The 229609-nt window shown below is 60.1% G+C and carries 200 protein-coding genes, 3 tRNA genes, 1 pseudogene and 1 riboswitch; of the genes and pseudogenes, 89 read left to right on the top strand and 115 right to left on the bottom strand.

The window, feature by feature from the left end; all coding sequences use genetic code 11:
• Positions 1-117: pseudogene (locus BN1139_RS20690) on the top strand (peptide ABC transporter ATP-binding protein); the annotation flags it as partial.
• 107 nt (positions 118-224) lie between these two features.
• On the opposite strand, the gene BN1139_RS01205 reads toward BN1139_RS20690, so the two are convergent.
• Entirely contained in the window at positions 225-1016 is a 792-nt protein-coding gene (locus tag BN1139_RS01205; protein WP_005350714.1) for a substrate-binding periplasmic protein, read from the bottom strand.
• Between the two features lie 168 nt (positions 1017-1184).
• Between BN1139_RS01205 and BN1139_RS01200 the strand changes: the two genes are divergently transcribed.
• On the top strand, positions 1185-2024 hold the full coding sequence (locus BN1139_RS01200) for a sterol desaturase family protein (RefSeq protein WP_005350712.1): 840 nt from the start codon (positions 1185-1187) through the stop codon (positions 2022-2024).
• Between the two features lie 125 nt (positions 2025-2149).
• Here the strand turns inward: BN1139_RS01200 and BN1139_RS01195 are convergent, their stop codons facing one another.
• From BN1139_RS01195 to tadA, 9 genes are all read right to left on the bottom strand, one after another.
• Complete coding sequence (locus tag BN1139_RS01195; RefSeq protein WP_005350710.1) at positions 2150-3565, bottom strand: basic amino acid/polyamine antiporter; 1416 nt, start codon at positions 3563-3565, stop codon at positions 2150-2152.
• A gap of 9 nt (positions 3566-3574) precedes the next feature.
• Positions 3575-4477, bottom strand: a complete 903-nt coding sequence (locus BN1139_RS01190) for a homocysteine S-methyltransferase family protein (protein ID WP_005350708.1) — start codon at positions 4475-4477, stop codon at positions 3575-3577.
• A 293-nt stretch (positions 4478-4770) separates the two neighbouring features.
• A complete protein-coding gene (locus BN1139_RS01185; RefSeq protein WP_013723917.1) occupies positions 4771-5313 on the bottom strand; it encodes a hypothetical protein in 543 nt (180 codons plus the stop codon).
• Between the two features lie 19 nt (positions 5314-5332).
• Positions 5333-6652: a polyamine export protein PaeA gene (gene paeA / locus BN1139_RS01180; RefSeq protein WP_005334094.1), complete on the bottom strand. Its 1320-nt coding sequence runs from the start codon at positions 6650-6652 to the stop codon at positions 5333-5335.
• Positions 6653-6842: 190 nt separating this feature from the next.
• Positions 6843-7553: a phosphate signaling complex protein PhoU gene (gene phoU / locus BN1139_RS01175; RefSeq protein WP_005334097.1), complete on the bottom strand. Its 711-nt coding sequence runs from the start codon at positions 7551-7553 to the stop codon at positions 6843-6845.
• An 85-nt stretch (positions 7554-7638) separates the two neighbouring features.
• Positions 7639-8457, bottom strand: coding sequence for a phosphate ABC transporter ATP-binding protein PstB (gene pstB, locus BN1139_RS01170; protein ID WP_005334102.1), 819 nt, complete (start codon positions 8455-8457; stop codon positions 7639-7641).
• Positions 8458-8590: 133 nt separating this feature from the next.
• The gene (gene pstA, locus BN1139_RS01165; RefSeq protein ID WP_005350700.1) at positions 8591-10240 is read right to left on the bottom strand and encodes a phosphate ABC transporter permease PstA; all 1650 of its coding nucleotides are present in this window, start codon (positions 10238-10240) and stop codon (positions 8591-8593) included.
• 32 nt (positions 10241-10272) lie between these two features.
• Positions 10273-12510: an ABC transporter permease subunit gene (locus BN1139_RS01160; protein ID WP_005350696.1), complete on the bottom strand. Its 2238-nt coding sequence runs from the start codon at positions 12508-12510 to the stop codon at positions 10273-10275.
• Positions 12511-12714: 204 nt separating this feature from the next.
• Complete coding sequence (tadA, locus tag BN1139_RS01155) at positions 12715-13272, bottom strand: tRNA adenosine(34) deaminase TadA (RefSeq protein WP_041979902.1); 558 nt, start codon at positions 13270-13272, stop codon at positions 12715-12717.
• A gap of 249 nt (positions 13273-13521) precedes the next feature.
• Here tadA and BN1139_RS01150 point away from each other — a divergent pair.
• The 4 genes from BN1139_RS01150 (at position 13522) to aceA (ending at position 17645) form a co-directional block, all read left to right on the top strand.
• Positions 13522-13598 (top strand) — tRNA-Pro (locus BN1139_RS01150).
• A gap of 223 nt (positions 13599-13821) precedes the next feature.
• Positions 13822-13962, top strand: a complete 141-nt coding sequence (locus BN1139_RS21565) for a hypothetical protein (protein WP_005334106.1) — start codon at positions 13822-13824, stop codon at positions 13960-13962.
• A 688-nt stretch (positions 13963-14650) separates the two neighbouring features.
• Entirely contained in the window at positions 14651-16258 is a 1608-nt protein-coding gene (aceB, locus tag BN1139_RS01145; RefSeq protein ID WP_005350690.1) for a malate synthase A, read from the top strand.
• Positions 16259-16331: 73 nt separating this feature from the next.
• Positions 16332-17645, top strand: a complete 1314-nt coding sequence (aceA, locus tag BN1139_RS01140) for an isocitrate lyase (RefSeq protein ID WP_005334111.1) — start codon at positions 16332-16334, stop codon at positions 17643-17645.
• A 106-nt stretch (positions 17646-17751) separates the two neighbouring features.
• Here the strand turns inward: aceA and hda are convergent, their stop codons facing one another.
• From hda to upp, 3 genes are all read right to left on the bottom strand, one after another.
• The gene (gene hda / locus BN1139_RS01135; protein ID WP_013723920.1) at positions 17752-18453 is read right to left on the bottom strand and encodes a DnaA inactivator Hda; all 702 of its coding nucleotides are present in this window, start codon (positions 18451-18453) and stop codon (positions 17752-17754) included.
• 102 nt (positions 18454-18555) lie between these two features.
• On the bottom strand, positions 18556-19575 hold the full coding sequence (locus tag BN1139_RS01130; RefSeq protein ID WP_005350688.1) for a DUF2066 domain-containing protein: 1020 nt from the start codon (positions 19573-19575) through the stop codon (positions 18556-18558).
• Positions 19576-19725: 150 nt separating this feature from the next.
• The gene (gene upp / locus BN1139_RS01125) at positions 19726-20352 is read right to left on the bottom strand and encodes a uracil phosphoribosyltransferase (protein ID WP_005334115.1); all 627 of its coding nucleotides are present in this window, start codon (positions 20350-20352) and stop codon (positions 19726-19728) included.
• Between the two features lie 176 nt (positions 20353-20528).
• On the opposite strand from upp, the gene purM reads away from it, so the two are divergent.
• On the top strand, positions 20529-21566 hold the full coding sequence (gene purM / locus BN1139_RS01120) for a phosphoribosylformylglycinamidine cyclo-ligase (protein WP_005350687.1): 1038 nt from the start codon (positions 20529-20531) through the stop codon (positions 21564-21566).
• Entirely contained in the window at positions 21563-22201 is a 639-nt protein-coding gene (purN, locus tag BN1139_RS01115; RefSeq protein ID WP_005350686.1) for a phosphoribosylglycinamide formyltransferase, read from the top strand. The genes purM and purN overlap by 4 nt, the downstream gene beginning before the upstream one ends.
• Before the next feature lie 222 nt (positions 22202-22423).
• Here the strand turns inward: purN and BN1139_RS01110 are convergent, their stop codons facing one another.
• From BN1139_RS01110 to BN1139_RS01090, 5 genes are all read right to left on the bottom strand, one after another.
• Positions 22424-23185, bottom strand: a complete 762-nt coding sequence (locus BN1139_RS01110) for a Nif3-like dinuclear metal center hexameric protein (protein ID WP_005350685.1) — start codon at positions 23183-23185, stop codon at positions 22424-22426.
• 141 nt (positions 23186-23326) lie between these two features.
• Positions 23327-24670 carry a sigma-54-dependent transcriptional regulator gene (locus BN1139_RS01105; RefSeq protein ID WP_005350684.1) on the bottom strand — a complete coding sequence of 448 codons (1344 nt, stop codon included), beginning with the start codon at positions 24668-24670 and terminating at the stop codon, positions 23327-23329.
• Entirely contained in the window at positions 24667-25701 is a 1035-nt protein-coding gene (locus tag BN1139_RS01100) for a sensor histidine kinase (protein ID WP_005350683.1), read from the bottom strand. The genes BN1139_RS01105 and BN1139_RS01100 overlap by 4 nt, the downstream gene beginning before the upstream one ends.
• A gap of 106 nt (positions 25702-25807) precedes the next feature.
• Entirely contained in the window at positions 25808-27229 is a 1422-nt protein-coding gene (locus tag BN1139_RS01095) for a sigma-54 dependent transcriptional regulator (RefSeq protein ID WP_005350678.1), read from the bottom strand.
• Between the two features lie 268 nt (positions 27230-27497).
• Positions 27498-28376 carry a DUF2726 domain-containing protein gene (locus tag BN1139_RS01090; RefSeq protein WP_005350675.1) on the bottom strand — a complete coding sequence of 293 codons (879 nt, stop codon included), beginning with the start codon at positions 28374-28376 and terminating at the stop codon, positions 27498-27500.
• A gap of 196 nt (positions 28377-28572) precedes the next feature.
• Between BN1139_RS01090 and BN1139_RS01085 the strand changes: the two genes are divergently transcribed.
• From BN1139_RS01085 to ppx, 3 genes are all read left to right on the top strand, one after another.
• On the top strand, positions 28573-29088 hold the full coding sequence (locus BN1139_RS01085; protein ID WP_005350673.1) for a glycine cleavage system transcriptional repressor: 516 nt from the start codon (positions 28573-28575) through the stop codon (positions 29086-29088).
• Positions 29089-29162: 74 nt separating this feature from the next.
• Entirely contained in the window at positions 29163-31232 is a 2070-nt protein-coding gene (gene ppk1 / locus BN1139_RS01080; protein WP_005350671.1) for a polyphosphate kinase 1, read from the top strand.
• Positions 31222-32712, top strand: a complete 1491-nt coding sequence (gene ppx / locus BN1139_RS01075; protein ID WP_005350669.1) for an exopolyphosphatase — start codon at positions 31222-31224, stop codon at positions 32710-32712. Before ppk1 ends, ppx begins: the two co-directional genes overlap by 11 nt.
• A 60-nt stretch (positions 32713-32772) precedes the next feature.
• Here ppx and mgtE read toward each other — a convergent pair whose 3' ends face one another.
• The 14 genes from mgtE to BN1139_RS01005 all read right to left on the bottom strand — a co-directional run bounded on the left by mgtE (position 32773) and on the right by BN1139_RS01005 (position 47402).
• The gene (gene mgtE / locus BN1139_RS01070) at positions 32773-34116 is read right to left on the bottom strand and encodes a magnesium transporter (protein WP_005350668.1); all 1344 of its coding nucleotides are present in this window, start codon (positions 34114-34116) and stop codon (positions 32773-32775) included.
• Between the two features lie 122 nt (positions 34117-34238).
• Positions 34239-34408, bottom strand: a riboswitch (M-box (ykoK) riboswitch).
• 183 nt (positions 34409-34591) lie between these two features.
• Positions 34592-35800, bottom strand: a complete 1209-nt coding sequence (gene flgL / locus BN1139_RS01065) for a flagellar hook-associated protein FlgL (protein ID WP_005350667.1) — start codon at positions 35798-35800, stop codon at positions 34592-34594.
• Positions 35801-35804: 4 nt separating this feature from the next.
• Entirely contained in the window at positions 35805-37808 is a 2004-nt protein-coding gene (flgK, locus tag BN1139_RS01060) for a flagellar hook-associated protein FlgK (RefSeq protein ID WP_005350666.1), read from the bottom strand.
• 3 nt (positions 37809-37811) lie between these two features.
• Positions 37812-38885, bottom strand: coding sequence for a flagellar assembly peptidoglycan hydrolase FlgJ (flgJ, locus tag BN1139_RS01055; RefSeq protein ID WP_005350665.1), 1074 nt, complete (start codon positions 38883-38885; stop codon positions 37812-37814).
• A 43-nt stretch (positions 38886-38928) separates the two neighbouring features.
• Positions 38929-40026, bottom strand: a complete 1098-nt coding sequence (locus BN1139_RS01050; RefSeq protein WP_005350664.1) for a flagellar basal body P-ring protein FlgI — start codon at positions 40024-40026, stop codon at positions 38929-38931.
• A gap of 8 nt (positions 40027-40034) precedes the next feature.
• Positions 40035-40706 (bottom strand): flagellar basal body L-ring protein FlgH, encoded by a 672-nt coding sequence (gene flgH, locus BN1139_RS01045; protein WP_005350662.1) that lies wholly within the window; start codon positions 40704-40706, stop codon positions 40035-40037.
• Between the two features lie 14 nt (positions 40707-40720).
• Positions 40721-41509 (bottom strand): flagellar basal-body rod protein FlgG, encoded by a 789-nt coding sequence (flgG, locus tag BN1139_RS01040; protein WP_005334158.1) that lies wholly within the window; start codon positions 41507-41509, stop codon positions 40721-40723.
• Positions 41510-41524: 15 nt separating this feature from the next.
• Positions 41525-42271: a flagellar basal-body rod protein FlgF gene (gene flgF, locus BN1139_RS01035; protein WP_005334159.1), complete on the bottom strand. Its 747-nt coding sequence runs from the start codon at positions 42269-42271 to the stop codon at positions 41525-41527.
• A gap of 144 nt (positions 42272-42415) precedes the next feature.
• Positions 42416-43768, bottom strand: coding sequence for a flagellar hook protein FlgE (gene flgE, locus BN1139_RS01030; RefSeq protein ID WP_005350660.1), 1353 nt, complete (start codon positions 43766-43768; stop codon positions 42416-42418).
• Between the two features lie 10 nt (positions 43769-43778).
• On the bottom strand, positions 43779-44519 hold the full coding sequence (locus BN1139_RS01025; protein ID WP_005350659.1) for a flagellar hook assembly protein FlgD: 741 nt from the start codon (positions 44517-44519) through the stop codon (positions 43779-43781).
• A gap of 15 nt (positions 44520-44534) precedes the next feature.
• Positions 44535-44954 (bottom strand): flagellar basal body rod protein FlgC, encoded by a 420-nt coding sequence (gene flgC, locus BN1139_RS01020; RefSeq protein WP_005350658.1) that lies wholly within the window; start codon positions 44952-44954, stop codon positions 44535-44537.
• Positions 44954-45352, bottom strand: a complete 399-nt coding sequence (flgB, locus tag BN1139_RS01015) for a flagellar basal body rod protein FlgB (protein WP_005334169.1) — start codon at positions 45350-45352, stop codon at positions 44954-44956. The genes flgC and flgB overlap by 1 nt, the downstream gene beginning before the upstream one ends.
• A gap of 296 nt (positions 45353-45648) precedes the next feature.
• A complete protein-coding gene (locus BN1139_RS01010; protein ID WP_005350656.1) occupies positions 45649-46473 on the bottom strand; it encodes a CheR family methyltransferase in 825 nt (274 codons plus the stop codon).
• 17 nt (positions 46474-46490) lie between these two features.
• Positions 46491-47402 carry a chemotaxis protein CheV gene (locus tag BN1139_RS01005; RefSeq protein WP_005334174.1) on the bottom strand — a complete coding sequence of 304 codons (912 nt, stop codon included), beginning with the start codon at positions 47400-47402 and terminating at the stop codon, positions 46491-46493.
• A 144-nt stretch (positions 47403-47546) separates the two neighbouring features.
• Here BN1139_RS01005 and flgA point away from each other — a divergent pair, with 144 nt between their 5' ends.
• The 3 genes from flgA (at position 47547) to BN1139_RS00990 (ending at position 49055) form a co-directional block, all read left to right on the top strand.
• A complete protein-coding gene (gene flgA, locus BN1139_RS01000; RefSeq protein ID WP_005350654.1) occupies positions 47547-48230 on the top strand; it encodes a flagellar basal body P-ring formation chaperone FlgA in 684 nt (227 codons plus the stop codon).
• A gap of 91 nt (positions 48231-48321) precedes the next feature.
• Positions 48322-48642 (top strand): flagellar biosynthesis anti-sigma factor FlgM, encoded by a 321-nt coding sequence (gene flgM / locus BN1139_RS00995; RefSeq protein WP_005350652.1) that lies wholly within the window; start codon positions 48322-48324, stop codon positions 48640-48642.
• Entirely contained in the window at positions 48639-49055 is a 417-nt protein-coding gene (locus tag BN1139_RS00990) for a flagella synthesis protein FlgN (protein WP_041202678.1), read from the top strand. The genes flgM and BN1139_RS00990 overlap by 4 nt, the downstream gene beginning before the upstream one ends.
• Before the next feature lie 36 nt (positions 49056-49091).
• On the opposite strand, the gene yfcE is transcribed toward BN1139_RS00990, so the two are convergent.
• Entirely contained in the window at positions 49092-49634 is a 543-nt protein-coding gene (yfcE, locus tag BN1139_RS00985) for a phosphodiesterase (RefSeq protein ID WP_005350648.1), read from the bottom strand.
• 10 nt (positions 49635-49644) lie between these two features.
• Positions 49645-51282: a peptide ABC transporter substrate-binding protein gene (locus tag BN1139_RS00980; RefSeq protein WP_005350645.1), complete on the bottom strand. Its 1638-nt coding sequence runs from the start codon at positions 51280-51282 to the stop codon at positions 49645-49647.
• A gap of 156 nt (positions 51283-51438) precedes the next feature.
• On the opposite strand from BN1139_RS00980, the gene BN1139_RS00975 reads away from it, so the two are divergent.
• Positions 51439-52338: a DMT family transporter gene (locus BN1139_RS00975; protein WP_005350643.1), complete on the top strand. Its 900-nt coding sequence runs from the start codon at positions 51439-51441 to the stop codon at positions 52336-52338.
• Positions 52339-52357: 19 nt separating this feature from the next.
• Here BN1139_RS00975 and rsuA read toward each other — a convergent pair whose 3' ends face one another.
• Entirely contained in the window at positions 52358-53050 is a 693-nt protein-coding gene (gene rsuA / locus BN1139_RS00970) for a 16S rRNA pseudouridine(516) synthase RsuA (RefSeq protein WP_005350640.1), read from the bottom strand.
• Between the two features lie 168 nt (positions 53051-53218).
• Between rsuA and BN1139_RS00965 the strand changes: the two genes are divergently transcribed.
• A complete protein-coding gene (locus BN1139_RS00965; protein WP_005350638.1) occupies positions 53219-54418 on the top strand; it encodes an HD-GYP domain-containing protein in 1200 nt (399 codons plus the stop codon).
• Between the two features lie 18 nt (positions 54419-54436).
• Here BN1139_RS00965 and BN1139_RS00960 read toward each other — a convergent pair whose 3' ends face one another.
• A complete protein-coding gene (locus BN1139_RS00960) occupies positions 54437-54616 on the bottom strand; it encodes a hypothetical protein (protein WP_005350635.1) in 180 nt (59 codons plus the stop codon).
• A 131-nt stretch (positions 54617-54747) separates the two neighbouring features.
• A complete protein-coding gene (gene fsa / locus BN1139_RS00955) occupies positions 54748-55401 on the bottom strand; it encodes a fructose-6-phosphate aldolase (RefSeq protein WP_005350633.1) in 654 nt (217 codons plus the stop codon).
• Between the two features lie 128 nt (positions 55402-55529).
• Between fsa and BN1139_RS00950 the strand changes: the two genes are divergently transcribed.
• The 5 genes from BN1139_RS00950 to BN1139_RS00930 all read left to right on the top strand — a co-directional run bounded on the left by BN1139_RS00950 (position 55530) and on the right by BN1139_RS00930 (position 62742).
• A complete protein-coding gene (locus tag BN1139_RS00950) occupies positions 55530-56426 on the top strand; it encodes a glycyl-radical enzyme activating protein (protein ID WP_005350632.1) in 897 nt (298 codons plus the stop codon).
• Positions 56427-56430: 4 nt separating this feature from the next.
• A complete protein-coding gene (locus tag BN1139_RS00945) occupies positions 56431-58866 on the top strand; it encodes a formate C-acetyltransferase/glycerol dehydratase family glycyl radical enzyme (RefSeq protein WP_005350631.1) in 2436 nt (811 codons plus the stop codon).
• 94 nt (positions 58867-58960) lie between these two features.
• Positions 58961-59707, top strand: a complete 747-nt coding sequence (locus BN1139_RS00940; RefSeq protein WP_005350628.1) for a DeoR/GlpR family DNA-binding transcription regulator — start codon at positions 58961-58963, stop codon at positions 59705-59707.
• Positions 59708-59868: 161 nt separating this feature from the next.
• Positions 59869-60762 carry an EamA family transporter gene (locus BN1139_RS00935; RefSeq protein WP_005350625.1) on the top strand — a complete coding sequence of 298 codons (894 nt, stop codon included), beginning with the start codon at positions 59869-59871 and terminating at the stop codon, positions 60760-60762.
• A gap of 129 nt (positions 60763-60891) precedes the next feature.
• Positions 60892-62742 carry an extracellular solute-binding protein gene (locus tag BN1139_RS00930; RefSeq protein ID WP_005350621.1) on the top strand — a complete coding sequence of 617 codons (1851 nt, stop codon included), beginning with the start codon at positions 60892-60894 and terminating at the stop codon, positions 62740-62742.
• Between the two features lie 94 nt (positions 62743-62836).
• Here the strand turns inward: BN1139_RS00930 and BN1139_RS00925 are convergent, their stop codons facing one another.
• Together BN1139_RS00925 and BN1139_RS00920 are read right to left on the bottom strand one after the other, a co-directional pair.
• Entirely contained in the window at positions 62837-63229 is a 393-nt protein-coding gene (locus tag BN1139_RS00925; protein WP_005334204.1) for a DUF2750 domain-containing protein, read from the bottom strand.
• Between the two features lie 159 nt (positions 63230-63388).
• A complete protein-coding gene (locus tag BN1139_RS00920; RefSeq protein WP_005350617.1) occupies positions 63389-63937 on the bottom strand; it encodes a hypothetical protein in 549 nt (182 codons plus the stop codon).
• Positions 63938-64182: 245 nt separating this feature from the next.
• On the opposite strand from BN1139_RS00920, the gene BN1139_RS00915 reads away from it, so the two are divergent.
• Positions 64183-64431, top strand: a complete 249-nt coding sequence (locus tag BN1139_RS00915; protein ID WP_005334209.1) for a TIGR02647 family protein — start codon at positions 64183-64185, stop codon at positions 64429-64431.
• On the opposite strand, the gene BN1139_RS00910 is transcribed toward BN1139_RS00915, so the two are convergent.
• From BN1139_RS00910 to BN1139_RS00860, 11 genes are all read right to left on the bottom strand, one after another.
• The gene (locus tag BN1139_RS00910) at positions 64418-64723 is read right to left on the bottom strand and encodes a hypothetical protein (RefSeq protein WP_005350614.1); all 306 of its coding nucleotides are present in this window, start codon (positions 64721-64723) and stop codon (positions 64418-64420) included. The genes BN1139_RS00915 and BN1139_RS00910 overlap by 14 nt on opposite strands.
• A 90-nt stretch (positions 64724-64813) precedes the next feature.
• A complete protein-coding gene (locus tag BN1139_RS00905; protein WP_005302803.1) occupies positions 64814-65023 on the bottom strand; it encodes a cold-shock protein in 210 nt (69 codons plus the stop codon).
• Positions 65024-65231: 208 nt separating this feature from the next.
• On the bottom strand, positions 65232-66332 hold the full coding sequence (locus tag BN1139_RS00900; RefSeq protein ID WP_005350610.1) for a dihydrolipoamide acetyltransferase family protein: 1101 nt from the start codon (positions 66330-66332) through the stop codon (positions 65232-65234).
• The gene (locus BN1139_RS00895) at positions 66329-67315 is read right to left on the bottom strand and encodes an alpha-ketoacid dehydrogenase subunit beta (RefSeq protein ID WP_005350608.1); all 987 of its coding nucleotides are present in this window, start codon (positions 67313-67315) and stop codon (positions 66329-66331) included. The genes BN1139_RS00900 and BN1139_RS00895 overlap by 4 nt, the downstream gene beginning before the upstream one ends.
• On the bottom strand, positions 67308-68396 hold the full coding sequence (gene pdhA, locus BN1139_RS00890) for a pyruvate dehydrogenase (acetyl-transferring) E1 component subunit alpha (protein ID WP_005350606.1): 1089 nt from the start codon (positions 68394-68396) through the stop codon (positions 67308-67310). Before pdhA ends, BN1139_RS00895 begins: the two co-directional genes overlap by 8 nt.
• Before the next feature lie 268 nt (positions 68397-68664).
• Entirely contained in the window at positions 68665-69534 is an 870-nt protein-coding gene (locus BN1139_RS00885; protein ID WP_005350604.1) for a hypothetical protein, read from the bottom strand.
• On the bottom strand, positions 69531-73520 hold the full coding sequence (locus BN1139_RS00880) for a non-ribosomal peptide synthetase (RefSeq protein ID WP_005350602.1): 3990 nt from the start codon (positions 73518-73520) through the stop codon (positions 69531-69533). The genes BN1139_RS00885 and BN1139_RS00880 overlap by 4 nt, the downstream gene beginning before the upstream one ends.
• A 125-nt stretch (positions 73521-73645) precedes the next feature.
• Positions 73646-74407, bottom strand: coding sequence for a 2,3-dihydro-2,3-dihydroxybenzoate dehydrogenase (dhbA, locus tag BN1139_RS00875; protein WP_005350600.1), 762 nt, complete (start codon positions 74405-74407; stop codon positions 73646-73648).
• Positions 74404-75336, bottom strand: a complete 933-nt coding sequence (locus tag BN1139_RS00870; protein WP_005350598.1) for an isochorismatase family protein — start codon at positions 75334-75336, stop codon at positions 74404-74406. The genes dhbA and BN1139_RS00870 overlap by 4 nt, the downstream gene beginning before the upstream one ends.
• Positions 75333-76979, bottom strand: a complete 1647-nt coding sequence (locus BN1139_RS00865; protein ID WP_005350597.1) for a (2,3-dihydroxybenzoyl)adenylate synthase — start codon at positions 76977-76979, stop codon at positions 75333-75335. The genes BN1139_RS00870 and BN1139_RS00865 overlap by 4 nt, the downstream gene beginning before the upstream one ends.
• Positions 76976-78124, bottom strand: coding sequence for an isochorismate synthase (locus BN1139_RS00860; protein WP_005350595.1), 1149 nt, complete (start codon positions 78122-78124; stop codon positions 76976-76978). Before BN1139_RS00860 ends, BN1139_RS00865 begins: the two co-directional genes overlap by 4 nt.
• A 266-nt stretch (positions 78125-78390) precedes the next feature.
• On the opposite strand from BN1139_RS00860, the gene BN1139_RS00855 reads away from it, so the two are divergent.
• Both BN1139_RS00855 and BN1139_RS00850 read left to right on the top strand, forming a co-directional pair.
• Positions 78391-80343: a TonB-dependent receptor domain-containing protein gene (locus BN1139_RS00855; RefSeq protein ID WP_005350593.1), complete on the top strand. Its 1953-nt coding sequence runs from the start codon at positions 78391-78393 to the stop codon at positions 80341-80343.
• Positions 80344-80469: 126 nt separating this feature from the next.
• On the top strand, positions 80470-81534 hold the full coding sequence (locus BN1139_RS00850) for a 3-deoxy-7-phosphoheptulonate synthase (protein WP_005350591.1): 1065 nt from the start codon (positions 80470-80472) through the stop codon (positions 81532-81534).
• 77 nt (positions 81535-81611) lie between these two features.
• On the opposite strand, the gene BN1139_RS00845 is transcribed toward BN1139_RS00850, so the two are convergent.
• The 3 genes from BN1139_RS00845 to BN1139_RS00835 all read right to left on the bottom strand — a co-directional run bounded on the left by BN1139_RS00845 (position 81612) and on the right by BN1139_RS00835 (position 87293).
• Positions 81612-82610, bottom strand: coding sequence for a LacI family DNA-binding transcriptional regulator (locus BN1139_RS00845; protein WP_005350588.1), 999 nt, complete (start codon positions 82608-82610; stop codon positions 81612-81614).
• A 177-nt stretch (positions 82611-82787) separates the two neighbouring features.
• Complete coding sequence (locus BN1139_RS00840; RefSeq protein ID WP_005350587.1) at positions 82788-84689, bottom strand: transglycosylase SLT domain-containing protein; 1902 nt, start codon at positions 84687-84689, stop codon at positions 82788-82790.
• A 99-nt stretch (positions 84690-84788) separates the two neighbouring features.
• A complete protein-coding gene (locus BN1139_RS00835; protein ID WP_005350584.1) occupies positions 84789-87293 on the bottom strand; it encodes a putative bifunctional diguanylate cyclase/phosphodiesterase in 2505 nt (834 codons plus the stop codon).
• Between the two features lie 368 nt (positions 87294-87661).
• On the opposite strand from BN1139_RS00835, the gene hpf reads away from it, so the two are divergent.
• On the top strand, positions 87662-88000 hold the full coding sequence (gene hpf / locus BN1139_RS00830) for a ribosome hibernation-promoting factor, HPF/YfiA family (RefSeq protein ID WP_005350582.1): 339 nt from the start codon (positions 87662-87664) through the stop codon (positions 87998-88000).
• A 111-nt stretch (positions 88001-88111) separates the two neighbouring features.
• Here hpf and BN1139_RS00825 read toward each other — a convergent pair whose 3' ends face one another.
• On the bottom strand, positions 88112-88621 hold the full coding sequence (locus tag BN1139_RS00825; RefSeq protein ID WP_005350580.1) for a VC2046/SO_2500 family protein: 510 nt from the start codon (positions 88619-88621) through the stop codon (positions 88112-88114).
• 124 nt (positions 88622-88745) lie between these two features.
• Between BN1139_RS00825 and BN1139_RS00820 the strand changes: the two genes are divergently transcribed.
• Together BN1139_RS00820 and BN1139_RS00815 are read left to right on the top strand one after the other, a co-directional pair.
• Positions 88746-88830 (top strand) — tRNA-Tyr (locus tag BN1139_RS00820).
• Between the two features lie 34 nt (positions 88831-88864).
• Positions 88865-88949 (top strand) — tRNA-Tyr (locus tag BN1139_RS00815).
• A gap of 176 nt (positions 88950-89125) precedes the next feature.
• On the opposite strand, the gene tamB is transcribed toward BN1139_RS00815, so the two are convergent.
• Together tamB and tamA are read right to left on the bottom strand one after the other, a co-directional pair.
• Positions 89126-92926 carry an autotransporter assembly complex protein TamB gene (gene tamB / locus BN1139_RS00810; RefSeq protein ID WP_013723925.1) on the bottom strand — a complete coding sequence of 1267 codons (3801 nt, stop codon included), beginning with the start codon at positions 92924-92926 and terminating at the stop codon, positions 89126-89128.
• A gap of 61 nt (positions 92927-92987) precedes the next feature.
• Complete coding sequence (gene tamA, locus BN1139_RS00805; protein ID WP_005350577.1) at positions 92988-94763, bottom strand: autotransporter assembly complex protein TamA; 1776 nt, start codon at positions 94761-94763, stop codon at positions 92988-92990.
• A gap of 514 nt (positions 94764-95277) precedes the next feature.
• On the opposite strand from tamA, the gene BN1139_RS00800 reads away from it, so the two are divergent.
• From BN1139_RS00800 to mltB, 10 genes are all read left to right on the top strand, one after another.
• Complete coding sequence (locus tag BN1139_RS00800) at positions 95278-95652, top strand: hypothetical protein (protein WP_005350568.1); 375 nt, start codon at positions 95278-95280, stop codon at positions 95650-95652.
• Between the two features lie 131 nt (positions 95653-95783).
• Positions 95784-96062 carry a peptidylprolyl isomerase gene (locus tag BN1139_RS00795; RefSeq protein WP_005334269.1) on the top strand — a complete coding sequence of 93 codons (279 nt, stop codon included), beginning with the start codon at positions 95784-95786 and terminating at the stop codon, positions 96060-96062.
• A gap of 179 nt (positions 96063-96241) precedes the next feature.
• A complete protein-coding gene (locus BN1139_RS00790) occupies positions 96242-96916 on the top strand; it encodes a DUF1499 domain-containing protein (RefSeq protein WP_005350563.1) in 675 nt (224 codons plus the stop codon).
• A gap of 11 nt (positions 96917-96927) precedes the next feature.
• Positions 96928-97509 carry a carboxymuconolactone decarboxylase family protein gene (locus tag BN1139_RS00785; protein ID WP_005350561.1) on the top strand — a complete coding sequence of 194 codons (582 nt, stop codon included), beginning with the start codon at positions 96928-96930 and terminating at the stop codon, positions 97507-97509.
• A complete protein-coding gene (locus BN1139_RS00780) occupies positions 97509-99662 on the top strand; it encodes an FAD-dependent oxidoreductase (RefSeq protein WP_005350558.1) in 2154 nt (717 codons plus the stop codon). The genes BN1139_RS00785 and BN1139_RS00780 overlap by 1 nt, the downstream gene beginning before the upstream one ends.
• Before the next feature lie 17 nt (positions 99663-99679).
• Positions 99680-100876 carry an ABC transporter substrate-binding protein gene (locus BN1139_RS00775; protein WP_005350556.1) on the top strand — a complete coding sequence of 399 codons (1197 nt, stop codon included), beginning with the start codon at positions 99680-99682 and terminating at the stop codon, positions 100874-100876.
• A 77-nt stretch (positions 100877-100953) separates the two neighbouring features.
• Positions 100954-102588: an ABC transporter permease gene (locus BN1139_RS00770; RefSeq protein WP_005350553.1), complete on the top strand. Its 1635-nt coding sequence runs from the start codon at positions 100954-100956 to the stop codon at positions 102586-102588.
• A gap of 23 nt (positions 102589-102611) precedes the next feature.
• Positions 102612-103262: an ATP-binding cassette domain-containing protein gene (locus BN1139_RS00765; protein ID WP_005350550.1), complete on the top strand. Its 651-nt coding sequence runs from the start codon at positions 102612-102614 to the stop codon at positions 103260-103262.
• A 14-nt stretch (positions 103263-103276) separates the two neighbouring features.
• Positions 103277-103918, top strand: a complete 642-nt coding sequence (locus tag BN1139_RS00760; protein WP_005350547.1) for a CDP-alcohol phosphatidyltransferase family protein — start codon at positions 103277-103279, stop codon at positions 103916-103918.
• Positions 103919-104023: 105 nt separating this feature from the next.
• Entirely contained in the window at positions 104024-105115 is a 1092-nt protein-coding gene (gene mltB / locus BN1139_RS00755) for a lytic murein transglycosylase B (RefSeq protein WP_013723926.1), read from the top strand.
• 48 nt (positions 105116-105163) lie between these two features.
• Here mltB and BN1139_RS00750 read toward each other — a convergent pair whose 3' ends face one another.
• Positions 105164-105646 carry a MarR family winged helix-turn-helix transcriptional regulator gene (locus BN1139_RS00750; RefSeq protein ID WP_005334289.1) on the bottom strand — a complete coding sequence of 161 codons (483 nt, stop codon included), beginning with the start codon at positions 105644-105646 and terminating at the stop codon, positions 105164-105166.
• A gap of 95 nt (positions 105647-105741) precedes the next feature.
• Between BN1139_RS00750 and BN1139_RS00745 the strand changes: the two genes are divergently transcribed.
• Positions 105742-106623 carry a DMT family transporter gene (locus BN1139_RS00745; RefSeq protein ID WP_005350543.1) on the top strand — a complete coding sequence of 294 codons (882 nt, stop codon included), beginning with the start codon at positions 105742-105744 and terminating at the stop codon, positions 106621-106623.
• 86 nt (positions 106624-106709) lie between these two features.
• Here the strand turns inward: BN1139_RS00745 and pgm are convergent, their stop codons facing one another.
• On the bottom strand, positions 106710-108359 hold the full coding sequence (pgm, locus tag BN1139_RS00740; protein WP_005350542.1) for a phosphoglucomutase (alpha-D-glucose-1,6-bisphosphate-dependent): 1650 nt from the start codon (positions 108357-108359) through the stop codon (positions 106710-106712).
• Positions 108360-108417: 58 nt separating this feature from the next.
• Entirely contained in the window at positions 108418-108927 is a 510-nt protein-coding gene (gene seqA / locus BN1139_RS00735; protein ID WP_005350541.1) for a replication initiation negative regulator SeqA, read from the bottom strand.
• A gap of 274 nt (positions 108928-109201) precedes the next feature.
• Here seqA and BN1139_RS00730 point away from each other — a divergent pair, with 274 nt between their 5' ends.
• Genes BN1139_RS00730 through fldA form a run of 4 tightly spaced genes read left to right on the top strand, consistent with a single transcriptional unit; the run spans position 109202 to position 111142 of the window.
• Positions 109202-109984 carry an alpha/beta fold hydrolase gene (locus BN1139_RS00730; RefSeq protein WP_005350539.1) on the top strand — a complete coding sequence of 261 codons (783 nt, stop codon included), beginning with the start codon at positions 109202-109204 and terminating at the stop codon, positions 109982-109984.
• Positions 109985-110039: 55 nt separating this feature from the next.
• Positions 110040-110261: a DUF2788 domain-containing protein gene (locus BN1139_RS00725; protein WP_005334296.1), complete on the top strand. Its 222-nt coding sequence runs from the start codon at positions 110040-110042 to the stop codon at positions 110259-110261.
• Positions 110262-110281: 20 nt separating this feature from the next.
• Positions 110282-110578, top strand: coding sequence for a LexA regulated protein (gene ybfE / locus BN1139_RS00720; RefSeq protein ID WP_005334297.1), 297 nt, complete (start codon positions 110282-110284; stop codon positions 110576-110578).
• A gap of 39 nt (positions 110579-110617) precedes the next feature.
• Positions 110618-111142 (top strand): flavodoxin FldA, encoded by a 525-nt coding sequence (gene fldA, locus BN1139_RS00715; RefSeq protein WP_005334298.1) that lies wholly within the window; start codon positions 110618-110620, stop codon positions 111140-111142.
• Between the two features lie 89 nt (positions 111143-111231).
• Here fldA and BN1139_RS00710 read toward each other — a convergent pair whose 3' ends face one another.
• Positions 111232-111705 (bottom strand): DUF4442 domain-containing protein, encoded by a 474-nt coding sequence (locus BN1139_RS00710; protein ID WP_005334300.1) that lies wholly within the window; start codon positions 111703-111705, stop codon positions 111232-111234.
• Between the two features lie 241 nt (positions 111706-111946).
• Between BN1139_RS00710 and fur the strand changes: the two genes are divergently transcribed.
• Positions 111947-112375 (top strand): ferric iron uptake transcriptional regulator, encoded by a 429-nt coding sequence (gene fur, locus BN1139_RS00705; protein WP_005334301.1) that lies wholly within the window; start codon positions 111947-111949, stop codon positions 112373-112375.
• Positions 112376-112491: 116 nt separating this feature from the next.
• On the opposite strand, the gene glnS is transcribed toward fur, so the two are convergent.
• The 3 genes from glnS to nagE form a co-directional block, all read right to left on the bottom strand.
• A complete protein-coding gene (gene glnS / locus BN1139_RS00700; RefSeq protein ID WP_005350535.1) occupies positions 112492-114153 on the bottom strand; it encodes a glutamine--tRNA ligase in 1662 nt (553 codons plus the stop codon).
• Between the two features lie 355 nt (positions 114154-114508).
• Entirely contained in the window at positions 114509-117172 is a 2664-nt protein-coding gene (locus BN1139_RS00695; protein ID WP_005350533.1) for a beta-N-acetylhexosaminidase, read from the bottom strand.
• 121 nt (positions 117173-117293) lie between these two features.
• The gene (gene nagE, locus BN1139_RS00690; protein ID WP_005334306.1) at positions 117294-118772 is read right to left on the bottom strand and encodes an N-acetylglucosamine-specific PTS transporter subunit IIBC; all 1479 of its coding nucleotides are present in this window, start codon (positions 118770-118772) and stop codon (positions 117294-117296) included.
• A gap of 273 nt (positions 118773-119045) precedes the next feature.
• Between nagE and nagB the strand changes: the two genes are divergently transcribed.
• The 3 genes from nagB to nagC are packed head-to-tail and all read left to right on the top strand — an operon-like array spanning position 119046 to position 122220.
• A complete protein-coding gene (gene nagB, locus BN1139_RS00685; protein ID WP_005334308.1) occupies positions 119046-119846 on the top strand; it encodes a glucosamine-6-phosphate deaminase in 801 nt (266 codons plus the stop codon).
• A 9-nt stretch (positions 119847-119855) separates the two neighbouring features.
• Complete coding sequence (gene nagA / locus BN1139_RS00680) at positions 119856-121001, top strand: N-acetylglucosamine-6-phosphate deacetylase (RefSeq protein WP_005350531.1); 1146 nt, start codon at positions 119856-119858, stop codon at positions 120999-121001.
• Between the two features lie 4 nt (positions 121002-121005).
• Entirely contained in the window at positions 121006-122220 is a 1215-nt protein-coding gene (nagC, locus tag BN1139_RS00675) for a DNA-binding transcriptional regulator NagC (RefSeq protein ID WP_005334312.1), read from the top strand.
• Positions 122221-122291: 71 nt separating this feature from the next.
• Here the strand turns inward: nagC and BN1139_RS00670 are convergent, their stop codons facing one another.
• Positions 122292-123908 carry a phosphoethanolamine transferase gene (locus tag BN1139_RS00670; protein WP_005350530.1) on the bottom strand — a complete coding sequence of 539 codons (1617 nt, stop codon included), beginning with the start codon at positions 123906-123908 and terminating at the stop codon, positions 122292-122294.
• A gap of 230 nt (positions 123909-124138) precedes the next feature.
• On the opposite strand from BN1139_RS00670, the gene BN1139_RS00665 reads away from it, so the two are divergent.
• The 9 genes from BN1139_RS00665 (at position 124139) to BN1139_RS00625 (ending at position 135081) form a co-directional block, all read left to right on the top strand.
• Positions 124139-125374, top strand: coding sequence for a cyclic di-GMP phosphodiesterase (locus BN1139_RS00665; protein ID WP_005350529.1), 1236 nt, complete (start codon positions 124139-124141; stop codon positions 125372-125374).
• A gap of 353 nt (positions 125375-125727) precedes the next feature.
• Positions 125728-127398, top strand: coding sequence for a sensor histidine kinase (locus BN1139_RS00660; protein ID WP_005350526.1), 1671 nt, complete (start codon positions 125728-125730; stop codon positions 127396-127398).
• Complete coding sequence (gene btsR, locus BN1139_RS00655) at positions 127395-128099, top strand: two-component system response regulator BtsR (RefSeq protein ID WP_005350523.1); 705 nt, start codon at positions 127395-127397, stop codon at positions 128097-128099. Before BN1139_RS00660 ends, btsR begins: the two co-directional genes overlap by 4 nt.
• 140 nt (positions 128100-128239) lie before the next feature.
• Positions 128240-129661 carry a carbon starvation CstA family protein gene (locus tag BN1139_RS00650; RefSeq protein WP_005350521.1) on the top strand — a complete coding sequence of 474 codons (1422 nt, stop codon included), beginning with the start codon at positions 128240-128242 and terminating at the stop codon, positions 129659-129661.
• Between the two features lie 222 nt (positions 129662-129883).
• Positions 129884-130222: a DUF3302 domain-containing protein gene (locus BN1139_RS00645; protein ID WP_005337862.1), complete on the top strand. Its 339-nt coding sequence runs from the start codon at positions 129884-129886 to the stop codon at positions 130220-130222.
• Positions 130223-130225: 3 nt separating this feature from the next.
• Positions 130226-131263 (top strand): HlyD family secretion protein, encoded by a 1038-nt coding sequence (locus BN1139_RS00640; RefSeq protein ID WP_005350515.1) that lies wholly within the window; start codon positions 130226-130228, stop codon positions 131261-131263.
• A 114-nt stretch (positions 131264-131377) separates the two neighbouring features.
• The gene (radD, locus tag BN1139_RS00635; protein WP_041202750.1) at positions 131378-133138 is read left to right on the top strand and encodes a DNA repair helicase RadD; all 1761 of its coding nucleotides are present in this window, start codon (positions 131378-131380) and stop codon (positions 133136-133138) included.
• Between the two features lie 112 nt (positions 133139-133250).
• A complete protein-coding gene (dacB, locus tag BN1139_RS00630; RefSeq protein ID WP_005350510.1) occupies positions 133251-134690 on the top strand; it encodes a D-alanyl-D-alanine carboxypeptidase/D-alanyl-D-alanine endopeptidase in 1440 nt (479 codons plus the stop codon).
• 94 nt (positions 134691-134784) lie between these two features.
• Entirely contained in the window at positions 134785-135081 is a 297-nt protein-coding gene (locus BN1139_RS00625; RefSeq protein ID WP_224970215.1) for a GrxA family glutaredoxin, read from the top strand.
• A gap of 105 nt (positions 135082-135186) precedes the next feature.
• Here BN1139_RS00625 and BN1139_RS00620 read toward each other — a convergent pair whose 3' ends face one another.
• Positions 135187-136032, bottom strand: coding sequence for an endonuclease/exonuclease/phosphatase family protein (locus BN1139_RS00620; protein ID WP_005350508.1), 846 nt, complete (start codon positions 136030-136032; stop codon positions 135187-135189).
• Between the two features lie 107 nt (positions 136033-136139).
• On the opposite strand from BN1139_RS00620, the gene BN1139_RS00615 reads away from it, so the two are divergent.
• Positions 136140-136364, top strand: coding sequence for a hypothetical protein (locus tag BN1139_RS00615; protein WP_005337874.1), 225 nt, complete (start codon positions 136140-136142; stop codon positions 136362-136364).
• Here BN1139_RS00615 and yciA read toward each other — a convergent pair whose 3' ends face one another.
• From yciA to BN1139_RS00585, 6 genes are all read right to left on the bottom strand, one after another.
• A complete protein-coding gene (gene yciA / locus BN1139_RS00610; RefSeq protein WP_005337875.1) occupies positions 136365-136769 on the bottom strand; it encodes an acyl-CoA thioester hydrolase YciA in 405 nt (134 codons plus the stop codon). It abuts the gene before it with no gap.
• A gap of 59 nt (positions 136770-136828) precedes the next feature.
• Complete coding sequence (locus BN1139_RS00605; protein WP_005350506.1) at positions 136829-137647, bottom strand: NAD-dependent epimerase/dehydratase family protein; 819 nt, start codon at positions 137645-137647, stop codon at positions 136829-136831.
• 153 nt (positions 137648-137800) lie between these two features.
• Positions 137801-138400, bottom strand: coding sequence for a hypothetical protein (locus BN1139_RS21240; RefSeq protein ID WP_005350504.1), 600 nt, complete (start codon positions 138398-138400; stop codon positions 137801-137803).
• Positions 138401-138610: 210 nt separating this feature from the next.
• A complete protein-coding gene (gene nifJ / locus BN1139_RS00595) occupies positions 138611-142186 on the bottom strand; it encodes a pyruvate:ferredoxin (flavodoxin) oxidoreductase (protein ID WP_005350503.1) in 3576 nt (1191 codons plus the stop codon).
• Positions 142183-143829, bottom strand: coding sequence for an NAD(P)-binding protein (locus BN1139_RS00590; protein WP_005350500.1), 1647 nt, complete (start codon positions 143827-143829; stop codon positions 142183-142185). The genes nifJ and BN1139_RS00590 overlap by 4 nt, the downstream gene beginning before the upstream one ends.
• 176 nt (positions 143830-144005) lie before the next feature.
• Positions 144006-144758: a substrate-binding periplasmic protein gene (locus BN1139_RS00585; protein WP_005350497.1), complete on the bottom strand. Its 753-nt coding sequence runs from the start codon at positions 144756-144758 to the stop codon at positions 144006-144008.
• A 125-nt stretch (positions 144759-144883) separates the two neighbouring features.
• Between BN1139_RS00585 and BN1139_RS00580 the strand changes: the two genes are divergently transcribed.
• Positions 144884-146686, top strand: coding sequence for an MOSC N-terminal beta barrel domain-containing protein (locus BN1139_RS00580; RefSeq protein ID WP_041202749.1), 1803 nt, complete (start codon positions 144884-144886; stop codon positions 146684-146686).
• 222 nt (positions 146687-146908) lie between these two features.
• Positions 146909-148621, top strand: a complete 1713-nt coding sequence (locus BN1139_RS00575; RefSeq protein ID WP_005350493.1) for a methyl-accepting chemotaxis protein — start codon at positions 146909-146911, stop codon at positions 148619-148621.
• A gap of 77 nt (positions 148622-148698) precedes the next feature.
• Here the strand turns inward: BN1139_RS00575 and htpX are convergent, their stop codons facing one another.
• The 5 genes from htpX to bioB all read right to left on the bottom strand — a co-directional run bounded on the left by htpX (position 148699) and on the right by bioB (position 153511).
• Positions 148699-149571 carry a protease HtpX gene (htpX, locus tag BN1139_RS00570; protein WP_005350490.1) on the bottom strand — a complete coding sequence of 291 codons (873 nt, stop codon included), beginning with the start codon at positions 149569-149571 and terminating at the stop codon, positions 148699-148701.
• A 113-nt stretch (positions 149572-149684) separates the two neighbouring features.
• Positions 149685-150362 carry a dethiobiotin synthase gene (bioD, locus tag BN1139_RS00565; RefSeq protein ID WP_005337893.1) on the bottom strand — a complete coding sequence of 226 codons (678 nt, stop codon included), beginning with the start codon at positions 150360-150362 and terminating at the stop codon, positions 149685-149687.
• 59 nt (positions 150363-150421) lie between these two features.
• Positions 150422-151237 (bottom strand): malonyl-ACP O-methyltransferase BioC, encoded by an 816-nt coding sequence (bioC, locus tag BN1139_RS00560; protein ID WP_013723936.1) that lies wholly within the window; start codon positions 151235-151237, stop codon positions 150422-150424.
• Positions 151230-152426 (bottom strand): 8-amino-7-oxononanoate synthase, encoded by a 1197-nt coding sequence (gene bioF, locus BN1139_RS00555; protein ID WP_041915418.1) that lies wholly within the window; start codon positions 152424-152426, stop codon positions 151230-151232. The genes bioC and bioF overlap by 8 nt, the downstream gene beginning before the upstream one ends.
• Entirely contained in the window at positions 152423-153511 is a 1089-nt protein-coding gene (bioB, locus tag BN1139_RS00550) for a biotin synthase BioB (RefSeq protein WP_013723938.1), read from the bottom strand. Before bioB ends, bioF begins: the two co-directional genes overlap by 4 nt.
• 193 nt (positions 153512-153704) lie before the next feature.
• On the opposite strand from bioB, the gene bioA reads away from it, so the two are divergent.
• Together bioA and BN1139_RS00540 are read left to right on the top strand one after the other, a co-directional pair.
• On the top strand, positions 153705-154979 hold the full coding sequence (gene bioA / locus BN1139_RS00545) for an adenosylmethionine--8-amino-7-oxononanoate transaminase (RefSeq protein ID WP_013723939.1): 1275 nt from the start codon (positions 153705-153707) through the stop codon (positions 154977-154979).
• 176 nt (positions 154980-155155) lie between these two features.
• Complete coding sequence (locus tag BN1139_RS00540; protein WP_005350472.1) at positions 155156-155968, top strand: HAMP domain-containing protein; 813 nt, start codon at positions 155156-155158, stop codon at positions 155966-155968.
• A gap of 9 nt (positions 155969-155977) precedes the next feature.
• On the opposite strand, the gene BN1139_RS00535 is transcribed toward BN1139_RS00540, so the two are convergent.
• Positions 155978-156322, bottom strand: coding sequence for a hypothetical protein (locus tag BN1139_RS00535; protein ID WP_005350469.1), 345 nt, complete (start codon positions 156320-156322; stop codon positions 155978-155980).
• Positions 156323-156522: 200 nt separating this feature from the next.
• On the opposite strand from BN1139_RS00535, the gene asnS reads away from it, so the two are divergent.
• From asnS to BN1139_RS00515, 4 genes are all read left to right on the top strand, one after another.
• Entirely contained in the window at positions 156523-157923 is a 1401-nt protein-coding gene (gene asnS, locus BN1139_RS00530) for an asparagine--tRNA ligase (protein WP_005337914.1), read from the top strand.
• A gap of 110 nt (positions 157924-158033) precedes the next feature.
• Entirely contained in the window at positions 158034-158789 is a 756-nt protein-coding gene (locus BN1139_RS00525) for a substrate-binding periplasmic protein (protein ID WP_005350464.1), read from the top strand.
• A 374-nt stretch (positions 158790-159163) separates the two neighbouring features.
• A complete protein-coding gene (locus BN1139_RS00520; RefSeq protein WP_005337916.1) occupies positions 159164-160507 on the top strand; it encodes an anaerobic C4-dicarboxylate transporter in 1344 nt (447 codons plus the stop codon).
• Positions 160508-160681: 174 nt separating this feature from the next.
• Positions 160682-161338, top strand: coding sequence for a Dph6-related ATP pyrophosphatase (locus tag BN1139_RS00515; protein ID WP_005350462.1), 657 nt, complete (start codon positions 160682-160684; stop codon positions 161336-161338).
• A gap of 137 nt (positions 161339-161475) precedes the next feature.
• Here the strand turns inward: BN1139_RS00515 and BN1139_RS00510 are convergent, their stop codons facing one another.
• Positions 161476-162615 carry a M20 family metallopeptidase gene (locus BN1139_RS00510; RefSeq protein ID WP_013723940.1) on the bottom strand — a complete coding sequence of 380 codons (1140 nt, stop codon included), beginning with the start codon at positions 162613-162615 and terminating at the stop codon, positions 161476-161478.
• Between the two features lie 134 nt (positions 162616-162749).
• A complete protein-coding gene (gene dcuC, locus BN1139_RS00505) occupies positions 162750-164126 on the bottom strand; it encodes a C4-dicarboxylate transporter DcuC (protein WP_005350454.1) in 1377 nt (458 codons plus the stop codon).
• 285 nt (positions 164127-164411) lie between these two features.
• Here dcuC and BN1139_RS00500 point away from each other — a divergent pair, with 285 nt between their 5' ends.
• The 9 genes from BN1139_RS00500 to BN1139_RS00470 all read left to right on the top strand — a co-directional run bounded on the left by BN1139_RS00500 (position 164412) and on the right by BN1139_RS00470 (position 171766).
• Positions 164412-164726, top strand: coding sequence for a hypothetical protein (locus tag BN1139_RS00500; RefSeq protein ID WP_005337929.1), 315 nt, complete (start codon positions 164412-164414; stop codon positions 164724-164726).
• A 12-nt stretch (positions 164727-164738) separates the two neighbouring features.
• Positions 164739-164903 carry a hypothetical protein gene (locus BN1139_RS21235; protein WP_155396127.1) on the top strand — a complete coding sequence of 55 codons (165 nt, stop codon included), beginning with the start codon at positions 164739-164741 and terminating at the stop codon, positions 164901-164903.
• Between the two features lie 141 nt (positions 164904-165044).
• On the top strand, positions 165045-165395 hold the full coding sequence (locus BN1139_RS00495) for an ArsC family reductase (protein ID WP_005337930.1): 351 nt from the start codon (positions 165045-165047) through the stop codon (positions 165393-165395).
• 19 nt (positions 165396-165414) lie between these two features.
• Positions 165415-166542: a succinyl-diaminopimelate desuccinylase gene (dapE, locus tag BN1139_RS00490; protein ID WP_013723941.1), complete on the top strand. Its 1128-nt coding sequence runs from the start codon at positions 165415-165417 to the stop codon at positions 166540-166542.
• Positions 166539-167228 (top strand): M15 family metallopeptidase, encoded by a 690-nt coding sequence (locus BN1139_RS00485; protein ID WP_013723942.1) that lies wholly within the window; start codon positions 166539-166541, stop codon positions 167226-167228. Before dapE ends, BN1139_RS00485 begins: the two co-directional genes overlap by 4 nt.
• Positions 167225-167371, top strand: a complete 147-nt coding sequence (locus BN1139_RS21560; protein WP_005337933.1) for a hypothetical protein — start codon at positions 167225-167227, stop codon at positions 167369-167371. The genes BN1139_RS00485 and BN1139_RS21560 overlap by 4 nt, the downstream gene beginning before the upstream one ends.
• 279 nt (positions 167372-167650) lie before the next feature.
• Complete coding sequence (locus BN1139_RS00480) at positions 167651-169378, top strand: potassium/proton antiporter (protein ID WP_013723943.1); 1728 nt, start codon at positions 167651-167653, stop codon at positions 169376-169378.
• Between the two features lie 43 nt (positions 169379-169421).
• Positions 169422-170525: a beta-N-acetylglucosaminidase domain-containing protein gene (locus BN1139_RS00475; protein WP_013723944.1), complete on the top strand. Its 1104-nt coding sequence runs from the start codon at positions 169422-169424 to the stop codon at positions 170523-170525.
• A gap of 32 nt (positions 170526-170557) precedes the next feature.
• On the top strand, positions 170558-171766 hold the full coding sequence (locus BN1139_RS00470; protein ID WP_013723945.1) for a cation:proton antiporter: 1209 nt from the start codon (positions 170558-170560) through the stop codon (positions 171764-171766).
• Positions 171767-171839: 73 nt separating this feature from the next.
• On the opposite strand, the gene BN1139_RS00465 is transcribed toward BN1139_RS00470, so the two are convergent.
• Positions 171840-172472, bottom strand: coding sequence for a LysE family translocator (locus BN1139_RS00465; protein WP_005344345.1), 633 nt, complete (start codon positions 172470-172472; stop codon positions 171840-171842).
• A gap of 232 nt (positions 172473-172704) precedes the next feature.
• Here BN1139_RS00465 and BN1139_RS00460 point away from each other — a divergent pair, with 232 nt between their 5' ends.
• From BN1139_RS00460 to BN1139_RS00450, 3 genes are all read left to right on the top strand, one after another.
• The gene (locus BN1139_RS00460) at positions 172705-174327 is read left to right on the top strand and encodes a methyl-accepting chemotaxis protein (protein ID WP_041915419.1); all 1623 of its coding nucleotides are present in this window, start codon (positions 172705-172707) and stop codon (positions 174325-174327) included.
• A 175-nt stretch (positions 174328-174502) separates the two neighbouring features.
• A complete protein-coding gene (locus BN1139_RS00455) occupies positions 174503-175033 on the top strand; it encodes a DUF1523 family protein (protein ID WP_005350438.1) in 531 nt (176 codons plus the stop codon).
• Positions 175030-175326, top strand: a complete 297-nt coding sequence (locus tag BN1139_RS00450) for a winged helix-turn-helix domain-containing protein (protein ID WP_005337957.1) — start codon at positions 175030-175032, stop codon at positions 175324-175326. The genes BN1139_RS00455 and BN1139_RS00450 overlap by 4 nt, the downstream gene beginning before the upstream one ends.
• A 186-nt stretch (positions 175327-175512) precedes the next feature.
• Here BN1139_RS00450 and BN1139_RS00445 read toward each other — a convergent pair whose 3' ends face one another.
• Both BN1139_RS00445 and rihA read right to left on the bottom strand, forming a co-directional pair.
• Positions 175513-175980 carry a hypothetical protein gene (locus BN1139_RS00445; RefSeq protein ID WP_041915420.1) on the bottom strand — a complete coding sequence of 156 codons (468 nt, stop codon included), beginning with the start codon at positions 175978-175980 and terminating at the stop codon, positions 175513-175515.
• A 33-nt stretch (positions 175981-176013) separates the two neighbouring features.
• A complete protein-coding gene (rihA, locus tag BN1139_RS00440) occupies positions 176014-176949 on the bottom strand; it encodes a pyrimidine-specific ribonucleoside hydrolase RihA (RefSeq protein ID WP_013723948.1) in 936 nt (311 codons plus the stop codon).
• Between the two features lie 254 nt (positions 176950-177203).
• On the opposite strand from rihA, the gene BN1139_RS00435 reads away from it, so the two are divergent.
• Complete coding sequence (locus BN1139_RS00435) at positions 177204-177899, top strand: RluA family pseudouridine synthase (RefSeq protein WP_005350426.1); 696 nt, start codon at positions 177204-177206, stop codon at positions 177897-177899.
• Positions 177900-178039: 140 nt separating this feature from the next.
• Here the strand turns inward: BN1139_RS00435 and udp are convergent, their stop codons facing one another.
• Positions 178040-178795 (bottom strand): uridine phosphorylase, encoded by a 756-nt coding sequence (gene udp, locus BN1139_RS00430; protein WP_005337975.1) that lies wholly within the window; start codon positions 178793-178795, stop codon positions 178040-178042.
• Between the two features lie 381 nt (positions 178796-179176).
• Between udp and yiaY the strand changes: the two genes are divergently transcribed.
• Complete coding sequence (yiaY, locus tag BN1139_RS00425) at positions 179177-180328, top strand: L-threonine dehydrogenase (protein ID WP_005350423.1); 1152 nt, start codon at positions 179177-179179, stop codon at positions 180326-180328.
• Between the two features lie 49 nt (positions 180329-180377).
• Here the strand turns inward: yiaY and BN1139_RS00420 are convergent, their stop codons facing one another.
• The 13 genes from BN1139_RS00420 to BN1139_RS21700 are packed head-to-tail and all read right to left on the bottom strand — an operon-like array spanning position 180378 to position 191367.
• A complete protein-coding gene (locus BN1139_RS00420; RefSeq protein ID WP_013723949.1) occupies positions 180378-181760 on the bottom strand; it encodes a vWA domain-containing protein in 1383 nt (460 codons plus the stop codon).
• Entirely contained in the window at positions 181760-182251 is a 492-nt protein-coding gene (locus tag BN1139_RS00415) for a hypothetical protein (RefSeq protein WP_013723950.1), read from the bottom strand. Before BN1139_RS00415 ends, BN1139_RS00420 begins: the two co-directional genes overlap by 1 nt.
• Positions 182248-182721, bottom strand: a complete 474-nt coding sequence (locus BN1139_RS00410) for a TadE/TadG family type IV pilus assembly protein (protein WP_005359316.1) — start codon at positions 182719-182721, stop codon at positions 182248-182250. Before BN1139_RS00410 ends, BN1139_RS00415 begins: the two co-directional genes overlap by 4 nt.
• The gene (locus tag BN1139_RS00405) at positions 182718-183476 is read right to left on the bottom strand and encodes a tetratricopeptide repeat protein (protein WP_013723951.1); all 759 of its coding nucleotides are present in this window, start codon (positions 183474-183476) and stop codon (positions 182718-182720) included. Before BN1139_RS00405 ends, BN1139_RS00410 begins: the two co-directional genes overlap by 4 nt.
• Positions 183477-183495: 19 nt before the next feature.
• Positions 183496-184380 carry a type II secretion system F family protein gene (locus BN1139_RS00400; RefSeq protein WP_005359308.1) on the bottom strand — a complete coding sequence of 295 codons (885 nt, stop codon included), beginning with the start codon at positions 184378-184380 and terminating at the stop codon, positions 183496-183498.
• Positions 184381-184383: 3 nt separating this feature from the next.
• Entirely contained in the window at positions 184384-185268 is an 885-nt protein-coding gene (locus BN1139_RS00395; protein ID WP_005359307.1) for a type II secretion system F family protein, read from the bottom strand.
• Positions 185265-186578, bottom strand: a complete 1314-nt coding sequence (locus BN1139_RS00390; RefSeq protein WP_013723952.1) for a TadA family conjugal transfer-associated ATPase — start codon at positions 186576-186578, stop codon at positions 185265-185267. Before BN1139_RS00390 ends, BN1139_RS00395 begins: the two co-directional genes overlap by 4 nt.
• A complete protein-coding gene (locus BN1139_RS00385) occupies positions 186578-187711 on the bottom strand; it encodes a CpaE/TadZ family protein (RefSeq protein ID WP_013723953.1) in 1134 nt (377 codons plus the stop codon). Before BN1139_RS00385 ends, BN1139_RS00390 begins: the two co-directional genes overlap by 1 nt.
• Positions 187712-187714: 3 nt before the next feature.
• Positions 187715-188263 (bottom strand): hypothetical protein, encoded by a 549-nt coding sequence (locus tag BN1139_RS00380; protein WP_005350409.1) that lies wholly within the window; start codon positions 188261-188263, stop codon positions 187715-187717.
• Between the two features lie 11 nt (positions 188264-188274).
• Complete coding sequence (locus BN1139_RS00375) at positions 188275-189672, bottom strand: type II and III secretion system protein family protein (RefSeq protein ID WP_005350408.1); 1398 nt, start codon at positions 189670-189672, stop codon at positions 188275-188277.
• Between the two features lie 19 nt (positions 189673-189691).
• On the bottom strand, positions 189692-190582 hold the full coding sequence (gene cpaB / locus BN1139_RS00370) for a Flp pilus assembly protein CpaB (protein WP_005350407.1): 891 nt from the start codon (positions 190580-190582) through the stop codon (positions 189692-189694).
• A gap of 9 nt (positions 190583-190591) precedes the next feature.
• Positions 190592-191005: a prepilin peptidase gene (locus tag BN1139_RS00365; RefSeq protein ID WP_005350405.1), complete on the bottom strand. Its 414-nt coding sequence runs from the start codon at positions 191003-191005 to the stop codon at positions 190592-190594.
• Positions 191005-191367 carry a Flp family type IVb pilin gene (locus BN1139_RS21700; RefSeq protein ID WP_232297606.1) on the bottom strand — a complete coding sequence of 121 codons (363 nt, stop codon included), beginning with the start codon at positions 191365-191367 and terminating at the stop codon, positions 191005-191007. The genes BN1139_RS00365 and BN1139_RS21700 overlap by 1 nt, the downstream gene beginning before the upstream one ends.
• A gap of 61 nt (positions 191368-191428) precedes the next feature.
• On the opposite strand from BN1139_RS21700, the gene BN1139_RS00355 reads away from it, so the two are divergent.
• From BN1139_RS00355 to BN1139_RS00340, 4 genes are all read left to right on the top strand, one after another.
• Positions 191429-194434 carry a DUF1566 domain-containing protein gene (locus BN1139_RS00355; RefSeq protein WP_041979882.1) on the top strand — a complete coding sequence of 1002 codons (3006 nt, stop codon included), beginning with the start codon at positions 191429-191431 and terminating at the stop codon, positions 194432-194434.
• Position 194435: 1 nt separating this feature from the next.
• The gene (locus BN1139_RS00350) at positions 194436-195140 is read left to right on the top strand and encodes an Lcl C-terminal domain-containing protein (RefSeq protein ID WP_005350397.1); all 705 of its coding nucleotides are present in this window, start codon (positions 194436-194438) and stop codon (positions 195138-195140) included.
• A 125-nt stretch (positions 195141-195265) separates the two neighbouring features.
• Positions 195266-195604, top strand: coding sequence for an outer membrane protein assembly factor BamE (gene bamE / locus BN1139_RS00345; RefSeq protein ID WP_005337980.1), 339 nt, complete (start codon positions 195266-195268; stop codon positions 195602-195604).
• Between the two features lie 184 nt (positions 195605-195788).
• Complete coding sequence (locus tag BN1139_RS00340) at positions 195789-196418, top strand: NAD(P)H-binding protein (protein WP_005350394.1); 630 nt, start codon at positions 195789-195791, stop codon at positions 196416-196418.
• Between the two features lie 144 nt (positions 196419-196562).
• Here BN1139_RS00340 and BN1139_RS00335 read toward each other — a convergent pair whose 3' ends face one another.
• Positions 196563-198257, bottom strand: coding sequence for a pyridoxal phosphate-dependent decarboxylase family protein (locus BN1139_RS00335; RefSeq protein ID WP_005350392.1), 1695 nt, complete (start codon positions 198255-198257; stop codon positions 196563-196565).
• Positions 198258-198479: 222 nt separating this feature from the next.
• Positions 198480-199496 carry a lipoate--protein ligase gene (locus BN1139_RS00330; protein ID WP_005350390.1) on the bottom strand — a complete coding sequence of 339 codons (1017 nt, stop codon included), beginning with the start codon at positions 199494-199496 and terminating at the stop codon, positions 198480-198482.
• Between the two features lie 430 nt (positions 199497-199926).
• Here BN1139_RS00330 and BN1139_RS00325 point away from each other — a divergent pair, with 430 nt between their 5' ends.
• Entirely contained in the window at positions 199927-202389 is a 2463-nt protein-coding gene (locus BN1139_RS00325) for a diguanylate cyclase domain-containing protein (RefSeq protein ID WP_005350384.1), read from the top strand.
• Positions 202390-202440: 51 nt separating this feature from the next.
• On the opposite strand, the gene BN1139_RS00320 is transcribed toward BN1139_RS00325, so the two are convergent.
• The 9 genes from BN1139_RS00320 to BN1139_RS00280 are packed head-to-tail and all read right to left on the bottom strand — an operon-like array spanning position 202441 to position 212184.
• Positions 202441-203640, bottom strand: a complete 1200-nt coding sequence (locus tag BN1139_RS00320) for an ABC transporter permease (protein WP_005350382.1) — start codon at positions 203638-203640, stop codon at positions 202441-202443.
• A complete protein-coding gene (locus BN1139_RS00315; RefSeq protein ID WP_005350379.1) occupies positions 203640-204854 on the bottom strand; it encodes an ABC transporter permease in 1215 nt (404 codons plus the stop codon). Before BN1139_RS00315 ends, BN1139_RS00320 begins: the two co-directional genes overlap by 1 nt.
• Positions 204855-205562 (bottom strand): ABC transporter ATP-binding protein, encoded by a 708-nt coding sequence (locus BN1139_RS00310; RefSeq protein WP_005350376.1) that lies wholly within the window; start codon positions 205560-205562, stop codon positions 204855-204857.
• Complete coding sequence (locus BN1139_RS00305; protein WP_005350357.1) at positions 205555-206694, bottom strand: efflux RND transporter periplasmic adaptor subunit; 1140 nt, start codon at positions 206692-206694, stop codon at positions 205555-205557. Before BN1139_RS00305 ends, BN1139_RS00310 begins: the two co-directional genes overlap by 8 nt.
• Positions 206695-206721: 27 nt before the next feature.
• Complete coding sequence (locus BN1139_RS00300) at positions 206722-209898, bottom strand: efflux RND transporter permease subunit (RefSeq protein ID WP_005350353.1); 3177 nt, start codon at positions 209896-209898, stop codon at positions 206722-206724.
• Entirely contained in the window at positions 209891-210931 is a 1041-nt protein-coding gene (locus tag BN1139_RS00295) for an efflux RND transporter periplasmic adaptor subunit (RefSeq protein ID WP_005350351.1), read from the bottom strand. The genes BN1139_RS00300 and BN1139_RS00295 overlap by 8 nt, the downstream gene beginning before the upstream one ends.
• Positions 210932-210972: 41 nt before the next feature.
• Complete coding sequence (locus BN1139_RS00290; protein ID WP_005350349.1) at positions 210973-211443, bottom strand: YeeE/YedE family protein; 471 nt, start codon at positions 211441-211443, stop codon at positions 210973-210975.
• Between the two features lie 13 nt (positions 211444-211456).
• Positions 211457-211870, bottom strand: a complete 414-nt coding sequence (locus tag BN1139_RS00285) for a YeeE/YedE family protein (RefSeq protein WP_013723960.1) — start codon at positions 211868-211870, stop codon at positions 211457-211459.
• Positions 211870-212184 carry an ArsR/SmtB family transcription factor gene (locus tag BN1139_RS00280; protein ID WP_005338008.1) on the bottom strand — a complete coding sequence of 105 codons (315 nt, stop codon included), beginning with the start codon at positions 212182-212184 and terminating at the stop codon, positions 211870-211872. Before BN1139_RS00280 ends, BN1139_RS00285 begins: the two co-directional genes overlap by 1 nt.
• Positions 212185-212272: 88 nt before the next feature.
• Between BN1139_RS00280 and BN1139_RS00275 the strand changes: the two genes are divergently transcribed.
• From BN1139_RS00275 to BN1139_RS00260, 4 genes are all read left to right on the top strand, one after another.
• A complete protein-coding gene (locus BN1139_RS00275) occupies positions 212273-212458 on the top strand; it encodes a YgaP family membrane protein (protein ID WP_005350344.1) in 186 nt (61 codons plus the stop codon).
• A gap of 54 nt (positions 212459-212512) precedes the next feature.
• The gene (locus tag BN1139_RS00270) at positions 212513-213784 is read left to right on the top strand and encodes an NAD(P)/FAD-dependent oxidoreductase (RefSeq protein ID WP_005350342.1); all 1272 of its coding nucleotides are present in this window, start codon (positions 212513-212515) and stop codon (positions 213782-213784) included.
• A gap of 382 nt (positions 213785-214166) precedes the next feature.
• Positions 214167-214571: a hypothetical protein gene (locus BN1139_RS00265; protein ID WP_005350338.1), complete on the top strand. Its 405-nt coding sequence runs from the start codon at positions 214167-214169 to the stop codon at positions 214569-214571.
• 217 nt (positions 214572-214788) lie between these two features.
• Positions 214789-215517: an MgtC/SapB family protein gene (locus BN1139_RS00260; RefSeq protein ID WP_005350335.1), complete on the top strand. Its 729-nt coding sequence runs from the start codon at positions 214789-214791 to the stop codon at positions 215515-215517.
• Between the two features lie 90 nt (positions 215518-215607).
• Here BN1139_RS00260 and BN1139_RS00255 read toward each other — a convergent pair whose 3' ends face one another.
• The 8 genes from BN1139_RS00255 to grpE form a co-directional block, all read right to left on the bottom strand.
• The gene (locus tag BN1139_RS00255) at positions 215608-216618 is read right to left on the bottom strand and encodes a LacI family DNA-binding transcriptional regulator (RefSeq protein WP_005350332.1); all 1011 of its coding nucleotides are present in this window, start codon (positions 216616-216618) and stop codon (positions 215608-215610) included.
• Between the two features lie 27 nt (positions 216619-216645).
• Positions 216646-218061, bottom strand: coding sequence for a glycoside hydrolase family 32 protein (locus BN1139_RS00250; RefSeq protein WP_013723962.1), 1416 nt, complete (start codon positions 218059-218061; stop codon positions 216646-216648).
• Complete coding sequence (locus BN1139_RS00245; RefSeq protein WP_005350318.1) at positions 218061-219425, bottom strand: sucrose-specific PTS transporter subunit IIBC; 1365 nt, start codon at positions 219423-219425, stop codon at positions 218061-218063. The genes BN1139_RS00250 and BN1139_RS00245 overlap by 1 nt, the downstream gene beginning before the upstream one ends.
• An 83-nt stretch (positions 219426-219508) precedes the next feature.
• Positions 219509-220465, bottom strand: coding sequence for an aminoimidazole riboside kinase (locus tag BN1139_RS00240; protein WP_005350317.1), 957 nt, complete (start codon positions 220463-220465; stop codon positions 219509-219511).
• Positions 220466-220580: 115 nt separating this feature from the next.
• Positions 220581-222086 carry a carbohydrate porin gene (locus tag BN1139_RS00235; RefSeq protein WP_085942054.1) on the bottom strand — a complete coding sequence of 502 codons (1506 nt, stop codon included), beginning with the start codon at positions 222084-222086 and terminating at the stop codon, positions 220581-220583.
• A 264-nt stretch (positions 222087-222350) separates the two neighbouring features.
• Complete coding sequence (gene dnaJ / locus BN1139_RS00230) at positions 222351-223493, bottom strand: molecular chaperone DnaJ (RefSeq protein WP_005338032.1); 1143 nt, start codon at positions 223491-223493, stop codon at positions 222351-222353.
• Positions 223494-223594: 101 nt separating this feature from the next.
• Positions 223595-225523, bottom strand: a complete 1929-nt coding sequence (gene dnaK, locus BN1139_RS00225) for a molecular chaperone DnaK (protein ID WP_005338034.1) — start codon at positions 225521-225523, stop codon at positions 223595-223597.
• A gap of 298 nt (positions 225524-225821) precedes the next feature.
• A complete protein-coding gene (grpE, locus tag BN1139_RS00220) occupies positions 225822-226397 on the bottom strand; it encodes a nucleotide exchange factor GrpE (protein ID WP_005338036.1) in 576 nt (191 codons plus the stop codon).
• 291 nt (positions 226398-226688) lie between these two features.
• Between grpE and nadK the strand changes: the two genes are divergently transcribed.
• The gene (gene nadK, locus BN1139_RS00215) at positions 226689-227573 is read left to right on the top strand and encodes an NAD(+) kinase (RefSeq protein WP_005338038.1); all 885 of its coding nucleotides are present in this window, start codon (positions 226689-226691) and stop codon (positions 227571-227573) included.
• Positions 227574-227824: 251 nt separating this feature from the next.
• Positions 227825-229489, top strand: a complete 1665-nt coding sequence (gene recN / locus BN1139_RS00210) for a DNA repair protein RecN (protein ID WP_005350315.1) — start codon at positions 227825-227827, stop codon at positions 229487-229489.
• Positions 229490-229609: the final 120 nt, after the last annotated feature.

Below are 229609 nucleotides of genomic sequence, written 5' to 3'. Positions count from 1 at the left end.
GCGGATCGGGTGCTCTTTATGGAGAGTGGCGAACTGCTGGTAGATGAAAAACCGGCCGACTTCTTCGACAATCCCCCCTCCCCACGCCTGCGCCAGTTCCTGAGTCAGGTGCTGTAGCCAACACGCTCTGCTGGATAAACGAAGAGGGACCGCAAGGTCCCTCTTCTTGTGTGTCACGCTGAGCAGACTTAACCCAGCTGAACCCGAGTGCCCATCTCATCGGCTCAGCGCGGGGACTTTCCCAGATAGCGCTCCACGATCACTTTCACCCCATCACGTTTTTTGAGCTGATAGAGCTCCTTGTCAAACTGGTCGATAAAGGCCTGTTTGTAGGGGTACTCCCCCTTGCGGCTGTAGCCGAGAAACCCCTGCTCCTTGCTGAGCACCGGCCCCTGTTTGAGCAGGGACATATCGGCCACCGCCAGCTGATCGGCCTTTATCATGTTGAGCAACTCATAGAGCAGGGAGAGGCGATCATTGATGGTGCAATCGACCCGGCCGCGGACAATCTTGAGCAGGTTCTCCCGATTGCTTTTCACCTCCTCCACGTCGATCTGCTTCTCTTTTACCGCCTGCCAAAAGGCATCGCCGCCGACGGCAAAACCGGCGTTCATGCCAAAGCGTAAACCGTGATAGTCGAGCGGAAACCTGGCCTGCGGGGTATTGGCCGCCACACTGGCACCGCACATCACCACCAGCTCTTCATCCAGCATCGGCTGGGAGTAGGGCCACATGTAAGGGCGGGTATCGGGCATGTAGTAAGGTGGAAAAATGGCGAAGGCAGCCCCCTGCTCCACCATGCTCAGACCGCGCCGCCACGGCATGGGCTTGAGCACCACCTCATAGTCAGGCATGGCAGAGGTCACCTCGCGGATGATGTCGGCATAGATCCCCCTGACCTCCTCCCCTTCCTGCCAGGAGTATGGGGGATAGGCGGCATCCGCCAGGATCTCGACCCGGGTCTTGGCGTGCGCCATCATGCACAACCCCAGCAACAAGCAACACCAGACGCGCATAAGCCAGCACCTCCTGAAAAAGCCTGCATCAAGCATAGCCATCCAGCGCGCCTTCCTCTGCTGCCGCGCCATATTTCATGCCATCTCTTCGTTGGCAGAAAAATGTTAATGAATTATTAAACCCATCCTTTATGCTGGAGAGCAATTGCTCTGAATGGATGGCCGCATATGGATGTGCAACTGCTTCTGCTCTACCTCTCCCCGATTTTTCTGGCCTTTATCGGCTGGGAGATGCTCTACCTGCGCAAACATGGCGCGGCCTTTCCCACTGCCACCTACCAGTGGCGGGATCTGTTTGCCAACGCAGCCCTGGCCCTGATGCACCAAGGGGGCGACGCGCTGGCGGCCATCGCCATTGCTTATCTGTATGACACCCTCTGGGGCTGGCGACTGTTCGACATCGAGCTCACCTTCTGGAGCGTATTGCTGCTCTTCCTGTTGCAGGATCTCTGTTACTGGCTGTTCCACTTCACCAGCCATCATGTGCGCTGGCTGTGGGCCTCCCACGTGGTGCATCACAGCTCGGAGCGCCTCAACCTCTCCACCGCCTTTCGCCAGAGCCTGATGTATCCGATCTCCGGCATGTGGCTGTTCTGGATCCCGATGATTGTCATCGGCTTCCCGCCTGAGGCGGTGGTCACCACCGTGCTGCTGAGCCTGGGTTTCCAGTTCTTCGTCCACACCCAGGTGGTGGGTAAGCTCGGCTGGCTTGAGTGGGTCTTCAACACCCCCTCCCACCACAGGGTGCACCACGCCAGCAACGCCAAATACATAGACCGCAACTTCGCCGGGGTGCTGATCATCTGGGATCGGCTGTTCGGCACCTTTGTGGAAGAAGATCCGGCCGAGCCATGCCGCTTCGGCATCACCAAGCCGATCAACAGCTTCAACCCCCTCACTCTCACCTTCCACGAGTGGCGCGACATGCTGCATGACGCCCGTGGCTTGCCGTGGCGACAAAAACTCGCGGTGCTGTTTGGCAAACCGGCCGGACCTGCCAGCCGCTGAGCCTTCGCCCCAAATAACAAGCTCCGGATAGCAAGTCCCTGATAACCAGTCACTGATAACCTGTCACTGATAAAAAGAGAGCGCCACGGCGGCGCTCTCTTTTATGATCAGTCATATCTTCGATGTCAGAGATGGGCGAACGACCAGACGGCGGGGATCAGGCTCAGCAAGGTCACACCGGCCAACAGCCGCTCGCGACCACTCAGGCAAAGATCTGCACCCAGCTGACGACGGCTGTAGAGAAACAGCAGCAGACCCGGCCCGTAGAGCAACAACGACAGCAGCAGATACTCCACCCCGGCGGCATAGAGCAGCCAGAAGCCATAACCGCTCGACACCAGCGCCACCGCCTGCATCAACCTCCGGCCCTGCCCGCCCTCACCCTTCTTGCTGAACGAGAGCTTGAGCAGAAACAGGCCGATCAGCAGGTAGGGCACCAAAATCATCGAGGTAGAAATAAGCAGCAGGCTGGTGTAGCCCTTGCCGAGCAGCCACACCAGCAGCAGGCAAGTCTGCACCGTCAAGCTGGTGAGCCAGAGCGATGCGATAGGCGTCCCATTGCGGTTCTGGCGCCGGAAGATGGCGGGAAACGCACCGTGTCGGGCCGCACTGAACGGAACCTCCGCGGAGAAGAGGGTCCAGCTCACGTAGGAGGCAAGCACCGAGACGATCAGGCCGACGCTGATGAGCAGCTTGCCCCATGAGCCGGTCATCTGGGCCATCAGCCCTGCCATGGAGGGGTTGGGCAGCGCCGCCAGCTCGGGTCGGCTCAATATTCCGAGCGCCAGCACCGAGATAAGCACATAGAGCAGCAGTGCCAACACGACCCCCAGTACGGTGGCCGTGCCCACATCCCGCCGGTTTCTGGCGCGGGCCGACAGCACCGCGGCCCCCTCGATACCGGTAAAGACCCAGAGGGTGATGAGCATGGTATTGCGCACCTGCTCGGAAACCGGCACCGCCAGGCTACTGCCCTGCTGATCCGCCGCGAAGGTGACCGGATCGAACCAATAGCAGGCAAACAGAATAAACAGCAGCAGCGGCAGGCTCTTGGCCAGGGTCGCCACCAGATTGAATAGCGCCGCCTGCTGCACGCCGCGGGCCACCAGCAGGTGCACCGCCCAGAGGATGCAAGACTCGCCGACAAACGCCGCCAAAGTGTTTCCCTCGCCAAACCAGACCTGCTCGGGGGTATCGATAAAACTGCCCAGCGCCGCAAAGGCAATGACCAGATAACCCACCACGCCGATGGTGGCACAGAGCCAATAACCCCAGGCGGAGAAGAAGCCCACCAGATCGCCAAAACCGGCGCGGGCATAGCTGTAGATGCCGCCGTCGAGATCGGGCCTGAGTCGCGACAGATAGAGAAAACTCATGGCGAGCGCCAGGATGCCCACACCCGTCACGCCCCAGCCGATCAGCACGGCGCGGGCGCCAGCCACCTCGGCCATGTTCTGGGGCAGGCTGAAAATCCCCGCCCCCACCATGGAGCTGAACACCAGCGCGGTGAGTGACCAGAGCCCAATCTTGCTCTCTTTCATGGAAGCTCCTTAGCGCAACCGGCTGCTCAGCGCCTGAATATGCTCGGGGCCGATGCCGCAGCAGCCGCCGATGAGGCTCGCCCCGGCCGCGAGCCAGCGCTCGGCCCAGCCGAGATAATCCAGCGGCCCCAGATCGCCGCGTATCTCGTCCAGCCCGTCATTGGCGGTGGCCTCTTTGGGTTGCGGCGGGAAGGCGTTGGCATAGGCACCGAGGCGAATGTCTGCGCGGCCCAGCGCCTGCAACCTGGTGCAGGCAACCTCGAGGGCTCCCTCGATCACCTCGGGCTGACAGCAGTTGAACAGAATGGCATCGACTTCTGCTACCACCAGCATGGTCACCGCATCGGCCACCCGTTCGCCGGAGCGCAGTCGCGGCTCGTTGCCCGGCGCCTCATCTTCCAGCGTGAAGGAGACCCAGAACGGCTTGCCGTCATCAGGCAGCAGCGCTTTCAGGGCCAGTGGCTCGGCAATCAGGCTCATGGTCTCGGCCAGCCAGATATCCACATGAGGGGATAGCGCTCGGATAAGCGGCGTCGCCAGCTCGCTCACCCGGTCCGCCTTGAACAGGTCGGCACGGTAGGAGCCAAACAGCGGTGGCAGAGAACCCGCCACCTGCACGGCGCCCTTCTGCTCGTCAGCCACCTCACGGGCCAGCTGACCGGCCAGCGCTGCCAGCCCCTCCCCGTCGGCAAAGAAACGCTCATCGCCGATATGAAACGGCACCAGCGCATAGCTGTTGGTGGTGATGACCCTGGCCCCGCTCGCCACATAGGCCTGATGCACGTCACGCACCGTCTCTGGCGCCTCCATCAAGGCCAGCGCCGACCATTCGGGCTGACGAAACGGTGCCCCCCGCCGTGCCAACTCGCGCCCCATGCCTCCATCCAGCACCCACAATTCCCTGGTTTTCATCTGTCGTGTCTCTTTGTTATATGCGTTGTTTATATGCGTATTTATCTGTTTGTTTTGTTGATCTGCGGTTTCGCATCGAATCGCTGCAGATCGTCCCGCTTCATCCTGGGAAGCCCTTTTATTACACAGCCATAAAAACATATGGATGTTTAGATGGCCAAAACAAGATAAAGCAAAGCGCCACGGGCGGCAATCAGTATCAGCAGAAATCAGCGTGCAAACGGCGAGGCAAACGCAGAAATGCAAGAGGCCACCCGAAGGTGGCCTCATCACAATCTTGATCCGCTGGTAACTTAACGCCCGGCCAGCACTCGCTTGATCTGTTTGACCCAGTCGGAGACCCGACCCTGCTGCGGCAAACCGCGCCAGATCTGCTCCCACTGGGCAGGGCTGAGAGGACGACCGAGGCGACGCTGCACACCCGCATAGAGGTAGTCATGGGCCGTGGTGGCCGCCTGCTCGGAGGTGAGGAATTTGGAGACCGGATCGGTCAACCGCACATCCCGCATGCCGAGCAGCTGATAGTCGTTGTGCACCGCCGCCAGCATGGTCTCGCGCATGGCGGACTCGATGTAGCCACGGGCAAACAGGGCGGTAACCGACTCCAGCGACCCCTGATCCGGGCCGTGATACTGCTCGTCAAAGACCGGGCTCGGCTCGGCCATGCCGCTTTGTACCACCGCATCGGGATCCGGCTGCGGCACGACCACGGCAGGCTTGGGGGCTACCGGCTTGGCTGCTACTGTGGCTTTGCGCGGCGCACTCTGGCTACAGGCACCTAGTGCCAGGGCGAGCGCGACACAGGCCAGCGCACGGGAATGAGACTGCATCTTCATGACTCTTATGTCGCTCCTTTTACGATTCCTGAGCTGGCTTCTCGGCCACAGCCGGTTCGACCCGGGTAACCAGCAGCTGATCAATCTTGTAACTGTCGATATCCACCACTTCGAACTTGTAACCGGCGTATTTGACCGAGTCAGTGCGCTTGGGGATCTTGCGCAGCATATACATGATAAAGCCGGCGATGGTCTCGTAGTTCTGGTTCTCGGGGAACTCTTCGATATCGAAGGCGCGCATCACGTCGGAGATGGGGGTGACCCCGTCCACCAGCCAGGAGTTCTCGTCGCGCTGGACGATCTGCTCTTCCACCACGTGGGTGGCCCACTCGCCCATGACGGTACTCATCAGGTCGTTCATGGTGACAATCCCCACCACCAGCGCGTACTCGTTCATCACCACGGCAAAGTCGCCACGATGATTCTTGAAGTACTCCATCGCCTCATAGAGGTTCAGGGTATCGGGGATGATGATGACGTTCTGCACCAGGTTGCCACCGATAAGGTCGATGCTCTGGCCGCCGATAACGCGGATCAGCAGCTCTTTGGCATCGACAAAGCCCTTGATGCTGTCGAGGTTGTGGTCACAGACCAGAAACTTGTTGTGGGGATGTTCGGCGATCTTCGCCTTGATGCTCTCTTCACTCTCTTGCAGGGTGAAGTAGATGAGGCTCTCGCGGGCCGTCATGGCAGAGGTGACACCAAGGGACTGCAACTCGAACACGTTCTCGATGAGCTGATGCTCCTCGCGCTGGATAACCCCCGCCTCGGCACCGGCATCCATCACGGCATAGATATCATCGGAGGTGATCTCGTCATTGCGCACGGTGGAGACGCGCATCAGACGGAACAGGGAGTTCGCCAATCCGTTGAAGACCCACACCAGCGGCATCAACACGGTGACGAAGAAGAGCATGGGGCGCACCACCACCACGGCAATCTGCTCGGGCATGGTCATGGCCAGACGCTTGGGCATCAGATCGGCGATCAGGATAAACATGCCGGTGACGAACACGAAGGAGGCACCGGAGCTGATCTCGCCAAGCCAGGGGCCCTGGTAGAACTGGGAGACAATCCCCTTGATGGCGGGGTTGAGGGCAGACTCACCCAGGATACCGCCCAGAATGGCGACGGTATTGAGGCCAATCTGCACCACGGTGAAAAAGTTGCCCGGTTGGGCCTGCAGGGCCAGCACCTTTTCGGCCTGGCGATTACCTTCATCCGCCATCACCTGCAATTTGATTTTGCGAGACGCGGCGAGAGAGATCTCGGAGAGGGAGAAGAACACACTGCCGCCAACCAGCAGCATTAAAAAGAACAAACTATCGGCAAAACTCATGATTAACCTATTGCTACACCCGCCTTAGCACAAGACGGCAAACTGGGCCCGGGAGACCGGACCGTGAGCCCATCCGGGACTCACACAGGGGGAGTATTCTATCAGAAAACAGCCAGTTGGGGGCTTTATCTTACTCCGACCAGTTATGCAACAAAAAAGGCGCTTCACGCGCCTTTTTATTCACTTCCGGTTAGCCCTTGCCCAGCAAGGTGCCCAGATCATCCGCCTTGGTGTGGCGCACATCCTTGCCTTTCACGTAGTAGACGATGTACTCGCAGATGTGCTGGCAGCGATCGCCGACCCGCTCGATGGCACGCGCCGCCCACAGGACGTTGAGCACCTGGGGGATGGTGCGGGGATCTTCCATCATATAGGTCATCAGCTCGCGGATGATGGACTCGTACTCGCGGTCTACCTTGTCATCTTCCTTGTAGACCGCCAGCGCCGCATCCAGATCCATGCGGGCGAAAGCGTCGAGCACATCGTGCAGCATCTTGATGGTACGACGGCCCATGTTCTCCAGCGACACCAGCGGCGGCTGCGGCTTGTTGGCGTTGTCGGTCAGCATGCGGGCGATCTTGTCGGCCACGTCGCCAATGCGCTCCAGATCAGTGATGGTCTTGATGATGGCCATCACCAGTCGCAGGTCGGAGGCTGTCGGCTGACGCTTGGCGATGATGCGGGTGCACTCCTCGTCGATCGCCACTTCCATGGCGTTGACCTTGTGGTCGTTGGCCACGATTTTCCGCGCCGCATCGAGATCCTGATCGTGGATCGCTGCGATGGCGTCGGTGAGCTGCTGCTCCACCAGACCGCCCATCACCAGCACCTGGTTGCGCACGCTCTCTAGCTCGGCATTGAACTGACCGGAGATGTGTTTATTGAGGTTCATATTGTCCATACAAATAATCCTTGATTGCTCCGATTATGCCTTAGCCGTTGAACCGACTGCCAATCTGTTTGCTGAGATTCATCCTCTCCTCTCCTTAGCCGTAACGACCGGTAATGTAATCTTCGGTCTTTTTCTTGGCCGGGGTGGTGAAAATGGTGTTGGTATCCGAGTACTCGATAAGCTCGCCCATATACATGAAGGCAGTCTGATCCGACACGCGCGCAGCCTGTTGCATGTTGTGGGTCACGATCACCACGGTGAACTGGCTCTTGAGCTCGTTGATCAGCTCCTCGATGGTGAGGGTGGAGATGGGGTCGAGCGCCGAGGTCGGTTCATCGAGCAGCAGCACTTCCGGCTCGATGGCAATGGCGCGGGCAATCACCAGACGCTGCTGCTGACCACCGGAGAGACCGAAGGCGTTGTCATGCAGACGATCCTTCACCTCGTCCCACAGGGCCGCACCGCGCAGGGAGCGCTCGGCCGCTTCATCCAGAGTGCGACGATCGTTGATCCCCTGCAGGCGCAGACCATAGACCACGTTTTCGTAGATGGACTTGGGAAACGGGTTCGGGCGCTGGAACACCATGCCCACCTGACGGCGCAGGGCGGAAACATCGACGCTCTTGTCATAGATGTTATGGCCGTGCAGTTGGATTTCTCCCTCGATGCGGCAGATCTCCACCAGATCGTTCATCCGGTTGATGCAGCGCAGCAGGGTCGATTTGCCACAGCCTGACGGGCCGATAAAGGCGGTCACCTGCCCTTTGGGGATCTTCATGTTGACGTTGAACAACGCCTGCTTGCTGCCGTAGTACAGGTTGAGATCCTTCACCTCCAGCGCGGTCTGCTCCGGGGTCAGGTTGAGCAGGTCCAGCGCGGTGTGCTGGGTAGACGTGGTCGTTACGTTGATCATCTGTTACCTCAAAATCTATCTGGAGTGGCCGGACAGCTGCCGGCGCCCCTCACGTATTGGTGCAGAGAGATGGCGGCTCGCGCTCGGCCGCCCCTCTGTTATCTCACTCTTGTATCACTCAAGCGGCGCCGGATTAATGCTCCAGCGACCGGAATTTCTCGCGCAAGTGGTTACGAATACCGATAGCGGTCAGGTTCAGACCCACGATCACCGTCACCAGCAGGAAGGAGGTGGCATAGACCAGCGGGCGGGCCGCCTCGACGTTGGGGCTCTGGAAGCCGACGTCATAGATGTGGAAGCCCAGGTGCATGAACTTGCGCTCCACATGCAGATACGGGAAGTTGCCATCCATCGGCAGGGTCGGTGCCAGTTTTACCACCCCCACCAGCATCAGCGGCGCCACTTCACCGGCTGCACGGGCAATAGCCAGAATAAGGCCGGTCATGATGGCTGGGCTCGCCATCGGCAGCACGATGCGCCACAGGGTCTCGGCCTGGGTGGCGCCCAGTGCCAGCGAGCCCTGACGGATGGTGCTCGGGATCCGCGCCAACCCCTCTTCGGTGGAGACAATCACCACCGGCAGGGTCAGGATGGCCAGGGTCAGCGCCGACCAAATCACGCCGGGTGAGCCAAAGGTCGGGCTCGGCAGCGCTTCCGGGTAGAACAGCTGGTCTAACGAACCGCCGAGTGTGTAGACGAAGAAGCCCAGACCAAACACGCCGTAAACGATGGAGGGCACGCCCGCCAGGTTGATCACCGCGATGCGGATGATCTTGGTCAGGCTGTTCTTGCCCGCGTATTCGTGCAGGTAGACTGCCGCCACCACCCCCAGCGGGGTCACGATGATCGCCATCAGGAACACCATGAACACGGTGCCGAAGATGGCCGGGAACACCCCGCCCTCGGTGTTGGCTTCACGGGGATCGTCAGAGACGAACTTGCCGATCTGATGGAACCAGTGACCCACCTTGGCCAGCAGGCTCATATCGTTAGGCCATACCACGTCCAGTACCTTGGACATCGGCATGGTCACCAGCTCGCCACGCATATCTTTGACGGTGATGGCGTCGCGATCGGCCTGACTGCGCAGGGAGAAGAGCTCTTTTTCCAGCACCTGATAGCGATCGTTGAGGGCCTGACGCTCGCTGGCCAGTTCGGCTTTGAGCTGATCGGTCAGCTTGTCATCCAGCTCAGCCTTGCGCTCTTTCAGGCGCAGCCGCTCCAGTTGATAGTTGATGCTGCCGATGTCCCCTTTTTGCAGATCGTTGGCCTGTTCTGAAAGGGCATTGGCTCGCGCCAGCACCCGCTGCAGGGCAGGATGCAGATCAGAGGTGAGCTCGCGGCCATCCTCTTTCACCCCGACGATATAGCCATAGAAGTTGCCGTTGGTGGCACGCTCAACCATGGCCAGCTCGGCTGGCTGGCTCTGGGACTTGATGTCCGTCTCCAGCACCCAGCGAAAATCGAGGTCAACAAACTCGCGGTTGCCGGTCTTGACCAGATAGCGGGTCAGCAGCTCGCGATCTTCCCCTTCCAGCGCCAGACCTGCGGCGCGCAGTCGCTCCACCGGAACCTGCTCGCGATCGTTGATTTCGCCGATCAGTACGCTCTTGTTGCCGCTGGCATCTTCCAGCTGCCACTCATAGATGGGGTGCGGCCAGAAGTAGACCAGACCACGCCAGCCGATCAGCAGCAGCAGACCCAGTACCGCCACCAGACTCAGGCTGACGGCACCGCCAGTCATCCAGATCCAGGGGGCCCCTGATTTAAACCACTTACCCATTGTCGATTCCTTGTCCATTACAGAGTCGCCCCTTACATCGAGCTGTATTTTTCACGCAACCGCTGACGGACAAACTCGGCCAGGGTGTTGAACAAAAAGGTGAACACAAACAGGACGAAGGCCGCGAGGAACAGTACCCGATAGTGGGAGCTGCCCACTTCCGATTCCGGCATCTCCACCGCGATGTTGGCGGCGAGGGTGCGCAGCCCCTGGAACATGGAGAAGTCCATGATGGGGGTATTGCCGGTAGCCATCAGCACGATCATGGTCTCGCCCACGGCGCGGCCAAGGCCCATCATCACCGCAGAGAAGATGCCCGGGCTCGCGGTGAGGATCACCACCCGGCTCAGGGTCTGCCACGGGGTGGCACCCAGTGCCAGCGAGCCCTGGGTCAGGTGCTTGGGCACCGAGAAGACCGCATCTTCAGCGATGGAGAAGATGGTGGGGATGACCGCAAAGCCCATGGCGATACCGACCACCAGCGAATTACGCTGGTCAAACTTGATGCCCATTTCGTGGGTCAGCCAGATGCGCGAATCGCCGTGCATAAAGGCATTCTCGATGAGCGGGCTCAGGGCGAAGGCACCCCAGCCAATCAGCAGCAGCACCGGGATCAGCAGGATGGCGTGCCACCCCTCCGGCAGCAAGGACTTGCCGCGCTCCGGCAGATAGTTCCAGAGCAGTGCAGTCAGCAGCATCCCCATCGGCAGCAATACCAGCAGCAGGATCACCCCGGGCAGCGCCCCCTCGATGATCGGCGCCAACCACAGACCCGCCAGGAAGCCCAGGATAACGGTCGGCAGCGCCGCCATGATCTCGACCGTCGGCTTGACGTATTTGCGCAGCCCCGCCGACATGAAGTAGGCGGTATAGATGGCACCAGCCACGCCGAGTGGCACAGCAAACACCATGGCGTAGAAAGAGGCTTTCAGCGTACCGAATACCAGCGGCACCAAACTCAGCTTGGCTTCAAAGTCGTTGCTGGCGGAGGTGGATTGCCACACATACTGGGGCTCCGGATACCCTTCGTACCACACCTGTTGCCAGAGGGCAGACCAGGTCACTTCGGGGTGTTCGTTCTCCACCGAGAAGAGCTTGAAGGTATTCCCTTGCTGCATCAGCAACAGATTGTGACGGGGGGAGATGGCCAGGGCAGAGAGTTCGCCCCCTTCCACCGTCTCAGTCAGCAGCTTGGTCTCGCCGGTGGCGTGGAAGAAGCTGATGATGCCGTCCTTGTCGGCACTGATGAAGCCTTTGCGAAAGTGCTCGGGAGTCAGCAGATCTACCGCGCCATCGCCCTTGAAGTCACGAATTTGGGTGAACTGGCGTTTGCCATCCTTCGCCACTTCGAACCACTGGGAAATCACGCCGTTGTCATTACCCACCAGAAGTGAAGAGGCGCCGGAGAGCAGCTGAACCCGGGTCACATTGGCGTTGGGGGCATTGATCTCCAACACGTTGCGCAGGGAGATTTCGCTCAGGTTATGAATGTCATAGACGGAGAGGCGATTACCCTCGCGCACGAACAGGATCCGCAGATTGGGGGTCAGCAACATCTGATCCACATGGCGCGGCAGGGAGGGAATCGTGTAGTTTTCACTGCTCCACTCAATCTCCCCGGAGATGAAATTCTCCTCACCGCTCATCACCGTCATCACACCACGACCATCTTCGGTCACGGCGGCGGTCGCCATCTTGTCCTTGGTGGCTTCGAACACCATCAGTTGCAGTGCCTTCCCTTGCGGGTCGATCACCACAGGCTCTTCGCCGAAGGGATATTGCAGGCTGGGTTCAATCACCCGCACATCGTTGGGATAGGAGACCTTGAACGCTGGCTGGACGACCTGCGCCTTACCATCGGCAAAGCCGTAGGCGATCAGCCGCTGACCAGGAGCAGGGGTCGCTACCGTGGTGATGTCACCAGCAACCTGGGCCTGACCCAGTGACTGGCCGACCTTGATCTTGTCATCTCCCTGCACCGCAAAGAAGTTGACCTGCCCTTTATCGCTGAAGCGATAGCCGATCTCGTTCTGCTCTTCCACGCCGAGCCAGGCGGTCTTCCCTGCGGCAGGCAGGGTAAACGAGGCGGTCGGCTCCATGGAGGCGCCATTGAAGATGGGTTTCACCACATAGAGCAGATAAAAGAAGATAAGCAGCAGCGCCACCAGTACCAGGGCTCCGCCTGTGGTGACGCCATATTTGGCCAATTTATCCTTGATCCGGCGTTTTCTACTGCCCGCCATGACCAGGTTTAACGATTCCGATGACATGCAAGACCTCAATGTAAGCTAGGCTTCGCGGCATTATATGGCGGTTGCATGACAGTTTTGTTACATCGAGAACGCTTTAACAGAGGTTGTTAGCGGAAAAATGGGCGGGGATTCCTTCGAAGGCGGGCGAGCGTAATATATTGTTTATAAAGGGGTATTTATGCAGATAATCAGCAATGGCAGCCTGCGCTGCCCCCGAATGGTTCAGGAAAGGGTATCGTTTGATTGTTGCAGCGCCAGTTTGGCCGCCTTTTTCTCGGCGCGACGGCGCTTGAAGAAGGCCGACAACTGGGCCGAGCAGGCATCGGCCAGCACACCGCCGATCAGCTCGACGCTGTGATTGTGGCGCGGGTCCTGCAAGATCTCGAACACCGACCCCGCGGCACCGGTCTTGAGATCTCGGGCGCCGTAAACCACCCGCTTGACCCGGCTATGGATCAGCGCACCGGCACACATACAGCAGGGCTCCAGCGTCACATAAAGAGTGGTGTCGAGCAGCCGGTAGTTCGCCAGCTGCTTGCCCGCCGCCCGGATTGCCATCACCTCGGCATGGGCACAGGCATCGTGTTCACTGATGGAGCGGTTCCACCCCTCGCCCACCACCTGACCATCCAGCACCAGTACAGCACCGACCGGGATCTCGCCAATCCCTTCGGCCCGGGCGGCCAATGCCATGGCATGGCGCATCCACTGTTCGTCCTGCTCGGTTTGACTCTGTGCCTGACTCGGTATTTCTGGGACCTCTGATGGTTTCACGCCCATCCCCTCTTTATATTGTTCAATTGTGCTGTTTGCATTCCAGCTATCCATACCTGTCAGATGATTCCATAGATAGCAGGCATGATAGCTCGCGGATACAGGGCGGCGATTATGCCAAATCTGCACGTCAGACCCAAGCCGCATCCCGACTGAGCAATAAAGAAGCAATCGGCATCTCTATGATAAAAAAGGAGTTGCACCCGTTTGGCCATGCTATTAGACTTCCTCCCCGTCAGCCGAGTCTGACTCCGTCGGTGTGTAGCGCAGCCAGGTAGCGCATCTGCATGGGGTGTAGAGGGTCGGAGGTTCGAATCCTCTCACACCGACCATTTTCCCCGAAAATAGCCCAGTCAAACGACTGGGCTATTTTTTTGCCTCCGATTTATCCTCCTGACAACGCCAGCCTACCAAGAACAAAAAACACTCAGAACCACTTGAATCTTTTTGCCGAACTCATTAAGATGCGCAACTTTCCGCCGGTAGACAACACAGGGAGGTGGAAAAACAAGTGAAGGGATCACTGTCCGGCTTGCGTGCAACACAGGACCAGGCATGAACCAGAACACCGATTTCGCACCCGCCATTACGCTTTATTCCGTTCCTCACGACACCCCTTGCCACACCGAAAGCGAAAATGAACAGGTCATCCAGCTGGATGTGATCGATCTGGCCGAACCGGATGATGACTATTGAGCCCGGCCAGATGGCTGCTCAATCACCGGCACATCGCCTGTTCAACGCTCTCCGTTTCAGGTCCTTGGCGAGAAATCTGCAAAAAACGACAAACTGCTAATTCTATCAAGGATGGCAGTATTATTGACTGATGTATATCCCCCTTTCCTCCCCGGCATTCCCCCCGACAACTGATACAAACCTACGTTATTGCACTTCACTTTCCATCGCTGCAACCGCTGGTGCCAACAGAGCCTGCATCACCACACCAAGTTTAAAACGCACGTTCACCAATCAGGTCTAGCATTAGCAAAACATTCATTGCCACATTCAAACGCGCTTTATACGGCTGTTTTGGCAAAGCCTGGAGTTAGGTCGGGATTTGTTTTTGCATTTGTAATTTTATTACGTAATAAGTTACAAAACGAGGGGCAGGGTAACGGCCCAAATTAGCCGTTGTCCGATGGGAAAAAGCAGGAGCATAACCATCTGCGTAGAGTTTTTATACCAACCCAATAAAGCAATAAAAAACATCAACTTAACCATATACAAAAAACAGGTGTTTAAAAAAAACTGTTGACGTAATCAACAATATTTCGCACCTTATCAATCGTGTTATCCCGTTGTTGCGGGAACGTTTCAGGAACAGGGATTCGACTTTAGTCGTAGTTAGTAAGTTCAAAATGTAATTCTCAAAGGAGTGAACCTTATGTCGGCACCGGCTCAGACCCACTGCAGCGCCCGCCTTCGCATCCAGGGCGAGATGCAGCCCGAATACGCGCAAATTCTGACGCCGGACGCGGTGGCTCTGATCTCCGAACTGGTGGAACGTTTTGCTCCCCAAAGAGGGGAATTGCTGAAACAACGTGTGGCACGCCAGGCCCGTATCGATGGCGGCGAGCTGCCGGACTTCCTGCCGGAAACCGCCCACATCCGTGAAGGTGACTGGACCATTCGCGGCATTCCCGCCGACCTGCAAGACCGCCGTGTGGAGATCACCGGCCCGGTCGAGCGCAAGATGGTGATCAACGCCCTCAACGCCAACGTCAAGGTGTTTATGGCGGACTTCGAGGACTCACTGGCCCCCGCCTGGAACAAGGTGATCGAGGGTCAAATCAACCTGCGCGATGCAGTCAACGAGACCATTTCTTACACCAGTCCGGAAGGAAAGGCTTATACCCTGACCCCCAATCCGGCGGTACTCATCTGCCGGGTACGCGGTCTGCACCTGCCGGAAAAACATGTCACCTTCGATGGCGAGCCCATCCCCGGCGGCCTGTTCGATTTTGCTCTCTACTTCCTGCACAACTATCAGGCGCTGCTGGCCAAAGGCTCGGGCCCCTACTTCTACGTGCCCAAGTTGCAGAGCCATCTGGAAGGGCGCTGGTGGAGCGAGGTATTCGCCTGGACCGAGGACAAGTTCGGCCTGCCCCGCGGCACCATCAAGGCCACCGTGCTGATTGAAACCCTGCCAGCCGTATTCGAGATGGATGAGCTGCTTTATCAGATGAAAGATCACATCGTTGCGCTGAACTGCGGCCGCTGGGACTACATCTTCAGCTATATCAAAACCTTGAAGAACCATCCGGATCGGGTACTGCCTGATCGTCAGGTGGTGACCATGGACAAGCCGTTCCTCTCCGCCTACTCGCGGCTGCTGATCAAGACCTGTCACAAGCGCGGTGCGCTGGCGATGGGTGGCATGGCCGCCTTTATTCCGGCCAAAGACGCGGCCGTCAACAAGCAGGTCTTCGCCAAGGTCAAGGCCGACAAGGAGCGCGAAGCCAACAACGGCCACGACGGTACCTGGGTCGCCCACCCTGGCCTTGCCGACACCGCCATGGCGGTGTTCAACGCCACCATTGCTGCTGGTGCCAAGAACCAGATCGGAGTGCTGCGCGAGCAGGATGCCCCCATCACTGCCGCCGACCTGCTGGCCCCCTGTGAGGGCGAGCGGACCGAAGCAGGCATGCGTACAAATATCCGGGTCGCCCTGCAATATCTGGAGGCCTGGATCAACGGCAACGGCTGCGTGCCCATCTACGGTCTGATGGAAGATGCCGCCACCGCCGAGATCTCCCGCACCTCCATCTGGCAGTGGATCCGCCACGGCAAGAGTCTGTCGAATGGCAAGGTGGTGACCAAGGAGCTGTTCCGCCAGATGCTGGCCGAGGAGTTGGAGGTGGTCAAAGCCGAGGTGGGTACTGCGCGCTGGCAGGCAGGACGCTTTGCCGAGGCAAGCGAGCTGATGGAAGAGATCACCTGCGCCGATACCCTGATCGATTTTCTGACGCTGCCCGGTTACGAGCGGCTCTGAATCACGGGCCCCCAGCGGGGCTCGCCAATAACAAGTCAATGGAAACGTGAAATCAATGAAAGAGGGAACTGATATGGCACTGACCCGTGAGCAACAGATCCAGGCTATCGAGAAAGACTGGGCGGAAAACCCCCGCTGGAAAGGGATCAAGCGCGGCTACAGCGCCGAAGATGTGGTAAACCTGCGCGGTAGCTTGCAGCCGGTGCACACCCTGGCTCAGCGCGGTGCCGACAAGCTGTGGGGCCTGATCCACGGCGACGCCAAGAAAGGCTACGTCAACTGCCTCGGCGCCCTGACCGGTGGTCAGGCGGTGCAGCAGGCCAAAGCGGGGATCGAGGCGATCTACCTCTCCGGCTGGCAGGTGGCGGCGGACAACAACTTGTCCTCCACCATGTATCCGGATCAGTCCCTCTACCCGGCCAACTCGGTACCGTCCGTGGTGGAGCGCATCAACAACTCCTTCGCCCGCGCCGACCAGATCCAGTGGGCCAACAAAGTCGGGCCGCAGGATGAGGGTTTTATCGACTACTTCCTGCCGATTGTGGCCGATGCGGAAGCCGGTTTCGGTGGCGTATTGAACGCCTTCGAACTGATGAAGGGGATGATTGAAGCGGGCGCCGCTGGCGTGCACTTCGAAGATCAGCTGGCATCAGTGAAAAAATGCGGTCATATGGGCGGCAAGGTGCTGGTACCGACTCAGGAAGCGGTGCAGAAGCTGGTTGCTGCCCGTCTGGCAGCCGATGTGTGCGGCACCACCACCCTGGTGATCGCCCGTACCGACGCCAACGCCGCTGACCTGTTGACCACTGACGCTGACTCGTACGATGCAGACTTCCTGACTGGCGAACGCACTGCTGAAGGGTTCTACAAGGTGCGTGCCGGTATCGATCAGGCCATCGCTCGCGGTCTGGCTTACGCCCCCTACGCCGACATGGTGTGGTGTGAAACCGCCAAGCCGGATCTGGACGAAGCGCGTAAATTTGCCGAAGCAATCAAGGCTAAGTTCCCGGATCGCATCCTGGCCTACAACTGCTCCCCGAGCTTCAACTGGAAGAAGAATCTGGACGATGCCACCATCGCCCGCTTCCAGCAGGAGCTCTCCGACATGGGCTACAAGTACCAGTTCATCACCCTCGCGGGTATCCACAACATGTGGTTCCACATGTACGAGCTGGCCTACCAGTACGCCCGTGGCGAAGGGATGAAGCACTACGTCGAGATGGTGCAGGAGCCGGAATTTGCCGCCGCCAGCCGTGGCTACACCTTCGTGGCACACCAGCAGGAAGTTGGTACCGGTTACTTCGACAAGGTGACCACCGTGATTCAGGGTGGCCAATCATCGGTCACCGCGCTGACCGGCTCCACCGAAGAAGATCAGTTCCACTGATAGGCAGAGCCCTTTGAGATAGCAAAACCCCGGCCTGATGCCGGGGTTTCTTTTTATCTGTAATTCAAACGAAAGTCAGGCGCACAACCGCACACAGTCGAGAGGCTCAGAGCTCGAGGATCTCTTTGACAAAGGGAATGGTCAGCTTGCGCTTGGCGCGAAATGAGGCGTTGTCGAGCTGATTGAGAGTGGTAAGCAGGGTGCGCATATCGCGGGAGAGTCGGTTGAGCAGGAAGCGGCCCACATCGATGGGTAGTTTGAAGCCCCGCAGCTCGGCACGCAGCTGCAGGGCACTGAGCTTGCCTTCGTCATCCAGCTCTTCGAGATGGAAACTCACCCCCCAGTCGAGGCGCGAAGCGAGATCCGGTAGTTGCAGTCCCAGTTTGCGCGGTGCGCTGCAGCCGGTGACCACCAGCGTCCCCTCCCCCTTCTCTTGCCAGCGATTGTAAAAGTCAAACAGCGCCCGCTCCCACACGGCATTGCCGGCGATCGCCTCAAGGCTGTCGAGACAGACCAGCGGCAAGCTTTCGAGGGCATCGAGCATACTGGGATCGAGCTGTTCAAACTGATCGAGGGAAAGATAGGCCGCCGCCGCATCGCGGGCGTTGACCTCGGCACAGGTGGCGTGGAGCAGATGAGAGCGTCCGGATCCCTTGGCTCCCCAGAAATAGAGGAAAGGCGATCCCTGACCGATGGCCGCATTCTTGAGGGCGGTGATCAGATGAGCATTGTTGCCGGGATAAAAACTGACGAAGGTTTCATCATCCGGTAGTTGTACGGCTAAAGACAGTTGGGCCGGTTGCTTCACTCGTTGGGCTTTGACTGTGACATTTGTGGCTAAGTGTATCATCGCAAAGGCAGATAGAGAACCGCCCGGGCAAGCCGGGCGGTCTACAAAAGCCTTATAAAATCAGGGCTGCGACCATTGGTAACGCAAACCGCTGCCATTATCGTCAACCTTGCGCAAACGACTCTCAAGCTGCAGTGCCCGCACCAGCTCGGCCTGCTCCCCTTGCAGGGTAAAGTTGAAGGTGACCTGGTCCCCCTCCAGCTTGCCGATCGCCACCTTGCTGACGTTGGCCATCCCCTGCAGCATCTTCTGCACGGCGATCATGCTGTCCACTTCGGAGAGGCCATCTACCACCAGGGTCTGGCTGGTTGCCGGACCAGAAATGCGGGCACCGTAGTTTTTCACTAGCCAGGCCGCCAGGGTATCGGCAAACCCTTGCGCCACTTCGGCCTGAGTGCCGGTGTTATTGCCACGGGTCAGCTCGGCCACTTCACCGGCCGCTTTGGGGCCGTAGAGTCCCCAATCGATGCTCCACTTGTCACCTTCCGGTGTCAGCTTGCCCAACACCACCATCTCGGCGCCATAGCGCTGGCTTGCCTGCAAAATCGGGTCGGCAAAGCGTCCCCAGACATCGGTGGCACTGACCGCCATGTTGTCATCGAGATCCATCAGCGGAATGCTGATGGGCAGCCCCAGCGTCTGGGCCTGCTCGCGCAAGGCTTGCGCCCAACCATCGCTGGATTGATCCGCCAGCAGGTGACGCTCCCCCTGATCCACCACCAGCCAGATCGCCATCTGGGGACGAGCCGGGCCAAGCAGGGCAAACTGGCTCTCGGAGACCAGGCTGTTGACCTTGTCACTCTTGAACTCGGCTTTCAGATACTTGATGGAGTCCTGATCCTGATAACCATAGCTTTTGACATAGTCGCCCGGGGCAGCCAGCGCCTTGACCACCACCGGCTGGGTGAGGATGTCGCGCTTGCCGGTGACCTTGATCAGCACCTGACCCAGTGCCTGCCCTTGAGCGGCCACCATGTCGCCACTGGTCGGGGCCTTGCCCTGATAGAGGTCGGTCACCTGAGCGGCCGAGGCCATGAATGACAAGCCGCAGCAGAGGGCGGTCACAACACGTTTGAACATGAACAGAGTCTCGAAATGGGAGAGTGTGCTTATGGTAGCGGCAAGGCGCGTCCTGCGGCAAGGCTGGCACAAGCGGCCACAAACAGCAGAGCCGGCGATGCGCCGGCTCCGATCACCCCTTCCACATGGGAAGCAGGTCAAGGCATAAACTTATTTGGTACCGAAGATCTTGTCGCCTGCATCGCCCAGACCCGGCACGATGTAGCCTTTCTCGTTCAGCCCCTGATCGACAGAAGCGCAGTAGAGCTCTACGTCTGGGTGAGCGGCTTCCAGCGCCTTGATCCCTTCCGGCGCGGCAACCAGTACCAGCACCTTGATGGATTGGCAGCCTTTCTTCTTCAGCAGATCGATAGTGGCGATCATGGAGCCGCCGGTGGCCAGCATCGGGTCAATGACCAGCGCCAGACGCTCTTCGATGTTGCTGACGATCTTCTCGAAATAGGGAACCGGTTGCAGGGTCTCTTCATCGCGGTAGATACCGACCACGCTGACGCGGGCACTCGGCATGTGCTCCAGCACGCCATCCATCATGCCAAGGCCGGCACGCAGGATAGGTACGACGGTTACCTTCTTGCCTTTGATCTGGTCAACTTCTACTGGCCCATTCCAGCCATCGATGATAACCTTCTCGGTTTCGAAGTCAGAGGTCGCTTCATAGGTCAACAAACTGCCCACTTCTTTGGCCAGTTCACGGAAACGCTTGGTGCTGATATCGCCTTCACGCATCAGACCGATCTTGTGTTTGACCAGGGGGTGTTTGACTTCAACGACTTTCATTATTATCTCCTCTAACCTGCCGCAAAAAAATCGCGGAATCATACAACAAAAGCCACCGCTTGTAGAGCATTTCCGCGCAAAAACGCGCAAACGATTTCCTTTCTGGTTTTTCACCGCCACTGTTAGAATACGCCCCGAATTTTACCCTCCACTTCTTTACATGACGGGGAATACTCGTGACTGACAAAACCTCACTGAGCTACAAGGATGCTGGCGTAGATATCGATGCCGGCAATGCACTGGTTGAACGTATCAAGGGCGTGTCAAAGCGCACTCGTCGTCCTGAAGTCCTTGGTGGTCTTGGCGGCTTTGGGGCCTTGTGTCAAATCCCTGCGGGCTACAAGGAGCCGGTACTGGTCTCCGGTACCGATGGTGTGGGCACCAAGCTGCGGCTGGCCATCGACCTGAAGAAGCACGACACCGTGGGCATCGATCTGGTGGCCATGTGCGTCAATGACCTGATCGTACAGGGCGCCGAGCCGCTGTTCTTCCTCGACTACTATGCAACCGGCAAGCTGGACGTGGACACCGCAGCCGCGGTAGTCACCGGGATCGGTGCCGGTTGCGAGCAATCAGGCTGTGCCCTGGTGGGCGGCGAGACCGCCGAGATGCCGGGTATGTATGAAGGGGAAGACTACGACATCGCCGGTTTCTGCGTCGGTGTGGTGGAGAAGAGCGAAATCATCGACGGCAGCAAGGTCGGTGAAGGGGATGCCCTGATCGCGCTGGCTGCCAGCGGCCCTCACTCCAACGGCTTCTCCCTGATCCGTAAAATTCTGGAAGTCTCCAAAGCCAACGTGCATCAGCCGCTGGGTGACACCACTCTGGCCAACGCCCTGCTGGAGCCGACCCGCATCTATGTGAAACCTGTGCTCAAGCTCATCAAGGAGTGCGAGATCCACGCCCTCTCCCACATCACCGGCGGTGGCTTCTGGGAGAACATCCCCCGTGTCCTGCCCGCCAACACCCAAGCGGTGATCGATGAGCAGAGCTGGCAGTGGCCGGCGGTGTTCAGCTGGCTGCAGCAGGCTGGCAACGTCACCCGTCACGAGATGTATCGCACCTTCAACTGCGGCGTCGGCATGATCATCGCCCTGCCCGCCAACCAGCTGGAGAAGGCGCTGACCCTGCTCAAGGCAGAAGGCGAGAACGCATGGCACATCGGTCATATCGCCAAGGCAGCAGACGGTGAGGAGCAGGTCGTCATCAAATGATGCGGATCCTCGTCCTAATCTCCGGCAGCGGCAGCAACCTGCAGGCGATCCTCGACCACTGCGCCAGCGGCAAGATTGCCGGTGAAGTGGTCGGCGTCATCAGCAACAAGGCCGATGCCTATGGTCTGGTTCGCGCCAAAGAAGCTGGCGTGGCGACCTCCATTCTGGCCCAGCAGCAGTTTGCCAGCCGGGAGGAGTATGACGCCGCCCTGCTGGCGCTGATGGCAGACTATCAGCCGGATCTGGTGGTGCTGGCCGGGTTTATGCGGATATTGAGCGGCGATCTGGTGCGCCATTTCGCCGGCAGAATGATCAATATCCACCCCTCCCTGCTGCCCAAGTATCAGGGCCTGCACACCCACCAGCGCGCCATAGATGCCGGTGACAGTGAACACGGCGCCAGTGTCCACTTCGTGACCGAAGAACTGGATGGCGGCCCGGTGATCCTGCAGGCCCGCGTGCCCATCTTTGAAGGAGACACGGCGGACGAGGTAGCGGCACGAGTACAGGCGCAGGAGCACAGTATCTACCCGCTGGTGGTGCGCTGGTTCTGCGAAGGCAGGCTGCAGATGGTAGATGGCGCCGTGCAACTGGATGGCGCCCTGCTGGGCCCCGCTGGTTACGCCTGCGAGTAAGCAGACGTCTTGTCGAAATGTGAAAAAGGAGGCCGATGGCCTCCTTTTTATTTCCTGAATTTTCCCACCACAGGCACAGGCTTAAACCTGTTCACGACCTGCAGCGAGAAACCGTCAACAAGGTGAAGAGCAGCACAGGAACCGGAGCGTATAGACATACGTGAGGATTCCGAGCAGCACATGAGCCTTGATCACGGTTTCGTAGCCAGATCGTGGACAGGTTTAGACCGGATTGTCGATATCGATAAAGGTGACATCCAGCCCGTGCACGGTCGCCAGCCACTCCCCCAGCGCCTTGACGCCGTAACGCTCGGTGGCGTGATGGCCCGCGGCGTAGAAGTGCATCCCCATCTCGCGAGCGGTGTGAATGGTCTGCTCTGAGGCTTCGCCGGAGATAAAGGCATCGATGCCCTGCTCCGCCGCCAGATTGATGTAACTCTGACCGCCGCCGGTGCACCAGGCCACGGAACGGATAAGCTCGGGGCCGGTATCGCCACAATAGAGTGGTTCACGGCCAAGGCGCTCGGCAATCAGCTTGGCAAAATCGCGGCCGCTCATCGGCTCTTCCAGCTTGCCCACCATGGCGACGCTCTTGCTGTTCCACGGCTCCAGACCACGACGCACCTTGATGTCGAGCAGCTTGGCGAGCTGGGCGTTGTTACCCACCTCGGGGTGAACATCCAGCGGCAAATGGTAGGCAAACAGGTTGATATCGTGGGTCAGCAGGGTCTTGAGCCGACGCTGCTTCATGCCGGTGATCTGGGCCGGTTCACCGCTCCAGAAGTAGCCGTGATGGACCAGAATGGCATCGGCTTCGGCAGCCACCGCCGCGTCGATCAGCGCCTGACTGGCGGTAACACCGGTCACCACCTTGCGAATGCGCTCGCGCCCCTCCACTTGCAAGCCGTTGGGGCAGTAATCCTTGATGGCGTGCGGTTCGAGCAGATGGTTCAGTACGGTTTCGAGTTTTCGATGAGAGATCATAGGGGTCCCTTATTAAGGCTCGGTCCTCTGCTTTACCAATAAAAACAGGGCCCAGGCTCAAAGCGCCAAGGGCCCCATGATAATCGAGCCGGGCCGTCAAGACCATGACAGCCCCCACACAGTGCGGTTTCCCTCCCGGCCTCAGGCTGGCAGATCGATCCCCGCCTCCCGCATCTGGGCCAGTTTGTAGCGCAGGGTGCGCGGGCTGATGCCGAGCCGGTCGGCCACCGCCTTGCGGCTGCCGTTACAATCTTGCAGGGTGTCGAGGATAATCTGGTGCTCCTGCTGCTTGAGTTCGCTGCCGAGGCGATCGCCACCATAGCTGCGCTCGACGCTGACAAACTCCATCTCCTGCTCGTCCAGCTCCTCCAGAATGAGGTGGTCACAATCAATGACCCCGTCGGGGCTGAGGATCAGGGCGCGCTGTACCACGTTATCCAGCTCCCGCACGTTGCCGGGCCAGAGGTGGGCCAGCAACCGCTCCCGCGAGGCATCTGTCAACTGTGGTGTCGGCAACCCCTGCTGACTGGCATGAAGTGCCAGCAGATGCTCCGCCAGTGGCAGAATGTCGCCGGGCCGCTCGCACAGAGCAGACCAGCGCAGCGGGAAGACGTTGAGGCGATAGTAGAGATCTTCGCGGAACAGACCATCCTGCACCGCTTTTTTCAAATCCCGGTTGCTGGTGGCGATGACCCGCACATCCAGCGGGATCATCTTGCGACTGCCGAGCCGCTCCACCTCTTTCTCCTGCAACACCCGCAGCAATTTGGCTTGCAGCCCCTGATCCATCTCGGTGATCTCGTCAAGCAGCAGGGTGCCCCCTTGCGCCTGCTCGAACTTGCCCGGGCACCCCTGCACCGCACCGGTGAAGGCCCCCTTCTCGTAGCCAAACAGGGTCGCCTCCAGCATGTTTTCCGGAATGGCGGCACAGTTGATGGCGACGAAGGGCTGCTCGGCGCGGCTGGAGTTATCGTGAATGTAACGGGCCAGCACCTCTTTACCCGTTCCGCTCGGGCCGGTCACCATCACGGTCGCTTCGCTTCTGGCCACCCGGGTCGCCAGCTGGAACAGCTCGGCAGTTTTGGGATCCCCGTAGACCACGGCGCGCTTCTCCACCTTCTGGGCGGGCACATAGCGGCTGACCTGATTAAGCAGCACCTCCGGCGAAAATGGCTTGGCCAGATAGTCGATGGCCCCTTCACGCATGGCGCGCACCGCACCGTCGATGTTGGCGTAGGCGGTCATCAGCAGCACGGGTATCTGCGGATATTGCTGGCGAATGGTCGCCAGCAGGGTGAGGCCGTCCATTCCCCCCATCTGGATATCGGAGATCACCATGTCAAACGGCTGACGGGAGAGGGCCAGCAGAGCCCGCTCGCCGCTGTCCGCTTCACGGCACTCATAACCGCCGAGCAACAGGGTATCCACCAGCGCTTCGCGCAGGCCATTGTCATCTTCAACTACCAGGATCCTGGCCTGTGTCATGCTACACCTCCAAGCTGCACCGGTTGCTGGTGCAGGGGGAACGACAGAGTAAAGCAGGTGCCCTCACCGGGAACCGAGGCCACACCGACCTCCCCCTGATGGGCACGCACTACAGATTGCACCACCGCCAGCCCGAGACCTGTGCCCTGGGAGCGAGTGGTAAAGAAGGGTTCGAATACCTGACCGAGCTGATGGGAAGGGATCCCCTTGCCATTATCGATGACCCGCACCTCCACCCGGGCACCGCTGCGCACCGCGCTGACCAAGAGTGAGGTGGCCCCTGCCTGCTGGGCATTGGCAATCAGGTTGTTGATGGCCCCCGCCAGCGCACTGCTGTTGGCCAGCAGACAGAGATCGGGCTCCGGCGCCTCCATGTGCAGCTCGCAGCCCTGCTGCTGGCAGAAGGCCTCGGCTCCGGCCTGCACTTCGGCCAGCAGCCCTTGTACCGAGATGGGGGTGACCACCTGATTGTCGCCATTGCGGGCGAACAGCAGGATGTCGTTGATCTGCTTCTCCAGATCCTGCAAACGGGCCATCAGCTTTTGCTGAAACTGAGTGCGAGATTCCGGCTTGAGGGTGCGGTTGACCAGATTGGCGGCATAAAGCATGGCAGCAGAGAGCGGTGTGCGGATCTGGTGGGCGAGCGAGGCCGCCATATTGCCCAGCGCCGACAGCCGCTTCATGTGGTTGATGCGGTCTTGCAGTTTACGGGTTTCGGTCAGGTCATTGATAAAGACCAGCTGGCCGGGCTGATCCGGCAGCGGTTGGGTCGAGAGCTGGACCCGGCGCCCGTCGCGCAGGGAGATCTCGTGGCCATCATCCTCGCGCGGCTCGAAGCAGCGAGCAATGATGTGACGCCAGAGCTCCCCTTCCAGCGGCTCCCCCAGCAGGGAGATGGCCGCCGGATTCGCGCGGGTGACCACCCCAGCCCCGTCAAGCAGCAACACCCCGGTGGGGAGCGCCTTGAAGATGGCATAGAGCTGGCTCACTTCGTGGGACTGGAGTGGCATGTCCTGCTGCTGGATTGTCATAAACCTGACCTCAAACTGGCTATTGGGTCAGGTTATTCAATTTCCATGCCACTAAAATATATGAATTAAAACAATGAATTGCGCATTAGCGTCAAGACTTTGACCCTCAGACGTCCTTGCTCATCCCGTACTTTTTCATCTTCTCAACCAGAGTGGTACGGCGCATGCCGAGCAGATCGGCAGCGCGGGCCACCACCCCGTCCTGAGACTCCAGCGCCTGACGGATCAGCTCCACTTCAAGGTCGGCCAGCATCTCTTTGAGGTTGACTCCCTCTTCCGGCAACTGCATGGTGCGGGCCGAGGCGAGGGAGTGATCCAGCTCGGGCGGATCCTGAAACACCGCCGCCAGCGCATCCCGTTCATCCATCTCGGTCAGCCGCTCATCCCGCGGCTCGCTCGGCAGCAGGCGATAACGGCTCGGCAGATCGGCCACATCGACAATCTGGTGCGGGTAGAGGATCAACAGCCGCTCCAGCAGGTTGGATAGCTCGCGCACGTTGCCGGGCCAGGGGTACTGCATCAGTGACTCCAGCGCCCGCTGGGTCAGCCGGATAAAGCCGTGGTGCTGCTCGGCATGGCGGTTGAGCAGCTCCTGCAGCAGCAGCGGAATGTCGTCGATGCGATCACGCAGCGGCGGCGTCTCAATGGGGAAGACGTTGAGGCGGTAGTAGAGATCTTCACGAAAACCCTGAGTGCGGATCATAGCCTCCAGATCCCGGTGGGTAGCCGCAATGATGCGCACATCGGCCTGAATGGGCTTGCCGCCACCGACCCGGTCGAACAGCCGCTCCTGCAATACCCGCAGCAGTTTGACCTGCATCGGCATCGGCATGTCGCCGATCTCGTCGAGAAACAGGGTGCCCCCCTGCGCCAGCTCGAAGCGACCGCGACGGGCCGCGATGGCGCCGGTAAAGGCTCCCTTCTCGTGGCCGAACAGTTCGCTCTCCAGCAATTCGGCCGGAATGGCGCCGCAGTTGATGGGCACGAAGGGGCCACTGCTGCGGGAAGAGAGTTCGTGGATAGCGCGAGCCACCACCTCTTTACCGGTGCCGGACTCGCCGAGGATCAGCACGTTGGCATCGGTCTCGGCCACCTGGCTGATGAGGCGGCGTACCTCCTGGATCCCCTTCCCTTTACCCACCAGCAAGCGCAGCAGGGCCTGCCCCTTGTCATGGGTCTGCTGACGGGGATGCAAGGATACAAAGGCCTGACAGAAGTGCAGATGACGGGTGAGGGATTCATAGGTAAAAGGCGAGAGCGCCACCCCGATAAAGTTGCTGTTGGGCAGGTCGGCCTCAACCAGCGAGAGGAATGGCGTGCGAGGGAAGGCAGCCAGCAGCTCTGACAAGGGACGGTCGGTCAGCTCACCCACCAGCACCCCTTGCAGCGGACCGGAGGATTCGATGGCCACATCCAGATCGCTTTGTGCCACCTCCTGCCACGGGATCCCCATAAACGAGAGCACGGTTCCCAACTGTTGGCGCCGCTGCGCATCGGCATCAACAATCAACACGCCCATCTCCACCATATCCATTCCTCGCGATGTCCTGAACTAACTTATTGTTTTATTTAATGATAAAACAGCTACTGACTGTCTTTTTGCAGGCACACAAAGTGCCAAAATTCCGACACATTGTCAAAAATTGTCGTATTCAGGCTAAGTGTATCGACAGAAACGGGAGATTAGATAAATTTTGCCGAGGAATTTTCTGCATTGGCGCCGTTAACAAACGCCGCCAATAGCGGAAAGAAAACTGCCCTCGTCAGAGGGCAGCATGGGACACGGTGAAGCGCATTCAGTGGCGATTATGGTGGTGCGGTGCCGCGTAACGACACTCGGGGAAACGGCTGCAAGCCAGAAAGAGTCGACCGGCGTGGGGGCCTTTTTTCGCCTCCCGCTCCACCAGCGGCGCATCACAACGGGGGCAGTGGTGTACTTCATGCTCCTCGTCATCCTCTACATCGGCGAACAAGCCATCGACCAGCTCACCCTCACTCTGCGGCGTCTCCACCCCCCCCTTGGCCTGAATGGCGGACTCGCGGAGCGACGCAGGCGAGATCGCCTCGGCATGGGCAGTACGGTCACGCATCCCGGCACCAACATCCACGCCGTCCAGCAGCAGAGGGTTGAACGTCGGCTCGCGGCGCGCCCCGTGCGGCAGATCGTCGATCAATGGTTCGCTGGTTTTGACCAGCAGCGGCAGGATCTGTTCGCGCAGCTCTTCCACCAGATAGCTGGCACTTGCCGGGATCTGCAGCAACGGCAGACCGGCGCTGTCGCAGGCGGTTTTCAGAAAGAGATCCCGCGCCTTGCGCTTCTGGTGACGATGGGAGCTGTCATCGAGTTCGATGGCACAGATAAAGGAGAGATCCGCGGGGTGGCAAAGCAGATAGTCGAAATGCTTGGCGCTGATCTTGTTGAAGTACTGCTGCCATTTGCTTTTGCCGATCCCGGCCTGCGGCGTCAGCACATCGGCCACCCGCACCTTGGCAAAGACCCGGGCCTTGTCACCCACCGCCAGATCCAGCACCCCGAGGAAGGATCGCTCGGCGGGACTGAACAGGGTCTCCTGCACATCATAGGGCAGGCGCTTTTGCTGTCTGCCTCTGCTCCAGAAGATCGCCAGCACAAGCAGCGCCAGCAACAACAATCCCGATAGGACAAGGGTATTCATGAGAGCACGATCCAGTTCACGACACGAAAGGGGAATCACTTTACCACAGCCGCCACGGAGCAAGGCAGCAGACCCGTGTATAGAAAGTGAAAAGTCCCGTCTTTTTATCTATTTGTCAGCAGGCGGGGGTTCATATGACCAGTCCCAGCAGGCACAATAGGGATAGAGCAAGAAATCCCATTTCAAGGAGAGCAGGATGCAAAAACAATTGGTGGTCACCGTGATCGGTGCAGACAAACCCGGGATCGTCGAGAGTCTGGCTGCAGTCATCAGCCGCGAGCAGGGCAACTGGCTGGGCAGCGCCATGAGCGAACTGGCGGGCCAGTTTGCTGGTATCCTCCATGTCTCTGTCCCCGATGAGCACTATCGCAGCCTGTGCGAAGCACTGGCCCTGCTACCGGGTCTGACCATCAGCTTTGCCGAAGGGACACCGACCACCGAGCCAGCCCATCAAGTCATGATGACGGTGACCGGCAACGACCGCCCCGGCATCGTCCACGAAGTTGCCAGCATCCTGCGCCAGCTCGAGATCAACGTGGCCGATCTTACCACCGGCTGTGAACCGGCTCCCCACTCCGGCGCCCCGCTCTTCTATGCCCATGCGCTGGTTGCCCTGCCAGACGGGCTCGCGATGGATACGCTGATCACCGCGCTGGAATCCCTCTCCGACGATCTGGTGGTCGACATCGACGAAGCGTTCAGCGAGCAGTAACAATACTGTCATTTATTTGTCATATATTAACGCCATAACTGCCGCGCAGACGCGACCTGAAACAGAGGCACAAGATGAGCACCGACAAGCAGTATGAAGAGAAAGAGCTGAGCTGGCTCTCATTCAATGAACGGGTGTTGCAAGAGGCAATGGACAAGACGGTGCCCCTCATCGAGCGGGTTCGTTTTCTGGGGATCTTCTCCTCCAACCAGGATGAGTTCTTCAAGGTACGGGTATCGGACGTCAAGCGTCGCATCCTCATCAATGAAGTACATGGTGGCGACGATGAAGCGAAAGTGCTGCTACGCGCCATCCAGCAAAAAGTGATGGCGCTCGGTGAAGCGTTCGACAACACCTATAAAGAGCTGTTGATTGCGCTGGCCCGCCACAACATCTTTCTGGTCAACGAGAACCAGCTCTCCGATGCCATTCAGAAGTGGCTGCGGGTCTTCTTCAAGGAGAAGGTGCTGCGTCACATCATCCCGATCCTGCTCAACAAAGAGGTCAATCCGGTCAAATTCCTCAAGGATGAGTACACCTATCTGGCCATCGAGATGAAGAAGAACGGTCAGGTGATCCAGTACGCCCTGGTGGAAGTGCCGACCGACGACCTGCCCCGCTTCTTCCAGCTGCCGCCGGAAGGGACCCGCCGCAAGAAGCAGATCATCATTCTGGATAACGTCATCCGCTTCTGCCTCGACGAGATCTTCAAAGGCTTCTTCGACTACGACGAGATTGCCGCCTATGCGGTGAAGCTGACCCGGGATGCCGAATATGATCTCTCCGACCAGCTGGACTTGAGCCTGGTGGACAAGATGAGTGACGGCTTGAAGCAGCGCCTCACCGCCATGCCGGTACGCTTCGTCTACGAGCGGGAGATGCCCGCTGCCATGATTAGCTTCCTCAAGCTCAAGCTGCAGATCAGCTCCTATGACGCCATCATGCCGGGTGGGCGTTATCATAACTTCAAGGATTTCATCGGCTTCCCCAACGTGGGTCGTGACTATCTGGAAAACCCCAAGCTGCCGGCCCTCGATTGCCGCGATTTTGACGGCTTCGTCAACGCCTTCGATGCGATTACCAAGCAGGATATCCTGCTCTACTACCCGTACCACAAGTTCCACCACTTCACCGAGTTGGTGCGCCAGGCGGCGTTCGATCCGGCGGTCAGCGCCATTCGCATCAACATTTATCGGGTGGCCAAGAAGTCGCGGATCATCCACTCCCTCATCGATGCCGCCAACAACGGCAAGAAGGTGACCGTGGTGGTCGAGCTGCGCGCCCGTTTCGACGAAGCGGCCAACATCGACTGGGCCAATATTCTCACCGATGCCGGGGTCAAGGTGGTGTTCGGGGTGCCGAGCCTCAAGATCCACTCCAAGCTCTGCCTCATCACCCGCCACGAAAATGGCGAGGCGGTACGCTATGCCCATATCGGCACCGGTAACTTCAACGAGAAGACCGCCAAGATCTACACCGACTTCTCGCTGCTCACCCGCAATCCGGATATCACCGCCGAAGTGGAAGGGGTATTTGAATACATCGAGTACCCATATAAGCGTTACAAATTCAACCACCTGCTGGTCTCCCCCATCAACAGCCGCCGTCAGCTCTATCGCCTCATCGACAACGAGCTCTCCAACGCCAAGGCGGGCCAACCGAGCGGTATCATCCTCAAGATCAACAATCTGGTGGACAAGGATCTCATCAACCGCCTCTATGCCGCCGGGCAGGCGGGAGTACCGATCCAGATGATCATCCGTGGCATGTGCGCCCTGCGCCCGGGCGTACCGGGCCTCAGTGACAACATCAAGGTGATCAGCATCATCGACCGCTTCCTCGAGCACCCTCGGGTGATGGTGTTCCACAACAAGGGCAACCCCCAGCTCTATATCTCCAGCGCCGACTGGATGAGCCGCAATATCGACGGCCGGATCGAGGTGGGCACCCCCATTTATGACGAGCGGCTCAAGCAGCGCATCATGGACATTCTCGAGCTACAACTGAGTGATACCTGCAAGGCGCGGGTCATTGATGCCGACCAGCAGAACGAATATGTGAAGCGGGGCAACCGCCGCAAGATCCGCTCTCAGGTGGCGATTTACGACTATCTCAAACGTATCGAGTCAAACAATGGACAATAGTCTCTATGCCGCCGTGGATCTCGGCTCCAACAGTTTTCATATGGTGATCGCCCATCTGAGCGAAGGGCGTTTTCGCATCGTCGATCGCATCAAGGAGCGAGTCCGGCTGGCGGAAGGGATGGATGAGCAGAAACGGATGAGCCCGGAGGCGATGGAACGCGGCCTCGCCTGCCTGTCGCTGTTTGCCGAGCGCCTCACCAATATCAAACCGGATCAGATCCGCATCGCAGGTACCTATACCCTGCGCCGCGCCAGCAACGCCCGCGAATTTGTGAGTGAAGCAGCCAAGGTGCTCAACCACCCCATCGAGATCATCAGCGGGCAGGAAGAAGCACGGCTCATCTATCAGGGGGTTGCCCATACCCAGCATATCGAGGGCCAGGTACTGGTGATCGATATCGGCGGTGGCAGCACCGAACTCATCATAGGTGAAGGGTTTGAACACAAAGCCCTCACCAGTCGCAAGATGGGCTGCGTCAGCTTTACCCAAAGCTTCTTCGCCAGCGGCAAGCTGAGCGACAAGCACTTCACCAATGCCGTGCTGGAGGCGCAGCACCAGCTCGCCCCCATCGTCAACCAGTACCGCAAGCTGGGCTGGCAGAGCTGCCTTGGCAGCTCAGGCTCCATTCGTACGGTACGGGATGTACTGCAAGGGGAAGGGCTGACTGACGGCAGCATCACGCTGGAGGGGCTGATGCGGCTCAAGGCGCTGATGATTGAGCACAAGCGAGTCGATAACCTCAAGCTGACAGGGCTTACCGAGGAGCGTCAGGAGGTGTTTGCCGCTGCGGTCGCCATCCTGCTCGGGCTGTTTACCTCGCTGCCCATCGAGCGGCTCGACTACTCCGATGGTGCCCTGCGCGAAGGGTTGCTTTATGAATTCGAGGAGCGCTTGCAGCACCACGATATTCGCGAGCGCACCGCACAGGCGCTCGGTACCCACTACCGGATGGACAAAAAACAGGCAGCCCGGGTGGAGCAGAGCGTGCTGACCCTGTTTGATGCCTTGCAAGAGCCCTGGCAGATGGAAGTAGAGCCCTATCGCGCCATCCTCGGCTGGGCGGCCCGGCTTCACGAAATTGGCCTTGCCATCAACTACAGCGGCATTCATCGCCACTCCGCCTATATCCTGCAACACACCGACCTGCCCGGCTTCAACCAGGACGATCAGGCCCTGCTGGCAGCGCTGGTACGCTTTCAGCGCAAGGGGCTCAAGCTCTCCGAGCTGCCTCCCCTGCCCAACCACGACATGCAGACGGTGCTGCGTTGCATCCGCATCCTGCGCCTCGCAGTCGCCGCTCACCACAAGCGTCAGGACAACCTGCTGCCTGAGTGGAAAGTCGCAGTGCAAGGGGATCAGCTGGTCGTGACCCTGCCGATCGACTGGTGCGAGGAGAACCGTCTCCTGATGCAGAATCTGGAGAAGGAGCATCGTTATTGCCAGGAGCAGGGCTGGCCACTGTTGTTCCAGCTCGGCTAAACCGGAAAGATAAATGCAAAAGGCAGCCCACTGGCTGCCTTTTTCATATCAATCTACCCGTTACTGCAACTCGGGCAGCAACAGCTTGGCCATCTCGAAGTAGATGATAAGGCCGGTGCCATCCACCAATGTCGCGATGAATGGCGCAGAGACCACCGCAGGATCGATGCGGAAACGGCGCAGCACCATGGGAATAATGGACGCGACCGTAGCACTCCAGAGCACGATGGCGATGATGGTAAAGGTCACCACCATGCCAATCTGGGGACCGACACCGAGACTCCATGCCCGTACCCAGGCCGCCATGGCAATGGCCCCCGAGATGAGCAGACCGGTGGAGAGTTCCTTTTTCAGCACGGTGCCAAGGTTGCGCAGACTCACCTCCCCGACCGCCATGGCTCGTACTATGGTAGTGGTGATCTGGGTGCCGCTGTTACCACCAGTACCGATCAGGAGCGGAATGAAGAAAGCCAGCGCGATGGCCGCTTCCAGCTGCTCCTCAAATGCCCGCAGCACGGTGCCGGTGTAGGCTTCCGCCACGAACAGGATAAGCAGCCAGCCCACCCGTTTGCGCCACAGCTGCCAGGGGGTCGCCTGCAGATAGGGAGTATCGAGTGGCGAGGAGCCACCCTGCATCTCGGCATCCTCGGTGGATTCGAGCTCCAGAATATCCGCCGCATCATCGACGTGGAAAATACCGACCAGTCGCCCCTGATCCTCGACCGGTAATACCGACAGGTCGCGGTCGATGAGCAGGCGCGCTGCCAGCTCCTGATCGGCTCGGGCGTTGATCCGCACCGTCTCCCGATCCATCAGGGTCGCGACACTGGCCAGCGGGTCGGCGATCAACAAGGTCTTGAGGGAGAGGCTTCCTTGCAGACGACCATCCCCGTTGACCACATAAATATGGCGAAACAGCTGGGCATTATCCCAGGCATCGTGGATCAGCTGTTTGGCGTGACCGACCGTGTCCTCCTCCCGCACCGCCAGATATTCGTGGCGCATGTTGGCCCCCACCGACTCGGTGGGCCAATCCAGCAGGGAGTAATACATGGCCTGCGCCTGGGTCGGGAAGCGAGCCAGCAACATTGTGCGATCCTGACGACCCAGTTTGCGCAGGATGGCGACCATCTCACGGCGGGGAATAGCCTCCTGCAACACGCTGACGATGCTGCCATGGAGCCGCTGCAACAGGCGCCCGGCACTCTCGGCCGAGAGTGAACCAAGCAGTTCGGCCCCTTGCGGAATTGGCAGGGTATCAAAGATGCAGTTGAGCTCTTCCGGACGCAGGGTCAGCAGTTGATCGGCGCGCTGAACCGGATCCAGATTATGTTCCAGCCAACCCTGCAGGGCGGCCAGATCGAGCAGTTGGTGACGGTTAAGAATGGTATGTGTTTTCTTCATCACAGATATCCTCATGTGATTTCAGGCGAGCCTGAATGCCTCCGGAAATAGCCGGATGCAACGACAAGAAAACAGCAATTTGATTGACGAGTAATAGGCAGGAAATGACGCCGTTCGGCGTGTCATCATCCCCACGTACCAGCTTTAGCACTGTATAACGTATCCGGCATGCCGGAAGCCACTTGGGTTTACACCTTAATCCGATGAAAACTGTCCTGATCTTGGGCGTCTCTGGACGTCGTGAGATCAGTGGCCTGTGTTTATACAGGAGCCTCGCCTAACGAGATGCTGCAAATAATTCGCACAACCCTCTGTTGTGCGGGCGGCATGATTATCCAATCCCGCTGGGAGGTCAACCCCGCAACCACCATTAAATTGGCAACGGCAACAGCTTGTTACAATTGGCAGGAGATGACACGGAACCAATTTACAGAACCAGGATAAAAGAAAAGGCCCCAAAGGGGCCCTTCTTTAATTAGCGAATATAGTCAAATAGCGTCAGACGGCTTATTTTGCTGAACGAGAGTTGCGAGGCACTCAATGCCGCATCCTCTTTTGACAGCGCGGAAATCACTTCATAGAGATCCGCTTCCGATACCTTGGCTCTCGCCTCGGCGTTGAGGGTACTCAACCCCTCGTTAGAATCCATGACTGCCTCGAGACTGTTCATCCTGCCACCCAACTCCCCCAATCCATGATCGATATTCAGGCGAGCATTCTTCATATGGACGGTAGCATCGGCTACTTCCAGCGCAAAGTTGTCAGCGGTAATAGCGGGATCACGCAAAGCGGTAATAAAATCCGACATCCCGTTCAGCACGTTGTCATTTTTTGGTGGATTAAGGTCAAACTGCTGAGCCGCACCACCTGCAGGCAAATCAAGGGTCAACTCCAGACCATTGAAGGGGATCTTGGTGCCAGCAGTGTAGTTACCCGTTTGCAGGGTAGTACCACCGGCATCCTTGATATCATAGGTATCAGGCGGGCCTATGATGGTTGATACGGTATAGGTGTTGCTGGGCAGTGCAGAGTTATAATTGGACTTATAGAAATTATCAAAGTTGCCCTGATCACCGACTCCGACCTTGATATTTGCGGTGGTTGCACTGGCAGTTCTTCTGGTCGCCACGATTTCAAACAGATCCTGCCCGGAATCATTGGCAGCAATTTGTACTGTGGGTGAGACCTGAATATTTCGCTGACCAGGGTCCCCCTGATAGATATACTTTCCGTTGGCGTCTTTGATATATGGCTGGGTCTTGCTCTGATTGCCACCAAATATAAATTCACCCGAGGAGTTTTTGCTATTCATCAGATCAAACATTTGCTGCTGCAACCCTTCCAGCTCGCTGGCTATGGCCTTGCGATCATCCATGCTGATAGCGCCATTATTTGACTTCTGGATCAGAGTCTGGGCACTGAGCATTGCCGTATTAAGAGAATCCAATACTGTCTCTTCATGCCCCAGGCTGTTTTCCAGCAAGCTGCCATTGACACTGTACTGCTTGAACAGGTCAATCTCCTTGGTCAGTGCCATCTTCTGGCTCATCCCCGCGGGATCTTCGCCGGCAGTCTGAAATTTATTACCGGTTTGCAGCTGTTGGTAGGCAGTATTCAACCGCTCGTTGGCACTGTTGAGGGAATAGATATTCCGGTCGTAGATCATGTTGGTGGTGATGCGCATGACGTTACCTCACGGAAGAGAGCAGTGTATCGAAAATGGTTTTGGCCGTGCTGACAATTTGCGCCGATGCCGCATAGGATTGCTGGAAGCGGATCAGATTGGCCGCCTCCTCCTCCAGATTGACCCCAGACACGCTTTCAAAGATGCCGGTACTCTGGATAAGCTTGGACTCATTGGCCTTGAGCAGCGTTTTTGCCTGACTGGTATTGTTACCCACTTCCATCACCAACCCGGAATAGGCCTGATTGAAGGTCATCTTGTCGTTGGTCGTCCCACCATTGGTGCTCTTGCGCACCAGATCCTTGTTTTGCAGCTCGGCCAGAACCAGTCCATTGCTGTTATCGGCAAAGCCATTGCTGTTGTAACTGAGCTTGAAGCTGTCGTTAGCATTCACCGTTCCGGTGATGCTGAACTCGTAGCCGGGCGCCTGTTTCGGGTTGGCATAGACTGCGGCTCCGGCGGGGAAAGGGTTGACGATCGCAGACATCAGGTTTTGCCCTTTGCTGCTCGCAGGGGCAGTGCCAATCAGGGTAGTGCCATCGGCTTGAAACACCTGATAGTTACCGTTGGCGTCAATCTTGACGACCTGAGGCGCTGTCGGGCTCAGACTATTGGTACCAAAACCTGACCCTGCACCTGTATTGAATACGCCACCCAGTTTGATATCCGCCCCGCCGCCATTATTGGTGGTCTTTTCCGCTTTAAGCGGAGAGGCCAGGGCCAAATCTTCCGGTCGGGTGATCAGCTGACCCAGACCGGCGGCCGCACTTTTGGTCGGTTGCAGCAACAGTCTGTCACCCGCAGCCGGCGCACCGGTGAGATCGATTGAAATGCCGTGACCCGTGAGTTCAAACGTTGCAGGAGGGGTCGTGCCAGTCGCCACAGAGGTTCGATTACCAGACTTGTCCAGCGAGAACACCTCATAACCGGTGGCGCTGCTAAAGCGCACTTCGTAATCAAACGGGGTCACTGATGTCCCCTTGCCCGGCACAAAGCTGACATTCGCCCCGACCGTCCCGGTGTTATTGCCGTAGGGTAAGCCCTTGCTGGTAGGCAGGGTGAAAATATCGCCGCCAATCTCGTTATCCAGATCCATCCCGAGGCGGTTCTGCTGGTTCATCGCATCGGCCATCGCCACGGCCAGCTGCCCCAGTTCGCGCTTGGTAGGCTCAAGGTCGGTACGCGCCTTGAACAGCCCCCCCATGGCGCCACCAAACGTATCGTGGTCGATGGTTGCCTGATTATCCCCCAGAGTCAGTTGCAGCTCCTGATCCCGGGAGTCAGGATCTCCTGCAATCACCTTGAACTGGGCGACGCCCCCATCGAGGATCAGCGAATGGCCAGTGCTCATATTGACCAGCATGCTGCCGTTGGGTTGGGCTACGGTGCGAATATCCATCTTCTCCGACAGCTGGCGGATCGCCTCATCCCGCTGATCAAACAGCATCAGGTTCTCTTCGGGTGACCCCTGGGTGCGGATGATGGCCTGATTAAGATCATTGATGCTGGTGAGCAGGCTGTTGACCTGCTTGGTTTCATCTTCAATGCGGGTGTTGAGGGTATCGCTCTGCTTGTCGAGCTGCGCCGAGAGGGTATGAAAACGGTTGACCATGCCACTCAACTCCGTCATCACCACCTTGCGCCCACCGATCTCGGCAGGCGATTCATTGGCTGAGTGAAATGACTTGAAGTAGGAGGTGATGGCCGCCCCCACGCTGTTGCTGGTATCCCCAAGCAAGCTGTCAACGCCAGCCAGCTGTTCATAATGGGTCAGGGAGGCATGATAGGCGGAGGTATCACGGCGCACCTCCCCCTGCATATAGTCGTTGATTACCCGCTGGGTCTTGATGTCACCGGTCCCCAGACCGATGGTATTGGTATACACCAGCGTACGCTCACGCACATAGCCCTGGCTATTGACGTTCACTATGTTGTTACTGGTGGTCTGCAGCAGGCGTTGCTGTGCCAGCACGCCCGATGAACCAATCCCAAGCAGGTCGCTTGCCATACGTTACAGCTCCATCTCGTTGTATTGGGCAATGGCGTCACTGCGCAATACCTGTTTCAATTTTCTGGCGTAGTGCGGGTCGGTGGCATAACCCGCCTGTTGCAGCGCCTCAAAGTAGCGATCAGGACTATCCACCTTCGCCAGGGCTCCCTTGTAGCGAGAGCCGGAAGTGAGGAAGTCCACATAGTCGTTGAAGCTCTCTTCAAACGACTCATAGGAGCGAAATGCCGCTTTCTGGCGGGAGGCGACGCCTTGCTCATACTCGAGCGTGCTGACCACCGCCTTTGGCCCTTCCCAGCGCGGATCGGCCTTGATGCCAAACAGGTTATGGGTCACCTGCCCCTCGCCATCCTTGATCACCCGCTTGCCCCAACCGCTCTCCAGTGCCGCCTGTGCGACCAGTACCGCCGGGCTTAACCCCAGCTTGTCGGCCGCTTTCTTGGCCAGCGGCATCAGGCGATTGACGAACTCTTCGGGCGTATCGAACTCTTTGCCCCCACTACCGGTGGCACTGCCCTCTTCGCTGACCATGCGCCCCATGGGCGGAATGCTGCGGTGCGGTCGACGGGGCATAGTGAGTGCGTGGCTCTCCTTGACCCCCTCGGTCATCTCTCTTTCAGCAAAATCTTTGCCAACTTTTGATGCCGCGATCAAATCATCGGCAGCGGCCGTGGGTGGCTGATAGGGTTTGTAGGTCCGTTCGGTACGCTGCGGCATCTTGAGCACCCGTCCATCCTGATGGGTAAAGGTCTCGGGAGAGAGCTGCTTGGCCACCATGTCAGCCAATCCCAGTCCCCCCTTGCTGGACATGTCGGCAACCCGCTGCTCATCCAGCATCCCTTCATAGAACTGGGTATAGCTGCTGTTCATCGGGTTGTCCTGAGTCAACACGCCGTTGGCCTGACGCATGCTCTGAAACAGCATCTGGGTAAAGATTGACTCGAACTGCCGTGACGCACTCTTGAGCGCTTCGGCCTGTCCCTCTTTGCTTTGGCTCATCTGGCGCAAACGGTCCAGGTTCTTGATGTCCTGTACCATCCCGAGATTCATGCCGCTGTTGCTGTCAAACTCCGCCATTTTGCTTACCTCATTGCCACCCGTGGCAACCACTTGCCGCTTGTTACAATATGACCAGTTGCCCCTCGATGGCGCCTGCCTGCTGCAGCGCCTCAAGGATGGCCATCAAATCACCGGGGGCGACCCCGACCTGATTGACCGCCCGGACCAGATCGTCCAGGGTCGCACCGGTATCAAACTTGAACATTCGCCCCGGCTCCTGCTGGACATTGATGGTCGAGTTGTTGGTCACCGTCGTCTCTCCTCCCGCCAACGGGTTGGGCTGGGAGACCTGCTGGTTTTCGGCGATGGTCACCGTCAACCCGCCATGGCTGATGGCCGCCGGTTTGAGCTTGACTTGACTGCCTATCACTATGGTGCCAGTGCGGGAGTTGACGATGATCTTGGCCGCCTCATTGGCCGGATCCACCTCCAGGTTCTCGATGGTGGCGAGATAGGAGACCCGCTGACCCGGATCCCGCGGGGCATAGACCTTGACCGAGGTAGCATCGAGCGCCTGAGCGGTATTGGGCCCCACCAGATCGTTGACCACATCGGCCAGACGGCGCGCCGTAGTAAAGTCGGGTCGGTTAAGGTTGAAGGTGATGGTGTCACCCTGACTGAAGGAGTTGGGCACCTCCCGCTCCACGGTCGCACCGTTGGCAATCCGCCCGACGGTCGGGGTATTGATCACAACCTTGGAACCATCAGCCCCCTCGGCCCCCAGACCACCAACCACCAGACTGCCCTGCGCGACCGCATAAACCCGGCCATCGAGCCCTTTCAGGAAGCTCTGCAACAGGGTGCCTCCCCGCAGGCTCTTGGCCTCGCCAATGGCAGAGACCGTTACGTCGATGGTCTGACCCGGTTTGGAGAAGGGAGGCAGGTCGGCATGGATCGCCACCGGTGCCACATCCTTGATCTTGGGCTTGATGTTATCCGGCACCTTGATGCCAAAATTGTTGAGCATGGTACGGAAGGTCTGCTCGGTGAAGGCGTTGTTCTTCTCGCCAGTGCCGGGCAATCCCACCACCAGACCGTAACCAATCAACTGGTTGTTACGCACCCCTTCAACCGAGCTGATGTCCTTGATCCGGGCCGCATTGGCCACACCCAAGGGCAGCAGACAGCAAAGCAGAGTGACAAGACGGAGTGACTTCATAACATCTCCTAGAGCGGCCACCAGGGACCATTGAAAAAGCTGGTAAGCCACCCTTGCTCCTGACTATTGGCCAGATCGCCGGTACCACCGTAGTAAATGCGGGCATTGGCCACTTTCTGGGACGAAACGCTGTTATCAGACGTCACGTCCTCCGGGCGAATAAGGCCGGTGATCCGGATATATTCATTGCCATTGTTGAGCATGATCCACTTCTCACCGCGCACCACCAGATTGCCGTTGGGCAGTACCTTGGCCACGCTGACCGAAATATTGCCCTGCAGGCTGTTGCTCTGATCCGCCTTGGCCTGGCCCTTGAACGCGCTGTCTTGAGCAATGGAGGCTGAGAGATCATAGGGGCTGGCGGTCACGGGCACGCCACCCAACTTGACCGGGTCCAGATTGAACTTGTTATTCTTGCCACTCTGGGTATTGGCCTTTTTCGAGGCAGAGGTCGACTCCGACAACTCGATGGTAATGATGTCACCTACCTTGTGTGCCTTGATATCCGAATAGATGCCATTGACCTGATCCGGCTGGAAAATCGCCCCTGTCGGTCGCACCGACACCGGCTCCGACTCCCCGTAGACGGGGGAAAACTCGGGATCATCAGGCTTGGGCGTATTGGGAGTACTGCTACACCCTCCCAGCACCAACAATCCCAGCATCCATACGGCTTTCATCATGCACCTCCTAATTAGGTACGCTGGATCAGGAAGGACATCATGCCGTCCACGGCGGAGAGCACCTTGGAGTTCATCTCGTAGACCCGCTGAGCCTGAATGAGGTTCACCAGCTCTTCGGTCACGTTGACGTTGGAAGTCTCCAGCATCCCCTGCTTGATCACCCCCAAGCCATCGGCACCGGCAGTCCCCTGAGCGGCAGCACCGCTGGATTGGGTCTCGACAAACATGTTCTCCCCCATCGGCTGCAAGCCGCTGGCGTTGACGAAGTCGGAGATATTGATCTGACCGACAACCTGAGAAGCGCCATCGCCCTTGAGCTGCACCGAGACCTGGCCATCTTCACCCACCGTAACGCTCTGGGCGTTTTCCGGGATCTGGATTTCCGGTTGCAGCGGGTAGCCATTACCCGGGGTCACTATGGTCCCTTCATCGTTGAGGGTGAACTGACCGTTGCGGGTATAGGCCGCACTGCCATCCGGCAGCTGAATTTCAAAGTAGCCACGACCACTGATCATCAAATCGAGCGAGTTGTCGGTGGTTTGCACGTTGCCCTGGCTGTGGTTTTTCTGGGTCGCCACCACCTTGGCACCCGCCCCCAACATCAGGCCGGAGGGGAGCTCGGTATCGGCAGAGGAGCGGCCACCGGGCTGATTGATGTTTTGATACAGCAGATCTTCAAAGATGGCCCGTGACTTTTTGAAGCCCACGGTGCTGGCGTTCGCCAGGTTGTTCGAGGTGACCGAAATATTGGTCTGCTGTGCATCCAACCCGGTCTTGCTGATCCAGAGTGCAGGATTCATAGTGTAACTCCTTGATTAGCTGATTCGCAGCAGTTGGGTTTGAGCTTCATCATTCTCTTCGGCCGTCTTCATGATTTTGACCTGGGTTTCGAACTGGCGTTGCAGCCGGATCAGGTTGGTCATCTCATCCACCACATTGACGTTGCTCCCCTCAAGGGAGCCGGCAATCAGGCCGACATTGGCAGAGGCGGGTTCATTCTGGCCATCTTTGCGGCGAAACAGACCATCTTGCCCCTTCTCCACCGCATCGGCGGCCGGGTTGACCAGCTTGATCCGCTGAAAATCTTCCGGCAAGTTGGCGGCCGCCCCCTCCGGACGACCGCTGATGGTGCCATCCCGATTGATCTCGAGTTTCTCCATCGGCATCGGCAACACGATGGGCTGACCGCCGTCATCCACCACATTCAGGCCCGTCGAGGTCTGCAAGTTGCCGGTCGCATTGACCTGCAAATTCCCCATGCGGGTATAGGCCTCACCGCCCTTGGGATCCTGCACGGCAATCCAGCCAGGACCATCCACCGCCACATCCAGATCCCGTCCGGTGGTCATCAGCATGCCATGCTGCAGGTTCTGACCCGGGCGCTCAGCCATGGCAAACACCCGGCTTGGCAAGCCCTCTCCGAACGCTTGCATGCTTCTGGCCTGCTCGAAATCGGACTTGAAGCCGGTGGTATTGGCATTGGCGAGGTTGTTGCCCCGAACAGCCAAGCTGTTCATGGTCTCTTTGGCCCCGGACATGGCGATATAAAGCAGGTGATCCATGGAATTCTCCGTCAAACAGATGACTCTGACAGGAGAAATGCAATTAGAGTGCCAACAGCAGAGATATGGGGGGAGAAGGAGGATGGGAATGCGACAGAAACAGAGAGGGGGCCAAGCCCCCTCTCATTATCATTTATTGCGCGATTAACGGATCTGCAGGATGGTTTGCTGCAGCGAACTGTTGACCTCCAGAGAACGGGAGTTGGCCTGGAAGTTACGCTGGGCAGTGATCAAGTCCACCAGCTCCGAGGTCAAATCCACGTTGGACTGCTCCAGCGCCGATGATTTGATGGTCCCGAAAGTGCCCGAGTTCGGCGTCCCCGGCAAGGCATCGCCAGAGAGCAGGGACTGTCGCCAGGAGGTATCGCCAACCTGAGTCAATCCTTGCGAGTTGGCAAACTTGGCCATCGCTACCATGGCCACCTTGATGGTGGTCGCGTTACTGTAAGTGGCAGAGACAATACCATCCGGCGTGATCTCCACCTTGGTCAAACGACCGACAGTGGAACCATCCTGTGTCAACTTGCTGACTTCAAAAGGAGATGCGTATTGGGTCACGGTACCAAACACGATATCAACCTGCTGAGTAGGGTCAGCGCCATTTGTGATGATACCCGCGTTCCCTACCCCTGGACCCAATGGTTGGGTTTTTAGTGTTAACGGTGTCACCGCATTCATTTTACCGTCAGAACCAAACGTTATCTGCGCGGCTCGAGGAGCTTGGCTCAAAGTTGGTGCCATAGTTGGTTGTGCGCCTCCGACAATATCAATCGGCTTGTCACCTTGATAAAGGTACATGCGCCAAGACGGGGGATCAGCTGGCTTGGTTGGGTCTGTCGTATCTGCGTCACGCACAAAATACTTCGTGATAGTATGCGGCTCTCCCAACGAGTCATAAATGACTACCGAGGTGGATGATGAGTATGTTTTCGAATCCTTAGGATCAAAATTAGAAGGGTTAAAAAGATGTGGTTTAGTCGTTGATGTTGAGGGCAAATTGAAGCTTGCCTCAATCTTGCTGGTCTTGATTGGCTCGCCCGCCCGATCCGGTATCTGGATCGGCTTGGTTGCATTGATACTGACCGCTTTGGGGGTGCCATCCGTATTAATTTCATACCCTTGCAGATAATGGCCCTGATTGTTGACCATATAACTGTTTTCATTGAGCTTGAAGGCACCGGCACGAGTATAAGTGCGATCCAGGTTGGTCAGGCCATCGGAGGTCACAAAGAATCCATTCCCCTGAATCGCCAAGTCGAGTGCGTTATTGGTAAATTGCAGCGCCCCCTGATGGAACTGCTGGGCAACCGCACCGGTCGCCACACCATTACCGACCTGGGTCTTAGCGTTGACAAAGATGGAGTTGGCATAGACATCCGCAAACTCGGCTCGGGACTCCTTAAAGCCCATGGTGTTAACGTTGGCAATGTTGTTGGCGGTGACGTTCAAGTCTTTTTGTGCCGCGTTGACACCGCTCAAGGCATTGTTAAATGACATATCCAGCTCCTTAGATCGATGCTGTCGACGTGGTTTTTGACTGAGTTGTTGGTTTGTTCTGATTAGATCCTGAAATTTGCAGGATACTGTTAAGCGTTGTAGTGCCTAGACCTCTCAGATTAAGTTGAGTCGGGTTGGTTCCGTTCCCCAGGACCACACTATCAACCTTGCCATAGGTCAGGGCCGAGATGCTCTCCGACTTTCCATCCATGGTGCCGTTAGCTTTAATCACGTATTTTCCAGGCTTGGCCGGATTGCCACTCTTGTCTTTACCATCCCAAGCAAATTCAACATTGCCGCGTAAATCACCTTCCAGAGGAAACTCCTTTATCACCTGACCCTTTTCATCTTCCACCGTGATTTTCACATTCGAATACTTGTTCTCGACACCGACAGCCACAACCCCGGATATGGACCCCTCTTTCTCCAAATAACCGATATTGCTAGGGAGCAGCACATTTTGTCCGACCAGTGCAGAGGCTTGCAGCGCCTGACTAGATGTCATCAGAGTATTGAGATTGCCCATCTGGGTGGACAAGCTGTTGATCCCCTCAGAAGTCGACATGGATGTCATCTGGGAGAGCATCTGGGCGTTATCAACAGGCTTGAAAGGATCCTGATACGACAGCTGCATGGTCAGCAGCTTCAGAAAAGAAGCTTGATCCAGCTCTTTCTTCGGCGTTGTAGTGGTGCCTGTCGTCTGGGTCGTGGTACGGCTGATACCGTTCACATTATTGGTTGTATCGACCATGCTACATCCCTCCTATCAGGATTTGCCAAGCTGGAGCGTCTGCTGCAGCATCTTTTTGGCCGAATCTGCAACCTGTACGTTGGTCTGGTAGCTGCGCGAGGCGTTGATCATGTCGGCCATCTCTTCAACCATGTTGACGTTTGGCTTGAAGATAAAACCGTCTTTATCCGCCATCGGGTGGTTGGGGTTGTACTCCTTGAGCAGTGGCGCCTTGCTCTCGACAATCCCCTTCACCTCAACCCCGACCGAGCCCTGCTTGTCAGACATAGCCTGATCGAGCTGGGCGGCAAAGACTGGCCGCCTGGCGTGGTAAGTATTTTCCACACTGGAGCTGACGCTGTCCGCGTTGGCCATGTTGCTGGCAACCGTGTTGAGGCGCACTGACTGTGCACTCATAGCCGAGCCTGCTATGTCAAAGACCTTGAACAAACTCATCACTGCTCTCCTTTCAGGGCCTTGAGCAGGCCACTGATTTTGCTATTCATAAATTCAAGGGAGGTTTGATACTCGAGGCTATTGCGCAGAAATTCGCTGCGCTCCTGCTGCACATCGACTGTATTGCCGTCACCGGTATCTGGTTGCAGCGGGTTGCGATATTGCACGGTACCTGGGGCGTCCATATTCAAGGCAAAGTGCTTTTCGCTGGTCGTTGCCAAACCAAACCCCTGATGCGACTGGGCCTCCTGCAATGCCTGAGCAAAATTGATATCCCTGGCTTTGAAGCCCGGGGTATCTGCGTTGGCAATATTGCTGGAAAGCACCTCAGCACGCTTGGCGCGAACGCTTATGGTGTGTTGATGCACACCGAATGCCTTGTCAAATGAAAGAGCCATAGCACACCTCCTGCTTGGTTTATTTTGTTTGCAAGAGGTGTGCCATAAGCAAATCACTCAGTTCGATGGTTTGGGTATGAGCACATTTCAGACCGAAAACAGCAGGAGCATCTCGTGCCTTGAGTCAGACGGCATCATTTGGCCACCTTAAGGTTGCAACCACTTTTGCAATGGCGAGATATGGTAGGTAAATAGAAAGACTGAGCTGTAGATAAAGAAAGAGGGAAGCTCGCTGCTTCCCTCTTTGTATGAACTGGTTAAATCCGGTAAAACCCCGAATATCGTGGCCATCAGGCCTATTTGACCTTGTAGACAATCCCCGGATTGCAGCGGATCATCTCGAACCGATCGGTTAACCCGGCCAGTGACTCCGACGCGCCCAGCATCAGATATCCACCGGGATTGAGACTGGCAGCAAACTGGTTGAGGATCTTCGACTTCACTTCCGGCGCAAAATAGATGAGCACGTTACGGCAAAAGATAATGTCAAACTTGCCGAGCAAACTATAACTCTCCAGCAAGTTGAGTGGCCGGAAGGTGGTCAATTTTCTGACTCGCTCAGCGACCCGCATCTTGTTGTCACCGTAGGGCTCAAAAAACATCTTCTTGCGCTCCGGTGACAAACCGCGCGCCAGAGCAAGGCTATCGTAAACGCCTTCCTTACACTGATTGAGCATGGTCGTCGAAATATCCGTCCCGACAATCTGCACGCCACCAGGCAAGGTACCCGGCTTTTTCATCTGCTGCTCCAGTGCCGTCATGGCAATGGAATAGGGCTCCTGACCTGACGAGGATGCGGCAGACCAGATCTTGATGGGGCGGCCACTTTTCCCCAACTCGGGGAAAATCTTGTCGGTAAGAAGCTGAAACGGATAGGTATCACGAAACCAGAGGGTCTCGTTGGTCGTCATGGCATCCACCACGGCCATTTTCAGGTCACGCTCTCGCACACTCATTGCACGGGTAACCAGATCAGACAGACTCTCGATGCCAAACTGAGCCATCAAAGGTGAAAGACGGCTCTTCACCAGATACTGTTTGTTATCCCCCAGCACAATTCCGCTCTGTACCGCCAGAAAGTTGCTGAACTGTTTGTATAAGTCGTCCGAAAGTGTCTTCATGCAGCTGTTCTTCTTTATTAGAGTGCGTTTTGTACGGCCTTGGCCAATTCATCAGGCTGGAACTTGGCGATAAAATTGTTCGCACCAACTTTCTGCACCATTGCCTGGTTGAATACTCCACTGAGTGATGTATGCAGAATAACATGCAAATCCTTGAGATTGGGATTATTCCGGATCTCGGCAGTGAAGGTATAGCCATCCATTTCCGGCATTTCGATATCCGAAATAACCAGCGCAACCTGATCCTTGATAGGACCATTTTTGGTCATTTCCAGCAGCATGTTCAATGCTTCGCGGCCATCTTTTGCCAACACGCACTCGACGCCGATGGCCTCAAGCGCACGTTGTACCTGTTTGCGTGCCACTGAGGAGTCATCCGCAACAAGAACAGGACGCCCCAGAGTCGGGTGGTCGACACTGGCCTGAACCAACTCCTCACTCACATCCGTTGCAACCGGTGAAATTTCATTCAGTATCCGCTCAACATCAAGAATTTCGACCAACTCGCCGTCGACTTCAGTCACGGCTGTCATGTAGTTGATGCGACCCGCACCTTTGGGCGGAGGCAGGATGGATTCCCAGTTCATATTGATGATGCGCTCGACCGAATGCACCAGAAACCCCTGAATAGAGCGGTTGTACTCGGAGATGATAATGAAGCATTTGCTCAGATCATCAATCGGGCGTTTGCCAACCGCCATGCTGAGGTCGATGACCGAGATAGTCTGGCCACGAATATGTGCGACCCCGCGGATGCAGGAGTTCAGTTTGGGCATCACGGTCAAGGGGGGACACTGCAACACTTCACGCACTTTGAATACGTTGATGCCAAATCTTTGACGTCCATTGAGACGAAACAACAACAACTCCAGCCGGTTTTGCCCCACTAGCTGGGTACGTTGGTTGACCGAGTCCAGGATACTGGCCATAAACACTCCCTAAAAACGCTTGGCATTAATCATGCATGCGTGATGGATTGCGTCAGACTATCGATGTGACAACGAACAGATTCTGAAGCAATCATAGTTAAATATGGTGATATGCGTGAACAACTTATCGACCAACGAGCGAAAATGATTAACCGACTTTTACTCATCAGCCTCTTTTTTGGCAGCATATCTTCCAGCTACGCCTCGGACGTCACTACTTATCTGCAAGAAAAGGCACAAGAGTTCGTTTACAGCCAGCTGGATATTCCGTTGGATGCCAGAGCAGAGGTCACCTCTGCCACGCTGGATGAACGGCTCCCACTGACCCGCTGCGAAGATCTGCTCACTATCAGCTTACCAGCAAAAATGGAAATTCGCCGTAATACAACAGTTTACCTTAAATGTGAGGAAGAAAGGCCCTGGGACGTCTATCTCCCGGTGCGGGTCAGCATTCAAAAGCCCTATGTCACTGTGGCCAACCCCATCGCCAAGGGGGACCTGCTGAGTGAAAGCCAGCTGGCCCTGGCCTATCAGGATCAGACCCTGATCCGCGGCGACTACCTGGCTGACACGGCACCTCTTGTCGGAGTACGCAGCAAGCGGGAGCTAAAACCGGGGCAACCCATCCGTTTGAGCCAGGTTTGTGTCGTGTGCAAAGGGGATCAGGTCACCCTGACGGCAGAAAACAGCAACTTCCAGATCAAAACCATGGCCCGAGCCTTGCAAGATGGCAGCTTCGGAGAGATCATCAAACTCGTCAATATTCGCTCCGGCAAAACCGTTGAGGGTAAAGTCAGTGCGGTAGGTGCCGTATCGGTCACTTTTTAAATCCGGATCCTTGACAACTTTCTTCTAAAGTTTTGATCTGCCGCACCGATAAACAGGTAAGCAAACCTTAAAGCAGACGAAGGTAACTAAAATGGCCATCAACAATATCAACAACTTGGCGAATAATCGGTTGCAAAATACCGCTAATAGCCAGGGGACAGGCAGCAAGTCAGTCACCTCATCGCCCGAAAACAAAGCGGCTACTGTCAAGCTGGACTCCGTCTCCTTGACCAGTGAGGCGCAACAATTGCAAAAGATGCAACAAAACCTCAATACCGCCTCGACCGGCAATGAGAGCAAGGTCGAACGACTGAAAAAAGCCGTAGCGAGTGGCGAATATCAGGTCAACAGCGAAGCTGTTGCCAAGAAGATGTTCAGTTTCGAGGCCAATCTGGACAAAGTTCTGGGATGATGGACTTACCTTCGTTACTGCACACCCAAGATGATTACCTCAGCCAGATGCAAGGCATTCTGGAAGAGGAGTTCAGCTTGCTCGAACAGCATCAGGCACTGGCCCTGCCCGCACTGACCGAGCGCAAACAGCAGTTGCTTGCTGCGATAGAAACTCTGGACAAGACACTGGCAGAGATGCCGGAACTGGCACTGCAGCTGGCAGCCTATCCCGACCAGATGGCGCAGCTTCGTGCAAAACTGGATGCCTGCCAGGCACAAAATGATATCAACGGTCGATTGCTTGAATTGAGCATCGTCTCAAACCGTCGTCTGGCAACCTTTCTGAGTCAGCTGCGCGATCGCAACAGCCTGACCTATGACGCCAGGGGCAACACTCGCTCTGGCACCCGCTCCTACGGTATCAAGGCCTGACATCTCTTATCAGGCCTTGCATTTTTGCTGTCCGTTTTAAAGCTCCAGTCGCAACAGCTCTCGCCCGTCCTCACACGCATTGACGCGCAGTACCCCGTCCTCATAGCACCCGTAACTGGCAGGCAACTCGCCGCGCGGGAAACAGATTGACCCCGGGTTCATCAATATCCGTTCCCCCTGCCACTCCAGCACCGGCACATGGGTGTGGCCGCTCAGGAACAGACTACCCGCCGGAAGCTGAACCTCGTCCGGGCGATAAAGATGGCCATGGCTGACAAACCAGCGCCGCTCATCGACCAGCAACTGGTTGTAGGGGGCGGTGATGGGAAAGCGCAACAGCATCTGATCCACTTCGGAATCGCAATTGCCCCGCACCGCGATGATCTGTGGCGCCAGCTCGTTGAGCCGATCGGCCACCGCGGCCGGGTTATACCCTTCCGGCAGAGGATTGCGCGGGCCATGGTTGAGCAGATCGCCGAGCAGCAGATAGTGATCCGGCTGCCAGGGCTCAAGTTGGGTCAGCACCCGCTCCAGCGCAATGATGCTGCCGTGGATGTCGGAAATGATGGCAAGTTTCATGAAATGCTCCTCACTGCGGGCTGAAGTAGAGATCCTTGGTGGCAATCGTCCCTTTCAAATTCTGGCTGGGCAGCCCCCGCAGCGCGGGATCGACCAGTCTCATCTGATTGTAATGATACACGGGGAGGATCGGCGCCTCCTCAAGCAGCAACTGTTCGGCATGCCGGTAAAGTTCAATCCGGCTCGCGCTGTCCAGCGTATTGGCCGCCTGCTCCAGCAGCAGATCAAAGTCGGGATTGCAGTAGCCGCTCTCGTTGCGCAGATCCTGACAACGGAAGCTGCCCAGCATGGCAGACGGCTCCACGTAATCGCCAAACAGGAAGCTTCTGGCCACCTGAAAATCACCGCTATCCTTGGCCACCTGATAGGCGCCCCACTCCAGACTGTTGAGAGTGACCTGTACCCCCAGCTTCTGCCACATGGCGGCAATGGCCATCGCCATCTGCTTGTGGGTTTCGGCGCTGTTGTAGGTAATGCTCAGCTTGAGTGGATTAGCACTGTTATACCCGGCCGCTGACAGCAACGCTGCCGCTTTGGCCTGGCGGGTTGGCATATCTTCAAGCGCCACAGGCAATATCACCTGGGGGTAACCCGGCATCTCCGGCAACAGCGACCATGCCGCCTGTTCATCCTGCCCGCTCACCGATCCAATGAGCTGCTGTCGATCAACCGCCATGGAGAGCGCCTGACGCACCCGCACATCCTGCAGTTCGGGGCGCTTCAGATTGAACGCATAGAGATAGGTGCCAAACAGCGGCAAGCCCCAGAGCCGCTCCGGAGATTCGCGCTTCATCTTCTGGTAATAGCCGAGGGAGACCTTGTTGGTAAGCTGGATTTCACCAGCCTCATAACGCAGCCGTTCGGCATGTTGCGAGGTGATCGGCAGGTAGGTGACCCGTCCGATACGGGTGTGAAGGTCATCCCAGTAGTGGATATTGCGCTCGGCTTCGATCTGCTCGTTCGGCGTCCAACTTGCCAGCCGATAAGCACCATTGCTCACCAGCTTGCCGGGTTCGGTCCACTGCTTGCCAAATTTGGCTATCGCCTTCTGGTTGACTGGCACAAAGGGGCGCTGACTGATGAGTTGCAGGAAATAGGGAGCCGGCCGCTCCAGAGTGATTTTCAGGATCTGATCGCTTTGCGCTTCAATGCCAAGATTGCCGAGCTCCAGCGCACCGGCATAGATGGATTGCGCATTGTTGATCCCCGTGGCCAGCAGCAATCCGGCAGAAGGGGAGTTGATGGCGGGATCGAGCAGACGGCGCCAGGCATAGACAAAATCAGCGGCCACCAGCGGCTCGCCATTGGACCACTTCAGTTGGGGGCGCAGGAAAAATCGCCACTCCAGCCCATCTTCACTCACCTCCCAGCGCTGGGCCTGAGCGGGGACGATATGCCCCTGCCCATCATCGCTGACCAGCCCTTCAAACAGATCGACCAGTACCGCCTCCCCCGGGAAACCTGAGCGCACCAGTGCCGGATCCAGCGACTCCGGCTCGGCACCGTTGCCCTTGACCAGGGTTTGCCGATCGGCAAGCAGAGGCTGCTGCTCAACGGTGGTGGCATGGGCCAGGGGCCCAGCCAGCACGGCAAGCAATAGCGGGGAGAGCCAGCGTTGCGCCAGCTTGGGGAAGAAACCATACCTCATGACAAAACCTCGAATAAAACCACTGCAGGAGGGGAAGGCCGACGGCGCGCCTGATGAATGCCTGATACCGCTCTTGTTATCCCCGAAAACGCCCCGTATTGTATCGGGCTTGCCCGGGAGATGGAGTCTTTCGGGTTAATTTTTTCAGGAGTTTTTATGGGTTATGAGTGGCTGGCCCTCGCGTCGGCCAGTTTATGGGCAATTGCAGCGCTAATTTCGGTCAAACCGGCCCGTCATCTCGGCGCATTTGCCTACAGCCGCTGGCGCATGTTTCTGGTCAGCCTGATGCTCGGCACCATGAGTCTGCTCACCGGTGGCTGGCAAACCCTCACCGCAAGCGCCCTGCCCCTGCTCGCCATCTCGGGGCTAGTCGGCATCTTCGTGGGCGATACGGCGCTGTTTGCCTGCATGAACCGGCTGGGGCCAAGACGCAGTGCCCTGCTCTTCTCCTGCCATGCGCTGTTTTCCGCCCTGCTTGGGCTGTGGCTCTTTAATGAACAGCTGACAGGCTGGCGACTGCTGGGGGCCATGCTGGTCTTTGCTGGCGTGATGCTGGCGATCCTGTTTGGCAGACGCAGTAGCAGCAACGAGTGGGAGCAGATCCGTGGCAATCTGGCGCTGGGAATTGGCCTTGGCCTGACGGCGGCACTGTGTCAAAGCGTGGGAGCCATCATCGCCAAGCCGGTGATGATGAGTGGTGAGGTGGATGCGGTGAGTGCATCGGGTATCCGGATGGGCAGTGCCCTGCTGGCCCACTGCGTCCTGCGGCTGGGGCGCTTGCCGCTGGCCATGCCGCTAAAACCGGTCAATCGCCATATCCTCGCCATGATTGCCACCAACGGCTTTCTGGCGATGGGGCTGGGGATGACGCTGATCCTGATGGCGCTGCGGCAGGGCGAGGTGGGCATGGTAGCCATTCTCTCCTCCACCACGCCGGTACTGCTGCTGCCGCTGTTGTGGTGGCACTCGGGGGAGCGGCCATCCATTGCCGCCTGGGCGGGTGCACTGATTGCCACCCTGGGCACGGCGCTGGTGCTGGGTTTCAGCACTCACTGACACCCGGCACCATCCCAGATCAGAACAGGGCAATCTCCTCAGCGGTCAGCTCGCGGTATTCACCTGGTGCCAGCTCGTCATCCAGCGTCAAACCGCCCACCCGCTCGCGATGCAAGCCAACGACCTTGTTGCCGATGGAGGCAAACATCCGCTTGACCTGATGGTACTTGCCTTCGTGGATAGTCAAGCGGGCCTCGCACTCGCCGAGAATTTCCAGCTGGGCAGGACGGGTTTTATCGGTCTCGTTACGCAGGTAGACCCCTTCGGCGAACAGCGCGATCGCATCCGGGCTTACCGGATCGGCCAGCCAGACGTGATAGGTCTTGGCACACTCGTGGCGCGGCGAGGTGATGCGGTGGGACCATTGACCGTCGTCGGTCACCAGCACCAGACCCGTGGTATCGAGGTCGAGGCGACCCACTACGTGCAGCTTGCCCATCGCCGGTTCATCCATCAGGAAGAAGACGGTCGGGTGATCCGGATCCTCGTTGGAGCAGACGTAACCTTCCGGCTTGTGCAGCATGAAATAGCGGTTGCGCTGCTCCAGCGTCAGCAGCACGCCGTCAAACTCGATCTGGCTCTGCTCATTGATATGAAAGGCGGGCTGCTTGACCACAATGCCATCCACCATGACCTCGCCCTGACGGATCAGTTTGCCTGCCAGCGAGCGGGTCAAATCGGAACAATCGCACAGAAATTTATCAAGCCGCATTCACAACCTCGGAGTCCAACAAGTAAAGGGGCGTCATTATATCGGGCGGGGGCGACAACGCCACTGTTAAGGGGTTGCCAATTATGACGAACTGGTCATCCGATGTTACACTTCTCCGGTGTGACCCATCCGAACGATACTCATAATAATAAGAGTCAGGAAGCCCTCATGAAGTCTCAAGCATCCTATCCCGTCATTCCCGTCAACCAGCTGAAACCCGGCATGTATGTCATTGCTATCGCCAGCCAGACAGGTGGGATGGAGATCGCCCAGATGGGTTTGGTGACCAGCGTGGCGCAAATTGCCAATCTGGTGCGTCAGGGGGTGCTCACGGTACGCATCGATCTGGCCCGCAGCAAGCTGGGCAGTGCCGAAAGTGACGCCGTTACCTCCCCCGACCTCAATGCCAACAGCGCCCAGGTAGGGCGCCGGGCCAGTGCCAACGGCGAAGGACGAGAGCTTAAAATCCGCCGCCTCTATCAGGAAGCGCGCGAGCTGCAAGGCAAGTTCATTCGCCACCTCAAAGCGGGTGAACCCATCGACATCACCCCGCTGGCCGAAGTCGCCGAAGAGATGGTGGACACCATGTTCACCCACGGCGATGCCATGCTCTGTCTGGCCCGTATTCGCGCCAAGGATGCCTACCTGATGGAGCACTCCATGAACGTGGCCATTCTGCTGGCCAACTTCGGCCGCTATCTGGGACTGGAACGCAGCGTACTCAAGGAGCTGACCCTGGGTGGCCTGCTGCACGACGTGGGCAAGATCATGACCCCGGACGAGGTGCTCCACAAACCGGGCAAGCTGACCGATGAGGAGTTCGCCATCATGCGTCAGCATGTGGTGCACAGTTACGAGATCCTCAGCAATACCCCTGGCATCACCCCCACCATGCTGGAGGTGGCCGCCAACCACCACGAGCGGCTCGATGGCTCCGGCTACCCGCAGCGACTCAAGGGGGAGCAGCTCTCCCTCTATACCCGGATGAGCGGCATCGTCGATGTCTATGATGCCATCACCGCGGATCGGGTCTACAAAGCAGGTATGCAGCCGACCCAGGCCTTCCGCATTCTGCTCAAGGGGATCAATCAGCACTTTGATGCCGAACTGGTTACCAAGTTCATCAAGTGCATGGGGGTCTATCCGGTGGGCACTCTGGTACAGCTCTCAAACCAGCGCCTGGCTATCGTGATGCAGCGCAACGAGCAGCAGCCGCTCAAGCCGGTGGTCAAGGTGATCTATCACGCCACCCAGCGTCACTACCTCGATGTACAGTGGCTGGATCTGGCCAAGTCAGGGGTGCAGGAGAGCATCGAAAACACGGTCGACCCCAAAGAGTTTGGCATCAACCTCGCCAACTTCTTCTAAATCTCTCACCTCAGATATTCATGATTGGCGCTGCCTGTCGAGCCAGTGCCGGATCAGAAACTCCTCATCCAGCGGCGAGAGATCAAAACGCAGGCTGGCCTCTTCAATGGCGGCGATATCGTGCTGATGATGCTCGCTGAGCCAAAGCACCGCACGACGCAAATCTTCACCATGGGGGAGCAGCAGATGGTCGCTCATGGGATACCTCCGGTAGACTGCAAGGCGGCCAGCGAATATAGCCACCTCTTTCCAGTCTAGTCGGTCAATCCCCATCACCCGCGCTTCTTCACCCTCCCCCCTCAATCACTGCAATCAGCTTGTCACCGGGATCAGCGACCGAAAGCGCGCAGCCAATCCTGATCAAACTTCTCCAATGCCGCATCCACTGCCGGTACGTTCAGCAACTGCTCCGCCACATCGAGCGGCAAGGTGATCGATTGGCAACCAGCCAGCAGGCAGTCGAGCGCCTGGCGCGGGGTACGGAATGACGCCGCCAGCACCTTGCTGTTCGGTGCGTGCAGCGCAAGCAGCTGTTGCAGCTCCTGCACGGTGGCAATGCCATCGCCACCCTGGGCATCCAGCCGGTTAACGTAGGGCGCGACATATTCTGCCCCCGCCACCGCCGCCAGCCAACCCTGCAGCGGGGTATAGACAGCGGTTCCCAAAGTCGGCACACCGTTGGCGGTCAGGCTCTTGATGGCCGCCAGCCCCTCTACGCATACCGGGATCTTGATCACCAGATCCGGGTCCAGTTCACGCAGGGCAAAAGCCTCGCGCACCATCTCAGTTTCGGTTTTGGCCATCACTTGGGCAAACAGGCGCGCCTTGGGGCCCAGCACGTCGCGCAGGGCGGGCAGCAGCTCACAGAGCGGCAATCCCCCGGCGGCAGTAATGGAAGGATTGGTGGTGACACCGGCCAACGGCAGGATCCGTGACCAGCGACGCACTGCCGCCACATCGGCGGTATCGAGATACAGCTCCATCTCTAACTCCTTAACGGGATGTTCAATATGTCGCCATTCTAGCGATAAAACATCTGCAAATAGCTTGATCGAAATCAAATCAACTTTCGAATGAAAGCAAATAGAATGCACATACAAAAGGAGGCGGTATGATTTTCGACCTGCAACGATATTCAACTCACGACGGCCCCGGCATTCGCACCCTGGTGTTTCTCAAGGGGTGCTCGCTGGCCTGTCTGTGGTGTCAAAACCCGGAAAGCCGCTCTCCCAAGCAGGACATACTACTCGACCGGCGCCAGTGCATCGAGGGATGCCAGCTCTGCAGCCAGGCTTGTCCGGCAATCTTGCGTGACAGCGAGGGCATCCAGCTCAACCGTTCTGCCCTCAAGGCCGACGATATGGAACGGCTGCGCGGCCTCTGCCCCAGCGAAGCGCTGCAGGTGTGCGGCCGGGATGAAACCCTGGACACCCTGATGGACACCATCTTGCGGGATCGTCCCTTCTTCGAACGCAGCGGCGGTGGCGTCACCCTCTCCGGTGGCGAGCCTTTTATGCAGCCCGACTTTGCCGCTGCCCTGCTAGCCCGCTGCAAGGCAGAAGGGCTGCACACGGCGGTCGAGAGCTGCCTCCATGTGCCCTGGCACCAGATTGAGCCAAGCCTCCCTTCGCTTGATCTGGTGCTGGCGGATCTCAAACATGTGGATAAAGAACGTTTCTTCCACTGGACCCGCGGCAAGGTGGAGCTGCCCATCGCGAACCTCAAGCGCCTCGCCGAGCGCGGCGTGCCGATGCAGATCCGGGTGCCACTCATTCCCGGCTTCAATGCCGACCACGCATCGATCGAAGCCATCACTGACACCGCCGCCAGCCTCGGCACGGTGCAGGAGATCCACTTCCTCCCCTACCACACGCTGGGGATGGGCAAATATGCCCTGCTGGATCTGCCCTATCAGGCGCCGGACGCGCCGCTCGACGACCCCGATTTACTCCGCTTTGCCCACGCATACGCCCAACGTCAGGGGCTGACCCCTGTGACCAGAGGATAAGATCATGACCCAGCTCGACCTCAATACCCTCAGCCCGCGGATCCGCGCCCACAAAGAGAGCCTGATCCACATCGTTCAGCCACCGGTCTGCACCGAGCGGGCCCGCCACTACACCGAGGCCTATCAGGCTCATCTCGCCCGGCCACTGCCGGTGCGCCGCGCGCTGGCGCTGGCTCATCACCTCAAGCAGCGCACCATCTGGATCAAGCACGACGAGCTTATCGTCGGCAATCAGGCCAGTCAGGTACGGGCGGCGCCGCTGTTTCCGGAATACACAGTGAGCTGGATTGAGAAGGAGATCGACGAGCTGGCCGACCGTCCCGGCGCCGGTTTTGCGGTCAGCGAAACCGACAAGGAAATCATCCACGCCCTCACCCCCTTCTGGCGCGGCCAGACGGTGCAGGATCGCTGCTTCGGCCTCTTTACCGACGAACAGAAAGCGCTGCTGGAGAGCGGCATCATCAAGGCCGAGGGCAACATGACCTCGGGGGATGCCCACCTCGCGGTCAACTATGAGGAGTTGCTCACGCTGGGTCTCGATGGCTTCAAGGCCAAGGTGGCCGAGCGGCGCAGTTGGCTGGATCTGGCGGATTGGGCCGATCTGCAACGTGAGCAGTTCCTACACGCCGTCGCCATCACCCTGGAGGCGGTCAGCGATCACATCGGGCGCTACGCCACTCTCGCCAGCAATATGGCCCGCGACATGACCGCGCAAGAGCCGCGCCGAAGCGAACTTGAGACCATCGCACTCAACTGCGCCCACATCGCCCACCAGCCACCCGAGACCTTCTGGCAGGCGCTGCAGCTCTGCTACTTTATCCAGCTCATCCTGCAGATCGAATCCAACGGCCACTCGGTGTCGTTTGGCCGGATGGATCAGTACCTCTACCCCTGGTATCGCCGTGAAGTGGAACTGTCGGAATCCCTGTCACGCCCCCGCGCCATCGAACTGCTGCAAGGGTGCTGGCTCAAGTTGCTGGAGGTGAACAAGATCCGCTCCGGCACCCACTCCAAGGCCTCCGCCGGCAGCCCGCTCTATCAGAACGTCACCATCGGCGGCCAGAACTGGCGGGATGGTGCAGCCCATGACGCGGTCAACGGCCTCTCCTACGCGATTCTGGAGTCCTGCGGCCAGCTCCGATCCACCCAGCCCAACCTCTCTGTGCGCTATCATGCCGGGATGAGCGAGGATTTCCTCGACGCCTGCATTCAGGTGATCCGCTGCGGCTTCGGCATGCCCGCCTTCAACAACGACGAGGTGGTGATCCCCGAGTTCATCAAGCTCGGGGTGAGCGTGGAGGATGCCCACCACTACGCCGCCATCGGCTGCATCGAGACCGCCGTGCCAGGCAAATGGGGCTACCGCTGCACCGGCATGAGCTTTATCAACTTCGCCCGCATCCTGCTGGCCTCCCTTGATGGTGGCCGCGATGCCACCACAGGCAAGGTATTCCTGCCCCAGCCCCAGTCGCTGCGAGACGGGAGCTTTGGCAACTTTGACGAGGTGATGGCCCGCTGGGACGAGCAGGTGCGCTACTTCACCCGCAAATCCATCGAGATCGACTGCGTGGTCGACAGCGTGCTGGAGGCGCAGGCCCACGACATCCTCTGCAGCACCCTGGTGGATGACTGCATCGAGCGTGGCAAAACCATCAAGCAGGGGGGCGCCGTCTATGACTGGGTCTCCGGTCTGCAGGTGGGGATCGCCAACCTCGGTAACAGCCTGGCAGCCCTGAAGAAACTGGTGTTCGAGCAGGGGATTGTGGAGCAGCAAGAGCTGGCCGAAGCACTCGAACAAGATTTTGCCGGGCTGGCAGGGGAGCAGTTGCGCCAGCGCCTCACCAACGCCGCCCCCAAATATGGCAACGATCTGGACGAGGTTGACCTGCTGCTGGTGCAGGCCTACCAGAGCTACATCGACGAGCTCAAGGAGCTGCACAACACCCGCTTCGGCCGTGGCCCTATCGGCGGTACCTACTATGCGGGCACCTCCTCCATCTCCGCCAACGTACCCTTCGGTGCCGCCACCATGGCCACCCCGGATGGTCGCCGTGCCCGCACGCCGCTGGCGGAAGGGGCCAGCCCCTCGTCGGGTTCGGATCGTCTCGGCCCGACGGCGGTGTTCAACTCCATCGGCAAGCTGCCCACGGCGGCCATCCTCGGCGGCGTACTGCTCAACCAGAAGCTGAGTCCGGCGAGCCTTGAGAACGAGCGGGACAAAGCCAAGCTGATGAGCCTGCTGCGCACCTTCTTCGAAGTGCACAAGGGGTGGCATGTGCAGTACAACATCGTCTCGCGGGAGACCCTGCTGGCAGCCAAGGCCCATCCCGATCAGTACCGGGATCTGGTGGTACGGGTGGCGGGCTATTCAGCCTTCTTCACCGCCTTATCCCCGGATGCGCAAGATGATATCATCGCCCGCACCGAGCACAGTCTCTGACGGGGCGCACCCATGGCGCCAGGGACGTCATATGATTGGCAAGCCATCCCACGGGTGGCTTGCCGCTATCCAACACCTTGCATGTGAGCGCACCATGAATCCACGCCACCAACTGATCCTCACTCTGGTCCATCAGGCTCGCAAGATGAGCGTGAGTGAACTCTCCCGACACACAGGCGTGTCTGAGGTGACGGTGCGCAACGACCTCACCGCGCTGGAGAAACAGGGACTGCTCAGACGGGTACACGGCTCGGCCATGGCGCTGGAGACCGATGACCCGGATGCCCGGATGAACATCAATTACCTGCTCAAGGAGCGCCTCGCCGAGCGGGCCGCCCAGCTGGTGGAAGATGGCGAAACGGTCTTTATCGAAGGGGGCAGTGCCAACGCCATGCTGGCGCGCCATCTGGCCCTGCACAAACGGGTCACCATCATCACCATCAGCAGCTACATCGCCCATCTGCTCAAAGATACCCCGGCTCAGGTCGTGCTGCTCGGCGGGCTGTTCCAGCATCAGAGCGAGAGCGTGGTGGGGCCGCTCACTCGCCTCTGCATCGAGCAGGTGCACTTCTCCAAGGCCTTTATCGGGGTCGACGGTTTTCATCCCGAGATGGGTTTCACCGGCCGCGATATGATGCGGGCCGACGTGGTCAACAGCGTGCTGGCCAAGGGGATGACCAATGTGGTGATCACCGACAGCAGCAAATTTGGCGCCATCCACCCGAGCCAGCTCGGCGCGCCGGGTCAGATCAACGTGCTGGTTACCGACGATGCCCTGCCCGCCCCCATGCGGGCCGCCATCGCGGCCAAGGGGATCACCCTGCACTGCGTCGCGGCCTGATCTGCCGTGATCTTGCCATCAGGACCCGCCACAAAAAAATCCAAACGGGTCTTTCTCCTTGACACTCACCACCTGCACAAGGCTATGCTCTCCCCCTTGCCGATCGCGCCGAGCGGTGTCCCCCCCCACTCGCCGCACTGCTGATGACAAGGATTTCAACCATGCAAACCAAGGATAAGTGTCTGGCCGCTCTGGTCATCCTCTGCTGGGGGCTCAACTTCGTCGCAATCAAGTGCGGGCTGGAGGGGATTCCCCCCCTGCTGCTGGGGGCACTGCGCTTTATCGGTGTGGTCTTTCCCGCCATCTTGCTGGTGCCCAAGCCCGCCATGCCCTGGCGCTGGCTGCTGGCCTATGGCGGCGCCATCAGCCTCGGCCAGTTTGCCTTCCTGTTCTGCGCCATGAATTTCGGCATGCCGGCGGGCATGGCCTCGCTGGTACTGCAATCCCAGGTGGTGTTCACCCTGCTGTTTGCGATGATCTGGCTCGGGGAGCGCTGGCAACCCCACCACTGGGTGGCGCTGCCCTTGGCGGGGGGCGGCCTCTATCTCATCGCCACTCACGGTGAAGGCAACCTCACCTTGCTCGGGTTTATCCTGACGCTGTGCGCCGCAGCCTGTTGGGGCCTTGGCAACGTCATCAATCGCCAGATTGGTCTGCGCTACCAGACCACGCTGCCGAGCCTGATCGCCTGGGGCGGTCTGGTACCGATAGTGCCGTTTTTCGCCCTATCCTGGCAGTTCGAAGGGCCGGAGCTGATGGCCAGCAGCCTGCTCAACTTCAGCTGGCAGGGATTGCTGTGCGTGCTCTATCTCTCGTATGTCGCGACCTGGCTCGGCTACGGCCTGTGGGGACGACTGCTGATGCGCTATCCGGTGGCGCAGGTGGCGCCGCTCTCCCTGCTGATCCCCTGTGTTGGTATGGTGGCGGCCGCCCTGCTGCTCGATGAACATCCGACCGCCTTGCAGTGGCTGGGCTCAGCTCTGGTGCTGCTCGGCTTTGTAGTGCATCTGCTAGGTAGCCGACTGTGCGGGTTCAAACCACAGAGCGCGACATGATGAGCGCCTGCCAATTTGCGCTATTTCATTGACCTGACAGGATAAAATTTTCATGATGAGCCAGTCCCCATCGGGACTGACATCACCAGTGTGTGATCTGCAGGAAGCAGACTTCAGGAGAGCAAGGACATGCCATCGACCATCACAGCCGGGGTGCGCCGACTCTCCCCTATCATTCGCGCCACCGCCATCACCCTGACCCTGTGCTGTAGCCCCTTTGGCTGGAGTGCCACGCTGCCCGCAGACTTGAAGTGGGAGAGCAACAACCAGGATCCTCTCTATGCCGATCCGGCCGCCAAGCGCGGCGGCACCTTTCGCACCTTTATGACCAGCTTCCCCCTGACCCTGCGCAAATATGGCCCCGACTCCAACGGCGCCTTTGCCGGTTACGTGCGGGAAACCAACCTGCCACTGCTGAGCACTCATCCCGTTACCGGCAACCCAATGCCGATGCTGGCAAACGAGTGGGCCTTCGGCGCCGACAACAAGACCCTCTATTTTCGCATCAATCCCAAAGCACGCTGGTCAGACGGCCAACCGGTCACCGCCGATGACTGGCTCTTTACCCTCAAGATGATGCGCAGCAAAGAGATCAACGACCCCTGGTACAACAACTACTACAGCACCCAGATAGCAGACATAACCAAGTTTGATGATCACACTCTGGCCATCACCAGCGGCACCGAAAAGAGCCGCCAGGATCTGCTCGAGTCACTGCCCATCAGCCCGGAGCCGAGCCACGCCATCAAGCTCACTGCCAACTGGGTTAAGGAGTACAACTGGAAGGTGTTGCCGGTCACCGGCCCCTATCAGATCGATCAGGTGAAAAAGGGTAAATCGGTCACCTTCAAGCGGATTGAAAACTGGTGGGGGGATGACGAGCGCTACTTCCAGCATCGCTTCAATCCTGCGCGGATCGAGATCAAGGTGCTCAGGGATCTGAACATCGCCTGGCAGCACTTCCTGCGCGGCGATCTCGACACCTTCCCGCTGGTGATGCCTAACTGGTGGCACGACAAGACCAAAACCGCCGAGTTCGAGAAGGGGTATATCGCGCGCACCTGGTTCTACAACCAGACTCCGCAATCGCCGATGGGGCTCTATCTCAACACCGCCGATCCGCAGCTGAATAATCTCGATGTGCGGCTCGGGATCCAGCATGCCCTCAACCTCGACAAGATGCTCACCACCCTGCTGCGGGGGGATTACCAGCGACTCAACAGTTATGGCTCAGGTCAGGGTGAGTTTACCAACAGCGAGATCAAGGCCCGTCCGTTCGATCCCAAACTAGCACGGGAATACTTTGCCAAGGCAGGCTTTAACAAAGTGGGGCCACAGGGGATTTTGCAAAACGACAAGGGGCAGTCACTGACGCTCGCTATCACCTACACCACCGCAGAGCACGCCCAGCGGCTCACGCTGTTGCGGGAAGAGGCCAAGAAGGCGGGGCTTAATCTGGAGCTAAACCTGATGGATGCCTCGGCCGGTTTCAAATCGATGCTGGAGAAAAAGCACCAGAGCGCCTGGATGGCCTGGGCGGGTAGCCGCTATCCCGCCTATTGGGAGTTCTTCCACAAGGTCAACGCCAACAAACCCCAGACCAACAACATCATGAACATCGATGACGACGCCATCACAGCGCTGGTGGAGCAGTATGACAAGGAGTTCGACTTTGCCAAAAAGGCGGCCCTGTCACGGCAGATCCAGCAGCGGCTCTATGAGCTGGCGAGCTTCGTCCCTGCCTATCAGGTGCCCTATACCCGGGAAGGGGCATGGCGCTGGATCAAACTGCCAAAAGTACCAGCAACCCCCAAGAGCGAGCAGCTCTACTGGCCCCTTGGTGGCGACAACAGCGGTTACAGCTATGGCGGTCTGCTGTGGATCGATGAAGAGCTAAAAACCGAGACCAGGGCAGCCATCAAGAGCGGCAAAACCTTCCCGGCCGAGCCCATCATCGACACCACCTATCGCCAGCCCTGATAGCGACAACTCATTTGGCAAACAGACCTAAAACAAAGACCCCGCCAGATGGCGGGGTCTTTGTTGGCAACCGGTGTTGCGAATCGAGCAGTGATCAGCCGCGTTTGGCCTGCTTCTCGGCAATGGCGTCAGCCACGTCAGCCGGCTCCAGTACGATGCCTTCCTGATCCGGAGTCGGGAACACGGCAACACACAGCTCGTCCTGCTCCATACCGTCAACCCAGCGCTCCAGCCACACCTTGAGGGTGATGGACTGCGGCTTGCAATCGGCCCACTCGCCTTCAGCCCACGCCTTGGCGTACTCCGGGTGCGGCCATACCGGGATGCAATCCTCATCGTCGGTGGTCAGCATCATGACGCCATGCTCGTCAGTCAGGACGAACAGCTCTTCATGCTCGACCAGCTTGCTGATGAAGTGATCGTAACGGTAGTCAGCGTTCAGTTGCAGCGCGGCATTGCGCTCGGTGTCGCTCAATTCATAGCTCATTGGCCAAGTCTCTCTCTCGATAAAGGGCGCCATGTTCACATCTTGTCGTCAGCTTGTCCAGCTTGCAGCCCCTTGGCACCGGATGGGGAGGACAATGACGCAAATAAGGATAGAGCAGCCTCCTCGATAACGAGACCGCCAGCTATCATATTGCCCCTTTTACAACGCAGGGGTGATCAGCTCCACATCAGGCTGCTCGCTCAGCTTTTGCCGCAGCCAGTAGGCGGACTCCACTTCGACAAAGCAGAGCAGATCCCGGCCATTGGCCGCCATCGCCATCAGCTGCTCAAAACGCAGCTGTTGTTGCTGCTCCCAGGCAGCTGCAAGTTTGGCCCCGTGGGCCTCATCCACCACTTCGCGACGCAGCTCGAACAGGTTATCGGTGATCGGGCTGTTGATCTTGGCGGCGGTGTGCCAGTACATCAGCAGGTTATCCATCATCTCGCTGTCGTAGTTGGCCAGTGCATCCAGCTTGGGTGTATCACCGCTGTCGCTGGCGGCAAAATCACACCAGCCCGCATCGAGTGACGCCAGCTCATGAGCCTCCTTGGCATGCTTGCGTAACAGCGCAATGTCGGCCCCCTTGCGTGCAGGCAACCACACCTCGCCCTGATGGGCATCCAGCAGGGACGTCAACGAAGCAGCGGGGTAAACCGGAAAGCGGGTACAAAGTGAATGCAGCAGGGATACCAGAGTGATCTTGACCATGAGCGATACCTTGAACAGGGCGAACAGCCACCAATAGACCGTCCGATATAAAGAAGTGCCCTATCCTACCACGTTTGGTCCGGCTCGGCCCTTGGCGAAGCTGTCAGCCAACCATCTGATTACGCCGAAAAAAACAGCATTTGAAACGCAGCATCCAGCCAAAGATCAATAATTTGAGCCAGCGCCCACTAAAGTGGATCCGGGGATGCTAGTTTGGATACATCTTTAGCGTAAGGAGTAAATCCATGATTGGGATCGACCAGGTTTCTAACGAATTCGTGAACGATTTGAAAATACTGGCATGCTTTGATCCGGCCAACATGAGCCTGGGGATTAAATTACGCAGCGATATGTCTGAAGAGTTGTGCCAGGCGGCAGCCCGTCTGCATCAACAGGGGCTCATCAGCGCAGAAGATGGCGGCTATCTCACCCCGTTTGGCATGACCATGGTTGAACACCTGCAACATCTGCTGGTCGCACTCAAACCGCTTTGAGCGGCTGTGGTGCCCAGAGTGAAAAGTTGAGTAGCTCCCAGCGCTCCCCTTGGTGAAGATGACAGGCAAACAGCAAAGGACCTTCGGGTCCTTTTACTTTGCCATCCACCAGCCACTCCCCCTCCCTTTCAGGCACCAGTCGCGCATTCACCTCATCGGGTTGCTGTGCAGTGCCCATCCGGACCTGGACAAATTGCTGGCAGATCACCTGCGCTTCCATCGCGGATTGAACCGGTACCGGCGCATCGGACGTCGGAGTCAAGGTGGCAGCAAGCAGGAGCGATAGCAGCATGATTCAGCACATGGGAGTCAGTAGCAGAAGCCAGATAAACAAAAAGCCGTGGCACCAGAGGGACCACGGCTTTCTTAAATTCTGTAAGAATTACAGAGCGGTTACGTTCTCAGCCTGCGGGCCTTTCTGACCTTGGGTCACAGAGAACTGTACGCGCTGACCTTCAGCCAGGGTACGGAAACCGTTACCTTGAATGGCGCTGAAGTGAACGAAAACGTCCGGGCCGTTTTCTTGCTGGATGAAGCCAAAACCTTTGGTTTCGTTGAAAAACTTAACGGTACCGGTGATCATGTTAGACATATCTTTTAAACCTGTATTCAAAATAATTACTTATGCTTTTCAGCGGGTAAAGCTCAAAAAACGGGATTAACTTATGAACAACAGGACAAGATGTGAAACATCGTATTCATTGACATAACTATCGCCCTTTCAAGCTGGTTTGGATTATACGTGGCTTTGTAGATTACGCAAACAAATTTGTGCCCTGCCAATGACAGGGCACAAACCGTTATAAGGTGGCTGCTTCCAACGCTTCGACCAGCGCTCTGAGAAAACGAGCCGCCTCGCCGCCGGTACAGGCTCTGTGGTCAAATGTCATCGACAGCGGCAATGCCCTGACGGGGCGAGCCTCCCCATGGATGAACACCACTTTTTCGAACAGTTTGCCTGCCCCTATGATGGCCACCTGCGGCGGCGTGACGATGGGGCTGGCATAACGGCCTGCGATGGCACCGAAGTTGGTGAGCGTAATGGTCGCCCCCAGCAACATTTCGCGCGGCACGGCGCGCGCCTTCACATCGGCGATCATCCGATCCAGCCCCTGCCGGATATCTGTCCCCTCCCGCTCGGCCACGTTCTCCATCACCGGCACATAGAGGCCATGCTTTGAATCCACCGCGATGGCCACATTGACCTCTTTAAACAGACGCCGTGACAGGGTGTCGCCATCGAACCAGGCGTTCATCGAGGGCTCGGCGCGGCACGCCACGCCAATGGCCTTGATAAGGCGCACCGTCACATCCTCATCAGGCCGCCAGTGACGCAAATCCACCTCGTCGGTGATGCTGACCGGCACCACAGTCTGATGAGAGAGCTCCATCGCCTTGGCCATGGCCCTCCGCGACCCTTTGAGGAATTCGTTGCCACTGCTCTGCTGTGACTCGAATGCCTGCTGCACATCCAGCTCGGTCACCATTCCGCCGCTGCCACTCCCCTTGATCCGGTCGATATCCACACCCAGTTTTTGTGCAAGCAGGCGCACGGCAGGCATGGCTTGCACCAGCGCGCCACCCGGGGCAATGGCCCCCACCACGAAATGATCCTCGATATGTTGCTGATGGGCGCTCACCTTGCCCACCACGGTCCCATCATCTTCGCCCCCCTCGAACTCCACCAGCGGCGCACCGATATGGAGGATATCCCCCTCGGCGCCGCAGAGACGGGCAATCACCCCGGCCACCGGAGAGGGCACATCCACCAGCGCTTTGGCCGTTTCCACCGACAAGAGCACCTGATCGACCGTGACGGTATCACCGGCACTCACCTTCCACTCGACGATCTCGGCTTCGGCCAACCCTTCACCCAGATCCGGTAATTTGAAAAATTTCATAGCCACTGTTTCTCCATCAGCTGGTGAGCGGCATCGGCGATATCCTGCTCGGTGATGAGGTAATACGCTTCGTTGCGATAGTAGGGAACGGCTGCATCCACCCCGGTCAGCCGTTTGGGCGGCGCCTTGAGGCTGGGGAGTGCCTGCTCGGTCACCCGCGCCACAATTTCGGCCCCGACTCCGAAGCTGCCACACGCCTCGTGCACCACCAGCAAGCGACCGGTCTTGCGCACTGAGGTGAGTATGGTCTCCATATCCAGCGGCTTGATGGTGGCCAGATCCAGCACCTCGCACTGGATATCCTGTTCGGCCAACAGGTTCGCCGCCCGCATCACCTCCTGAATGCAGGCTCCCCAGGCCACTACCGTGATATCCCGGCCCGGGCGCAGGGTAAAGCAGACATCCAGCGGCAGGCCGACACCGTCATCCACCACCTCGGATTTCATCGAGCGATAAATGCGGTCCGGTTCGAAAAACATCACGGGATCCGGATCGCGGATGGCCGAGAGCAGCAGGCCATAGGCGCGTCTCGGGCTGGAGGGGATCACTACCCGCAGCCCGGGAATATGGGCAAACAGCGCCTCGACGCTCTCGCTGTGATGTTCAGGCGAATGAATGCCAGCGCCATACGGGGAGCGATAGACGAGGGGACAGGAGAGGCGGCCACGGGTGCGGTTTCGCATCCGCGCCGCCTGACAGATGATCTGCTCCATCCCTGGGAAGATGAAGCCCTGAAACTGGAACTCCGCCACCGGCTTGAGCCCCTGGGTCGCCATGCCGACCGCCACCCCGGCGATCAGCCCCTCGGCCAGCGGCGTGTCGATCACCCGCTTGAAACCGAACTTGTCGCGCAGCCCTACGGTGGCGCGAAACACCCCGCCGTTGACCCCCACATCCTCGCCCAGTACCACCACATCCGGGTCGTGCTCCATCTCGTAATGAAGGGCCATGTTGACCGCTTCCAGCAAACTGATCTCACTCATGGCCAACCTCCTGCTTCATCCCCTTGGCAATCACTCGCTCGCGCTGGGGCACGAGTTCGGCGGGCAGGCTGGCGTAGTGATAATCGAGCATCGCCTCCGGCGGCTGGGGCGCCATCACCTCATAGCGGGCGACCGCCTGCTCTACCTCCCGAGTGGCTTCCGCCAGCAGGCTCTGCTCCTGCTCTTCATCCCACCAGCCCTGGCTGTGCATAAACTGGCGCAGCCGCTTGACCGGCTCTTTCGCCCAGGCGGCCTCGACCTCAGCCCCATCGCGATAGCGAGTGGCATCGTCGGCCGTGGTGTGATCGCCGAGACGATAACTGACCGCCTCGATCAGGGTCGGCCCCTTGCCGCTGCGGGCCCGCTCGACGGCACTGCGCGCGGCATCGTAGACCGCCACCACATCGTTGCCATCCACCTGCAGGCTGCGCACTCCGGCACCAATCCCCTTCTGGGCCAGCGTTGGGGCGCTCGATTGCAGCTTGCGTGGCACCGAGATGGCCCACTGGTTGTTGTTGACGATGATGACCATCGGCAGATGCCATACCCCGGCGCAGTTGAGCCCCTCCAGAAAATCCCCCTTGGAGGTGCCACCGTCGCCGATAGTGACTACGGCGACACGCGGTTGATTACGCAGTTTGAAGGCCGAGGCAATACCGCAGGCGTGGGTGATCTGGGTGGCGATGGGGACGCAGATGGGGAGATCTTCAGAGGGAGTCCCATCGGGTTTGAGAAAATAACTGCCCCGCTCGTCCCCCCCCCAATATTGCAGGTTTTTCTCCATCGGCACGCCCCGCACATAGAGGGTGGGCATGTCCCGATAGTAGGGAACGTAGACATCCTGCGGCTGCATGGCCAGACCAATGCCAATCCCCACGGCTTCTGCGCCGAGATGGGAGGGAAAAGTACCGAGTTTGCCGGTTCGTTGCAGCGCAATCGCTTTTTTGTCATAGCTGCGCACCATCACCATATTGCGGTAGAAGGTGTGCAGTATCGCCTTGTCCAGCCAGGTCGGTAAGGTGGCGACCGGGCACCCTTCCGCATCGAGGTAACGAAGGAAAGGGATGTCGACATGGGTCATAACTGGCTCCTTGCCGTTGTGAGCGTCACCGATGCTGGTGACACCCAAATGTAAATACCTTGTTAAATAAAAAGCAAAGGGATTTACTCAGGTAAGACCAGTAGAAACTTCTTTAAAGTAGCGAAGGAGCTGAATTTTCGGCGATGAGTGGCAAGGTATGCCGTAAATGGTGCAACTTTGCAGCGCTGAATGCAGGATGCAAAATGTGAAAAAGGGGAGCCTTGCTCCCCCTTCTGTTACTCAAGTCAGCGGTTACACCAACCAGCAGTTACGCCAGCCACTGTTGCAGCTGGCGGGCCATGCCAGCTGGCAGCAAGTGAGCGCGACTCAACAAGCGGCTGCGCCAGGGCTCGGCCAGCAAGGTGGGGCAAATTCGCATCTCCCGTCCCCGGTCAGCAACGCGCACCAACCTGTCGATAAGAGTCTCCAGCGGCGGATGCGCCGGCCAGTGGGGATAGAGGTCGGCAGTCGCGATCCCGGCCAGCTCGCACACTCGCTCCTCTTTCTCATCTCCCTTTCCATCAGCCATTGGCCAAGGATGAAGCACCTGCAGCCAACCCGGCCGTGCGGCCTCCAGCAACTGGCCCAGCGTCGGCTGCGCAAAGTGGGGATCCCCTGCGACTTTGAGCAGATGGCGCGCCCCCGCCAGCACCACCACGCCGCGGGCGGGAAGTGCAAGAAGATAGTCGGCCAGCGCCTGATCCCGCCCCCTGTTGTGTAGCTGCCACCGCTCCGGAGTCAACTCTTGCCACTCGAATGAAGGCTCGCAGAGATGCACCCGCAGCCGTACATGTTCAGGGCGCACCAGATTGCTCTGGCGCAGAGCGGAAAAGAGAGCCGGAAACTCGGGGGCCATCCAGGCAGGAAAGGCGCAGGAGTCGAGCCAGACCGGATAGAGCCGGGCCAGCGTCAGCGGCTCATCCTGCCAGCTCTTCTCCCCCGTCAGCCAGGCATCGAGCAAGCTCTGATGGCGGCGATTGCCGCACTCCAGCACCAGATCGGTCATGACTCCCCAGAGCGCCGGATCACAGAGCCAGGCGTGCTGGCGCCGGATAAAATCCGGGTGCCAATGCGGCTCCCCCAGTCCCACCAGCTTGCCCGCCAGCAAGGCTTCCCGGATGGCGGCAACCGGGGTCATGCGTCCCCCTCCTGTCGGATGTATGGTTGTTGCCCGACCCCATCGACCCGCTCACAAATAAGGGCGCCGATCTTCGCCAACCAGTCGGGATGCACCATCTCCTGATGGAGGCAGGGGAAGCGCTCATAGCGGATGTCCCCTTTTGTCAGCGGCTCCCAGCCACGTCCATCCAGCCAGGGCTGGCGGGAGGCTGACGCCTCGATAAAGATCACCTCCCCGTGGTAGCAGTAGTCGACCGGCTCACGGATCAACCTGTTGTTATGGCCAACCAGCTCAATCATGGCGCTCACCACCTGCTCGTCGAGCATGGCCAGCGCACTCCCCTCCGCCCCCAGTCGGGCCACCACGTCGTCGCGAGTGAGGGAATCGAGCGCCTCATCCGCAACCGCAATGCCTCCCATCCGCAGCAACGCATCGAGCATCCGCTGCTCGTCGGGCAACGGCTGGGTCTGCCACTGCTGACAGGGGTAGGCATCGAGCAGCAGCACCATGGCCACCTCCTGTCCCTGCTCTTGCAACATGGCGGCCATCCGGTGCACCAACATGCCCCCGAGCGACCAGCCGAGCAGCCAGTAGGGCCCCTCGCTCTGTTGACGATGCAGCTCGGTCACATAATCGAGGGCCAGCTCGTCGAAGCTGGCAGGCAGCGGCGCATTCGGTTGGCAGAGCGCCCGCGCCTGCAGGGCATAGACCGCCATGTCGGTCGGCAGATGGGGCACCAGTGGCGCATAACACCAGCCGAGCCCCCCTGCGGGGTGGACGCAAAAGAGGGTGGGGCCTGATACGCCGGACTGCGCACCGGGCGCCCGCAAGGGCAACAGCATGGGCATCGCCTCCCGCTCGCCGCCAAGACGACGCGCCAGCTGGGCAGGGCTCGGCGCTTCGAACAGGCTGGCCAGAGTGAGATCCTGTCCGATTGATTCCTCAATACGCACCACCAGCTGCGCCGCCAGCAGGGAGTGGCCACCGAGGGCAAAGAAGTTATCGTCGGCGCCGACCCGCGCCAGCCCCAGTATCTCGGCGAAGAGGCGACAGAGCCGCTCCTCCAGCAGGTTTTTCGGCAGTGACTGACCCACCGCCGACGCCATATCGGGCAGCGGCAACCCCTTGCGATCCAGCTTGCCATTGGGGGTAAGCGGCAGCTCAGCCAGGTTTACCAGGAGCCCCGGTACCATGTAGTCGGGCAAGGCAGCGCCAAGGGCAGGTGTAAGCTCGGCCAGCGTCATATCTCTGCTATCTGCGGTCACCACATAGGCCACCAGACGGCGATCGCCGGGGGCAAATTCGGGGGCCAGCACCACCGCCTGCGCCACCCGGGGATGGCGCAGCAGCACCTGCTCGATCTCCTCCAGTTCGATGCGCTGGCCACGGATCTTCACCTGAAAATCGAGGCGCCCCAGATACTCGATGGCGCCATCCTCGCGCCAGGCGGCCAGATCGCCGCTGCGATAGAGCCGTCCCGCGCCGAAGGGGTTGGCAATAAAGCGCTCGGCGGTGAGCTCGGGCTGGCCAAAGTAGCCCTCCGCCACCTGCACGCCGCCGATCCAGAGCTCCCCCGCTACACCGGGGGGCACCGGCTGCAACCAGGGGTCGAGAATGTGGATACAGGTATTCCAGACCGGATAGCCGATGGGCACGCTGGTCACCGCCTCGTCTGCCCGGCAGGGATACCAGGTGACATCCACCGCCGCCTCGGTCGGGCCATAGAGGTTGTGCAGGGGGGCTGAAAATGCCCCATACCAGCGCTGCACCAGATCCGCGGGCAGCGCCTCGCCGGAGCAGAAGACCTGCCGCAGGGCGCGGCAACGCGCAGGCTCGGCCTGAGTGACAAAGATCTGCAGCATGGAGGGGACAAAGTGCAAGGTGGTGATCCCCGCCAGCTCAATCAGCTCGGCAAGGTAGGCGGGATCCTTGTGGCCGCCCGGTTTGGCGAGCACCAGCCGCGCACCGGTCATAAAGGGCCAGAAGAACTCCCAGATGGAGACATCGAAACCAGCCGGGGTCTTTTGCAGCACCCGATCCGCCGGACCGATGGGATACATGTGCTGCATCCAGAGCAGCCGGTTGACGATGGCGCCATGGCTCACCACCACCCCTTTGGGGCGACCGGTCGAGCCGGAGGTGTAGATGATGTAGGCCGCATCTTCCGGTTTGGGGGCTGGCAGATCACAAGGTGCTGTCGTTGCCAACTCTACAGCCGCCAGCTGCTCTGCCACACCGGGGGCATCGAGGCAGACAAGTGGCGCAGCCATATCGAGCGGCATCCGCAAGGTGCGACTGGTCAGCACCAGCGCAGGATCGCTGCTGGCGAGAATGTAGCCGATCCGCTCCGCCGGATAGTCCGGGTCTACGGGCACGTAGACGGCACCCACCGCCATGATGGCCTGCTGGGCGAGAATAAGCTCGGGAGCGCGCGGGATCACCACCGCCACCCGACAACAGGGGCCCACGCCCCTCCCTGCCAGATAGCTGGCCAGCTGGCGGGTGCGCTGGCGCAGCTCGGCCACACTCCAGCGCTCGGCGCCACACTCCAGCGCGATGGCGCTCTGATCTGCCGCCGCCAGCCCCTCGGCCAGCAGTGCGCTCAGGGTAGTGGTCGGCAACGGATGGTCGGTTTGGTTCCAGCGCGTCAGCTCAGCCTGCTCGCAGGGCAGCAACAGCGGCAAGCGCACCGCCAGGGTCTCGTCAGCCGCCTCACTCCAGGCGGCCAGATAGGCTACCAGTCGGGCCAGATGACGTTCACTCTCCTGTTGGCTGAAGCGCCCCTGATGTGCTTCGAGGGTCAGGGTCATAGCGCCTGCCTCCTCGGCAAAGTAGAAGGCGCACTCCTCCACCGGCCCCGCCGCCAGCACCTGCACCTCGCCACGAACCTGGTTGTGTCCTTCACCAAAGCTGAGGGTACGGGCAAAGGGCATCAGGTTGACCTGAGGGCCAAACAGCGGCTGGCCCGGCTGACGCTGTTGCAACCACTCCTGACGGCAGCCCTGATGACGACGCAGGGCGGCAAATTGCCGCTCAACCTGTACCAGCAACTCCCCTACCCGGCTGGTGCCGCTCAACTCGATGCGCAGGGGCACCACATTGACCTTCATGCAGGGGGTATCGGCCGCCACTGAGCCAAGCCGCCCCATCAGCGGAATACCCAGCACCACCTCGCCAGCGCCGCTCATCCGCTGCACATAGCTGGCCACCGCCGCCAGCAGCAGGCTGTAGGGGTGACAGGCCGAACGAGTCGCCCGCTCTACCAATGCCTGCCACTGGCGGCCAGCCAGCCGCTGTTCAAGACGATAGGTGGGGCCCGGCCCTTGCACCGGATGGCGGGAGAGCGACGCGGGAGTCTCTACCCCGGTCAGCTGCTGCACGAAGAAATCGCGATCCCGCGCAGCGCGCGGCGAATCCTGATAGGCCGCCTCTTCAGCCAGCAGTTCCTGCTGGGATGCATAGCGGCAGGGGGCTGGCTGCTCGCCGGCACAGAGCGCCTCATACCAATTGGCCACCCGCTGGCAGAGCAGGCTCAGGCCAAAGCCGTCGATGGCGATATGGTGCACGGCGATAAACCAGGCCCACCGCCTCTCGCCGAGGCGATAGAGGGTGGTGGCAAACAGCGGCCCCCCGGCCAGATTGAAGGGAACTGCCAGCTGCGCACGCATCTCGACCTGCGCGACTGCAAGCGGATCGGCTTCGCTGCGCAGATCCCGCTCGGTCAGTTGCCAGCAAGCGGGATTGGCCACCATCTGCGGGCCATCGACAGTGGCAACAAAGGCGCAGTGCAGACCGGGGATCTCGTCGATGGTCTGGCGTACCGCGCGGGTGAAGTGATGGGGAGCCAGCGCCCCCTCCAGCAGCCAGTACTCGCCGGTATTGCAGGCGGGGCTCTGCGGGTATTTTTGCTGGGCAAACCAGATGCCCGCCTGAGCGGTGGTTAGCGGCCAGCGCGGCTGCTCCCCACGCTGCTGGGTGGCGCGCATCGCCATTGTCTGTTCCATGGGAATATCCTTGCGCAAACATCGAGCGAGCAGCGACTTGCCCCTGCCCGCATGGCTGAAAAGCGAGGAGGCCTGGCCTCCTCCATAAAGAGAGTGTCGTACCCACTACACCGGCAGGCCGAAGATCAGCCCCCCAGGGTGGCACCGCCATCGACCACCAGATCCTGCAGGGTGATATGGCTGGCGGCATCGGAGGCGAGAAACAGCACGCAGGCAGCCACCTCGTCGGGTGTCCCGAGCTTGCCAAGAGGGATCCCCAGCTTGAACTGCCCGGGCAGGCCCGCGATGGTTCGCAGTTCCCCTTCGCGCTGTTCCCCCTCCTGCCACATGCCGTACAGCATGGGGGTGCGAGTCGAGCCCGGCGACACTAGATTGCAGCGCACCCCAAAGGGGGCAAGTTCCAGCCCTGCCGTTTGAGTGAGGCTGGTCAGCGCCGCCTTGGAGGCGCCATAGATGCCCATACCCACTCGCGGCACCCGACCGGCATTGGAGGATACATTGACGATGGCGCCCCTGCGCCGCCCCTGAAACCAGGGGGTCAGGGCCCGCATCAGATAGAAGGGGGCGAAGGTGTTGATGGCGAAGGTGCGCAGCAAGAGGGCGTCATCCACCTCATCAAGCCTGCCGGTCGCCAGTACGCCGGCGACATTGACCAGCACATCGGGCCCCAGCCCCTCGTCCAGCAGCTGTTCGCAGCAGCGGGTCACGGCCTCGCTGTCGCTGACATCGATCACCACTCCCTTCACGTTGCCGGGCAGCGCCTCGGCCAGTTGCAGATCGAGCGCCACCACGCTGGCCCCCGCCTCGGCAAAGGTGCGCGCCACCGCATGGCCAATTCCCTGCGCCGCGCCGGTCACCCAGATGGTTCTGCCTTGCCACTCGCTCATGGGGTGCACTCCGGTTCGCTGACGTGCTCTTCGTTGGCCTGATAAGCCGTGGCCTGACTGACGTGAAGCTGACGGGAGAGGAGCGCCCACCAGTGAGCCAGGGTCGGCGTGCGGGCCAGCTCGGCCAGCTCCACCACCAGCCCCTGCTGACGCCACTCTTCCACCAGCCCCATCACAGCCAGCGAGTCGAGACCGTAGTCGAGCAGGTTGTCATCCTCGGTGGGCTGCTCCTGCTGCATCTCGGCGGGCAGCCGCGCCAACACCAGATCACGCAGTGACTCGCGAGTCAGAGGGCGTTTGCTGGCCGCCATCACCTCGGCCACGGTAATCACCCGACCGGCATTGCGGCTGACGTAGGAGAGCGCCAGCAGATGATCCTCGCGGGAGAAGTCGGCGATGGCATCTGCCACCAGGAAGGGACGGATATCGCGCATAAAGGCATCGACCGCCGTCTGCATCACCCCGATATGACCGTAGATGCCGCAGATCACCAGCTGATCCCGCCCCCATTCGGCCATCAGCTCGGCCAGCGGTGAGCGGCAAAAAGCGCTGTAGCGCCACTTGGTCAGCACCGTATCCTGCGGCCCGGGTGCCAGCGCCGGAACGATTGGTTGGCGCTCCGGCGCTCGGGTCAACCCCGGCCCCCACATGTCATTGAGCAGCGCCCGATCGGCCTGACTCTGCTCGGCGGGCTGGGCGGTATAGACCACCGGCATGCCAAGAATACGCGCCTGACGGATCAGGGTGGCGATATGGTCGATGACCTGATTGATCAGCGGATTGTCCGCCCCGTAGAAGTCGACGAAATAGTGCTGCATATCGTGGACCAGCAAGGCGGCGCGGCCCGGTTCGAAAGGCCAGTTCACCCGCCCGGTAGGCAGCTCCTCAGCGGTAGGCAGCGGATAGGCGGCGAGGGATTGAATGGTCATGCACACTCCTTGACGAGCTGCTCGCGCAGCGTCTGTTTGTCTATCTTGCCGACCGGGGTGTGGGGCAGTTGCTCCACCAGCACCAGGCGATCGGGCAGTTTGTAATCGGCCACCCCCTGCTCGCGCAGGAAACGGCGCAAGCGGGGCAAATTGAGGGGCTCGCGGCACATCAGAAAAGCGCAGCTGCGCTCCCCCAGCATGGGATCGGGCATGGCGACCAGTGCCGCCTGCCGCACCTCCGGGTGGGTCAGCAGCAGCTCTTCAATCTCGAGGGCGTCGATCTTCTCCCCGCCCCGGTTGATCTGATCCTTGTTGCGCCCCACCACCATCAGATGACCGCTGGGCAAGCGGCAGACCAGATCGCCGGTGCAGTAGAAACCGTCCCGATCAAAAGCCCGCTGATTGTGGACATCGGCCTTGAAGTAGCCGCGAAAGGTGTAGGGGCCACGCGTCCAGAGCTCGCCGCACTCGCCATCGGGCAAGGGGCGCCCGTCGCTATCCCGCACCTCCACCTCGTCACCCGGGCTCATCGGGCGACCCTGGGTATTGACGATGTACCACTGGTCATCCTCGGTTCGGGTGTAGTTGACCAGCCCCTCGGCCATGCCGAACACCTGCTGCAAGCGGCAATCAAGGCGGCTCGCTACCGCCTCGGCGTGAACCGGGCTGAGGCGCGCCCCTCCCACCTGCACACACTCCAGAGAGGTCTGCGGATAGTGGCTGGCCGCCTCCAGCCAGAGCGCCAGAGCCGGTGGCACCAGGGCCGCCCAATTGATCTGATGACGCTGCACCAGCGGCAGACAGGTTACTGCGGAAGGATCCTTTGCCAGCACCACGCAGCCACCGGCATAAAACACCCCGAGTGCGCCGGGGGAGCTCAGGGGAAAGTTGTGGGGCGCCGGCAGGGCGCAGAGATAGATCACCCGCTCATCCCAACCGCACACCGCCACGCTCTGGCGCACGCTGTAGCCATAGTCATCGTGGGTACGGGGGATCAGTTTGGGAGTGCCGGTACTGCCGCCGGAGAGCTGGAAAAAGGCGACCTGATCGGCCGGAGTAGGAGTTGGCGCAGTGGCCGTCAGAGGCGAACCATCAGCACGGGCTATGGGGTCAGGCCGACGCCATGCAAATCCTGACTGAAGATCACTCCCTTCAGCCTGCTCGAAAAACAGTGTCTGACAGGAAGGCGCCACCAACTCGTCAAGGGCCACGAGGCTCCCCGCTTCACCGGCAAAGCCGGGATGGGAGGGGCTGAGTACCAGCAAGGCGGGCTCAATCTGGCGGGCAAAGGCCACCAGCTCGCGCCGCTGATGGCTGTAGAGGGCATGCACCGCCACCACGCCGCAGCGGATCAGGGCAAACCAGCAGATATAGAACTCGGCACAATTGGGCAACTGCACCAGAGCAGTATCGCCATGGCCCAGCCCGCGCGCGGCCAACCGCGCCGCCAGCGCATCGACCTCACGCTTTAACTGGCCATAACTAAGGGTGCGTTCGCCGCAGATCAGGGCCGTGCGCTCGGGATAACGTGCGGCAGATTCATCGAGCAGGGCGGTGAGCGGTTGTCCGCGCCACCACCCTTGTGCCCGGTAGTGGGCTGCCAGCTCGGCGGGCCAGGGGGTAAAGGGCACCAGCGGCTTCATGCGGTTACCTCCGGCTCCCGGCTTTCGAGGCCGAAGGCACGCAACATGGTGCCGAGCTTGGCGGCGGTCTCCTGCCACTCCGCTTCCGGCGAAGAGCCCACCACCACCCCGGCGCCAGCATAGAGCCGCAGCTGTCTGCCTGCAAGCACGCCACAGCGAATGGTGACTACCCACTCGCCATTGCCGTCGGCATCCATCCAACCAACGGCGCCGCAGTAGAAGCGGCGATCGTACCCCTCAAGCCGGGCGATGGCCTGACGCGCTGCCGAGAGCGGCGTGCCGCACACCGCCGGTGTCGGGTGCAGTGCCAGCGCCAGAGCCAGCACGGGAGAGGGTTCATGGAGCCGTCCGGCGATGCGGGTCGAGAGGTGCCACATGGTAGGAGTGGCGATCACCTGCGGCTCCAGAGGGACGTCCAGCTCGCGGCAGAAGGGAGCGAGGGCCGCAGCGACTGCATCGGCCACCAACGCATGTTCATAGCGATCCTTCTGCGCCCCCAACAGTTCGACACAGGCCGCAGGTTGATCAGGAAAAGCGTGGCGCGGACGGGAGCCCGCCAGCGGATTGCTCACCACCGCCACCTCGCTGCGCGATACCAGCAGCTCGGGGCTCGCACCAAGCAGGGTCTCCCCATCCGGCAGCGGGATCTGGAACACATAGGCGCCCGGATTCTGGGCCAGTAGAGAGCCATAGGCGTGTGCGGGGGAGGTCTGCTCTGCGCTCTGCACATCGATGGCGCGCGACAACACCACTTTCTCGAGCTGCCCCTCGCTGAACTGCTGCAACGCTGCCCGCACTGCCCCCTGATAGTGGGCGGAGCCGGTCACTTCGCTCACCTCGCCATGGAGCTGGCAACAGCTGGCGGGCAACATCGCATCCCTTGCGACCCACTGCGATTGCGCCGGGATCACCAGATGCCAGGGGGATTGGGTGTCAAACGGAATGGCGCCGATGGCGATGGGATTGACCATCCCCTGCTGGCGCAACTGACGCAGATGGGCGAGCAGCTTCTCCGGCGGGATACCGGTAAAACTGTCGTGGATACCGGAGGCGACCAGTACCCTGTCACCGCTGGCAAAACAGCACACTTTATCCAGCCCGGCAGTTGCTGCGGGCCACTCTCCTTCCAGTGCATGGTCACACATGACGGTGCTACTCCTTGGAATGAATCACTGCCTGACGCGACTTAAAGTGAGTCATTTGACTCACCAGATATCAGGGTGAACGGCATCCTAACAAGGAGCGAAAAAACGATCAATACAAATGAGAATCAATTTCATCAACTTCTTTTTAGTCAAAAGAGGGTGACGAACGAAACTGAGCTTTGCCGATAAAAAAGAGTTGCGATCGGAGCAAATTCAACTTGATAATGATAACGCTTATCATTTGTATATTATGGAAGATGTAAATAATGAAATCCTCAACCTCCCGTTTTATTGCTCCCAGCCTGCTGGCCACCACCATCGTCACTCTGCTGACCCAGCAAGCGCTCGCCGCCAGCAACGCGCCTCAAGCCGACGAGGTGATCACCGTCACCACCACGGCGCACAATACCCGCTCGGCACCAGCTTCTATCTCTGTCATCACGGCCGAACAGATCGCCGCCGCGCCCGTCAATGATCTTGCCGACCTGCTGCGCCACGAAGTGGGCATTCAGGCTGAAGCTGACACCAATGGCCGCAGCGATATCGGCATTCGCGGCATGTCCGGCAAATACACGCTGGTACTGGTGGATGGCAAACGCCTCTCCTCCTCCAATGCCCTGTGGCGCGGCGGCAACTTCGACAACACTCCCGTGCCCCTTGGCATGATCCAGCGGGTCGAGGTGATCCGTGGCCCCATGTCGGCACTTTACGGCTCCGATGCCATCGGTGGTGTCATCAACATCATCACCAAGCAGCCGGGCAAAACCTGGCAAGGGGCGGCCGATGCCGACTTCAAGGCTATCGAAGGCAAGGATGGCGGCGATCAGCACAGAACCAACCTGGGCTTTACCGGCCCGCTGACCGACAACCTGCTGATCCGGATGAACGGCGAGGTGTATGACCGTCAAGCCTGGACCCCCACCGAAGCTGCTGACGGCATCCCCCTTATCGAAGCCAAACAGACCCGCAACTTCGCCTCCACCCTCAGCTGGCTGGTGGATGAGCAGCAGCGCTTCGAGCTGGATTACCTCTACAACCAGGATGAGCGGCCTCTCGATATCTTCCGCAAAACCGGCAACAAGGTGCATAGCCGCCAGCAGCAAAACGATCGCAACCTGTTTGGTCTGACCCACAAGGGGAACTGGAGTTGGGGTGACACCACCATCATGGCCAACTACGAGACCTCCCAGATCGACGACTTCAACACCAGCTACTCTGCCCCGCAGCAGCGCGAACTGGAAGAGAACACCTTGACCCTCAAGGGCTATACCAACCTGGCGCTGGCTAACCACTACCTGACCCTGGGTGGTGAATATCTGGATCGGGAGCTGGTGGATGCGGTGAGCTACAAGGATATCGGCGGCAAAGAGAGTCACTCTCAGGAGGCGCTGTTCGCTCAGGACGAAATTGGCCTGACCGACAGCCTGACCTTCACGCTGGGCGGCCGTTACGATCATCACGAGATCTACGGCAGCCACTTCACCCCGCGCGGCTATCTGGTCTATGAGATGAACGATGTGGTGACCGTCAAGGGCGGGGTCAGCCAGGCCTTCAAGGCTCCGGCACCACACCAGTACTCCAACGGTTACAGCATCGAGAGCTGCGGCGGCAGCTGCCGCATCTATGGCAGCGACAAGGTCAAGCCGGAAACCAGCACCAACTACGAGCTGGGTGTCATCGCAGGAGAAGGGATCTGGGAAACCAGCGCTACCCTGTTCTACTCCGACATCGACGACATGCTCACCTTCAAGCAGTTGCCGAACTCCACTGACCGCACCTGGTACAACCTGGAGAAGGCCACCACCAAGGGGCTGGAGCTGACCGGCAAGCTCGATCTGACCGACGATATCAACCTTGGCGCCAACTACACCTACCTCAAGGCTGAAGGCGATCAGGGTCAGGCACTGCCCGAGCGGCCGGAGCACAAGGCCAACGCCAAGATCACCTGGCAGGCCACCGAGCGGGTCAATGCCTTTGTCGGCACCACCTACACCGGCACCCAGTTTGCCGAGCAGACCGTCAACAAGGTTGTCGTACTGCACAAGCTGCCCAGCTATCAGACCTTCGATCTCGGCACCGGCTTCAAGGTCACCGAGAACTTTGACCTGCGACTGGGGATCAACAACCTGACCGACGTGCGCCTGCAAGAGAAAGACACCGTCTTCCAGAACGTCGAACCGGGTCGCAGCTACTACGTCAGCGGCTCAGCCCGCTTCTAAGGTAGCCAAGGCCGATATAACAGAGCGCGGGCCCATGCCCGCGCTCTGTTAACCAAGAGAATAAGGGGAAGATCCCCACTGGACAGCAAAGAGCATGCAGATTTCCATTTGTCATCAGGATCGCTCATGTTCACCTCACTTCTGAATGCTTCACCCCTTGCCACATTGCCCACTCCTGACGAGATGTTAAAGGCCAGACCCTGTCCGGCACGGCTCGCTCGCCAGATCGCTCGCAGCCGCCAGCAAGCCCGCCATATTCTGCAGGGAGAGGATGATCGCCTACTGCTGGTGATCGGCCCCTGCTCCATTCACGATCCGGCAGCCGCCCGCGACTATGGTGGCCGGCTCGCTGAACTGCAGGGCCAATACGGGGAGCAGCTGCAACTGGTGATGCGCACCTATTTCGAAAAGCCGCGCACGACGCTCGGCTGGAAAGGATTTATCTTCGATCCCGACCTCGATGGCAGCGATCGACTGGAAAAGGGCCTATCCCAGGCCCGGGAGTTACTTCTGGCCCTTGGACAGGAAGGGCTCGCCTGTGCCACCGAATTTCTCGATCTCACCAGCATGCTCTATCTGGGGGATCTCATCAGCTGGGGTGCCATTGGCGCTCGCACCACCGAATCCCAGCTCCACCGCCAGCTGGCCTCGGCCCTTCCCTGCCCCATCGGCTTTAAAAACGGCACCGATGGCAATATCTGGATCGCGGTAGAAGCGATCCTCGCCAGCCGGGCGGCCCACCTCTATACCCAGCCTTGCGGTGATGGCCAGCTGGCACTGGTACGCAGCCATGGCAACCCCGACTGCCACCTGATCCTGCGCGGTGGCCGCCAGCCAAACTATCAGAGCAGTCATGTGGCAGAGGCTGGCGAGCTGCTGCGCCAGCATCATCTCTCCCCTCGCCTGATGATCGATTGCAGCCACGGCAACAGCCAGAAACAACATGCCCGCCAGCTGCTGGTTGCCCGTGACATTGCCGACCAGCTGGGTGCTGGTAGCCATGCCATCGCCGCCATCATGGTGGAAAGTTTTATCTGCGAAGGGCGTCAGGAGATTGGCAGCAAACCGCTGCGCTACGGCCAGTCGATCACCGATAGCTGCATCGGCTGGGAACAGACAAGGCAACTGCTCGATATGGTGGCAGAAGGGGTGGAGGCACGCCGCCAGCAGCGGATCGCCCTGGCGGGATAAATAGCGGATTAGAGAGATAACGCAGAAAAGAGTGTGGCCCCGATGGGGCCACCTTGTTGTTCACTGTCTGACGCACGTCAGGCGACTGACTCACGCTCCACCAGCTGGGCTTCAAACTTGAGCGCCAGGCCGTCCACCGGCTTGTGATCGAGCAGACGCAGCGCCAGCTCGGCTGCGCGGCTGCCCATCTCCTCGATGGGGTAGCGCACCGTGGTGAGCTTGGGATAGATGTAGCGGGCGTAGGGGATATCGTCGAACCCCACCACCGATACCTGCTGCGGGATCTTGTAACCCCGCTCCAGCAGGCAAGAGATGGCGCCGGCCACCATACCGTCGTTGAAACCGAGCACGGCCGTGAACTCGACACCACGGGCCAGCAGTTCACTCATCGCCACATAGCCGCCATTTTCGTCGGCATAGGCGCGGCTGACGAGAGCAGGATCAAAGGCGATCCCGGCTCTCGCCAGAGTTTGGGTGTAACCGGCCATCCGCTGCTGACCATCGACAAACTCTTCATCATCGGAGGTGATAAAGGCGATGTTGCGATGACCGGCATCCAGCAAGTGCTGGCACGCGGTGGTGATCCCCGCCTGGTTATCGAGCCAGACGCAGCGATCTTCCGCGCCCGGCACCTGACGGTTGATGAACACGATGGGGGTAGAGCCAGCCGCCAGCTCGCTCAGCTCCTCGTCAGGGAGCGCCTTGCTGTGGAGGATCAGCGCATCGCACTGGCGCTGCAGCAGCGCCTGAATGGCGTGACGCTCGCGCGCGATATCGTGGTTGCCAGACATGACGATGGTGAACTTGTTGGCCTGATCGACCATGGTTTCGATGCCACGCATCATCTGGGCAAAGAAGGGGCCGCCGCAGAGGTCGCCAACCAGCACGCCAATGCAGTTGGAACGCTTGCTGACCAGTGCCTGGGCAAAACTGTTGGGTCGAAAATTCAGTTCCTTCATGGCCGCCAGTACGGCCTCACGCTTTTCCGGTGCTACCTGTGCCGTGTTGTTGATAACCCGCGACACGGTGGAGATAGACACATTTGCCAGCTGAGAAACGTCTTTAATCGTTGCCACTATCCATTCCTTTATTGTGGGGGAACCTGTCGGTGCCGACGCCCGAGTATACCCTGCGGCCTGATGCAATTCCCGGAGCCAGGTCACCAGGCATGTTTCCTTTGGTAACAAAACCTTACCCGATGATACCCGGCAGCAGGGAAATTTGAAAACAGGGGCCGGCTGGCGGCCCCCGACTCAATAGGCGTGATTGAGCTCCCGCTCTGACATGAAGCGCAGCGGCTGCTGCAGCTTGTGCTGATAAATGAGATCGAACGACAACACGTTTTGCACGTAGTTGCGGGTCTCCTTGTAGGGGATGCTCTCGACCCACACGTCCATCGGCTTGTTGTCACTCTGCTCTCGCCAGCGTTTTACCCGTCCCGGCCCGGCGTTGTAGGCGGCCGCCGCCAGGATCCGGTTGCCGTCATAAACATCCAGCAAGCGCTTGAGATAGGCGCTCCCCAGACGAATATTCATCGTCGGATCAAACAGTTGCTGCTCGTTGCGATAGGGCACCCCCAGCTTGCCGGCAGTCTCTTTGGCAGTAGCAGGCATCAGTTGCATCAGACCGCGCGCCCCCACCGGCGACTGGGCCAGCGGATAGAGAGCACTCTCCTGACGGGAGATGGCATAGAGCAAACTGGTGTTCATGGTGCGCTCTTGCGCCATCTGGGAGAAGGTGCGTTTGAGCGGCAGCGGGAAGCGCAGGTCGAGGGCATCCCACGCCTCGGCGCGAATGCTGGCGAGAATGGCCAGCTCGTGCCAGCCCTGATTGAGGGCGATATGACCAAACTCGATGCGCTTGGCCACCGGATTGCGATCCATGTTGTGGATCCACTCCGAGCGGGCCGCTGCAATCTCGTTCATCGACAACAGCTCGCGCACCCGCAACAGGAAGGGCCAGCGCTGGCTGGCCGTCCGCCAGTCCGGCACATGCTTGACGCTCTGGTTCTTGATGCGATAAGGCACTCCGGTGCGCTGGGCCGCCATAAAGCCGTAGAAACCGCGCAGGTTGGCGGTCTCCAGATAGAGATCCCGCGCCGGTTTTTGCTGCCCCTGCACTTCAAGGGAGCGCGCCATCCAGTAGCGCCAGCGATCCTCTTTCTGACGGGCCATCGGCATCATCTTCACCCAGCCGGAGAGGCCACGCCAATCCTGCTCCCAGATGGCCAATCGTGCCCGCAGCTCGGTGATATCTGGGTCCGCCAGCTTTTTCACCGTGCTGTCGACCCAGCTACGCTGGGCTATGGAGCGATCCAGCAGCAGGCGGCGGGCAATGGCACGCTCTACCGGTTTCACCTCGGCCTGGGTCAGGCCGAAACGGCTGCGAAATAGCGCAAGCTGGCGCAGCACCGACTCCGGCTCCTGATTGGCATAGCGGGTCAAACCGAGGGAGAGCAGCTTGCGGGAATAGGGATTGCTGCTGAAATAGGCCGGGTTCATCGCCTTGGCGGGCTGCTCAAACAGGGTCACCATCTGATCGCCATAGCTCTGCAAGCCGCTACCCAGGGTCGCGCCAAGGTGGCGGATCAGATTGGGGTTTTCCGCCTCGAACGCCAGCGTCATCCGCTGCCAGATCTTCTCCTGGGTTCGCTGACCGGATGCCTGCCACAGCTGGAACAGCGGGGAGCAGGCATCGGGACGGGATTGGCCGCTCATCCAGATCTTGCCCGCCCCCTGCAACGCCTCTTTCGGCTTGCCGGTGTAATAGAGCGCCTGATAGTGCATGCAGAGCAGGTCGGTGGAGCTCGGCTTGGCCGGATAGAAGCGCAGGAACTGCGACCACTGCTGGCTCTGGGCCAGATAGGTCAGATAACTGCGCTCCAGCCGGTTGGACTGGGGGGTATCTCCATGCTGGCGGATAAAGCGGGTCACATCGTTGTAATCCGCCGCCCCCGGACGAAAGGCGAGCTGATAGTAATCGAGGTAAGGGAGCAGGGGGTAATGGGTCAAACGGGCACGAATTTGCTGGAAACGGGCCTGATCATTGGCCCGTACGGCGTCATACGCCTGACGGTAGAGCGTCTGGTCGGCAGTCTGCGCCATCAGGGTCGGCACGAACAGCGCCGACAAAACAATTCCCCATACAGCTTTCACTGAACATCTCCATTGAGGGCAATACACCGCCCGGTGGCGGTGGGTCTACTGCCTCTCATTCTACCCGTTGCCGAGCAGCGCTACAGCGGGGAGCAGGGACTATTTTTCTGACTCGCTCAGCTGCATTTCACGCAGTTGCTCCGGTCTGGTCAGCCGCTGTACATATTTCTCCAGATAGGGCACCGGCAGCGGCTTGGAGGCGAGATAGCCCTGATAGAAACTGCACCCCTGCGCCTTGAGAAACTCCAGTTGCTGACGGGACTCCACTCCTTCCGCCGTGACGTTAAAGCCCATATGGCGGGCCATGGCGATCACCGCCTCGACGATGGCCATGTTGTCGCCATCTTTCGGGATGTCCTGAATGAAGGAGCGGTCGATCTTGAGCTCATCGGCAGGTAGCCGCTTGAGGTAGCTCAGGGAGGAGTAACCGGCGCCAAAATCGTCGATGGCAAAGCTGATGCCGAGCTCCTTGAGCTCGGTCATCTTGCTGATGGTGTCCTCGGCATGACCCAGCACCACGGATTCAGTGATCTCCAGATTGAGGCAGGCCGGATCCATGCCGGTTTGCGCCAACACATCGTGGATCCGCTCGACAAAATCGGTGGCATGGAACTGCTTGGCACTGACGTTGACCGAGATCTGCGGAATGTGGATGCCGTTCTCCTCCCACAGCACATACTGGGCGCACGCCTCGTGCAGCACCCAGTTGCCGATATCGACAATCAGGTCCGTCTCCTCGGCGATGGGGATAAATTCTGCCGGCGAGACCAGCGAGCGACCGGCCGGCTGCCAGCGAATGAGCGCCTCGACACCAATGATATCGCCGCCATCGACCATATGCTGAGGCTGATAGTAGAGGGTCAGCTCTTGCTGGCTGAGGGCGTTACGCAGTTCGTTGTGAATGAGCAGACGGCGATCCGCCTGCTGCTGCATCGAGGCATCGAAGAAGCGACGGGTCTTGCGGCCAGCGGACTTGGCCTGATACATGGCGGTATCCGCCTGCTTGAGCAGATCATCGACCCCCTGCTCCCGATCCGGAAACAGGGTAATACCGACACTGGCGCCGATGTGCAGCACTTGCCCCACATAGGTATAAGGAGCGGCAATCTCGGTGATAAGCCGTTCGGCAATGATATCGGCCTGCATCTCCGCCTGGGGCGGGCTGGCCGAGAGCGATGGCAGCAGCAACACAAACTCGTCACCGCCGAGACGGGCCAGGCAATCCCCCTGTCGCACCAGCCGTTTGAGACGGGCGGCGACCTCCTTGAGCAGCCAGTCACCGGTGGCATGGCCGAGGGAGTCGTTGATGGTCTTGAAGTGGTCGAGATCGATAAAGAGCAGCGCGCCAATCAAGCCATCGCGGGTCGCCTCGTTGAAGGTCTGCACCAGAGTCTCGTGCAACTGACGGCGATTGGGCAATCCGGTCAGCTCGTCGTAATAGGCGAGATCCTGAATGCGTCGCTCGGCCGCCTTGCGCTCGGAGATATCCTCGAAGCAGATGACAAAGTGGCTGATCACCCCTTTTTCATCCTGCACCGGTGTCACTATCTCCCACTGGGGATAGGTGTGACCATCGACATGGCGACGCTGGGTCTCCCCCTGCCAGCGGCTGAGGGTATTGAGCTCGTAGCCGAGCCCCCCCAGATTGGGCCAGAGATCCTCTTCCAGATGCAGGCCCAGCACCGACTGGCTGTCGAAGCCGGTGATCTGGCTGAAGGCGTTGTTGACCCGCAGGATCTTGAACCCCGGATCCGTAATGATGATCCCTTCGTGGGTCTCGAATGCAACGGCAGAGAGGCGCATCTGGGCATCGGATTGCAGACGCTCCAGCTCGGCTACCATCCGTACCGAGAAGGTATTGAGCACCGAGGTGAGGTTGCTGGTATCTGCCGGGGCCGAATAGAGCAGCGCTAGATGGCCCAGAAGTTGGCCTCTGGCATCAAACAGCGGCTGACCATAATAAGTCTGCCCGGCCGCCAGCCAGGGTTGATACTCCTGCGACTCGTCGATCACCTCGAAACAGATGGCCCCTTGCTTGTAGAGCTCCTGACAGGGGGAACCCACCAGCGGGTAGTCTTTAAGCGACAACCCGTCGGCAGCCAGCACTTTGACCCGATCTGCACCGCACAACTCACCCACCCAGACCGCATCCACCTTGAGGATATGGGCCAGCTGGCTGACCAGGGTATTGAAGAAATCGAGCCCGGTGCGGGCAGAGAGCGCCTGCGCCAACTGGGTGAGCAGGGTGGTTTGCAGCAATGGCAAAGAGAGATTGAGGGAGGAGACAGCACTGTTGGCGGTATCAAGAGGGGCCAGCCAGCCACAGCAGATCTGCTGGGTGGGCACAAACTGGCCACTCCAGAGCACATGGTTGAGCTGCCCCTGATCATCTTTCAGATGACCGATGAACTGTTCAGGCAGATGTGATTCATGAAGCCGGACGAGAAAGTCGGCAAAGCCTGCCTCATCTTCCGGTAACAGGCGAGCGGCCCAGGGATGATTGCCCTCCCCTTGCCACTGCTGGTAGGCCCCCTGATCAGAGAGACTCCACTGATCATGTTGCCGATCGAAAAACCACATGACTTGCGTGGCCTGCTGCTTCATTTACCACTCCAACACAACAACCAACCACGTTTGATGTCCAATCAGGCATAGCAACGCCCCCTGCATCCGCTCATCAGATCAGAGGTTGCGAGGGAAGAGTACAAACATGCGATATCAAGCAGTGGAAACCGGACATGAGGTCGACACGAAGTGCTGCCAAGAAGGGACAGAAACGATCCTATTCCCGTCATACTGCCTGCCAGTTTCATGGAGCTCAAGCTGTTTTTGGCACGAAACCGGAAAAGATCACAATTTATAAGTTGCTGAATAGCCAAGGGAAGGTTATGTGACATGGATCACATTTCAATCTTTACCAATGAGTAATCTGAAGGTGAAGACACAAGCAAGACGACCCGAAGGGGGCCAATATGAAAATCGAAATTACCAGCAAAATCATCGACATCACCCCGGCTATCCGCGAGCGCATCGAATCCCGTTTTGAAAAGCTCGAACGTCTTCAGGTGCCTCTCATCACACCCCATGTGATTGTTTCCAAAGAGCGTCTGATGTTCACTGTCGAAGCCAGTGCTGGCATCCCCAACGGCAAACTGTTTGCCCAGGCAGAGCATGAGGATCTCTACGCCGCCATCAACGAACTGGGGCAAAAACTGGAGCGCCAACTCAACCGTCACACCGAAAAGCCGATTGCCCGTCGTGCCAATGCCGCGTTCAAGGAGCAGCCGCAACCGGATGAAGCTGACGCTTGATGGCATGCCGCGAGGCTAAAAATTCCAAAGAGCATAAAGGCGGGGTTACCCGCCTTTTTGTTGCCTGTAATTTCCCGACAAGCACAGCGTTACGTCAGTGAACAGGCACCATCAACTGAGCCAGTGCAACCGGGTATCCACCCCCTCTTGCAAACGATCGAGGATCGGCAGCAATACCAGCGGATCCTCCTGCCTCGGCACATCGGCCAGCTTTCCTTGCAACCGCTCCCGCGCCAGCGGTGACAGGTTGTCGTAGACAGCCTCATCCAGCAGCGGCTGTTTGACCGTCAGCGGCGGCGTTTGCAGCGCCAGCCAGAGCCGCACATCCACCATGCTTCCCCCTTGCTGCAATCGCTCATTGATGGCACTGCAGTCACTCCCCGCCCCTTCAGCCACCAGCATCTCTGCCGGTCGCAGATCAAAGTGCAGACGCCAGTCACGGCTCTGGGGAGTGGCCGCCGGTTTGGCATCAAACCAAGGCTGCTCCTCCACCGCGTCGGTCAGCAGGGCCAGATGCAACCTGAAATCCGCCCGATCCCCATGCTGCAGGTCACGGTTGAGGCGCTGCCCCAACTGGCCCTCATCAACGAGCAGGTGATTACGGATTGAACTGGGCAGCATGAGATAACTCTCGAAAATGGCGATCTCACTGGTTATCGGCCACAAATCCAATTCTTTTAATGGAAAAATCCTGCTTGGGGGTTCACAAAACCGGAAGATCTGTTAGTATGCGCCTCGCACTTGTGGAGGGGTTCCCGAGCGGCCAAAGGGATCAGACTGTAAATCTGACGGCTCTGCCTTCGAAGGTTCGAATCCTTCTCCCTCCACCATTTCAAGTGCGACAAGTTGAAAGCAATACCCCGTGGAGGGGTTCCCGAGCGGCCAAAGGGATCAGACTGTAAATCTGACGGCTCTGCCTTCGAAGGTTCGAATCCTTCTCCCTCCACCATCATTCAGAAAACCCGGCCTCGCGCCGGGTTTTCGCATTTTTGGCCCATCGCAATTCATTCTCCCTCTGCACTGCCAACCTTTATCACGGCTTGCCCGCGGCCAATCGCGCAATAAAAAACGGGAGGTCTGCGCCTCCCGTTTACGTTCATATCAGCCCTGTTACGGGATGAAGCGTTACAGAGTAAAGCGATAGAAGATATCGACCGCCTGAGCCACCCCGCTCATCGCTTGCAGATAGAGCCTTGGCAATACCTCGTAGCGCAGCTTGAACTCGGCGATGGGGCTGAAAACCCCGACCCCGTACTGGAACTGCAAACCCGGCAGCAGATAGGCCGACAGCGTCACCTGGGTGTTGTCGCCACTGCCCGCGGTATCGAGAGAGACATCGCTCATCCCCAGCGACTCGCCGATACTCGACACTACGCCATTCGCCTGACTCACCGCTCCGGCCACCAGCAGACCGTTGAAACCGCCATCCTCACCGCCGGTCTGCAACCCTTTGCCGCGCAGCAGATAGGAGAGCTGTTCCGACTGCGCCATCTGCGGCTCGGAGTAGACAGTGATTTCAGGCTTGCTGGCAGGGCCGGTCACCCGCACCCCGACCGTCACCTGACCTTCTATGGTATCGGGATCCCGGTTGGCCTCGATGTTGAGGAAGGGCCGATCCAGCGGACCGGAGAAGAGGATCCGCCCCTCCTTGATGATGAGGTTCTGACCATAGGCCTTGAAGCGGCCGTTGGTCAGCACCAGCTGGCCATTGCCAGCCAGCGGTTTCTCGGGATCCTGACGGATATTGAGGCCACCGGAGACATCGGTCTTCAGCCCCATGGCATCGAGCTTCACATCGTTGCCAAGGCGGATCGCCACCTTCATCGCCAGCGGCAGGCTGGCCTGCTTGGGAGCCGGGGGCAGATCGTCATAGACCACAGTCACATCGTCGGAGACCGCCACCGCCGAATCCGGCAGGCTCTTGACCAGAATGCGCGCCCAGGGAATATCCACCTGACCGGTAATCCGGGTCTCCTCCCCCAGCGACACCGCGATATCGGGCGAGACTCTGACCCGGCCCATGCCCGGATATTGCGCCTCCAGATCCTTGCCCTGAATGGTGAGGCTGCCGCTGACCGGCATCTTGGCCCAGCTGAGCCAGCCGCCCAACGCCAGCGGCCCCTTGCCCACCAGCATGGAACCATCCAGCTCGGCCCGATTGCCCTCAATCTTGAGGCGGGTCACCAGCTTGGTCAGGGTCACCATGTCGGAGTGGGTCTGCACTTCACCGTCACGCAGGTTGAGCTGGCCAAACAGCAGGGGCGCCGCCAGGGTGCCATCGAAACGGGCATCGGCGGAGATGATCCCTTGCAGGGAGCGCACCTCAGGGATGAGCGGCGCAAAGGTATTGAGCTTGAGATCGTCAAACTTGAGCTGACCACCGAGCAGACCGCGACCGGCGGGCTCCCTGATCAGCAGGTCGGTATCGATATTGCCGATCTGCTTGGAGGCAAAATCGAGTCGAATGGCCGCCTGCTGCCGCTCGAAATCCAGGGCCAGAGCCAGCTGCTGATAGTCGGTCTTGAGGCCATCTGCCACAAAAGTGCCCGGCGTGGTGCGTACCACCGCATGCAGGGTCGGCTGATTGCCACGCCAGCTGGCACGCCCATCGGCCGAGAGCATCGCCTGCCAGCGGAAGTTGTCCGGCAACCAGGGGCGCAGCCGCTTGAGATCAAACTCGCTCAGGGCAAACTCCAGAGTGCCCTGGGCAGCGGAAACCTGACTCCCCTTGACGCAGAGGCTGGCCCCCTGAGAGCCGAGGCAGAGATCCCCCATCGCCAGCCGCTGACGCGGCAGATCAAGATCCAGTGCCCAGGGGGAGCTCAAGTCCCAACGGCGCAGCGGGGTTTTCAGCCGCAACTCGGAGAGCGCCCCGCGCCAGTTATCCCCGCGCACGCCGCCACCCAGTTTGAGGTTGGCCGCAACAGGGTCACCCTTCATGGTCAGGGTCAACAGATGCTGACTGATATCGCCGCTGAGGTTCAGGGCCAGCTGGCTGAGCTTGGTCTCACCCTGTTTCAACTGCGCCACCAACAACGCGAGCTCACCGGCCGGTTTGGCACCGATCGCCACATTGCCCTTGAGGCTAATGCCCTTCAGGTCGGTGCCGGCATAGTAGAGCCGGTCGGAGGCGAGATCCGCATCGATTTTTGGCGTTTGCTGATTGCCACTGACCTTCACCTGCCCCTTGATATCCCCTTTCAGGCCGGGATAGATGCCCCCCAGCTGGGGAGCCTGCAGGTTGGCATCGAGCTTCCACTGGGCGCTGCTGATACTGCCCTTGGCCTGCAACTGGTTGGGACCACTTTGCAGCGAGAGCGCCGGGATCTGCCACTCCATCTTGTCGTTGCCGCTAAGCTCCCCCTTGAGGGCCAGCGGGTACTGGTTGAGCTTGCCATCCACCTTGAGCTTGGGCAGTTTCAGCTCCCAGTGGCCCGCTTCGTTCATCACGAAACGGCTCTCCAGCTCACCGGCCAGCGTCCCTTTCAGCTCAGGCAACAGCTCGGCCGGATTGATCCCCTTGAACAGAGTGGTCCCCTGCCACTCGATCCCCTTGTTCCATGCCAGCTTGCCATCGAGCTTGAGCTCCCCCTTGAGGCCATTGAGCTGCAAGGCGATCTTGCTGAGCCGCTCCAGATCCCCCTTCCCGTCCAGCGCAAGCTTGAAGGGGGGGACATCGGTCCCCTTGCCGGAGGTATTGAGGGCAAACTGGTAGCCGGAGAGCTTGCCCTTGGCAGTCAGGCTCCCTTTGTCCAGCCGATAGCTCGGCTCATCTTTGGCGGGCTTGTGAAGAGGCCAGCCAAGGCTCTTCCAGTCGAGGGCCAGATCAAAAGGCAGATCCGGGTCGAGAGCGGCCAGCGAGCCCTTGAGATTGGCTGCAATCGGCCCCTTGGCAGACAACGCCAGCCCCAGCTTGCCGACCGAACCGCTCAGCGCCAGCATGGCCTGCTCACCCTGCAGCTCGCCATCCAGCAGCCCCTTGCGGGCCTTGGCATCCAGGGTCACCGCCAGCGGGTAGTCGTCACTGAGCTGGATATGGCCCTTGAGCACCAGGTCAGCCATGGCGTGGCGCAGCGAGAGCTCGCGCACCTCGATGCGATCGTCGGCAGCAGTGGCCGACAGCAACAGCTTGTCGAGCCCTTCAATCAGCTCGCCCTGCTTATATTGCACCCGGGTCGCGCTGACCCCTTCCAGCTGGATGGGGAAAGGAAGATGAATGGCGGGCAGGAGAATGGGGGCAGCCTTTGCAGTTTTTGCAACTGGCGCCCCTTTGCCCTGTTTGGGGGTATTGGCGCTGGCCTTGTCGTTGCGCGCCACCGCAGTCACGGCTTGCTTCTCGTTAGCGGCCGGCTGCTTGGCAGATTTGGCTGTGTTGGAGGGTGTCGCGTCATCCAGCGTCACCGTCAGGTTATCGAGCACCGGGCCGCGTACAATCAGCCCCTTGCGGTTGAGGGTGGCGCCGATATCGAGGGACCCCAGGGTCACGGCCACGCCGGGCACTGCCAGATCGAGATCGGCCACCTTGAGGCTGTCGACCTGAATTTTGAGTGGCAGCGGGCGCCAGACAAAGGGTTCGGAAGGCTCTTCCGGTGCAGGCTTGGAGTCGGCTACCTTGACCACCGGATGGGTCACCGCAAGGGATTTTATCCAGAGCTTGCCCTGCAGCAACTTGCCGAGATCCCAGTCGAGCACGGCGCGATCCACCGTGACATCCACCAGCTCATCCTGCCAGCCGGCCCCTTCCAGGGTCCAGCCGTAGCCAAGCTGACCGGCCACCAGCTCCCCCTTGAGAGAAGGCAGCGCTCCCTTGGCCTGTTGCCACAACCACTTGTTGCCCTGATGGGTAAAGCCCAGCAGGCTGACACCGATGAGCAGTAGGAACACCAGCCCCATCAGCCAGAGAAAAATGCGTTTTAGCCAGATCACAATGCAGACCCCCGCGCAAGATACAGCCGCAGCGGCCAAAGAAAAAAGCGTTTAGACAACATCATAATTCAGGCCCCAATGCGAAATGCAGCCGCAAGGGCTTGTCCTCCTCCGATACCCCGACCGCCAGATCCAGCCTGACCTGACCGATGGGGGTGACCCAGCGCACACCGACGCCGGTACCTATTTTCCAAGGTTCGCTGTAATCGGTGGTGGAGGTGCCGCCATCCACAAACATGGCCCCCAGCCACTTCTCGCTGAAGCGGTAGTTGTATTCCAGACTGGCCACGCTGGTGTAGCGGCCACCGGTCAGCTTACCATCCGGCCCGGTGGGGGAGATGCTCTCGTAACCAAAGCCGCGCACCGTCTGATCGCCACCGGTAAAGAAGCGCAAAGACGGCGGCACCAGCGAGAAGCTGTCACCTATAATGGCCCCCTGCTCTGCCCGCATCAGGAATCTGTGGTTATCGCCTAGAGTTCGCAGCCACTTGCTGCGCCCCCACACCCGCATAAAGCTGATGTCGGAACCCCATCTGGGGTCGGAGAACTCCAGCGTCAGCTGCTGGCGATCCCCCCAATCGGGCACCAGGGTGCCGCGCACCCGCAGTCGGGACCAAGAGACCCCGGGGATCAGCAGCAAGCTGTTCCCCTCGTCGGCGCCCTGGGTATAGATCTCGTTCTCCAGCCGGATAAAGACGTCCCGATCCCAGCTCTCCGGCCGCCGCGTCCAGCGGTGCACACCGATGGTCGTGAGATCGGAGCGGGTATCGTTGTTGTCCTTGTACTGGTAACCGGTCTGGATGGAGTAGTAGTCCCGTAGCGGGTTGCCCACCGGGATCTGATAGTCGAAGCTGAGCTCTGCCTCCGGCGCCGACACCTTGGCGGTGGCAAACAGACGGTGGCCGTAGCGATTGACCCAGGGTTTCTCCCAGGTGGCACTCATCCGCGGGCCTACGTCGGTGGCGTAACCGATACCGGTCTCGATTTCGTGATCGACCCGGTTATCCAGCGTCACCGCGATGGGTACCCGATAGTTGCTCGCCTCGCTCAATACCGGCTTGATATCGACCTGACGGAACAGCTTGGTAGAGGAGACATCCTGCGACATCTCGGCCAGACGGATGGCGAGATAGGGGTCGCCGCTCTTGATGTTGATAAGCGGGCGAATAAGGTGAAGCGCTTCGGGAGTGGCATCGTAGCGGATCTCGCCAAAACGGTAGCGATGGCCCGATTCGAACAGAATAAAGATCTCCGCCGTCCCCTTGTCCGGGAACACCTTGACCTGACTCTTGCTCAGCTTGGCATCAAAGTAACCGCGGGCCAGCCCGAGGCTGCCCAGATCGGCCTTGATGGATTCATATTTGGCGTGGTTGAGTGGCTCCCCCTCTTTGAGGGGCAACTTGTCCAGCAGGGCGCTGTAGAGCTCGTCGCTGCCCGCATCCCCCTCCAGCAGAATATCGAGGCGGGAGACGATGACCGGCTCCCCCTTGTCCACCTCAATCACCACTTTGGACGGAGTCTTCTTGTCGCGGCTCAGGGTGATTTTCGGCTGGTAGTAGCCATAAACCTGCAGCGCCTTTTGCACGCTCTCGGTAATTTTTGCGCGGGCCGGGCGGTATTGCCGCTCCTGATAGACCGGCAGGGCATTGAGGTAGGCTTCAACGTTATCCTTGTTCTCCCCTTTCAACCCCTTGACCTGATAGGTGAGCTTGGCGGCAAACGCGGGCGAAGCCAGCAGCGACAGCAACATGCCCACCCCCAGTACCCGCAGGCCGCGGCGAAACGCAGAGCCAGACAGTGAACGCCCTGCCAGCAGGGATGAAATGCATCCTGTCAAAGGTCAATATTCCTGAATCTGTGGTGAAGGAAACCAGCGCCCTTTCGGGCCAACCCCGAATGCGGCGCAGCACGCCATGCCGTGCATGGCCGTGACACAAAAATGCGCGCCAGAAAAATGGCGAACCTTATCCTAACATAGGCATCGGCCAGCGACAGCGCGGCGCCATTGGCAAATTCACCATATCTTTTAAGAGGTTGACCACAAATCACACATTTTGGTGACAATGACGCCGCCCGCTTTCCCGATGAGGGCGAATTGACCTGCCCTGAACAAGGTTCACTTCGTCGTCAGGCACCATTTGTCACCTCTCCCCCTCTCTTTACCACCAGAAACCCACCACGACAGAGTTTGTCGGCATCGCCCCACCATCACCGTTTAACAGACCCGGCACACGCCAAAGCCCGCCGTAGCGGGTGATTAAGAATTGCTCGTTCAGCACAATCGAATTATCCCGCTGCCTTTGCGAACGTCCCTCCCTCACACTTGAACCATCAACTGAAGGAGACACATCATGCATGCACGTAGCGAACAGATGGCTGACTATATTGCCGATCGTCTCGAGTTCATCACCTTTCTCGCCTGTTGTAGCGCCCTGCTGGCCCTGCTGACCGGCATGAGTGGCCAGCAGGCGCTGGCCTTTACCGCCCTGAACCTGCCGTTTGGCCTCGGAATTCTGCTGGCGATGGCGATGCTGGCCCCCCTGCCCGTCCACTGGCGGCTGCCGGGCATCACCCTGCTGCTGGCAGGTTGCGCCCTGATGACCCTGCAACTGGGGGGTGAGTGGCTCAATCCGCTGGCCATCTGGAGCCTCTACGCCCTGCTCGGGCTGGAGATCATCTGGCAAGCGCGCCCCCGCGCCGTGCTGGCCACCCGCGCTCGCCAGTAACAGGGCTGACGAACGCCGGTAAATGGCGGGGTGATGGCTGACGCCGGTGGCAAATTGGGGTACTCTTGCGCCCCGATTTGCCACCACCCTTGGCGTTAACAACCTTCGCCATCACTCCCAGGAGCGCCCCGATGAAAAAAGCCTGTGCCCAGCACATTCTGGTCAAGACCGAAAAACAGTGTCTGGAGATCAAGGAGAAGATCGAGAAGGGAGCCGACTTCGGCCAGATGGCCAAGCGCTTCTCTACCTGCGCTTCTGCAAAACGCAGCGGCGATCTGGGGGAGTTCAACAAGGGGGATATGGTCAAGCCCTTTGACGATGCAGTATTCAAAGGCGAACTGCTCAAGGTACTGGGGCCGGTGCGCACCAAGTTCGGCTTCCATCTGATCAAAGTGCTCTATCGCAACTAAGTCATCGCAACTGACCATTTTCTCGGTGAAGCTCCCGTCAGGCGGGCTTCATCGACCTCTGCATCTCCCTCGCAAAACTGACCAAAACCACGCCAAACTCTCATCAATTTACTAACGTTATCAGGCAATTAAGTTTATCCTTCTCGGCATTGTCCACATTCGACGATGGATCCCGTGCTATGCCCCGCTCTTGCTTGTGGCCCCTGCTGGCCTGGTTACTCCCGCTCGCTGGCGCCCTCGGCAGCCGCCTTCATCTCTGGCCCTGGTGGATCGGTTTTGCGATCTGTCTCATCGGAGCCCTTGTTTCCCTGATCTTGCTGGTACGCCTGCCCTGGAGCCGTAACCGCTACGCCAGCGGCCTTGGCGCCTTGCCGCTACTGCTGCCTCTGACCTTTGTGGCGCAAACACTGCGCATGCCGCTGATCAACGATGTGAGCACAGATCCCTATAATCCCCCCCTGCTGCGCTGGGCGGCAGAGCTCAGAACAGCGCAGGATCTGCCAATAAATAGCGCTCCGCTGAAAGCAGTTGAGGCAAAACCCGGTCCTCTCTTTACCAGGGCCTCTCCTGCCGAAGTGGTGATTGAAGCCAGCGAACTGATGCAGGAGCTGGGCTGGCAGGTACGACCGAGCCCGGATGGTCTGGATGCGGTGGTTACCACCGGCTGGTTCGGCTTTCAGGATGATGTGGCGCTGCGGGTCTTTGTCGGCCCCAGCGAAACCCGCATCGATATGCGGTCAGCTTCCCGTCAGGGGCAGAGCGATCTGGGTACCAACCGGGCACGGATCGAGGAGTTTCTGATCCGCCTCAACGAGCGGCTGGGTCAGGCCTACAAACCCAACCTGAAACACTAAGAAGGTCATCAATGCGCGTCGAGGTGAAACCCGACCGGGAATATGCCTGGTTTATCCGCCCCTTTTTCTGGCTGCAAAAGCGCAACTATGGTCAGGTGCTCATTCCAGGCAAGTGCTGGGGCCGCTCGCCGCGCCTGTTTGCCGCCGTCGCCACCCTCTACGGCGTCATCAACCGCAAGCGCTCCCCCATCGACCCCGTTCTGCGCTCGCTGGTGACGGTGCGGGTCTCCCAGCTCAACTGGTGCCGCTTCTGCGTCGACATCAACGCCATGACCCTGATCAAACGGGCGGGCTCCAGCGAGAAGGTGGAGGCGCTGGCCAACTGGCGCGAAAGCACCTTGTTCGACGAGCGAGAGAAAGCTGTGCTCGACTACACCGAAGCGATGACCGGGCTGGATGGGGTGAGCGATAAGCAGGCGGCCCGCCTCAAGCCCTGGTTCGACGATGATGCCATGGTGGAGCTGACCGGCCTCATCGCCTTCCAGAACATGTCGGCCAAGTTCAACGCCGCCCTCGATATCGCCCCGCAGGGCTTCTGCCAGCTGCCGGTGCAACCGGAACGCCCCGCCCAGCCAGACAGCAAGGACGCCTGATGAACCGGACCCGCCTGCTGCTTGCGCTGGTGATGGGGGGCCTTATCGGCACCTTTTTTGCCCTCGATCTTGGCCGCTATCTCAGTCTGGGCGCCTTGCAGGCCCAGCAGGCTGCAGTGGCGCACTGGGTCGACAGCCACTTTGTCTCGGCCAGCCTGCTGTTCGTGCTTATCTATGTGCTGAGCACCGCCCTCTCCCTGCCCGGTGCCAGCCTGCTCACCCTGGGTGGCAGCGCGGTGTTTGGTGTCGCCTGGGGGCTGCTGCTGGTCTCCTTTGCCAGCACCATAGGCGCGACCCTGGCATTTCTCAGCGCCCGCTTCTTGCTGCGCGACTGGGTCACCGCCCGCTTTGGCGACAAGCTGGCCACCTTTCAGTCCGGCATGGCGAAGGAGGGGGCCTTCTATCTGCTCAGCCTGCGCCTCATCCCCGTCTTCCCCTTCTTTCTGGTCAATCTGCTGATGGGGCTTACCCCCATCAGTGTCAGCACCTACTACTGGGTGAGCCAGCTTGGCATGCTGCCCGGAACCTTCGTCTATGTGCTGGCGGGCAGCGAGCTTGGCCAATTAACCAGCACCGGCAATATCCTCTCTCCCGGCCTGATGGTCGCGCTGACCCTGCTGGGGCTGATGCCCTTGCTGGTCAAAAAATTGACCGCGCACCTCGCCCAGCGGCGCCTGCTCGCCCCTTACCGCAAACCCGCTCGCTATGACTACAACCTGCTGGTGATCGGTGCGGGCGCCGGTGGGCTGGTCACCAGCTATATCGCCGCGGCGGTGAAGGCCAAGGTGGCGCTCATCGAGAAGCACAAGATGGGGGGCGATTGCCTCAACAGTGGCTGCGTCCCCTCCAAGGCATTGATCCGCAGCGCCCGCTTTGCCGCAGAGCAGCGTAAAGCCGACGAGCTGGGCTTTAGCCCAAGCCACTCCCGCGCCGATTTTTCGGCGGTGATGGAGCGGGTGGCCGCGGTCATCAAAGAGGTCGAGCCCCACGACTCCATCGAGCGCTATCAAGGGCTTGGGGTGGAGTGCATCGAAGGGGAGGCGCGGCTGGTCTCCCCCTGGGAGGTGGAGGTGAACGGCCAGCGCCTTGCCAGCCGCCATATCGTCATCGCTACCGGCGCCCGGCCGTTGGTGCCCAACCTGCCGGGGCTGGATCAGGTGCCTTACCTCACCTCGGATAGCCTCTGGCAACTGCGCACCCCGCCGCGCCGCCTGCTGGTACTGGGCGGTGGCCCCATCGGCTGCGAGCTGGCCCAGAGCTTCGCCCTGCTCGGCATTCCCGTTACGTTGGTGGAACTCTCGGAGCAACTGCTGCCCCGCGAAGATAGGGAAGTGGCCGACGCGTTGGCCGGGCAGATGAGCCGCGATGGCGTGCGGCTACTCACAGGCTGGCGCGCCGAGCGAGCCGACTATCTGCCCGCTGCCGAGGGGGAGCTACCGATCCGGCTGCAACTGCGCCGAGGCGAAGAAACACAACAGGTTGAAGGGGATCAACTGCTGCTGGCACTGGGTCGGGTCGCCAATGTGAGCGGCTTCGGGCTCGAAGCGTTGGGGGTCGAGCTTGCCCCCCGCGGCACCATAGCGGTCGATGGCTTCCTGGCCACCAACTTCCCCAGCATATTGGCGGTGGGGGATGTAGCGGGCCCTTACCAGTTCACCCACTTTGCCGCCCATCAGGCCTGGTATGCGGCAGTAAATGCCCTGTTTGGCCAGTTCAAGCGCTTTCAGGCCGACTATCGGGTCATTCCGGCGGCCACCTACACCACGCCGGAGATTGCCCGGGTTGGGCTCAATCGCAAGGAAGCCGAAGCGCAGAAGATCCCCTTCGAGGCGACCCGCTTTGAGCTGGCTGAGCTGGACAGAGCCATTGCCGATGGCGAGCGCCACGGTTTTGTCGAGGTGCTGACCGTGCCGGGCAAGGATACTATCCTTGGCGCCACCATAGTGGGCACTCACGCCGGTGAGCGGATCGCCGAATTTGTGCTCGCCATGCGTCACCGCCTCGGACTTGGCAAGATCCTCGGCACCATTCACGCCTATCCCACCCTGATGGAGGGGAACAAATATGTGGCGGGTGAATGGAAACGGGCCCACCAGCCCACCCGGGTGCTGGCGTTGCTGGCCCGTTATCACCGCTGGCGCCGTGGCGCCTGACAACCAGAGAAACGTTTATGCTCAAGCCATTCTCACAACTCAACTCACAGCTCAAACAGCGGCTAAACGCCATGCTGTTCGTCCTGCCACTGTTGGCCAGCGGCCCGCTGTTAGCCACCCCTGATGACAACTGGCAACAGACCCTTGAGGAGGCGAAGGGGCAGACCGTCTACTTCAACGCCTGGGGCGGCAGCCCGGAGATCAACGCCTATCTGGTGTGGGCCGGGCAGGAGCTGGCGCGCGACTATCAGGTCAAACTGGTGCAGGTGAAGGTGGATGACATCGCCCAGAGCGTCAGCCAGTTGCTGGCCAACAAGCAGGCGGGCAAGCAAGCTGGCGGGCCCATCGACCTGCTCTGGGTCAACGGCAAGAACTTCAAGGCGCTCAAGGAGCAAGGGCTGCTTGGCGCTCCCTTTACCGCCGAGCTGCCCAACATGGCGCTGGTAGACAACAGCCTGCCGGTGAGTGAGGACTTCACCCTGCCGGTGGAAGGGCTTGAAGCCCCCTGGGGCATCGGCCAGCTCAATCTGATGGTCGATACCGAAGAGGTCGCCAGAGCGCCCACCTCGGCTGCAGCCCTGCTGGCGTGGGCCAAGGCCCATCCCGGCCGCTTCACCTATCCCAAGCCGCCCCAGTTCCATGGCTCCAGTTTTCTCAAGCAGATCCTGCTGGAGCTGACACCAAACCCCGCCCCCCTCTATGGGGAGGCGACCGAGAGCGACTTTGCCAACGTGACCGCCCCGCTCTGGGCCTGGCTCGATGAGCTGCATCCGGCACTCTGGCGCAAGGGCAAACTGTTCCCCACCAGCGCCGCCGAAACCCGCCAGCTACTCGATGATGGCGAACTGGCCATGGCCATCAGCTTCAATCCGCAGGAGGCGCAGAGCGCCGCCCAGATTGGCGCCCTGCCCCCCAGTGTGGAAGCCGTCGCCATGGAGAAAGGGGCGCTCACCAACAGCCATTTTCTCGCCATCCCCTTCAACGCCAGTGCCCGTGCGGGTGCCAAGGTGGTGGCCAACTTCCTGCTGAGCCCGGCGGCGCAGGCACGAAAAGCCAATCCGGCCTTCTGGGGTGATCCCAGCGTGCTGCGGGCCGATACCCTGCCTGATTCAGCCAAGGGGCAACCGGCACTACGCTTCAAAGCAGTGGCCGAGCCTCACCCCAGCTGGCAGCTCAAGCTGGAAGCAGCCTGGGCCGAGCGTTACGGTCACTGATGAGTGCCGCTGGTCACCCGCTTTCCCGCTCCCGACCGTGGCGCCGGTTGACACGCCACCCCAGTATGAGTGCGGGGATGGCGGTCATTTATCTGGCGATCTTCGTCATCCCATTGCTGGCGGGACTGTGGCAACTGCTGGCGGAGGGGATGATCGCCTCTCATCTCGCCTTGCTGCTGGCCCAGCCTGGCCTATGGCACTCAGCAGCGCTGAGTCTGTGGATTGGCGCTGCCTCAACCCTTGGCAGCCTGCTGATGACCGCCCTGCTGCTGGCCCACAGCGACAGCCGGGCTTTCGGACTGCTCCGCCGCCTGCTCTCGCCTATGCTGGCCATGCCCCACGTCGCCTTTGCCATCGGCTTTGCCTTTCTGCTCGCCCCCTCCGGCTGGCTGCTGCGGCTCCTCTCGCCAGCTCTAACAGGGTTTGATCTTCCCCCCGATTGGCAGACCATTCGGGATCCTTGGGGGCTCGGGCTGATTGCACTGCTCGTTTTCAAGGAGACCCCCTTTTTGCTACTGATGGCGATGGCCGCGCAGCAACCCATCCAGCTGGCACGCCAGCAGTGGCTGGGGGCAAGCCTTGGCTTCAGCGCCCCCCAGACCTGGTGGCGCCTGCTGCTGCCCGCCCTCTGGCCTGCCCTGCGCCTGCCCATCTATGCGGTGGCGGCCTACGGAGTGGCGGTGGTGGATCTCGCCCAGCTGCTCGGGCCCGATGCCCCCGCCCCACTGGCGGTGCGGTTGTGGCTCTGGTATCAGGACCCGGATCTGCTCTGGCGTGGCGCCACCGCCAGCGGCGCCCTGCTGCTGCTCGCCATCACGGCGCTGCTCATTGCCATGCTCAGATTACTGGAGTGGCTTCATAAAGAGATGGGCAAAGGCTACTGGCTCAATGGCAAACGGGCGGCGCCCCACTTCTTTGCCAACCGGCTCGCAGCGGGCTTTGCCTTCACCCTGATCACCCTCAATCTGGCGGTGCTGGCGGCCCTGCTGCTCTGGTCGCTGGCGCGCCGCTGGCCCTTTCCCGCCCTCTGGCCTAGCCAGTGGAGCAGTCACTACTGGCTGGATCTGCTGCCAACCCTGCTGCCGCTGCTGGCAACCAGCGCACTGCTGGCGCTGGTGAGCGGCTTGTTGGCACTGATGATGGCGGTGTGCAGTCTGGAGGCACAAGCCGGGCGCCGCCCCTGGCCGCTCTGGCTCATCTGCCTGCCGCTGTTGCTGCCACAGGCGAGCCTGCTGTTTGGCATCCGGCTCGGGCTGGACTGGCTTGCTCATGACTCGATAAGTAGCGGCATTGGCTGGGGCTGGGTGCTCTGGAGCCAGCTGCTGTTTGTCTTTCCGTATGTCTATCTCTGCCTGCACGGCCCCTATCGCCAGTTCGATCCACGGATCACCCAGAGCGCCCTGCTGCTGGGGGCAACGCCATGGCGAGCCTGGTGGCAGGTCAAAGCGCCGCTGCTGGCGCGCCCGCTGCTGTTTGCCTTCGGCGTCGGGGCGGCGGTTAGTTTGGCCCAATACCTGCCGACCCTGCTGTTTGGGGCTGGCAGGGTGGTCACCATCACCACTGAAGCGGTGGCCATCGGCAGCGGCCTCAACCGGCGGCTGGCGGGGCTCTACGGCCTGCTGCAACTGCTGTTGCCACTCGTTATCTACCTGCTGGCGCTCTGGCTGCCAGCGCGGATCAATCCGGCGCTCAAGGGGGGCGGCTCACGATGAACTCTCATGATGGAAACAACCATATGCTGAGCAGCACGCCTCTTCGGCTTTACCTTGATGAAAATCTGCTGCTCTCGCTGCCCGCCCTGCAGGTGGCCCCCGGCGAGGTATTGACCCTAATGGGGCCGAGCGGCTGCGGTAAAAGCTCCCTGCTGGCGGGGCTGGCCGGGGTACTGCCCGGCGCGCAGACAGATAGCGACCCGATCCGGCTGGAGGGGGAGGTAAGGCTCGGCGAGCGGCCACTCAACACCTTGCCTGCGCAAGCACGGCGCATCGGCATGCTGTTTCAGGATGACCTGCTGTTCGACCATCTGACGGTGGCGGAGAACCTGATGTTCGGTATGCCTGCAACCATCAAGGGAAAACGCGCGCGGCGGGAAAAGGCACTGGCCGCATTGGCACAGGTCACACTGGCGGATCAGGCTGACAAGCTGCCGCAACTGCTGTCAGGGGGTCAGCGGGCGCGGGTCAGTCTGCTGCGGGCGCTGTTGGCGGAACCCGACGCCCTGCTGCTGGACGAGCCTTTCTCCCGCCTCGACAAGCCGCTGCGGGCCGCCTTTCGCGAGCTGGTATTCGCGCAGATCAAAGCGCTGGCCATCCCCGCCATCCTGGTGACCCACGACGAAGAGGATGCACCGGGCACCATACTCAATCTCACCGAATCCTGTTTTTAACCGAGGAGTTCACCTTGTTTGACCGCCACCTGATCCCCGTGATCCGCAGCCCTCTCACCCAGCTTGCCAAACCGCTCTGCCGTGCCGGGATCAGTGCCAATCAGGTGAGCCTCACCGGCTTTGCCATCGGCATGCTGGCGCTGCCGCTGCTGGCCTTTGGCAGCTATCAGTGGGCACTCGCGACCATCCTGCTCAACCGGCTGCTGGACGGGCTCGATGGCGCCGTGGCGCGGGAAACCGGCATCACCGATTGCGGCGGCTTTCTCGACATCACGCTCGACTTTATTTTCTACGCCGCCGTGGTGCTGGGCTTTGCCCTCGCCGCCCCGGCCAATGCACTGCCCGCCGCCACCCTGCTGTTTGCCTTTATGGGCACCGGCTCGAGCTTTCTGGCGTTTGCCATCATGGCGGGCAAGCGGGGGATCGACAATCCGGTCTACCACCACAAATCCCTCTACTATCTGGGCGGCCTCACCGAGGGGAGCGAAACCATCGCCCTCTTTGTGCTGATGTGCCTGTGGCCCACCGCCTTCGCCCCGCTCGCCTACGGCTTTGCCCTGCTCTGCGCCATTACCACCCTGACCCGACTCTGGAGCGGTTACCACACCCTGCGTCCCCCCCAGCGCGAAACAGCACAGCCCTCACAGAAGGGCTAATCCATCGCACGATGAATTGGCGGCAAACAAGGCGCACGGAACACTTGCGCCCGGATGACAATGTTTTACCATTGCGACACTTTTATCAGTCTCTTTGAGAACCCTATGCGTCGCCTTGCCTCTCTTCTCACTCTGTCGTTATTCCCCCTGCTCGGTGGCTGCAGCAGCGCCCCAGCGCCAAAGCCCGTGGTAGTCCCCCAGCCCAAGAGCGCCTTTATCAATCAGGCGCCATCGAGCAAACCCGTTTATACACAAGGGGTTAGCAAGGGGGACTTCGCCAACCGCCCCAACGTGGACCGGTTCGTCCAGAAGATGGTCGAGAAGCACGGTTTTGACAACGCCCAGCTGCATCAGGTGCTGGCACAGGCAGAGCGTTACGACTGGATCATCCGCCTGATGGATGCCCAGGCGCCGACCACCGCCAAGCCCACCGGCCCGACCGGCGCCTGGAACCGCTATCGCGCCAAGTTCATCACCCCCGACAACGTACAGAACGGCGTCAACTTCTGGCGTGAATACGCAAGCGAGCTGAACCGGGCGGAGCAGATCTACGGGGTGCCGCCGGAGATCATCGTCGGCATTATCGGGGTCGAGACCCGCTGGGGCCGGGTGATGGGCAAGACCCGCATTCTGGATGCACTGGCCACCCTGGCGTTTGATTACCCGCGCCGCGCCGAGTTCTTCACGAGCGAATTGGAAGCCTTCCTGGTGATGACCCGCGACGAGGGGATGGACCCCACCGAACCCAAGGGCTCCTATGCGGGCGCCATGGGCTACGGCCAGTTTATGCCCTCCAGCTTCCAGCGCTATGCGGTGGACTTTGACGGCAACGGCCACACCAACCTGTGGGATCCGGTAGATGCCATCGGCAGCGTCGCCAACTACTTCAAGGCCCACGGCTGGGAGAAAGGCCAACCGGTGGCGGTGCGCGGTCAGGGCCAACTGCCCGGCTATGAGCATGGCTTCCAGACCCGCTACCGGGTCGCCACCCTGCGCCGCGCAGGGCTGACCCCCACCAGCAGCCTAGGCAACCACAGCGAGTCGAGCCTGCTACGCCTCGATGTAGGCACCGGCTACCAATACTGGTACGGCCTGCCCAACTTCTACACCATCACCCGCTACAACCACAGCACCCACTACGCCATGGCGGTGTGGCAGCTGGGGCTGGCGGTGAAAGAGGCCAAAGGCGGTTACTGAGTCAAGCACTGATTTGCCAACAAAAACGGGCCTGCTGGCCCGTTTTTGTTATTCGTTTTCCAGCAACCAGCGTTTGAGCAGTGCCGCTAACTGAGCCTGCTCCGCCTCGGTCAGTGGCGCCAGCAGGCGACGCTCGTTGGCCACGTGCAGCTCAACCGCCCGGTCAATGAGCGCTTTGCCCGATTCGGTCAGGCAGACCAGCAGGCTGCGCCGATCGCTGGGCGCCGCTTGCCGCTCTATCAGTCCCCGCTCGGCCAGCTTGTCGAGCCGGGCCGTCATGGCACCCGAACTCAACATGGCCGACTGGTAGAGCACTGTCGGCGTCAGTGGCTCACCCGACCGACGCAGGGTCGCCAAAATGTCGAAGTCCGTGCCAAGCAAGCCGCACTCCTTGAGCTCTTCACTCACCTCACGACCGGCAATTGCCGCCATCCGGGCTACCCGACCCAGCACCCCCATAGGAGAACAGTCGAGATCCGGTCGCTGCCGGGCCCACTGAGCCAGCAGCAGGTCTACATGATCTGATTCCATCGCCAACTACTTATCTTTATATCGAGATACTTGATGATAAATCAATTTGGCGCTAATTTATCTTCACTTGAAGATACTTTACGAAGAGATAAATAATGCCAATGCTGATCGCCTTGCTGGCTCCACTGCTGTGGGGCAGCACCTATGCTGTCGTCAGCCTCTACCTGACTGACTACTCGCCCTACTGGGTTGCCGTATGGCGGGCACTGCCTGCCGGGCTGCTCTTGTTACTGTTGCATCCGCGCATGCCGCCTCTGCCCTGGGGCAAGCAGTTCCTGTTGGCGTTTTGCAACATTGCCGCCTTCTTCGCTTTGCTGTTTGTGGCAGCCTTCCGGCTGCCGGGGGCAGTAGCAGGTACACTTGGTGCCACCCTGCCGCTGGTGCTGATGCTACTGGCCTGGTTGCAAGATGGCACACGACCGAGCCTGAAATGGCTACTGCTGGGATTGATGGGGTTGGCTGGGGTATTACTGTTGCTCAACCCCTCTGCCAATCTGGATCCTGTCGGAGTTGCATGCGCCATGCTGGCCACAGTGCTGATCGGCCAATCCAGCCGCTGGATGCGCCACTGGCCGGTAAACGATCTGCTGGCGCTGACCGCCTGGCAATTGCTGCTTGGGGGCTTGATGCTGATCCCGCTCGCCTGGTGGCTGGCTGGCCCAATGCCGTTACCGGATCCGGCCAGTGTGCCGGGATTGCTCTGGTTGATCCTGCTCAACACCGCGCTGGGCTACTGGGCCTGGTTGTGGGGATTAAAGCACCACGGCCCGGAGGTGATGGGCATGCTGGCCCTCACCAATCCCATGATGGCTGTGTCGCTTGGGGTATTGATGGTGGGTGAAACCCTGGATGTCAGCCAGTGGATCGGCATCGGGGTGATCCTGCTCTCCCTGTTCCTGATGAAACTGCCAGCACGCTCCTTCTTCAAACGTTGGCAAGCCCGCCGAGCGAGTACAGGGATCTGTAACGAGGTGTAAACACCAGACCACCTCACCCCATGCATAAACAAGAGGAGCCATTGCGGCTCCTCTTTTTAGTCAGCGGTCAGTGACTGGAAGGTGGCTTATACGCCGGCCTTGGCCAGTGCCGCGGAGACGATCTGCTGGGCTTCCTGCTGGATGAGGTCGAGGTGCGCGTCGCCCTTGAAGCTCTCCATATAGATCTTGTAGATGGACTCGGTGCCGGAGGGGCGCGCCGCGAACCAGCCGTTCTCGGTCACCACCTTGAGGCCGCCGATGGCGGCATCGTTGCCCGGCGCCTTGGTCAGCTTGGCGATGATGGGCTCACCGGCAAGCGTTGAGGCTTCTACCAGTGCCGGATCCAGCTTGGAGAGCACCGCTTTCTGGGCGCTGTTGGCCGGGGCGTCGATACGGCGATAGCTGGAGCGGCCAAATTTGGCTTCCAGTACGTCGTAATGAGCCTGCGGATCCTTGCCGGTCACCGCCAGAATTTCCGCTGCCAGCAGCGCCAGAATGAAACCATCCTTGTCGGTGGTCCAGACGGTACCATCTTTGCGCAGGAAGGAGGCGCCCGCGCTCTCTTCGCCGCCAAAGCCAAACTCGCCGCTGTAGAGGCCATCCACGAACCACTTGAAGCCGACCGGCACCTCTTTCAGGGTGCGGCCAATCTCGCCGGCAACCCGGTCGATCATGGAGGAAGAGACCAGCGTCTTGCCAACGGCCGCATCCGCAGACCAGCCGGTGCGATGGGTAAACAGATACTGGATTGCCACCGCCAGGTAATGGTTCGGGTTCATCAGGCCGGACTTGGTAACGATGCCGTGACGGTCGTAGTCAGGGTCGTTGCCAAGGGCGATGTCGAACTTGTCCTTGAGGGCAATCAGACTGGCCATAGCGAACGGGCTGGAGCAGTCCATCCGGATCTTGCCGTCTTTATCCAGGGTCATGAAGGAGAAGGTCGGGTCGACCTTGTAGTTCACCACCTCGATATTCAGGCCATAGGTCTTGGCGATGACGTCCCAGTAGGCAACGCCGGAGCCGCCCAGCGGATCGACACCGATCTTGATGCCCGCATTCTTGATGGCGTCCATGTCCAGCACGTTCTTCAGATCATCCACATAAGGGGTGACATAGTCGTGCTCCACCACGAACGGGCTCTTGAGGGCTTCGGCAAACGGCATCCGTTTCACGCCAGCCAGACCCGCTTCCAGAATGGCGTTGGCGCGGTCTTCCACCCACTTGGTGATCTCCCCTTCGGCGGGGCCACCATGGGGCGGGTTGTACTTGAAGCCACCATCTTCCGGAGGGTTGTGGGACGGAGTGATCACCACACCGTCAGCACGGGCAGCCGGTTTGCCTGCATTGTGGCGCAGGATGGCGTGAGAGATGACCGGGGTCGGGGTAAAGCCCATACCGGCTTGAATGCGAGTTTCAACGCCGTTGGCGGCCAGCACTTCGACGGCGCTGGCAAAAGCGGATTCGGACAGGGCGTGGGTATCCATGCCGACAAACAGCGGGCCAGTGATGCCGGCCTGCTGGCGATACTCCACCAGCGCCTGGGTCACCGCCAGAATATGGGATTCGGTAAAGGCGCTGTGCAGGGCGCTGCCACGGTGGCCGGAGGTACCGAAGGCAACCCGCTGCTCGGGGCGGCTCATGTCCGGCTTGTTGAGGTAGTAGGCGCTGACCAGACGGGGGATGTTGGTCAGATCGCTTAAACGGGCCGGTTGACCGGCGTGGGAATGCTGAGCCATGGCGTTTTCCTTGCGTAATGGCGGCCTTGCCGGGCAAGGCCTGAGTCTTGAAGAATCGTTAAATGGCGCCACACACCTGCGCGATCACCTCTTCGCCATAGCCCATGCTGGCCATCAGCTGGGCCACCATATTCTGCTTGCGGCTGGTGTTGGTGTTGGTGATTACCCAGAACGGGGTCTCCGGTACCGGCTTGGGCTTGGTGGTGCTGCCACTGGCACGCAGAGCCTCGGGATCCTGCGAGAAATAGACGCGCTTGCGCCCCTTGATTTCGGTGGCCTGGGTAAAGCCTTCCGGGTTATCCCGGTAGAGGGTACTCAGCACCAGCATGAAGCGGTTGATGGACTTCTCTTCTTTTTGCAGCTCACCAGAATCGAGCAAGGCTTGCAGCCCTTGTTGGGTGGCTACGGTACTGGGCTGCGCGACAGCAACGGGCTCGGCAACCGGCACACGTTGGTGAGCAGGCTGTTCCAGCAGACGGCGCAGGATATCGGAGGCACTCTCACCAATGTGCCGGGTCTGGCTGGCGATATAGAAGTAGAGATCGTCATCAAGCTCGATGGTTTTCATAGGGATGCGCTGGACTCGTCGAAATTCGGATGCGGCGATTATACATAGGCAAACCCGACAGCCCAAGCAAGGGGCTGGCAGATGTACATGAATCTCATCGAGAATACGGCATAATAGCGGGCCAAGTGTGTGATCAGCCGCACTGATAGCCGATCCGGACGGGATTTTTTAGAAAAAAAACCACATAAAATCCCAATCCATTGGACGAAATCCTTTTCCTTCCAGTGCGTTAAATAAAACAGCGATACGCACCCACGACCGACAAGGTGTCATTTTGCAACAAAACAGCATATTGAACTTCAAGGAGCAGGGTCAGGGGCCGGCGGTCATTCTGATCCACGGGCTGTTCGGCAGCCTCGACAACCTCGGCCTGCTGGCCCGTGCCCTCTGCGAACAGTACCGGGTCATCAGCGTCGATCTGCGCAACCACGGCGCCTCCTTTCATAGCAGCGAGATGAGCTATCCGGCCCAAGCTGGCGACATCCTGACCCTGATGGATCGGCTGAATATTGCCGAAGCGACCCTGATTGGCCACTCGATGGGCGGCAAGGTAGGGATGCAGGTCGCCAAGCTGGCGCCAGCGCGGGTGACCAAGCTGGTCGTCGCCGACATGGCGCCAGTCGCCTATCCCCACTCCCGCCACCAGAATGTGTTCGCCGGACTCAACGCCACACTGCGCACGCCGCCGCAAAGCCGTAGTGAAGCGGAAGCCATGCTGGCGCAGCATATCGAGCTCGCCGGGGTGCGCCAGTTCCTGCTCAAATCCTTCGCCAGAGGCGAGCATGGCTGGGGTTGGCGCTTCAATGTGCCCGCCCTTGAGCAAAACTACGCCAACATCATGGGCTGGCCAGAGGATGAGCATCGCTTCGAGGGGCCTGTGCTCTTTATCAAGGGGGGGAATTCTGACTATATGCAGCTCCAATACAGCGAGACGGCACTGGCCCAATTCCCGGCGGCAAAGGTGCGTGTCATCGCGGGTACCGGCCACTGGTTGCATGCGGAAAAACCGGCTCTGTTCAACAAATTGGTTGTGGATTTCCTGTCGACAGGCGGTTAACAGTTTCAAATCCTTTGTGATATAGTGCGCCCGTCATAAGGAGTGTGCGCAATCCATGCTAAGTGAACATATCGACCTGATCGAAAGTTTGGGCCTCAAGTTATTCTTTGTGGCCATTTTCATATTGATTGGCCTGGCCATTCAGGACGTGCTCAAGCGCGGCAACGTGCCCCGTTTCGGTCGTTTTATCGTCTGGTTGGTACTGTTTCTGGGTTGTGCGGGTTTTGTCGCCAAGGGGCTGATCGAACTGGGCTGGGAAGGCTCAGGACTCGGCTAACTTATTTTCATCTGTGATGTATGGCCAAACAGCAAACTGATCGAACAACACTGGATCTGTTCGCAAATGAGAAGCGCCCCGGCAGGCCAAAGACCAATCCACTCCCCCGCGAGACCCAGCTCAAGATCAACAAGCGTAACCAGCTTAAGCGCGATCGGGAAAATGGGCTGAAGCGGGTAGAGTTAAAGGTGGAGGCCGAGTTGCTGGAGCGCCTGAACCAACTTGCGTTACAACAGAACATCAGCCGAGCCGAGCTGATCCAATCTATCCTGAAACAACAGATTGAGTCCGCCTTTGCGGTGGACATTGCAGTCTGAGCGTTGAGCATTAACACCAAATACGGGTAACTAAACACTATGGCAAGTGTAGGTCTGTTTTTTGGCAGCGATACCGGTAACACCGAAGCTGTCGCCAAGATGATCCAGAAAGAGCTGGGCAAAAACCTGATTGAAGTCCGTGACATCGCCAAGAGCAGCAAGGCCGACATCGAGAGCTTTGATCTGCTGATGTTCGGCATCCCGACTTGGTACTACGGCGAAGCCCAGGCCGACTGGGACGACTTCTTCCCCGATCTGGGCGAAATCGACTTCACCAACAAGCTGGTCGCCATCTTCGGTTGCGGTGATCAGGAAGACTATTCCGAGTACTTCCTCGACGCCATGGGCACCCTGCGTGACATCGTCGAAGCCAAAGGCGCCATCATCATCGGTCACTGGCCGACTGCCGGCTACGAGTTCGAAGCCTCCAAGGCACTGGTCGATGACAAGCACTTTGTCGGTCTGGGTATCGATGAAGATCGCCAGCCGGAGCTGACCGCCGAGCGCGTCAAGGGCTGGTGCAAGCAGCTGCACGAAGAGATGTGCCTAGGCGAGCTGGAGTAATCCGCTTCCCCTCATACCTCTGACAACAAGGGCCCTGACGGGCCCTTGTTGTATCTGCAAGTGGCGATGCCTGCCTTCATTCTCCCCTGTTATTCACCTCTGTGCTCCGGTTTGGCTCGCACATAGAGGGTGCGCTTGACCTGCGCCACCAGCTCGCCGCTCTTGTCTTGTACCGTCACCTCGAATTCGGGGAAATGTTTGTTGCCACCTTCGGTCGCCGCCACGATTTCGGCCAGCTTGCCCTCGGTCAGGTTAAACTCGGCCACCAGCTTGCCCTTGCCCGGCTTGATGTAGTTGATGCTGCCCGCCTTGTCCCAGACGTAGTAGCGATTCTTGAAGTAGCCCATCAGCATCAGCGGATAGATGGGGTCCGTCATGGCAAACATGCTGCCGCCAAACTGGGTGCGGTTGGCGTTCTTGTTCCACCAGCGGGATTTGAGGGTCACCCGGCAGTAGCGAAAGTCATCGCTCAGGGTCTCTATCTTGATACCGGCACCCCAGAAAGGGGGCCAGGCGTTGAGTGCACGGCGCACCCAGGCCGCATTGTCAAAAAGCCAATCCATGGATCTCATCCGACCAGAATATGAAAGTTACATCTTATCAACATCTGCCATGCCAGCAAGTCGGACGACACGATTGATTATTTCAATCCAACCGGCCATTTATGGCTAAACCCCTTGAATTGCTGGGTTTATTTTTAGGGAGGCTACGACCTATAATGACAGGCCAAGCGAGTTCAAGGTTGCCATTCCTGCGGCAGTCCATCAGAATAACCCCACCTTCGAGAATGCGAATAAGTAGAATATGGCAGACAACAACCAAGCGTTAAAAAAGGCCGGGCTCAAGATCACTTTGCCCCGGGTCAAAATCCTGGAAATCCTGCAACAGCCGGACTGCCAGCACACCAGCGCCGAAGATCTCTATAAACGACTGATCGACCTGGGTGAAGAGATTGGTCTCGCTACCGTCTATCGCGTTCTCAACCAGTTTGATGATGCCGGTATCGTTACCCGTCACCACTTCGAAGGTGGCAAGTCGGTATTCGAACTGGCCACTCAGGAGCATCACGACCACCTGGTTTGCCTCGACTGCGGCAAGGTGATCGAGTTCTCCGACGAAGTGATCGAACAGCGTCAGCGCGAGATCGCCAAGAAATTCAATATCCGTCTCACCAATCACAGCCTCTACCTCTACGGTCATTGTGCTACTGGTGAGTGCAAGCACGACGAATAAGTCGGCCGCGACTTGCAGATAACGGACAATAAAAAAGCCAGCTGATGCTGGCTTTTTTATTGTCCGGCGCAGGCCGCTGGCAGCACACAGGGCAGGGTTTCCCCTGCCCTACTGAGTTAGCCTTCTACCTTGCCCCAGGAGTCACGCAGGGCAACGGTGCGGTTGAACACCAGATGCTCCGGGCTGGAGAGCTTGTTGTCGGCGCAGAAGTAACCTTCACGCTCGAACTGGTAAGCCTGCTCCGGCTTGGCGTTCTTGAGCGAAGCTTCGACACGGGCACCCTCGATGATCACCAGGGATTCCGGGTTCAGCGCAGCTTCGAAGTCATCCTCGGCGCCCGGGTTCGGTACCTTGAACAGACGATCGTAGAGACGCACTTCTGCTGGCAGGGAGTGAGTGGCGCTGACCCAGTGGATCACCCCTTTCACCTTGCGGCCATCGGCCGGATCCTTGCCCAGGGTCTCAGGATCGTAGGAACAGTAGATGCAAGTCACCTTGCCATCGGCATCTTTCTCTATGCGCTCAGCCTTGATCACATAGGCATTGCGCAGACGCACTTCCTTGCCCAGCACCAGACGCTTGAACTGCTTGTTCGCCTCTTCTTTGAAGTCCGCTTCGTCGATGAAGATCTCGCGGGTGAAGTTCAGCTCGCGGGTACCCATCTCGGCATTGCTCGGGTGGGCCGGGGCAGTCAGCACTTCGTCGGCAGCCAGGTTCTCGATGACCACTTTCACCGGATGCAGCACGGCCATGGCGCGCGGCGCATTCTCGTTGAGGTCTTCACGGATGCAGGCTTCCAGCATGCTCATCTCGACGATGTTGTCCTGCTTGGTGACGCCGATGCGCTTGCAGAACTCGCGGATGGAGGCCGGGGTGTAACCACGACGACGCAGACCGGAGACGGTCAGCATGCGCGGGTCATCCCAACCATCGACGTGCTTCTCGGTCACCAGCAGGTTCAGCTTGCGCTTGGACATGACGGTGTATTCGAGGTTCAGACGAGAGAACTCGTACTGACGGGGGTGGCAGTCGATGGTGATGTTGTCCAGCACCCAGTCGTACAGGCGACGGTTGTCCTGGAACTCCAGGGTACAGATGGAGTGGGTGATCCCTTCCAGCGCGTCCGAGATGCAGTGGGTGAAGTCATACATCGGGTAGATGCACCACTTGTCACCGGTCTGGTGGTGGTGGGCAAACTTGATGCGGTAGATAACCGGATCACGCATCACCATGAAGGGAGATGCCATGTCAATCTTGGCGCGCAGGCAGGCGGTGCCTTCGGCGAACTCGCCATTCTTCATCTTGGCAAACAGCGCCAGGTTCTCTTCCACGCTGCGATCGCGGAACGGGCTGTTCTTGCCAGCTTCAGTCAGGGTGCCACGGTACTCGCGCATCTGCTCGGGCGTCAGCTCGTCCACATAGGCCAGACCCTTTTCAATCAGCTCGATGGCGTAGCCGTGCAGCTTGTCGAAATAGTCGGAGGAGTAGCAGATCTCGCCGTTCCACTGGAAGCCGAGCCACTGCACGTCCTGCTTGATGGACTCTACGTACTCGATATCTTCCTTCACCGGGTTGGTGTCATCGAAACGCAGGTTGCACTGGCCCTGATAGTCGCGGGCGATGCCGAAGTTCAGACAGATGGACTTGGCGTGGCCGATATGGAGATAACCGTTCGGCTCGGGCGGAAAACGGGTATGCACGCTGCTGTGCTTACCGCTGGCCAGATCTTCATCAATGATCTGACGAATAAAGTTAGTTGGGCTGTTCGCCTGACTCATGGCTCACCTCAAAAAAGCGTCACTGGCGGAAGTTGTGCCGGCTGGCACCCTCATCCCCCCGCCGTCAAGCCGGGTATGATCCCTTATTACGGGCGCTGTCTCAACCTGAATTTGGCACTTCCGGGCCATTTCCCGGCCATTGCACCGCTAAAAACGGCGTGGCTTGGCACATTGCACACCAAATGCATAAAAAAGCCCCGCACGAGGCGGGGCTGAAAGTGATGAAAAACACAAAACAGACAATTACACACAACAAAGGCTCACACGCACAGTCAACCTTTCCCAAACCCGATGCGCCATCGCCCTTGGGAAAGGCGGGTCTTGCGACCCACCTCATGTTAACGGTTGACTGCTATCAGTTCAGTTCGGTGACGCGGCTGGTGCGCTTGCCATCGAAGCTGGTGGTACGCAGGTAGACCTTGCCATTCACGCTCGGCTTGGCCGCGGCGTCATAGGCACTCCAGTTGGTACCGTCCAGGCTGTACTGGATGGGCAGACCCGGCAGATCCACGTTCGCTTCCAGCACACCGTTCACTACCTTGGCACCCGGTACGGAGAGGCGGTATTCAACACCGGCCTGATCCAGTTTCGGCAGCACGCGCTGACCCAGTACGTTGGCAAACTGGTTCCACTCTTTGTTGAGGGTGGCCTTGTTGACGAACTTGGTCTCGCCGGAGAACTCACGACCCTTCACATAGTTCAGCTCAAAGCCACCTTTGTGCCAGGCGCGCTCGGCCACGGAGAAGATACGCGGGTAGACCATGTACTCGTACTGAGCATCGGTACGCACGGTTTCACTCCACTGCTGACCGGAGATCCCCTTGAACTTGACCGGATCCTGGTCACCCTTGGCCACGAAGGCGTTGCCGTCGCGGTCAACCGAAGTCTCGGCGTTCTGCGGCAGGTTTTCCGGGGCGAAGGCAAATACCTTGCGGGTGTCGTTGAAACGGGTTGCCCAGTAGTAGCCACGCTCAGCCGGGTGTACTTCGTTCGGGAAGTCGAAGTAGAGGTAATCCGGGTTGGACAACACCACTTCGTAACCCTTGTGGGCCCACTTCATCGCTTCGTTGAAGCCACCCCAGTAGAGGGTTTCCCAGAAATTGACACGGGTGTTGTCGGTGGCGAAGTCCTTGGCACCGCTGGCGTACTTCAGACCATCTTCCCACGCCTGCAGGGTAGAGAAGCCGCGGTCTTTGACCATCTGGCCCACTTCCTTGGCGAAGTAAACCGGCAGCTCGCCCACTTCCTTGATCTTGCCTTCGTCGATCATCTTCTGGCACATCGGGGACTTGCCAAACGGCTTGTCCTGCTTGCTGGAGTCGACGTTGCCTTTCCAGGCGACCAGCTCTTCTTTCTTGGTGACGGCCGGATCCTGATAGCCACCGCCCTGCATGATGTTCTTAGCCTCATCACCACCGTAGTGCCATGCGGTCAGTGGCTGACCGGCGGCCTGGTGCATCTGGGCAACTTCATCCATGACCTTGGCCACGAAGGTGGCAGCACCCGGCTGGCAAGGGTTGATGAAGGACATCTTGTCGTAGAACTGGACCGAGGTGACGTTGGAGGTGTCAGCCGGATCAGTCAGACGGAACTGGTTGGCTTCCGCCTCTTTGCCTTCCGCCATCAGACGCTTGTAGCGCGCTTCCATGGAGACCACGGCAGCACGGGCGTGGGCCGGCATGTTGATCTCGGGGATCACGGTCACCCCGCGGGCCTTGGCATAACGCACCAGATCCACGTAGTCAGACTTGCTGTAGAAACCGGAACCCTGGTTGTCGCTGGTCGGGCCGGAACCCAGTTGCGGCATCAGGCACTTGGTTTCGGACTCGTCGTGGCAACGCTGGCTACCGACCTGGGTCAGCTCCGGCAGACCCGGGATCTCCAGACGCCAGCCTTCATCGTTGGTCAGGCCAAGGTGCAGCACGTTGAGCTTCATGGCAGACATCTGGTCAACCAGCTTCTTCATGGTATCCAGACTGCGGAAGTGGCGGGCCACGTCGGTCTGCATGCCACGGTATTCAAAGCGCGGCGCATCCTCGACGGTCATCGGGCTCACCAGCTTGTCATCAACACCCAGCAGGGAGATCAGGGATTGTGCACCCCAGAATGCCCCGTCGATGTCGCGCCCCTGGATCACTGTGCCCTTCTGACCGATGGTCATGTCATAGCCTTCAGCCTGCTTGAGCTTGCTGCCGAGCTTGATGGTCACCGGGTAGCCGGTGTCGGAGAGGGTAACACCCAGCTTGGTCAGTTGAGCCTTCAGGGCCTCGGCGCGATCGCTCGCCAGATCCAGGGCATTGAGTTTGATGGTAGAGAAGTCAACCTGCGGGCCAGCTTTGACTACCTGCTTCATCGGGGTCGGCAGGATCTGGTTGTCAATCTTGCCAGCCGGCAGCAGGGTGCTGGTCTGGTTGGCCGCGAAACGGGTTTCGCTGTTCATCAGGATGTTCTTGTCATCCTTGGTGCGCTTCCAGCCATCGGCCGGCATCGGCTTCTCGTAGGTGCTGGCATCATTGATGTTGCTCATGCTGGCCAGTACTTTCGGCTCGGCACCTTCGCTGGCGACATACCAGTTCGGCATGATGTCAGATTCGAACAGTACCCAGTATTCCACCACCAGCGGCACTTCAACCGTGGCATCCTTGGCAAAGCCCTGGAACTTCTCGCTTGGCGTCAAACGATAGAGATCGCCGGTCAGGTGGGTGATGGTGAACTGGTCGTTATCCACACGCTGGATACGACGGATGGAGGAGACGTAGATGCTCCAGTCTTTGGAGGTGACGTCCGCACCGGTATTGGTCAGGTGCAGCTTGGCAACGCCACAGCTCGCCCACTCGGAACCGAGCGCCTGGCAATCGAGGCCGGCACCGGCACCGTCGTTGGTGACCACCTCATACTTGACCACCAGGTTGTTGGCGAGGGAGTCGACCACGGCCTGCTTGGCGGCATCGGCTGCCTGGACCTGGCTGACAAAAACGGTAGACATGGCAATGGCTAACAGAGAATGTTTCAAGTTCATAACTGCTGCTCTCATTTGAAGTAAAGGTTGGATTTTCTTGGCTTTTTTATATGGGGCCCCTGAGTGGGGCCCTTAGTTATGTCAACAATGGACTTAGACTTGAGGTGAGCGAGTCGCTCGATTAACGCAGGGCTTTCATCTCACCGGCGATGATTTCGGCCAATGGGCCCAGAATCACCTGCAGGTTCTGCTCACCGAGTTTGACCACACCGGCCGCACCCAGGGCTTTCAGCTTGCGCTCATCGACGATGCTGCGGTCTTTCAGAGTCAGACGCAGACGGGTGATGCAGGCATCGATGGAGACCAGGTTCTCTTGACCACCCAGCACTTCCAGGTATTGCTTGGCCAGCTCGGTACGGTTGGTAGATTGAGCGGCAGCCGGAGCACTCTCTTCGTCATCTTCACGACCCGGGGTTTTCAGGTTCAGCTTGGCAATCACTACGCGGAACACGGTGTAGTAGAGGCCGAAGAAGACCAGACCCTGAGGGATCAGCATGTACCAGTTGGTCGCCAGCGGGTTACGGCTGGAGAGCACCATATCCACCAGACCGGCACTGAAACCGAAACCGGCCATCCACTGCATGGAGGCAGCGATGAACACGGAGATACCGGTCAGTACGGCGTGGATGACATACAGTACCGGCGCCACGAACATGAAGGAGAACTCGAGCGGCTCGGTTACACCGGTGAAGAAGGAGGCAAAGGCAGCTGCGATCATGATGGAAGCAACTTTCTCTTTGTTCTCTTTCTTGGCGGAGTGGTAGATGGCCAGAGCGGCACCCGGCAGACCGAACATCATGATGGGGAAGAAGCCAGCCTGGTACATACCGACCACGCCTTTCACCTGCTCCAGGCTCTTGCCAGCGGCCAGAGCGGCATCGATGGTAGCCTGACCACCCAGGAAGTTCGGGATGTCGTTGATACCGGCCACGTTGAACCAGAACACGGAGTTCAGGGCGTGGTGCAGACCGATCGGGATCAGCAGACGGTTGAAGAAGGCGTAGATACCGGCACCGGTAGAGCCCAGGCTCACGATGGACTCACCGAAGGAGACCAGACCACCGTAGATTGCCGGCCATACGGCCATCAGGATGAAGGATACAACGATCATCACCACGGAGGTTACGATCGGTACCAGACGACGACCGGAGAAGAAGGAGAGTGCCTTGTGCAGCTCGACGCTGCTGAAGCGGTTGTACAGCTCAGCGGCGATAACACCACACAGGATACCCACGAACTGGTTGCTGATCTTGGCAAACGCGGCAGGAACCTGCTCCACCGGGATGCTCTTGATCTGTGCCACAGCGCCCGGGCTCAGCAGGGTGGTAACGACCAGGAAGCCGACCAGACCTGCCAGCGCAGCAGAACCGTCTTTATCCTTGGACATACCGTAAGCGACACCGACTGCGAACAGTACGGACATGTTATCGATAATGGCTGCGCCCGCTTTAATCAGGAAGGCAGCCAGCGCACTGTCACCACCCCAACCATTCGGGTCAATCCAGTAGCCAACCCCCATCAGGATCGCGGCGGCAGGCAATACCGCTACCGGCACCATCAGGGCACGGCCGATCTTTTGCAAATAACCGAGAATGTTCACGGTTCCTCTCCTTAGTTAATGTTTTTCTAGAAATTAAGTGCTTATCACGTTTGACGCATAAGCCATCAAGGCTTGATTGGCAGTCTAGGGCTTTTATTTCGCTGCGCAAATTAATAAACCGATAATCGTGATCGTTATCACCCAAACAAGATAAAGGTGGTGGATAGATGTGGCTTAGTTCGCAATCTTTATTTACGCTATAAAACAACTTGAATCCGTCTTAGCCAATTGCCACCGCCAAACCGGTCGCAACCCGACACAGAGGTATCCCATATGCGCCTGATCCCGTTGAAATCTGCCAGCCAAGTAGGCCTGTGGTCTGCTCGTTACATCGTTGACCGCATCAACGCGTTCAAGCCGACCAGCGATCGCCCTTTCGTACTGGGCCTGCCCACCGGTGGCACCCCGCTCAACACCTACAAGCGCCTGATCGAGTTGCACAAAGCCGGTGAAGTGAGCTTCCAGAACGTGGTCACCTTCAACATGGACGAGTACGTCGGCCTGCCGGAAGATCACCCGGAGAGCTACCACAGCTTCATGCACAACAACTTCTTCAGTCACATCGACATTCGTCCCGAAAACATCAACATCCTCAACGGCAATGCCGAGGATCTGGTGGCCGAGTGCAAGCGCTACGAAGACAAGATCAAGTCCTACGGCAAGATCCACCTGTTCATGGGTGGCGTGGGTAACGACGGCCACATCGCGTTCAACGAGCCGGCCTCTTCCCTCTCCTCCCGCACCCGGGTCAAGACCCTGACCGAAGACACCCGTATCGCCAACTCCCGCTTCTTCGGTGGCGACATGGAGCAGGTGCCCAAACTGGCCCTGACCGTGGGTGTCGGCACCCTGATGGATGCGGAAGAGATCATGATCCTGGTCACCGGTCACGGCAAGGCACTGGCCCTGCAGGCCGCCGTGGAAGGCAGCGTCAACCACATGTGGACCATCTCCACCCTGCAACTGCATCCGAAGGGAATGATGGTGTGCGACGAGCCCTCAACCATGGAGCTCAAGGTCAAGACCGTTCGCTACTTCCAGCAGCTGGAAGCCGCCAACATCGGCCGTCTGTAAGGAGTCGTCATGTACGCATTGACCAACTGCACCCTCTACACCGGCAGCTGCGTGCTGACCGGCTACGGGGTGCTTATCGAGGGCGACAAGATTGTCGCCATCTCTCACCTGGCCGAACTGCCTGCGGGCATCGAGCAGATTGACCTCAAAGGCGCCAACCTGACTGCCGGTTTTATCGACGTGCAGCTCAACGGCTGTGGCGGGGTGATGTTCAACACCGAGATCACGGTCGAGACCCTGGCGACCATGCAGGCGGCCAACCTCAAATCCGGTACCACCAGCTTCCTGCCGACCCTGATCACCAGTCCGGATGCCGACATGAAGCAGGCCGTTGCGGTGACCCGTGACTACATGGCTGCACACCCCAACGAGGTGCTGGGCGTCCATCTGGAAGGGCCTTACACCAACCTCAAGCGCAAGGGGATCCACCCTGCTGCGCAAATTCGCCAGCCAGCGGACGAGATGATCGACTTCTTCTGCGCCAACGCGGATGCCATCACCAAAATCACCCTGGCTCCGGAGCGCAACGAGCCGGCCCATATCCGCCGTCTGGTAGAAGCGGGCATTCTGGTCTCGGCCGGTCACACTGCCGCCAGTTACGATCAGGCCATGGCCGGGTTCGATAACGGTATTCGCTTTGCGACCCACCTCTACAACGCCATGACTCCGACCCTCAACGGTCGCGAGCCGGGCGTCGTGGGCGCCATCTATGATCGCAAGGATGTCTACGCGGGCATCATCGTCGATGGCCACCATGTACACTGGGCCAACGTGCGTCTGGCTCACAAGGCGCTGGGGGAGCGACTGGTGCTGGTCACTGATGCCACCGCAGCAGCAGGTGCTCCGGAAGGCTTTGAGAAATTTGATTTTTGTGGCACCACCGTCTTTTTACGCGATGGTCAGTGCATCGACGAGAATGGTACACTCGGCGGTTCCTCCCTCACCATGATTGAGGGGGTGGAAAATCTGGTCAAGCAGGTCGGATTACCGCTCGATGAAGCACTGAGAATGGCCAGCCTCTACCCCGCTCGCGCCATTGGATGGGACTCACGTCTCGGTAGTATCCAGGTCGGTAAAGTAGCCAACCTCACTGTCTTCGATCAGGACTTCACGGTCCGTGGGACCGTGGTTAACGGACACTACACACAACAGTGACATCATGACTGGCGGACAAATAGCAAACGTAGATCTTATCAAGCAGGTCAACAGTGCAGCCGTGTATCGGCTCATCGACCTGCAAGGCCCCATCTCCCGGGTCAAGATTGCCGAGTTGAGTCAGCTGGCCCCGGCCAGCGTGACCAAAATAACCCGGCAACTGATCGAGCATGGCCTGATCAAGGAGACCTCTCCGCAAGCCTCAACCGGCGGGCGGCGTGCCATCTCCCTGACCACCATCAAACATCGCTTTCAGTTTGTCTCTGCCAAGCTGGGCCGCGGCTACCTGCAACTGAGTCTCTATGACCTCGATGGCAAGGAGCTCGACCAGCACGTCATTCAGGTGACCGAGATCGACCAGCAACCCGTGGTCGACATGCTGCTGCGAGAGATTGGCGCCTTTATCGATGCCAACCGCGAACGTTGTCGCAACCTCATCAGCATCGCGCTGACCATGCCGGGTCTGGTCAACCCGGAATCCGGTATGGTCATCTACACCCCCAAGTACCAGATCCGCAATCTGGGACTGGCGAAGCTGCTTGAGAACCACTTCAACCTCCCCTGCTACGTGGGCAACGACACCCGCTCGCTGGCGTTGGCCGAACACTTCTTCGGCGAGTCCCGCGACTGCATGGACTCCATTCTGGTGAGTGTCCACCAGGGGACGGGCTCGGGGATCATCACCAAGGGTCAGGTGTTCCTCGGTCAGAACCGCAACGTCGGCGAGATCGGCCATATTCAGGTCGAGCCGCTCGGCAAGCGCTGTCACTGTGGCAACTTCGGCTGCCTCGAGACCATCGCCTCCAACGAAGCGATCATCGACAAGGTGAAAGAGCTCATCAGCCGCGGTCACCAGAGCGCACTGCAAGAGAAGCACATCACCATTCAGGAGGTGTGCAAGGCGGCGCTGGCAGGTGATGAGCTGGCCCGCAGCGTCATCGAGAACGTGGGTGAGCATCTGGGACGAGCGGTGGCCATCACGGTCAACCTGTTCAACCCGCAGAAGGTGCTGATCGCCGGTGAAATCACCGCCGCCGAAGAGATCCTCTTCCCGGCCATCCGTCGCTGCGTCGAGCATCAATCCCTGCCGAGCTTCCACCGTGGCCTGCCCATTGTGAAAGCCCGCTTCCAGAACCAGCCGACCTATGGCGGCTTTGCACTGGTCAAGCGCGCTCTGCTGGAGGGGGATCTGCTGCAGATCATCATGGAGCAGAAGTAAGGCTCTGATCTTGCGAGATAACAAAACGGCAGCCAGTGGCTGCCGTTTTCTATTATGTGCTTGCTGGCGGTTTAGCCCGCCCGACATGGCTTGAACAGATCCAGCTTGTTGTCGTAAACACGGGTCTGCACATCCATGATCCCCAGCATGGAGTGGAACAGGTTATCGTGGGAGAAACGCTGACTGCTCGCCTCCGCCGCCAGGCAACCCATATCCAGCTGGCGATCGGCCTGCAACTGGGACGAGAACCAGGTCAGCAACGGCACCCGGGTCTGATCATCCGGCGCAAACTTGTATGGCGTGCCGTGCAGATAGAGCCCCATGGCCCCGAGGGATTCGCCGTGATCGGAGAGATAGACCAGCCCCACATCATACTGGCTCTCCAGCGACTTGAGCTTGTCTATCAGCAGCCCCACCACCTTGTCGGTGTAGCGGATGGTGTTGTCATAGGTGTTGACCAGCTCTTCGTTGCTGCAGTTTTCAATGTCGCTGCGCGGGCAGTCCGGCATAAAGACGCGCTCGCTGGCAGGGTAACGACGAAAATAGGTCGGGCCATGGCTGCCCATCAGGTGAAAAGCCACCAGCTTGTTGCCCTTCATGCCGGCAATCTGCTGATCCAGCCCCTCCAGCAGCACCTCGTCATAGCAAGACTCCCCCTGACAGAGCGCAGGATAGGATTTGGGGAGGATCTCGATGGTCGGCACATTGCGGCATACCCCTTTGCAACCGCCATCGTTCTCTTTCCACAACACCGAGACTCCGGCATGTTGCAGCACATCGAGCAGGCCGTCACGGGAGCTGGCAAGCTGGTCATCGTAGCCGCGGCGCGTGAGGTTGGAGAACATGCAGGGCACAGAAACCGCAGTAGCCGTACCGCAGGAGCGCACATCTTTGAACGACACCACCCCCTGCTCTTTTGCCGTAAAACTGTTGGTCGCCTTGCCATACCCGTTAAGGGAGTAGTTCTGGCTGCGCGCCGTCTCCCCCACCACCAGGAACATCAAAGTCGGCTTGCTTCCCCGCGCCACCACCTTGGCATCTGTCCCCAGATGCTGGTAGGGGATCGGCGTGGCAAACAGCACATCCCGCCCATATTTGTAGAGGCCGTGCACATAGTTGGCGGGCACAATCTCTTTGGCCAGCGACTTGTTGTTGCGCCCGACCGAAGCGTAATCCTGATAGTAAAGTGACGCGACGCCCCCGATAAACAGCAGAGAGATAGCCAATACACCTGCCCGCAACGCCACCCCCTGATACCAGCAAGCCGGATAGCGGATCCGCAGTGACCAGAGCACCAGAACAGGCAGCAGCCCGGTCAGCAGAAACCAGAGCGCAACCGAGCCATTCAAATAGGCCCCCGCCTCACCACTGTTGGTCTCCACTATGTTCTGGATCATGCCAGCATCAAAGATGACGCCGTATTTGAGCATGGCGTAGCTGACGATGGAGCCAGTCAGAATAAGCACGGTAAAAAAGGGCTTGAGCACAAACCGGAACGTGAAGGGAATAAACACGGCATTGAGCGCCGCGATCAGCACCAGCGGGATCGAGATGGCAAATCCGGCTTTGACATGGGTCAGGGCGCTAAGCACCGTATAGAAATGCAAAAAGATTGGCCAGTTCAGTACCAGGGCGAAAAAGAGCACCAGCAACAGATTGGTCTGCAGTACACCGAGGGTTACACGCATAAACAACTCCTACATACCGGCCTGCAGTGCAGCGGGCCGGCCAAGCCAACAAAAACGACGGGGCCAGCGTAGGAAGTAAAACTTAAGCGCGAATTAAGAGGAGAAGCACGGCGCTCGTGCGCCCCATCACAGCACGGGGCGCTCCGCGGCCCCGAAATGGATTTTTAGTTGTCTATCCATCGGATTTTGCTAGCTTGTTGAGTAGGCATTCACGAAATGCAGGTTAACCGATGGCACTGATCCAAGCCTCGATAGAGCAATTGAGAGTAGGCCACTATATCCATCTCCCCACGGGATGGACTAACCACCCGTTTATGTTCAATACCTTCAAGATCAAGGATCAGCAGCAACTCGACATTCTCCGTCATCTTGATCTCACCCTGCTGATGGTCGACCCCGACAAGAGCGATCTGCCCATCGAGCCGCTGCTGCGCGGCGATATCCCGGATGCCGGGCCTGACCTTGACGAGTTGGAAGAGCTGATTGCCTCGGGCCCGCCCCCCTTTGACGAGAAAGCCTTTCGCCGCTCCATGCGCGCCGCCGACAAAGCTTTTGGCCAATCCATGAGCGAGCTGCGCGATGCACTCGGGGCACTGAACCTCAAACCGGATGAAGGGCTGGCCAATACCGCCCAGATTGTCCGCAATGCCGCCTTCACCCTCAGTCAGCATGAAGGGCCTCTCGGGCTCCACCTTATTCGCAGCCCCCACACTGATATCCTGTTGCAACACAGCCTCAATGTGGCTTTTATTGCCATGCTGATGGCGCGCGAGCTGGGGATGAATCCCATCGAACTGGAAGAGACGGGGCTTGCGGGACTTATCCACGATATCGGTGAACTGAAGATCCCGAGCCAGATCACCCAAAAACGCGGGGATCTCAGCAAGGCCGAGCAGAACTTCCTCAATATGCATCCCCAGTACGGATTTGACATGCTGACCCAGCTCAACGCCTTTGAACCGAAAATCCGTCAGGTCGCCCATCTGCACCACGAACGGCTCGATGGCAGCGGGTATCCGCTCGGGATCAAGGGCGGGGAGATCCCGCCGCTGGCGCGATTGATCGGGCTGGTCGACTTCTACGACGAGCTGCTCCATCCCCGCAACAGCGGTAACCCGGCCGCGCCGAGTCAGGCCATCAGCCAGCTCTACAAGTTATCCCAGAAGAAGTTCGACCAGAATCTGGTCAAGTTGCTGGTCAAGGTGCTGGGGGTCTATCCGCCGGGATCACTGGTGAAACTCTCCGACGAGAGCATCGCGCTGGTGCTCTCTACCGAACCCACCATGCCCCTCAAGCCGAAGATCCTGCCCTATATCAAGGCCCAGCGGCCGGAAGCCGTCGCCATGATCGATCTGCGGGAAGATGAACGCACCATCACTGCTTTTATCAAACAGGAAGAGCTGGATGAGGGACAACGGCAGTTCTTCAACCTGACCCGCCGCTTCTGCTACTACTTTGCATTCTGAGTTATCCCCAGAAGCTGGGGATAACTCATTGGACAAACCGGAATAATTGCTCAAACCCCCATCAGAAGGTTGCCAACTGACCATGTATAAAAAACGCCCAGCCAAGGGGCCGGGCGGAGCATGCCACCTCCGTGTGGCGTATCCAGTGGATACATTCATGCTCCATCCATCAATATCAACCCGCTGCCGCTTACACAAATATCAATTTAACATGCTGATTTGATATGGTTTTATCCACTTGTTCTGGCAAACTGGCGGCCCGTTGCGCCCAGTTGGGCCAACAGAACAAGATCCTGATCACACTTATTCACGGGCTGAACATTTTTTCAGCTGGCTTATGAGGAGCGTTTTTTATGCAGTTGGTTCTCTCCTTGCTGCAACAGATGAGCGTCAGCCTGGTGATCGCCTATCTCTTCTCGAAAAGCCCGCTGCTGCGCCCGCTTGCCAACTATTCCGTGAGACTACCTCACAAGATACTGATATACATCATCTTTTCCAGCTTTTGTATCCTCGGCACCTATGTGGGCCTCGATATCGACGATGCCATCGCCAACACCCGGGCGGTCGGCGCTGTCTTGGGGGGATTATTGGGGGGGCCGCTGGTGGGCTTTCTGGTAGGGCTGACCGGCGGCCTGCACCGTTATACGCTGGGTGGATTTACCGATCTCGCCTGCGCCATCTCCACCACCTGCGAGGGGTTGCTCGGGGGCATAGTGCACTGGCGACTGATGCGCTCGGGACGAACGGATGCCCTGTTTGAACCGCGTATCGCCTTCTTTACCACCCTCTACGCCGAGATCATGCAGATGGTCATCATCCTGCTGGTGGCGACCCCGTTCGACAAATCCCTGCTGCTGGTGCGCACCATCGCCACCCCGATGATTCTCGCCAACTCCTGTGGCGCGGCGCTCTTTATCAGCATGATCCGCGACCAGCAGCGGATGTATGAGAAGTTCTCCCGGGTTTTCTCCGCCAAGGCGCTCAATATCGCCAACCGCACAGTGGGGATCATGAGTCAGGGCTTTACCCCGGAGGCGAGCAACAAGATTGCCCGCATCATTCAGGAAGAGACCGGCGTGGGGGCTGTCGCCATCACGGACACCGAGCAGATCCTCGCCTTTATCGGCACCGGCGAAGATCACCATCTGCCGGGTACCCCCATCGCGTCAGCCATCACCATGCAGGCCATCGCCCAGAACAAGGTGCTGTTTGCCGATGGCAACAGTCAACCCTATCGCTGCAGCCTCTCCTCCGCATGCCAACTGGGCTCGGTGCTGGTGATCCCGCTGCAGGGGGACAAAGGAGTGATCGGCACCATCAAGCTCTACGAGCCGAAGAAGCGGCTGTTTCTCAAGATCAACCACACCCTGGGGGAAGGGATTGCCAACCTCCTGTCACAGCAGTTGCTGGCCGGTAGGCTGGAGCAGCATCAGCGGCTGCTGGTGCAGTCCGAGTTGAAACTTATCCAGGCCCAGATCAACCCCCACTTTCTGTTCAACACCCTCAACACCATCAGTGCCATCACCCGGCGCGATCCGGACAAAGCGCGGGATCTGCTGCTGCACTTGTCACTGTTCTTTCGCAAGAACCTCAAACGCCAGAGCGGCCTTGCGACGCTGCAGGAGGAGCAGGAGCACTGCCAATCCTATCTGGAGATCGAGCTGGCTCGCTTTGGCGATCGACTGACGGTGATAAACGAGATCCCGCCCCATCTGGCCACACTGCGACTGCCCAGCTTCACCCTGCAACCGCTGATCGAGAATGCCATCAAGCACGGCATCTCGACCCTGCTGGAGCAAGGGCGCATTCGCCTTTATACCGATGAGCAACCCGCCAGCGTCACCATCCATGTGGAAGATAATGCAGGCACCTGGCAAGCACATCCCGCTGGCGACGGTTTGGGCATGACCATTGTCGATCGGCGACTGAAAAGCGCCTTTGGCGAGCGCTATGGCGTGACCATTGCCTGCGAGCCTGAGCAGTGGACCCGGGTCTCGTTCACCATCCCCAAGGAGCAACCATGATCCGCACCCTGATAGTCGATGACGAACACTATGCCCGCGAGGAGCTGAGGCAGCAGCTGGCCTGCGATCCTGCCATCGAGATCGTGGGGGAAGCGGCCAACGCCATCGAGGCGCTGCCGCTTATTCAGCGCCTCAAGCCTGATGTGGTGTTCCTCGATATCCAGATGCCCAAGCTGAGCGGCATGGAGCTGGTCGCCATGCTCGACCCCCTGCCCCGCATCGTCTTTGTCACCGCCTTTGACGAATATGCCATTCAGGCCTTTGAAGAGAACGCCTTCGACTACCTGCTCAAACCGGTGGAGCCCGCCCGGCTCGCCAAGACCCTCGCTCGCCTCAAGCAGGATATCTCCCCGCAGCCCATCGAGCGGCTGGCCCCCACCATAGAACATATTCCGGGCTATCTGCACAATCGGGTCAGGCTGCTGCCCATCGCGCAGGTGGAGTATGCCTTCTCCGATCTGGGCGGGGTCCATGTGGCCTGTCAGGGCGAGCTGTTCCACACCCAGCTCACCCTCAAATCGCTGGAAGAAAAGAGCCCGCTGCTGCGCTGCCACCGCCAGTATCTGGTCTCCCCCAACGCCATCTTCGAGATCCGGCTGCTGGATAACCAGCTGGCAGAGATTGTCACCCCGAGCGGCGCCCGGGTGCCGGTCAGTCGTCGCTATCTAAAGGAGCTCAAAGATCAGCTGGGGCTGGACTGAGCCGCAGAGTGTGCGCCTGATCACAGCCGCCGACCGCTCGGCGCGCCAAAGCGCCGCTCGGGGAGTTTCACCAGCCAGTCAGGCGCAACCGTTTTAGACTCGCTCTGCACACTAAAAAATAACAATGCAGGAGCGTAGCAATGATCTGGTTCTTCCTCTGTGTCGGCTTACTTGTGGCCGGCTACTTCATATACGGCAAATTCATCGAACGGATATTCAGCCCGAAACCCGAGCTGAAAACCCCCGCCATCACCATGGCTGACGGGGTGGACTATGTCCCGATGTCGGACAAGAAAGTCTATCTGGTTCAACTGCTCAACATCGCAGGTGTCGGCCCCATCTTCGGCCCGATCCTGGGTGCCCTCTACGGCCCGGTCGCCATGCTGTGGATCGTCTTTGGCTGCATCTTCGCCGGTGCGGTACATGACTACTTCTCCGGCATGCTGTCGGTGCGCGCCAAGGGTGCCTCGGTGCCAACCGTGGTCGGTGAGCATCTGGGCACCGCCGCCAAGCACTTCATGAACCTGTTTGCCGTGGTGCTGCTGATGCTGGTGGGCGTGGTATTTGTGCTGAGCCCGGCGGGCCTCTTGGCCAACCTCACCTCCACCGATCTGGTCTACTGGATCGTGGCAATCTTTGCCTACTACATCCTCGCGACCATAGTGCCCATCGACAAGATCATCGGTCGCTTCTACCCCATCTTCGGCGCCCTGCTGGTCTTCATGTCGGTCGGCCTCATCGTTGGCCTGATCGCTTCCGGCAAAGGCTTCTACAACACCGGGATGGACTTCTCCAACCTGCACCCGACCGAGCTGCCACTCTGGCCGCTGCTGTTCATCACCATCGCCTGTGGCGCGGTATCAGGCTTCCACGCCACCCAGTCACCGCTGATGGCGCGCTGCATGCAGAACGAAAAATCTGGCCGTTTCATCTTCTACGGTGCAATGATCGGTGAAGGGATCATCGCCCTTATCTGGTGCACCCTGGGTCTCTCCTTCTACGACAGCACCGAAGCGCTCAACGCTACCATGGCCAACGGCGGCCCGGCAGCCGTGGTACACGAAGTCTCCACCAGCCTGCTCGGCACAGTCGGCGGCATTCTGGCCATCCTCGGCGTGGTGATCCTGCCCATCACCTCCGGTGACACCGCGTTTCGCAGTGCTCGTCTGATCGTGGCGGACTTCCTGAAGATGACCCAGAAGCCGCTGGCCAAGCGTCTGCTGATCGCCATCCCCATGTTTATCCTTGGTTTTATCATCTCCAAGGCTGAATTCGGGGTGATCTGGCGCTACTTCGGCTGGGCCAACCAGACCACCGCCGTCATCATGTTGTGGGCTGCGGCTGCCTACCTCATCAAAGAGGGCAAGCTGCACTGGATCTGCACCATTCCCGCCATGTTCATGACTGCTGTGGTGATCACCTATCTGGCCAACGCCCCCATCGGGTTCGGGCTGGAGATGGGGACCTCCACCATCATCGGCCTGACTGCAACGGCGGCCATTACCGTGGCCTTCCTGATGAAGTTCCGCCAGCCGCTGGTCAGCAGTACCAGCGAAGGGTAAAAACAGCAAAGAATGCAGCGAAAGCAGCACAAAAAGGCGCCTGATGGCGCCTTTTTTAATGACAAAAAGACTAATAAGACAACTGTTGGACGGCTTCAGCTTCAATACAGCGAATAGCTTTAAGATTCCGGGCGAACTGACGATAAATGTGTGATTCTTAATTGCTTTAGTGCTTGTTGGAACCAATGATTAAGCTGTGCGTCATGCCAGTGGAGGTTATAAATGGCCCTTGATTATTTTGCACTTGGTCTGCTCGTCTTTGTCGGGCTGGTCATTTTTTATGGAGTCATCGTTATCCACGATATTCCTTACGAGATTGCCAAACATCGGAATCACCCTCATCAGGATGCCATTCACGTGGCAGGTTGGGTCAGCCTGTTTACCCTGCATGTGCTGTGGCCCTTCCTCTGGATCTGGGCAACCATCTATCGCCCCGATCGCGGCTGGGGCTTTAGCCAGCGGCTGCAAAAAGATGAAGAGGAGCTGGCGGCCCTCAAGCAGGAGTTGGCGGATCTGAAGAGCCGTATCAACACTATCGAACAGAGTGAGCAACAGGGATAAACCATGGACCTGCTACTGATCCTGACCTACACGGCGCTGTGTGTCGCCATATTCAAAATTTTCCGCATCCCGCTCAACAAGTGGACCGTCCCCACCGCAGCACTGGGTGGCGTGCTGCTCATCGGCACCCTGATCATGCTGATGAACTACAACCACCCCTACTCCGAGATGGCGCGCAACTACTACGTCTCCACCCCCATAGTGCCGCTGGTCAAGGGTCGGGTCGTTGAGGTTCCGGTGCAGGCCAACCAGCCGGTGAAAAAAGGCGACGTGCTGTTTCGCCTCGATGACGAGCCGTTCCGCCTGAAAGTGGATAGCCTCACCGCACGGGTCGAATCCAACCGCGAGCACCTCAAGTCCATCGAGGCGAGACTGCGCTCCGCCAGACTTGATCGGGATCGTGCCAGCGACCTGATGCGCCGTGGCGTGGGCAAGCAACGCGACCTCGACGTCACCCAGGCCAACGTGGATGACATCGTGGCCCAGATTGACCAGCAGAAAGCCACCCTGAACGATCTGCAAGCCCAGCTGATGGAAGCCAAGTACCAGCAGTCCCAAACCGTGGTCTATGCCCCGAGCGATGGTCATGTAGTGCAGCTGGCCCTGCGCCCCGGCATGATCGCCACCCCCTTCATGTATCGTCCGGTGATGACCTTCATCCACAAGGATGACACCGCCTACGTCGGCTGGTTCTGGCAAAACAGCATGCAGCGACTGGCGGTGGGCGATGAGGCCGAAGTGGTGATCGATGGCGTACCCGGCAAGATCTTCAAAGGCAAGGTGACAGCCGTGGTTCCGGCCATTGCCGCCGGTAACGTGCAGGCCAACGCCGGTCTGCTGGATCAAACCACGGCGGTGCGTCCGGGTCGCCTGCCGGTAGTCATCTCCATTACCGACCCCGAGTGGGCCAAGTATCAAATGATTGCCGGTGCCAGCGGGCAGGCTGCGGTCTACACCCAGTACTTCCACCATGTATCTGTGATGCGCAAGATACTGCTGCGCATGGCAAGCTGGATGAACTACATCTTCCCGTTCCATTGATCAGCAACCAAGCACCCTGCGGGCCGGCATCATGCCGGCCCGCTGTTTTTGTGGCGGCAAGCACCCTATAATGGCGCCACCCTGCGCCGTACCATGCCAAAACGCCACGCCCCCATGTTCGTTCTCAGACCCTATCAGACCGACGCCGTCAACGCCGTGATCAGCCACTTTCGCAAACACCCGGATCCCGCCGTGGTGGTGCTGCCCACCGGGGCTGGCAAGAGTCTGGTGATCGCCGAACTGGCCCGCAAGGCACGTGGTCGGGTGCTGGTGCTGGCCCACGTCAAGGAGCTGGTGGAGCAAAACCACGGCAAGTACGAGGCGTGGGGGCTCAAGGCCGACATCTTCGCCGCAGGGCTGGATCGCAAGGAGGCAAGCGCACAGGTGGTGTTTGGCTCAGTTCAGTCGGTAGCGCGCAATCTGGCTGCCTTCGACGGGGCGTTTTCGCTGCTCATCATCGACGAGTGCCACCGGGTCTCGCTCGATGACGATAGTCAATACCATCAGGTGATCGACCATCTCAAGGCTGCCAATCCGGCCCTCAAGATCCTCGGCCTCACCGCCACCCCCTATCGACTCGGGCTGGGCTGGATCTACCGGCGCCACTACCACGGCATGGTCAAGAGCCACGGCGAGCGGCTGTTTGGCGACTGCGTGTTCGAGCTGCCGCTGCGCTTCATGGTGAAAAACGGCTACCTGACGCCGCCGCGCATGGTGGATGCACCCATCGTCCACTACGACTTCAGCAAGCTGGTGCCGCGGGAGAATGGCCTCTTTAGCGAGGCAGATCTAAACGGCGAGCTCAAGCGCCAGCAGCGGGTCACCCCCCATATCCTGAGCCAGGTGCTGGAGTATGCCGCCGACCGGCAGGGGGTGATGATCTTCGCCGCCACCGTCGAGCACGCCCGCGAAATTCACGGTCTGCTTGGCGCCAGAGGCCAGCAGGCGGCCCTTATCACCGGCGAGACCCCGGGGCCGGAGCGTGATGCCCTCATCAACGCCTTCAAGGCGCGGGAGCTCAAGTTTCTGGTCAACGTGGCGGTGCTCACCACCGGCTTCGATGCCCCTCATGTCGATCTTATCGTGATGCTGCGCCCCACCGAGTCGGTCTCCCTCTATCAGCAGATCGTCGGGCGGGGCCTGCGCCTCTCGCCGGGCAAGAGCGATTGTCTGGTGCTCGACTATGCGGGCAACAACTTCAACCTGTTTGCCCCCGAAGTGGGGGAGCCTCGCCCCCACGCCGGTACCGAGCCGGTACAGGTGCCCTGCCCCGCCTGCGGTTTTGCCAACACCTTCTGGGGCAAAACCGACGAGGATGGCAAGGTGATCGAGCACTACGGTCGCCGCTGTCAGGGGCTGTTTGAAGATGACGAGGGCAACCGCGAAGAGTGTGACTACCGCTTTCGCGCCAAGATCTGCCCCGGCTGCGGCGCGGAGAACGACATCGCCGCCCGCCGCTGCCAGAGCTGCGTTCAGCTGCTGGTGGACCCTGACGACAAGCTCAAAGAGGCGCTCAATCTCAAGGATTGCATGGTGATCCGCTGCGCCGGTTTGACCCTGAGTACCGGGCACGGCAAACAGGGGGAGCGGCTGGAGGTGACCTACCACGATGAGGATGGACTGACCCTCAGCGAATACTTCGGATTTCACTCCCCGGGCGCACGGCGCTTGTTTCAACAGCACTTTGTGCGTCATCATTGGCCCGCCCCGGGGCTGGAGCCCGAATTTGCCACTCTGGCGAGCGTGATGGCCGCGCAAAGCCAGTTCCGTCATCCGGATTTTGTCATCGCCCGCAAATCGGGTCGCTTCTGGCAGATAAAAGAGAAAATTTTTGATTATGAGGGTCGCTATCGTACCGCCAACTCGATGACATGATGGCGACCGGCATACATGGCATGAATTGCGTTATCCCGTCGATCCCGCATCGGCGGGTTGAATTATCAGGGTCGGCACCACTGCCGAGCCCTTCGTCACGTTAGAGGATGTTATGCAGCGGCTGTTGATTGGTTTTTGTGCTCTCTTTTCTTCTCTGGCGGCTCACGCCGCCCCGCTGACGCCCCCTCAGGGTGGCCAGTACGCCATCATGGTGCAGGGCAATAACGGCGTCGAGTTCGCCCGCCACGCGGATCAGATGATCGCCCCCGCCTCCACCATGAAGGTGCTCACCGCGCTGGCGGCCCGCCTCGAGCTGGGTGCCGATTTCCGCTTCGCCACCGACATTCAGGCCCAGCCGGGCGCCAAACAGGGTGACACCATCAACGGCGATATCTGGATCAACTTCGTCGGCGACCCCACCCTCTCCCGCATGGATCTGCTGGCCCTGTTCAAACAGCTCGGTGTCACCAGCATCAAGGGCAATGTCTACGTCAACACCGGCGCCTACAACGGCTACGAGCGCGGCAACGGCTGGTCGTGGGGGGATCAGACCCTCTGCTTCGCAGCGCCCGTCTCCTCGGTCATCATCGACAAGAACTGCGCCTACGGCACCATCACTGCCACCCAGATTGGCAAACCGGCAGTCGGCAACGTGGCCACCGGCGTCCCCATCGGCATCGGTGCCGACAACGTGGAGGTGATGAGCTATGGCGACATGGCACGCCAGTTCTGCGCACTGGAAGTGGACATGGCCAAGGGCAACTTCTACGAGCTCAAGGGCTGCATCACCCCGAACAAGGAGCCGCAGGGTCTGCGTTTCGCCATTCACGATGTGGAAGCCTGGGGCTGGGACAACATCCGCTGGGCGATGAACCGGGCCGGCATCAAGCATGATGGCCTGCTGCGGGTCACCCACAAGGCCCCTGAAGGAGCAGAGACCCTCGGCACCCACTACTCGGTCTCCCTGCCGGTGATGCTCGCCAAGATGCTGAAGAAATCGGACAACCTCTATGCCGATACCTTCCTCAAAACCGTGGGCCGTCATTACTACAACAAGCCGGGCAGCTATCGCAGCGGCACCATGGCGGTGCGCGCCATCCTGACCAAGAACGGCATCGATCTGGGCAATGCCACCCTGGCTGACGGCTCCGGTCTCTCCGCTCACAATCTCATCAGCGCCCGTCAGATGATGTCGGTGCTGAACTTCATCCAGAAAAATGATGCCGAGCTTGGCCTGATCAAGCTGCTGCCAAGCTCCCAGGTGGATGGCACCCTGGCGTGGCGCCGCAGCGTCACCGCCCCCATGATGAAGAACAAGGTGCACGCCAAGACCGGCACCATCACCGGCACCTCCAATCTGGTGGGCTTTATCGATACCGCGGGCGGCCAGCGCAAGGCGTTCGTGATGTTCCAGCGCGGCCTGTCCCAAGATCCGGCCACCCATGAGCGCTACCGTGCCAGCAAGGCGCCGTGGCCCTGGACCGTATTCGAGAAGGGGGTGCTGGAGAGCATCTATCAACAGCAGCCTATCCAGATCGCCGATGAGAGCTGAGCCAATAGGCCCACTCGAATCACGGTATCGATAATTTCGGCTTCAAGTCGCCACGAGGCAGGGCTATGCTGTTGCCTGCCTCATATCAACGGCCATACAAAAACGGCTTAAAAAACGGAGAGAAAATATGTTTGCAGTGATTTTTGGTCGCCCGGGTTGCCCCTACTGTGTCCGTGCCGTACAGATCGCCGAGCAGCTGACCGAACAGCGCGATGACTTCAAATTCCGCTACGTGGATATCCATGCCGAAGGGATCACCAAAGAAGATCTGGCCAAGAGCGCCGGCAAGCCGGTCAATACCGTGCCGCAGATCTTCCTGGACGAGCAGCACATCGGTGGCTGCACCGATTTCGAAGCCTACGCCAAAGCGAATCTGGGTCTCTACCAGTAATGCCTGCGGGTCATCCCGAGCGGGTTGACCGCCAGAGCGTATAAAAAATCCGGCGCCATCAGGCGCCGGATTTTTGTATGGGCAACACGCACACATCATCCCCGATCAGGGAGTCACAGACTGGGCGGCAAAGCGCGCAATGATGGGGTTGTGATCCGAACTGTCGGTGGCCGGTGAACTCACCTCGACCAGGTCCAGATTGCGGTAGTAGAGGTGATCCAGCGGGCGACCGAAGGCGGTGCGGCGCAAGTCAGGCACCGGCACGGCCTCTTGCAGCCCCAGCTCGTCCACCAGTTTGCTTAACCAGAACTGACGTTTGTCGCTCCAGGTATTGAAATCACCGGCCAGGATCACCGGCCCCTGATGACGGCGCACCAGCGCAGTCAAATCGTTGAGCTGCTCGCGGAAGGTCGCCATCCCCAGCTCGAAATTGACCGCATGGATATTGATGACCATGACGCCGTCAGGATCGCCCTGCAGCGGATAGAGGCTCACCAGCCCGGATTTGGGAATGCGCAACAAAGGTTCGGGGGAGCGCACGCCACAGACGAACGCCTGCGGGGTCTTGGCCACCGTCATCACCCCGAACGAGACGCCGCCCTGGGTGAAGGCTTGCAGCTGTTGCCACTGGAAATCACCGGCGCGCAGCCAGTCGAGCATATCGGGACGGGTGGCCGACTCTTGCAGCAGCACCAGATCCTGCCCCTTGGCATAACTGTCCATCCCTTCACGCCAGTTTTTGCGCTGGCCCTTGTAGAGATTCCATACCGTCACCCCGAATTCACGGGGCAGCGCCGTGGTCGCCAACGCTACCAGCGGCGGACGCTGGCAGTCGAGTCCCGGCACAATCCCTTGAGCTGTGACCAGATGGTTCTGATCCGGCACCTCAAAACAGCCTACCAACCCCAGGGTCAGCAGGGAGGTGCCAAGAATGCGATAACTATTTTTCATTGGCTAACAACCGCCCGCCTTTGCTTTTTGTTGCGACCATCACAAACGTCATCCACGCCGACTAAGCTGATAGTCCCTGTTCCACCCAACCAGAAGGACCTTGTCTCATGGCGAAAGAACTTCGGTACAACGTGACGTTTTATGATCAACAAGGAAATTGTCATCAAGTGGAGCTGGCCACCGTCTATCAGATAAGACGGGACCCTCAATGCGATCTCTGCCTGTTTGACACCCTGCAATATGTGGGCTCGGAAGAGATGCTGGAACGCATGATACGGCAAAAAACCGGGCTTGAGCAGGAAATATCCATCATCAATGCCCGGCTGATTTAATCAGGCACTCACCGGAACCGGGCGGGATTTGCCCTGTTCGTCGATGGCGACATAGGTGAAGATCCCCTCGGTCACACAGTAACGCTGGGCATCGTTTTCCCGCAGTACCGGCTTGACCCACACCTCCAGCTTGAGCTTCATGGAGCTGCGACCGATCTTCATGCAGCGGCCGTAGCAGCAGACCACATCGCCCACCTTGACCGGACTGTGAAACGTCATGCCTTCGACGGATACGGTACAAATACGTCCTTTTGCCAGCTCCTTGGCCATAATGCCCCCACCTATATCCATCTGGGACATGATCCAGCCACCAAAAATGTCGCCATTGGGGTTGGTATCGGCTGGCATTGCCAGGGTTCTCAGCAACAACTCCCCATCGGGGTGACGTTTTGTATCTACCATCATTACCGCCTCTCTCTCATGGATGGCGGCATGATAGGGGGCGATCACCCCCTTGGCAAACCTCAATTGCCCGAGGCGGCGAGCTCGGCAAACCAGTGGGCCGGATCGGGCCAGCGATAGTTGAATCCCATCTGCTGGCAGATCAGCTGACCGTCGATGGGCTGAAATTCACCGGCAGGCTCGATAAAGACCGGCACGGGCAGCCCCTGCTGGCGCGCCGCAAAGGGGTAGAACTGCTCGCGGCGCGGATGCACAGGCGCGCTCAGGTTGAAGACATCCCCGTCCTTGCCCCGCTCCAGCAGCAGCATGCAAGCCGCCACCACATCGTCCAGATGGACCAGATTGACCGACTGGGCGCCGCCATCGAGAGTCTTGCCCGCGAGGAAACGGCCGGGATGACGATCCGGGCCATAAAGGCCGGAGGGGCGCACTATCATCACCGTCTCGAAACCGGCCGCCAGCACCGCCTGCTCCGCCGCCAGCATCCGCTCGCCACGGGCATGGCGGGGTTGGGGTTCTTCCCCCTCCTGCTGCCCTGCGCCCCACACCGAGGTAGCGCTGACAAACAGCACTCGCCGAGTGCCACTTGCTTTGGCAAGCTGGCAGGCCCTTGCCACTGCCTGCGGATAGTCATCGGTCTTGCTGGGCGGTACGCAAATAACCAGCGATTCGCAGGGGATGGGCCACGCATCCGACATATGGGCAGAAATCGTCAGCGGATGGGCATCGATCCCCTCCCCCTGCAGACGGGCCGCCTTATCGGCGCTGCTGACCGTCACCGCCACCGGCTTGCCAGCCGCCAACAGGGCTCGCGCCAGCGGCAGCCCCAGCCACCCCGCTCCCAGAATGCCGATCGTCCCCGCGATATGTTGCTCTGTCATCGTCCCTTCTCCTGCTTGACGCTATTTGCCCCGCAGCTTACCTGCCACAGTATAAAAGGGAAGCCTCTCTACTGAACTTAAAAAGCCAGTGCCTACTTTTACTTCGTTGTTCAACCTCCCATTAGAGGTTGAATGAAAACGGTCCTAATGCTTTCAATAAAGTACTTGAGGTAACGTTCGGTAAATTGCGGCCAAACCAACAACACCTAAGATTAAAATCAAAGAACACATAATATATGTGACAATAAATCCAATCTCACCCCTCTTAACTCTACACCACTCCAATTTCAATATATCTCCAGCAGGGTTAATTATTTTATCATTCATGGCATCATGATTCGGACATCTATTTTCGTTCAACGCTAACACAGCGTCATCAAGTGACTTTAACAATTCGCAATTCAACTTTTTCAATATTTTGTCAGAGTCATTCTTGTTAAGTCTTAAATGAATCATAATTTTATTCTGCAACAACAATCCATACGTATCGTAAAACTGCTGATCTAACTCCTTTCTCATGGCTTCCTCATTCTGAGCTCTGCTTCTGTCTCTTTTTTTCTGAAGAAATACGCATTTATTAAAGTTGCTAATAAAGTTAGAAACTTCAGAGCGTAAATTGTTTATCCAATCCTGTCGAAAATCAGATATTTTTGAATGCTTGGAGTTTAATTGAGAGAAAAAAGCAAACGCAGCAGTAAGCCATGCTGCGGCTAATGCAGCAGTCGCAACATATAGCGTATAAGTGTTTTGCATACTAACCTCTTTTCCAGTCTTGAATTAATTAGATAAAACAAAGCCATTAGATTTTATTAAAAGTATCCTGCCCAGCTTCTTCCAACATATCAACACCTTTCTTCACTACACATATTATGATGGTGATCAGATTGCAGAAATAGGCATCCATGACCTGCTAATAAAAAGCGGGCCAATGGCCCGCTTGGTTATATTTCACTCACACCATCCTCACACCGGCGGATGGAAATGGCTGGCCTCGCGGGTAGCCATCTCCTCGTAGATGGCCCACTTCTGCCACGCCACTTTTTGCGCCACCTGCATCAGCCGCTGCGCCTCCTCCGGATGGCTCTGGGCCAATACCCGATAACGGGTCTCCTCCTGCCGGTATTCAGCGAGGGGGATGGAGGGGCGCAGGCTGTCGAGACTGAAGGGATTCTGCCCCGCACTGCGCAAGACCGGGTTGTAGCGCATCAGCGGCCAGTGACCGGAGGCAACGGCCCGTTTTTGCTGGGTCAAACCAAACTCCATATCGATGCCGTGGGCGATACAGTGGCTGTAGGCGATGATAAGCGACGGGCCCGGATAGGCTTCGGCCTCACGCAAGGCCTGCAGCGCCTGCTGCGGGTTGGCACCAAAGGCGATGCGGGCAACATAGACGTTGCCGTAGGAGATGGCCTGCAACGCCACATCCTTCTTGGCCAGCGTCTTGCCTCCCGCCGCGAACTTGGCGACGGCGCCGAGCGGGGTCGATTTTGACATCTGGCCGCCGGTGTTGGAGTAGACCTCGGTATCCATCACCAGCACGTTCACATCGCGGCCGGAAGCGAGCACATGATCGAGCCCCGATGAGCCGATGTCATAGGCCCAGCCATCGCCGCCGATGATCCAGACCGAGCGGCGCACCAGCTGATCAATCAAGGAGAGCAGCTCGCGGGCCTTGCCGGATTTCACCTCCTCCAGCCGCTCGCGCACTTGCGCCACCCGGGTGCGCTGGGCGCGGATCTCCGACTCCAGCCGTTGCGGGGCGTTGATAAGCGACTCGACCAATGCCTCACCCAGTTCCCCTTTCATCGCTTCGAGGGCCGCCACCGCCTGACCGTGGTGCTGATCGGCGGTGAGACGAAAACCAAAGCCAAACTCGGCGTTGTCCTCAAACAGGGAGTTCGACCAGGCAGGCCCCTTCCCTTCGCCGTTCTTGGCCCACGGCGTAGTCGGCAGGTTGCCGCCGTAGATGGAGGAGCAACCGGTGGCGTTGGCCACCAGCATGCGATCGCCAAACAGCTGGGTCAGCAGCTTGAGATACGGAGTCTCGCCGCAGCCCGCGCAGGCACCTGAGAACTCGAACAGGGGTTCGAGGAACTGGGTGCCGCGCACCGTGGAGAAATCCACCCGCTCGCGGGCAGGCCAAGGCAGGCTCTCGAACCAGCGCAGCGCCTGTTTCTGGCCAGCCAGATGGGGCGCCTTGTCCATCATGGCGATGGCGCGCTCGCCTTCATGGCTTTCATCCGCCCCAGCCCGCACCGGGCAGGCCTGCACGCACTGGCCGCAGCCGGTGCAATCTTCCGGATAGAGCTGCAATGTGTAGCGGCTGTCGGGGAAGCCCTTGGCTGTGACGGGCACCGACTGGGCTGCCTCGGGGGCGGTTGCCAGCCAGTCCTGATGGTAGAACTTGGCCCGCAGCGCCGCGTGGGGGCAGACAAAAACGCAGTTGCCGCACTGAATGCAGATATCGGAGTGCCAGATCGGGATCTCGCGGGCGATATCCCGCTTCTCGAAGCGGCTGGTGGCAGTGGGGTAAGTGCCATCCACCGGCAGCATGGAGACAGGGATCAGATCGCCGCGCCCCGCCAGCATCTCGCCAGTGACCCGCTGGACAAACTCGCTGCCGCCCGGTGCCAGTGGCAGCGGATAGTCGCTGATCTGCTCCTCACCGGCCGGGATGACCACCTGATGCAGATGGGCCAGGGTGTCATCCACCGCCGCGAAGTTGCGCTCGACCACCTCGGGCCCCTTGCGGGCATAACTCTTCTCGATGCTCTCCTTGATAAGGGCAATGGCCTCGTCCCGCGGCAACACCCCGGCCAGGGCGAAGAAGCAGGTCTGCATGATGGTGTTGATGCGATTGCCCATGCCGTTTTGCTCGGCCACCCGATCCCCATCGATGCAGTAGAGCTGGATATTGAGGGCGCGAACACGGGCGCGCAGCCGCTCGGGTAGCTGGCCCCACACCTTGTCCGCCTCATAGGGAGCATTTAGCAGCAGGGTCGCCCCTTCTGCGGCGTGTTCCAGCAGATCCACCGACTCGACAAAGCCCCACTGGTGGCAGCCAATAAAGCTCGCCTGCTCGATAAGCCAGGGGGCGTCGATGAGCTCGGGGCCAAAGCGCAGGTGGGAGACGGTGCGCGAGCCCGACTTTTTAGAGTCGTAGACGAAGTAGCCCTGGGCGTGGAAGCCCTCCAGCTCGCCGATGATCTTGATGCTGTTCTTGTTGGCGCCGACTGTGCCATCAGCGCCGAGGCCGAAGAAGAGCGCCCGCACCCGGCTGGCGGGCTCCAGATCGCCGATGGGGTGCCAGGCCAGACTGAGGCCCGATACGTCGTCCACTATCCCCACGGTAAAGCGGGGGCGCGGCGCATCGGATGCCAGCTCCTCGAACACCGCCGCGCACATGGCGGGGGTGAATTCTTTGGAAGAGAGGCCGTAACGGCCGCCGCTCAGCCAGGGCAGCCGCTTGATAAGGCCGCGTTGCAAGCCGTCGATAAGGGCACTCTGCACATCCAGCAGCAGCGGCTCGCCGCCCGCCCCCGGCTCCTTGGTGCGATCCAGCACGGCGATGCGCCGCACGCTCTGCGGTAGCGCATCGAGCAGCGCCTGTACCGGGAAGGGGCGATAGAGGCGAATGACCAGCACCCCGGTCTTGCGATCCTGTTGGTTGAGCCAATCCACTGTGGTGCGGGCGGTAGCCGCCCCCGAGCCCATCAGCACGATGACGTCGGTGGCATCAGGCGCGCCGTGGTACTCCACCAGCCGGTAGTGGCGGCCGGTCAGCTCGCCGAGATTGTCCATGCACTGCTGCACCCGCGCCGGTACCGCTTCGTAGAAGGGGTTGACGCTCTCGCGGGACTGGAAATAGGTATCCGGGTTCTGGGCGGTGCCGCGCATCACCGGATGATCCGGGTTGAGCGCCCGCGCACGGTGAGCCCGCACCCAGTCGTTGTCGATAAGGGCGCGAATTTCATCCCGATGCAGCGCGGTGATCTTGTTCACCTCGTGGGAGGTGCGAAAGCCGTCGAAGAAGTGGATAAAGGGCACCCGGCACTGCAGGGTGACGCTATGGGCAACCAAGGCCAGGTCCTGCGCCTCCTGCACCGAGCCGGAGGCAAGCATGGCAAAGCCGGTGCTGCGCGCCGCCATCACATCCTGATGGTCGCCAAAAATCGACAGCCCCTGCGCCGCCAGCGAGCGAGCCGCCACATGGAACACCGCCGAGGTCAGCTCACCGGCAATCTTGTACATGTTGGGCAGCATCAGCATCAGCCCCTGACTGGCGGTGAAGGTGGTGGCGAGCGCCCCCGCCTGCAAGGCGCCGTGTACCGTGCCGGCCGCCCCCCCTTCGCTCTGCATCTCCACTACGGTGGGAATGTTGCCCCACAGGTTGGTCTGCCCCTCCGCCGCCCAGGCGTCGGCCAGTTCGGCCATGGTCGAGCTCGGGGTAATGGGATAGATGGCACACACTTCACTCAGCTGGTACGCCACCCGGGCCGCGGCTTCGTTGCCGTCGACCATGATCAGTTCATGTTTCATTGGGACTCCTCCGGTTGGCGCAGCTCGATGGCGTGACAAGGGCACTGGTCATAGCAGGCACCGCAGCCGGTGCAGCGCGCCGCATCCACCTGATAGCCCTTGCCCGGCCCCAGCTTGGCGATGGCCTGCTCGGGGCAACTACCGTAGCAGCCGTCGCACTCGAAGCAGTTGCCGCAGGAGTAGCAGCGCGCCGCCTCGTAGCGGGCGGCCACCTCATCCAGCCCGCCGATGATCTCGCCAAAGTCATCCCGCGCCCACGCCGGTTTGACCGGCTGACTGCTGGCGGGCGCGTGGGTCTGGAACCAGAGTTGCAACTGCTCTGGCCCCACCAGCGGGTAGGAGAGCGGCTTGTGGTAGTGGCGACCGCGCAGCCAGGCATCCATATGGCGCGCCGCCTTCTTGCCATGGCCGGTGGCGATGGTGACGGTGCGCTCGGAGGGCACCATGTCGCCGCCCGCAAACAGACCCGGCACATCCGTCATCAGGTTGCCCGCCACCTGTACGACCCCTTCCTTGTTGACCCGCACGCCGGGAATGCTCTCCAGCACCGAGAGGTCGACCTCCTGACCGAGCGCCAGAATAAGGGAATCCGCTTCGAGGGTTTCAAACTTGCCGGTGGGCACCGGCTTGCCCTCGGCATCCAGCGTCATCACCTCCACCTCGATATTGGCGTTGTCGAGCTGGCGGATGCTGCGCAGCCAGTTGATCTTGATCCCCTCCTCCTCGGCCTCGTCGGCTTCGAAGGCGTGGGCCGGCATATGGTCCCGGTCGCGGCGGTAGATGATCATCGCCTCTTCCACACCCAAACGGCGGGCGGTACGGGCCGCATCCATGGCGGTATTGCCACCCCCATAAATCGCTACCCGCCGCCCCAGTTTGGGCGGCGGCAAGCCTTGCTCTTCGGCCAGACTGGCCTGTTCGAGGAAGCTCACCGCATCGAGGATCTTGCCCGCCTCCCGGGCCGGAATATCGACCCGCTTGGCCAGATGGGCGCCGATGGCCATAAAGACGGCGTCAAAGCCCCCCTCGTCACGCTCGCGCAGCACATCCTCCACCTTGTGGTTGAGGGTCAGGGTCACTCCGGCCGCCACGATGCGGGCCACCTCCCGATCCAGCACATCGCGGGGCAGACGGTAAGCGGGAATACCAAAGCGCAGCATGCCGCCAGCAAGCGGCCCCGCTTCGCGGATCTCCACCTGATGGCCGAGCCGGTTGAGGTGCCAGGCGCAGGAGAGACCGGAGGGGCCAGCGCCAATTACCAGCACCTTCTTGCCGCTGGCAGGGGCAGGTGGCGCAGGCTGCCAGCCACGGGCCAGCGCCTCGTCGCCGAGGAAACGCTCGATGGCATGGATGGAGACGGATTCATCCACCTGCCCGCGGTTGCAGGCACTCTCGCAGGGGTGATAGCAGACCCGGCCATGAATGGCGGGCAAGGGGTTCTCTTCGATCAGGGTCTGCCAGGCCGCCTCAAAACGGCCGGCCTGCGCCAAAGAGAGCCAGGCCTGGATATTTTCTCCGGCCGGGCAGGCGTGATTGCAGGGTGGCAGGGCCGGCCGCCAAACGGGTAGCCGGGTACGCACCGGGCCTGTTCCCGTTTTCAGGGAGAGATCCGGCAATGCGGTCATGTCCAGTTGTTTGCTCATACATTGCTTTCTTCTTTTTGTGTGACAGGCCCCACCCGATGGCGCTTGATACCGTGTAGCCGAGGCGGACGGTGGCCGGATGGGGAAGAAGCGAAAGCGTTAGAAACTGGGAACTGAGTCGATAATGGCCGCTTTTTTGTACTGATTAGCGAATCAGGATCAAAAAATGTTGCACTTTATGGTTCATAGAGACCAGAACGTGACTCAAGTAACATCTTCTCCAGCTGACCGCTGGCTTTCAGTTTGGCGAGCCCCCGATTGAAGGTTTTGATCAATTCGTCAGCGTTGGCACGCTTGCGGCTGATCAACAGGTGACCTTCAACTTTCATCACGGGTTTTGAATGGGTTGCAAAGAGATCGACCGTGCTGGCCGGGTAGAACTGACGCAGGGAGTAGTAGCCGACATCTATGTTCTCCAGCGTCAGGTCGGCGCGGCCGGAGAGCAGCAGATCGAAACTCTGGCGCAGCCGGGTGACGAACTGCACCTGCAGCGGCACCTGCGCGATGGCTGCAAAAAAATCTGCATTGTAGGTATAGCCACTGACCGCAGCCAGCTTGCGATCCGCCAGATCCTGATAGCCACGCCATTCCAGCGGATCTGACTTGAGATAGAACCAGACGTAGGTTTCGCTCAGGATGGGATCGCTGTAGAGATGGGTTTTGCGCCGCTCGCTCGACTCATACCAGTGGACAGTGCCATCCACCACTCCCTCCTCCGACAAGTGAAAGGCCCGCTTCCAGGGCAGAAACTGGAACTTGACGCTCACCCCTTCACTCCTGAATGCCTCGCTCACCACATGGGGGATAAGCCCCTGATATTTCAGCGTCTCGGAGCAGTAAGGGGGATACTCTCCCGTGGTCAGGGTCAGCTCCTGCGCCCAGAGCCCGTGGCAAAAAAGGCTCCCCGCCAGCAACCAGCTTATTTTCATCCCGATGCCCTCTTGTTCTGTTTTCCCAACTATAGACCGCCCCCTTGAAAGGATTGCCGGATCGTCGGGGAACCGTTATGTTCCCCTTTTTCCAGGCGATCGCGCCGCGTCACAAGGATATGAAGATGCCCAGGCTAGACAGCATTCACCTCTACCCCATCAAATCGACTGCAGGTATGCCGCTGGCTCGCGCCCGCGTGACCGAAGAGGGACTGGCAGGGGATCGCCGCTACATGGTGGTCAAACCGGACGGCACCTTTATCACCGCCCGTACCCATCCCCAGCTGCAACAGGTCGTGGCCACCCCCATCGAAGGAGGCTTGCAACTGCGCTATCCGGGCTTTGAACCGCTCACCCTGCAAGAGGTCGACTTCAGCCGCGCCCCGCAAGCGACCGGAGTCTGGAGCGACCGTTTCACCGCCCTGCACACCGACCCCAAAGCCGATGGCTGGCTAAGCCGGGTGGCAGGGGAGACGGTGCAACTGCTCTGGCTGGGTGAAACCTCTGATCGCTTTCGCGAGAAGACCGGCACCCGGGTCAGCTTTGCCGACGGTTATCCGCTGCTGCTGATAAGCCAGGCCTCTCTGGAGGATCTCAATCTGCGCTCCGATGCGCTGCACCAGATGAGCCAGTTCCGCACCAATCTGGTGGCAAGCAACACCCAGCCCTTCGAGGAGGACAGCTGGGTACGCATCCGCATCGGCGAGGTGGAATTCAAGGTGGTCAAGCCCTGCAGCCGCTGCATCATGACCACGGTGGAAGCGGGCACCGATCGTTTCAACGCACTGAAAGAGCCGCTGGCCACCCTCACCCGCTACCGCCGTGGCGAGGATGGCGAGGTCTACTTCGGCCAGAATCTGGTGGCGCTGAACGAGGGATGGATTGAGGCAGGCAGCGAGATCGAAGTACTGGAGCGCACCCGTCCGGTGGTCTATCCCGCCGCCGCACCGAAGAAGCGGGAGCTGGTCTGCGTGGCCCGCGAACCACTGGCACGGGATCTGGAGACCTTCTGGTTAGAAGCAGCCGATGGCGAGCCCCTGCCCGACTACCTGCCGGGCCAGCATCTGCCCATCAGTCTCGATATCAAAAATGAACGGATCCAGCGGCGCTATACCCTGAGCTCCACACCGGATCACCCGGAGCGTTACAGCATCAGCGTCAAGAAGGTGGAGGGTGGCCGCATCTCCCACTGGCTGCACCAGCAGTTGCAGGTGGGCGACCGGCTGCTGGCCGCCAACCCCGCTGGTGAGTTTCACTTAGGGTCCGAGCGCAACCTCCTGTTGCTCTCCGCAGGCTCCGGCGTCACCCCCATGCTGGCGATAGCCCGCACCCTGGCGCTACGCGGGGAGCTGGAAGAGGTTCACTTTATGCACCTGTGCCGTAGCGAAGCGGACATTCCCGCCGCCAGCGAACTGCATGCCATGGCGCAGCAGGGGATGACCCTCACCATTATCCTGAGCCAGCCGGACAATCACTGGCAGGGGCTACAAGGGCGACTCAATGATGAGCATCTGCAACTGGTCAAAGGGTTGGCCGAAAAAGAGGTCTTTATCTGTGGCCCCCACGGCTTTATGGCCGATGCTGCCGCCAAAGTTGCGGCCCTCGGCGTTCCGGCCGCACGGATCAGACAGGAGAGTTTTGGCGGCGCCATTCTCTCGGTGGCCCGCCCCCATCAGGCGGTGCAACTGCGTATCGGCGCCCAAGCCTTTACCGGCAACAATCAGGGCACAGTGCTGGATCAGGCCAACAAGCAAGGCGTAGAGCTGCCATGGAGCTGCCGCGCCGGCATCTGCGGCAGTTGCAAACAGACGCTGATCTCGGGCGAGGTGGATCACCCCGACGCCCCCGCCATCACCGCAGCCGAGCTGGCCGAGGGCAAGATCCTTGCCTGCTGCGCCGTGCCGCTCACCGACCTTGAAATCCTATGATCGGGTGATCGGGCCGCATTAATTCACGCCAACCCAGATGACCGGGGAATTGACCCCGGTCATCTTTATCCACACTTGTTGACCTGATCCGCCCTTAATTTGTCCCCACGGCCTTCATCAGTGAGTTTCCCTTCCTATACTCTCAGAGCAAAAAGCCTTGCCAGCCATTGACTTGGCGATGCTCCATACGACACTCAGCCATAGGGAAAGGACGCCCATACCATGGAACAGAACAAGCCCGCCTTTCAGCTCAACCTGCTGCTATCCGTCATCACCCTGATCCTGCTGTCACTGGTGTTTTTCGCCTACAGCTGGGCGGGTAAACAACTGGAAGAGAGTTATCGACAACAATATGTCTCCTACCTGCTGGCCGATGAGCTGCGCCAATCCTCCGATGATCTGACCCGACTCGGGCGCACCTACGTCATCACCAAGGATCCAGCCTACGAGCAGCAGTACATGCGGATCCTGGCCATTCGCAACGGCGAGCAGCCGAGGCCGGATGGCTACAACCGTATCTACTGGGACTTTGTCGCCGCCAACGGCCAGAATCCCCGCCCCGACAGCAATGTTCGCCGTGGCCTGATCGACCTGATGAAAGATGCCGGTTTCACCGACGGCGAACTCGCCAAACTGAACGAGGCCAAAAACAACTCGGATGCGCTGGTCAACACCGAGGTCGCCGCCTTCAAGCTGGTGCAGCAGACCGATGGCGATCCGGTTGCCAACCAGCAAAAAGCCATCGCCATGATGCATGACAAGGCCTATCACCAGAACAAGGGGCGCATCATGTCCCCCATCGATGACTTCTACGTGATGATGGAGCAGCGCAACCACGAGGCAGTCGAGAGCGCCATCGCCAATACCGATATGCTGCGCTATCTCTTTATCGCCCTCGGTCTGGTGTTGATGTTCTTCCTCTGGCGCACCTATCGCTCCCTGCTCGATCTGGTGGGCACCTCGGTCGAACAGCTCAAGACCGATCTCCATATGATGGCGGAAGGGGATTTCTCGCGCCCCATCAAGGTGCCGGCAGGATCGAAAGAGAGCCTGATCGGCCTGCTCGGCGGTATGCAGACCACCCTCAAAGGGATCATCGCCAAGGTCTCCCACTCCACCGAGGAGCTGTCCCACTCTGCCGACAGCATCGCCCAGATCGCCGAGCAGACTGCCCAGTTTGCCACCGATCAGCAAACCAGCACCCAGACCATGGCCGCCGCCATCGAGGAGCTGGTGGTGAGCATCAGTCACCTCTCCGACAATGCCACCCATGCCGACGAGCTGAGCAAGGTCTCAGCCAATACCCTGGAGGAGGGCTCAGGGGTCATTAAAGAGACGCTTGGCAGCATCGAGAATATCTCCACCACAGTGGGGGATGCAGCCAGCACCATCTCCGAGCTCAACGGCCATACCCAGCAGATTTCGGAGATCATCGGGGTGATCCGCGGCATTGCCGATCAGACCAACCTGCTGGCCCTCAACGCGGCCATCGAGGCGGCGCGGGCCGGTGAACAGGGTCGCGGCTTTGCGGTGGTGGCCGACGAGGTGCGCAATCTGGCCAGCCGCTCGGCGGCGTCAACCCAACAGATCACCGGGATGATTAGCAAAATCCAGAGCGGGGCGGATGCCTCCATCCGCAGCATGGAGAACACGGTCAACAACGTCTCTCGCGGGGTCACGCTGGCCAACCAGACCGGCGAGGCGATCGCCAGCATCCAGAGCCACGCCTCCAACCTCACCGGCTTGATGGGAGAGATCAGCCACACCCTGCGCGAGCAGTCCACCGCAGCCAACGAGGTGGTCTCTACCGTCGGCAACATCACCTCTCTCTCCGAGCAATCGGGGGATGCCGCCCGCCACGTGTCCCAAGAGGCGGCCAAACTCAAGCAGCTGTCACGGGTGCTGCGCCAGGAGATGGGGCATTTCAAGCTTTAAAAAACGCTGAAAAGCAAAACGGCTGCCCGAAGGCAGCCGTTTTTTATGCGGGGTTATCCCCCGTCATTCAGTATCTATCAACCACGCAGGGCGGCGATACGCTGCTCGATGGGCGGGTGGCTCATGAACAGCTCGCTCATGGAGCGCTTGCCGTTGATGCCAAAGGCCATCATGGAGCCTTCCAGCTGCGGCTCGGCACCGCGGGAGAGGCGCTCAAGGGCGGCAATCATCTTGTCACGACCGGCCAGCTTGGCGGCACCTGCATCGGCACGGAACTCACGCTGACGGCTGAACCACATGACGATGATGGAGGCCAGAATACCGAACAGCATCTCCAGCACGAACACGGTGATCATGTAGGCAAAACCGCCGGTGCTGCTGCTCTCTTCATCATTATTCGAGCTGAAGAAGTTGCTGATGACGCCAGCCACGATCCGGGCGAAGAACATCACGAAGGTGTTCACCACCCCCTGGATCAGGGTCAGGGTCACCATGTCGCCGTTGGCCACGTGGCTCACCTCGTGGGCCAGTACCGCTTCCGCCTCGTCACGGCTCATGCTGTAGAGCAGGCCGGAGGAGACCGCCACCAGCGAATCATCGCGGCGGGCGCCGGTCGCAAAGGCGTTCATCTCGGGCGAGTCGTAGATCCCCACTTCCGGCATCTTGATACCCGCTTCGCGGGCCTGACGGGCCACAGTGCTCACCAGCCAGTGCTCGGTCTCGTTACGGGGTTGCTCGATGACCTGGACGCCATAGCTGCGCTTGGCCATCCACTTGGACATCAGCAAGGAGATAAAGGAACCCCCAAAACCGAACACGGCACAGAACACCAACAGCCCGGAAATGCTGGACTTGTTGATCCCCAAAACCGAGAACAGGATATTGAGTACCACCCCCAGCACCAGCATGACGGCCAGGTTGGTCACCAGGAATAGCATAATTCGCTTCATATAAACTCCTTGTGAAGATAAGGGACATGACCGGGGATCACTCGGGAGCCCCACCTGATCATGTTAATGTCGACATTCTAGGGAGATTCGATGAATGTTCGCTGAATATGCCGTCAAAGTAGCGGCGAGATATCGAGACGCCCCTGCAAATCGGCTTCAAGTGGATTGTTTATAAACGGAATTTCGCCGAGGAAGGGAGCTGGCAGCAAGCCCCTCAGGGTGTCCAGATTTTCCTGATAATGGCTCATGGAACCATGGAGCCGATTAATTACCCACCCCGCCACCGGCAGCTGATCATTGCGAATGGCGGCAAAGGTGAGCAGCGCATGGTTGAGGCAACCCAGCTTGGCCCCCACCACCATGATCACCGCCATGTTCTCCTGTTTCACCCAGTCCGACAGCAGATGCTTGCGATCGAGCGGCAGATACCAACCCCCCGCCCCTTCCACTACCGCCAGCTCGGCCCCGGCCTGTTCAATCTTGCGTAGCCCCTCGCTCAACCCCTGCATGGTGATAGGCTGGCGCGCCTCGCTGGCGGCAATGTGGGGCGCAATCGGCGGCTCATAGGCGAACGGATTGACCACCTCATAGGGCAGCGGCAGACTCGCCGCCTCCTGCAACAGAACGGCATCCAGGTTGCGCAGCCCGTCCGGAGTGCGGGCACATCCGGCCGAGACCGGCTTGTAACCCGCGCACTTGATCCCCTGTGCGCTGAATTCGCGCAGCAGGGTGCGCGCCACCAGCGTCTTGCCCACATCGGTATCGGTGCCGGTGATAAAGAATGATTTCATACGGTTCTCTCCTTGGCAGGGCCCATTGACTACCCTGCACACACTGCGATTCCCGGCGCTCAGCGAGGCTTGCTGAGACGGCCGAGGCACACCCGATAACTGGCGACCAGCCTGCCATCGGGCTGGCGAAACGCCTCATACGCCTGCGTCAGCTGCTGCAATCTGGCGCGACCGCTCAGACCGGCCGGGGCGGCACTCCCCTGATTGTCATTGACCTGATTGGCCCCAATCCCCTTGAGATCGCGCAACAACTGCGGCAATTCAAGATAGGCGAGATCCCAGGTGATACAACGCAGCTCGGGAGCAGATACCCCGGCGCTAGCCAGCGCCTGCTCCAATTGTGGCAGGCTGAGGAAGCGATTGACATGGGCGCGACCATCAAGCTGCTGCCAAGCGGCTCGCAACTGCCAGAGCGACTCATCGAGCAGGGTCGAGAAAAAGATCTGGCCGCCCGGTTTGACCACCCGCAGCAGCTCGCCAAAAGCCTGGGCCGGACGCTCGCACCACTGCAACGCCAGACTGGAGAAAACCCAGTCGAATGTGTTATCGGCGAAAGGAAGCTGCTCCGCATCGCCGCAGAGCAGGCGGGCGCCGCTGCCACGCAAGGCGGCCTGCGCCAGCATGCCGGGGGCGAGATCCAGCCCCACCAGCTGGTGACAACGGCTCGCCAGTTGGGGCAAGAAAAAGCCGGTACCGCAGCCCAGATCCAGCCCGCTCACAGTCAGTTCAGTGCCAACCAGCCTGTCTGGCATCCATTCCAGCAGCGCCTGACCCACCTCCTGCTGAAAGCGGGCGTGGGCATCATAATGACGAGCGGCGGCGCCGAAACGGCGAGCAAGCTGCGCCTTGTCGACCGTTTGAAAACGCTCAGCCATAGTGAGCCTCCCCAAGCGTTGTCGCTGCAGGGCAGACCCCCAAGGCATCGAGCAGGCGATCTACATCCTGCTCGCGGTGAGCCGCACTCAGGGTAATACGCAGCCGGGCCGTACCGACCGGCACAGTGGGCGGGCGGATGGCGCTCACCCAGACGCCGCGCTCCCGCAGCCGTTCGGCCAGTTGCAAAGCAGCAAAGCTCTCCCCCACCAGCAGCGGCTGGATCGGGGTGTCGCTCGCCCCCAACAGCCAGCCCTGCGCCTTTGCCCCTTGTCGGAAACGGGCGATCAGCTGGCCAAGATGGGCGCGGGACTTATCAGCCGCGCGCACCAGTTCGATGCTCTTGCTGACCGCGCAAGCCTGCGCGGCGGGCATATGGGTGCTGTAGACATAGTGGCGGGCGAAGTTGACCAGATACTCCACCAGCTCGCGGCTGCCGCCGACAAAGGCACCGGCAACCCCGAGCGCCTTGCCAAAAGTGCCCATCTGGATGTGTACGCTGGCTGGAGGAACCCCCTGCGCCGCCAGAGTGCCGCGCCCCTCGGGCCCCTGCACGCCGAGGCCGTGGGCATCGTCGATCATCAGCCAGTTGCCGCTCCGGGCTGCCAATGCCGCGAGTTCACCCCAGGGGGCCTGATCCCCGTCCATGCTGAACACTCCCTCCGAGACGATGAGCCCGCGATTTGGCTCAAGCTGCCGTTCAAGGGCCGCCATATCGTTGTGGGCAAAACGCTTCATCTTGCAAGGGAGCTGGCTGCCCATCTCCTGCAAAGAGGCGTGGTTGAGTTTGTCCTGCCACAGCAGATGTTCCTTGCCGAGCAGGGCTTTGAGCACCGCCTGATTGGCCGAAAAACCGCAGTTGAACAGCAGTACCGCCTCCACCCCGAGCCACTCGGCCAGGGTCTCCTCAAGCTGTTGGTGGGCATGACTGTAACCGGTCACCAGCGGCGAGGCGCCGGAGCCCGTGCCATAGCGCTCAATCCCCGCGTTGAAGGCGGCCTTGATGGCGGGATGATCAGCCAGCCCCAGATAGTCGTTGGCGGAAAAGTTGAGGTAGTCTCGCCCCGCTACCCTGAGTCGCCCGCCACTCGCCCCGTCGGTCGCGATGCGGTTGCGCAGCAGGCCAGCCTGCTCGCGCTCGGCCAGCGCTGCGCCCAACCCAAAGGGGCCCGTTACAGCAGGACCAGTCATGACCGCGCAGTCTCTGCACGGGGGCGGGTGGCGTCATAAAACATCTCGGCAGGTTCGCTCTGGCGGCTCACCTCGGCCAGCAGCTCCTCTTCTTGAACCTGATCCGGTTTCTGGGCCCGCTGGGCGGGGCGAATACCGAGCCGCTTGAACAGCTGCATATCGCTGTTTTCGTCCGGGTTGGGGGTGGTCAGCAACTTGCAGCCATAGAAAATGGAGTTGGCCCCGGCCATAAAGCACATCGCCTGCATCTGCTCGTTCATCTTCTCCCGCCCGGCGGAGAGGCGCACATGGGAGGCAGGCATCATGATCCGCGCCACCGCGATGGTGCGGATAAATTCGAACGGATCGAGGTTCTCTTCGTTCTCCAGTGGCGTCCCCTTCACCTTGACCAGCATGTTGATGGGCACGCTCTCGGGGTGACGGGGCAAGTTGGCCAGCGCCATCAAGAGGCCCGCCCGATCTTTCGCCTGCTCGCCCATACCGACGATGCCGCCGGAGCAGACCTTCATGCCCGCGCCGCGCACATGCTCCAGGGTATCGAGCCGGTCCTGATAGGTGCGGGTGGAGATGATCTCGCCGTAGAACTCCGGCGAGGTGTCGAGGTTGTGGTTGTAGTAATCGAGCCCCGCAGCGCCAAGACGGGCCGCCTGATCTGCGGTGAGCATCCCCAGCGTCATGCAGGTCTCCATACCGAGCCCGCGCACCTCCTCGATCATCCGGATGATGTAGGGCATGTCCTTCTCTTTGGGATTGCGCCAGGCGGCCCCCATGCAAAAGCGTGACGAGCCGTTGGCCTTGGCTTCGCGGGCCCGCTCCAGCACCTTCTCCACCTCCATCAGCCGCTCGGCTTCGAGCCCGGTGTGGTAACGGGCGCTCTGGGGGCAGTATTTGCAATCTTCCGGGCAGGCGCCGGTCTTGATGGAGAGCAAAGTACTCACCTGCACTTCATTCGGGTCAAAGTAGGCGCGGTGGACGGTCTGGGCCTGAAACAGCAGATCGTTGAACGGCAGGGCAAACAGGGCCTGAACCTCGGCGAGGGTCCAGTCATGACGAAGGGCGTGACCGCCCGCGGTGAGAGCATTCATACATGGCTTCCGGTTGTTATTAGTGGGATCCTGCGCCCGCCATCTTGGGATGGACGGCCACAAAACCCGTCGCCAGGCCCGCGCGCTCAGGGTGATGCGCAGTGCCAAGTGGCTGAAATTGTTGGCTAGTGTAGAGAGCACGCGTAGACTGTCAACACCGACCAGATCAAACCAATTGACAACAGAACAACAAATGACCAATCAAGAGTTCGACCTGCACCACATCTGGCACCCCTATACCTCCCTCACTCACCCCCTGCCCTGCTATGAAGTGGCCAGCGCCAAAGGGGTGAAGATCACTCTCAGCGACGGCCGTGAACTGGTGGATGGCATGAGCTCCTGGTGGGCTTGCGTGCACGGCTATCAGGTGCCGGAGTTGGACGCCGCCACCACCGCCCAGCTCGGCAAGATGTCCCACGTGATGTTTGGCGGCCTCACCCACGCCCCGGCGGTCGAGCTCTGCCGCAAGCTGGTGGAGATCACTCCAAAGGGGCTTGATCGGGTATTTCTGGCCGATTCCGGCTCGGTGGCAGTGGAAGTGGCGCTCAAGATGGCCCAGCAGTATTGGCACGCCAGGGGGACGCCCAGAGCCAAGTTTGTCGCCCTGCGCAGCGGCTATCACGGCGACACCTTTGGCGCCATGAGCGTCTGCGATCCCGATGGCGGCATGCACGAGCTCTACAAGGGGTTTCTGCCGGAACACTATTTTGTCGATGCGCCCAGCTGTCGCTTCCACGCCGAGTGGGACGAGCAGTGCGTGGTGGAGCTGGCGACACTCATGGCGGATCATCACGAGGAGATCGCCGCCATCGTGCTTGAGCCCATAGTGCAGGGCGCTGGCGGCATGCGCTTCTATCACCCCCGCTACCTGCAGTGGGTGCGCGCCCTGTGCGACGAATTCGGCGTGCTGCTGCTTGCTGACGAGATTGCCACCGGCTTTGGCCGCACCGGCCAGCTGTTTGCCTGCGACTGGGCGGGGATCAGCCCCGACATCATGTGTCTGGGCAAGGCGCTTACCGGCGGCTACCTCACCCTCTCGGCGACCCTGACAACCGAGCATGTCGCCCGCACCATCTGTGACGGCAAGGCTGGCGTCTTTATGCACGGCCCCACATTTATGGGCAACCCGCTTGCCTGCGCGGTGGCCAACGCCTCCATCGATCTGCTGCTGGCCTCACCTTGGCAGGAGCGAGTGCGCGCCATCGAGCATCAGCTGCGAACAGAACTGGTAGAGCTGACCCTGCACCCGGCGGTCGCCGATGTGCGGGTGCTCGGCGCCATCGGGGTGGTGGAGATGAAAGAGCGGGTGGATGTGGCGCGCATCCAGCGCAAGTTTGTCGAACTGGGCGCCTGGATCCGCCCCTTTGGCAAGCTGGTCTACCTGATGCCCCCGTTCGTCATCACCCCTGAAGAGCTGCGGGTATTGACCGGCGCCATCCGTCAGGCCATCACCGAAGGCGAGTTTTAAGGCATGCAGCGGGCGGCCATCGCTGCCGCCCGTTTGACTACCCGCATTTGATATATAAAGAGGGCAACTTTATCCACTTCAGTGCGCTTTCACTTGCCGTAATGTGAGCAAAACACCAGACCTGAGGCCCCAAGAGGGGTAAACTGCTGTGGTTTTACCATCAAGAAAGACTGCTCATGCGCCTCTCCATTGCTGCCAAAATCAACTTTTTCCTGCTCTTCATCTTCTCCATGGTACTGGTCTTCTCCGCAGCCTATCAGGCGGTGCGCGAGCGCGATCTCATCCTGACCCTCATCAAGGAGCAGAGCCGCGAGCAGACCGAAGCCTATTTCGATGGCCTCAACATGCTGATGCTGACCGGCAAGATGGATGCCCGCGATACCCTGCGCGGCAAGTTTCTCGACCATGCCCATGTGGAGGATGCCCGCATCGTCCGTGGCGACGCGGTGAGCAAACAGTTCGGGCCGGGACGGGAGACAGAGCAGGTAAAGGATGAGTTTGATGAGCTGGCTCTGGCGGGCAAAGGGAGCCTGGAGGTGGTGCACAATGGCATGCACAGCCGTCTGGTGGTGACCCGACCGCTGCTGGCCAAGAAGGATTTTCGCGGCACCGACTGCACCAGCTGTCATCTGGTGCCGGAGAACACTGTGTTAGGGGCGGTGCGCTTTGACTACTCCCTCGATTCGCTGTTTACCCGGGTCGAGCAGAATATTCTCACCTCGGCGCTGATCCTCACCGGCATCTTCGGGATGGGACTGCTGCTGACCCTCTGGGTCATCCGCACCTGGATCGTGCGCCCTCTCAACCAGTTGACCCGCTCAATGGAAGAGGCGACTGACTTGCACGACTTCGGTCACCGGCTGGAGGGGGATGACGGCGACGAGATTGGCCGGGTGGCGGTGGCCTACAACCAGATGCTCGACAGCGTGGAGCGCCAACTCGGCAAGCGCACCAAGGCCAGCAGGCAGGAACCGGATCAGCCCCGCTAAGACGAACGCTTAACCGACGTAGTAGAAGAGCAAGCTGGCGATCAGCACCAATAGCAGGATGGCCAGATTGACATGCCGGGAGTCATCCTGACGGCGGCTGCGCTTGCGCTCCAGCAGCAACACCGCCAGCGTCAGGGCGCAGCAGCTCCAGAGCCCGTAGACCAGCCAGGGGGTAAGGGACGGGTCCCAATAATCGCGCACCTCGATCCCGCCATAGACCAGAAAACCGTAGGCAATTTCGGGCCGGGCATAGTGGTAAAGGGAGAGCAGCACGATAAAGCCGCCCCAGCAGAGCATCACCAGCCCCTGCAACACCCGTGTCAGCCAATCTGGCCCATGCCGCCGATCTTTCACCCACCTCTCCTGCGCCCGTGACACTCTTGTTGAGTGAACCATGCCGAAAACCCCACCAGAGTCCGACATTTTTGCTTGTTTATCAAACCCGCGCGGGTAAGATTGACGGCTTAGTCTGCCATGGTGGGCCATCTGTGCCCGGGCCAGACTCCCTAGTGTTGCAAATAGCGCTGCAAGAACAAGCTGGAGACAATATTTCGATGACGCACGCATCCGTAGTAGATGTGCTGGCCGGTAAGTATCCGGTCGGCACCACCCAAACTGTCAAAGGGTGGATCCGGACTCGCCGTGATTCCAAGGCGGGGATCTCATTTTTGGCCATTTCCGATGGCTCCTGTTTCCATCCGGTACAGGCAGTTGTCCCCAATACCCTGGCCAATTACGAGAATGAAGTGCTGCGTCTGACCACTGCCTGCTCCGTGGAAGTGACCGGCGTGGTTGCCGCCTCTCAGGGCAGCGGCCAGGCTTTCGAACTGCAGGCGACCGAGGTGAAGGTAGTCGGCTGGGTCGAAGATCCGGACACCTACCCGATGGCTGCCAAGCGCCACAGCATCGAATACTTGCGTGAACAGGCCCACCTGCGCCCGCGCACCAACATCGTTGGCGCCGTGACCCGCGTTCGTCACTGCCTGGCGCAAGCCATCCACCGCTTCTTCCACGAAGAGGGTTTCCTCTGGGTTGCGACCCCGCTCATCACCGCTTCTGACACCGAAGGTGCCGGCGAGATGTTCCGCGTCTCCACTCTGGACATGGAAAACCTGCCGCGCACCGACGCCGGCAAGGTGGACTACAACGAAGATTTCTTCGGCAAAGAGGCTTTCCTGACCGTATCCGGCCAGCTGAACGCCGAAACCTATGCCTGCGCCCTCTCCAAGGTCTACACCTTCGGCCCGACCTTCCGCGCTGAAAACTCCAACACCAGCCGCCACCTGGCCGAGTTCTGGATGGTTGAGCCGGAAGTGGCCTTCAACGATCTGGAAGATAACGCCGCACTGGCCGAAGCCATGCTGAAGTATGTCTTCAACGCCGTACTGACCGAGCGTCGCGACGATCTGGAGTTCTTCGCCCAGCACGTGGACAAGGATGCCATCGGCCGTCTGGAGCGTTTCGTCTCCTCCGACTTCGCCCAGATCGACTACACCGACGCCATCGAAGTGCTGCAAAACTGCGGCAAGAAGTTCGAGTTCCCGGTCTCCTGGGGTATCGATCTCTCCTCCGAGCACGAGCGCTATCTGGCCGAGGAGCACTTCAAGTCTCCGGTGGTGGTGAAGAACTACCCGAAAGATATCAAAGCCTTCTACATGCGCCTCAACGACGACGGCAAGACCGTTGCCGCGATGGACGTACTGGCACCGGGCATCGGCGAGATCATCGGTGGTTCCCAGCGTGAAGAGCGTCTGGACGTGCTGGATGCCCGTCTGGCCGAGATGGGCCTGAACAAGGAAGATTACTGGTGGTATCGCGACCTGCGTCGCTTCGGTACCGTGCCGCACTCCGGCTTCGGTCTGGGCTTCGAGCGTCTGGTTGTATACGTGACCGGCATGGGCAACGTCCGCGACGTGATCCCGTTCCCGCGTACTCCGCGTACCGCCGAGTTCTGATCAGCGGCATCTTGCCACTGCATTGCAAAAGCCGACCTGTAGGTCGGCTTTTTTATTGTCACCGTTATGGGTGATACTCAGGATCAACCGGCACAAGGAACTCGTCGCCTATGGGATATCGCCTGCTGCTCTCGCTACTGCTGTCCTGCATGCCTGTTCAACTGTGGGCCGAGCCCGTTCGTCTGACCACCCTGGAGTGGCCCCCCTACACCAGCCAGAGCCTGCCCGATGGCGGCCTCACCGGTCATATTGTCAAACGCGCCTTTGCCGAAGCGGGACTGGAAGTGACGTTCGACTTCTACCCCTGGCAGCGGGCAGTGCGCCTGGCGGCCGACCCGACCCAGCCTTATAGCGGCTATTTTCCCGAGTACCTCTCCGACACCCTGCCCACCCTGTGGCGCAGCTCCCCCAGCGTGGGCGACAGCGTGCTGGGCATGGCGCAGCGCTCAGGCCCCCCCATCCCCTGGCAGCAGCTCACGGATCTCGCCCCCTACCGGATCGGCGTGGTGGAGGCGTACGTCAACACCCAGGAATTCGATGCTCTGATGGCCAGCAAGCGCCTCAACACTGCCGCCGTCGATGCGGACCTGCTCAACCTGCGCAAATTGCAGCGCGACCGGCTCGATCTGGCGGTGATCGATCGGGATGTCTTCCACTGGCTCATCAACCATGATCGCAAGCTGAGCAGCGCCGGATTGCAATTTCACCCGAAGATCCTCGAACACAAGAGCCTGCACATCATGTTTCGCCCCGATCAGCAGGCGTTGCAGCAACGGGTGGCGCAGGCCATTGCCAGATTGGATATTGCCAAGCTGAGCGAGGATTATCAGCGCCGCTATCTGCAGCAAGCACCTGCGGCCAAGTGAGCCAACCCGCTGAAGTCAGCCCTTGCTGGCAAAAATAGCCTGAGCGCTGGCTTTTTCACCCTATTCTGCCGCCATCGAGCCCTTTTTATGCCCCTCCCCTGCAGCCCTGTTGCCGCTCTGTGCTGCCACCATGACCACCGGATGGCTTGGCCCCGAGTGATACCACTTGGTGACAAAAATAATGTTTTTGTTAGTACGTGGTTTTTAAGTGGTTTAATCAAAAATTCATCGAGTTATTGAAGTAACTCAATTTTTTCACTTTTTCAGGGGAGCAGAATAGCAACTAACCCTTTTGGGCTAAATAAAACAGACAATGACAATTCATGGTTCAGGCTACCCGCGGCAATATGGGTTGAATCACACGAGGTAACGGAATGATCTTGATGGAATTTTTAGTGGTACTCGGCTGCTTGCTGCTGGGTACCCGCTTTGGGGGCATGGGACTCGGTCTCATCAGTGGTATCGGTCTCTTCCTGCTGACCTTCGTCTTCGGCCTGGTGCCGGGCGAACCGCCTGTTCAGGTAATGCTGACCATTCTGGCGGTGATCGGCTGTGCCGCCACCCTGCAGACTGCCGGTGGCCTCAACCTGATGATGCAAGTGGCCGAGCGTCTGCTGCGCCGTCACCCGCAATACATCACTATCCTGGCGCCGCTCACGACCTGGACCCTCACCTTCCTGTGCGGTACCGGCCACGTGGTCTACACCATGTTCCCCATCATCGCTGACATCGCGCTGCAGAAGAACATCCGTCCCGAGCGCCCGATGGCAGTGGCCTCCGTTGCCTCCCAGATGGCCATCTGCGCCTCCCCGGTCTCCGTTGCCGTGGTCTCCATGGTCTCCATTCTGGCGGCCGGTCATGGTATCGGTCAGGCTTACGGCCTGCTCGACATCCTGATGATCGCCATCCCCTCCTCCCTGACCGGTGTCATCGTGGCAGCCCTGTGGAGCCTGCGTCGCGGCAAGGATCTGGACAAGGACGAAGAGTTCCAGGCCAAGATCAAAGATCCGGAGCAGCGTGCCTTCATCTACGGCGGTGGTGAAACCCTGCTCAACACCAAGTTCCCGAAAGAGGCCTACTGGTCTACCTGGATCTTCTTCGCCGCCATCGCTGCCGTGGTATTGCTCGGTGCCAACGAAGGTCTGCGTCCGGTGTTCACCATCAAGGACAAAACTGGCCCGCTCTCCATGAACCTGGTGATCCAGATGATGATGCTGATCGCCGGTGCCATCATCCTGATGCGCTGCAAGGTCAAGCCGGGCGAGATCGCCAACGGTGCCGTCTTCAAGGCAGGCATGGTCGCCATCTTCTCCGTATTCGGGGTGGCATGGATGAGTGAGACCTTCTTCCAGGCTCACATGCCGCTGCTCAAAGAGACTCTGGCCCATGTGGTACAGGCCCAGCCCTGGACCTACGCCCTGGTGCTCTTCCTCATCTCCAAGCTGGTAAACAGCCAGGCCGCCGCCCTCACCGCCATCGCCCCCATGGGTCTGGCGCTGGGTGTCGAGCCGAAGCTGCTGATCGCCTTCCTGCCGGCGAGCTACGGCTACTTCGTGCTGCCGACCTACCCGAGCGACCTGGCCTGTATCGGTTTCGACCGCTCCGGCACCACCCGCATCGGCAAGTTCATCATCAACCACAGCTTCATCATTCCGGGGCTGATCGGGGTGGTGACCTCCTGCTCGCTGGGCTTTATCCTCACCAGCATCCTGCTCTAATCGCAGCGGCGTTTACCACGCTATTGCAATACAGGCCCCCGCTTCGGGGGCCTGCTTTTTTCCCCGCTCAGTTACCTCAACCACTTCCCCGCCGCCATTTCCGGACACCATGCCTTTACCTCTGCCCCCGCCGCTGGGTAGCATGCCTCCTCGTTCACCATCGGAATCTCATCCATGTCTCGCGTCATCCTGCTCTGGAGCGGTGGCAAAGATGCCATGCTGGCCCTCTGTCATGCCCGCCAAGCGGGCCATCAGGTGGTGGCACTGGCCACCTTTGCGCCGCCAGAACCCCGATTTCTCGCTCACCCCTTGCCGCTGGTGCGCCGTCAGGCGGAAGCCCTCGGGCTGCCCCATCTGCTGGTCACCATAGAAGCGCCGTTCGGTCTCGGTTATGAGCGGGCACTGGCACGGCTCAAAGAGGAGTGGCAACTCGATGGGGTGGTGACCGGCGATATCGACAACGTGGGCGGTGCGCCTAACTGGATCCGCGAGCGCTGCCGCCCGCTTGGTATCACCGTGCATACGCCGCTCTGGCAACTCTCCCGCGAGGCACTGCTGGCGGATCTGCTGGCACGCGGCATCGTCGCCCACCTCTCCTGCGTCGATACCCGGGTACTGGCCCCCGAGTGGACTGGGCGCACCCTCGATGCCGCCACCCTCGCCGAGTTGCAACAACTGGCCGAGCGCGAGGGCTTCGATGCCAGCGGCGAGCAGGGGGAGTACCACACCATGGTGACCGACGGCCCGGGCTTTGCCGCCCCGCTGCGCCTCGATGGCTGGCTGGTGGCGCGCCAGGATCACCTGGCCTATCTGGCCGAACCGCAGGGGTAACGGCCTCAAGCAAGCAGCCAACTCACTTAGCGCGCGAAAAATCGAGATAAAAAAACGGGAGGCAACAGCCTCCCGTTTGGATTTGAGCGGACCAGTTTTGAACGGGCCATGGCGACCCGAACAAGGGATAAACCAGTTTATTTCACCAACTTGCCCAGCACCCGCTGCAACAGGCGGATGCGCGGCTCGATGCTCTCCAGCAGCAGGAATTCCGCCTCCGAGTGGAAACCGCCGCCCATGGGGCCGAAACCATCCAGCGACGGCACCCCCGCGGCGGCGGTGAAGTTGGCATCCGAGCCGCCACCGGCCTCCAGCCAGTTGAAGGGGATCCCCTCCTCCTTGGCTGCCGCCTCCACCAGCGCCATCAGCGCCTCGGTGTCACCGCTCGGGCGCATCGCCGGCTTGAAGGTCTGGCGATCCACCTCGACCCGACAACCCGCGAGGAAGGGGTTGTTGGCCATAAAGGTGAGCCGGTCGTGCACCGCAGCAGCCTCTTCGTTACTCCAGAAGCGCAAATCCACGATCGCCTCGGCAAAGTCCGGCACCACGTTGACACCGGTGCCGCCCTGTACCACGCCGACGTTCATGGTGGTGCCCGTGGTCATGTTGACCTGCTCGTTGATGGCCAGCACCCAATGCGCCAGCTCGGTGATGGCAGAGATCCCTTCGGTCAGCGCCGAACCGGCGTGGGAGGCCTTGCCGTGGAAGGTGATGCGGTACTTGGCATTGCCCTTGCGGGCGCTGATGAGATCCCCGTTGGGACGGGCTGCCTCGGCCACCAGCACGCAGCCGCTCTGTTTGGCCTTCTCCACCAGCCAATCTTTCGACCAGGGGGAGCCAATCTCTTCGTCGCAGTTGTAGCAGACCAGCACCTTGAGCTTGGCAAGCAATGCCGGATCCATCTCTTTGAGGGCATACCAGATAGAGAGCAGGCCGCTCTTCATGTCCGACACACCGGGACCAAAGGCTTGATTGCCTTCGATTTTCAGCGGGCGCTTGGCCGCCGTCCCCTCGGGGAAGACGGTATCCATGTGGCCGCACAGCATCACATCGTAGTGATCGGCACCCGGCGCATTGGTTGCCTCGAGGCAGGGGCCGCACTCGGCAGCAAACTGGTGGCGAGTCACCTGCCAGCCGATGGCCTCATATTTCTCGGTCATGATGTCGGCCACTTTCGCCACCCCGGCCGGGGTGCGAGTACCGCAATCGAGGTTGATGAGCGGGGCCAGATCGGCCAGATAGCTATCGAGGGAAAACGGGCTCTTTACAACTGTCATTATCTTCTCCATGCAACAATCAGCGTTGATGGCCGATCGTCTATTGCAACAAAGCGACACAGTGAGAAAAAGGCGGGCAGCCATGCTACCCGCCCGACCGGTAAATTCCAAACACCACTACATAACCCACATCACTACATAAACAGCAGATAGTTGAGGGTCAACGCCGTCACCAGCGCCCCCGCCATCGGCACGCTGGTGCGCTTGACCACGGTAAAGGGCGATACCTTGGCAATCCCCGCACAGGCGATCAGCACAGCCGCGATGGGAGAGACGGTACGGCCGATACTGGAAGCGAGCTGCATCGGCAGCAGCATGGTCACCGCAGGTACGCCAAACTTGGCTGCCACCGCCGGAGCCAGGGTCGAGAAGCTGAGGAACGCCGCATTGCCGGAGCCCATGATGACCGCCGCCACCATGATCAGCGCCACCATCACCAGCGTCATCAGACCGCTGCCGATACCGGCATTGCTGGCAGAGTGCAGCAGGGTATCGATGGCGCCGATGGCCTTGAGGGATTCGGCAAACAGCTCGGCACAGACGATGAGCGCCACCACGGGGCCAAACACCTTGCCCATGCCGTCGAGGAAGCTCGACAGCCCGGCAAACGCGGTACGCACCGAGCGGCTACGCAGCAGCTCGCACAGCATGCCGATAAAGACAGACAGCAGCATGGCCACCTCCACGCTCATCTTGATGTCGCTCACCAGCAGCTTGGAGAAGGTCATCATCAGCACGAAGGGGATGATCGGCAGCAGGGCATACCAGGTGGGCGCCTGCACGCTCTCGGTGCCCTGCTCGTCCAGCTCGGCGTGATCGCCACGATGGAGCGCAGGATCCCAGCCATCCTTGCGATCGCAGTGACGCTGCCAGAAGAAGTGCAGCACCATGGTCACCAGCAGCATGGGGGCCACCAGCCAGATCTGGTAGTCGACAAAATAGCTGGTCGGATCCATGCCGGATTGACCGGCGGAGAAGATGGCGTTGGTCTGGGTCGGGCCAATTTCAAACGCCTGTGAGGTAGCGATGACGCCACAGGCGGAGGCCGGGCTGATGCCGAGGTTGCGCATCACCGGGTACATGGTGACCATCAACAGCAGGCCAAGGCCGGTAGCGGAGGTAACGAACAGGGAGACAAAGACCGCCACCAGATAACAGATAGAGAGCATCAGGTAGCTGGACTGGATGCCTGCCACCGGTTTGACCGCCACCCGCACCAGCGCCTGGGAGGCCCCGATATGGGACATGTAGGTGGCAAAACCCGCCACCGCCATGATGGTGAGGCCGAGGCCCGCCGCGCGGTAGGAGAAGATCCCCTTGAACACTTCGAACAGGTCGAACAGGGCGAAGCCGGTGCTCTTGTCAGCGGGGAGAATGGGGTGCAGCCCCAACCAGTAGGCCACTGCAAAAATGGCCATGCCCGCCAGCGCCAGCACCGCCTGCGGGTTGTAATCCTTGATAATGCCGTAGACCACGGCGACCAGAACGAGCAAGACGAATAAAAGTTCCAATATTCACTCCTGATAAATTTATCGAAGAGCGAAATCTAGTGATCTGACCACTGTTTGCCTTTGATCCCTATCAATAAAGGTGCCGTCACCGTGATTCATTAGCATAATATGTCGGCCATGTAACAATTTTTCGTTATTTCAACTGCCGGAAAACCTTTATCACCCCATATCCGGGAATTGTGTGACGCGACTCCCCTCTTTTTTGCGTTGGATCAACATATGACGGCGCCGAACTGGCGAAGATGCGCTTCGACACATAGCGACCATTTCGCGCCGGAGAGAGTTATGACAAGCCAAGCCACCGCAGGTGCTTCGACCTGCGACTACAAGCTGTGGGACATCCTCGTCGAGTCTGCAAAGGAACGCACTACCATTCGTTACTCCAAACTGGCCAAGCAGGCCGGGCTGGAGCAGTGCCAGGATGAACTGCGCACCCTGCTGCAACGCATCCGCATGTACTGCACCGAAAACAACCTGCCGATCCTCTCCGCCATCGTGGTGGACGACGTGGGCAAATACACTGGCCTCTCTTCCAGCCTGCCTGATGCACCCTGGGAACGGGCCCGGGTCTTTGACCATGAGTGGACCACCCTGCACTGATTGAGGTGCTTGATGATGCCGACCAAAACGCGCCCGCTGGCGCGTTTTGGCTATCTGGCGTTTGCCCTTTCTCTTTTTCTCCTGCAAAAGCGGCTCTTCTCCCGCAATAACCGCCCCATCGGGCATACCCGCCGCACCGCTTCTGATCTTGATCTCAAAATCGCCGTTCAGGTGTGACCAGTTCCGGTAAAACCCGCGAGCCGGACCATCGGCGTTGCCATGGGATTGCCACAATGCCAGAATCGGGCTCTTGCACTGTGTTGATTCGGATTTTCGGGACGCGGCCCACGGCCAGCGCACACAAGAGAAGGACTCCCCATGGCCATCACCCTTTATGGCATCAAGAACTGCGACACCATCAAGAAAGCCCGCAAGTGGCTGGATGAGGCCGGTATCGACTACCGCTTTCACGACCACCGCGCCGACGGCCTGAACCCGGACGATCTGGACAGCTGGCTGGCAAAACTCGGCTGGGAAGCCCTGCTCAACAGTCGCGGTACCACCTTCCGCGCCCTGCCGGATGAGGCCAAACAGGGGCTCGACACCGCCAAGGCGCGCGCCCTGCTGCTGGAACATCCGGCCATGATCAAGCGCCCGCTGCTCGACCGTGACGGCGAACTGACCCTGGGTTTCAAGGCTGATCACTACCAATCCCTCTTCTCCCGTTAAGGACAACTAAGGACAACTGATGTCGGATGTCATCGCACTGGCCAAGGATCTGATCCGCCGCCCCTCCGTTACCCCCCTCGATGAAGGGTGCCAGACCCTGATGGCGGAGCGCCTCGCCAGGATCGGGTTCGTTATCGAGCCCATGGTGTTTGAGGACACCACCAACCTCTGGGCCCGCCGCGGCAGCGAGGGGCCGCTGTTCTGCTTCGCTGGCCACACCGACGTGGTGCCCGCCGGGCCGCTGGACAAATGGCACACCCCGCCGTTCGAGCCGACCATCAAGGATGGTGTGCTCTACGGGCGCGGCGCCGCCGACATGAAGGGCTCGTTGGCTTCCATGGTGGTGGCGGTCGAGCGCTTCGTGGCCGAGCATCCGGATCACACCGGGTCCATCGCCTTTCTCATCACCTCCGATGAGGAGGGGCCCTTTATCAATGGTACCACCCGGGTGATCGACACCCTGGAGGCCCGCAACGAGAAGATCCGCTGGTGCATCGTCGGCGAGCCCTCCTCCACCGCCGTGGTCGGGGATGTAGTGAAGAATGGCCGCCGCGGCTCCATCACCGGCGATCTGCTGGTGCGCGGGGTGCAGGGCCATGTGGCTTATCCCCATCTGGCGGACAACCCCATTCACAAAGCCGCGCCAGCGCTGGCGGAACTCGCTGCCACCGTGTGGGATGAGGGTAACGCCTACTTCCCCCCCACCAGCTTCCAGATCGCCAACATTCAGGCCGGCACCGGTGCATCCAACGTCATTCCGGGCGAGTTGCAGGTGCAGTTCAACTTCCGCTTCAGCACCAAACTGACCGACATGGATATCCGTGAGCGGGTCGAAGCGCTGCTGGATAGACATGGCCTCGATTATCAGCTGAGCTGGACCCTCTCCGGCCAGCCATTCCTCACCGACACCGGCGCGCTGCTCGATGCGGCTGTGGCGGCCATCGAGGCGGTGAACGGTCAGCGACCGGCCCTGCTCACCACCGGCGGCACCTCCGACGGGCGCTTTATCGCCCCCACTGGCGCCGAGGTGATTGAGCTTGGCCCCGTCAACGCCACCATTCACAAGGTGAACGAGTGCGTGAAGGCGGACGATCTGGATCTGCTGGCCGACATGTACCAAGGGGTGCTCGAGAGATTGCTGGCATGACGCAGGAACAACTGCTGGGGCTCGACGAAAGCCACCTTATTCTGGTGGGGCGCGGCCCCCATCGTCTGACTGCCGCCACCGCGGCGGCCTTCAACGACATGCAGGTGGCAGCCGCCTATGAGGGATTCAACCTGCAGGCGGCCTCCAGCTGGCGCAGCTTCGAGCGCCAGCTCGCCATCTGGAATGGCAAGTGGCGCGGCGAACGCCCTCTGCTCGATGCCAACAGTCAGCCCATCGATGCCCTGCAACTCGGCGATGAGGAGCGGCTGCACGCCATCCTGCGCTGGAGCGCTCTGCCCGGCACCAGCCGTCACCACTGGGGCACCGATCTCGATATCTACGACCCGGACTGTTTGCCTGCCGATACCAAACTGGCACTGGAGCCGTGGGAGTATGAAGCCGGGGGCTGGTTTGCGGATCTCAGCGAGTGGCTCAGCGATCATATGAGCGACTTCGGCTTCTTCCTCCCTTATGCCAAGCCGCTCGGGGCAGAGAGCGGGGTCGCCTACGAGCCCTGGCATATCAGCTTCTCGCTGGAGTCCGACGAGCAGCGACTCGATCCCGCGGCACTGGCGCTTTGCCTGCAACAGGTGGATATTGAAGGCAAGTCGACCATATTGGCCAACCTTGATGAAATTTTGGCCCGTTATGTCACCACCTGTCCTGACGAAAGGAAAATCCCATGAATCTCTGGCTGTGGATAGGGTTGCCGCTGCTGTTCCTGCTCGGGCTGTTTCTCAATGCCATCAAAGACATGAAACGGCTGGAGAAGCAGTTGCCCAACTACAAGGACAAGATCCGCGAAGTGAAGGATGACGAGGACGACTGAATCCCGCCCCATCCCGTGGGGAGCGCCCTTGTGCTCCCCTCTCCCTCTGCTGTGCCGTTTCGCTTTTCCCCGCCCTCTCCTCCCTGCGCATCCTGAAATCGACGCTCCTTTGACTCCGCTTTCGTTAACCCCGTCACTGTCAGAATATGGCGCGGCCATGCTGAAAAAAGGGATGAAAAATGTAAGAAAGTGCAAATTGATGCACAAATAAGCCACACAAGGGGGGCCTAACTGCATATAATGTGCCTACTTTGCACATTACCAGGAAGGAGTTCGCCCTTGGATGCCGCTACCATCAACAGTTTCTTTTTTGTCGCTGCCCTGTTGGTGGGAGCCAGCGTACTGTTGAGCGCCCTCTCTTCCCGCCTCGGTATTCCCATTCTGGTTATCTTCCTCGCCGTCGGCATGCTGGCGGGTGAGGATGGCCCCGGTGGCATCCACTTCGCTGACTACTCCATCGCCTATCTGGTGGGCAACCTGGCGCTTGCCATCATTCTGCTCGACGGCGGCATGCGCACCCGGGTCTCCTCGTTCCGGGTGGCGCTCTGGCCTGCCCTGTCGCTGGCGACGGTCGGGGTGGCCATCACCACCGGCCTGACGGGGCTTGCCGCCGCCTGGCTGTTTGACCTCAACCTGATGCAGGGGATGCTGATCGGCGCCATCGTCGGCTCCACCGATGCGGCGGCGGTTTTCTCCCTGCTTGGCGGACGCAGCCTCAACGAGCGGGTGAGCGCGACGCTGGAGATAGAGTCAGGCAGCAACGACCCCATGGCGGTGTTTCTTACCGTCACCCTGATCGAGGTGCTCGCCACCGCCCAGCAGGGGCTGGATGGGGGCTTCCTGCTGCTGCAACTGGTCAAGCAGTTTGGTCTTGGCGCCGGGATTGGCCTTGGCGGCGGCTGGCTGCTGTGGCGCCTCATCAACACCGCCCGCCTGGCGCCGGGACTCTATCCGCTGCTCACCGTCAGCGGCGGTCTGCTGATCTTCGCCCTCACCACGGCGGTCGGTGGCAGCGGCATTCTCGCCATCTATCTCACCGGTCTGTTGCTCGGCAACCTCGCCCTGCGCAGTCGCAGCACTACCTTGTCGGTGCTGGACGGTCTGACCTGGCTCAGCCAAATCGGCATGTTTCTGGTGCTGGGGCTGCTCGCCTCCCCCCACAAGCTGCTGCCCATCGCCCTGCCCGCGCTGGCGCTGGCGATGTGGATGATCCTGTTTGCCCGCCCGGTGTCGGTCTGGATCGGGCTGCTGCCGTTCAAGAACTTCGCCCCCCGCGAGCGCTGGTTTATCTCCTGGGTCGGCCTGCGCGGCGCCGTGCCCATCATTCTGGCGGTGTTCCCCATGATGGCGGGGCTGCCCAACGCCCAGCTCTACTTCAATGTCGCCTTCTTCGTGGTGCTGGTCTCGCTGATTTTGCAGGGCAGCTCGCTGCCGCTGGCCTCAAAACTGGCGCGGGTGGAGGTACCGGCACCGCCGTCCCCCATCAACCGCTCCGGGCTCGAGATCGATCTCGACAGCCAGTGGGAGACCTTCGTCTACCAGCTGGGGGAGGAGAAGTGGTGCATCGGCTCGCCACTGCGGGATCTGCAGATGCCCGCCGGCACCCGGATCTGCGCCCTGTTTCGTGGCCGCGAGCTGCTCCACCCCTCGGGTAGTACCTGTCTGCAGGCCGATGACATCCTCTGCGTGATCGGTCACGAACGTGACCTCCCTGCCCTCGGCCAGCTCTTTAGCCAGGCGCCGGAGCAGGATCTCGGCCCCCGCTTCTTCGGTGACTTCCTGCTGGAAGCGGCGGCACGGCTGGTGGATCTCGCCCCTCTCTATGGGCTGGATGTGAGCGAGGTGGCGGATCAGACACTGGGCGATTTTATTGCCAACCAGTTGGGCGATAATCTGGTAGTCGGTGACAACATCGAATGGCAGGGCCTGATCTGGACCGTGGCCGAAATGGACGAGAGCGTGCCGGGCAAGGTCGGGGTGCGCTTTCAGGAAGAGGACCCGGTCTGACTGACCGTCCCGTATCAAGTCCCCAGCAAGAAGGGAGAGTGTTATGCCATATCAAAGTTTGCTGTCCGGCCCCCTGCCCCCCGCTTCCAATCTGGGGGTCATTGAAGGCTTTTTTGGCAAGGGATGGAGCTGGCAGGCCCGCGCCCGCTACGCCCAGTGGCTGCCACGCCATGGTTACGGCTTCTATATCTATGCACCGAAAGAGGATGGCTATCTGCGTAAGCACTGGGCCCTCCCCTGGCCCGAGCAGCAGCTGGCCGATCTCGCCGAGCTGGCGCGCCAGTGCCGCGCCAACGGGCTCGCCTTCGGGGTGGGCTTGAGCCCCATGGGGGCTCATCACGACTATAAGCGGCAGCGCCCGGCGCTGCTTGAGAAAGTGCGCCTCATCGACGAGATGCTGCAGCCCGATATTCTGGCAGTGCTGTTTGACGACATGAAGGGGGATACCCCGGACCTGGCCCGCCACCAGCTCACCATCGCCCACGACATCGCGGCTCACAGCAAGGCAAGCCGCCTCATCTTCTGCCCCAGCTACTACTCGACCGACCCGGTGCTGGAGAAGGTGTTCGGCGCCATGCCTCCCCGCTATCTGGAGGAGCTTGGCGAGCAGCTCGATCGCCGTTTCGAGATCTTCTGGACCGGCCCCAAGGTCTGCTCCAGCGAATATCCGGCCAGTCATCTCAAGCAGGTGACCGAACTGCTCGGCCGCAAGCCCTTCCTGTGGGACAACTACCCGGTCAACGATGGCAGCAAGGCGAGCAGCTACCTGCACCTGCGCGCCTTCGAGAATCGCCCTGCCGAGCTGGCGGAGCTGGTCGCCGGCCACGCGGTCAACCCGATGAAGCAGGCGGCACTCTCCGCCCTGCCCCTCGCCACCCTGCCGATGAGCTACCGACTCGGCAAGCAGTACGACCCCGACAAGGCGCTGCATGCCGCCCTCAACGCCACCTGCGGCCCGCAGATCTCGGCGATGATCGAGGCCGACCTGCCGCTGTTTCAGGATCTGGGGCTGGCGCAGCTCACCCCCGAGCAGATTGCCGCCCTCAAAGCGCGCTATCTGCCGTTTCGCGACCAATCCTGCGTCGACGAAATCGTGCGCTGGCTGGATGGGGAGTATGTGTTCGACCCCGACTGCCTGACCGACTAAACCACCCCTGCGGGGGGCAGAAAGGAGGTTGTATGGATGCACACCTGCTTTACCAGAATCTGGCGGTGATCGCTGCCTTCTTGCTGATCTACAGCCTGATCGCGGGGCGCTTTGAATCAAAACTGGTCAATGGCCCCCTGCTCTTTCTGCTGACCGGCTGGTTGCTGGGGCCGGGAGGGCTTGAGCTGCTCTCCCTCTCTATCGACAGCGCTGGCATCAAGCTGCTGGCCGAGCTGACGCTGGTCATCGTGCTGTTCAACGATGCCGCCAACACCAACTGGCAGGTATTGCTGGCCAACCGCCAGCTCCCCATCCGGCTGCTGCTGATCGGCCTGCCCCTCACCCTGCTCTGTGGCGCCCTGTTTGGCCACTGGATCTTCCCCGACCTGCCACTGCTGGAGATGGCCATCCTCTCCACCATTCTTGCCCCCACCGATGCGGCGCTCGGCAAGGCGGTGGTAAGCAACCCCGCGGTGCCTGCACCTGTGCGTGAAGGGCTCAATCAGGAGAGCGGCCTCAACGACGGCATCTGCGTACCGGTGCTGCTTCTGCTGCTGGCCCTTATCGCCCCCACCGAGCAGCACGCAGGCACCGCCACGCTGGCTATCACCCTGATGCTGGAGGAGATCGGCATTGGTCTGCTGGTCGCCTTTGTGCTGACCAGCCTCACCATCCGGCTGTTGAAAATCTCCTATCTCAATGGCTGGCAACTGCCGCTCTGGCGTCAGCTCACCATGCCGGGGCTGGCCCTGCTCTGCTTTGCGCTGGCCCAGACTCTGGGGGGCAGTGGCTTTATCGCCGCCTTTGTCGGCGGCCTCTTTATCGGCCACCGCCTCGGCGAGCACAAGCACGCCTATATGGACAGCTGCGAAGGCTACGGCGACCTGCTCTCCGTGGTGATCTGGATGGTGTTTGGTGCAACCCTGATGCCCATTCTGCCGGAGCTGCTGCACTGGCAATACTGGCTCTATGCCATTGCCAGCCTCACCCTGCTGCGGATGGTGCCGGTTTGGCTCAGCCTCATCGGTACCGGCCTCAAGCCGGAGCTCAAGCTCTTTATCGGCTGGTTCGGCCCGCGGGGCCTTGCCAGCATCGTCTTTGCGGTGATGGTGCTGCAAAATGAGCCCTCCCTGATTGGCCAGCGCCCCATCATCGCCACCGTGCTCTGCACCATCATATTGAGCGTCATCCTGCACGGCCTCACCGCCAACCCATGGGTTGAGCGTTTCAAGCCTCGCTGAGCCACTCGGCGCCCATAAAAAATGCCACCGAGCGGTGGCATTTTTCTTTTGTGGCGAGGGTCACTGACGGCTCTTACCCGAGCGCCAGCCAGACTCCCACCCCCAGCATCAGGGTACCGGCGATGCGGTTCATCAGGGTGACGTTGCCGCTCTTGGCAAGGAAGTGGCGCAGGGTGCGGCCACCGCTGGCGTAGAGCAGCAGGCAGGAGAACTCGATGACCAGGATCAGCGCCACCAGCGCGCTGATCTGCGGCGCCATCGGCTTGTCGGCAGAGATAAAGGGGGGCAGCAGAGAGATCATGAAGGCCCACCCTTTGGGGTTGGCGATGGCGGTGACAAAGCCCTGCAGCGCCAGCCCCATGGCGCTGGTCTGTTGACCGGCCGAGAGATCCGCCGGAATGGCCATCTTCCCTTTAGCCTGCCACATCTGGATGCCAAGCCACACCAGATAGGCGCCCCCCACATATTTGAAGGCGGCGAAGATCCCCGGATAGTTGAGCATGATGGCTGCCACCCCGATCACCGACAGCACCGATACCAGCCCGACGCCGATCAGCTCCCCCCACATCATGTGCAGGGTACGGCGCACCCCCAGGCTCATCCCCAGGGTCATCGACAGGGTCATGCACATGCCGGGGGTCACCGAGACAAAGAAAAAGGTCGGGATAAACAGAGCCAGAATGGCCGGATCGATCCAGCTGGACACAACACACCTCCATATGACGAGAGCGGGAAATCACGAAAACGGGACAGGATTGACACAACCCAGCCAGTTGTACCACATATTCAAGGGATAAAGCGCTCAATCATGCCTAAATGGCTCCTTTCTCACAAGAAAAAACCTTTTCTTCAGCACATTTCAGCAATAAAAGCCTGTGACAGCTCCTGACGTGCATGTGTAAGATGTCGGCTCCTCCAATTCCGGATTAGAGCCACTTATGTCATTGAATAATCTATCAATACGCGTTCAGGTCTTGATACCTTTGCTGCTGGCCAGCCTGCTGATGATGGTGATGATCGCCATCAGCAAACAGGGTCTGGATGAAGCCATCAATGACATAGATGAGACGACCCAGAGCGTGGTCCAAAACAAGGACGATATTGCCAAACTGATCCACGCCACCTATCGGCTGCGCACCAGCGCCATCTATGGCCTCTACGATGCCAAGCTGTTTGCCGCCCTGCCCGCAAACCTCAACAGCGCCGAGCAGGAGATCAACGCCATCCTCAGCCGTCTGGTGCTCCCCGGTGCCGAGCAGGATAACCGTCAGGTCGCTGCCGCCCTGCAGGCCTACCTCAGCCATACCCGCAGCAACATGCTGCCGCTGCTGACGCAACAACATCAGGGTGGCGGCGATCCGGTCGCCTACGAGGCGGCTCGCCTCCATTTCCGCGAGCTGGGTGAACAGCTGATCAAGCAGATCGACAGCATGTCCGCCCACATCAACCAGCTGATCCAGCAAGAGCTGGCCGAAGAGCAGGCCCACTACGACGCCACCCTGCTGCGTACCCTGCTGCTCACCGCCGGTACTCTGCTGGCGGCGCTGATCTGCGGCTGGGTCCTCTCCGGGCGCATCGTCAGCCCCATCAGTCAGCTACAAGAGGTGATGCACGCCGTGGCGCAAGGGCGCTTCAACGTGCGCGCCAAAGCGGAGGGCAACAACGAGCTGACCCGTCTGGCCAAAGATATCAATCTCACTCTGGGGCAACTTGGTAGCACCATCGAGAACCTGACCGGGATCAGCAACAGCGTCGCCTCCGCCGCCACCGAGCTGGCCGCCGTGATGACCCAGTCCGAGGCCAATGCAAAACAGCAGCACAGCGAGATCGAACAGGTCGCCTCCGCCGTAACCGAACTATCCAGCACCGCTGATAACGTCAACCACAATGCAGCCATCGCCGACGAGCTGGCACGGGATGCCAATGGCCGGGTCGAACAGGGGCTCGCCCTCTTTACCGAAAGCATCGCCGCCAACAGCCGGATGGCAGGCAGTCTGGAAGATGCCGCCGCCATCGTGGCCCAGCTCAAATCCCAGTCCGAGCAGATCGGCAAGGTAATTGAAGTGATTCAGGGGATCTCCGAGCAGACCAACCTGCTGGCGCTCAATGCCGCCATCGAAGCGGCCCGTGCCGGCGAAACCGGACGCGGTTTTGCCGTCGTCGCTGACGAGGTGCGGATGCTGGCTGCCCGCACCCAGGACTCCACCAAGGAGATTCAGGCCATCATCGAGCGGCTGCAGAGCCAGTCCCAATCCGCCAACAACGGCGTGCAGGAGACTTTGGAGATCCTCAGCCATAACCAGCGTTTGTCCGCTCAGGTGCAGGATCTGCTAAGCGGCATTACCGGTGCCGTGCGCCAGATCAACGACGCCAACGCCCAGGTCGCCACCGCTGCCGAGGAGCAGTCCTGCGTCACCGCCGACATCAACCGCAACATCACCAATATTCACGAGATCGTGAGCCAGAGTTCCGCCGCCATCAGCCAGAGCGCCAGTGCCAGCAACGAACTCTCCCTGCTCGCCGAGCAGCAACGCAAGCAACTGGCCCAATTCCAGCTGTAAGCGCACAAAGTGAACCAGACAAAAAGGCCCGCAAGGGCCTTTCTTGTTGATGGAGCAATGGCTTTGTCTCTGTTTTAAACGCCATTTTTTGGCCGTTGGTGCCATAAGGGGCTGGGCTGCCCTGTCAAATATCGGTATGGTAGAGGCACGTTACTCCCCCTCACGTGAGCACACCATGAGCCTGAGATTCAAGAAACCCGCTTTTATCGCACTGGGGCTCATCGCCCTCATTTCCGCCGCCTGGCTCGACTACTACCTGCCGGAGCACACCATCGCTACCATCACAGGGGTCGAGGTGAAGCGCACCGACAAGGATGGCCCCATCAGCCAGAAAAACCCGGCTGACGGCCCCACCACAGACGTCTATTACATCTACACCGAGCGCCCCGGCGAGAAGATCCGGGTGTTTCGCAATGAAGATACCGAGTGGGGCTGGCCCTTCTACTTCAAGTTCAACGCCGCCGACGTCCAGGCCAAGGCCAAGTCGATGGAGTTCGAGAAACGCCTGGCCATCATCACCTCCTACGGCTGGCGCGTGAACATGTTCTCCATGTTCCCCAACGTCACCAAGATTGAGAGTACCGAGCCTGACGCCTCCACCTGGAGCTTCTTCCGCTGGTTCTGGTTCGGCCTCTGGGCGCTGGTGATGGGCAAAGCAGCCATTGCGACCTGGCGCTACTTCGATCGTCTTGAGGACGAGCTATGAGTGAGCCGAGCAAGACCCGCACCAGCTTCTACCGGCGGCTCTACGTGGCCTGGCTGATCAGTCAGGGCACGGATACGGTGCCTGCCATTATGGAGGCGACCGGCATGCCGCGCCGCACCGCGCAGGATACCCTGACGGCACTGGCCGAACTCGATATCAGCTGCGCCTTCGAGCAGACCGAGGGGGCTCGCCATCTGCAGGGGCACTACCGCATCAGCGACTGGGGTCCCATCAATCCGGCGTGGATCAAGGCTCAACTGCCGCTTATCAAAGAGACGTTGAGCTATCCCTGAAATGATGTCGAGTCAGGCCTGCGACTGGGGAACCTATTGCAATCCGGCATGGATCAAGGCGCAACTGCCGCTTATCAAAGAGACGCAGAGCTATCCCTGATCAGGGCGCTAAGCAACAATAAAAAAGAGGGGCCAGCCGACAAGGCTGGCCCCTCTTTTTTCAGGCCGATGGCGTAACAGGTCGCCCTACTCGGGCATGGCCGAATCCTCAAGTTCTCCGTCAGACTCGCCGCGGGTGCAGTCGATGATGGAGCGCTTGGGGTTGTTGGGATCGCGCAGCAGCAGGGGCGCCAACCCCTCGTCATGCTTCTGCTCGTCACCAAACTCGCTGCCGTAGGCGTTGTGGGTCAACCGGCGGGCATTGGCGATGGGGGTATCGACAAACAGGGCGTGCACTTCGAAGCTGGAAGCGGGCACGATAAAGCCGACCACCGGCAGGCCGTGCAGCTCCTCGTGCACCTTGTACCAGGCAAAGCCGTCGTTCACCTTGTAGGGGGTGTAGTTGGCCAGTTGTAGATTGGCTGGCCTGCCCGTCTCATCCACATAGAGATCGGTAAATTCACAGGTCGCCAGCCCCTGCCACATCCGCTCGAATGGCGTTGCACACCCTGTCAGTTGCAACCCGGCCAGCAGCACCAAGCCTCTCTTCCACATTCCCCGCCCCTTCTTGCAAAAATGAACCGGCGCTCAGTCAAACGCCCGCAGCCGCGTCACCAGCAGATCAATAAAGCCCGGACGATCCAGCCCCAACAATACCAGCGCATTAGCTGGCTTGCCGGTCAGACCATAACGATCAACCACCGTCATCCCTACTGTATGCTCCCCGCTGGTCTCGATATCGACCCGGCACTCGACCCCGTGGAACAGCTCGGGCGCCAGCAACCAGGCAATGGTACAGGGGTCGTGCAGCGGTGCCCCAGCAAATCCCCACTTGGGATCCCGGTGGTAGATCATGAAAAAGTCGAGCAGCCCGGCGACGCACTGGGCCACCGGATTGGTGATGGTGCGCACCCGCTCGATATCCTCATCCATCACCTGCGCCTCATGGGTCACATCAAGACCACACATGGTGATGGGGATACCCGACTTAAAGACCATATCGGCCGCTTCCGGGTCCACATAAATATTGAATTCCGCGGCCGGCGTCCAGTTGCCAGCCCCTGCGGTGCCCCCCATCAAGACAATGCGGGCAATCTTGGGTTTGAGCTCGGGATGCGCCGCCAGCAACAGGGCGATATTGGTGAGCGGGCCGGTCGGCACCAAGGTAACCGGCTCCGGGCTCTCGCGCAGACATCTGGCCATCAGCTCGATCCCCGTCATGGCCTGCGGGGCAAAAGCGGGATCCGGCAGTTTGGGGCCATCGAGACCCGATTCGCCATGGACGTTGTCGGCGATGATAAGCTCCCGGGCCAGCGGTTTTGGAGCCCCGGCCGCCACCGGAATATCGTCCCGCCCCAGCAAGGTGAGGATGCGCAGGGCATTGTTGAGAGTCTTGTCCGGTGTCTGGTTGCCCGCGCTGGTGGTGACCGCCAGCACCTTCAGTTCAGGGCTGGCCAGCGCCAGAATGAGGGCGATGGCATCGTCGTGGCCGGGATCACAATCGAGAATAACGGGCAGTGCCATAGGATGAGTCCTTACAACATAACAGGGAGCCATACCTTAACAAGCAAGCCTCGGATGAACTCGGGAAGGGGTCACAAAACGGGGCCTTGTTGCTGACCTGGCGGTTTGCACGGCACGCCACCTCGTTCAACACGGCTCATAATCAAGAGGTTGCATAAAGCCATCCCGATCATTCTCCGAAACAGCGCACCGCCCATTCGCCCGGCCGCGCCGGTTCGGGTATGATCGCACCCCGTTTTCTGCCCGTGCCCCCTATGTCCGTTATCGTCGACACCTTTATCGCCCCGCCCTGCAGTGCCGCCATCGAGACCCTGTTTGAGGATGAGCATCTGCTGCTCATCAACAAGCCGAGCGGCCTGCTGAGTCTGTCAGGCAAGAACCCGCAAAACCTCGACTCGGTTCACTATCGACTGGTGCAGGATTACCCCGGCTGCACCCTGGTGCATCGCCTCGATTTTGGCACCTCAGGCATCATGGTGGTGGCCAGAAACAAGGCCATCAATGCCCTGCTCTGCCAGCAGTTCAGTCAGCGGGCGGTGAGCAAAGCCTACAGCGCCCTGCTGTGCGGTCATTTGATTGACGACGAAGGGGTTATCGACGCCCCCATCGCCAAGGATCCGGCCCTCTTTCCGCTGATGAAGATCTGCGCCGCCAGCGGCAAACCCGCCCGCTCCCGCTATCGGGTGATTGAGCGGCTGGCGCAGCAGATACAGGGGCAGACCGTGCCACTGACCCGGGTACGACTGGTGCCGGAGACCGGCCGCACCCATCAGCTACGGCTCCACAGCCAGCTGCTGGGCTACCCCATCCTCGGCTGCGATCTCTATGGTGGCCTGCTGCCGCCCGGCTGCGAACAGGCGCCGCGGCTGATGCTGCACGCCAGCAAGCTGGATTTTACTCATCCGGTGAGCGGCGAGCCGATGCAAGTACGCTGTGCTGCGCCTTTTTAAGTGCAACAAGTAGGAACAATAAGCGCGAGTGCGACGGGATCAGTGAAAGGGGTGACGGGAGAGGAAAAGCGGCAAACGGCAGATAAAGATAGGGGCCGCGCTTTCGCAACGGCCCCCACCCCCCACTCTTTGTGGTGCTATCAGATCAGCTTGCGGGCAGCGCCCAGTACGATCTTGATGGCATCAGATTCGGTTTTCGCCATGGTCTCGGCGTTCGGGATCTCTTGCTGGGTACGGTTGACGATAACGCCAGCCACCATACCGGCACGCAGGCCCTGGCTGGAGCACATGGTCAGCAGGGTTGCGGACTCCATCTCATAGTTCAACACGCCCATGGCTTGCCACTCTTTCATGGAACCCTGGAAACGGCTCACTACGCGGCCGGATACGGTGTCGTAACGCTCCTGACCCGGGTAGAAGGTGTCAGAGGAGGCAGTCACACCGATGTGCAGCTTGGAGCCCATCTCTTTGGCGGTGTTGACCAGCGCTGTGGTGCAGTCGAAGTCGGCAACAGCCGGGAACTCCATCGGTGCGAAGTGCAGGCTGGCACCGTCGAGGCGCACGGAGCCGGTGGTCACGATCACGTCACCCACGTTCAGGTGCGGCTGGATGGCGCCGGTGGTGCCGATACGCAGGAAGGTGCGGATGCCCAGCTGGGCCAGCTCTTCCACTGCAATGGAGGTGGACGGGCCACCGATACCGGTAGAGCAGATGATCACGGCCTTGCCGTCCATCTCGCCGCGCCAGGTAGTAAATTCACGATGGCTGGCCAGGTGCACCGGGTTATCCAACAGCTCTGCGATACGCTTCACGCGCTCGGGGTCACCGGGGACGATCGCCAGGGTGGCGCCTTGCAGATCCGCTTTCTTCAAACCCAAGTGAAATACATCAGACATACTGGACTCCTGGTTGCCCCCTGCCAGCATGGTCAGGGCACAAGTTAAGATGATTCTTTATGATACTTTCAAGCCTTTACCCCCTCTTCGGGGAGGCGCCAACTATGGTCGAAAGCGCTTTCCAATTCCTTGAAGCGCCTCACACTTCCACGCATTGACAGTGACAAACATTGCGCAAAACGTTTGCTAACTCAATGAAATAATTGACAAACGTTTTTCTGCAAATCGAGTCAGATGCGGGAAAGTCAAGCCTGGTTCAGCGCTTAATTAACGACTCGTGATCGGCCCCGTAAAGTTGTAAACAAGATGCTTTTGTATCCCTTTCTAGATGGTAGCCTAGCTCTCAACTACCACTTAATGGCTAACTATAGGAAGTCAATCATGGCTACATTCAAATTCTATATTCCCGCAATCAACCTGATGGGTGCCGGCTGTCTGCAAGAGGCTGCCGCCGATATCAAGGGTTACGGCTATCGCAAGGCGCTGATCGTCACCGACAAAATCCTCAACCAGATCGGTGTGGTTGCCAAGCTCACCACCCTGCTGGCTGAACATGGCATTGAAAGCGCTGTTTTCGATGAGACCAAACCCAACCCCACCACCAGCAACGTCGAAGCGGGTCTGGCCATGATCAAGGCCAACTGCTGTGATTGCGTCATCTCGCTGGGTGGCGGCTCGCCCCACGACTGTGCCAAGGGCATCGCGCTGGTCGCCGCCAACGGTGGCAGCATCAAGGATTACGAAGGGGTGGATCGCTCCGCCAAGCCGCAGTTGCCGCTTATCGCCATCAACACCACCGCCGGTACCGCCTCCGAGATGACCCGCTTCTGCATCATCACCGACGAAGCGCGCCATGTGAAAATGGCCATCATCGACAAGCACGTTACCCCGCTGATGTCGGTCAACGATCCCGAGCTGATGCTGGCCAAGCCAGCCGGTCTCACCGCCGCCACCGGTATGGATGCCCTGACCCACGCCATCGAGGCCTATGTCTCCACCATCGCCACCCCGGTGACCGATGCCAGCGCCGTGATGGCCATCGAGCTGATCGCCAAGCACCTGCGCACCGCCGTTCACCACGGCGATGATCTGCACGCCCGCGAGCAGATGGCCTATGCCCAGTTCCTGGCCGGCATGGCCTTCAACAACGCAAGCCTGGGCTATGTGCACGCCATGGCCCACCAGCTGGGCGGTTTCTATGACCTGCCCCACGGTGTCTGTAACGCCGTGCTGCTGCCCCACGTTCAGACGTTCAACGCCCAGGTGAGCGCCGCTCGTCTGAAGGATGTGGCCCGCTACATGGGGGTGGACGTGAGTGCCATGAGCGACGAGCAGGGCGCCGCCGCTGCCATTGCCGCCATCAAGCAGCTGGCGCTGGATGTGAAGATCCCCGCCGGTCTGGAGCAGCTCGGCGTCAAGGCCGATGACTTCGATACCCTGGCCAGCAACGCCCTGAAAGATGCCTGCGGCTTCACCAACCCGAAACAGGCGAGCCACGAAGAGATCGTCGCCATTTTCCGCGCGGCGATGTGACCCTGTTAACACCTTGAATAGCGAGGGGCCACTCAGGCCCCTCTTTGCATTATTTCGTCAACACGACATCGTTGATGGAGCTCGCCAACCGGGTCAGTACAGTACGAATATTGCTTTTGGTTGCTTTGAAGGCCAGGGAGCGATCACTGGCACACTGAGCCACGAAACGGGTATCCCCTTCGAACGCCACCGTATAGATCTGGATCCCCTTGCGTTTCATCTCCCGGCATAACAGCAACTGCTTGCGATCCCGCAATGCCGCCTCGGTCATGTGTTCCCCATCGGAAAACAGCACCATGATCTTGCGGTTATCCTGTAACTCATATGGGCGCGGCAAAGCTGCCGCCCCCTGCCGCCAGCGTCCCTGCCACTCTGGTGAAAGCAGCCGCCAACCCCACATCACCCCCTCTGCCGTGTTGGTATTGAATGCGGCATAGAGGGTATCAAGCGCCTGACGATAGTCGGCACGGGTCGACAGGTGCGCCTGAATGGGGCTCACCCCGCAATCCGGATCATCGAAGATGCCGAGCTTGTCACGGCGGTTCTCCAGATAGCGATCCAGCGGATTTTCTTTTGGCGCAAAGGCCAGCAAGGGCGTCCCATCGCCATAACGGGCAATGGGGGGAGGCTTGGTGCTGTAAAAAAGATGGGGCCTCAGTTCATCCCGCGGGGCCTGCTCCAGTTTGCGGATCCAGCCGGGCGTGACCTCTGCCACCCGATCGATACCATCAACATGTTCTGGCAATCTGGCACAGAATGCCTTGCGTTGACGCCCAGGCACCTCTCGCGACAACAGATTGAGCCAACCACGCTCCTCTGCCAGCGTCCGCAACCCGAAGGGAATTTCGATGCTTTCGGGATGAAACAGCTCGGGATGATCGCCGATATTGACCAGCCCGGTGGCGGGAATGATGCTGACTACCCGCTCCTGATTGCGCCGCTCGCGACCAAACAGCACCTCGCCAAACTCGACAAGGCCCTGCTTGATTGCCTTCATGGGTGCACCTGACATGGAATCGGAAATATCCAGCACCAGCGCGACTTCGATCCGGCTTCGTGCACTGCTGGCACGCGCAGCCGCCGCAATCGGCATCCCCTCCTCCCCTTCATCTATCGCCGAGAGATCCATCAGAGCAGGAACTTTTCCCTGCAAGATCACCTGCGCCCCCTGCTCTCCCTGGCTCAGGCGGGGAGTAGCCACCTGCAGATTACGCCCGCTCAGATTGGCCTGCATCAGCGCCTGGGCATCTTGCAAGGCTGTGTCGCTATCTGCCGCAGAGTAGATGACTGCATCGGCAGCGGCGCTGAGCAGACTCTGGCCGTTGTAACCGCGCACCAGCTCGATGGCGACCCCGGTCAGCGCCAATACCCCGACCAGCATCAATGCGAATGCCGGAGATAAGCCGCCACGCTGTTCAGACAATAGTGGCATCAGTGGACCTCCTGAATAAAGTGGGTGGTCAATGCACGATCGCCCCACAGGCGGCTAAACATGCCCCCCCCTTCCAAATCCGGGCGATAGCAGAGGGTCACCCGCATCAAGGTGCCAACCCGCAGCGGCGGCCAATTGCCCTGCCCGACACAGCCACTTCCCTGCAACAACGGCAACAGTTCACCACTGGCGCTGTTGTACTGCTCTATGGTCAACGCCGCTTGCCCACCATGCAGAGCCGCCAGTTGCTGCTGCACAAATCCTTGATAAAACGCCAGCTGGGAAACTGCCGCCGCATCCTGCGTGACCCCTTGCTGGGTCACGATCTGCGTCACGTTATAGGCCACATTGTGCAACCGCTGTTCAAGGCGCAGCAGTTGCAATGCCTCGTTGCCAAAACTGAGCAGGGCCAACAGCGCGGGGATAAACAGCATCGCCTCGATGCTGATGCTCCCTCTGTTTTGTGCGGGTCGAGAGATGGTTCTGCTCATCCTGCACCACCTGCCGGCAACCGGTCAGTCAGCAACAACAAGGTGCTCTGATAACCCAGCTGGCGATCGGCCACCAGCCAGCTCGGAGTCAGCAGCAAACGGGGGCGAAGTCTGGCAGTCACCTCCAGCACGGGATCGGCTGGCGCACGGGTGTCACTGCCAGGATCCAGCCCTCCCTCTTGTTGTCCCAACATGGCTGCAAGTGACACATGATGCCTGACAGTCACCTCCACACCAGCCAATTCACCGTGCCCTTGCTTCAGTAACCGCTCCCGAATAGCGCCAGCCAAGGGGATCCGCCCGGCGGCCGACTCTGCCTGCAGCTCCCGCAATGCAGCGCGCAGGCCATACTCCAGGGTGCTGTATTGCAGCTGTATCCGCAGCACATCCACCACCAGCAACAACAACGCCAGCAGCAGTGGCAAGATGATCACCAGTTCGATGCTGGCCACGCCACGCTGATGATTCACACAGACTGCCCTCTGAGTTGCGCCTTGAGCAGCCGGATATCGTGTTCCAACTGGCTGGCACTGAGAAAGCGCGACAGGATGAGGCGAGCCTGAGGTTCATTGCCCTCGGCCAGCAGCAGCAGGGCGTAGTTCATCTCCACCTGGGGTGGCAGGCTCTGATAATGCAGCAGCGGCTCGAAGGCCTGACGAGCTGCGACCCGGTTACCCTCCATCAACCAGCCCAATGCCAGATTGCCCCGATAGTCAGGCTCATCCGGAGCAGCGGCGACCGCCGCCTCAAACAGCGCTCGCCCTTTGGCAAACGCCCCCTGCCGCAGACTGGCTACCCCCAGCCCGTTGCTGAGCCGGGCCCGTGCCAACGGTGTCAGCTCCGGCAAAGCGAGTCCTTGACGATAAGCGGTTGCGGCCTCCTCCGTGCGCCCATCATCGAGCAGGAACTTGCCCAGATAATTGGCCGCCTCCGGTGCCTGCTTGCCAGCGCGGTCGAGCAGCTGTTGCAGGCCATCGCGCGCGGCCTGCTTTTTATCTTGCTGATAACGGGTTCGCGCCAGCATCAGCTGCGCCTCTTCCAGCGAGGCATCACTGCTCAAGAGCGCCAGATAGAGGCGTTCAGCCTTCTCATACTGGGCAGAATCAAAAGCGGCCTTGGCCACCGCCATGCCATTGCTTTGACTCTGTGCCGATGCATCACCATGGCTGCTGCATCCCGCCAGCAGAAGCAGCGAGATAAAAATGAGGTAATAGCTTGATTTCATATCCGATTCCATCACCTGCTCAACGCAGGCTGTTGATCAACAAATTGAGGGTGGGGGCAATGATCAGCACCAGCATGGGCAACATGATGAGCGCCATCTGGATGAGGGTGATCTTGCCCGGCAGGGAGCCTGCCTGCTCCTCCAGTGCCAGTCGTCGCATCTGGCGCGCCTCCTGACTGATGGTGCGCATGGTCTCGGCCAATGGCGACCCGTACTGCTGAGCCATCTGCAAGGTGTTGGCGAGACGATCCAGCTCGGGCAAGCCGGTCCGCCAGGCAAGCCGTGCAAGACAGCTGGCCTGATCGCCGCGCATCTGGATCTCGGCATGAGTACGCAAGAATTGCCGGGCAAGCCCCGGCTCCAACGCCTCCAGATAGTGGCCCACTCGCAGCAACGCCCGATCCAGCGCAAGCCCCGCCTCGACACTGATCACCAGCAGGTCGATGGCATCAGGCACCACTTTCTGCTGAGCCGCCTTGACCTTGCGGGCTCGCCACTGCAGCCAGCGCTCCGGCAAACCGGCCCCTACCACATAGGCCATCAGTACCCACATCAGGGTGAATCCATCGGCCGGGGCACCCAGCAGGCGCCATGTCAGCACCATGATGGCCAACCCCAGCCCCCCCAGCAGCTTGGCACCCCGTAACCGGTCAAAACCCTGGCTGGCAAAGATCCCGGCTTGCGCCAGTAACTGCTGCAAGCGTGCCTGCTCGCGGCCGCCCACCGGATAACCGCGGCCGCACCACGCCAGCCACTCACGCCCCGGCACCTTTGCCGCAGCAAGAGTGGCATAACGGCGACACTGTTGTTGCCACTGTTGCTGTTGCCGGTAACCGTACCAGCCCGTCACAGCGGCAAGCGCAAGCGACAGCAGTGCCAATGCGAATAGTTGGGTAACAGCCATGACCTACCCCTGCAGACGCGTGAGCCGGCGGATAAGCCAAAGCCCCACCGCCACGCTGATTGAGACATACCCCATCACCCACTGGCCGCTGGCCGTGGTCATCAGATAGGTAAAGTGCTCCCGCCCGGTACTGAACAGCACCAGCAGGATGATGACAGGCAGAGCTGCCAATACCTTGGCAGAGTTGCGACTCTCGGCGGTGATGGTCTGGATGCTGGCCGCCAGGGTCTGACGGGCACGCAGGGTTTCGACCAGTTGTGCCAGCACGTCGGAGAGGCGACCACCGGTCTCTTGCTGCAGGCTGAGCACTATGGTCAGAAACTGGAACTCGGCCACCGTGACCCTGTTTGCAGCCTGTCGCATCACCTGCGCTACCGGTTGCCCCACCTGCAACTCGTCGTGCATCTGGGCAAACAGCCGTGACATCAAGCCGCGCTGCTGCCGTGCCACTTGCTGGAAAATATCGGCCAGCGGCGCCCCCACCCGCAGCGCCCGGATCATCCCGTCAATCACCTCGGGCAGGCCGGTGCGAAACTGCTCCAGCGCACGCTGTTGCAGTTGTTGATAGAGCAGCAGACCAAGCAGCAGCGCACCACCAACCGCCAGCAACAACGCCAGCCAAAGCGGCATGCCATTGGCGACCAGCAAGATGCAGGCAAGTGCGGCGCCTGCCGGCCCCTGCCAGCACCAGCGTGTCAGTTGTTCCTGACCCACCATGGTCACCATCTGCTGATACCACTGGGGCAAGGGACGCGCCGCCTCCCGGGACTCCGGTTGCCCGCCATAACGCTGGCTCTGTTGCAGCCAGGCTTCACGCCGACTCTGCCACTGCCAGAGCAGCAGACAGGCCGCCCCCCAGCCAAGGCAGACGGATAACAACACACTCATGCGTCCTCCTCCCCATCTTCATCCATGCACGCCTGCAACTCGGCTAGCAGGCCCGCCTGACGGGCCTTTTCTTGTACCCCGGCCGAGAGCGGATGGGCCATGAAGCGCCCCTGCAACTTGCCGTGCAGCTCGGACTCCAGCACGAAACGAAACACCGGTTGCATCCTGATCTGGCCTCCCTCCAGCGCCGTGATTTCACTGATGGCAGTGATGCGGCGCTGACCATCGCGCATCCGCTCCAGTTGCACCACCAGATCCACCGCGCTGGCGATCTGGGCCTGAATGATCTGCTCGGAGAGGCGCTCCGCCCCCATCTGCAACATGTTGGTCAGGCGCAGCAGCGCATCTTCCGGGGTGTTGGCGTGCAGGGTGCAGAGTGAACCGTCATGGCCGGTGTTCATCGCCTGCAGCATGTCGAACGCCTCGGCGCCGCGCACTTCCCCCAAGATGATCCGGTCCGGCCGCATCCGCAGCGCATTGCGCACCAGCGCCCGCACGCTCACCTCCCCCTTGCCTTCGGCACTCTCGTTGCGCGTTTCCAGCGGTACCCAGTGCGGCTGCTCAAGAGAGAGCTCGGCAGCATCTTCAATGGTGATGATCCGCTCGTCGTCGTTGATGTGCTTGCTCAGAGCGTTGAGCAGGGTGGTCTTGCCCGACCCCGTCCCTCCCGAGATCAACACGTTGAAACGACTGCGAGCAGCCAGACCGAGAAAGCGGGCCATGGCGTCCGACAATGCCCCTTTCTCCACCAGATGAGCCAACGTCAGGCGGCTACTCGGGAATTTACGAATGGAGATGGAAGTGCCGCACAGGGCGATCGGCGGTGCAATGACGTTGACCCGGCTGCCATCGGCCAGACGGGCATCCACCATGGGGGTGGACTCATCCACCCGCCGTCCCACCGCATTGACGATCCGCTGCGCCACATTGAACACATGCTGACGGTCGCGAAAGCGCACCCCCGATAACACCAGCTTGCCGTGCCGCTCCACATAGACCTTGTCCGGACCATTGACCAGAATGTCCGACACCTCGGGATCATCGAGCAGGGGTTGCAGCGGCCCGACCCCCACCATCTCGTCCACCAGTTGCCGCCCCAGCAGGAGCAACTCCTGACGGTTGTAAGGGAGCATGCGGCGGCTCGAGAGCTGCTCGAGAGCATTGGCGACCCGCTCCAGCAATGCATCACGGGGCAAGGTGGCGGCCACCGAGGGCTCCACCAGCTCGTAAAACGCCTCGCGCGCGGCCTCAGACATGGTCAGCAGCGCCCCTTGTACCGGCGGCTGCCGATTGCTGGCTTGTCCAAACATCAGCGCAATCCTCCCCGGCGGCGTCCCGCTGGTTGAGTGCCAACCAGCTCGGCTGCCAGCCACTTGATTGCTCGGGCCAGTTTGCTTTTTTGCTTGATTAGCGCCATACCGGCCCGCTCGGCTCGCACAAAGGCGCCGTGGTCATAAGGCAATACGGCTGCATGAGGTTGACCACAGACCCGATCCAGCTCCGCGGCGGGCACTCGTGCCTCCTTGCCGCGGCAATGGTTGCCTACCAGCAGGTGACGTTGAGCCTGTCCCCCTTTGGGCAAGTTCCCCAGCAGTCGCAATGCCCCCAGACTGAAATCGTGCAACCAGATCACCACATCTGCCTCTTGCAGCAAGGCGCGTAACCCATGGCTGCGCAGGTCCGGCACATCGATAATGAGGGTGCTGTAGTGCTCCGCCATCACATTGACCGCGGCCACCAGCTGCTCGGCGCCGAGCACCAGCTCAGCGCCCTCGTCATAGAAAAGGAACAACCGTGGCCCGAGTTGATGAGCGGTGTGGGCCAGCAGGGTGCCATCTAACCGATCGGTTGCCTGCCACCACTGCTCGCCGGGCGGGGCATAGTCGCTGCCCAGCAAAATGGGGTGACGGCTGTGATAAAGATTGAGATCCAGCAGGGCCACCTGACGGTGATGCTGCTCTGCCAGCTCCAGTGCCAGATTGGCGCAGACGGTACTGGTGCCCACGCCACCCGCGGCACCCACGACACAGATCACTCTCCCTTTGCGCAAGGAGGTCACCAGCGGCACCCCCAGCAGACGCAGCAGACCTGCACGAAGCGCATCAGGATCCAGCGGCGCCGGGTAGTAATCATCCACCCCCACCGAGATCAACCAGCGAAACAGGGCAACATCCCCCCGCTCCCCCAGCAGCACCAGCCGCATCTGGGGTGGACAACATTCAGCAAGCGCCGCCAGATCGGCCGCCAGCGTCTGCTGATTTTCCACCTCCACCAGCAGGATATCGGGCGCACCGTGAGCCAGGCAGTGCGCTCTGGCCTCCGCCAGAGAGCCCGTCAGCTGCAGGTGCTCCACATCGCTCAACCCGGCCATCACCCGCTCGACCCCGGCACTCAAGGCGGGCTGGCGCGTCACGGCCACCAGCCGTTTGGCTTGTTCACTCATGACTTACTCCCCGGTCGTCTGCTGTTTCTTGGCCGATTTGGCCTTGCCCTGATAGAGGCGCTGTACCGCGCCGGCATCGAGGGCGCTACCACTGCCGTCATAACGGGCACCACGAGCCCAGTGCTCGCCATGGCTTTGAGCACGATATTGATTGCGCAGCACCAGACAGGCGCTGGCAGGGGCTGACGCCCCGCCTCTGGCATAACGGCAGCTATCCGGCTGCAAGGTGACATCGAGTTGCACCTGATAGTCACCTTGCCCGGTCGGGGTGAAGATGAGCCGGGTATCAAGCGCCAGCCACTGAGCCAGCTGCTGGCGCAGCGCCTCCGGCGTTGGCGCATTGCTTGCTGGCTGCGGCCCGCGGATCTGCAGCGTGACGGTGCCCGCCTCCAGCCGATTGGCCAAAGGGGCCAATTGCCATTGCAACTGCTGTTGCAACTGCGATGGGGCAACCCGGAATTGCAACTGATCCTTGAGAGGGGCAGCCGGAGGTGGGGTGGTACAAGCCAGTAACGGCAACGTCATGACCAGCAACAGCGTCTCTTTCAACATGGTCATCCTCCTCAGTAGCTGTAGCCATAGTTGCCGAACAGGCGGGTTGTCTGCGCCGCCGGCGATTGGGTTGACCCCATGTCGGTGAAGAACAGTCGCTCGAAGCGACTCGGAGCCCGGTAGTGATCCAGCGGCGTCGACAGGGAAAGGGGATCGCTGGTGGGCTGCACCAGACGGGCGGTGGCGATGATCACCAGCTCGCTCTCCTGATTTTTGAAGCTGTTGCTGCCAAAGAAGGGGGCCAGCCCGGGGATCTCTCCCAGGAAGGGCAGCGCTTCGTTATTCTGGTTGCGATGGCTGCGCACCAAACCTGCCAGCGCAAAGCTCTGGCCGTCAGCCAGCTCGATGGTGGTGGTGGTACGACGCGTCTCGATACCCGGTACCACGACCCCGGCAATGGTGACGCTGTTCTCCCGGCTCAGGGTCGATACTTCCGGGGAGACCGTCAGGCTGATGCGATTGTTGTCCAGCAGGGTCGGCGTCAGCTCCAGCGAGATGCCGAACTTCTTGAACTCAATCTCGGGCCCGTTATCCCCGTTGCCAACCGGAAAGGGGAACTCACCGCCGGACATAAAGGTCGCCGCCTCTCCCGATTTGGCCGTCAGGTTGGGCTCGGCCAGTACATTGACCAGGCTGTTTTCCACCAGCGCATCGATGATGGCGTTGATGTAGACCACATCTTTCTTGCCGGTCCAGCTGCCTCGCTCCAGCGGCTTCGGGAAACGGTTACCCGGCGAGACCCCCAACTGCAGATACTCCCCCATCGCGCTCCAGCGCAGCCCCAGCTGTTCACTGGTAGTACGCTGCATCTCGACGATGCGCACCGATATGTTGATTTGATCCGATCCGGCCAGTCGCAGCTGGTTGATGACATTGGCGTACTGACCGCTGCCCCCACCGGCGACTGCTGCACCTTCATCCTGATTACCCGCCTGAGGCGAAGGGGCCATCACCGTACTCTGGGCGACGGATTGCGGTTGCAGTCCCTTGGCAAAGCCTTCCACCATGCTGAGGATTTCATGCGCCTGCAGCGGGCTGGTCACCTCTCCTGCCACTACGATGGCACCGCCCGACTCGCTAAAGGTGAGCCGACTCTGGGGGAAATGCTGACGGGCCAGCTGTTCCAGCGGTGCGAGGTCAGCGACGACGGTTACCCGATAGTGACCCAGGGTTCGGCCATCGAGGGCGGTCACCACCAGATCGGTGTGGCCCACCTTGCGGCCATAGATCAGCAACTGCTGATCAGAGGGGCTGTGCACTCTGACCAACTCCGAATTAGCAACAAAGGCATCCAGCACAGGTTCATCAAAATTGAGCAGAGTGGATTGCTCGGGAGTGAGCGTCAGGCTCTCGGCGGCTGCGGCCCAGAGCGGCAGCATGGCGAGCAATATGGCAAATGTTCGCAACATCATTTCCTTTCTGTGTTGATTAGGGTTGACGGGTTCGGTCGTTGCCGTCGCCATAACTGATCTTGACCCCATGACCTGGAATAGCTCTCGGGTTCTGGCCGCGAGCGACCTGTTCAGCCCATATCAGACTCCCCTCCGGCAGCGCCATCGCAGGGCTGCCCGCCGGTGCGCTCTGTGCCGAACGCAGTACCAGAGCCAGCTCTCCCAAGCGATGTGCCAGCAACAAGCGTGCTGCCGCCCGAGGGGGCAACTCGAAGGTCACGGCGACCTGGTCGAAGTTATCCTGTGCCGCAGGATTGCCGTTGAGCGCGGCGATATCGGTCACCTGGGCGTCGATGGCCAGCAGTTTGATATCGGTCAGAATGATCTCGGCCGACTGATTGCTGGTTACCTCTGCCCCTTGGGCATTGTGCTGACGCGCATGCTTGCTGGTGAGGATCACATCCACCCGGTTACCGGGCCGGATCAGGCCGTGGCTGGCCGCCTCCCTCCCCAACGCCAGCGTCACCGCTCGCATGCCCGGCGCCATCATGGCGGAGAGATAGTGGCTCTGCTCGGGACGAACCAGATCATCGGCAGAGACTATCTGGCCCGCCTCCAGCGTGCGGGTCACCAGACTCCCCTTGAGGGCCTTGGTATCGGTAAAACCAAACAGAAAGAGACCCGGCAGGTTCCTCTCTTCGGCTTCGGGAAGGGCTTGCCAGCGCAGATCTTCGGGATGGATGAAAGAACCGGCCTGCACCCGATGGGCGGCAACCAGCACTTGGGCCACCCGATCCGGCGCCAACGATTCTGCTGGCGGATCCCGTGGGGATGCACCGCTCTGCGGCGCAGGTTCAGCTGGCCACAAGGTAGCCAGCATCGCCGCCAGCACCAGCAGTGCAGCGATAAGCAAAAAGAGTTTCTTCATAAGGTGTGACTACATAAATAGAGGTGTGGTCAGAGCTGCCGCCCAGAGGATGGCAACCCCATAAGGCACAGTAGTTGGATTGGGTGAAGGGCGCAGGCGGCTATGGATCAAACACACCAGGCTGAGCAGGCCACCGGAGAACGCCATCAACAGCAATAATTCGGGCCATTGCTCGCCTGCCCCATAGAGGCAGACCGCCAGCAATTTGCTGTCACCGGCGCCACACCAGCCTCGGTGATAGGCAACCAGCCCCAGCAGCAAGGTCAGTATGGCCAACACCAGTGACAGCGGATTGAACGGCAACAACCAGCCAACCCAGAGGGCCAGTACCAGCACCGCAAGATTGGGGATCCGCCGTTCGAACAAATCACTGACCAGACACCAGCAGACCATCAATGTGGCGAGCCATTGCCCCCACGCCATCACTTGCCAGCCGCGTCCATATTCAACCCGGCAACAATGGCGGTGAACTTCTCTTTCAACGCCGTGATGAAGATCCCGTCCGAGCCAAATATGGCCAGGATCCCGGCCGCCAACCCGGCAGCCAGGATGCCGTATTCAATGGCTGTGGCACCGCTTTCATCCTTCAGGTAGTCACGAAGGTAATCCCAAACTCGCATCGTCATTTTTTGTCCCTGTTTTTTATGCCTGAAATTAAACAACGACAAGATGATATTGAGATCACAAACGAGAATCAATATCATTATCGTAAAATGAAATAATTCGCAGAGTGAATTTGCAAATCTAACGAAGTTAACAGCAAAAGCATCTGCAATTAGTTTCATCTACGCGCTAAAAACCGGACTTGGCAGATTAATAATCTAAAAAACAATAACGGAGTCGAACGTGTTCAGGACAACGAAACCACTGCTATTGCTCCTTTGCTGCGCCACATTGCTGGCATGCAAGGCAGAGCTGGGCAGCCCCGAGCAGGCGGGAAATAACACAAGCAACAGCGGGGGAAGCGGTAGCAACCAGCAACCCACCACACCGGATAGCGGAAGTGGCAACAACCCGGGCACTGCGGGAGGTACTGCCAGCGGAGGAAGCGCCAGCAGTAGCAGCGGAGGGAGCTCAGGTAGCGGCTCGGGAACAACGTCACCAGACCAATCGGGCCAACCAACAACGGAGACGACACAGCCCGCTCCACCCACTTCGCTGGATCTGGCCGGCGCACTGCCGCTGACTCACGAACAGGGTGGGCAATTTGATATTCAGCTCTGTGCCGACAAGGTCTGCGTCACCCAGAGCGCTCAGGCTGATGGCAGTTTCGGCTTCAAACTGAAATTGAGCCAATGGCCACAAGACAAGGCGCTGCGCCTTGTCGCCAGCCACCGTCAGAACAGCGGGCTATCCCTCAGCAGTGAATTGCCTGCGCTGACACAACTGCTCAAACGGGATCAAAACGGGGATGGCATCATCACCGAGCAAGAGAGCCCTCGCCTGCACCTCTCCCCCATGCCGCTGGCATATCAGAGCATCATGGCAGCGCTGCAAAAGCAGGAGGGAAAACAGGATGTCTCTGGCCAGCTCTTCAGTGACCCTCATCTCAATCACCGTTTTGCCCGAGATCTCACCGCCTTGCTGCAGTTGACCCTGAACGGCGATACGCCAAACCCGGCTCAGCAGCTCGGTGAGTTGGCAACTGCACTGGTCAGCCAACAACAGTCCAACCCGACATCCACCCTGCTTGAACACCTGACGACACTGGCCACCAGCCAAGGCACAACATTACCTGACGACGCCGAAGCCCGGCTGAACGATGCCCTCGCTGCCATGGAGAAACTGGATACCCGCACAGCGACCTACCAGCTGCTCACCACCTTCTACCCACAGCGCAAACTGACCTTGCTGGGACAATACCCCTCTCGTCTGAGCGAAGCATCGGTATCGGTAGAGATCGGTGCCAAACCCAACCACGATGGGCTCAATGCCCACTATTTCAAACCCGAACGCCCCATTCGGCCACAACGGCTTGCGGTAATGGCCCAGAGTGGTCGGATGCAAGAGTCTCTTCCCATCAAGCAGGGCAACCAGTACAGCATCACTCTCACGCTTGCTGACCTCAACAACAGCTTCGCCAGTTGCAAACCGGGCAGCAGCGAGACCAGTGATGATCTGATGGAAGACACCCTGACCCTGGTGGTACAGGATGCCAAGAGTGAGGTGGAACTGCGCTCGGTGCTCGGCTCTTTCTGCGAGCTGGTCAAGCGCGATGAAAATCGCGATGGCATGCTCGGTGCCAACGAATATCCGCGCCTCAATGTGGGCTATACCACCACGGCGCAGTGGGCTCTGCTGCTCAAAACCACACTCAGTGCCGGCATGGGCTCTTTCCTGGACTGGCAAGCCTGGACCCTGGCGGAGCTGGATCAAAAACTCAAGACACTACCGAGGCATCAGGTTGAGCTACTGGCAGCCATGGTTGCCCTGCAGGTCGAAGGGGAGCTCTGGCAGCAACCTGTCAACCTGATCGAGGGCACTGATTTTCGCCAGCAACTGCTGAGCTGGCTGGAGATCAACATGGCCAATGAATATTCAACCGTGTCCCGCAACAATCAGATACCGGACCTGTTCAAACTGGAAACCACCATCGCCGAAAATAGCGGGCTGGGCCCCCTGTTGAATGCCAATCCAGACAAGAACATCTCCCACATCATCAAGGCGGCGGCCGGTCTGATCCGCAACTCGGAAAGCGATGCTCTTCTCTATCCCGGAACCAGCACAGCGGGTAGCTGGCTCACCCCCTACCCCAACAGCCCCATATCCCCTGTCTGTCAGCGCGAGGTGTTGTCAGATCAAGTGATCGGCCTTGCTATTCTGGGTCAGGGCCGTGATCAGGATGGCAGCCACTGGGTCACACTCGGCTGGCAACCCCAGGAGGGAGTGAGTCAGTATCGAATTGGCTGGGGGAAAACCCCGTTTGAACATATTGAAAACGCCGAACAGCAAGACATCAGCCAGCTGACTCGCATCACCCTCAAGGGTCTCCCTCACTATCAGGACTACCAGATAAGAGTGATGAGCGAGGGTGGCACCATCAGTGCCCCACTGACCTACCGAGCCGGGCAGTTGCATGTGGCCGATACCCGTATCACCCACAGCATGGGGCTAGATGATGGCAAGCGTGGCCGGGACTTGGATAGCCGCTGCGATCCCTTGAGTGGACAAGCGGTCAACAGCAATCTGGATGGAGTGCTCGGCGCTCGCTACATCAAGCTGGACAACCGGGGAGACCCCCTGCCACGCCAGGATCTCTCCTACAAACAGATGCCGTTTGCCTGCGTGGCCGACGCCCTGAGTGGGCTGGTGTGGGAGACCAAGGTACAACACAAGGATGGCGAATCTTCCCTGCACGATGACAAAAGCCTGTTTGCCTATGACGATATCCAGAGCAACAACGCCTTCAACGGCAGCTGCTATGACCCGCAAAGTGGTGCTCTGGCTAGTGACCGCAGCCGCTGCAACCTGAAACGCCAGATAAGCCAAGTCAACCAGAGCAAGCTATGCGGCCTCTCCAACTGGCGCGCCCCCAGCCAGCAGGAATTCTACGGCATCATGACCCTGACCCGGGATAACCCCATTGCCCTCGACACCCGCTACTTCCCATTCAATTCAGGACTATCTGTCACTTATGGTCAGTGGAACGCGGTAGAGACGATCTTCTACGGCTTCTGGACCTCGGATGTGATGCCGGTCAGTCGCCCCATCGGCACCTGGGAGAAAGATGACGGCGGACCAGATGCTTACCAGGTTCGCCCAACTACCCAGCTACGTGGCAGCATTGCCCGCCAGTATCAACCCCACCACGTCATGCTGGTGAGCGATGGCTTCAAGGTCACAGGAGAATAAAATGCACCACTATCTCTTCCCTCTGTTACTAACTGCCGCCCTGTTGCCAGTAGCAAGCCTGGCCCGTGTATGTCTGCCTGGCTATCAGGACGATGATACCCGTTTCGTTAGCGAACTGATCGACACGGCCGAAGGCAAGCTGCAGGTGGTCAACGACAGAGCCACCGGTCTGCAGTGGCTCTACTGCCCCTACGGCCAACAAGTCAGTGATAATGGCTCTGGCTGTGAAGGCATGCCTGAGGTGATCAACAGCAGAGCAAACCCGAGTGACAACCCCTTGATGACCATCATCATGCAGGCCAACGACCGGCTGAACACCCCTGCACACCCTTGGCGGGCCCCAGACATCAAGGAGCTGTTTACCCTCTACAACCCTCAGTGCCAACCTGGTACCTACAGCGCAGTGGGCTTTCCAGACCCTCAGCTGGCCGCAGATACTGAAACCCTCAAACAGCGTGCGTGTGAAGCCAGATATGATCCGGTGACCCATAAGTATATTAAGCCGACCGAAGAGCAGACACAGGCTTGCAACAAGCTCACCGAGCAAAGCAATGCCTTAACCATGCTCCAGTTTATTTCAGACAGTTCCTCCGGAGATGGATACAACTACCTTCAGTTCGAACCATCACATGAAGTGTTTAATGAAGGCGGTTACAGCGCACCTATGCTTAGGCTCGTCAGGCCAATCCCTAACCACAGTGAATGATGCCATGCTGGCCAAAGGGGGTTAACTCCCTTTGGCTATTTTTGCCTTGGCTTTTTACTTCCGCCAAGGGAGTAGGTATGATTCGGCCAGCGTAAAAAGACTTGAATGGATGATCTGAACTCGATATGCGGATGAAACACCTGATTGCCGCGGCTTTGACCGCCCTCACCCTCTCCGGTTGCAGCCTGGTCTATCGTATCGATATTCCCCAGGGCAACTATGTGGAACAAAAACAGGTCGACAAACTGCGCCAGGGGATGACCCGCGAGCAGGTCAGCTATGTGCTGGGGACCCCCATGCTGCGCGACGGCTTTGACCCCAACACTTGGTATTACCTCTATGAATTCCAGCCAGGCCACGGCGACAAGGAACGCAAAGAACTCACCGTCACCTTTGCCAATGACAGGCTGACCACAGTGACGGGTGACTTCCCGCTGCCAGCAGCTTTCAATACCCCGCTCTGATATCCCGCAAAACCGGCCTCGCGCCGGTTTTGTTTTATCCAGCCTCCGCACTATCTATCTTGCCCGTTATCCTGTCAGGGGATGTCGTGTCATCTCCTACCATTGCAGCTGCCCGCAAATTGCCTGATGCTGATGAACAGCCACCATGGCATCAACATTATCGAACGACACAGGGAGAATCCCCATGAGCCGGATCCTGATTGCCGGAGCCAGCGGCCTGATCGGTCGCGAACTGGTGCAGCAACTGCCTGCCGAACATGAACTGACCCTGCTCTGTCGCAAGCCGGGCAAGGAGGCGCACCACTGGCTGCCGGTCAATTTTGATGATCTGGCCAGCGTCACCCTCTTCCGCCCGGTCGATATCGCTTTCTGTGCCCTCGGTACCACCCGCAAGGAGGCGGGCTCTGCCGAGGCGTTTCGCCGGGTCGATCTCGACTATGTGGTCGCCTTTGCCGAACTGGCCCGCCGCCACGGCTGTCAACGGCTCATCGTGGTCTCAAGCATGGGAGCCAGCACATCGTCCCCGGCGCTCTATCCGCGTACCAAGGGGGAGATGGAGCAGGCCCTGCTGGCCCAATCCTGGCCACGGCTCGCCATCGTGCGGCCCGCCATGCTGCTCGGGGATCGCCAGCCACCGCGCCTCTCCGAGCAGATCTTTCAGACCATCTACCCGCTGTTTCGGCCACTGCTGGTGGGCAAGCTCGCCCGCTGGCGCGCCATCGAGGCCCGTCAGGTGGCTCGCGCCATGATCGCCCTCTCGAAACTGCCCGCCGGGTGCGAAATTGTCGAAAACGAGCAACTGCTGGCTCTCTGAGCCCGCTCTTCCCCACTACTTACGCACAGTGCTGCAAAAACAGCAGGGCAAGCCAATTGGCTTGCCCTTTGTTTATCTATTGGCGAGGTACCCTGACCGCCTCTTGCCATCACAGGCTGCGCTCGGCAGTCAGGGCAACCGCCATCAACCGCGAATATGGTCGATAAAGGCGTCGATCTGCTCGCGGGTGCAGGCAGGATTCATAAAGACCGCCTTCTCCCCTGCGATGTAGGAGTATTTGCCCCGTGCGTCATAGTCGGAATGGGCCACCGCCTCCACCCAGTTGGTGTAGAGCCCCACCTTGCCGCGCCCCTTGAACAGGCTGCGGTGATAGTCGGTATTGCGCTGCAGTCGCGCCTTGTAGGCAGGGTCGCTTGAGCGGGCCAGCTCGAAGGCGAACTCGGCTTCCGGATCGCTCACCCACTCGGGGTTGTAGATCTTGAAGCCGACGCTCGGCCCCTGATTCTCCTGCGCCACCAGCTTGACGTTGCCAAGCTGGCTCAGGCGATAGCGGAAGTAGTTGGCATTTTGCAGGCAGTGGGCCAGCACGGTGCGATATCCCTCGATCCCCATGTAGTTGAGCGCCGCATAGGCACCGAACAGACCGCTCGCGCCGCGGGAGCACTCGATGGTGGATTGCAGGTGGGTCTGGCCCTGAATGTCCCGCTCGAAGTAGGAGAAGTTCTCCGGGTCATTCTCCATCGCCTTGAGGTCATCCTGCTCCTTGATCATCACCAGACTGGAGGTGTAGGGCACATAGCCCCACTTCTGGAAGTCGACGGTGAAGGAGTCGGCATATTTGAGCTCGGCAAAGCGCGCCACGTTGCGCTCGATCCCCGCCAGAGTCGCGCTGTTGATGGCGAGCGGGTTGGCGGCAAAGTCGTAGCCCAGGAAGAAGATCATCGACCAGCCGATGGCGGCATCGACGTGGATATGGGGCTTGACCGCCACCTCGAACTGCTCGCAGAGGCGATTGCGCAGCTCGAACACGGGTTTCACCTGATCCACACCGAAGGTGTCGGTGGTGCCCATGGTGAGCATGATGGTGGGCACCACGTGTTTGAGGGCAAAACAGGCGGTCAGGGTGCGCTCGAGGTGGTCGAGATCGATGTCGTTGTTCTCGCCGACCTGAATGCGGATGGTCTTGTTCTCGATGTCGACCCCGAGCAGGGAGAGGTTGGTGATGTTGGAGTAATGCCCCCCCTGGGAGTTGATGATGCGGTAATCCTGATAGTGACCGAGCCCCTTGTGCTTGGCCTCCGGCAAGGTTTTGCGAATGCCGAGCAGGTAGCCGTAGAGGTTACAGAAGGTTCCCCCCTGGGTGAAGATGCCGGTGGCCCGCTCGGGGTCATAGCCTGCCAGCAGCGCAATCTGGCGCACCACCTTCTTCTCCAGCTCCTCGGCCACTCCGGCATATTCGGAGTAAACCAGATTGGGGTTGGCCAGAATGCCCAGCTGGGCGCCGTAGATGGCGGGATCTGCCGACATGGTAATGACGTTCTCGACGCTGGAGGGGTTCTCCCAATCCTTCGACAGCGCGGCGGCAAACAGCAGCTCGGCCATGGGCTCGCCCGGGGTACGCATGGTGGCGGGCACCGGCATGGTCTCGCAGAGATCGGCCAGGCGGGCGCGGCCATCAGGCCAGGCATTCAAACGGGCATCCGGCGCCAGACCACGGGCCCGAAATTCGTTGAGGGTGGCAAATCCGGGTTCGCGAAAAACGGGCCAGAGATCGGGATTGCGCGAGAAAAAGTTGGCTTTGACTGTGGCGAAACGGGCGGAGAAATCGGGATGGACGGCATTGACGCTTTCGTCTTGCAGATAAACTAAGTCACTCATTTTTATACCATTAGTACAGCAAATGTGCGGCCGTTATACCCCTGAGACAGCGGGGCCGACAGTGACAATATCTAATGGTCTACCCTACTTTTTGTCATGTATCAGTCATCACAAGGGCTGGCAAAAAGGCGCCTTTGAGGCGCCTCTTTATATTTCGTGATCTTGCTCCCATCCAGGCTGACAGAGTCCTTACTACCAGACCGCCATCAGCACAGCGCCCCCTCAACGCAGGGAGGCCAACAGCCACTCGGCAAACTCCGCCAGCTCGCTCTGCTGCTGCGGGAAGGCCGCCAACCAGGGCTGCAGACGCGCGGCGACAGCGTCCGGTCGATAGCCGCAACCCGCCAGTTCGGCCACCAGCAGATCAAACGGGGCCGGCTCCAGAGTATCGCTAAAGAGCTGTGCCCGGGTGATGACCCCCTTCTCCACATCAAAGTGCAACTCCACCCCGCCCCAGCTGAACCGCTCCTCCAGCAGATGGCTGAACGCCGGGGCATGACCATAGTTCCACTCCCAGCTGCGCTGACGGGCGAAGGTCTCGGCAAAGCCCGGCAGAGCCGGCATCTGCTCCGGGGAGATATGCTCGGGCTCAACTCGCGCGCCGTAATGGTGGAAGAAGGCCTCCTGCAGCGCCTCGCTCATCTGTCGATGGTCGATCCCCGGCTGCAGTTCGCACAGATTGGCCACCCGGCTGCGCACCGAGGTGATCCCCTTTGCCGCCAGCTTCTTGGGGTCGGGGTTGAGGTAGTTGGCAAGGCGGCCGAGATCGGCATCCAGCAGCAGGGTGCCGTGGTGGAACCCGCGATCCAGAGTCTCCCGATAGGCCGACCCCGATACCTTGCGCTCCCCGTCCGGGGTCGCCACTAGCAGATCGTTGCGACCGGAGGCAAACGCCTCGATCCCCAATCGCTTGAGCCCGTCCAGCACGATGGCGGTGGAGACGCTCTTGTCATACTCCGGCTTGCCCGCCATGAAGGTGAAGCAGCTGTTGCCAAGGTCGTGGAACACGGCGCCGCCACCGCTGCTGCGACGCGCCAGGGTGACCCCTTCCTCTTCCATGTGGCGGGTATTGCACTCCTTCCACGGGTTCTGGGCTCGGCCGATCACCACGGTATTGGCATTGCGCCAGAGGAACAGCACCCGCTGGCCGGGGTCCATCTGGCGGAAGATGCACTCCTCAACGGCCAGATTGAACAGGGGATCGTGAGAGTCGGAGACAAGCAGACGCAAGCGGGACATAAAAAGACCTTATCCGGAACTGGGGACAGCATGATAACACTGACGGGGTACCATCACTGAGCCGTTGCACATTAACCGGTGCGCAGCAGCCACGACACATTTGCGTCACACCTGACCGCCCCATAAAAGTATCTATTGATATAACGACACAGCTTGACGTGCAACCACGGAAAAAATGCAGTCAAGCCACAATGACAACGATAAAAACGGGAAAAAGTGGCTAGAATGCGACCACTTCGATAGGCCATATGACTCTCTTATTGGTCACATAACTTGCAAAAAAACGGCATGTATCCATCCCGTGTGATGAACGACACAAAAATGACTTCCCAACCCCCCTATACCCCATTGCAAACGCCTTTTCTCCCCTTGCAGGTGACACAAAATTGCTTGAATCTAGCCTAGACACCGCTCCCGAGAGAAACGTTGTATGACGGAGAACGCAGCCCCCCGCCAGCCCCTCAGCTGGTTTATGCCAATGCTGGTCGGTATGGTCATCGCGACCCTGACCTCTCCCCCGGTGCGAGCCGGCGAGCAGGTCATCGTCCAGTTGCCGTGGCAACACCAGTTCCAGTTTGCCGGTTACTACGCTGCCATCGCCAAAGGGTTTTATCGGGAGGCCGGTCTGCATGTCACACTGCGCGAAGCGGACTCCCGCACCGATGTGGTCAGCGAGGTGATCTCGGGAAAGGCCCAGTTTGGCATCAGCGGCAGTGATCTGCTGCTGGATCGGGCTGCCGGTCGTCCGGTGGTGGTGCTCGCCGCCCTGCTGCAGCACTCGCCGCTGGTTCTGCTCACGCTGGATCGGCCAGATATTCGCAACCCGGCCGATCTGGCCAACAAGCGACTGATGCTGGAGCCGGGCTCCAACGAGCTGCTGACCTACCTTTCCCACCATACCAGCAGCCGCGACTGGGTCACCCTTCCCTACAAACAGGGGATAGAGGCACTGCTGGCGGGCAAGGTGGATGCCATCAGCGCCTACAGCACTACCGAGCCCTTCTATCTGCAACAAAAAGGGATCCCCTATCGGGTCTTCAGTCCGCGCACCATCGACTTCGACTTCTACGGCGACAACCTGTTTACCTCCGAGCGGGAGCTGATCACCCGACAGGATCGGGTCTACGCCTTCCAGCAGGCCAGCCTCAAGGGGTGGCGCTATGCGATGGACCACCCCGAAGAGATGATCAACCTCATCATGGAGCAGTACCCGACCGGGGCTGGCCGTGAACAGCTGGAGTTCGAGGCTCGCGAAACCAGAGAGCTGATGCAGCCGGATTTGATTGAACCCGGCTACATGCAGCAGGAGCGCTGGCTGCAGATCGCCAAAACCTATCTGGAGGCGGGCATGCTCACGGTATTGCCCAACCTCGACCGCTTTATCTACGACCCGGCGCAGGAGCGGCTGCGCCAGCAACGGCAACTATTCGACAAGAGCGTGGCGGTGGCCATGCTCATCACCTTTACCCTGATGACCCTGCTCGGCATCTTCTTGCACCTCTATCTGCGCCTGCGCCAGGAGGCGCGAGATCGCCAGCGGCTGACCCGTGAACTGGCCCAGAGCGAGCAGCACTATCGCTTCGTAGCGGAGAACAGCGCCGATGTGATCTGGACCATGGATGCCGCCAGCTTGCGCTTTCGCTACGTCAGTCCGGCCATCACTCCTCTGAGCGGCTACGAGGCCCCAGAGCTGTTTGCCCTGCCCCTCAAACAGCTGCTACCGGATGCCTCAAGGCAGCTGCTGCGCGAGGAGATCTCCGCCACTCTGGAGGCTTGGCAGCGGGGGGAACATGACCAGACCCGCCGGGTCATTCGCACCCAGCTGCGCCACAAGGATGGCCATCTGGTGGCGACCGAGACCATCACCACCCTCCATGGCAACCACAATGCCCAGCCGGAGGCGATCCTCGGGGTCACCCGGGATATCACCGAGCGGGCAGCGCGGGAGGAGATGATGCGCCGCCTCGCCTTCTACGACCCCCTCACCGGGCTGCCCAATCGCCGCTTGCTGCAGCAACGGCTCAAGGAGCTGATGGAGCAGGAGACGCCCCGTCCGCTGGCATTGATGTTTATCGATCTCGATCACTTCAAGCCGATCAACGACACCTTCGGCCATGAGACCGGGGATATTCTGCTCAATATGGTGGCCGAGCGGATGAGCCACTGCGTGCGCAAACAGGATCTGGTGGCACGGCTGGGGGGCGACGAGTTCGTTATCTTGCTGCCGGATAGTGGCGACGAAGTGCTGGCGGTGGCCGACAAGCTGCACCAGCAGCTGCGCCATCCGTTCCAGCTGGAGGGGCAGGAGCTGCTCATCTCCAGCAGTATCGGGCTGGCGCTCTATCCCGAGCACGGGGAAGATGCCAAGACCCTGATGCACCACGCCGATCAGGCCATGTATCAGGCGAAGAATCGCGGCCGCGGCCGGGTCTGCCTCTATACCGAAGGCCTTGATCCCGAGCAGGGCGCCCTGCTGTGGCAACCCGGCCACGAGTGCGGTCACCCGCGCATCGATGCCGAGCATCGCCAGCTCTTCGTATTGACCAACCGGCTGCTGGAGCGGATGAAAGATCAGCACGAGGCTCCGGCCCCGTTTCTGGAGAGTCTGGAGAGCCTGTTCGACATGGCCCGCCATCACTTCGCCTTTGAAGAGCAGATGCTGGCGGAGATCGACTATCAGGAACTCGTCAGCCACCGTCAGGATCACCAGCGACTGCTCAACAAGGCGAGCCAGCTGCTGCACGCCGCCAAAGCGGGGACACTGGGCAACGACGAGTTGCTCAACTTCATCATTCAGGAGCTGGTAGTCGGCCACATGAGTCAGGCGGATCGCCGCTACTTCCCCCTGTTCAGATCTGAGCGCAACGCGCCGGTTGCGGAGGTGGTCGCCTAGTCCCCCTCTGCTCAGACCCGAGCGCAACGAGCCTCTTGCGAAAGGGGCGACCTAGTCACCGCGCAGGGCAACCACGGGATCGAGACGCACTGCCCGCAGCGCAGGAGCGACCCCGGCCAGCAGACCGACCAGGGCGCTGCAACCGAGCGCCAGCAGCAGATAGAGAGGATGGAGGGTAAGCGGCAAGCCGGCCGCCAGCAGGGTGAGCAGCAGCTTGAGCCCGCCGAGCAGGGCCAGCCCCATGGCTCCGCCCAGCAGCGCCAGCACCACGGCTTCGAGCAGGAACAGCAATAGAATGCGCCGCCGTGGGCAGCCCAGCGCCATCAGCAAGCCCACTTCGGGGATCCGCTCCTGCTGGGCGATGCTCATGATGCTGAAGATGCCGACCGCCCCGATCAGCAGCGAGATAATGCCGAGCCCGCCAACCGCCAGCTTGATGATGGAGAGTATCTTGTCGAGGCTGGTCAGCATGTCCTGCTGGGAGGTGAGGGTAAAATCCTCGGCGCCGTGGCGGGCGATCAGCAGCCGCCTGATCTGGGCGGTGATCTCGGCCTCCGCCTGCCCGGCGCGATAGATGACGTCGATCTCCTGCAGCCCCTCCTTGTTGAACAGCGCCTGAGCGTGAGCAGCGGGCAGATAGATCATGTCGTCCAGATCAAAGCCGAGAAATTGCCCTTTGGGAGCCAGCACCCCGGCCACCCGAAAACGGCGATCACCGGCCCGCAGCAAACTGCCCGGCGCATCGCCACCGGGAAACAGCTCAGCCGCCACCTTGGCCCCCAGCACCGCATAGGCGCGGGGCATGGCACTGTCATCCGCAGGCAGAAAACGCCCCTGCACCAGGGTGAGGCACCAGCCGGAGAGCGCCGCCGGACCTGTGCCCAGAATGGCGGTGCTGCGGGTCAATCCGCGGCTGCGCACCTCCCCCTGCCCCTGCACCACAGGGAGCGCCGCCTCTACCCCTGCCAATCTTGCGAGGGCATCGGCATCCTCCAGCAGCAGGGGGCGACTGCTGGAGAGGATGCCGGGCGGGCCGCCGGCGGTTTCGGTCTTGCCCGGGGTCACGGCGATCAGCCGGGTGCCAAATTGGGAGAAGCTGTCGAGCAGATAGAGCCTGAGCCCCTCGCCGATGCCGGTGAGCAGGGTCACCGAGGCGATCCCGATGGCAATGCCCAGCGCCGACAGCAGGCTGCGACTGCGCCCTGCCAGCAAGGCGCGCCAGAGCCAGAACAGCAGATCGGCGGCGCGCATCAGCCACCGCTCCACTGCCCGCTGCGCAGGCTGCTGACCGGATCTTGCCGTGCCGCCCGGGAGGCGGGCAGCCAGCTAAAAAACAGCCCGGTCAGCAGGGCCGCCGGTATGGTGCAGAAAGTAGCGAGCAGAGGGACCGCCGCCGGAAATCCGGGCCAAATCACTCCGGCGAGGGCAACAAGGGCATAGCCCAAGACCGTGCCAAACAGCGCGCCACTGCCGCTCAGCAACAGCGCCTCCCACAAAAACAGCTGGCGGATCTGGCGACTGTCGGCCCCCAGCGCCTTGAGCAGGCCGATCTCGCCGGTACGCTGGCGGGTGCTGATCAGCGCCAGATTCATCATCATGATGCCGGAGACCAGCAGGCTGATGGCGCCGATGCCGGCAACCGCCAGGGTGAGGGTCGAGAGAATGGTGGAGAAGGTAGCCAGCATGGCGTCACGGCGCACCACGGTCACATCGAGCACCCCGTGGCGCGCCTGCATCAACTGCTCCAGTCGCTTGACCAGCGGGGGCACGGCTTGCCCCGCCAGCGGCTGGATCAGCAGCCGAAACAGCCCCTCGGTATTGAACAGCCGCATGGCGCTACCGACCGGGATCAGCGCGGCCTCGGCCATATCCATCCCCAGATTGCTGCTCTGGCTGGTGAAGACCCCCACAACCCGAAAGCGGCGATTGTCAAAACGCAGCCACTGGCCGACCGGATCGACCTGACCGAACAACTCACGGGCCACCTTGGCCCCGAGCAGGACGGCCGGTCGATCCTCTGCGGCATCCCCCGGCAGCCAGCGGCCGGAGAGCAGCGTCAGCCCGTGGGTATCACGCAGCCCGTTGCTGCTGCCAAGCAGCATGGTCTGACGCAACCGCGCCCCCTGTTTGGCCTCGGCAAAGCCCATCACCAGCGGCACCAGCCGCACGTTTGGCTGGTGCTGGCCAAGGTAGTGCATGTCATCGAGAGTGATCTGCCGCAGACTGTTGCCGGTGACCGGCGGCAGCCCGCCGGTGGTCTCCTTGCGGCCCGGGAACATCACCAGCAGATCCTTGCCAAGGGAACTGAACTGGTCGGCCACATAGCGCCTCGCCCCCTCCCCCAGCGCGGTGAGCAGCAGCACAGAGGTGACGCTCAAACTCACCGCCAGGATCAAGACCAGCGCCCGTGAACGCTGACGCAATAACGCCACGGCGGCAAAGCGGATCACATCGGGCCGCCGCATTCAGCCCCCGCCGCTATTAGTGCTATCAATGCTGTCGGTGCTGATGCGGCCATCGTTCATCAGGATCCGCCTGCCCGCCCGATCACCGAGGCGCGGGTCGTGGGTTACCACCACCAGCGTGATTCCCTGCTCCTGGTTGAGCCCCTCAAGCAGGGTAATCACCTCCTCCCCGGAGCGGGAGTCGAGATTGCCGGTGGGCTCGTCGGCCAGGATCAGCCGCGGCGCCATTGCCATGGCCCGGGCGATGGCTACCCGCTGACGCTGACCGCCGGAGAGCTCGGCGGGGCGGTGCCCGGCCCGGTTCTCCAGCCCCAGCTCCCCCAGCAACTGCTGGCTTCGGCGATGGCGCTCGGCGGGGGCGATCCCGCACAACATCAGCGGCAGCTCGACGTTTTCACGGGCGGTGAGGCGGGAGATAAGGTGAAACGACTGGAACACGAAGCCGATGCGATGGCCGCGCAGCTGGGCCAGCGCCGGCTCTGACAGAGTGGCGGTATCCTCCCCTCCCAGCCAGTAACGCCCCTCATCGGGCCGATCCAGCAGCCCCAGCACATTGAGCAGGGTCGATTTGCCGGAGCCCGAGGGGCCCATCACCGCCAGATACTCCCCCTCGGCAACCCGCAGGGAAACGCGGTCGAGGGCAGCCACTTCGCTCCCCCCCAGAGTGAAACGACGGCTGACTGCATCAAGGCGAATGAGATCACTCATCCGTCTGCTCCGTAGCGGCGCTGAAAGGGCCCTCCCCGACAATCTGTCCGGGCTGGGCTGCCAGCCGATCACCGGCAGCGAGCCCCTCGGCCACCTCAATCCAGTTCCAGTTCTCCACCCCCCAACGGGGCACCACCCGCACCAGCGTATCCCCTTCCAGCCGCAACACGCTGCCATCGTCGGCCCGGCTGCTGGCCGCTACCCGCAGCACATCGGTGGCGCGGGTCACCTCGACTTCAAGGTCGGCGCTGTAGCCGATAAGCAGGGGGACATCGGTGGGCAGGGCAGTGAGCGCCGCCTCCACCTCCACGGTGCGGGCCTGTTTCTCCAACTCCTTAACATAGGGGGCGATACGGGTGACGGTGGCGGCAAAATCGCGCCCGGGCATGGCATCGAGCAGTACCCGGGCAGACTGGCCCACCTTGAGGCGGGCAGCATCCACCTCATCGATGGGGGCTGAAACATAGAGACAGCGATCGTCGATGAGATCGATCACCGGAGGCATGGTTACTCCGGGCGGTGAGGGGGTCATATATTCACCCAACTTGCTGTTGACCTCAGCCACCACGCCAGCAAACGGCGCCTGCAGGCGGCGCTCGCTCAAGCGGGCCTCCACCTGGGCAACCTGCGCCTCATCGACCCGCTCCTGCTGACGGGATGCCTGACAGACATAGCGGCGGGTATCGGCCAGATTCTGGGCCTGCTCGGCGAGGGTGCGAGAGGTGAGGTTTTTGGCCAGCAAGGTGGCCAGCCGGTTGGCCTCCCGCTCGTAGTAGGCCGCCTCGCTGCAACGCTCCTCGCGCTGGGTCTTGCCAAGGGCCTGCTGGGCACGGGCCCGGGCAAGATCAGCGTGAATATCGTCACTCCAGAGGGTCAGCAGCAGATCTCCCCGGGCTACCCGCTCCCCGGCCTTGACGGCGATCTGCTCCACCACTCCGCCACCGGGTAGACTGAGTCCGGCCCGCTGACACGACTTGATGGTGCCAGCCCGGGTATTGACCACGGTGACCAGCACATCCCCCCGCCCGACCTCTGCCAGTCTGATCGGCGTCGGCTGCGGTCGCCACCACCATGCCACAGCAGCCACCGCCACCACGGCGCTACTTACCCACCACAACCAACCTCTCTTCATCGCGCATCCTTTCGCTAGTGACTCCCGTCATGTGCTTCGGGAGAGCAGGGCATAATAGAGCAAGGGTATCACCACCAGGGTGAGCAAAGTGGAGACCAAGATCCCGAAAATCAGGCTGATGGCCAGTCCGTTGAAGATGGGATCATCGAGGATAAACAGGGCTCCGATCATCGCCGCCAACGCCGTCAGCATGATGGGTTTGGCCCGCACCTGCGCCGCTTCGATCACCGCCTGCTCGAACGCCACCCCGGCGCTGCGCTGCTGCTCGATAAAGTCCACCAGCAGGATGCTGTTGCGTACGATGATCCCGGCCAGGGCGATCATCCCGATCATCGAGGTGGCGGTAAACTGGGCTCCCAGCAGGGCGTGGCCCGGCATCACCCCTATGATGGTGAGCGGAATGGGAGCCATGATGATGAGCGGCACCAGATAGGAGCGGAACTGGGCCACCACCAGCAGATAGATGAGGATCATCCCCACCCCGTAGGCGATGCCCATATCGCGGAAGGTCTCGTAGGTGATCTTCCACTCACCGTCCCACAACAGCGCCACCTCCCCCAGCTTGTCGGGCTGCTGCACGTAATATTGGGGCAAATCGATGTCGGCACCGGCGGCAAACATGCCGTAGAGCGGGCTGTCGGTGTGGCCACCCATGTCGGCTACCACCATCACCATGGGCTGCATGTTCTTGTGCATGATATAGCTGGGGGCCACCTCATCACGGCGACTCACCAGCTCGGAGACCCGCACCAACTGGCCGCTCTGGCTGCGCACCTTGAGGGCCAGTACGCCCGCCAGATCCCGTTTGTCACCGGGAGCCAGTTCGATGCGGATCGGCACCGGATACTTGGCGCCGTGACCCTGCAGCCAGCTGGCATCCTGATAACCCACCCCACCATTGAGGGTGTTCACCAGATCCCCGAGATCGACCCCGAGCAGGGCCGCCTTGCTGCGATCCACCACCAGCCGCCACTTGGGCTGCGAGTCGGTCAGATAGATATCCACGTCCACCAGATCCGCCGTGGCCACAAAACGGGCCTGTACGGCGCGAGCGGCCGCTTCGCGGGCGGCCTGAGTCGGGCCATAGATCTCGGCAACGATGGGGGACCAGACCGGCGGGCCGGGGGGCACCTCAACGACTTTCAGGTTGCCCCCTGCCGCACTGGCGATGGCCTGCAGCGGCTCCCGAACCGACTGGGCAATCTGGTGACTGCTGCGATCCCGTTCATGCTTGTCCACCAGATTGACCTGAATATCCCCCACGTTGGCGCCGCTGCGGATAAAGTAGTGGCGCACCAGCCCGTTGAAATTGATGGGGGCTGCGGTGCCGGCGTAGATCTGGTAATCCTTCACCTCAGGCACTTTGGCAAGCTCTCGCCCGACCGCCAGCAGGGTGCGCTCGGTCTGCTCTAGGGTGGCTCCCTCCGGCATATCGAGCACCAGCTGAAATTCCGACTTGTTATCAAAGGGGAGCATCTTGAGCACCACCCACTGCACCACCGGCATGGCGGTAGCCGCCCCGACCAGCAGCAACACCGCCAGCCAGAGCTTGCGTCTGGCGCGCTTGGCGCCATCACCGATCAGAAAAGGGGTCATCAGCCGGTGAAAAAGACCCGCCTTGGCTTCACCGTGGGCACCGTGCACCTCACCCTTGAGTAAATGGCTCGCCAGCCAGGGGGAGAAGATAAAAGCCACCAGCAGGGAGATGAGCATCCCCATGCTGGCATTGATGGGGATGGGGCTCATGTAGGGGCCCATCAGACCGCTGACAAAGGCCATCGGCAGCAGGGCCGCGATGACGGTCAGGGTCGCCAGTATGGTCGGCCCCCCCACCTCATCCACCGCCCCCGGAATCAGATCCTTGAGCGCCCCCTTGCCCAAACCGCGATGGCGGTGGATGTTCTCCACCACGACTATGGCGTCATCCACCAGAATGCCGATGGAGAAGATCAGCGCAAACAGCGACACCCGGTTGAGGGTAAAGCCCCAGGCCCAGCTGGCAAACAGGGTCAGCGCCAGGGTGATGACGATGGCAACGCCAACTACCAGCGCCTCGCGCCAACCCATGCTCACCAGTACCAGCAGCACCACCGCCGTGGTGGCAAAAATGAGCTTGCCTATCAGGGTGTTGGATTTGGTCTCGGCGGTGACGCCGTAGTCACGGGTCACCGTCACCTCGACGCCAGCCGGGATCAGTCGGTTCTGCAAACTCTCGACCCGCGCCTCCACCCGCTTGGCCACATCGACCGCGTTCTGGCCTGGCTGCTTGCCGATGGCCAGGGTCACCGCTGGATAGCTGCGATCCCCCAGCCCCATCCAGCTGCGCTTGGTCGGAGTCTCCTGACCCAGAGAGACCCTGGCCACATCCCCCAGATAGACCGGCTTGCCGTCGTGCAGCCCCACCACCAGTTCTCTAGCCTCCTGCTCACTTTGCAGGAACTGCCCCACCTGCACCTTGATCTCACTGTTGTCTTGCTCGATGGCCTGTGTGGTGCCCACCTGATTGGCGGCCGCAAGGCGCTGACTCAGCTCGCCCCAGCTGATGCCGTGGGCGCTGAGGGCCGCCGGATCCGGCATCACCCGCAACACGGCGCTCTGGCTGCCCAGCGTGTAAATATCGCGGGTACCGGGAATGCGCTTGAGTTCGGTCTCCAGCTCATGGGCGACCCGGGTCAACTCGGGAGCCCCCAGTTGCTTGCTCCCCTCTTTGCTCCAATCTTTGCTCCATAAGGTCAAACTGACGATGGGGACATCATCGATCCCCCGGGGTTTTACCAGTGGCTGACCGACCCCGATCCCCTGTGGCAGCCAATCGCGGTTGGACTCGAGCTGGTTGTTGAGATCGACGATGGCCTGCTCGCGGCTCACCCCTACCTTGAACACCACCACCAGCAGGGCGCCATCGGGTTGGGAAAAAGAGTAGAGGGTATCAATGCCCTTTATCTGGGAGACCACCTGCTCGGCAGGGGTGGTAACGAGAGAGGCCACTTCAGCCGGGCTGGCTCCCGGGAAGGGAATATAGACATCGGCGAAGGTGACATCGATCTGCGGCTCCTCCTCCTTGGGGGTCACCAGCACTGCAAACAGACCGAGCAACAGCCCCAACAGCGCCAGCAGCGGCGTGATGGCCGAGCCCTGAAACAGCGCAGCCAGCCGACCGGCAGGCCCCAGCCTCTCCTTGTTGCCGTTCAGCTCGCTACTCATGGGCCACCTCCTGCTGCTGCGCCCAGGCATCGGGGGCCAACTTGTCACCGACTTGCAGGCCGGCCAGGATCTCGCACTGTCCCTCGACGCAATGGCCGACCCGCACCGGCGTCAGGGCCCAGCCAGCGGGCTGCTGCAGATAGACGCCATTGAACTCCCCTTGCCGCAGCAGGGCGCGATCCGGCACCTGCAACACCTGACGTTCACCCTGCTTGAGCTGCACCTTGAGCCACATGCCGGGCAATACCCCGGCGGTTTGCGGCGGCAAGTCGAGGCGCAACCTGAAGGCGTGGCTCTGGCTGTCGGCATAGTTGAAGCGGGTCAATTTGACCGGGGTAACAGACTTGCCATCCGGCAGCAGCACCTGCACATCCGCAGGCTCACGAGCCAGCGTCAGGGCGGATTGGGGCAACTCCACCTCCACCCGCAAGGTGTCGAGAGAGAAGCCGGAGAGCAGCGGGGTACCGGGGGCGACAGTCTCCCCCAGCTCTACCAGCCTCTTGGTCACTACCCCGGCATAGGGAGCCAGAATGCGGGTATAACCGTAGGCCTCGCGGGCTTGAGTGAGAGCCGCATCGGCAGCATTCACCTCGGCACGGGCGGAGCGATCCGTCGCCTGGGCATTATCGAGCTGGGCGCGGGTGATCACCCCCTTGGCAATCAGCGCCTGAAAGCGGGCGAGCTGGCGCTCGGCTTCCACTTGCTGAGCCTGCGCCCGGGCCAGCCGCGCCTCGGCACCCGTGACGGCGGCAAACTGCTCTTTGCCGCTGATCTCCAGCAGCGGCTGCCCCGCCTGCACCTGATCGTTCACATCCACCAGCATGCGGGAGACCCGGCCGCTGGTCTGGGCCGCCACCGTCCCCTGATTGATGGCACTGACGGTGCCATCCAGCGTCAGCCAGTCGGTCACCGGCTGTGGCACCACTGTCAACAAGGGCTCTGGCTCCCCGTCCGCGGCAAAGGCCCGGGGGGATGTCATGGCCTGCGATGTCATCACCAACAAGGTGATCCCCAGCAACCGGATCTTTTCCATCATTACTCTCCTTCCCTGGCGTAATCTGTCACTTCACGGGATCAGGCGGTATGGGACTGGCGCACCTTATCCACTCCCCGAACTGGCGCCTTGGTCAGCACCCTGGCCAGCCCTGTGTCAAACAGCAAGATCCCGGCCACCATGGCCGCTATAAACAACATTATCATGGGCTGGCCGCTGGAAATGAGACTCAAGGCAGGCCCCGGGCAGATACCCACCAATCCCCAGCCGATGCCAAACAGCGCGGCCCCACCGATCAGACGACGATCCAGCCGAGGGGCCGGTACGGCAGCGATGGGCTCCCCCAGTACACTTTGGCGACGGGGTTTCACCAGCAGAAAATAACCCGGCATAAAGACCAGCAGAGCGCCCCCCATCACGAAGGCGAGGCTGGGATCCCAGGCCCCAGCCAGATCGAGAAAACCGGTGACCCGGGCGGGATCCACCATGCCGGAGATGGCCATCCCCAGTCCGAACAACACACCCGCAAACAAACTTGTCAGCAACTTCATGGCGATCAGCCCCTTACAGCAGATGATGAGTGACGAAGACGGTGATAAGGCCAGCGGCCATAAAGGTCAGGGTGGCGACGATGGAGCGCAGGGAGAGCCGCCCCATACCACAGATGCCGTGACCGCTGGTGCAGCCATTGCCAAGACGGGTACCGATGCCGACCAGCAGACCGGCCAGCAGCACCACCGGCCAACCAGGCAAGGTGGTGAATGCGGGCATACTGGCCCAACCCAGAGTCAGCGCCAACCAGGCGCCCGCCCCCAGCCCCAGCAGAAACAGCACCCGCCAGGGCGCACGGTGTTGCAGCGCGCCGGCCAGAATGCCGCTGATCCCGGCAACCCGGCCGTTGAACAACATCAGGATCAGGGCCGACAGCCCCGCCAGCATGCCGCCGCCCAAAGAGAGCAGCCATTGGCTTTCCATCATCAAGATTCCTTATTTTCTGAGTGACAAAAATGGGTTTGCAGCGCTCCCAACACATCGGCGGCCGCCTCGCTCACCAGCGAGTAGTAGATCTGCTGGGAGACCTTGCGCGAACGAATCAAGCCGTAGCGCTTCAATACCGAAAGTTGCTGAGAGAAGGCCGACTGCCCGAGTTGGCTATGGGCCAGCAGCTCCCCGACCCCCTTCTCCCCCTCCACCAGCTGGCAGAGCACCATCAGGCGTTCGGGATGAGCCAACGCCTTGAGCAGGGAGGCGGCGGCTGTCGCATGTCTGTTCATCTCGTCGAATTGGCTCATAAGAGTAAATTAGCAATTGCTGATATTTGTTCTATTGTATAAAACAACACTAAATTAGCAATATCTAAAGTAGATGGGGAGAAGGACCATGACAGTAGATAACGGAGTCAGAATCGTCGCGGGTTGCATGTTGCTGCTCTCGCTGATCCTTACCACCTGGGTTCATCCGGGCTTTGTCTGGTTGAGTGCCTTTGTCGGGGTCAACCTGATCCAGAGCGCATTCACCGGTTTCTGCCCGGCAGCGATGATCCTCAAACGGCTAGGATTTAAATAACAGGGTCGGATGACCCGGCTCACATGAGCGTGTAATAAACGCAGGAGGCTGAACATGGCAACGGTAATCGTCATCGGCGCAGGTCTCGGGGGCATGTCTGCCGCCTACGAACTCAAGGCCGAACTGGGCAAGCAGCATGAGGTGATCCTCATCAACGACAAACCGGACTTTGAATTCACCCCCTCCAACCCCTGGATTGCCGTCCAGTGGCGGGAGCGCAAGGAGACCTCGATCCCCATCGAACCCCATGTGAAGAAAAAGGGGATCCGCTTTATCCATGCCGCCCTGACCGAGCTGCAACCGGCGGCGCAACAGCTCACCCTCTCCGATGGCCAGACCCTGCGTTACGACTTTCTGGCGATCTGCACCGGTCCGGCCCTCGCCTTTGACGAGGTGGCAGGGGCTGGCCCCGAATCCGGTGGCACCACCAGCGTCTGTACCCTCTCCCACGCCGAAGAGTGCCGCCACAGTGTCAGCGCACTGGTCGATGAGCCCGGCCCTGTGATTGTCGGCGCCATGCCGGGCGCCTCCTGCTTCGGCCCCGCCTACGAGTACGCATTCATCCTCGATCGCCACCTGCGCGACAAAAAGGTGAGAAAAAATGTGCCCATGACCTTTGTCACCAGCGAGCCCTACATCGGCCATCTGGGTCTCAACGGCGTGGGCGATTCCAAGGGGATGCTGGAGAGCGAATTGCGGATGCGCGACGTGCAGTGGATCTGCAATGCCCGCACCGTGGCGGCGCAAGATGGCCAGATGACGGTGGAGGAGCTGGACGATGAGGGCAACATCAAGCGCACCCACACCCTGCCCTACAAACACGCCATGATGCTGCCCGCCTTTGTCGGCATTGCGCCACTGCGGGGCATCGAGGGGCTGGTCAATCCCCGCGGCTTTGTCATCGTCGACGAGCACCAGCGTAACCCCGCCTTCCCGCAGATTTACGCCGCCGGGGTCTGCATCGCCATTGCACCGCCGCACAAGACGCCGGTACCAACCGGGGTGCCCAAGACCGGCTACATGATTGAGGCGATGGTGCGCACCCTGAGCCACAACATCAAGGCGGAGCTCAGCGGCCAGCCGCCGGTGACCAAGGCAGTATGGAATGCCATCTGTCTGGCAGACATGGGGGACACAGGTGCCGCCTTCGTCGCCATGCCGCAGATCCCGCCGCGCAACGTCGCCTGGTTCAAGAAAGGAAAGTGGGTCCATCTGGCCAAGATCGCCTTCGAGAAGTACTTTCTGCACAAGATGCAGGTGGGGGATACCGAGCCCATCTACGAGAAACTGATGCTCAAATACCTCGGCATCGACAAGACCGAATGACCCCGCAGACTCGGCCCTCGCCGGGTCTGCGTTTGGCGGCCCTGCGCGGCAAAAACGGGGCTTTCGATTATGTTTCAAGATGTTGCTGCGGGCGGCGCGGGGTTTACCCTGCCTGCCGCCTCGGCTATCATTCGAGCCTCTTATCAATAGCGGAGACCATCAGTGGGCAACTCATCAAGTGACAGTTGTAGACCGACCCTCATCGTCGGTACCAAGGTCGCGAGCTAGCCGCAGGTCTTTCTCTGCCGCATGCTCGCAACCCTGCGAGAAGCGGAAATCCACTCCCCTCTTCTCCCTTTTTACACTTGACGTCTGGCAACCAGTGGCCAACCGCCACGGTCGCCATGCCTGCATAGTTTCTGCTTCCCACAAGGAGGCTGCTATGCGTTTTATCTCAATCAAACCGGCTGCGGATCGCGCGGTCGCAACAGGTTCTGTTGCTACCCGGGCTCACCCCCTGTTGAGCCGGCTCGGCCGTGGCATGCTGCCACGCTGGCTGGGCGGCAAACCGCACCAGCACCACTATCGGCTGCAGATCCGCTGTGAGGATCGCGCCGATATGGAGCAGGTGCTGGATATGGTGAACCACACGTTGCAACCGGCCGGGCTGCAACCGATGCAATCGATGAAGCCGGGTCGCGGCGGCGGGCGAGAGCTGGTGCTCAACCTGCAGTGCACCCCGCCCCAGCGACGCTATCTGGTGCAGTTCGTTCATCAGGTCGGAGTAGCACATCCGGTGCGCTGGCAACTGCGCCCGCGCATCGACTGCGATCCCGAACTCAACTGACCGCACACCTGCGTTAACCACAGTGAAAGGGGCCAGCCACGCTGGCCCCGCTTGTTGCGTCCTCTCCGAGCGTCAGGGCATCCGATGATGCTCACGCCCCGGGACGCCGCGTTTTGTTTGTCTGCTGGCCATCCGCGCAATCATCCCCTGATCCATCCGCCTCCCGGCGTTTCATCATGGATTGCGCCAAGCCAGCGCTTATCAGAAGGAGTACGCCATGAAGATGTGGCAACAAATTGACATGATCTCCCTGCTCGACACCCTGGCCAGCCTGCTGCTCGCCTTTGTGCTCGGCAGTCTGGTCGGGCTGGAGCGCCAGTACCGCCAACGTACCGCGGGTCTTCGCACCAACGTGCTGGTCGCCGTGGGGGCCGCCCTGTTCGTCAGTCTGGCCCAGCGCATCTATGACCTGCACGGCGGCAACTACAACGTGGTCCATGTGGTGGCCTATATCGTCTCCGGCATCGGCTTTCTCGGCGCTGGCGTCATCATGCGCGAGTCGGGCAATATCCGCGGCATCAACACCGCCGCCACCCTCTGGGGCGTCGCTGCTGTCGGCGCCGCCTGTGGTGCCGGGCTCGCCATGGAGGCAATTCTGGGCGCCCTGTTCGTGCTGGCCGCCAACACTCTGCTGCGACCGCTGGTCAACCAGATCAACCGTCGCCCGGTGGACAATACCGACACCGAAGTGACCTACAAGGTGACGGCCCTGACCCAGCGCGAACATCAAAAAGAGGTGCTGCACTGGCTCGAGGAGATGCTGGAGCAGGCCAACTACCCCCTGAGCGAGCTCGACATCGAGCCGTTTGGCGAGGGGGATCTGGAGATTTCTGCTGTGCTGCTCGCCACCTCCATCGATGGCGACGAGCTGGATGCCCTGATGGTGAAACTCGGCATTCATCCCCATATCAAGCAGGTGTTCTGGCGCACCAGTACCACCGACTGAGCCGTTGGTCAGAGGAACGAACCATCCGCCCGCAGCAAAAAGCACCGCCAGCAATGGCGGGGCTTTCTCATATGGATGGGCGAAGAGTGGCTAGCGGCGACTGCGCCAGCGCACCCTGGGGGTGATCACCTGGGCAGTCTGCGCGGGAGGATTGCCCGCAATCAGTTGCTGCATCAGCTCGAAGGCCGCGAGGGCCAGCGCCGGACAATCCTGCGCCACCGAATCGATGCGCATGGGAATGCAGTCGAGCAGGTCGTGATCATCGAAGGTACAGAGCCGCATCCCCGTCTCCATCAGCCCCGCCTCGTTGAGATAGCGCAGTACCCCTTCCAGCAGAGTAAAGGAGGCGGTAAAGAGCCCCCTGGGGGGCGCCCCCAGCTCGGCCACCAGCTCGGCCATCAGCTGATAACCGGAGCTCGGCTGGTAGTCGCGATGGCGCACCCGGGCTGCATCGGCTTCAAAACCGGCGCGATGGAGCCCCAGCTCATAGCCCGCCAGCCGGTGACGACTAGGGGAGAGATCCAGCAGGCCGCCGAAGTAGTAGATCTGCTCGCCGCACTCGCTGGTCATGTCCCGCACCAGCTCGGCGGTCGCCTTGCAGGCATCAGAGATCACCATGGGCAGGCGCGACTCGCCGATATGGCGGTCGAGCTGTACCACCGGCAGGCGGTCGTGAATGCGGGCATAGATGTCATCGCTGTGGCCGCTGGAGGCAACAATCAGCCCATCCACCTGACGGCTGATGAGGTTGTCCACCACCCGCTGCTCGAGGGCGGGATCATCCTCGGAGCAGGCGATCAGCAGCTGGATGCCCGCCTCCCGGCAGTGCGCCTCGAGGGCGCGGGCGATGCGGGCAAAACCGAAGTTGGTGAGATCGGGGATCACCAGCCCCCAGGTGTAGCTGCGGGTCTCGCGCAGGGAGCGGGCGTGAAAGCTCGGCAGGTAGTGACACTCCTCCGCCACCGCCTGAATGCGCTTGCGGGTATCGTCGGCAATGCGGTACTCCGCACTCTTCCCGTTGAGCACCAGACTGGCGGTCGCCTTGGACACCCCCGCCAGTTCGGCGATCTGGGCAATCGTGATCCGTTTCTTCTTCTCCACCTGGCCTCCCGGCTGACTAGAACCGGGCTATTGTACTAGGCACGCCGACAGCGGCCAGTGATTGAGGCAAATTTTGCAGCCATCATCGCCGTTACCTGATGAAAGTTGCGGCCTCTCCCCGGGGAAGTAGCGCGCCGACAGGCTGTGACGCCCCTCATCGATGAAACACTCCAGACTGGAGCGATCGCACAGGACGGTGAGCCGCCCGCCAGCCCATGGGCTGCAGCGGGTCTCCCACGCTCCGCTCTGCCAGTTCTGGCGCCGCAAGGTGATGCGGTCCGGCTGCCACACCAGCTCGGCCACAGCACCAAACCAGAGACTCCCCTCACCGCAGAGATCCAGATCGATCCAGGCCGAGTCGATGGCCAGTCCCGGAAATTCGCCGAGCGTCCCCTCGAAACGGGTCAACTCTCCCTTCAATGCCGCAAGCTCCGCCACCGGCCGCTGGCAGAGCCACTCATCCTGCCAGAACAGCTCCCGCGGGCAGCTCATCTGGTGGATCCAGCCGTGAGCGACAGTAGGTTGGCTCATCTCGTTCTCCTCCGGCAGCCCCAGCCAACCAAACAAGAGGCGGCGCCCCTGACTGTCTCGGGTGGTTTGCGGCGCATAGAACTCGAAGCCCCGGTCCAGCTCGTGGAAAGCCCCGTGCTCGAAGCGCTCTCCGTCGAAGTTGCCAGCCAGCCAGCCGCACTGGTAAAGGTTGCGATAATCCTCGCCTGCCGGGGCAATCCCCTGTGGGCAGCTGATCAGCACATGGCGCTCCCCCAGCGGGAAGAGATCCGGGCACTCCCACATATAGCCAAACTCACCCAGCCCCCCTCGCCCGCTACCGGCGATGGGGCCCACCCGCTGCCAGCTTTGCAGGGTGTCACCGCGATAGAGCAGCACTTCGCCCTTGTCATCCAGGGTGCGGGCCCCCAGCACCATCAGCCACTGTTTGCCGTCGTGCCACACCTTGGGGTCGCGCACGTGGCCGCTGTAGCCTTCGGGCAGATCCAGCACGGGCCCCAGCTTCTCGAAGCCTCCCTCACTGTCGGCGCGGGCCAGACACTGATAGGCGGTGCGGCTGCCATCCGGGTATTTGACATTGCCGGTGTAGATAAGGGTCAGACGCCCCTGCTCGTCGCTCACCGCCGAGCCCGAATAGCAGCCGTGGCTCTCATAGGCTTCGGTGGGCAACAGCGCCACCGGCTCGTGCTGCCAATGCAGCAGATCGGTGGAGGTGACATGGCCCCAGCCCTTGTTGCGGTGCTCGCAGCCCAGCGGGTTCCACTGGTAGAAAAGGTGGTAGCGCCCATCGTGCTCGATAAAGCCGTTGGGATCGTTAAGCAGCCCCACCGGGGCTGCCAGATGCCAGCGGGGCCGATGGGGATCGGCCGCAGCCTTGATCTGTCCGGCCAGCAACGACCGGACAATCTGGTTGAGAAGATCGCGTTCCTTCATCACTCCACCTTGTACTTGAGCAGGTAGGAAGCGGCGAAAGCGGCGCCAAAGGCGATCACCAGCCCAATGATGTAATGAATAAGGCTCATGGGCTGGACGATGGCCATGCCGGGAATACCGGTCAGCCCCACCGCCGTCATCCCCACCTTGGCCGCCACCACGTAGGCGCCGCCGCAGGCCCCGCCAAACAGACCGGCAAGGAAGGGTTTGATATAGCGCAGGTTCACCCCGAAGATGGCAGCCTCGGTGATGCCCAGCAGACAGGACATGGCCGCCGGCACGGTAATGGCCTTGATCTTCACATCACGGGTCTTGAAGTAGACCGCGAGGCAAGCCCCGCCCTGCGCCACGTTGGCCATAGCCCAGATGGGCAGCAGGAAGTTGACGCCAATTTGCGGATTGGCCAGCAGCCCCGCCTCGATAGCATGGAAGCTGTGATGGATGCCGGTGATGACGATCAGCGAATAGGTGCCGCCAAACACCAGCCCCGCCAGCCAGCCCGCCTGCTCATAGAGGGCGCTCAGACCGAACGAGATGCCATCCCCCAGCACCCGACCCGCCGGGCCGATAAAGAGCAGCGCCACAAAGCCGGTGATGATGACGGTGAGAAACGGCGTGAGGATCAGATCCAGCGCATCCGGAATGCGCTTGCGCAGCTGTTTCTCCAGATGGGACATAAACCAGACCGCCAAGAGCACCGGGAAGACGGTGCCCTGATAGCCGATCATGGCGACATCCAGCCCGAAGAAATCCATGGTCTTGAAACCACCGGCCACGCCCCAGGCGTTGGTCAGCGCAGGGTGGGTGAGGATGCCGCCAAGGGTCGCCCCGAGATACGGATTGCCGCCAAACTCCCGCGCCGCCGTAAAGCCGATCAGAATGGGCAATATGATAAAGGCCGCCGAGCTGAACATGTCGAGCATCACAAACAGGGCGCTGTCGGCATTGACCCAACCGTAGGTGCGCACCATGCCGAGCAGCCCCATCAGCAAGCCCGAGGCGACGATGGCCGGAATGATCGGCACGAAGATGTTGGAAAGGGTTCGCGCCAACCGCTGGGCCACGTTGAGCTTGGCCGCCGCCATGTCGGTCAGCTCCGCCTTGCTGGCGGTGCCGGTACCGGTCAGCGCCACAAACTCCGCATAGACCTTGTTGACCAGACCGGTGCCGAAGATCACCTGAATTTGGCCCGCGTTGCTAAAGCACCCCTTGACCCCATCCAGCTTGTCGATGGCGGCCTTGTTCACCTTGCTGTCGTCCGCCAGCACCAGCCGCAGCCGGGTAGCGCAGTGGGCAGCGCTGACGATGTTCTCCTTGCCCCCGAGCAGGGGCACCAGATCCTTGGCTATCGCACTGATATTCATATTCTTCCTCTTATGACCCGCCACGCTGGCGGGCCCTTGTCACATGAGAGTAGGGGCTGTCAAGCCGGGCTTCTAGCCGCAGCTCAACAGCCGCTTGCGCCTGATCGCAAAAAGGCATCCAGTTCGGAGCGGGTCGGCAGCGCCGTCATCGCCCCCTTGGCGGTGGTGGCCAACGCTCCGCAGCCGTGGGCCTGCGCCAGAATGGCGGGCAACTCGGCCAGCGTCGGCAGCGACGAGCGCCCGGCCAGCGCCGCCAGCAGACCGGCGACGAAGGCATCCCCCGCTCCCGTGGTATCGATGGGCGTCACTTTCTGCCCCACCCACTCCAGCAGTTCGCCACCCAAACGGGCCACCACCCCGGCCGCGCCCCGGGTCACCAGCACCAGCGCCGGGCCAGAGAGAGTGGCAAGCCCAGCGACCAATTCATCCTCGCCACTCAGCAGTTGCAGCTCCTCGATGGAGAGCTTGACCACATCCGCCTGCGCGATGGCCTGACGAACCTGCGGCAGCATCTCAGCGGGGTTGCCCCACACCTCGGGGCGCAGGTTGGGGTCGAAGCAGACCCGCCCGCCTGCCGCCTTGATGGCCGCCATGGCCTGCAGGCAGCTGGTGCGCACCGGTTCGTTGGCGAGCGCGATGGAGCAGGTGAGCAGCCACTGACCGGCATCGAAGCGGGGCAACTCACTTGGAGTGAGGAACTGGTCGGCACTGGGGCGCACCATAAAGGTGAAGCTGCGCTCCCCCTCATCATCCAGTGCCACCAGCACGGTCGAGGTGCGATGGTCAGGATCGAGCCACAGCGCGGCCACATCCACCCCCTCCCCGCTCAGGGTGTCGGCCATAAAGCGGCCGAACGGATCGGCACCGACCCGGCCGATAAAGGCCGCATCGCCACCCAGCCGTGCCACGCCAACCGCCACATTGGCGGGCGCGCCCCCCGGACACTTGAGGTAGTGCAACGCCCCTTCCGGGATCAAATCCACCACCGCATCCCCCATTACCCACACACGATTCGTCACCTTGCTACTCCACTGCTGCATCGGATACACAGTCAAACCCGAACTCTGTTCTGTTGGCTGGCATTATCAGCTAAACCGTTTTAGCCAACCAACAGATCTCGGCACCGGCTGCCATTTTTGTGATCGGGATAACGAACTAGAACCAGGTTTCCATCTGTACGCCAAAGTTCCACTCGCCACCGGCGGTGAAGTTGCTCTGGCCCATGGCATCGTCGCTGGCGTAATTGTCGAGCTCGGAGGACCAGTCCATCCAGCTGGCGAACACCCGCAGCTCAGGCCGCTCGAAGAAACCGGCGGTCTGCGCCTTGAAGGTGGGGGCAAAGGTGAGCTTGGTGAAGTTGCCGTTCACCGCCTGGCGTCCCTTGTAACCCTTGGGATCGAGATCCATGTACTGCCAGGCCGCCTCGTAGACCAGCTCGACGTTCTGGCTCAGCACCTGCGCCACCCGGGTATTGAAGGTAAGCCAGCGGTACTCATCCCCTTTCACGTAGCGATCCTGACCCTGCTCGGCCAGCAGGGCCGGGGCAAAACGCCAGCGCGAGTTGAGATCGGTGGCGCCAAACACGGCGACCCGCACCGCATCGGCGTCCGGCAACAGCTCGCTGTCAGAGCCCAGCCCCTTGACCTCGGCCCCCAGCCCATGACCATACAACACCGCCGCCTTGGCAAAACCGGGGTTGAGGCCAAAGAAGCTCTCCCCGTGGTAGGCCAGCAGGGTGTGTACCCCCTTGTCCGCCGCCTCGCTGCCCGTCCCCTTGTCATTGATGCGGGCGTCATTGTCCTTGGCCGAGAGGCCGTTCACCATCCACTGCCAGTTACCGACGCGGTTGTTCATGGTGAGGATGTAGCTCTCGATATCGGAGAGACCGCTGGCGCTGATGTCGCCGTAATCCCGGCCATAGAGGGAGAAGTTGGCCTTCCAGCTGTCGGCCAGCTGCACGTCGTAGACGCCGCCGCCGGTACCGGCCAGGAACACCACGTCGGAGTCGAGCCAGTGGATGTCAAAGTTGTCCCGATCAAAGCGCTTGCCCGCCCACAGCACCGCATTCTTGAAGGGGCCGTCGAAGCTCGCCAGATTGCCCATCTCGGCAAACACCTGACGAGTATTGAGGCTCGAATCGCTGGCGGTCCAGTCGTTGCTGGTCTCCACCCCGTCTGCCAGCATCAGCTTGTAGCGGGCCCAGCTGCCATCCTCGAAGGTCTGGGTTTTCAGCAGGTTGGCCTCCATGTAGGTGTCATCCTCGTTGCCAAGGCGACCGACGGCCCCACCCACCGAACCGGCTGGCGTGATGTAGGGGCCGCCGCGCCCACCGTTGCCATTGCTGTTGACCAACAGGCCCGAGCGGGCATAGCCGTGAAACTCGAAGCCCTGGGCACCAGCGGTCTTCTCATCCACCTTCTGGCTGCGGTTGTTGGCCACCTGCGCCTGCTCGCTGGCCGTACTCGCCTTCACTTCCGCCTGACTGGCACGGCTCTCTGCTGCCTCGGCTCTCGCTTCAGCCGCCTGTACCCGCGCCTCCAGCGCCGCCAGTCTGGCCTCGACACTCTCACCTGCAACACTCGCCTGCGCCGCCCACAGCGGGCTGCTCATCCCCAATCCCAGCGCTACCGCCAGCGCCAACTTGCTCTTGAACATCATCATCTTCCTCACCTGTCATCTGTGGCCCGGACGGGCGCTGTTGTTATCGACAGCTAGAGCATAGCTAAACCAATTTAGCCAACTCAATATGACAACTAAACCGTTTCAGCAACAGTGTGAGCGGGATAACATTTGTACAGCAGGAATTGGCGGAAGTTGTGAGGAGGATCCCTCATCAGGATCCACTCAATAAGGCAGATCCTGGCGAAATGGCGGGCAAAAAAAGAGCCGGCACAAGGCCGGCTCTGTTTATTCGGGTGGCTGAAATCAGCTGGTCAGATCGTCGAAGAAGCGTTTCACCCCTTCGAAGAAGCCTTCCGATTTCGGCTTGTGGGTCTTGGCAGCGGCACCGCTGAACGACTCGTCCAGCTGGCGCAGCAGCTCTTTCTGCTGCTCGGTGAGGTTGACCGGGGTTTCGATCACCACCTTGCACATCAGATCCCCTACCTGACCGGAGCGCACTGACTTCACGCCCTTGCCGCGCATGCGGAACATCTTGCCGGTCTGGGTCTCCGGAGTGACCTTGAGCTTGACGCGGCCATCCAGGGTCGGCACTTCAATCTCGCCACCCAGCGCAGCTGCGGTGAAGCTGATGGGCACTTCGCAGTAGAGGTTGTTGCCGTCACGCACGAAGATCTCGTGCTCTTTGACGTGCACCTGTACGTAGAGATCCCCTGCCGGTGCCCCTGCTTCCCCCGCTTCCCCTTCACCGGAGAGACGGATGCGATCGCCGGTATCGACGCCCGCCGGAATTTTCACCGACAGGGTCTTGGTGCGTTGGTAGCGACCTTCACCGTGACACTTGCGGCACGGATCCTTGATGATCTTGCCGCGACCGTGACAGTGCGGACACGCCTGCTGCACCGCAAAGAAGCCCTGACGCATCTGCACCTGGCCGGAGCCGTGGCAGGTCGGGCAGGTCTGGGCACTGCTGCCGGTGTGGGCACCGGAGCCGTTACAGACTTCGCAGTGAACCAGAGTCGGCACCTTGATCTCCTTGGAGACCCCGCGTACCGCCTCTTCCAGCGTCAGCTCCATGGTGTAACGCAGGTCGGAGCCACGGGCCGGGCCACGACGGGCACCACCACGGCCACCGCCGAAGATGTCACCGAATACGTCACCAAACATGTCGGCGAAGTCGGCACCGCCGCCAAAGCCACCGTGGCCACCGCCACCCTGGCTCGGGTCGACACCGGCATGGCCGTACTGGTCGTAACGGGCACGCAGGTTGGCATCGGTCAGGACCTCGTAGGCTTCCTTGACCTCTTTGAACTTCTCTTCGGATGCGGCATCACCCTGATTACGATCCGGGTGATACTTCATGGCCAGGCGCTTGTACGCCTTCTTGATCTCGCGATCGTCGGCATCTTTCGCCACACCCAGTACTTCGTAGAAATCGCGCTTCGACATACTCATCCTGTGGTTACGCAGACGGGCGTTGGTTACCCAACGCCCGTGAATTCATTGACCAAGCCGATGGGCGAAGCGGACTTCGCCCATCTGGGTAGGGCTTACTTCTTGTCGTCTTTCACTTCTTCGAACTCGGCGTCGACTACGTCGTCGTCAGCCTTGGCAGAAGAGGAGGACTGACCGGCATCAGCACCGGCTGCACCCTGGGCCTGAGCCTGCTGCTGGGCAATTTCCATCAGCTTCTGGGACGCTTCCAGCAGAGCCTGCTGTTTGGCTTCGATAGCAGCCTTGTCGTCACCCTTGATGGCCGCTTCCAGCTCGCTCAGAGCAGCTTCGATCTTGGTCTTGTCGTCGGCAGGCAGGGCTTCACCGGCTTCGGTGATCTGCTTGCGTACGGAGTGGACCAGACCATCAGCCTGGTTGCGAGCCTGTACCAGCTCTTCAAACTTCTTGTCCTCGGCCGCGTTGGCTTCGGCTTCGCGTACCATGCGCTCGATCTCGTCATCAGACAGACCAGAGGAGGCCTGGATGGTGATCTTCTGCTCTTTGTTGGTCTCTTTGTCTTTTGCAGAGACGTGCAGGATACCGTTGGCATCGATGTCGAAGGTCACTTCGATCTGCGGCAGACCGCGCGGTGCCGGACGGATGCCTTCCAGGTTGAACTGGCCCAGAGACTTGTTGTCGCTGGCGCGCTTGCGCTCACCCTGCAGCACGTGAATGGTCACGGCAGACTGGTTGTCTTCGGCAGTCGAGAACACCTGGGACTTCTTGGTCGGGATGGTGGTGTTCTTCTCGATCAGCGCAGTCATCACGCTACCCATGGTTTCGATACCCAGGGAGAGCGGGGTGACGTCCAGCAGCAGTACGTCGGTCTTGTCACCGGACAGTACGGCGCCCTGGATGGCAGCACCCATGGCCACGGCTTCGTCCGGGTTGACGTCTTTACGCGGCTCTTTGCCAAAGAACTCGGCAACGGTCTTCTGAACCAGCGGCATACGGGTCTGACCACCAACCAAAATTACGTCGTCGATCTCGCCAACAGCCAGACCGGAGTCTTTCAGGGCGACACGAACCGGCTCCAGAGAGTCCTTCACCATGTCTTCTACCAGGGATTCCAGCTTGGCGCGGGTCACCTTGATGTTCATGTGCTTCGGACCGGTGGCATCTGCAGTGATGTACGGCAGGTTGACGTCGGTCTGCTGGGCAGAAGAGAGCTCGATCTTGGCTTTCTCGGCGGCATCTTTCAGACGCTGCAGAGCCAGCTGGTCGTTACGCAGGTCGATGCCTTGCTCACGCTTGAACTCGTCTACCAGATAGTTGATGACGCGGTTATCGAAGTCTTCACCACCCAGGTGGGTGTTACCGTTGGTCGCCAGTACTTCGAAGGTGGTTTCGCCTTCAACTTCGTCGATCTCGATGATGGAGATATCGAAAGTACCGCCCCCCAGGTCATATACGGCAACCTTGCGCTCGCCTTTGACCTTGTTCACGCCGTAAGCGAATGCAGCAGCAGTCGGTTCGTTGATGATGCGTTTTACATCCAGACCGGCGATGCGACCGGCATCCTTGGTAGCCTGACGCTGGGCGTCGTTGAAGTAGGCTGGAACAGTGATAACAGCTTCGGTTACCGGCTCACCCAGATAGTCTTCGGCAGTCTTTTTCATCTTTTTCAGCACTTCGGCAGAGATCTGCGGCGGTGCCATTTTCTTGCCCTTCACTTCAACCCAGGCGTCGCCGTTGTCAGCTTTGGCGATGGCGTACGGCATGATTTTCAGGTCACGCTGCACTTCTTCATCTTCAAAACGACGACCGATCAGACGCTTGATGGCGAACAGGGTGTTTTTCGGGTTGGTGATGGCCTGACGCTTGGCCGGCTGACCAACCAGGATCTCGCCATCATCGGCATAGGCAATGATGGACGGAGTAGTACGATCGCCTTCTGCGTTCTCGATCACGCGAGCAGTGTCGCCATCCAGAATAGCGACGCAGGAGTTGGTAGTACCCAGGTCAATACCGATGATTTTACCCATTTGACGAATCTCCAAATACTTTGAATAAACTGGCGAGGAACTCGCCTTAATGCGTTAACGGCTAGGTGGGGGCTGCCAATCTGGCTTTCAAGCTCCCGGCATCAAATTTTTTGTGCCGCCGCGGCCTTGCTACCTATATGGGGTCGCCAGACGCAGCTTCAAGCCCCAACCCTAAAAAACCACACCCTTTGTCATGGTTGCGCGGTCACGTTGAGCCGTAAAACCGGGCAAGATGAACAGGTGCTGCAATGCGAAACAAAAAGCCCGCCACAGGGCGGGCTCGGGCACCCACAGCCAATCAGTCGACCGCTTTGGCGATCATCACCATGGCCGGACGGATCACCCGACCGTTGAGGTCATAGCCCTTCTGCATCACTGCAATGACGGTGTTCGGGGCCACATCGGCACTCGGCACCATGCTCATCGCCTGATGGGCGTTGGGATCAAACGGCTGGTTGATCGGGTCGAGCGCCACCAGACCAAACTTGGCCACGCCGCTCTGCATGGATTTCAGGGTCAGCTCGACACCTTCGATCATCGGCTTGAGGGCTTCGTTCTCCTTGTCGGCCAGTTCGATGGCACGCTCCAGGTTGTCCAGCACCGGCAGCAGTTCATTGGCGAACTTCTCCAGAGCGAATTTGTGCGCCTTCTCCACATCCAGCTCGGTACGACGACGCAGGTTCTCCATCTCGGCGGCGGTACGCAGGGCGCGTTCACGCTCTTCCGCTGCTTTTTGGATGGCGGTTTCCAGCTGCGCTTCCAGTTCGGCAATGCGGGCCTGTTCGGCTGTCACTTCACTGTCTACATCGGTCGGCTCGACTGGCTGGGCTTCCACTTGCTCCATCGCTTCAACCTTTTGCTCTTCGTGGTTCATGACATCTCCAATTCCGGGGTTACTTATGAGGGCCCTGACGTCTGGTTGAGCGACCGGACGACAACAGACCGACTATGTTGGCGCTATTATGGGGATGCATCCCCGGCTTTCAAGGGGTAAAGGGCAATCTGGGTTGCTGAATAGCCGCAACCGTCGGTTTATCCGGGTTACCGCTCACCGTTTAACCAGTAGCCTCAAGGGGATAGCCGGCCCCGTCACACGGGAGAGCGTCACAAGCGGAGCAAAGCACTGTATACTGGCCCGCAATACCCATCCCAGATCTGACTGACTATGGATTCTCCGTTCAAAACCATCGCCCTGATTGGCAAACCCCACCATGAGGGGGCCAACCAGACGCTGACCGGCCTGCATCAATACCTGACCGCCCGCGGCTTTCGGGTACTGGTGGAGAGCCGGGTCGCCCAGACCCTGAGCATCCTCGATGAAAACGTGATGGATCTGGTGCAACTGGGCCAGCAGGCCGATCTCGCCATCGTGGTCGGCGGTGACGGCAACATGCTGGGGGCGGCGCGAGTGCTGTCGCGCTTCGATGTGGCGGTGATCGGGGTGAACCGGGGCAACCTCGGCTTTCTGACCGACCTCTCGCCGCAGGATTACCTGCTTCCACTGGAGCAGGTGCTTTCCGGTCACTACAAGAGCGAACACCGCTTCCTGCTGGAGGCTTCGGTCTATCGCCACGGCGAGCGCAAGTCGAGCAATCTGGCGGTGAATGAAGCAGTGCTGCACCCGGGCAAGATCGCCCACATGATCGAGTTCGAGGTCTATATCGATGGCAGCTTTATGTATAGCCAGCGTTCGGACGGCATCATAGTGGCCACCCCGACCGGCTCCACCGCCTACTCCCTGTCGGCGGGCGGCGCCATCCTCACCCCCAAGCTCAATGCCATCACGCTGGTGCCCATGTTCCCGCACACCCTGAGCAGTCGCCCCATCGTGCTCGATGCCGACAGCGAAGTGCGGCTGCTGGTATCACCGGACAATCAGGACGATGCCATGCAGGTCAGCTGTGATGGCCAGGTGACGCTGGCGGTCCACCCGGGGGACGAGATCCTCATCAAGAAGAGCCACCACCAGCTTCATCTGGTGCATCCCCTCGACTACAGCTACTTCCACGTGCTGCGCAACAAGCTCGGCTGGGGCAGCAAGCTGTTCTAATCAGCTTTGTCCGACAACGGCATTGCCAGAGAGGGCGCCTGAATTGGCGCCTTTCTCTGTGTTCTGTCGTGGCAACGCCCCCTGCACTTCATATCCGTACTGCGTACCAATAGTCAGTCCCGCATTCTCATAGCCATAGCGCACTGGCGCGGCTTTCCTTTGTTAAAAATGGCGGCGCCCTCTTTACTGTATATAAGACCAGTATATACTGGATACATACACAGTAATGTTGACCTATACAGGATGAGACCATGCTGACCCAGCTGACCGTCAACAACTTCGCTATCGTCAAGTTTCTCGAACTCGATCTGCAACCGGGCATGACCTGTATCACAGGTGAGACCGGTGCCGGTAAATCCATCGCCATCGATGCTCTCGGTCTCTGTCTCGGAGAGCGGGCCGAAGCCGGCATGGTGCGACCCGATAGCGACAAAAGCGAGGTCAGCGCCCGCTTCCTGCTCGACAACAACCCGGCCGCCCGCGCCTGGCTCGCCACCAACGAGCTGGAAAACGAAGGTGAGTGTATCGTCCGGCGAGTCATCTCAGCCGAGGGGCGTTCACGCAGCTATATCAACGGCGTGCCTGTCCCCCTCACCCAGCTCAAGAATCTGGGCCAGCTGCTGGTCAACGTACACGGTCAGCATGCCCACCAGATGCTGCTCAAACCCGACTACCAGCTCGCTCTGCTCGACGGTTATGCCGGTCACCATCTGCTGCTCGACGAGGTGCGCCAGCACTATCAGCAGTGGCGCCAACTGCAAAACGAGCTGAACCGGCTCAAAGCCGAGCAGCAGCAGCGGGAGGCCCGTCGCCAACTGATCGAGTATCAGGTGCAGGAGCTGGACGAATTTGCCCTGCAACCGGGGGAGTTTGAAGAGATAGAGGAGGAGCACCAGCGTCTCGCCAACGGCACAGAACTGATGCAAGAGTGTGGGGCTTGCCTCGATCTGCTCTATGACAACGAAGAGACCACTATCGCAGGGCTGCTGCAATCGGCCGTCGATCGGGCCGAGGGACTGGTCAGCATGGACAGCCGCCTCACCCCGGTACTGGAGATGCTGAATGAAGCGCTGATCGGGGTGCAGGAGAGCCACAGCGAACTTCGCAGCTACCTCGATCGGCTGGAACTGGATCCCGAGCGTTTTAACGAGCTGGAGGCCCGCCTCTCCAGAGCAATCAATCTGGCCCGCAAGCACCATGTCAAACCGGCAGATCTGGCTCAGTACCATCAGGAGCTGGCCTCTGATCTCGCCCGCCTCAACTCCGATGAGGAGCGGTTAGAGGGGATGGAGGATGAGCTGGCCGAGGCTCGTCAGGCTTTTGTCCAGGCCGCCGAGGCCCTGAGCCAGAGCCGTCAGCGTTACGCCCAGGAGCTGGGCGCCAAGGTAACCAGCAGCATGCACGAACTGGCGATGCCCGATGGCCGCTTTGCCATCGAGGTGCGCCCCGATGCCCAGAGCAGCCTCTCTCCGCTGGGTATAGATCGGGTGGAATTTATGGTCACCACCAACCCAGGTCAGCCCATCCAGCCGCTTGGCAAGGTGGCTTCGGGCGGTGAGCTGTCGCGAATCAGCCTTGCCATCGTGGTGATCAGCGCTCGCAAGGTCTCCACTCCGACCCTGATTTTCGATGAAGTGGATGTGGGGATCAGCGGCCCGACTGCCGCCGTGGTGGGTCGCCTGCTGCGCCAGCTCGGCGAGTCCACTCAGGTGATGGTGGTCACTCACTTGCCTCAGGTGGCAGGCAACGGCCACCAGCATATGGTGGTGAGCAAGCATACCGATGGCAAAACCACCGAAACCCGGATGGATGCACTCGACCAGAATGCCCGCCTCAATGAGCTGGCACGCCTGCTCGGTGGCGACCAGATCACCGACAACACCCTGGCCAATGCCCGCGAGCTGCTGCGTCGGTGAATCCGGTGATAAAGCCGATTTGCAGCGATGGCGACTGACAGGACAGACCGAACATGCTGACTGTGCAGGTACGGACGAGTGCCATGGCCTTCACAGTCAGCAATAGCCAATAGCCAATAG

Origin of the sequence: Aeromonas veronii bv. veronii (genome assembly GCF_000820225.1) — a bacterium.
GTDB classification, from domain to species: Bacteria; Pseudomonadota; Gammaproteobacteria; order Enterobacterales; family Aeromonadaceae; genus Aeromonas; species Aeromonas veronii.
This window is presented reverse-complemented; position numbering and strand designations above follow the sequence as displayed.

What these genes read in the sequence shown, in the direction of transcription:
- BN1139_RS00585 (WP_005350497.1), bottom strand. Translation starts at nt 144,758, where the DNA reads ATGAAAATAAGCTGGTTGCTGGCGGGGAGCCTTTTTTGCCACGGGCTC.
- BN1139_RS00540 (WP_005350472.1), top strand. Translation starts at nt 155,156, where the DNA reads ATGCGCCTCTCCATTGCTGCCAAAATCAACTTTTTCCTGCTCTTCATC.
- BN1139_RS00920 (WP_005350617.1), bottom strand. Translation starts at nt 63,937, where the DNA reads ATGGTCAAGATCACTCTGGTATCCCTGCTGCATTCACTTTGTACCCGC.
- BN1139_RS21235 (WP_155396127.1), top strand. Translation starts at nt 164,739, where the DNA reads ATGATGCCGACCAAAACGCGCCCGCTGGCGCGTTTTGGCTATCTGGCG.
- BN1139_RS00265 (WP_005350338.1), top strand. Translation starts at nt 214,167, where the DNA reads ATGCGTTTTATCTCAATCAAACCGGCTGCGGATCGCGCGGTCGCAACA.
- BN1139_RS00335 (WP_005350392.1), bottom strand. Translation starts at nt 198,257, where the DNA reads ATGAGTGACTTAGTTTATCTGCAAGACGAAAGCGTCAATGCCGTCCAT.
- BN1139_RS00860 (WP_005350595.1), bottom strand. Translation starts at nt 78,124, where the DNA reads ATGTGTGACCATGCACTGGAAGGAGAGTGGCCCGCAGCAACTGCCGGG.
- cpaB (WP_005350407.1), bottom strand. Translation starts at nt 190,582, where the DNA reads ATGAAGAAACTCTTTTTGCTTATCGCTGCACTGCTGGTGCTGGCGGCG.
- BN1139_RS01190 (WP_005350708.1), bottom strand. Translation starts at nt 4,477, where the DNA reads ATGAAAACCAGGGAATTGTGGGTGCTGGATGGAGGCATGGGGCGCGAG.
- BN1139_RS01095 (WP_005350678.1), bottom strand. Translation starts at nt 27,229, where the DNA reads ATGGTGGAGATGGGCGTGTTGATTGTTGATGCCGATGCGCAGCGGCGC.
- seqA (WP_005350541.1), bottom strand. Translation starts at nt 108,927, where the DNA reads ATGAAAACCATCGAGCTTGATGACGATCTCTACTTCTATATCGCCAGC.
- paeA (WP_005334094.1), bottom strand. Translation starts at nt 6,652, where the DNA reads ATGAGTTTTGCCGATAGTTTGTTCTTTTTAATGCTGCTGGTTGGCGGC.
- pstB (WP_005334102.1), bottom strand. Translation starts at nt 8,457, where the DNA reads ATGATCAACGTAACGACCACGTCTACCCAGCACACCGCGCTGGACCTG.
- asnS (WP_005337914.1), top strand. Translation starts at nt 156,523, where the DNA reads ATGACGCACGCATCCGTAGTAGATGTGCTGGCCGGTAAGTATCCGGTC.
- BN1139_RS00415 (WP_013723950.1), bottom strand. Translation starts at nt 182,251, where the DNA reads ATGAGCAGAACCATCTCTCGACCCGCACAAAACAGAGGGAGCATCAGC.
- aceA (WP_005334111.1), top strand. Translation starts at nt 16,332, where the DNA reads ATGGCACTGACCCGTGAGCAACAGATCCAGGCTATCGAGAAAGACTGG.
- BN1139_RS00865 (WP_005350597.1), bottom strand. Translation starts at nt 76,979, where the DNA reads ATGAAGCCGCTGGTGCCCTTTACCCCCTGGCCCGCCGAGCTGGCAGCC.
- BN1139_RS00640 (WP_005350515.1), top strand. Translation starts at nt 130,226, where the DNA reads ATGGACCTGCTACTGATCCTGACCTACACGGCGCTGTGTGTCGCCATA.
- BN1139_RS00580 (WP_041202749.1), top strand. Translation starts at nt 144,884, where the DNA reads ATGCCCAGGCTAGACAGCATTCACCTCTACCCCATCAAATCGACTGCA.
- BN1139_RS00390 (WP_013723952.1), bottom strand. Translation starts at nt 186,578, where the DNA reads ATGTTTGGACAAGCCAGCAATCGGCAGCCGCCGGTACAAGGGGCGCTG.
- BN1139_RS01185 (WP_013723917.1), bottom strand. Translation starts at nt 5,313, where the DNA reads ATGAAGATGCAGTCTCATTCCCGTGCGCTGGCCTGTGTCGCGCTCGCC.
- flgK (WP_005350666.1), bottom strand. Translation starts at nt 37,808, where the DNA reads ATGGCAAGCGACCTGCTTGGGATTGGTTCATCGGGCGTGCTGGCACAG.
- BN1139_RS00235 (WP_085942054.1), bottom strand. Translation starts at nt 222,086, where the DNA reads ATGATGATGTTCAAGAGCAAGTTGGCGCTGGCGGTAGCGCTGGGATTG.
- yiaY (WP_005350423.1), top strand. Translation starts at nt 179,177, where the DNA reads ATGGCTACATTCAAATTCTATATTCCCGCAATCAACCTGATGGGTGCC.
- BN1139_RS01195 (WP_005350710.1), bottom strand. Translation starts at nt 3,565, where the DNA reads ATGAAAGAGAGCAAGATTGGGCTCTGGTCACTCACCGCGCTGGTGTTC.
- BN1139_RS00975 (WP_005350643.1), top strand. Translation starts at nt 51,439, where the DNA reads ATGGGTTATGAGTGGCTGGCCCTCGCGTCGGCCAGTTTATGGGCAATT.
- BN1139_RS00780 (WP_005350558.1), top strand. Translation starts at nt 97,509, where the DNA reads ATGAACCGGACCCGCCTGCTGCTTGCGCTGGTGATGGGGGGCCTTATC.
- BN1139_RS00450 (WP_005337957.1), top strand. Translation starts at nt 175,030, where the DNA reads ATGAGTGAGCCGAGCAAGACCCGCACCAGCTTCTACCGGCGGCTCTAC.
- BN1139_RS00350 (WP_005350397.1), top strand. Translation starts at nt 194,436, where the DNA reads ATGCACCACTATCTCTTCCCTCTGTTACTAACTGCCGCCCTGTTGCCA.
- dnaJ (WP_005338032.1), bottom strand. Translation starts at nt 223,493, where the DNA reads ATGTCGAAGCGCGATTTCTACGAAGTACTGGGTGTGGCGAAAGATGCC.
- flgA (WP_005350654.1), top strand. Translation starts at nt 47,547, where the DNA reads ATGATTAACCGACTTTTACTCATCAGCCTCTTTTTTGGCAGCATATCT.
- BN1139_RS21560 (WP_005337933.1), top strand. Translation starts at nt 167,225, where the DNA reads ATGAATCTCTGGCTGTGGATAGGGTTGCCGCTGCTGTTCCTGCTCGGG.
- BN1139_RS00575 (WP_005350493.1), top strand. Translation starts at nt 146,909, where the DNA reads ATGGAACAGAACAAGCCCGCCTTTCAGCTCAACCTGCTGCTATCCGTC.
- BN1139_RS00295 (WP_005350351.1), bottom strand. Translation starts at nt 210,931, where the DNA reads ATGGAAAAGATCCGGTTGCTGGGGATCACCTTGTTGGTGATGACATCG.
- BN1139_RS00275 (WP_005350344.1), top strand. Translation starts at nt 212,273, where the DNA reads ATGACAGTAGATAACGGAGTCAGAATCGTCGCGGGTTGCATGTTGCTG.
- BN1139_RS00420 (WP_013723949.1), bottom strand. Translation starts at nt 181,760, where the DNA reads ATGCCACTATTGTCTGAACAGCGTGGCGGCTTATCTCCGGCATTCGCA.
- BN1139_RS00925 (WP_005334204.1), bottom strand. Translation starts at nt 63,229, where the DNA reads ATGAGCTATGAATTGAGCGACACCGAGCGCAATGCCGCGCTGCAACTG.
- bioA (WP_013723939.1), top strand. Translation starts at nt 153,705, where the DNA reads ATGACCAATCAAGAGTTCGACCTGCACCACATCTGGCACCCCTATACC.
- BN1139_RS00915 (WP_005334209.1), top strand. Translation starts at nt 64,183, where the DNA reads ATGATTGGGATCGACCAGGTTTCTAACGAATTCGTGAACGATTTGAAA.
- BN1139_RS00800 (WP_005350568.1), top strand. Translation starts at nt 95,278, where the DNA reads ATGCATGCACGTAGCGAACAGATGGCTGACTATATTGCCGATCGTCTC.
- flgJ (WP_005350665.1), bottom strand. Translation starts at nt 38,885, where the DNA reads ATGGCGGAGTTTGACAGCAACAGCGGCATGAATCTCGGGATGGTACAG.
- upp (WP_005334115.1), bottom strand. Translation starts at nt 20,352, where the DNA reads ATGAAAGTCGTTGAAGTCAAACACCCCCTGGTCAAACACAAGATCGGT.
- BN1139_RS00485 (WP_013723942.1), top strand. Translation starts at nt 166,539, where the DNA reads ATGACGCAGGAACAACTGCTGGGGCTCGACGAAAGCCACCTTATTCTG.
- BN1139_RS00870 (WP_005350598.1), bottom strand. Translation starts at nt 75,336, where the DNA reads ATGACCATTCAATCCCTCGCCGCCTATCCGCTGCCTACCGCTGAGGAG.
- BN1139_RS00935 (WP_005350625.1), top strand. Translation starts at nt 59,869, where the DNA reads ATGCAAACCAAGGATAAGTGTCTGGCCGCTCTGGTCATCCTCTGCTGG.
- BN1139_RS00520 (WP_005337916.1), top strand. Translation starts at nt 159,164, where the DNA reads ATGATCTTGATGGAATTTTTAGTGGTACTCGGCTGCTTGCTGCTGGGT.
- BN1139_RS00835 (WP_005350584.1), bottom strand. Translation starts at nt 87,293, where the DNA reads ATGAAGCAGCAGGCCACGCAAGTCATGTGGTTTTTCGATCGGCAACAT.
- pgm (WP_005350542.1), bottom strand. Translation starts at nt 108,359, where the DNA reads ATGGCTCAGCATTCCCACGCCGGTCAACCGGCCCGTTTAAGCGATCTG.
- BN1139_RS01160 (WP_005350696.1), bottom strand. Translation starts at nt 12,510, where the DNA reads ATGTCATCGGAATCGTTAAACCTGGTCATGGCGGGCAGTAGAAAACGC.
- BN1139_RS00825 (WP_005350580.1), bottom strand. Translation starts at nt 88,621, where the DNA reads ATGCTGCCCAGTTCAATCCGTAATCACCTGCTCGTTGATGAGGGCCAG.
- btsR (WP_005350523.1), top strand. Translation starts at nt 127,395, where the DNA reads ATGATCCGCACCCTGATAGTCGATGACGAACACTATGCCCGCGAGGAG.
- bamE (WP_005337980.1), top strand. Translation starts at nt 195,266, where the DNA reads ATGCGGATGAAACACCTGATTGCCGCGGCTTTGACCGCCCTCACCCTC.
- BN1139_RS00380 (WP_005350409.1), bottom strand. Translation starts at nt 188,263, where the DNA reads ATGTTGAAAGAGACGCTGTTGCTGGTCATGACGTTGCCGTTACTGGCT.
- BN1139_RS00395 (WP_005359307.1), bottom strand. Translation starts at nt 185,268, where the DNA reads ATGAGTGTGTTGTTATCCGTCTGCCTTGGCTGGGGGGCGGCCTGTCTG.
- BN1139_RS00245 (WP_005350318.1), bottom strand. Translation starts at nt 219,425, where the DNA reads ATGAATATCAGTGCGATAGCCAAGGATCTGGTGCCCCTGCTCGGGGGC.
- fur (WP_005334301.1), top strand. Translation starts at nt 111,947, where the DNA reads ATGGCAGACAACAACCAAGCGTTAAAAAAGGCCGGGCTCAAGATCACT.
- bioF (WP_041915418.1), bottom strand. Translation starts at nt 152,426, where the DNA reads ATGACTGGTCCTGCTGTAACGGGCCCCTTTGGGTTGGGCGCAGCGCTG.
- grpE (WP_005338036.1), bottom strand. Translation starts at nt 226,397, where the DNA reads ATGAACCACGAAGAGCAAAAGGTTGAAGCGATGGAGCAAGTGGAAGCC.
- BN1139_RS00960 (WP_005350635.1), bottom strand. Translation starts at nt 54,616, where the DNA reads ATGAGCGACCATCTGCTGCTCCCCCATGGTGAAGATTTGCGTCGTGCG.
- purN (WP_005350686.1), top strand. Translation starts at nt 21,563, where the DNA reads ATGATGCGGATCCTCGTCCTAATCTCCGGCAGCGGCAGCAACCTGCAG.
- ppk1 (WP_005350671.1), top strand. Translation starts at nt 29,163, where the DNA reads ATGAGCACCGACAAGCAGTATGAAGAGAAAGAGCTGAGCTGGCTCTCA.
- BN1139_RS00365 (WP_005350405.1), bottom strand. Translation starts at nt 191,005, where the DNA reads ATGGCGTGGGGGCAATGGCTCGCCACATTGATGGTCTGCTGGTGTCTG.
- BN1139_RS01100 (WP_005350683.1), bottom strand. Translation starts at nt 25,701, where the DNA reads ATGACAATCCAGCAGCAGGACATGCCACTCCAGTCCCACGAAGTGAGC.
- BN1139_RS01025 (WP_005350659.1), bottom strand. Translation starts at nt 44,519, where the DNA reads ATGGTCGATACAACCAATAATGTGAACGGTATCAGCCGTACCACGACC.
- phoU (WP_005334097.1), bottom strand. Translation starts at nt 7,553, where the DNA reads ATGGACAATATGAACCTCAATAAACACATCTCCGGTCAGTTCAATGCC.
- BN1139_RS00770 (WP_005350553.1), top strand. Translation starts at nt 100,954, where the DNA reads ATGGCGGTCATTTATCTGGCGATCTTCGTCATCCCATTGCTGGCGGGA.
- BN1139_RS00590 (WP_005350500.1), bottom strand. Translation starts at nt 143,829, where the DNA reads ATGAGCAAACAACTGGACATGACCGCATTGCCGGATCTCTCCCTGAAA.
- BN1139_RS00290 (WP_005350349.1), bottom strand. Translation starts at nt 211,443, where the DNA reads ATGAAGTTGCTGACAAGTTTGTTTGCGGGTGTGTTGTTCGGACTGGGG.
- BN1139_RS00455 (WP_005350438.1), top strand. Translation starts at nt 174,503, where the DNA reads ATGAGCCTGAGATTCAAGAAACCCGCTTTTATCGCACTGGGGCTCATC.
- BN1139_RS01105 (WP_005350684.1), bottom strand. Translation starts at nt 24,670, where the DNA reads ATGACACAGGCCAGGATCCTGGTAGTTGAAGATGACAATGGCCTGCGC.
- BN1139_RS00475 (WP_013723944.1), top strand. Translation starts at nt 169,422, where the DNA reads ATGCCATATCAAAGTTTGCTGTCCGGCCCCCTGCCCCCCGCTTCCAAT.
- BN1139_RS00500 (WP_005337929.1), top strand. Translation starts at nt 164,412, where the DNA reads ATGACAAGCCAAGCCACCGCAGGTGCTTCGACCTGCGACTACAAGCTG.
- BN1139_RS00305 (WP_005350357.1), bottom strand. Translation starts at nt 206,694, where the DNA reads ATGAAGAGAGGTTGGTTGTGGTGGGTAAGTAGCGCCGTGGTGGCGGTG.
- BN1139_RS00340 (WP_005350394.1), top strand. Translation starts at nt 195,789, where the DNA reads ATGAGCCGGATCCTGATTGCCGGAGCCAGCGGCCTGATCGGTCGCGAA.
- BN1139_RS00400 (WP_005359308.1), bottom strand. Translation starts at nt 184,380, where the DNA reads ATGGCTGTTACCCAACTATTCGCATTGGCACTGCTGTCGCTTGCGCTT.
- flgF (WP_005334159.1), bottom strand. Translation starts at nt 42,271, where the DNA reads ATGGATCACCTGCTTTATATCGCCATGTCCGGGGCCAAAGAGACCATG.
- BN1139_RS01130 (WP_005350688.1), bottom strand. Translation starts at nt 19,575, where the DNA reads ATGTTCAAACGTGTTGTGACCGCCCTCTGCTGCGGCTTGTCATTCATG.
- fsa (WP_005350633.1), bottom strand. Translation starts at nt 55,401, where the DNA reads ATGGAGCTGTATCTCGATACCGCCGATGTGGCGGCAGTGCGTCGCTGG.
- yfcE (WP_005350648.1), bottom strand. Translation starts at nt 49,634, where the DNA reads ATGAAACTTGCCATCATTTCCGACATCCACGGCAGCATCATTGCGCTG.
- BN1139_RS01005 (WP_005334174.1), bottom strand. Translation starts at nt 47,402, where the DNA reads ATGGCCAGTATCCTGGACTCGGTCAACCAACGTACCCAGCTAGTGGGG.
- htpX (WP_005350490.1), bottom strand. Translation starts at nt 149,571, where the DNA reads ATGAAGCGAATTATGCTATTCCTGGTGACCAACCTGGCCGTCATGCTG.
- BN1139_RS00385 (WP_013723953.1), bottom strand. Translation starts at nt 187,711, where the DNA reads ATGAGTGAACAAGCCAAACGGCTGGTGGCCGTGACGCGCCAGCCCGCC.
- glnS (WP_005350535.1), bottom strand. Translation starts at nt 114,153, where the DNA reads ATGAGTCAGGCGAACAGCCCAACTAACTTTATTCGTCAGATCATTGAT.
- BN1139_RS01200 (WP_005350712.1), top strand. Translation starts at nt 1,185, where the DNA reads ATGGATGTGCAACTGCTTCTGCTCTACCTCTCCCCGATTTTTCTGGCC.
- BN1139_RS00775 (WP_005350556.1), top strand. Translation starts at nt 99,680, where the DNA reads ATGCTCAAGCCATTCTCACAACTCAACTCACAGCTCAAACAGCGGCTA.
- BN1139_RS00300 (WP_005350353.1), bottom strand. Translation starts at nt 209,898, where the DNA reads ATGAGTAGCGAGCTGAACGGCAACAAGGAGAGGCTGGGGCCTGCCGGT.
- BN1139_RS01090 (WP_005350675.1), bottom strand. Translation starts at nt 28,376, where the DNA reads ATGAATACCCTTGTCCTATCGGGATTGTTGTTGCTGGCGCTGCTTGTG.
- mltB (WP_013723926.1), top strand. Translation starts at nt 104,024, where the DNA reads ATGCGTCGCCTTGCCTCTCTTCTCACTCTGTCGTTATTCCCCCTGCTC.
- BN1139_RS00405 (WP_013723951.1), bottom strand. Translation starts at nt 183,476, where the DNA reads ATGAAATCAAGCTATTACCTCATTTTTATCTCGCTGCTTCTGCTGGCG.
- BN1139_RS00940 (WP_005350628.1), top strand. Translation starts at nt 58,961, where the DNA reads ATGAATCCACGCCACCAACTGATCCTCACTCTGGTCCATCAGGCTCGC.
- BN1139_RS21700 (WP_232297606.1), bottom strand. Translation starts at nt 191,367, where the DNA reads ATGAAACTAATTGCAGATGCTTTTGCTGTTAACTTCGTTAGATTTGCA.
- nagC (WP_005334312.1), top strand. Translation starts at nt 121,006, where the DNA reads ATGACTGGCGGACAAATAGCAAACGTAGATCTTATCAAGCAGGTCAAC.
- BN1139_RS00980 (WP_005350645.1), bottom strand. Translation starts at nt 51,282, where the DNA reads ATGAGGTATGGTTTCTTCCCCAAGCTGGCGCAACGCTGGCTCTCCCCG.
- BN1139_RS00515 (WP_005350462.1), top strand. Translation starts at nt 160,682, where the DNA reads ATGTCTCGCGTCATCCTGCTCTGGAGCGGTGGCAAAGATGCCATGCTG.
- dacB (WP_005350510.1), top strand. Translation starts at nt 133,251, where the DNA reads ATGCAGCGGCTGTTGATTGGTTTTTGTGCTCTCTTTTCTTCTCTGGCG.
- tadA (WP_041979902.1), bottom strand. Translation starts at nt 13,272, where the DNA reads ATGGGCGTGAAACCATCAGAGGTCCCAGAAATACCGAGTCAGGCACAG.
- BN1139_RS00750 (WP_005334289.1), bottom strand. Translation starts at nt 105,646, where the DNA reads ATGGAATCAGATCATGTAGACCTGCTGCTGGCTCAGTGGGCCCGGCAG.
- bioB (WP_013723938.1), bottom strand. Translation starts at nt 153,511, where the DNA reads ATGAATGCTCTCACCGCGGGCGGTCACGCCCTTCGTCATGACTGGACC.
- mgtE (WP_005350668.1), bottom strand. Translation starts at nt 34,116, where the DNA reads ATGAAGAAAACACATACCATTCTTAACCGTCACCAACTGCTCGATCTG.
- pstA (WP_005350700.1), bottom strand. Translation starts at nt 10,240, where the DNA reads ATGGGTAAGTGGTTTAAATCAGGGGCCCCCTGGATCTGGATGACTGGC.
- BN1139_RS00910 (WP_005350614.1), bottom strand. Translation starts at nt 64,723, where the DNA reads ATGCTGCTATCGCTCCTGCTTGCTGCCACCTTGACTCCGACGTCCGAT.
- BN1139_RS00765 (WP_005350550.1), top strand. Translation starts at nt 102,612, where the DNA reads ATGCTGAGCAGCACGCCTCTTCGGCTTTACCTTGATGAAAATCTGCTG.
- nagA (WP_005350531.1), top strand. Translation starts at nt 119,856, where the DNA reads ATGTACGCATTGACCAACTGCACCCTCTACACCGGCAGCTGCGTGCTG.
- BN1139_RS00695 (WP_005350533.1), bottom strand. Translation starts at nt 117,172, where the DNA reads ATGAACTTGAAACATTCTCTGTTAGCCATTGCCATGTCTACCGTTTTT.
- BN1139_RS00660 (WP_005350526.1), top strand. Translation starts at nt 125,728, where the DNA reads ATGCAGTTGGTTCTCTCCTTGCTGCAACAGATGAGCGTCAGCCTGGTG.
- ybfE (WP_005334297.1), top strand. Translation starts at nt 110,282, where the DNA reads ATGGCCAAACAGCAAACTGATCGAACAACACTGGATCTGTTCGCAAAT.
- BN1139_RS00510 (WP_013723940.1), bottom strand. Translation starts at nt 162,615, where the DNA reads ATGACAGTTGTAAAGAGCCCGTTTTCCCTCGATAGCTATCTGGCCGAT.
- dapE (WP_013723941.1), top strand. Translation starts at nt 165,415, where the DNA reads ATGTCGGATGTCATCGCACTGGCCAAGGATCTGATCCGCCGCCCCTCC.
- BN1139_RS00460 (WP_041915419.1), top strand. Translation starts at nt 172,705, where the DNA reads ATGTCATTGAATAATCTATCAATACGCGTTCAGGTCTTGATACCTTTG.
- BN1139_RS00670 (WP_005350530.1), bottom strand. Translation starts at nt 123,908, where the DNA reads ATGCGTGTAACCCTCGGTGTACTGCAGACCAATCTGTTGCTGGTGCTC.
- BN1139_RS00900 (WP_005350610.1), bottom strand. Translation starts at nt 66,332, where the DNA reads ATGAAATTTTTCAAATTACCGGATCTGGGTGAAGGGTTGGCCGAAGCC.
- BN1139_RS00930 (WP_005350621.1), top strand. Translation starts at nt 60,892, where the DNA reads ATGCCATCGACCATCACAGCCGGGGTGCGCCGACTCTCCCCTATCATT.
- rsuA (WP_005350640.1), bottom strand. Translation starts at nt 53,050, where the DNA reads ATGCGGCTTGATAAATTTCTGTGCGATTGTTCCGATTTGACCCGCTCG.
- BN1139_RS00905 (WP_005302803.1), bottom strand. Translation starts at nt 65,023, where the DNA reads ATGTCTAACATGATCACCGGTACCGTTAAGTTTTTCAACGAAACCAAA.
- BN1139_RS21240 (WP_005350504.1), bottom strand. Translation starts at nt 138,400, where the DNA reads ATGCAAAACACTTATACGCTATATGTTGCGACTGCTGCATTAGCCGCA.
- BN1139_RS00650 (WP_005350521.1), top strand. Translation starts at nt 128,240, where the DNA reads ATGATCTGGTTCTTCCTCTGTGTCGGCTTACTTGTGGCCGGCTACTTC.
- BN1139_RS00270 (WP_005350342.1), top strand. Translation starts at nt 212,513, where the DNA reads ATGGCAACGGTAATCGTCATCGGCGCAGGTCTCGGGGGCATGTCTGCC.
- BN1139_RS00665 (WP_005350529.1), top strand. Translation starts at nt 124,139, where the DNA reads ATGGCACTGATCCAAGCCTCGATAGAGCAATTGAGAGTAGGCCACTAT.
- aceB (WP_005350690.1), top strand. Translation starts at nt 14,651, where the DNA reads ATGTCGGCACCGGCTCAGACCCACTGCAGCGCCCGCCTTCGCATCCAG.
- BN1139_RS00885 (WP_005350604.1), bottom strand. Translation starts at nt 69,534, where the DNA reads ATGACCCCGGTTGCCGCCATCCGGGAAGCCTTGCTGGCGGGCAAGCTG.
- BN1139_RS01085 (WP_005350673.1), top strand. Translation starts at nt 28,573, where the DNA reads ATGCAAAAACAATTGGTGGTCACCGTGATCGGTGCAGACAAACCCGGG.
- ppx (WP_005350669.1), top strand. Translation starts at nt 31,222, where the DNA reads ATGGACAATAGTCTCTATGCCGCCGTGGATCTCGGCTCCAACAGTTTT.
- BN1139_RS00605 (WP_005350506.1), bottom strand. Translation starts at nt 137,647, where the DNA reads ATGACAGAGCAACATATCGCGGGGACGATCGGCATTCTGGGAGCGGGG.
- BN1139_RS00330 (WP_005350390.1), bottom strand. Translation starts at nt 199,496, where the DNA reads ATGTCCCGCTTGCGTCTGCTTGTCTCCGACTCTCACGATCCCCTGTTC.
- flgL (WP_005350667.1), bottom strand. Translation starts at nt 35,800, where the DNA reads ATGCGCATCACCACCAACATGATCTACGACCGGAATATCTATTCCCTC.
- BN1139_RS00990 (WP_041202678.1), top strand. Translation starts at nt 48,639, where the DNA reads ATGATGGACTTACCTTCGTTACTGCACACCCAAGATGATTACCTCAGC.
- recN (WP_005350315.1), top strand. Translation starts at nt 227,825, where the DNA reads ATGCTGACCCAGCTGACCGTCAACAACTTCGCTATCGTCAAGTTTCTC.
- BN1139_RS00855 (WP_005350593.1), top strand. Translation starts at nt 78,391, where the DNA reads ATGAAATCCTCAACCTCCCGTTTTATTGCTCCCAGCCTGCTGGCCACC.
- BN1139_RS00710 (WP_005334300.1), bottom strand. Translation starts at nt 111,705, where the DNA reads ATGGATTGGCTTTTTGACAATGCGGCCTGGGTGCGCCGTGCACTCAAC.
- nifJ (WP_005350503.1), bottom strand. Translation starts at nt 142,186, where the DNA reads ATGAAACATGAACTGATCATGGTCGACGGCAACGAAGCCGCGGCCCGG.
- flgG (WP_005334158.1), bottom strand. Translation starts at nt 41,509, where the DNA reads ATGAATCCTGCACTCTGGATCAGCAAGACCGGGTTGGATGCACAGCAG.
- BN1139_RS21565 (WP_005334106.1), top strand. Translation starts at nt 13,822, where the DNA reads ATGAACCAGAACACCGATTTCGCACCCGCCATTACGCTTTATTCCGTT.
- BN1139_RS00375 (WP_005350408.1), bottom strand. Translation starts at nt 189,672, where the DNA reads ATGTTGCGAACATTTGCCATATTGCTCGCCATGCTGCCGCTCTGGGCC.
- bioD (WP_005337893.1), bottom strand. Translation starts at nt 150,362, where the DNA reads ATGAAATCATTCTTTATCACCGGCACCGATACCGATGTGGGCAAGACG.
- BN1139_RS00310 (WP_005350376.1), bottom strand. Translation starts at nt 205,562, where the DNA reads ATGAGTGATCTCATTCGCCTTGATGCAGTCAGCCGTCGTTTCACTCTG.
- dnaK (WP_005338034.1), bottom strand. Translation starts at nt 225,523, where the DNA reads ATGGGTAAAATCATCGGTATTGACCTGGGTACTACCAACTCCTGCGTC.
- flgE (WP_005350660.1), bottom strand. Translation starts at nt 43,768, where the DNA reads ATGTCATTTAACAATGCCTTGAGCGGTGTCAACGCGGCACAAAAAGAC.
- BN1139_RS00620 (WP_005350508.1), bottom strand. Translation starts at nt 136,032, where the DNA reads ATGAAAAATAGTTATCGCATTCTTGGCACCTCCCTGCTGACCCTGGGG.
- BN1139_RS01205 (WP_005350714.1), bottom strand. Translation starts at nt 1,016, where the DNA reads ATGCGCGTCTGGTGTTGCTTGTTGCTGGGGTTGTGCATGATGGCGCAC.
- radD (WP_041202750.1), top strand. Translation starts at nt 131,378, where the DNA reads ATGTTCGTTCTCAGACCCTATCAGACCGACGCCGTCAACGCCGTGATC.
- BN1139_RS00745 (WP_005350543.1), top strand. Translation starts at nt 105,742, where the DNA reads ATGCCAATGCTGATCGCCTTGCTGGCTCCACTGCTGTGGGGCAGCACC.
- BN1139_RS00470 (WP_013723945.1), top strand. Translation starts at nt 170,558, where the DNA reads ATGGATGCACACCTGCTTTACCAGAATCTGGCGGTGATCGCTGCCTTC.
- BN1139_RS00260 (WP_005350335.1), top strand. Translation starts at nt 214,789, where the DNA reads ATGAAGATGTGGCAACAAATTGACATGATCTCCCTGCTCGACACCCTG.
- BN1139_RS00250 (WP_013723962.1), bottom strand. Translation starts at nt 218,061, where the DNA reads ATGAAGGAACGCGATCTTCTCAACCAGATTGTCCGGTCGTTGCTGGCC.
- BN1139_RS00435 (WP_005350426.1), top strand. Translation starts at nt 177,204, where the DNA reads ATGTCCGTTATCGTCGACACCTTTATCGCCCCGCCCTGCAGTGCCGCC.
- BN1139_RS00795 (WP_005334269.1), top strand. Translation starts at nt 95,784, where the DNA reads ATGAAAAAAGCCTGTGCCCAGCACATTCTGGTCAAGACCGAAAAACAG.
- nagB (WP_005334308.1), top strand. Translation starts at nt 119,046, where the DNA reads ATGCGCCTGATCCCGTTGAAATCTGCCAGCCAAGTAGGCCTGTGGTCT.
- flgC (WP_005350658.1), bottom strand. Translation starts at nt 44,954, where the DNA reads ATGAGTTTGTTCAAGGTCTTTGACATAGCAGGCTCGGCTATGAGTGCA.
- hpf (WP_005350582.1), top strand. Translation starts at nt 87,662, where the DNA reads ATGAAAATCGAAATTACCAGCAAAATCATCGACATCACCCCGGCTATC.
- BN1139_RS00280 (WP_005338008.1), bottom strand. Translation starts at nt 212,184, where the DNA reads ATGAGCCAATTCGACGAGATGAACAGACATGCGACAGCCGCCGCCTCC.
- BN1139_RS00785 (WP_005350561.1), top strand. Translation starts at nt 96,928, where the DNA reads ATGCGCGTCGAGGTGAAACCCGACCGGGAATATGCCTGGTTTATCCGC.
- BN1139_RS01050 (WP_005350664.1), bottom strand. Translation starts at nt 40,026, where the DNA reads ATGAAGTCACTCCGTCTTGTCACTCTGCTTTGCTGTCTGCTGCCCTTG.
- BN1139_RS00950 (WP_005350632.1), top strand. Translation starts at nt 55,530, where the DNA reads ATGATTTTCGACCTGCAACGATATTCAACTCACGACGGCCCCGGCATT.
- flgH (WP_005350662.1), bottom strand. Translation starts at nt 40,706, where the DNA reads ATGAAAGCCGTATGGATGCTGGGATTGTTGGTGCTGGGAGGGTGTAGC.
- BN1139_RS00945 (WP_005350631.1), top strand. Translation starts at nt 56,431, where the DNA reads ATGACCCAGCTCGACCTCAATACCCTCAGCCCGCGGATCCGCGCCCAC.
- dhbA (WP_005350600.1), bottom strand. Translation starts at nt 74,407, where the DNA reads ATGAGCGAGTGGCAAGGCAGAACCATCTGGGTGACCGGCGCGGCGCAG.
- yciA (WP_005337875.1), bottom strand. Translation starts at nt 136,769, where the DNA reads ATGATGGTAGATACAAAACGTCACCCCGATGGGGAGTTGTTGCTGAGA.
- BN1139_RS01110 (WP_005350685.1), bottom strand. Translation starts at nt 23,185, where the DNA reads ATGATCTCTCATCGAAAACTCGAAACCGTACTGAACCATCTGCTCGAA.
- pdhA (WP_005350606.1), bottom strand. Translation starts at nt 68,396, where the DNA reads ATGACCCATGTCGACATCCCTTTCCTTCGTTACCTCGATGCGGAAGGG.
- BN1139_RS00285 (WP_013723960.1), bottom strand. Translation starts at nt 211,870, where the DNA reads ATGATGGAAAGCCAATGGCTGCTCTCTTTGGGCGGCGGCATGCTGGCG.
- BN1139_RS00965 (WP_005350638.1), top strand. Translation starts at nt 53,219, where the DNA reads ATGAAGTCTCAAGCATCCTATCCCGTCATTCCCGTCAACCAGCTGAAA.
- BN1139_RS00895 (WP_005350608.1), bottom strand. Translation starts at nt 67,315, where the DNA reads ATGAGTGAGATCAGTTTGCTGGAAGCGGTCAACATGGCCCTTCATTAC.
- nadK (WP_005338038.1), top strand. Translation starts at nt 226,689, where the DNA reads ATGGATTCTCCGTTCAAAACCATCGCCCTGATTGGCAAACCCCACCAT.
- BN1139_RS01010 (WP_005350656.1), bottom strand. Translation starts at nt 46,473, where the DNA reads ATGAAGACACTTTCGGACGACTTATACAAACAGTTCAGCAACTTTCTG.
- rihA (WP_013723948.1), bottom strand. Translation starts at nt 176,949, where the DNA reads ATGGCACTGCCCGTTATTCTCGATTGTGATCCCGGCCACGACGATGCC.
- BN1139_RS00725 (WP_005334296.1), top strand. Translation starts at nt 110,040, where the DNA reads ATGCTAAGTGAACATATCGACCTGATCGAAAGTTTGGGCCTCAAGTTA.
- BN1139_RS00880 (WP_005350602.1), bottom strand. Translation starts at nt 73,520, where the DNA reads ATGGAACAGACAATGGCGATGCGCGCCACCCAGCAGCGTGGGGAGCAG.
- BN1139_RS00325 (WP_005350384.1), top strand. Translation starts at nt 199,927, where the DNA reads ATGACGGAGAACGCAGCCCCCCGCCAGCCCCTCAGCTGGTTTATGCCA.
- BN1139_RS00315 (WP_005350379.1), bottom strand. Translation starts at nt 204,854, where the DNA reads ATGCGGCGGCCCGATGTGATCCGCTTTGCCGCCGTGGCGTTATTGCGT.
- udp (WP_005337975.1), bottom strand. Translation starts at nt 178,795, where the DNA reads ATGTCTGATGTATTTCACTTGGGTTTGAAGAAAGCGGATCTGCAAGGC.
- fldA (WP_005334298.1), top strand. Translation starts at nt 110,618, where the DNA reads ATGGCAAGTGTAGGTCTGTTTTTTGGCAGCGATACCGGTAACACCGAA.
- BN1139_RS00850 (WP_005350591.1), top strand. Translation starts at nt 80,470, where the DNA reads ATGTTCACCTCACTTCTGAATGCTTCACCCCTTGCCACATTGCCCACT.
- bioC (WP_013723936.1), bottom strand. Translation starts at nt 151,237, where the DNA reads ATGGCTGAGCGTTTTCAAACGGTCGACAAGGCGCAGCTTGCTCGCCGT.
- BN1139_RS00495 (WP_005337930.1), top strand. Translation starts at nt 165,045, where the DNA reads ATGGCCATCACCCTTTATGGCATCAAGAACTGCGACACCATCAAGAAA.
- BN1139_RS00645 (WP_005337862.1), top strand. Translation starts at nt 129,884, where the DNA reads ATGGCCCTTGATTATTTTGCACTTGGTCTGCTCGTCTTTGTCGGGCTG.
- BN1139_RS00320 (WP_005350382.1), bottom strand. Translation starts at nt 203,640, where the DNA reads ATGCGCGCCGCCGATCTGCTGTTCTGGCTCTGGCGCGCCTTGCTGGCA.
- BN1139_RS00445 (WP_041915420.1), bottom strand. Translation starts at nt 175,980, where the DNA reads ATGTGGAAGAGAGGCTTGGTGCTGCTGGCCGGGTTGCAACTGACAGGG.
- flgB (WP_005334169.1), bottom strand. Translation starts at nt 45,352, where the DNA reads ATGGCTCTTTCATTTGACAAGGCATTCGGTGTGCATCAACACACCATA.
- flgM (WP_005350652.1), top strand. Translation starts at nt 48,322, where the DNA reads ATGGCCATCAACAATATCAACAACTTGGCGAATAATCGGTTGCAAAAT.
- BN1139_RS00615 (WP_005337874.1), top strand. Translation starts at nt 136,140, where the DNA reads ATGGCGAAAGAACTTCGGTACAACGTGACGTTTTATGATCAACAAGGA.
- BN1139_RS00240 (WP_005350317.1), bottom strand. Translation starts at nt 220,465, where the DNA reads ATGCAGCAGTGGAGTAGCAAGGTGACGAATCGTGTGTGGGTAATGGGG.
- BN1139_RS00790 (WP_005350563.1), top strand. Translation starts at nt 96,242, where the DNA reads ATGCCCCGCTCTTGCTTGTGGCCCCTGCTGGCCTGGTTACTCCCGCTC.
- BN1139_RS00525 (WP_005350464.1), top strand. Translation starts at nt 158,034, where the DNA reads ATGGGATATCGCCTGCTGCTCTCGCTACTGCTGTCCTGCATGCCTGTT.